Annotated in this window: 185 protein-coding genes, 1 tRNA gene and 6 pseudogenes (1 of these 192 running past the window's edge); 86 read left to right on the forward strand and 106 right to left on the reverse strand. The window is 62.4% G+C overall.

Translation table 11 applies throughout. The features are described from left to right. From hutI to P9250_RS13835, 3 genes and pseudogenes are all read right to left on the reverse strand, one after another. A protein-coding gene (gene hutI, locus P9250_RS13825; protein WP_310393570.1) for an imidazolonepropionase crosses the window boundary here: on the reverse strand, positions 1 to 143 show its 5' portion. The gene continues 1,093 nt to the left of window position 1, outside the view; the window shows 143 of its 1,236 coding nt (coding positions 1-143); the start codon lies at positions 141 to 143; the stop codon falls past the left edge of the window. After that, positions 140 to 1,826, reverse strand: a pseudogene (hutU, locus tag P9250_RS13830) (urocanate hydratase). The gene hutI and the pseudogene hutU overlap by 4 nt, the downstream one beginning before the upstream one ends. A 169-nt stretch (positions 1,827 to 1,995) precedes the next feature. Then, positions 1,996 to 3,210: pseudogene (locus tag P9250_RS13835) on the reverse strand (ROK family transcriptional regulator). Positions 3,211 to 3,444: 234 nt separating this feature from the next. On the opposite strand from P9250_RS13835, the gene P9250_RS13840 reads away from it, so the two are divergent. Next, entirely contained in the window at positions 3,445 to 3,654 is a 210-nt protein-coding gene (locus P9250_RS13840) for a hypothetical protein (protein WP_244829350.1), read from the forward strand. 21 nt (positions 3,655 to 3,675) lie between these two features. Here P9250_RS13840 and P9250_RS13845 read toward each other — a convergent pair whose 3' ends face one another. The 3 genes from P9250_RS13845 to P9250_RS13855 all read right to left on the reverse strand — a co-directional run bounded on the left by P9250_RS13845 (position 3,676) and on the right by P9250_RS13855 (position 8,511). Then, the gene (locus P9250_RS13845) at positions 3,676 to 6,645 is read right to left on the reverse strand and encodes an EAL domain-containing protein (RefSeq protein WP_409014880.1); all 2,970 of its coding nucleotides are present in this window, start codon (positions 6,643 to 6,645) and stop codon (positions 3,676 to 3,678) included. Positions 6,646 to 6,791: 146 nt separating this feature from the next. Then, positions 6,792 to 7,466 (reverse strand): hypothetical protein, encoded by a 675-nt coding sequence (locus P9250_RS13850; protein ID WP_250493584.1) that lies wholly within the window; start codon positions 7,464 to 7,466, stop codon positions 6,792 to 6,794. Between the two features lie 622 nt (positions 7,467 to 8,088). Then, on the reverse strand, positions 8,089 to 8,511 hold the full coding sequence (locus P9250_RS13855) for a hypothetical protein (RefSeq protein WP_250493585.1): 423 nt from the start codon (positions 8,509 to 8,511) through the stop codon (positions 8,089 to 8,091). Positions 8,512 to 8,784: 273 nt separating this feature from the next. Between P9250_RS13855 and P9250_RS13860 the strand changes: the two genes are divergently transcribed. Beyond that, positions 8,785 to 10,017 (forward strand): EAL domain-containing protein, encoded by a 1,233-nt coding sequence (locus P9250_RS13860; protein WP_244829346.1) that lies wholly within the window; start codon positions 8,785 to 8,787, stop codon positions 10,015 to 10,017. Between the two features lie 3 nt (positions 10,018 to 10,020). Here P9250_RS13860 and P9250_RS13865 read toward each other — a convergent pair whose 3' ends face one another. Then, the gene (locus P9250_RS13865; RefSeq protein ID WP_250510210.1) at positions 10,021 to 11,064 is read right to left on the reverse strand and encodes an alpha/beta fold hydrolase; all 1,044 of its coding nucleotides are present in this window, start codon (positions 11,062 to 11,064) and stop codon (positions 10,021 to 10,023) included. Positions 11,065 to 11,227: 163 nt separating this feature from the next. On the opposite strand from P9250_RS13865, the gene P9250_RS13870 reads away from it, so the two are divergent. Then, positions 11,228 to 11,941 (forward strand): 1-acyl-sn-glycerol-3-phosphate acyltransferase, encoded by a 714-nt coding sequence (locus P9250_RS13870; protein WP_250510211.1) that lies wholly within the window; start codon positions 11,228 to 11,230, stop codon positions 11,939 to 11,941. 94 nt (positions 11,942 to 12,035) lie between these two features. Here the strand turns inward: P9250_RS13870 and P9250_RS13875 are convergent, their stop codons facing one another. Then, a complete protein-coding gene (locus P9250_RS13875; protein ID WP_244829343.1) occupies positions 12,036 to 12,404 on the reverse strand; it encodes a response regulator in 369 nt (122 codons plus the stop codon). A 208-nt stretch (positions 12,405 to 12,612) separates the two neighbouring features. Next, positions 12,613 to 13,551: a pca operon transcription factor PcaQ gene (gene pcaQ, locus P9250_RS13880; RefSeq protein WP_250493587.1), complete on the reverse strand. Its 939-nt coding sequence runs from the start codon at positions 13,549 to 13,551 to the stop codon at positions 12,613 to 12,615. Positions 13,552 to 13,677: 126 nt separating this feature from the next. Here pcaQ and pcaH point away from each other — a divergent pair, with 126 nt between their 5' ends. The 3 genes from pcaH (at position 13,678) to P9250_RS13895 (ending at position 15,394) form a co-directional block, all read left to right on the forward strand. Continuing rightward, complete coding sequence (gene pcaH, locus P9250_RS13885) at positions 13,678 to 14,379, forward strand: protocatechuate 3,4-dioxygenase subunit beta (RefSeq protein WP_244829341.1); 702 nt, start codon at positions 13,678 to 13,680, stop codon at positions 14,377 to 14,379. A 5-nt stretch (positions 14,380 to 14,384) separates the two neighbouring features. Next, a complete protein-coding gene (pcaG, locus tag P9250_RS13890; RefSeq protein ID WP_250467372.1) occupies positions 14,385 to 14,993 on the forward strand; it encodes a protocatechuate 3,4-dioxygenase subunit alpha in 609 nt (202 codons plus the stop codon). A gap of 80 nt (positions 14,994 to 15,073) precedes the next feature. Further along, positions 15,074 to 15,394 (forward strand): DUF2288 domain-containing protein, encoded by a 321-nt coding sequence (locus P9250_RS13895; protein ID WP_244829339.1) that lies wholly within the window; start codon positions 15,074 to 15,076, stop codon positions 15,392 to 15,394. A gap of 35 nt (positions 15,395 to 15,429) precedes the next feature. On the opposite strand, the gene P9250_RS13900 is transcribed toward P9250_RS13895, so the two are convergent. Then, positions 15,430 to 16,533: an AI-2E family transporter gene (locus tag P9250_RS13900; protein ID WP_244829338.1), complete on the reverse strand. Its 1,104-nt coding sequence runs from the start codon at positions 16,531 to 16,533 to the stop codon at positions 15,430 to 15,432. Positions 16,534 to 16,781: 248 nt separating this feature from the next. Between P9250_RS13900 and P9250_RS13905 the strand changes: the two genes are divergently transcribed. Then, positions 16,782 to 17,312, forward strand: a complete 531-nt coding sequence (locus P9250_RS13905) for an OmpA family protein (RefSeq protein WP_250493590.1) — start codon at positions 16,782 to 16,784, stop codon at positions 17,310 to 17,312. A gap of 17 nt (positions 17,313 to 17,329) precedes the next feature. On the opposite strand, the gene P9250_RS13910 is transcribed toward P9250_RS13905, so the two are convergent. The 3 genes from P9250_RS13910 to P9250_RS13920 form a co-directional block, all read right to left on the reverse strand. Further along, positions 17,330 to 19,318 (reverse strand): acetyl/propionyl/methylcrotonyl-CoA carboxylase subunit alpha, encoded by a 1,989-nt coding sequence (locus P9250_RS13910; protein ID WP_310393577.1) that lies wholly within the window; start codon positions 19,316 to 19,318, stop codon positions 17,330 to 17,332. 69 nt (positions 19,319 to 19,387) lie between these two features. Then, positions 19,388 to 20,995 (reverse strand): carboxyl transferase domain-containing protein, encoded by a 1,608-nt coding sequence (locus P9250_RS13915; protein WP_250467375.1) that lies wholly within the window; start codon positions 20,993 to 20,995, stop codon positions 19,388 to 19,390. Between the two features lie 8 nt (positions 20,996 to 21,003). Then, complete coding sequence (locus P9250_RS13920) at positions 21,004 to 22,185, reverse strand: isovaleryl-CoA dehydrogenase (protein ID WP_244829334.1); 1,182 nt, start codon at positions 22,183 to 22,185, stop codon at positions 21,004 to 21,006. Positions 22,186 to 22,349: 164 nt separating this feature from the next. Between P9250_RS13920 and P9250_RS13925 the strand changes: the two genes are divergently transcribed. Continuing rightward, a complete protein-coding gene (locus P9250_RS13925; protein WP_250526862.1) occupies positions 22,350 to 23,084 on the forward strand; it encodes a TetR/AcrR family transcriptional regulator in 735 nt (244 codons plus the stop codon). On the opposite strand, the gene P9250_RS13930 is transcribed toward P9250_RS13925, so the two are convergent. The 3 genes from P9250_RS13930 to P9250_RS13940 form a co-directional block, all read right to left on the reverse strand. Further along, complete coding sequence (locus tag P9250_RS13930) at positions 23,077 to 23,970, reverse strand: ferritin-like domain-containing protein (RefSeq protein ID WP_250526863.1); 894 nt, start codon at positions 23,968 to 23,970, stop codon at positions 23,077 to 23,079. The genes P9250_RS13925 and P9250_RS13930 overlap by 8 nt on opposite strands. An 86-nt stretch (positions 23,971 to 24,056) precedes the next feature. After that, positions 24,057 to 25,508 (reverse strand): MFS transporter, encoded by a 1,452-nt coding sequence (locus P9250_RS13935; protein WP_250526864.1) that lies wholly within the window; start codon positions 25,506 to 25,508, stop codon positions 24,057 to 24,059. A gap of 110 nt (positions 25,509 to 25,618) precedes the next feature. After that, positions 25,619 to 26,281 carry a TetR/AcrR family transcriptional regulator gene (locus tag P9250_RS13940; RefSeq protein ID WP_250526865.1) on the reverse strand — a complete coding sequence of 221 codons (663 nt, stop codon included), beginning with the start codon at positions 26,279 to 26,281 and terminating at the stop codon, positions 25,619 to 25,621. Between the two features lie 173 nt (positions 26,282 to 26,454). Between P9250_RS13940 and P9250_RS13945 the strand changes: the two genes are divergently transcribed. The 3 genes from P9250_RS13945 (at position 26,455) to P9250_RS13955 (ending at position 30,542) form a co-directional block, all read left to right on the forward strand. Beyond that, positions 26,455 to 27,963 (forward strand): MDR family MFS transporter, encoded by a 1,509-nt coding sequence (locus tag P9250_RS13945; RefSeq protein WP_310393581.1) that lies wholly within the window; start codon positions 26,455 to 26,457, stop codon positions 27,961 to 27,963. A gap of 251 nt (positions 27,964 to 28,214) precedes the next feature. Continuing rightward, a complete protein-coding gene (locus P9250_RS13950; protein ID WP_250467382.1) occupies positions 28,215 to 29,006 on the forward strand; it encodes an ABC transporter substrate-binding protein in 792 nt (263 codons plus the stop codon). Positions 29,007 to 29,426: 420 nt separating this feature from the next. Then, positions 29,427 to 30,542 (forward strand): succinylglutamate desuccinylase/aspartoacylase family protein, encoded by a 1,116-nt coding sequence (locus tag P9250_RS13955; protein ID WP_244829327.1) that lies wholly within the window; start codon positions 29,427 to 29,429, stop codon positions 30,540 to 30,542. 10 nt (positions 30,543 to 30,552) lie between these two features. On the opposite strand, the gene P9250_RS13960 is transcribed toward P9250_RS13955, so the two are convergent. Then, a complete protein-coding gene (locus P9250_RS13960) occupies positions 30,553 to 30,921 on the reverse strand; it encodes a nuclear transport factor 2 family protein (protein ID WP_244829326.1) in 369 nt (122 codons plus the stop codon). A gap of 266 nt (positions 30,922 to 31,187) precedes the next feature. On the opposite strand from P9250_RS13960, the gene P9250_RS13965 reads away from it, so the two are divergent. Further along, positions 31,188 to 32,357, forward strand: coding sequence for a porin (locus P9250_RS13965; RefSeq protein ID WP_250467385.1), 1,170 nt, complete (start codon positions 31,188 to 31,190; stop codon positions 32,355 to 32,357). A gap of 81 nt (positions 32,358 to 32,438) precedes the next feature. Here P9250_RS13965 and P9250_RS13970 read toward each other — a convergent pair whose 3' ends face one another. The 4 genes from P9250_RS13970 to P9250_RS13985 all read right to left on the reverse strand — a co-directional run bounded on the left by P9250_RS13970 (position 32,439) and on the right by P9250_RS13985 (position 37,697). Beyond that, positions 32,439 to 34,079, reverse strand: coding sequence for a bifunctional aspartate transaminase/aspartate 4-decarboxylase (locus P9250_RS13970; RefSeq protein WP_244829324.1), 1,641 nt, complete (start codon positions 34,077 to 34,079; stop codon positions 32,439 to 32,441). Positions 34,080 to 34,142: 63 nt separating this feature from the next. Beyond that, positions 34,143 to 35,834, reverse strand: a complete 1,692-nt coding sequence (aspT, locus tag P9250_RS13975) for an aspartate-alanine antiporter (RefSeq protein WP_250493598.1) — start codon at positions 35,832 to 35,834, stop codon at positions 34,143 to 34,145. 448 nt (positions 35,835 to 36,282) lie between these two features. Then, the gene (locus P9250_RS13980; RefSeq protein WP_310393584.1) at positions 36,283 to 37,344 is read right to left on the reverse strand and encodes an alkene reductase; all 1,062 of its coding nucleotides are present in this window, start codon (positions 37,342 to 37,344) and stop codon (positions 36,283 to 36,285) included. A 59-nt stretch (positions 37,345 to 37,403) separates the two neighbouring features. Beyond that, complete coding sequence (locus P9250_RS13985; RefSeq protein WP_244829321.1) at positions 37,404 to 37,697, reverse strand: helix-turn-helix transcriptional regulator; 294 nt, start codon at positions 37,695 to 37,697, stop codon at positions 37,404 to 37,406. Positions 37,698 to 37,879: 182 nt separating this feature from the next. On the opposite strand from P9250_RS13985, the gene P9250_RS13990 reads away from it, so the two are divergent. Then, on the forward strand, positions 37,880 to 38,284 hold the full coding sequence (locus P9250_RS13990) for a DUF6232 family protein (protein ID WP_244829320.1): 405 nt from the start codon (positions 37,880 to 37,882) through the stop codon (positions 38,282 to 38,284). 66 nt (positions 38,285 to 38,350) lie between these two features. Here P9250_RS13990 and P9250_RS13995 read toward each other — a convergent pair whose 3' ends face one another. The 5 genes from P9250_RS13995 to phnS all read right to left on the reverse strand — a co-directional run bounded on the left by P9250_RS13995 (position 38,351) and on the right by phnS (position 45,238). After that, a complete protein-coding gene (locus tag P9250_RS13995) occupies positions 38,351 to 40,804 on the reverse strand; it encodes a glycogen/starch/alpha-glucan phosphorylase (RefSeq protein WP_244829319.1) in 2,454 nt (817 codons plus the stop codon). Positions 40,805 to 41,398: 594 nt separating this feature from the next. Then, complete coding sequence (phnV, locus tag P9250_RS14000) at positions 41,399 to 42,178, reverse strand: 2-aminoethylphosphonate ABC transport system, membrane component PhnV (protein WP_310394156.1); 780 nt, start codon at positions 42,176 to 42,178, stop codon at positions 41,399 to 41,401. Between the two features lie 46 nt (positions 42,179 to 42,224). Beyond that, positions 42,225 to 43,109 carry a 2-aminoethylphosphonate ABC transporter permease subunit gene (gene phnU / locus P9250_RS14005; RefSeq protein WP_310393586.1) on the reverse strand — a complete coding sequence of 295 codons (885 nt, stop codon included), beginning with the start codon at positions 43,107 to 43,109 and terminating at the stop codon, positions 42,225 to 42,227. Beyond that, the gene (gene phnT, locus P9250_RS14010) at positions 43,087 to 44,151 is read right to left on the reverse strand and encodes a 2-aminoethylphosphonate ABC transport system ATP-binding subunit PhnT (RefSeq protein WP_310394158.1); all 1,065 of its coding nucleotides are present in this window, start codon (positions 44,149 to 44,151) and stop codon (positions 43,087 to 43,089) included. Before phnT ends, phnU begins: the two co-directional genes overlap by 23 nt. A 16-nt stretch (positions 44,152 to 44,167) precedes the next feature. Continuing rightward, a complete protein-coding gene (gene phnS, locus P9250_RS14015; protein ID WP_244829313.1) occupies positions 44,168 to 45,238 on the reverse strand; it encodes a 2-aminoethylphosphonate ABC transporter substrate-binding protein in 1,071 nt (356 codons plus the stop codon). Between the two features lie 173 nt (positions 45,239 to 45,411). On the opposite strand from phnS, the gene P9250_RS14020 reads away from it, so the two are divergent. After that, entirely contained in the window at positions 45,412 to 46,287 is an 876-nt protein-coding gene (locus P9250_RS14020) for a DMT family transporter (RefSeq protein WP_310393588.1), read from the forward strand. A gap of 3 nt (positions 46,288 to 46,290) precedes the next feature. Here P9250_RS14020 and P9250_RS14025 read toward each other — a convergent pair whose 3' ends face one another. The 7 genes from P9250_RS14025 to P9250_RS14055 all read right to left on the reverse strand — a co-directional run bounded on the left by P9250_RS14025 (position 46,291) and on the right by P9250_RS14055 (position 58,088). After that, positions 46,291 to 47,289, reverse strand: coding sequence for a L,D-transpeptidase (locus tag P9250_RS14025; RefSeq protein ID WP_409014881.1), 999 nt, complete (start codon positions 47,287 to 47,289; stop codon positions 46,291 to 46,293). 383 nt (positions 47,290 to 47,672) lie between these two features. After that, positions 47,673 to 48,245, reverse strand: a complete 573-nt coding sequence (locus P9250_RS14030; protein ID WP_244829310.1) for a hypothetical protein — start codon at positions 48,243 to 48,245, stop codon at positions 47,673 to 47,675. Positions 48,246 to 48,349: 104 nt separating this feature from the next. Beyond that, entirely contained in the window at positions 48,350 to 51,568 is a 3,219-nt protein-coding gene (locus tag P9250_RS14035) for an ATP-binding protein (protein WP_310393592.1), read from the reverse strand. A 196-nt stretch (positions 51,569 to 51,764) separates the two neighbouring features. Next, a complete protein-coding gene (gene katE, locus P9250_RS14040) occupies positions 51,765 to 53,921 on the reverse strand; it encodes a catalase HPII (RefSeq protein ID WP_310394160.1) in 2,157 nt (718 codons plus the stop codon). Positions 53,922 to 54,042: 121 nt separating this feature from the next. Beyond that, the gene (locus P9250_RS14045; RefSeq protein WP_250510226.1) at positions 54,043 to 55,734 is read right to left on the reverse strand and encodes a S10 family peptidase; all 1,692 of its coding nucleotides are present in this window, start codon (positions 55,732 to 55,734) and stop codon (positions 54,043 to 54,045) included. Positions 55,735 to 55,787: 53 nt separating this feature from the next. Then, complete coding sequence (locus P9250_RS14050; protein WP_250526875.1) at positions 55,788 to 57,371, reverse strand: protease pro-enzyme activation domain-containing protein; 1,584 nt, start codon at positions 57,369 to 57,371, stop codon at positions 55,788 to 55,790. A 294-nt stretch (positions 57,372 to 57,665) separates the two neighbouring features. After that, on the reverse strand, positions 57,666 to 58,088 hold the full coding sequence (locus P9250_RS14055) for a GFA family protein (protein WP_310393594.1): 423 nt from the start codon (positions 58,086 to 58,088) through the stop codon (positions 57,666 to 57,668). Positions 58,089 to 58,276: 188 nt separating this feature from the next. On the opposite strand from P9250_RS14055, the gene P9250_RS14060 reads away from it, so the two are divergent. The 3 genes from P9250_RS14060 to P9250_RS14070 all read left to right on the forward strand — a co-directional run bounded on the left by P9250_RS14060 (position 58,277) and on the right by P9250_RS14070 (position 60,940). Next, positions 58,277 to 59,551: an inositol monophosphatase gene (locus tag P9250_RS14060; RefSeq protein ID WP_244829303.1), complete on the forward strand. Its 1,275-nt coding sequence runs from the start codon at positions 58,277 to 58,279 to the stop codon at positions 59,549 to 59,551. 121 nt (positions 59,552 to 59,672) lie between these two features. Continuing rightward, the gene (locus tag P9250_RS14065) at positions 59,673 to 60,458 is read left to right on the forward strand and encodes a transporter substrate-binding domain-containing protein (RefSeq protein WP_244829302.1); all 786 of its coding nucleotides are present in this window, start codon (positions 59,673 to 59,675) and stop codon (positions 60,456 to 60,458) included. Between the two features lie 209 nt (positions 60,459 to 60,667). Next, on the forward strand, positions 60,668 to 60,940 hold the full coding sequence (locus P9250_RS14070) for a DUF4148 domain-containing protein (RefSeq protein ID WP_244829301.1): 273 nt from the start codon (positions 60,668 to 60,670) through the stop codon (positions 60,938 to 60,940). Here the strand turns inward: P9250_RS14070 and P9250_RS14075 are convergent. Then, positions 60,925 to 62,949, reverse strand: coding sequence for a tetratricopeptide repeat protein (locus P9250_RS14075; RefSeq protein ID WP_310393597.1), 2,025 nt, complete (start codon positions 62,947 to 62,949; stop codon positions 60,925 to 60,927). The two genes, P9250_RS14070 and P9250_RS14075, sit on opposite strands and share 16 nt — an antisense overlap. Positions 62,950 to 63,383: 434 nt before the next feature. On the opposite strand from P9250_RS14075, the gene P9250_RS14080 reads away from it, so the two are divergent. The 4 genes from P9250_RS14080 (at position 63,384) to P9250_RS14095 (ending at position 68,036) form a co-directional block, all read left to right on the forward strand. Continuing rightward, complete coding sequence (locus P9250_RS14080; RefSeq protein WP_310393599.1) at positions 63,384 to 64,100, forward strand: 2Fe-2S iron-sulfur cluster-binding protein; 717 nt, start codon at positions 63,384 to 63,386, stop codon at positions 64,098 to 64,100. Between the two features lie 10 nt (positions 64,101 to 64,110). Next, positions 64,111 to 65,100 carry a xanthine dehydrogenase family protein subunit M gene (locus P9250_RS14085; protein WP_310393601.1) on the forward strand — a complete coding sequence of 330 codons (990 nt, stop codon included), beginning with the start codon at positions 64,111 to 64,113 and terminating at the stop codon, positions 65,098 to 65,100. After that, entirely contained in the window at positions 65,097 to 67,319 is a 2,223-nt protein-coding gene (locus P9250_RS14090) for a xanthine dehydrogenase family protein molybdopterin-binding subunit (protein ID WP_310393604.1), read from the forward strand. Before P9250_RS14085 ends, P9250_RS14090 begins: the two co-directional genes overlap by 4 nt. A 129-nt stretch (positions 67,320 to 67,448) precedes the next feature. After that, positions 67,449 to 68,036, forward strand: a complete 588-nt coding sequence (locus P9250_RS14095; RefSeq protein WP_244829295.1) for an NTP transferase domain-containing protein — start codon at positions 67,449 to 67,451, stop codon at positions 68,034 to 68,036. 156 nt (positions 68,037 to 68,192) lie between these two features. Here the strand turns inward: P9250_RS14095 and P9250_RS14100 are convergent, their stop codons facing one another. After that, entirely contained in the window at positions 68,193 to 68,915 is a 723-nt protein-coding gene (locus P9250_RS14100; RefSeq protein WP_250467400.1) for a glycosyltransferase family 2 protein, read from the reverse strand. Positions 68,916 to 69,129: 214 nt separating this feature from the next. Between P9250_RS14100 and P9250_RS14105 the strand changes: the two genes are divergently transcribed. The 6 genes from P9250_RS14105 (at position 69,130) to P9250_RS14130 (ending at position 76,256) form a co-directional block, all read left to right on the forward strand. After that, positions 69,130 to 70,629 carry a UdgX family uracil-DNA binding protein gene (locus P9250_RS14105; RefSeq protein WP_310393606.1) on the forward strand — a complete coding sequence of 500 codons (1,500 nt, stop codon included), beginning with the start codon at positions 69,130 to 69,132 and terminating at the stop codon, positions 70,627 to 70,629. Positions 70,630 to 70,793: 164 nt separating this feature from the next. Further along, positions 70,794 to 71,288 (forward strand): hypothetical protein, encoded by a 495-nt coding sequence (locus P9250_RS14110; RefSeq protein WP_250467402.1) that lies wholly within the window; start codon positions 70,794 to 70,796, stop codon positions 71,286 to 71,288. 162 nt (positions 71,289 to 71,450) lie between these two features. Then, entirely contained in the window at positions 71,451 to 73,739 is a 2,289-nt protein-coding gene (locus tag P9250_RS14115) for an FdhF/YdeP family oxidoreductase (protein WP_310393608.1), read from the forward strand. 94 nt (positions 73,740 to 73,833) lie between these two features. Then, the gene (locus P9250_RS14120; protein ID WP_250493613.1) at positions 73,834 to 74,409 is read left to right on the forward strand and encodes a glycosyltransferase family 9 protein; all 576 of its coding nucleotides are present in this window, start codon (positions 73,834 to 73,836) and stop codon (positions 74,407 to 74,409) included. 18 nt (positions 74,410 to 74,427) lie between these two features. Further along, positions 74,428 to 74,589 carry a hypothetical protein gene (locus tag P9250_RS14125; protein WP_244829287.1) on the forward strand — a complete coding sequence of 54 codons (162 nt, stop codon included), beginning with the start codon at positions 74,428 to 74,430 and terminating at the stop codon, positions 74,587 to 74,589. Positions 74,590 to 74,714: 125 nt separating this feature from the next. Next, positions 74,715 to 76,256, forward strand: a complete 1,542-nt coding sequence (locus tag P9250_RS14130; protein WP_250467404.1) for a methyl-accepting chemotaxis protein — start codon at positions 74,715 to 74,717, stop codon at positions 76,254 to 76,256. Between the two features lie 220 nt (positions 76,257 to 76,476). On the opposite strand, the gene P9250_RS14135 is transcribed toward P9250_RS14130, so the two are convergent. After that, the gene (locus P9250_RS14135; RefSeq protein WP_250467405.1) at positions 76,477 to 77,661 is read right to left on the reverse strand and encodes a M20 aminoacylase family protein; all 1,185 of its coding nucleotides are present in this window, start codon (positions 77,659 to 77,661) and stop codon (positions 76,477 to 76,479) included. A gap of 253 nt (positions 77,662 to 77,914) precedes the next feature. On the opposite strand from P9250_RS14135, the gene gabT reads away from it, so the two are divergent. After that, positions 77,915 to 79,240, forward strand: a complete 1,326-nt coding sequence (gene gabT / locus P9250_RS14140; protein ID WP_409014882.1) for a 4-aminobutyrate--2-oxoglutarate transaminase — start codon at positions 77,915 to 77,917, stop codon at positions 79,238 to 79,240. A 61-nt stretch (positions 79,241 to 79,301) separates the two neighbouring features. Next, positions 79,302 to 80,762: an NAD-dependent succinate-semialdehyde dehydrogenase gene (locus P9250_RS14145; RefSeq protein ID WP_250467406.1), complete on the forward strand. Its 1,461-nt coding sequence runs from the start codon at positions 79,302 to 79,304 to the stop codon at positions 80,760 to 80,762. A 55-nt stretch (positions 80,763 to 80,817) separates the two neighbouring features. On the opposite strand, the gene P9250_RS14150 is transcribed toward P9250_RS14145, so the two are convergent. Beyond that, positions 80,818 to 81,426 (reverse strand): hypothetical protein, encoded by a 609-nt coding sequence (locus P9250_RS14150; protein WP_310393612.1) that lies wholly within the window; start codon positions 81,424 to 81,426, stop codon positions 80,818 to 80,820. A gap of 214 nt (positions 81,427 to 81,640) precedes the next feature. On the opposite strand from P9250_RS14150, the gene P9250_RS14155 reads away from it, so the two are divergent. After that, the gene (locus tag P9250_RS14155; RefSeq protein WP_250526885.1) at positions 81,641 to 82,804 is read left to right on the forward strand and encodes a metallophosphoesterase; all 1,164 of its coding nucleotides are present in this window, start codon (positions 81,641 to 81,643) and stop codon (positions 82,802 to 82,804) included. Between the two features lie 22 nt (positions 82,805 to 82,826). Here P9250_RS14155 and P9250_RS14160 read toward each other — a convergent pair whose 3' ends face one another. The 4 genes from P9250_RS14160 to P9250_RS14175 all read right to left on the reverse strand — a co-directional run bounded on the left by P9250_RS14160 (position 82,827) and on the right by P9250_RS14175 (position 85,856). Continuing rightward, entirely contained in the window at positions 82,827 to 83,351 is a 525-nt protein-coding gene (locus P9250_RS14160; protein ID WP_250510245.1) for a hypothetical protein, read from the reverse strand. A 230-nt stretch (positions 83,352 to 83,581) separates the two neighbouring features. Beyond that, positions 83,582 to 84,082, reverse strand: coding sequence for a peptide-methionine (R)-S-oxide reductase MsrB (msrB, locus tag P9250_RS14165; RefSeq protein WP_250510246.1), 501 nt, complete (start codon positions 84,080 to 84,082; stop codon positions 83,582 to 83,584). A gap of 46 nt (positions 84,083 to 84,128) precedes the next feature. Further along, complete coding sequence (locus P9250_RS14170) at positions 84,129 to 84,890, reverse strand: ABC transporter permease (protein WP_250467411.1); 762 nt, start codon at positions 84,888 to 84,890, stop codon at positions 84,129 to 84,131. Between the two features lie 45 nt (positions 84,891 to 84,935). Further along, entirely contained in the window at positions 84,936 to 85,856 is a 921-nt protein-coding gene (locus P9250_RS14175) for an ABC transporter ATP-binding protein (RefSeq protein WP_244829274.1), read from the reverse strand. A 127-nt stretch (positions 85,857 to 85,983) separates the two neighbouring features. Here P9250_RS14175 and P9250_RS14180 point away from each other — a divergent pair. Together P9250_RS14180 and P9250_RS14185 are read left to right on the forward strand one after the other, a co-directional pair. After that, a pseudogene (locus tag P9250_RS14180) lies at positions 85,984 to 86,463 on the forward strand (2,4'-dihydroxyacetophenone dioxygenase family protein). Positions 86,464 to 86,514: 51 nt separating this feature from the next. Further along, the gene (locus P9250_RS14185; RefSeq protein WP_310393615.1) at positions 86,515 to 87,366 is read left to right on the forward strand and encodes a 3-hydroxybutyryl-CoA dehydrogenase; all 852 of its coding nucleotides are present in this window, start codon (positions 86,515 to 86,517) and stop codon (positions 87,364 to 87,366) included. 8 nt (positions 87,367 to 87,374) lie between these two features. Here the strand turns inward: P9250_RS14185 and P9250_RS14190 are convergent, their stop codons facing one another. Further along, positions 87,375 to 88,364: a glutathione S-transferase family protein gene (locus tag P9250_RS14190; RefSeq protein ID WP_310393617.1), complete on the reverse strand. Its 990-nt coding sequence runs from the start codon at positions 88,362 to 88,364 to the stop codon at positions 87,375 to 87,377. A 104-nt stretch (positions 88,365 to 88,468) separates the two neighbouring features. Between P9250_RS14190 and P9250_RS14195 the strand changes: the two genes are divergently transcribed. The 3 genes from P9250_RS14195 to P9250_RS14205 all read left to right on the forward strand — a co-directional run bounded on the left by P9250_RS14195 (position 88,469) and on the right by P9250_RS14205 (position 91,676). Continuing rightward, positions 88,469 to 89,386 carry a LysR substrate-binding domain-containing protein gene (locus tag P9250_RS14195; RefSeq protein ID WP_310393620.1) on the forward strand — a complete coding sequence of 306 codons (918 nt, stop codon included), beginning with the start codon at positions 88,469 to 88,471 and terminating at the stop codon, positions 89,384 to 89,386. A gap of 314 nt (positions 89,387 to 89,700) precedes the next feature. After that, on the forward strand, positions 89,701 to 90,858 hold the full coding sequence (gene ydiK, locus P9250_RS14200) for an AI-2E family transporter YdiK (RefSeq protein ID WP_244829269.1): 1,158 nt from the start codon (positions 89,701 to 89,703) through the stop codon (positions 90,856 to 90,858). Positions 90,859 to 91,130: 272 nt separating this feature from the next. Further along, positions 91,131 to 91,676, forward strand: coding sequence for a DUF6572 domain-containing protein (locus P9250_RS14205; RefSeq protein WP_250510250.1), 546 nt, complete (start codon positions 91,131 to 91,133; stop codon positions 91,674 to 91,676). Between the two features lie 152 nt (positions 91,677 to 91,828). Here the strand turns inward: P9250_RS14205 and P9250_RS14210 are convergent, their stop codons facing one another. The 3 genes from P9250_RS14210 to P9250_RS14220 form a co-directional block, all read right to left on the reverse strand. Continuing rightward, positions 91,829 to 92,548 carry a hypothetical protein gene (locus tag P9250_RS14210; protein ID WP_370652187.1) on the reverse strand — a complete coding sequence of 240 codons (720 nt, stop codon included), beginning with the start codon at positions 92,546 to 92,548 and terminating at the stop codon, positions 91,829 to 91,831. A 107-nt stretch (positions 92,549 to 92,655) separates the two neighbouring features. Then, on the reverse strand, positions 92,656 to 94,353 hold the full coding sequence (locus P9250_RS14215) for an AMP-binding protein (RefSeq protein WP_250493624.1): 1,698 nt from the start codon (positions 94,351 to 94,353) through the stop codon (positions 92,656 to 92,658). Between the two features lie 58 nt (positions 94,354 to 94,411). Beyond that, entirely contained in the window at positions 94,412 to 95,545 is a 1,134-nt protein-coding gene (locus P9250_RS14220) for an acyl-CoA dehydrogenase family protein (RefSeq protein ID WP_305038183.1), read from the reverse strand. Positions 95,546 to 95,702: 157 nt separating this feature from the next. Here P9250_RS14220 and P9250_RS14225 point away from each other — a divergent pair, with 157 nt between their 5' ends. Both P9250_RS14225 and P9250_RS14230 read left to right on the forward strand, forming a co-directional pair. Continuing rightward, positions 95,703 to 96,776 carry an AraC family transcriptional regulator gene (locus tag P9250_RS14225; protein ID WP_409014883.1) on the forward strand — a complete coding sequence of 358 codons (1,074 nt, stop codon included), beginning with the start codon at positions 95,703 to 95,705 and terminating at the stop codon, positions 96,774 to 96,776. 61 nt (positions 96,777 to 96,837) lie between these two features. After that, on the forward strand, positions 96,838 to 96,987 hold the full coding sequence (locus P9250_RS14230) for a hypothetical protein (RefSeq protein ID WP_250467420.1): 150 nt from the start codon (positions 96,838 to 96,840) through the stop codon (positions 96,985 to 96,987). A gap of 3 nt (positions 96,988 to 96,990) precedes the next feature. Here the strand turns inward: P9250_RS14230 and P9250_RS14235 are convergent, their stop codons facing one another. Together P9250_RS14235 and P9250_RS14240 are read right to left on the reverse strand one after the other, a co-directional pair. After that, positions 96,991 to 97,668 carry a hypothetical protein gene (locus P9250_RS14235; RefSeq protein ID WP_250467421.1) on the reverse strand — a complete coding sequence of 226 codons (678 nt, stop codon included), beginning with the start codon at positions 97,666 to 97,668 and terminating at the stop codon, positions 96,991 to 96,993. A 269-nt stretch (positions 97,669 to 97,937) separates the two neighbouring features. Beyond that, complete coding sequence (locus tag P9250_RS14240) at positions 97,938 to 99,233, reverse strand: MFS family transporter (protein WP_244829262.1); 1,296 nt, start codon at positions 99,231 to 99,233, stop codon at positions 97,938 to 97,940. On the opposite strand from P9250_RS14240, the gene P9250_RS14245 reads away from it, so the two are divergent. Next, positions 99,232 to 99,561, forward strand: coding sequence for a hypothetical protein (locus P9250_RS14245; protein ID WP_310393626.1), 330 nt, complete (start codon positions 99,232 to 99,234; stop codon positions 99,559 to 99,561). The genes P9250_RS14240 and P9250_RS14245 overlap by 2 nt on opposite strands. Positions 99,562 to 99,563: 2 nt before the next feature. After that, entirely contained in the window at positions 99,564 to 100,580 is a 1,017-nt protein-coding gene (locus P9250_RS14250) for a DUF2891 domain-containing protein (protein WP_409014899.1), read from the forward strand. Positions 100,581 to 100,601: 21 nt separating this feature from the next. Here P9250_RS14250 and P9250_RS14255 read toward each other — a convergent pair whose 3' ends face one another. Continuing rightward, positions 100,602 to 100,922 (reverse strand): YnfA family protein, encoded by a 321-nt coding sequence (locus P9250_RS14255; RefSeq protein ID WP_310393630.1) that lies wholly within the window; start codon positions 100,920 to 100,922, stop codon positions 100,602 to 100,604. A gap of 72 nt (positions 100,923 to 100,994) precedes the next feature. Between P9250_RS14255 and P9250_RS14260 the strand changes: the two genes are divergently transcribed. Then, entirely contained in the window at positions 100,995 to 102,374 is a 1,380-nt protein-coding gene (locus P9250_RS14260; RefSeq protein WP_310393632.1) for an MATE family efflux transporter, read from the forward strand. Between the two features lie 20 nt (positions 102,375 to 102,394). Here P9250_RS14260 and P9250_RS14265 read toward each other — a convergent pair whose 3' ends face one another. Further along, a complete protein-coding gene (locus tag P9250_RS14265) occupies positions 102,395 to 103,462 on the reverse strand; it encodes an alpha/beta fold hydrolase (protein WP_409014884.1) in 1,068 nt (355 codons plus the stop codon). Between the two features lie 201 nt (positions 103,463 to 103,663). Here P9250_RS14265 and P9250_RS14270 point away from each other — a divergent pair, with 201 nt between their 5' ends. Genes P9250_RS14270 through P9250_RS14280 form a run of 3 tightly spaced genes read left to right on the forward strand, consistent with a single transcriptional unit; the run spans position 103,664 to position 105,211 of the window. After that, entirely contained in the window at positions 103,664 to 104,422 is a 759-nt protein-coding gene (locus P9250_RS14270) for a DNA/RNA non-specific endonuclease (RefSeq protein ID WP_250493629.1), read from the forward strand. After that, complete coding sequence (locus P9250_RS14275) at positions 104,415 to 104,675, forward strand: hypothetical protein (protein WP_250467427.1); 261 nt, start codon at positions 104,415 to 104,417, stop codon at positions 104,673 to 104,675. Before P9250_RS14270 ends, P9250_RS14275 begins: the two co-directional genes overlap by 8 nt. A 23-nt stretch (positions 104,676 to 104,698) precedes the next feature. After that, the gene (locus tag P9250_RS14280; protein WP_244829255.1) at positions 104,699 to 105,211 is read left to right on the forward strand and encodes a methylated-DNA--[protein]-cysteine S-methyltransferase; all 513 of its coding nucleotides are present in this window, start codon (positions 104,699 to 104,701) and stop codon (positions 105,209 to 105,211) included. Between the two features lie 76 nt (positions 105,212 to 105,287). Here P9250_RS14280 and P9250_RS14285 read toward each other — a convergent pair whose 3' ends face one another. Beyond that, positions 105,288 to 106,019 carry an OmpA family protein gene (locus tag P9250_RS14285; protein ID WP_310393635.1) on the reverse strand — a complete coding sequence of 244 codons (732 nt, stop codon included), beginning with the start codon at positions 106,017 to 106,019 and terminating at the stop codon, positions 105,288 to 105,290. A 393-nt stretch (positions 106,020 to 106,412) separates the two neighbouring features. Next, positions 106,413 to 106,691 (reverse strand): hypothetical protein, encoded by a 279-nt coding sequence (locus P9250_RS14290; protein WP_250467429.1) that lies wholly within the window; start codon positions 106,689 to 106,691, stop codon positions 106,413 to 106,415. Positions 106,692 to 107,073: 382 nt separating this feature from the next. Here P9250_RS14290 and P9250_RS14295 point away from each other — a divergent pair, with 382 nt between their 5' ends. The 3 genes from P9250_RS14295 (at position 107,074) to P9250_RS14305 (ending at position 109,302) form a co-directional block, all read left to right on the forward strand. Next, positions 107,074 to 108,585, forward strand: a complete 1,512-nt coding sequence (locus P9250_RS14295; RefSeq protein WP_310393637.1) for an ATPase domain-containing protein — start codon at positions 107,074 to 107,076, stop codon at positions 108,583 to 108,585. Beyond that, the gene (locus P9250_RS14300; protein ID WP_244829252.1) at positions 108,582 to 108,938 is read left to right on the forward strand and encodes a response regulator; all 357 of its coding nucleotides are present in this window, start codon (positions 108,582 to 108,584) and stop codon (positions 108,936 to 108,938) included. Before P9250_RS14295 ends, P9250_RS14300 begins: the two co-directional genes overlap by 4 nt. Positions 108,939 to 109,047: 109 nt before the next feature. After that, a complete protein-coding gene (locus P9250_RS14305) occupies positions 109,048 to 109,302 on the forward strand; it encodes a CsbD family protein (protein WP_244829251.1) in 255 nt (84 codons plus the stop codon). 112 nt (positions 109,303 to 109,414) lie between these two features. Here the strand turns inward: P9250_RS14305 and P9250_RS14310 are convergent, their stop codons facing one another. The 4 genes from P9250_RS14310 to P9250_RS14325 form a co-directional block, all read right to left on the reverse strand. Then, positions 109,415 to 110,203 (reverse strand): fumarylacetoacetate hydrolase family protein, encoded by a 789-nt coding sequence (locus P9250_RS14310; protein WP_310393640.1) that lies wholly within the window; start codon positions 110,201 to 110,203, stop codon positions 109,415 to 109,417. Between the two features lie 59 nt (positions 110,204 to 110,262). After that, positions 110,263 to 112,461 (reverse strand): acetate--CoA ligase family protein, encoded by a 2,199-nt coding sequence (locus P9250_RS14315; RefSeq protein WP_310393642.1) that lies wholly within the window; start codon positions 112,459 to 112,461, stop codon positions 110,263 to 110,265. Between the two features lie 81 nt (positions 112,462 to 112,542). Further along, positions 112,543 to 113,799, reverse strand: coding sequence for a formyl-CoA transferase (frc, locus tag P9250_RS14320; RefSeq protein ID WP_244829248.1), 1,257 nt, complete (start codon positions 113,797 to 113,799; stop codon positions 112,543 to 112,545). Positions 113,800 to 113,837: 38 nt separating this feature from the next. After that, positions 113,838 to 115,604, reverse strand: a complete 1,767-nt coding sequence (locus P9250_RS14325) for a thiamine pyrophosphate-binding protein (protein WP_250526900.1) — start codon at positions 115,602 to 115,604, stop codon at positions 113,838 to 113,840. 310 nt (positions 115,605 to 115,914) lie between these two features. Between P9250_RS14325 and sucC the strand changes: the two genes are divergently transcribed. Continuing rightward, complete coding sequence (gene sucC, locus P9250_RS14330; RefSeq protein WP_250493636.1) at positions 115,915 to 117,114, forward strand: ADP-forming succinate--CoA ligase subunit beta; 1,200 nt, start codon at positions 115,915 to 115,917, stop codon at positions 117,112 to 117,114. 14 nt (positions 117,115 to 117,128) lie between these two features. Beyond that, on the forward strand, positions 117,129 to 118,001 hold the full coding sequence (gene sucD, locus P9250_RS14335) for a succinate--CoA ligase subunit alpha (RefSeq protein WP_250467436.1): 873 nt from the start codon (positions 117,129 to 117,131) through the stop codon (positions 117,999 to 118,001). A gap of 204 nt (positions 118,002 to 118,205) precedes the next feature. Here sucD and P9250_RS14340 read toward each other — a convergent pair whose 3' ends face one another. The 5 genes from P9250_RS14340 to oxlT all read right to left on the reverse strand — a co-directional run bounded on the left by P9250_RS14340 (position 118,206) and on the right by oxlT (position 122,866). Further along, the gene (locus P9250_RS14340; RefSeq protein ID WP_244829245.1) at positions 118,206 to 118,937 is read right to left on the reverse strand and encodes a GntR family transcriptional regulator; all 732 of its coding nucleotides are present in this window, start codon (positions 118,935 to 118,937) and stop codon (positions 118,206 to 118,208) included. After that, positions 118,927 to 119,148 (reverse strand): hypothetical protein, encoded by a 222-nt coding sequence (locus P9250_RS14345; RefSeq protein WP_244829244.1) that lies wholly within the window; start codon positions 119,146 to 119,148, stop codon positions 118,927 to 118,929. The genes P9250_RS14340 and P9250_RS14345 overlap by 11 nt, the downstream gene beginning before the upstream one ends. 111 nt (positions 119,149 to 119,259) lie before the next feature. Continuing rightward, positions 119,260 to 120,273 carry a 2-dehydropantoate 2-reductase gene (locus P9250_RS14350; RefSeq protein WP_309959202.1) on the reverse strand — a complete coding sequence of 338 codons (1,014 nt, stop codon included), beginning with the start codon at positions 120,271 to 120,273 and terminating at the stop codon, positions 119,260 to 119,262. A gap of 289 nt (positions 120,274 to 120,562) precedes the next feature. Continuing rightward, complete coding sequence (locus P9250_RS14355) at positions 120,563 to 121,504, reverse strand: LysR substrate-binding domain-containing protein (protein WP_310393645.1); 942 nt, start codon at positions 121,502 to 121,504, stop codon at positions 120,563 to 120,565. Positions 121,505 to 121,513: 9 nt separating this feature from the next. Then, on the reverse strand, positions 121,514 to 122,866 hold the full coding sequence (gene oxlT, locus P9250_RS14360) for an oxalate/formate MFS antiporter (protein WP_244829241.1): 1,353 nt from the start codon (positions 122,864 to 122,866) through the stop codon (positions 121,514 to 121,516). A gap of 438 nt (positions 122,867 to 123,304) precedes the next feature. Between oxlT and P9250_RS14365 the strand changes: the two genes are divergently transcribed. Together P9250_RS14365 and P9250_RS14370 are read left to right on the forward strand one after the other, a co-directional pair. Continuing rightward, positions 123,305 to 124,249: a LysR family transcriptional regulator gene (locus P9250_RS14365; RefSeq protein WP_244829679.1), complete on the forward strand. Its 945-nt coding sequence runs from the start codon at positions 123,305 to 123,307 to the stop codon at positions 124,247 to 124,249. Positions 124,250 to 124,346: 97 nt separating this feature from the next. Next, positions 124,347 to 124,691, forward strand: a complete 345-nt coding sequence (locus P9250_RS14370) for a hypothetical protein (protein ID WP_250493641.1) — start codon at positions 124,347 to 124,349, stop codon at positions 124,689 to 124,691. Between the two features lie 192 nt (positions 124,692 to 124,883). Here P9250_RS14370 and P9250_RS14375 read toward each other — a convergent pair whose 3' ends face one another. From P9250_RS14375 to P9250_RS14425, 12 genes and pseudogenes are all read right to left on the reverse strand, one after another. Then, positions 124,884 to 126,335: an aldehyde dehydrogenase family protein gene (locus tag P9250_RS14375; RefSeq protein WP_310393648.1), complete on the reverse strand. Its 1,452-nt coding sequence runs from the start codon at positions 126,333 to 126,335 to the stop codon at positions 124,884 to 124,886. Between the two features lie 1,139 nt (positions 126,336 to 127,474). After that, positions 127,475 to 127,942 carry a hypothetical protein gene (locus P9250_RS14380; protein ID WP_310393649.1) on the reverse strand — a complete coding sequence of 156 codons (468 nt, stop codon included), beginning with the start codon at positions 127,940 to 127,942 and terminating at the stop codon, positions 127,475 to 127,477. After that, entirely contained in the window at positions 127,939 to 128,931 is a 993-nt protein-coding gene (cas1f, locus tag P9250_RS14385) for a type I-F CRISPR-associated endonuclease Cas1f (protein WP_310393654.1), read from the reverse strand. The genes P9250_RS14380 and cas1f overlap by 4 nt, the downstream gene beginning before the upstream one ends. Positions 128,932 to 129,157: 226 nt before the next feature. Then, positions 129,158 to 130,054: an RHS repeat domain-containing protein gene (locus P9250_RS14390; RefSeq protein WP_310393658.1), complete on the reverse strand. Its 897-nt coding sequence runs from the start codon at positions 130,052 to 130,054 to the stop codon at positions 129,158 to 129,160. 96 nt (positions 130,055 to 130,150) lie between these two features. Further along, positions 130,151 to 131,068 (reverse strand): hypothetical protein, encoded by a 918-nt coding sequence (locus tag P9250_RS14395; protein ID WP_310393660.1) that lies wholly within the window; start codon positions 131,066 to 131,068, stop codon positions 130,151 to 130,153. Further along, positions 131,011 to 131,697, reverse strand: coding sequence for a hypothetical protein (locus tag P9250_RS32620; RefSeq protein WP_409014900.1), 687 nt, complete (start codon positions 131,695 to 131,697; stop codon positions 131,011 to 131,013). The genes P9250_RS14395 and P9250_RS32620 overlap by 58 nt, the downstream gene beginning before the upstream one ends. A gap of 42 nt (positions 131,698 to 131,739) precedes the next feature. After that, a pseudogene (locus tag P9250_RS14400) lies at positions 131,740 to 134,313 on the reverse strand (filamentous hemagglutinin N-terminal domain-containing protein); the annotation flags it as partial. A gap of 1,245 nt (positions 134,314 to 135,558) precedes the next feature. After that, positions 135,559 to 135,635: transfer RNA gene (locus tag P9250_RS14405), tRNA-Ile, on the reverse strand. A 125-nt stretch (positions 135,636 to 135,760) separates the two neighbouring features. Then, complete coding sequence (rpoD, locus tag P9250_RS14410; RefSeq protein WP_244829191.1) at positions 135,761 to 137,821, reverse strand: RNA polymerase sigma factor RpoD; 2,061 nt, start codon at positions 137,819 to 137,821, stop codon at positions 135,761 to 135,763. 425 nt (positions 137,822 to 138,246) lie between these two features. Further along, positions 138,247 to 140,127 (reverse strand): DNA primase, encoded by a 1,881-nt coding sequence (gene dnaG / locus P9250_RS14415; protein WP_310393663.1) that lies wholly within the window; start codon positions 140,125 to 140,127, stop codon positions 138,247 to 138,249. A 19-nt stretch (positions 140,128 to 140,146) separates the two neighbouring features. Then, the gene (locus P9250_RS14420) at positions 140,147 to 140,593 is read right to left on the reverse strand and encodes a GatB/YqeY domain-containing protein (protein WP_244829189.1); all 447 of its coding nucleotides are present in this window, start codon (positions 140,591 to 140,593) and stop codon (positions 140,147 to 140,149) included. Positions 140,594 to 140,910: 317 nt separating this feature from the next. Then, positions 140,911 to 142,122, reverse strand: a complete 1,212-nt coding sequence (locus P9250_RS14425; protein WP_310393666.1) for an NAD(P)/FAD-dependent oxidoreductase — start codon at positions 142,120 to 142,122, stop codon at positions 140,911 to 140,913. Between the two features lie 69 nt (positions 142,123 to 142,191). On the opposite strand from P9250_RS14425, the gene tsaD reads away from it, so the two are divergent. After that, complete coding sequence (gene tsaD, locus P9250_RS14430; protein ID WP_244829187.1) at positions 142,192 to 143,220, forward strand: tRNA (adenosine(37)-N6)-threonylcarbamoyltransferase complex transferase subunit TsaD; 1,029 nt, start codon at positions 142,192 to 142,194, stop codon at positions 143,218 to 143,220. A 221-nt stretch (positions 143,221 to 143,441) separates the two neighbouring features. Here the strand turns inward: tsaD and P9250_RS14435 are convergent, their stop codons facing one another. Further along, entirely contained in the window at positions 143,442 to 144,068 is a 627-nt protein-coding gene (locus P9250_RS14435) for a glutathione S-transferase family protein (protein ID WP_310393668.1), read from the reverse strand. Between the two features lie 31 nt (positions 144,069 to 144,099). Next, positions 144,100 to 145,344, reverse strand: coding sequence for an MFS transporter (locus tag P9250_RS14440; RefSeq protein ID WP_310393670.1), 1,245 nt, complete (start codon positions 145,342 to 145,344; stop codon positions 144,100 to 144,102). 106 nt (positions 145,345 to 145,450) lie between these two features. On the opposite strand from P9250_RS14440, the gene P9250_RS14445 reads away from it, so the two are divergent. After that, on the forward strand, positions 145,451 to 146,368 hold the full coding sequence (locus tag P9250_RS14445; protein WP_250526560.1) for a LysR substrate-binding domain-containing protein: 918 nt from the start codon (positions 145,451 to 145,453) through the stop codon (positions 146,366 to 146,368). 8 nt (positions 146,369 to 146,376) lie between these two features. On the opposite strand, the gene folE2 is transcribed toward P9250_RS14445, so the two are convergent. From folE2 to P9250_RS14465, 4 genes are all read right to left on the reverse strand, one after another. Beyond that, on the reverse strand, positions 146,377 to 147,180 hold the full coding sequence (folE2, locus tag P9250_RS14450; RefSeq protein WP_250509845.1) for a GTP cyclohydrolase FolE2: 804 nt from the start codon (positions 147,178 to 147,180) through the stop codon (positions 146,377 to 146,379). 146 nt (positions 147,181 to 147,326) lie between these two features. Further along, positions 147,327 to 149,243, reverse strand: coding sequence for a 1-deoxy-D-xylulose-5-phosphate synthase (gene dxs, locus P9250_RS14455; RefSeq protein ID WP_310393673.1), 1,917 nt, complete (start codon positions 149,241 to 149,243; stop codon positions 147,327 to 147,329). A gap of 79 nt (positions 149,244 to 149,322) precedes the next feature. Continuing rightward, positions 149,323 to 150,210: a polyprenyl synthetase family protein gene (locus tag P9250_RS14460; protein WP_250526558.1), complete on the reverse strand. Its 888-nt coding sequence runs from the start codon at positions 150,208 to 150,210 to the stop codon at positions 149,323 to 149,325. Then, positions 150,207 to 150,542, reverse strand: coding sequence for an exodeoxyribonuclease VII small subunit (locus P9250_RS14465; protein WP_250526557.1), 336 nt, complete (start codon positions 150,540 to 150,542; stop codon positions 150,207 to 150,209). The genes P9250_RS14460 and P9250_RS14465 overlap by 4 nt, the downstream gene beginning before the upstream one ends. A gap of 309 nt (positions 150,543 to 150,851) precedes the next feature. Between P9250_RS14465 and P9250_RS14470 the strand changes: the two genes are divergently transcribed. Both P9250_RS14470 and P9250_RS14475 read left to right on the forward strand, forming a co-directional pair. Next, positions 150,852 to 151,958 carry an aromatic ring-hydroxylating dioxygenase subunit alpha gene (locus P9250_RS14470; RefSeq protein WP_244829179.1) on the forward strand — a complete coding sequence of 369 codons (1,107 nt, stop codon included), beginning with the start codon at positions 150,852 to 150,854 and terminating at the stop codon, positions 151,956 to 151,958. Positions 151,959 to 152,138: 180 nt separating this feature from the next. Then, a complete protein-coding gene (locus tag P9250_RS14475) occupies positions 152,139 to 153,008 on the forward strand; it encodes a sulfurtransferase (RefSeq protein WP_310393678.1) in 870 nt (289 codons plus the stop codon). 16 nt (positions 153,009 to 153,024) lie between these two features. Here the strand turns inward: P9250_RS14475 and P9250_RS14480 are convergent, their stop codons facing one another. From P9250_RS14480 to polA, 3 genes are all read right to left on the reverse strand, one after another. Then, positions 153,025 to 153,900, reverse strand: coding sequence for a dienelactone hydrolase family protein (locus P9250_RS14480; RefSeq protein ID WP_244829177.1), 876 nt, complete (start codon positions 153,898 to 153,900; stop codon positions 153,025 to 153,027). A 184-nt stretch (positions 153,901 to 154,084) separates the two neighbouring features. Continuing rightward, positions 154,085 to 155,458 (reverse strand): NAD(P)/FAD-dependent oxidoreductase, encoded by a 1,374-nt coding sequence (locus P9250_RS14485; RefSeq protein WP_310393681.1) that lies wholly within the window; start codon positions 155,456 to 155,458, stop codon positions 154,085 to 154,087. Between the two features lie 180 nt (positions 155,459 to 155,638). After that, entirely contained in the window at positions 155,639 to 158,377 is a 2,739-nt protein-coding gene (gene polA / locus P9250_RS14490) for a DNA polymerase I (protein WP_310394167.1), read from the reverse strand. A gap of 1 nt (position 158,378) precedes the next feature. On the opposite strand from polA, the gene P9250_RS14495 reads away from it, so the two are divergent. After that, positions 158,379 to 159,128 (forward strand): TIGR00730 family Rossman fold protein, encoded by a 750-nt coding sequence (locus P9250_RS14495; RefSeq protein ID WP_244829174.1) that lies wholly within the window; start codon positions 158,379 to 158,381, stop codon positions 159,126 to 159,128. A gap of 249 nt (positions 159,129 to 159,377) precedes the next feature. Here P9250_RS14495 and P9250_RS14500 read toward each other — a convergent pair whose 3' ends face one another. Then, positions 159,378 to 160,904 (reverse strand): AMP nucleosidase, encoded by a 1,527-nt coding sequence (locus tag P9250_RS14500; protein WP_244829172.1) that lies wholly within the window; start codon positions 160,902 to 160,904, stop codon positions 159,378 to 159,380. A 219-nt stretch (positions 160,905 to 161,123) separates the two neighbouring features. Here P9250_RS14500 and P9250_RS14505 point away from each other — a divergent pair, with 219 nt between their 5' ends. The 5 genes from P9250_RS14505 (at position 161,124) to P9250_RS14525 (ending at position 164,544) form a co-directional block, all read left to right on the forward strand. Continuing rightward, positions 161,124 to 161,522, forward strand: coding sequence for a hypothetical protein (locus P9250_RS14505; protein ID WP_250466513.1), 399 nt, complete (start codon positions 161,124 to 161,126; stop codon positions 161,520 to 161,522). Positions 161,523 to 161,634: 112 nt separating this feature from the next. After that, positions 161,635 to 162,603 (forward strand): homoserine kinase, encoded by a 969-nt coding sequence (locus P9250_RS14510; protein WP_309850032.1) that lies wholly within the window; start codon positions 161,635 to 161,637, stop codon positions 162,601 to 162,603. A 15-nt stretch (positions 162,604 to 162,618) separates the two neighbouring features. Beyond that, complete coding sequence (locus P9250_RS14515; RefSeq protein ID WP_244829169.1) at positions 162,619 to 163,440, forward strand: BPSS1780 family membrane protein; 822 nt, start codon at positions 162,619 to 162,621, stop codon at positions 163,438 to 163,440. Positions 163,441 to 163,518: 78 nt separating this feature from the next. Further along, positions 163,519 to 163,971: a MarR family transcriptional regulator gene (locus P9250_RS14520; RefSeq protein WP_310393684.1), complete on the forward strand. Its 453-nt coding sequence runs from the start codon at positions 163,519 to 163,521 to the stop codon at positions 163,969 to 163,971. 153 nt (positions 163,972 to 164,124) lie between these two features. Beyond that, entirely contained in the window at positions 164,125 to 164,544 is a 420-nt protein-coding gene (locus P9250_RS14525; protein ID WP_250466510.1) for an organic hydroperoxide resistance protein, read from the forward strand. A gap of 121 nt (positions 164,545 to 164,665) precedes the next feature. Here P9250_RS14525 and P9250_RS14530 read toward each other — a convergent pair whose 3' ends face one another. Next, the gene (locus P9250_RS14530; protein WP_244829166.1) at positions 164,666 to 164,839 is read right to left on the reverse strand and encodes a DUF3563 family protein; all 174 of its coding nucleotides are present in this window, start codon (positions 164,837 to 164,839) and stop codon (positions 164,666 to 164,668) included. 140 nt (positions 164,840 to 164,979) lie between these two features. Beyond that, positions 164,980 to 166,149, reverse strand: a complete 1,170-nt coding sequence (locus P9250_RS14535; RefSeq protein WP_310394169.1) for a PHB depolymerase family esterase — start codon at positions 166,147 to 166,149, stop codon at positions 164,980 to 164,982. 335 nt (positions 166,150 to 166,484) lie between these two features. Between P9250_RS14535 and P9250_RS14540 the strand changes: the two genes are divergently transcribed. After that, positions 166,485 to 167,174, forward strand: coding sequence for a phosphatase PAP2 family protein (locus P9250_RS14540; protein ID WP_310393687.1), 690 nt, complete (start codon positions 166,485 to 166,487; stop codon positions 167,172 to 167,174). Between the two features lie 35 nt (positions 167,175 to 167,209). Here P9250_RS14540 and P9250_RS14545 read toward each other — a convergent pair whose 3' ends face one another. Then, positions 167,210 to 168,034, reverse strand: coding sequence for a TOBE domain-containing protein (locus P9250_RS14545; protein WP_310393689.1), 825 nt, complete (start codon positions 168,032 to 168,034; stop codon positions 167,210 to 167,212). Between the two features lie 194 nt (positions 168,035 to 168,228). Between P9250_RS14545 and P9250_RS14550 the strand changes: the two genes are divergently transcribed. Next, positions 168,229 to 169,815, forward strand: coding sequence for an inorganic phosphate transporter (locus P9250_RS14550; protein ID WP_310393691.1), 1,587 nt, complete (start codon positions 168,229 to 168,231; stop codon positions 169,813 to 169,815). A gap of 325 nt (positions 169,816 to 170,140) precedes the next feature. Continuing rightward, on the forward strand, positions 170,141 to 170,299 hold the full coding sequence (locus P9250_RS14555; protein WP_244829161.1) for a DUF3309 family protein: 159 nt from the start codon (positions 170,141 to 170,143) through the stop codon (positions 170,297 to 170,299). A gap of 137 nt (positions 170,300 to 170,436) precedes the next feature. On the opposite strand, the gene P9250_RS14560 is transcribed toward P9250_RS14555, so the two are convergent. Together P9250_RS14560 and P9250_RS14565 are read right to left on the reverse strand one after the other, a co-directional pair. Continuing rightward, positions 170,437 to 170,772, reverse strand: a complete 336-nt coding sequence (locus P9250_RS14560) for a hypothetical protein (RefSeq protein WP_250466505.1) — start codon at positions 170,770 to 170,772, stop codon at positions 170,437 to 170,439. A gap of 17 nt (positions 170,773 to 170,789) precedes the next feature. Beyond that, positions 170,790 to 171,014: a hypothetical protein gene (locus P9250_RS14565; protein ID WP_250466504.1), complete on the reverse strand. Its 225-nt coding sequence runs from the start codon at positions 171,012 to 171,014 to the stop codon at positions 170,790 to 170,792. Between the two features lie 274 nt (positions 171,015 to 171,288). On the opposite strand from P9250_RS14565, the gene P9250_RS14570 reads away from it, so the two are divergent. The 3 genes from P9250_RS14570 (at position 171,289) to P9250_RS14580 (ending at position 172,794) form a co-directional block, all read left to right on the forward strand. Next, positions 171,289 to 171,558, forward strand: coding sequence for a DUF2866 domain-containing protein (locus P9250_RS14570; protein WP_244829158.1), 270 nt, complete (start codon positions 171,289 to 171,291; stop codon positions 171,556 to 171,558). Between the two features lie 67 nt (positions 171,559 to 171,625). Further along, the gene (locus P9250_RS14575) at positions 171,626 to 172,063 is read left to right on the forward strand and encodes an MbcA/ParS/Xre antitoxin family protein (RefSeq protein WP_250466503.1); all 438 of its coding nucleotides are present in this window, start codon (positions 171,626 to 171,628) and stop codon (positions 172,061 to 172,063) included. Further along, on the forward strand, positions 172,063 to 172,794 hold the full coding sequence (locus P9250_RS14580; protein ID WP_370652224.1) for an RES family NAD+ phosphorylase: 732 nt from the start codon (positions 172,063 to 172,065) through the stop codon (positions 172,792 to 172,794). The genes P9250_RS14575 and P9250_RS14580 overlap by 1 nt, the downstream gene beginning before the upstream one ends. A 4-nt stretch (positions 172,795 to 172,798) precedes the next feature. On the opposite strand, the gene P9250_RS14585 is transcribed toward P9250_RS14580, so the two are convergent. Together P9250_RS14585 and P9250_RS14590 are read right to left on the reverse strand one after the other, a co-directional pair. After that, the gene (locus P9250_RS14585) at positions 172,799 to 174,127 is read right to left on the reverse strand and encodes a DNA topoisomerase IB (RefSeq protein ID WP_250466502.1); all 1,329 of its coding nucleotides are present in this window, start codon (positions 174,125 to 174,127) and stop codon (positions 172,799 to 172,801) included. A gap of 72 nt (positions 174,128 to 174,199) precedes the next feature. After that, a complete protein-coding gene (locus tag P9250_RS14590) occupies positions 174,200 to 174,937 on the reverse strand; it encodes a metallophosphoesterase (protein ID WP_310393695.1) in 738 nt (245 codons plus the stop codon). Between the two features lie 175 nt (positions 174,938 to 175,112). Here P9250_RS14590 and P9250_RS14595 point away from each other — a divergent pair, with 175 nt between their 5' ends. The 9 genes from P9250_RS14595 to treY all read left to right on the forward strand — a co-directional run bounded on the left by P9250_RS14595 (position 175,113) and on the right by treY (position 196,741). Next, positions 175,113 to 175,766 (forward strand): DUF1345 domain-containing protein, encoded by a 654-nt coding sequence (locus P9250_RS14595; protein ID WP_244829153.1) that lies wholly within the window; start codon positions 175,113 to 175,115, stop codon positions 175,764 to 175,766. A 325-nt stretch (positions 175,767 to 176,091) separates the two neighbouring features. Further along, complete coding sequence (glgA, locus tag P9250_RS14600) at positions 176,092 to 177,723, forward strand: glycogen synthase GlgA (RefSeq protein WP_310393697.1); 1,632 nt, start codon at positions 176,092 to 176,094, stop codon at positions 177,721 to 177,723. Positions 177,724 to 178,086: 363 nt separating this feature from the next. Then, entirely contained in the window at positions 178,087 to 181,479 is a 3,393-nt protein-coding gene (locus P9250_RS14605; RefSeq protein ID WP_244829151.1) for a maltotransferase domain-containing protein, read from the forward strand. A 72-nt stretch (positions 181,480 to 181,551) separates the two neighbouring features. Continuing rightward, the gene (gene treS / locus P9250_RS14610; RefSeq protein ID WP_250466499.1) at positions 181,552 to 184,953 is read left to right on the forward strand and encodes a maltose alpha-D-glucosyltransferase; all 3,402 of its coding nucleotides are present in this window, start codon (positions 181,552 to 181,554) and stop codon (positions 184,951 to 184,953) included. Beyond that, the gene (glgB, locus tag P9250_RS14615) at positions 184,946 to 187,183 is read left to right on the forward strand and encodes a 1,4-alpha-glucan branching protein GlgB (RefSeq protein WP_310393699.1); all 2,238 of its coding nucleotides are present in this window, start codon (positions 184,946 to 184,948) and stop codon (positions 187,181 to 187,183) included. The genes treS and glgB overlap by 8 nt, the downstream gene beginning before the upstream one ends. A gap of 278 nt (positions 187,184 to 187,461) precedes the next feature. Next, positions 187,462 to 189,687, forward strand: coding sequence for a glycogen debranching protein GlgX (gene glgX / locus P9250_RS14620; protein WP_310393701.1), 2,226 nt, complete (start codon positions 187,462 to 187,464; stop codon positions 189,685 to 189,687). 69 nt (positions 189,688 to 189,756) lie between these two features. Next, entirely contained in the window at positions 189,757 to 191,625 is a 1,869-nt protein-coding gene (treZ, locus tag P9250_RS14625; RefSeq protein ID WP_310393703.1) for a malto-oligosyltrehalose trehalohydrolase, read from the forward strand. 26 nt (positions 191,626 to 191,651) lie between these two features. Continuing rightward, positions 191,652 to 193,832, forward strand: coding sequence for a 4-alpha-glucanotransferase (gene malQ, locus P9250_RS14630; RefSeq protein WP_310394171.1), 2,181 nt, complete (start codon positions 191,652 to 191,654; stop codon positions 193,830 to 193,832). Further along, positions 193,829 to 196,741, forward strand: coding sequence for a malto-oligosyltrehalose synthase (gene treY, locus P9250_RS14635; protein ID WP_310393706.1), 2,913 nt, complete (start codon positions 193,829 to 193,831; stop codon positions 196,739 to 196,741). The genes malQ and treY overlap by 4 nt, the downstream gene beginning before the upstream one ends. A 70-nt stretch (positions 196,742 to 196,811) precedes the next feature. Here the strand turns inward: treY and P9250_RS32625 are convergent. The 3 genes and pseudogenes from P9250_RS32625 to P9250_RS14645 all read right to left on the reverse strand — a co-directional run. Further along, positions 196,812 to 197,273: pseudogene (locus tag P9250_RS32625) on the reverse strand (transporter associated domain-containing protein); the annotation flags it as partial. Between the two features lie 68 nt (positions 197,274 to 197,341). Continuing rightward, a pseudogene (locus tag P9250_RS32630) lies at positions 197,342 to 198,173 on the reverse strand (hemolysin family protein); the annotation flags it as partial. Between the two features lie 73 nt (positions 198,174 to 198,246). Further along, positions 198,247 to 199,368, reverse strand: coding sequence for a histidine kinase dimerization/phospho-acceptor domain-containing protein (locus P9250_RS14645; RefSeq protein WP_310393709.1), 1,122 nt, complete (start codon positions 199,366 to 199,368; stop codon positions 198,247 to 198,249). Positions 199,369 to 199,988: 620 nt separating this feature from the next. On the opposite strand from P9250_RS14645, the gene P9250_RS14650 reads away from it, so the two are divergent. The 11 genes from P9250_RS14650 to P9250_RS14700 all read left to right on the forward strand — a co-directional run bounded on the left by P9250_RS14650 (position 199,989) and on the right by P9250_RS14700 (position 215,105). After that, positions 199,989 to 201,044, forward strand: a complete 1,056-nt coding sequence (locus P9250_RS14650) for a glycosyltransferase family 2 protein (protein ID WP_250526541.1) — start codon at positions 199,989 to 199,991, stop codon at positions 201,042 to 201,044. A 22-nt stretch (positions 201,045 to 201,066) separates the two neighbouring features. Next, positions 201,067 to 202,557 (forward strand): N,N-dimethylformamidase beta subunit family domain-containing protein, encoded by a 1,491-nt coding sequence (locus P9250_RS14655; protein ID WP_310393712.1) that lies wholly within the window; start codon positions 201,067 to 201,069, stop codon positions 202,555 to 202,557. A gap of 337 nt (positions 202,558 to 202,894) precedes the next feature. After that, the gene (locus P9250_RS14660) at positions 202,895 to 204,160 is read left to right on the forward strand and encodes a flippase (protein ID WP_244829141.1); all 1,266 of its coding nucleotides are present in this window, start codon (positions 202,895 to 202,897) and stop codon (positions 204,158 to 204,160) included. Between the two features lie 845 nt (positions 204,161 to 205,005). After that, positions 205,006 to 206,160 (forward strand): glycosyltransferase, encoded by a 1,155-nt coding sequence (locus P9250_RS14665; RefSeq protein WP_244829139.1) that lies wholly within the window; start codon positions 205,006 to 205,008, stop codon positions 206,158 to 206,160. A 12-nt stretch (positions 206,161 to 206,172) separates the two neighbouring features. Beyond that, entirely contained in the window at positions 206,173 to 207,258 is a 1,086-nt protein-coding gene (locus P9250_RS14670; protein ID WP_244829138.1) for a glycosyltransferase family 1 protein, read from the forward strand. Between the two features lie 22 nt (positions 207,259 to 207,280). Then, positions 207,281 to 208,474: a glycosyltransferase gene (locus P9250_RS14675; RefSeq protein ID WP_250493113.1), complete on the forward strand. Its 1,194-nt coding sequence runs from the start codon at positions 207,281 to 207,283 to the stop codon at positions 208,472 to 208,474. A gap of 24 nt (positions 208,475 to 208,498) precedes the next feature. Then, positions 208,499 to 209,611, forward strand: a complete 1,113-nt coding sequence (locus P9250_RS14680) for a glycosyl hydrolase (RefSeq protein WP_310393715.1) — start codon at positions 208,499 to 208,501, stop codon at positions 209,609 to 209,611. A gap of 368 nt (positions 209,612 to 209,979) precedes the next feature. Then, positions 209,980 to 212,340: a polysaccharide biosynthesis tyrosine autokinase gene (locus P9250_RS14685; protein ID WP_250466488.1), complete on the forward strand. Its 2,361-nt coding sequence runs from the start codon at positions 209,980 to 209,982 to the stop codon at positions 212,338 to 212,340. Positions 212,341 to 212,416: 76 nt separating this feature from the next. Beyond that, positions 212,417 to 213,847 (forward strand): hypothetical protein, encoded by a 1,431-nt coding sequence (locus P9250_RS14690; protein WP_244829134.1) that lies wholly within the window; start codon positions 212,417 to 212,419, stop codon positions 213,845 to 213,847. Between the two features lie 134 nt (positions 213,848 to 213,981). Beyond that, entirely contained in the window at positions 213,982 to 214,323 is a 342-nt protein-coding gene (locus P9250_RS14695; protein WP_244829133.1) for an FKBP-type peptidyl-prolyl cis-trans isomerase, read from the forward strand. A gap of 11 nt (positions 214,324 to 214,334) precedes the next feature. Further along, positions 214,335 to 215,105 (forward strand): AraC family transcriptional regulator, encoded by a 771-nt coding sequence (locus P9250_RS14700; RefSeq protein ID WP_310393717.1) that lies wholly within the window; start codon positions 214,335 to 214,337, stop codon positions 215,103 to 215,105. Positions 215,106 to 215,171: 66 nt separating this feature from the next. Here P9250_RS14700 and purF read toward each other — a convergent pair whose 3' ends face one another. From purF to leuD, 14 genes are all read right to left on the reverse strand, one after another. Then, positions 215,172 to 216,719: an amidophosphoribosyltransferase gene (purF, locus tag P9250_RS14705; protein ID WP_244829131.1), complete on the reverse strand. Its 1,548-nt coding sequence runs from the start codon at positions 216,717 to 216,719 to the stop codon at positions 215,172 to 215,174. Positions 216,720 to 216,836: 117 nt separating this feature from the next. Further along, positions 216,837 to 217,376, reverse strand: a complete 540-nt coding sequence (locus P9250_RS14710; RefSeq protein ID WP_309959305.1) for a CvpA family protein — start codon at positions 217,374 to 217,376, stop codon at positions 216,837 to 216,839. Positions 217,377 to 217,393: 17 nt separating this feature from the next. After that, positions 217,394 to 218,212, reverse strand: coding sequence for an SPOR domain-containing protein (locus P9250_RS14715; protein WP_250509824.1), 819 nt, complete (start codon positions 218,210 to 218,212; stop codon positions 217,394 to 217,396). Positions 218,213 to 218,273: 61 nt separating this feature from the next. After that, a complete protein-coding gene (gene folC, locus P9250_RS14720; protein ID WP_310393720.1) occupies positions 218,274 to 219,584 on the reverse strand; it encodes a bifunctional tetrahydrofolate synthase/dihydrofolate synthase in 1,311 nt (436 codons plus the stop codon). 76 nt (positions 219,585 to 219,660) lie between these two features. Beyond that, positions 219,661 to 220,533: an acetyl-CoA carboxylase, carboxyltransferase subunit beta gene (accD, locus tag P9250_RS14725; protein ID WP_244829127.1), complete on the reverse strand. Its 873-nt coding sequence runs from the start codon at positions 220,531 to 220,533 to the stop codon at positions 219,661 to 219,663. A 71-nt stretch (positions 220,534 to 220,604) separates the two neighbouring features. Beyond that, positions 220,605 to 221,408 (reverse strand): tryptophan synthase subunit alpha, encoded by an 804-nt coding sequence (gene trpA / locus P9250_RS14730; RefSeq protein WP_250509822.1) that lies wholly within the window; start codon positions 221,406 to 221,408, stop codon positions 220,605 to 220,607. 81 nt (positions 221,409 to 221,489) lie between these two features. Further along, positions 221,490 to 222,344: a site-specific DNA-methyltransferase gene (locus P9250_RS14735; RefSeq protein ID WP_310393723.1), complete on the reverse strand. Its 855-nt coding sequence runs from the start codon at positions 222,342 to 222,344 to the stop codon at positions 221,490 to 221,492. A gap of 8 nt (positions 222,345 to 222,352) precedes the next feature. Beyond that, positions 222,353 to 223,546, reverse strand: a complete 1,194-nt coding sequence (gene trpB / locus P9250_RS14740; RefSeq protein ID WP_310393725.1) for a tryptophan synthase subunit beta — start codon at positions 223,544 to 223,546, stop codon at positions 222,353 to 222,355. Between the two features lie 51 nt (positions 223,547 to 223,597). Further along, positions 223,598 to 224,266: a phosphoribosylanthranilate isomerase gene (locus P9250_RS14745; RefSeq protein ID WP_310393727.1), complete on the reverse strand. Its 669-nt coding sequence runs from the start codon at positions 224,264 to 224,266 to the stop codon at positions 223,598 to 223,600. After that, on the reverse strand, positions 224,263 to 225,066 hold the full coding sequence (gene truA, locus P9250_RS14750) for a tRNA pseudouridine(38-40) synthase TruA (RefSeq protein ID WP_250466481.1): 804 nt from the start codon (positions 225,064 to 225,066) through the stop codon (positions 224,263 to 224,265). The genes P9250_RS14745 and truA overlap by 4 nt, the downstream gene beginning before the upstream one ends. Position 225,067: 1 nt before the next feature. Continuing rightward, positions 225,068 to 227,131 carry a FimV/HubP family polar landmark protein gene (locus P9250_RS14755; RefSeq protein ID WP_310393729.1) on the reverse strand — a complete coding sequence of 688 codons (2,064 nt, stop codon included), beginning with the start codon at positions 227,129 to 227,131 and terminating at the stop codon, positions 225,068 to 225,070. Between the two features lie 183 nt (positions 227,132 to 227,314). Beyond that, on the reverse strand, positions 227,315 to 228,436 hold the full coding sequence (gene asd / locus P9250_RS14760; protein WP_310393731.1) for an aspartate-semialdehyde dehydrogenase: 1,122 nt from the start codon (positions 228,434 to 228,436) through the stop codon (positions 227,315 to 227,317). Positions 228,437 to 228,812: 376 nt separating this feature from the next. Continuing rightward, positions 228,813 to 229,880, reverse strand: a complete 1,068-nt coding sequence (gene leuB / locus P9250_RS14765; protein WP_310393734.1) for a 3-isopropylmalate dehydrogenase — start codon at positions 229,878 to 229,880, stop codon at positions 228,813 to 228,815. A 141-nt stretch (positions 229,881 to 230,021) separates the two neighbouring features. After that, a complete protein-coding gene (gene leuD, locus P9250_RS14770) occupies positions 230,022 to 230,672 on the reverse strand; it encodes a 3-isopropylmalate dehydratase small subunit (RefSeq protein ID WP_310393736.1) in 651 nt (216 codons plus the stop codon). Between the last annotated feature and the right edge of the window lie 14 nt (positions 230,673 to 230,686).

A 230,686-nucleotide genomic window follows, 5' to 3' on the forward strand; every position in this document is an offset into this window, starting at 1 on the left:
TCGCAATCGCGCTCCGGCGCGGCGACGCGCGGCCCGATCCATTCGATACGCCCGCCATGCGTCAGGATCGCGGCATCTTCGATGATCGAATACTTGCCGCCCGTCATGGTTGCGACGTGGCAATGCTGCCAGAGCTTGTTCATCGCTTGCCGTTCGCTCCGTCGATCATCGGCAAGTCGAGGCCTTGCTCGCGCGCGCAGTCGACGGCGATGTCGTAGCCCGCATCGGCATGACGCATGACGCCGGTGGCCGGATCGTTATGCAGCACGCGGGCGATACGCGCGTCGGCTTCGACGCTGCCATCGCAGACGATCACGACGCCCGCGTGCTGCGAAAAGCCCATGCCGACGCCGCCGCCGTGATGGATCGACACCCACGTTGCGCCGCTCGCCGTGTTGAGCAGCGCGTTGAGAAGCGGCCAGTCGGAGACGGCGTCCGAGCCGTCCCGCATCGACTCGGTCTCGCGGTTGGGGCTCGCGACCGAACCGGAATCGAGATGATCGCGGCCGATCACCACCGGCGCGGACAGCTCGCCGTTGCGCACCATCTCGTTGAACGCGAGGCCGAGCTTCGCGCGTTGCCCGAGGCCGACCCAGCAGATGCGCGCCGGCAAGCCCTGGAAGCTGATGCGTTCGCGCGCCATGTCGAGCCAGCGATGCAGATGCGCGTCGTCCGCGATCAGCTCCTTCACCTTCGCGTCGGTCTTGTAGATGTCCTGCGGATCGCCAGAAAGCGCGGCCCAACGGAACGGTCCGACGCCCCGGCAAAACAGCGGCCGGATATAAGCGGGCACGAAGCCGGGGAAATCGAACGCATTCGTGACGCCTTCGTCCTTGGCCATCTGGCGGATGTTGTTGCCGTAATCGAACACCGGCACGCCTTGTTCGCGGAAGGCGAGCATTGCCCGCACGTGTTCGGCCATCGATTGCTTCGCCGCCTTCACCGTGCCCTGCGGATCGCTTTGCGCGCGGTCGCGATACTGCGCCCACGTCCAGCCGTTCGGCAGATAGCCGTTGAGCGGATCGTGCGCGCTCGTCTGATCGGTCACGAGGTCCGGGCGCACGCCACGGCGCACGAGTTCGGGCAGAACATCGGCGGCGTTCCCGCAGAGTGCGACTGACACGGCGCGTCCTTCGGACGTGTATTGCTGCATGCGGGCAAGGGCATCGTCGAGATCGGTGGCTTGTTCATCGACATAACGTGTCTTCAGACGGAAATCGATCCGGCTCTGCTGGCATTCGATATTGAGCGAACACGCGCCCGCGAGCGTCGCGGCGAGCGGCTGCGCGCCACCCATGCCGCCAAGTCCGGCGGTCAGCACCCAACGTCCCTTGAGATCGCCGCCGTAATGCTGCCGACCGGCTTCGACGAAGGTTTCATACGTGCCCTGCACGATTCCCTGGCTGCCAATGTAGATCCAGCTTCCCGCTGTCATCTGCCCGTACATGGCGAGACCTTTGGCGTCGAGTTCGTTGAAATGCTCCCAGTTCGCCCAGTGCGGCACGAGATTCGAATTGGCGATGAGCACGCGCGGCGCGTTCTCATGCGTCTTGAAGACGCCAACTCTTGCCCGATTGAATCAGCAGGGTTTCATCCGCTTCGAGCCGCTTGAGCGTTTCGACGATCTTGTCGAAGCTCGGCCAGTCACGCGCCGCGCGGCCAATTCCGCCATAGACCACCAGTTCGCGCGGATTCTCGGCGACTTCCGGGTCGAGATTGTTCATCAGCATGCGCAGCGGTGCCTCGGTCAGCCAGCTTTTGGCATTGAGTCGTGTGCCGCGCGGGGCGCGAATTTCAGTGTCGCGATAACGGAAAGATGAGGTCACGAGGCAGGCTCCTGCGCGTCGGAAGATTGAGCGAACGGACGCGGATTTCTCGCAGGCCCGAATTCGAGTTCATGTTCTTGTATATACAACTTTCATTGTATTAGGGATTTCCCGACGCCGATTTGTCGTGTTTGCCAGCGCGTTGTATAGACAATACAAACCGCCCGTGTCAAGTCTCCAGCGGCTTCAAAAACAATTCATGCTTCGGCGCGAAGTGCGCGTAAAGCGGCAGAATGGCGCCGCCCATCGCGCGTGCATCGGCGCCGATCTGTCCTTCCACCAAACGTGGACGCGTCATGCCTTGCCAGTCGAAATGGCCGAGCGCTTCATCCGTACGCCGGATGATCTCGCGCAACAAGCCGCGATCGATTTCGCCGTCGATCACGACCGCCTCGAGATCCAGCAAAGCCGCCGACGACGCGATGCTCAACGCGATCGCCGGGCACGCGTCGTCGAGCCACGCCTCGGACAGCGGCCGCAGCGAAGCCGACCATGCGCGTTCGTCGTGAGCGGCGGCGGCGGGCGTGCCGGCCGCTGCGAACGCCTTTTCGAGCACATAGACCGACGCGGTGTTGAGCAACTGCGCCGCACCGTCGCGCTTCTGCAGCGGCAGCGAGCCGATTGCGCCCGCGTTGCCGCCCGGCCCCGCGTGCAAGCGGCCGTCGATGACCAGCCCGCCGCCGATGAACGTCCCGATGAACACGTACAGGAAGTTGCGCAACCCGCGCCCCTGCCCCATCACGAGTTCGGCGGCGCAGGCGGCCGTGGTGTCCTTTGCAAACTCGACGGGCAAGGCCGTGAGCGCCTGAATGCGCCCGCGGATATCGATCTCGTTCCATGCGGCGAGCACGTCGGGCGGCGTATCGAAGAAATCGCGCCAGCCGCCGAGCCACAACGGCGCCGCCACGCCGATGCCCGCGATCTTGCGCGCGTCGTCGCCGAGCGCGTCGATGGCGCGCGTGAGCCGTGCGGCAAGTTCCGTGAAAAGCGTGGCGGGATCGGGATAGGGATAGTCGAGCGTGTCGCGCGTGCGAATGGCGCCGGTGAAGTCCATCGACAGCACGTCGAGGCTGCGTCACCCCACTTTCACGCCGATGGAAAACGCGCCGTCCGCTCGCAGCGCAATCGGCACCGATGGCTGCCCGAGGCGCCCCGGCACACGCGTTCGCGCTTCCTTCACGGGCAGACCGTCGTCGATAAGGTGATCGACGATCATCGACGCCGTTTGCATGGAAAGGCGCGTGAGGCGCGCGATGTCCGCCTTCGGCAGCGCGCCGTGCAGACGAATGGCCTGCAGCACGATGCGCTCGTTGAATTGACGCATGCCGAGCTGATTCGAGCCGACCGAATGAATAGACGCTTGGCGCGAGGATCGATCAGGCATGCGCGCCCTCTTCGCAGCGCAAACACGCGCCAGGCGAAGCGCGCTCCAGGTCGTTCATAAGCGGCTCCCGCTTCAAGTCCGGCGCGTTGATCGATTTGAGGCATTCGCGCCGATTCTAGCAAGCTCCTGTAAGGAAACGGCCGCGTGGAAAGTTTTGCGCTGCAATATGTTTCGCGATTTTTATCGGGTTATGGTGACGCCGACGTTCCCTATTCACCGGCCAGGCCACGCAACATGAGCACACTCGAAGCCCTTCACGCGATTGTCAACGACGACAACGCCCCGCAGATCATTCGCGATCACATCGTCGATTCCCTGCAGTTCGCGCTGCGCAATCATCCCGGCTATTTCACGCAAAAGGAGATTCAATGGCTCGCGCAATGGGACGACACGCGCATTCCCATCGCGGCGAACAAGATTTTGAGTGAATCGAAACCCGCCTGAAAACGGGTTCGAGAATAAAAGTTAATGGGTGCCCGCGGCGCGGGCGCGCCATTCATAGTCGAATGCGAGCGCCTGCGCCGGCGCGGACAGGCACTCGACAAAACTCACCACTTCCGGATCTTTTACGAAACTCGCAGCGGAAGTCGCCGAAAGAATGGCGACGCTGTCTTGCGGTTTCGCGACTAAAAAACCCTGCACATAATCGACGCCGATTTCCTGCAATGCGCGCAGGGTATCGATGTCTTCGACCCATTCCGCCACGCTGCGCATGCCGAGATTGCGCGCAAGCGCGACGATGGCTTCGACAATGGCGATATCCGCCGGATGCGCACACATGGAGCGCACGAATTCGCCGTCGATTTTCAGCGCATCGGCGGAAAGTGCCTTCAAATATTTGAACGAGGAATAACCCGCGCCAAAGTCGTCGAGCGCGATTTTGCCGCCCATGTCATGGACGCGCGCGATGAAGCGCTGCGTGTTCTCCAAATCGTGCAGCGCCACGCTTTCAGTGATTTCAAGGCAAAGGTAATGCACCACTGATTGATGCCGCGCGAACAACGCGAAGATATCCTCCATGAATTGCTCGTCGTTGAGCGAACCGCCTGAAAGGTTGACGCAAATGAATTGCGTGTTCTTCAATTCATGGCGATGCGCCTCGATCCATTCGAGCAACGTGGTAATGACCCAGCGGTCGATTGCAGCAATATTGCCGGACTCTTCCGCCGCGACGATCACCTTGCCCGCGGGCAGCGTTGTGCCGTCCGGCGCGCGCATGCGCAGAAGTACTTCGAAATTAAGCGATTCCGTTGGCGCCGATAACGACATGATCGGCTGCATCACGAGAAAAAGGCCCGGCGGCAGACGATTTCGGCCGAGCGTCTCGACGAGTTTCAATTCTTCCGCGCGCTCCTCGAACGCCGCCGCGCCCTTGCGGTACGTGACGAGGTGAGTATGCGCGACCTTCTTCGCTTCGCGGCACGCGCGATCCGCATGCGACAGCGCGTCCTGCACGCGCACGCCCTGCGAGCATTCGACGAGACCGATCGAAGCCTTCACCTGAAACGCGCGATTGCCGACCTGATAGGGCGCGTCAGAAAGAATGGAAATGAGTTCGCGGCATTCCGCGATGGCGTCTTCAATCGACGTGTCGTGCATGACGCAGACGAACTCGTCGCCACCGATTCGCCCCACTGCATAATTGCGCGCGAAGTGCGCCCGCGTGCGTGCCGCGACCTGTCGCAAGACTTCGTCGCCACTGCGGTGGCCGAAGAGGTCGTTCACGAGTTTGAAGCGGTCGAGGTCGACATAGGCAAGCGCCCACGGCAACATTTCATCGCTTTGGGCGGAAATAGCTTTCTCGATACCGCGCCGGTTCAGCGAGCCCGTCAGCGGATCATGCTCCGCGAGAAAGCGCAGACGCTCGACGGCGCGCGAACGTTCGGTCGTGTCCTGCAGCGAGCCTTCGATCCAACCGTTCGAGCGGATAGCCTTCAACAGATAGCGCCGCTCGCCCGTGCCGCGCGCGGCGGAACCGCCCATCTCGAGCTCACCGTCACTGCCTTTCGATGCCAGCGCCTGCAGCGCTCCCCACGCGCCGGGCTCGAAGTAATCGTTCCAGTGGCGGACTTTGTATTCCGCTTTCTGCAGGTCGAGCATCGAGCGCAGCGCCGGATTGGCGCGCACGAAGCGGCCGTCGGTATCGAGCGTGAAGAGACCGATTGGCGTGACTTCGTAAGTGTTGCGTAATTCCATCTGCGCCTGACGGCGGAAGTCGCGCTCGGCGCGCATCTGCTCGGCGATGGCAAACGCCGCCATCATGCTCGACGACAGCGCGGCCATTACCGTGTTCACGCCGCCGACCAGCACCTTGAGGCCGAACGCCGCGCCAAGTACTTCGGAGAACGTGGAAAACAGCACGATGGCGAGCGACGCCACATACCACATGACCGTGCGCGAACGGGCCATCCACACGAGCCGCACGAGGAAGAACAGCAGCACGCAGATACCGAAGCCGGCAATGACCCACAGCGTCGGAATGAACAGCGAATACGGCAACGCAACGGCTGCCCCAAGGAGCACGATGCCGACGTACTGAATGACGCGCAAAAGCCACCGGTAACCGACCACGCGCAGTTCGCGGCGGAACAGCTGCTGGAATAGCGCGGCGGTCAGCAAGTAGTACGCGGCGAACGTGATTTGCCTGAGCGGCGTCATGAAGTCGGCTGGCAGTACGCGGCCGAGCCACTGCATGTCCCAGCCCATGGCGTTGGCGCACAAACGCAGATTGCCGACGAGCCACACCGCGAAAATCACGTACGTCCATTCGTGATTGATCAACGCGGTGACGAAAACGAATACCGCGAGCGTGAGCAAACCGCCCGCGATCAGCCCGGAGCTTTCCTGGAAGTCGAGCGCCGAGCTTCGGAGACCTTGCCATTCCCACGCAAACGCGTTGATCTGCGCCGGGCCCGAATAAACGCCGCGGCAAATGACGGACAACGGTGCCTTGATGCGCCCCACCTGCACGAAAAAACCGGCCTTGACCGGATGCATCTCGCCGCTCACGCTTTCGCGATCGGCGGTGCCGAGCGGCTGGAGGTTACTGGCGTTCCAGCATGAAAGCGACTGCGCGTGGCGCGAAGGCAGTTCGATTGCAGTCGACGACTCCGTGCTCATGACGGGCGCCGTGATGGAAAACCAGACGGGTTTTTCGGAGAGATGCGTGTTGTAGCGCGTGGTGGCCGGTGCGGCGCGCAGGGCTTCGCGCGCGGCTTCTGGACCGAGCGAGTCGCCATGATCGGCGAGAACGTGGAGTTCAAGCGGGACCGCGCCCCGCGTTTCGTACTGGCGGGGTAAAAAGAAGAGCGTCGCTAGCGTACCGAGTGCGATCAGAAACGGGACCGCGTAGACGGCGACCGCGTACAACGCGCCGTCGATCCACGAGCCCGAGCGTCTGAATCTCGATAAGGAAGCTGGAATAACCGACGCCATACCTGAATAAGCCCCCCGTTTGCGCCGATCTTGCCGGCGAGAGGCGCGGCGGAGCCGAGCTTGCCCCCGCCACCGCACTCTTTGGCCAACCGGACCACTTCGGGCCCGGCTTTTTTGCTCTTGCTTTCGTTACCGCAGCCCTTCTTCTACCGGCCGTAAGCCATCAGCGGAGCCTCAGGGCATCGTACCGGTTCCCAGTCAAAAGATAAATCTACAGATTGCAAATCGATGTCCGGATGATGCGTATTCACCATGTAGTTGAACAATGGGTGACGCGCCTCTTCCCAACGCTGCCGCGCGACCGCCACTTCCTTGGCCAGCACGCGATGCGGCATGCCGCCCACGTGCGCCATCGGCAGATACTCGTTTACGCCGAACACGTCCTTGAACAGCATGGCTTCGTATTCCCGGTCGAGCGGCGCACGCGCGGTAATCACCATCCAGTCGATCTCATGCAGTTCGCAGAACATCCACAACGCCTTGCACAACGCCACCTTCACGACTCGTCCCACCATGCCGCCCGCCACGCCGAGGCGCGTCGCTTCCGCGAGTCGGCTTTCGGCGAGATGACCCGGCAGCGTGATCGACTGCTCGACCGCGAGCGGCGCATACGCATTGGTCTGAATGCGCATGGTGCCCAACGGCGCGCCATCGAGTTTCGATTCCGCGAGCAAAACCGCGGTGCCGCTATCGCGATCGGAATGCTCGATCGTCATTTTCTCGGCGAATTCGGGCAAATGCCGACCATACGCAGAACGCCTGATGCTTACGGCTTTCTGGAGCCCGTCGTCGTCCTGGACGATACGGATAGTAAACGGCATGCGTTCCGTTTTCTGAAGTGCGGGCACTACCGTGAGTGTCGGACGAAGCGCCGTTTCAGATTGGTTAGCGGCGGCATTCGTGGCAAGGTTCAGACGTTCCATTTTGTAAACCCCATTTTTCTTGGCGATTAGGAAATTGCCGCGTGATATGGGCGTTTTAAGGTTGTGCCCTCACACGGCGAATCGAGCCTCTCACGAAGTCAAATAACGGGGTGCGCGCTTGCCACTGTTTCTCAGCAAAATTCAGGCTAAACAATTAGAACTTTTATTCTAATTGCCGAACTAATCGCCGGGCAACTGCTGCAAAAATAAATATGCATAGCCGGTATTCGAATATGCATGCACAAGAAGAGTGAAAAGAAACGAGGGCCAACAGCCACCAAATGCCGTGAGAGGTATTCAGGAGAATAGCCGTCTGTCAAGCAATACGAAATATCGCGTAATCACGTCAAAAGACTAAAAAAAGGGGACACGGTAACGTTTGCGCTTCACGCAACACTCGAAAACAGAAAACGGCAACAAATGGATTGTTGGGGAAATGAGCGGACACAAAAACGCGGATGCCTGGACTTTTGGCATCCGCGAATCTCACAACTTGTTGAACAAATCAAAGACCGGGTAATCAGTCTTCTTCGTCGAGCCAAGGAATGTCGACGTCGGTAATGAAGGCAACCATGGCAAGCGGGCGTCCCTCCTGACGGCCGAGATTGCCGTCGGCACGCTGCCATTCGCAGCGGAAGATGGTGGCCGGCGTGTCGGCGAGCAAGGTGATCGTGCGAATTTCGTCCGGATCGTTTTCTTCGACAGGGCCGTCGAGCGAAACGAGCAACTGCTGCGGCCACGCGCCGTCGGCGGGATCGTAGATCTTGTCGCCGTCGTGAACGACCACGTGCGCTTCGACGCCGATGGTCGCCGACGCCTCCACGATCATCTTGCCGAGTGCGCGCAACACCGCCGTGGCGCGAGCCGAATTAGCCTGACGGATGGCGAGATCGCCGCGCGTGAGCGCCTGCTCGAGTTTTGGATTGGTTTTCTGTTGCGCCATCGATGTCTCTCAAAGGTTTTGGTGCAAGCTTCGACGAGCCTTGCGCCGCTTAAGTTGCAGCGGGATCGTATCACCGCCTCTTCAAAGATAGGTCGCGGCGCGGGCGCGGGCAAACACGACGCCGCCACTCAAGTTTTCGCACGCTCGGCCGATACTGCCTTGTATCCCCATCTCGCCGCGTGCCATTGCCGTGCCGTTCATCGACTCGTATGTGCATTCTCCCCGACGCTGTGTCCGCACGCAGCCGTCAGGCCTCGGCCGGCGTGGTCCGACGTGTTGACGGCGCACACCGGAGTCGTCGACGGCATCACGCTTCGCACGCATCTGCAGCCGATCTACAGCCTCCCGCATCAGCGCGAAGTCGGATACGAGGCGCTGTTGCGCGGCGATGCGGGCGATGGCGCGCTGATCGGCCCGTTCGATCTGTTTGGCCGCGCGATCGTCTCGGGCGAGCTCACCGCGCTCGACCGCATGAGTCATCTGGCGCACCTCCGTCATGCCGCGCCGGTGCTGCCGAGCGCGCACTGGCTGTTCGTCAACATGAACCCTGCGACTTTCACGGACCCTGGCTATGCGAAACAGTTCGCCGCGCTCACGCACGCGGCCGGGCTCGCGCCGGAGCGGATCGTGATCGAAGTGCTCGAATCGGGCGGTTCGGATGTCGCGGAGATCGCGCGCGCGACGCGCTCGTTTCGCGCGCAGGGCTTTCTCGTCGCCGTCGACGACTTCGGCGCCGGGCATTCCAATATCGATCGTCTGCTCACGATGCGGCCGGATATCGTCAAGCTCGACCGCAGCCTGGTGCGCGCGCAGAGCGGCAAGCGACGCACGCCGATGCGCGATGCGCTGATGCCGAAGCTCGTCGATCTGCTGCATGAATCCGGTATGTTCGTGGTGGCCGAGGGAATCGAAACCAGCGACGACCTGATGCTCGCGGCGCGCTCCAACGTGGACTTCGTGCAGGGTTATCTGTTCGGTCAACCGGCCGCACAACTCGCCGAACGCGGCGCGGCCACGCCGCTCTTCGAAAACGTATTCGATTCGCTCGCGCAGACGCGCCGCACCGAGCGCCTCGCGAGCGACTTGCTGCTGATGCCGTATCGCTCGAATCTGGCGCAGGCCGCGACGCGCCTCGCGGGCGGCGCATCCGCCGAGCATGCTTGCGCCGCGTTGCTCGCGCTGCCTTGTACGATCAGTTGCTTCTTTCTCGACCACGCGGGTCGCGAATGCCTGCCGACGCTCGCCGGCGCGTGTGAGCGGCGCTCGGCCGACCGCTTCGCGCCCATTGCGGACGCCTCGACCGGCCGCTGGGACACGCGCCCCTACTTCGTCGATGCCCACACGCGGCCGCAGCAGGTCATCACGAGCGCGCCGTATCTGTCGGTAACGGGGACGTCGCTGTGCGTCACGCTCACCATCGCGACGCAGCGCAACGGACGGCTGATCGTCGCGGGCGCGGATCTCGACTGGCGACGCCTGACCGAAGCGGCGCCGTCGATCCTGTAAGCGTCAGCTTGCCGCGATGGCTTGAGCCAGGGCCACCGCGCCTTTGCGCAATGCCGTCACGTTGTTGGGCTCGAAGGTCCAGTGCCCGGCGACATCCACGATGGCGAGTTGCGCGCCCGGCCAAAGCGCGGCAAGGTCGAACGCCTGATCCGCGGGACACACCATGTCGAAACGTCCGTGGACGATACTGCACGGCAGATGCGCAATGCGCGCGACGCGCTGCAGCAGCGGTTCGGGCGGCAGTTCGTGCGCCATGTAGTGACGTTCGAGCAGCGCCATGGAAACGGCGGCGGAGTTGGCCTCGGCGCTCGGGCGCTTGTCGTCCTGCTTCGGGTCGCTCGAGTCCTTCGCTTCGCTCGATGCTTGCGCTTCACCCGATACTTTCGCCTCGTCCGCTTCCTTCGCCTCCTTCGGCGGCTTGTTGACCACCGACAAGGTGGTCTCATACAGCGTCCACGCGCGCGCGAGCCGCGTGCCGGCTTCATCGAAACGCGCGAGCGGCGCTTCTGTCAGTTGCAGGATTTCCTCGCCGCTCGTCGGACGCTTCCCGCTCGCGGCTTCGATGGCATCCAGAAACGCGCGATGCGCCTCCGGAAACACGCGCCGCACGTCCCACAGGAACCAGTCGATGTCCGCGCGCCGCGCGAGAAACACGCCGCGCAGCAAGAAGCCCGTGCAGCGTTCGGGATGCGTGACGCCGTAGGCAAGCCCGAGCGTCGTGCCCCACGAGCCGCCGAACAGCGCCCAGCGCTCGATGTTCAACGCGACTCGCAGTTTCTCCATGTCGCCGACGAGCGCATCGATGCCGTTCGCCTCCAGCTTGCCGAAAGGCTTCGACTTGCCGCAGCCACGCTGGTCGAAGAACACGACGCGCCACTTGTCCGCTTCCAGCACCTCGGCCCATTTGAGATTCATGGCACCGCCGGGGCCGCCGTGCACGACGAGCATGACGGGCGCCTCGCGCGGCCCTTGCGCGCGCCAGTAGATGGAATGGCCGTCGCCCACGTCGAGCATGCCTTCGTCGAAACTCACCGGCTCCTGATCCATGTGTTCCCTTGCGATGTTGATATAAGCGGTCGATGACCTGCACGCGCCATTGTTGCATCGCGCGCCCGAAGACGCATGAGCGAAGCGGCGGTTTTTGCCTCGTGCGTTCACGGCTCGATACCGTTATGCTTCTGGGCTTTCCTCCGTCGATCGCACGATTTCAATGCGCAGCACCCTCGTCAAGTGGCTCTTCGCCACCTATCTGCTCGGCAGCGGCACGATCTGGTCGATCCTGATCCTGCCGCTTTTCCCGTTCGTCGGCAGAAACGGACGCTATTGGTTAGCCAGGCAATGGTGCCGCGCGATGGTCACGATGATGCGCGTCATCGCCGGTGTGGGCGTCTCGGTCGAAGGACTCGAACACTTGCCGCACGGGCCGTGCATCGTATTGAGCCGCCATGAATCGACCTGGGAGACGCTCGCGTTCATGGCGCTCTTTCCGCGCCGCATCAGCTTCGTGTTCAAGCACGAACTCATGCAGATTCCTTTCTTCGGCTGGGTGCTGCGCGGTCTGGACATGGTGAGCCTCGACCGCGGCTCGATCCGTCAGGCGCACCAGGCTGTCACGCGTGAATGCGCCGCGCGGCTGAAGAAAGGCGACGTCGTGGTGATCTTTCCGGAAGGCACGCGCGTGGCGCACGATGCGCCGCTCAAGCTCGCTTCGGGCGGCGTGCGGCTCGCGTGCGCGACCAAGGTTCCGGTCGTGCCTGTTGTCCACGACGCGGGCAAGGTCTGGCCGGCGAAGGGTTGGCCGGATCATGGTGGACATATCCGCGTGATCGTCACGCCCGCCTTGCCGCTCGAATGCGAAATCCCGCAGGAGTTGAACCGGCTCGCTCAAGCGCAGATGGATGCGGCGCTGGCGGAGTTGCGCTGATTGGTTAAGCCGCAAGCCTTTGCCTCGTGGATGCCGACTTGAGGCCTTGGTCGTCGCGTTCCGAGATTCTCGTCGAAGCGCAAGCAGCAGCCGTTCAATAAAGCGGCCGCTTCTTTGCGGCACACAGACGGTTTACGGCCGCAACCAGCGTCTCCATCTCGACCGGCTTGCGCAGATACCCGTCGTAGCTCACGAAAGCCGGCGGATTCGGATGCCCTGAAATCATCAGGAAAGGGATGTGCGCGAGCGCGGCGTCGTTCTTCATCGTTTGACAGAGAAGCGCGCCGCCGAGTCCCGGCATCATCCAGTCGGACACGACGATGTCGACCGTCTGCGCGCCGAGTATCGACAGAGCGCCGTTGCCGTCGACGGCGTAGAGCACGCGGCAATCCTCCCCTTGCATGCAGAGGGTCCAGGCTTCGATGGTGGCGGGGTCGTCATCGACGAGCAGAACGGTCTTCATGGAGCGAACGAGTTGACAGCAATGCGGCACCAAGTGCGGGAAATGACGTCGATGCGCCGAAGCGGCACGCGTCGATAAGACCGGCGCCACGAGCGTTCGTTGCAACCGATTCGCTGTCCCGGCGGGCTTACGTCATAGTATTTGTTTCGCGCGAAATCTGCGCGGTAAATGCTGCTCTAGCAAGGTGCGCGCCGCGGCGCACGACCGGTCACTTGTTCCCGGCGCGCGCACGGCCCGCTTCGCGCAAGGCATCGACCAGACTTTCTTCCACGGGCGTGCGCGCGGAGTCGTTGCGACGTATCAAGCCGATGGGCTCATCGGTGCCGGCGAAGGGCATGGGCAAGGCAACGAGCAAGCCGAGCGCGATGTCCTGCGCGACCGCGCCCGCCGGAACGAACCACACGGCGTCATTGTGCAACGCGAGCGCGCGGCCAAGCGAAACCGACAGCGTTTCGATCAACGCGGTCAGCGCATGCGCGCCGAACGCTGTCAGAACGCTTTCAGCCGACTGACGAATCAACGTCCCGAATGGCGGCACGACGATCGCGAAACGCGCAAGCAACGCGGGCGTGAGCGGCGCCTCGAACGTCAGCGGATGCTCGCGCCGGACAATCACCGCTAGCGGTTCACGATAAATCTGCTCGAAGGAAAGCTCGTGCATGGCTTCCGGCTCGGAGAGCCGGCCGACGACCAGATCGACGTCGCCCGCCTTCAGCCGTTCGAGCAGTTGCGCGTTCGAATCCGTGCGAACGGCAAGCGAAATCGCCGGCCATTGCTGCCGGAAAGCAGCGAGCGCGGGCGGCAGCAAGGCCGTGGCGACAGTCGGCAATACGCCGATGGAAATGGTCCCCGGCACATCGCCACGTTCGCGCAGCAGCATGTCCACGCCTTCGCGCAGCGACGCCACGCACGCGCTCGCATGCGGCGCGAAGAGCCGGCCCTCGCGCGTGGGAACCGCGCCGCGCCTGCCACGCTCGAACAAGCGCACGCCTAGAATGGATTCGAGTTCCCCTATGGTCTTCGACACGGCCGGCTGCGTAATCGACAGGCTGTCGGCCGCGCGCTGCACGCTGCCGAGCTGCGTGACGGCAAGGAAACACTGAAGGTGGCGGAACTTGACGCGAGTGTTGGTGAAGTCGGTATCCATGACGAGTCGTTATGCAAGCAGGCACGAAACATCATTTTCCATAACTCGCTGCATTCGATAAAGTAGTTGCCAGAAATATCCGATTGAAAAAACCCGGACACCCTACAAAACAGGAGACACGTCGTCATGACCTCGCCTATTCTCACGCCTCGCGACTGGGATTCCCACCCGCCGTATCTGTCGCCGGGCTACCGGTCATCCGTGCTGCGCAGCCCTTCGCTGCCGCTCATCCCGCTGAAGGAAAATCTGCGCAACCGCCGCGTTCCCGTCTATGGCGCGGACGACCTGGGCACGCTCGATAACGACCTCACGCGCAATGCCGCCAAGAACGGCGAGCCGCTCGGCGAGCGCATCATCGTGACGGGCCGCGTGCTGGACGACAACGGCCGCCCGGTGCGCAACACGCTCGTGGAAGTGTGGCAGGCCAATGCCGCCGGACGCTATGTCCACAAGGCCGATCAGCATGACGCGCCGCTCGACCCGAACTTCCTCGGCGCGGGCCGCTGCCTGACCGACGACGAAGGCCGCTACCGCTTCATGACGATCAAGCCGGGCGCGTATCCGTGGGGCAATCACACCAACGCGTGGCGCCCCAATCACATTCACTTCTCGCTCTTCGGCGACTACTTCGGCTCGCGTCTCGTCACGCAGATGTATTTCCCGGGCGACCCGCTGCTCGACCTCGATCCGATCTATCAAGGCATTCCCGAGCAGGCGAGAAAGCGCCTCGTGTCGCGCTTCTCGATCGACACGACTCAGGAAAACTACGCGCTCGGCTACGAATTCGATATCGTGCTGCGCGGCCCGGACCAGACGCCGACGGAGTGAACGACATGACCACGCTCAAACAAACCCCATCGCAGACCGTCGGACCGTACTTCGCCTACGGCCTCGTTCCCGAGCAATACAACTTCGATCTGAAGAGCCTGTTCACGGCATCGGCCGCGGATCGTGAAGTGCCGGGCGAGCATATCGCCGTGGTCGGCAACGTGTACGACGCGGAAGGCAAGCCAATTGGCGACGCGCTCATCGAAATCGCGCAGGCTGACGCGAACGGCCGTTACGTGGAAAGCGCCGAAGCCGCGCGCGAGTCGGGCTTTCGCGGATTCGCGCGCGTCGGCACGGGCACGGACCCGAAGCTGCGTTTTATCGTCGATACGGTGAAGCCCGGCAAGACCGCCGACGATGCCGCGCCGCATCTCGATGTCATCGTGCTGATGCGCGGCATGCTGCTGCACAGCTACACGCGCATCTATTTCGACGATGAAACCGAAGCCAACGCGAACGACGCCGTGCTCGCCGCCGTGCCGGCCGAGCGCCGCCATACGCTGATCGCCAAGCGCGAAGCGGGACCGACGGGCAAGCCGGGTGTGTCGGGCACGATCTATCGCTTCGACATTCATCTTCGCGGCCCGAACGAGACCGTGTTCTTCGACCTCTAAACGTCCGCTTCAAGGCGAAACGAAGGCGTCCGGCACTGCGCTATAGTGTCGGACGCCTTTTCGTTTCCATTGCTTCCGTTATGACCGACGCTTCCAACCAAAGCCCCAGCCCGCTCTACACCAAGCTGCTTGCCGAAACGGCGCAGATCGGCTGGTCCGAACTCGAACGCTTCTTCGCAAAGGGCGCGCTGATTTGGGTGAAGGGCGACCTGGATCTAGTGAGCGTCGCCGAGGCTGTCGCCAACGACGACACGCAGCAGGTCACGCAATGGCTCTCGGCCGGACTCATCGAGCGCTTGCAGGCGCAGACCGCCGTCGATATCGCCGCGCGCGATCCCGAGTTGTGGGCCGTGGTGGTATCGCCCTGGGTCTGCGTGCAGGAACGCGGCGCGGGCATTTGAATTACGTCACGCGCGGCGCTTCATCGACTTCGTCTTCAATCGCGCACCCAGTCCGTCCATAGCACGACGAGAATCGTCATCAATGCCGGGCCGATGAAAAGCCCGATCAGCCCGAACGTTTCCGCGCCGCCCAGAATGCCGAACAAGACGAGCAGAAACGGCAGGCGCGTGGAGCCGCCAATCAGCACTGGCCGCACGAAATGCTCGGAGATGAAGACCACGATCAGCCCGAAGATCGCCACGCTGGCAGCCGAAATCACGGAGCCTTGTGCGAGCAGCCATAGCGCCGAGCCGAGGAAGACGATCGGCGCGCAGAACGGCAGCATAGCGGCGACCGCGGTCAGCATGCCGAGCAAGGTGGCGTGCGGCACGCCCGTGATGCCATAGGCGATACCGAGCAAAGCGCCCTCGCCCAGGCCGACCACCACGAGACCGATCACCGTGCTGCGCACCGAGTCCGCCATGCGCCGGATGAGCGCCGCACCGTCCGCGCCAAACGCGCGCCGCGATCCCGCGATCAGTTGCTCGCCAAGCCGCGCGCCCGCCTGGAACATGAAGAACAGCGTCATCAGCATGAAGCCGAAAATGACGAGCCCATGCACTACGCGTCCGCCGAAATGGCGCGTCATCGCGACGACCGTCGCGCTATGCAGACGCTTCACGGCAGGCGACGATTCGAGCGGTGTCGCCAGATTCTCTTGCCACCAGTGCGAAACCTGCTGTGAACCCATTGGTAGATGCTCGACGAAAGCGGGCATCGGAATACCGGTGCGCAAGACGTCGTGGAACCAGCGGAGCATGTCGCTCGCTTCGTTGGCGGTCTGCGCGGCAACGATGGCGAACGGCACCACGAAGAGCAGCCCGACCGCTGTGGCAAGAAACGCCGCGAGCAAGATATTGTGCCGCCTGAACAGCGGACGCTGCTCCAGCCAGTGCAGCGCCGGCCATAATGAAATGGCGATCACGATAGCCCACACCACCGCCGGTATGAACGTGCGCGCCGTGTAGAGCGCAATCAGCACGAGCACCGTGTAAAGCGCCGCCGACGCCGCCCGCTGTACCTTGTTGATGCGTGCGCCCGGGTCCGTATCATGCTCGTTGCTGCGCTCTGGATTACGCGGATATCGCGGTGTAGACATGACGGTGAAAGCTCGCAGGAAGAAAGACGGAGATTCGAATCGATAACCTGAATGGTCGCACGCATTGTAAGCGCGTCGAACGTTCGGACGAAGTTGGCGCCCGGTTGACGCCCAGTTGGCACTAGGTTGGCGCTCGATCCGCACAAAGCGTTCCGCATAGTTGCGGGCAAGCAGCAAATGTTATTTACAACGGCAAGATTCGGGCTCCGTATAATCAAAGCCTCTCTTAAGAGAAGGGAAAGCACGGGATGGCAGGTAGAGCATTACAGTCGGCCGTTGGAACATGCGCGTCGCTTGCGATGCTGGCGAGTTTATTCTCAGGCTGTTCGAGCGGCCTCAGCCGCACGAAGGAAGACAAGCTGAACGCGCAGTACGGCATCACCATGCTGCAGGTCAAAGGCGGCGTGGAGATGCGCCTGCCCGACGCGCCGCTCTTCGATAGGGACGAAGCGCGCATCCGCGCGCAGAACATCGCCGTGCTGGACCGCGTCGCGGATGTGCTCAAACGCAGCATGCGGCCTGTTCTGATCGAAGGCCATACCGACGACGAAGGCTCGCTCGCCTACAACCGCGAACTGTCGCTGGCGCGCGCGAATGCCGTTGCGAATGCGTTGATCGCGCGCGGCGTGCCGGCCGAGCGCATTACGACCAAGGGCATGGCTTACCTGCGGCCCATCGCTAATAACGACACGCCGCAGGGCCGCGCGCTAAACCGGCGCGTCGAGATTCTGGTGCGCACCGAGAGCCAGGACACGTTGCTCGGCAGGCCCAGGAAGTAACGCGCTTCCAGCTTCCTTCAACTCGCTTCGAGCACCAGCAACTGCGAACCGTCGGCAACCTGATCGCCGACGTCGAAGAGAATCTCGCCGATTTTTCCCGCCGTGGGCGCAACGATCGTATGCTCCATCTTCATGGCTTCCATGACGATGAGCGGCGCGCCCTTCGCCACCATCGCGCCTGCCTCCACCAATACCGCGATGACCTTGCCGGGCATCGGCGCGGTGAGACGGCCTTCGTGTTCGGCGTCGCCCGCATGAGCCATCAGGTTTTGCCATTCGAACTGGAATTCCGCGCCTTCGAGAAAGACGTGGAAGATGTCGCCTTCGGTGAAGACGGTGCCTTTTAGCAGGTTATCGTCCAATTGCACGGTGTAATCGGTCGCGCCGCCATGCGTCCAGTCGAAGCGCGCGCTCTTGCCATCGAGCGCGAGCCGCTTCTCGCCGTCTTTCGTGTAGACGACCTTGAACATGTCGTCGTGATCGACCTCGCGCCAGTTCAGGTCCTGGCTATAACCGCCCGCCATGCGCCAGTGCGAGAGCGCGTCCCACGGCGAGTGACCGTGCGCCTCGCCGCCTTCGCGCGTAAGCAGCGCGGCGCAGGCAAGCGCGAGCGCCTTGTTGCGCGGTACGGTTGGCGGCGCGAACAAGGTGTCGCGATGACGCTCGATCAAACCGGTGTCGAGCTCGCCTTGCGAAAACGGCTCGCTTTTCACGATACGTTGCAGGAATTCGACGTTCGTATGCAGCCCGACGATCTCGCATTCGGCCAGCGCCCGTGCCATGCGGGCGAGCGCATCTCGACGGTCGCGGCCATGCACGATCAGCTTCGCGATCATCGGGTCGTAAAACGGCGTGATGGCGTCGCCTTCGCGCACGCCGCTGTCGATACGCACGTCGCCGTCGATCGAAAAACTCACCGCCTGCGGCAATGCGAGATGCTTGAGCGTGCCCGTCGATGGCAAAAAGCCGCGCGCCGGGTTCTCCGCATAGATGCGCGCTTCGATGGCATGACCGTGCACCTTCAGCGCGTCTTGCAACAGGGGCAAAGGCTCGCCCGCCGCCACGCGCAGCTGCCATTCGACCAGATCGAGCCCGGTTACCATCTCGGTCACCGGATGCTCGACCTGCAAGCGCGTATTCATCTCCATGAAGTAGAACTGGCCGTCCTGCGTCATGATGAACTCGACCGTGCCCGCGCCGACGTAATTCACCGCGCGTGCCGCCGCCACGGCGGCTTCGCCCATTGCGCGTCGGGTGGCATCGGAAAGACCGGGCGCGGGCGCTTCTTCGAGCACTTTCTGATGCCGACGCTGCACCGAGCAATCGCGATCGAACAGATAGACCGCGTTGCCGTGCGTATCGGCGAATACTTGCACTTCGACGTGACGCGGGCGCAGCAAATATTTTTCGATCAGCACGCGATCGTTGCCGAAGCTCGACGCCGCTTCGCGCTTGCATGAGGCGAGCGCGGCCGCGAAGTCCTCGCTCTTTTCGACGACTCGCATGCCCTTGCCGCCGCCGCCCGCGCTTGCCTTCAGCAGCACCGGATAGCCGATGCGATCCGCCTCGCGTTGCAGGAGCGCGGCGTCCTGATCGTCGCCGTGATAGCCGGGCACGAGCGGCACCGACGCGGATTGCATGAGCGCCTTGGCCGCGGCCTTGGAACCCATCGCGCGGATGGCTTCGACCGGCGGCCCGATGAAGACGATGCCCGCTTTCTCGCATGCATTGGCGAAGTCTTCGTTCTCGGAAAGAAAGCCGTAGCCTGGATGCACGGCTTGCGCGCCGCTCGAAAGCGCTGCCTCGACAATTCGCTCCATCCGCAGATAGCTTTCGGATGCCGCCGCGCCGCCCACGTGCACGGCTTGATCGCAGACATCGACGTGTTTCGCTTGGGCATCCGCGTCCGAATAAACGGCGACGCTGCCGATATTCATGCGCTTCGCCGTCGCCGCGACACGGCAGGCGATCTCGCCGCGATTTGCAATCAGAATCTTGTTGAACATGGCTTTACATCCGTGGATCAGCTTGAGGTGCGAGACGCGAGTCGGGCGCCTGGGTCCCGACGTCTGGCGTCACATGCGGAATACGCCGAAGCGCGTGTCTTCGATCGGCGCGTTCATCGTCGCGGCAAGGCCCAAGCCCAGCACGTCGCGCGTTTGCGCCGGATCGATCACGCCGTCATCCCAAAGACGCGCGCTTGCATAGTACGGATGACCCTGCGCCTCGTATTGATCGCGAATCGGCGCCTTGAACGCTTCCTCTTCGTCCTTCGACCACGCGCCGCCCTTCTTCTCGATGCCGTCGCGCTTGACGGTTGCGAGCACGGACGCGGCCTGTTCGCCGCCCATGACCGAGATGCGCGCGTTCGGCCACATCCACAGAAAACGCGGCGAGTAGGCGCGGCCGCACATGCCGTAATTGCCCGCGCCGAACGAACCGCCGATGATCACCGTGAACTTCGGCACCTTTGCCGTGGCCACGGCCGTCACCATCTTCGCGCCGTTACGCGCGATGCCTTCGTTTTCGTACTTGCGCCCGACCATGAAGCCCGTGATGTTCTGCAGGAACACGAGTGGAATCTTGCGCTGGCAGCATAGTTCGATGAAGTGCGCGCCCTTCAACGCCGACTCGGAAAACAGAATGCCGTTGTTCGCGACGATGCCGACCGGATGCCCCCAGATATGCGCGAAGCCGGTGACGAGCGTCGTGCCGTAGCGCGCCTTGAATTCGTCGAAAGCGGAATCGTCGACGATGCGCGCGATCACTTCGCGCACGTCGAAAGGCTTGCGGGTATCGACCGGAATCACGCCGTAAAGGCTCTCCGCTTCATGGCGCGGCGGCAGCGGTTCCTTGAGCGCGAGCGGCGGCGTCTTCACGCGATTGAGATTGCCGACGATACTGCGCGCGATGCCGAGCGCATGCGCGTCGTTCTGCGCGAGATGGTCGACGACGCCGGAAAGACGCGTGTGCACGTCGCCGCCGCCGAGATCCTCGGCGCTGACTTCCTCGCCGGTCGCGGCCTTGACGAGCGGCGGGCCGCCCAGAAAAATCGTGCCCTGATCCTTCACGATGATCGACTCGTCGCTCATCGCCGGAACATAAGCGCCGCCCGCCGTGCACGAGCCCATGACCACCGCGATTTGCGCGATGCCCGCCGCCGACATGTTCGCCTGGTTGTAGAAGATGCGGCCGAAGTGATCGCGGTCGGGGAACACGTCGTCCTGATTCGGCAGGTTCGCGCCGCCCGAATCGACGAGATAGACGCACGGCAGGCGGTTCTGTTCGGCAATTTCCTGCGCGCGCAGATGCTTCTTCACCGTCACCGGATAATACGTGCCGCCTTTCACGGTCGCGTCGTTGCAGACGATCACGCACTCCTGTCCCGCAATGCGCCCGATGCCCGTGATGATGCCCGCGCCCGGCGCGTCGTCGTTGTACATGCCGTAGGCCGCGAGCTGCGAGAGTTCGAGAAACGGCGTGCCCGGATCGAGCAGTTGCGCAATGCGGTCGCGCGGCAAGAGCTTGTTGCGCGACACGTGCCGGTCACGCGCGGCTTGACCGCCGCCTTCCGCGAGCTTCGCGACTTTTGCCTTGAGATCCGCGACGAGCGCTTCGAGCGCGGCGGCGTTGGTCCGAAAATCTTCGCTGCGCGGGTTCAGTTTCGATTCGATGATCGCCATGACGCGCCTCAAGCCGTCTCGGCGAACAGTTCGCGACCGATCAGCATGCGGCGAATCTCGCTCGTGCCCGCACCGATTTCATAGAGCTTGGCATCGCGCCACAGGCGTCCCACCGGATACTCGTTGATGTAGCCGTTGCCGCCAAGAATCTGGATGGCTTCGCCGGCCATCCACGTGGCTTTCTCGGCCGTGTAGAGAATCACGCCCGCGCAGTCCTTGCGCACCTGGCGCACGTGGCCCGAGCCGAGCGTATCGAGCTGGCGGCCCACCGCGAAGAGATATGCGCGGCACGCTTGCAGCGTGGTATAGAGATCCGCGACCTTGCCTTGAATCAGCTGGAATTCGCCGATGGCTTGCCCGAACTGCTTGCGGTCATGGATATACGGCACGACCGCATCCATGCAGGCGAGCATGATGCCGGTCGGCCCGCCCGCAAGCACGGCGCGCTCGTAGTCGAGACCGCTCATCAGCACCTTCGTGCCGCCGTTCAATGCGCCGAGAATGTTTTCCTTCGGCACTTCCACGTTCTCGAACACGAGTTCGCCCGTATGCGAGCCGCGCATGCCGAGCTTGTCCAGTTTCTGAGCGACCGAGAAGCCCTTCATGCCCTTCTCGACGATAAAAGCCGTGATGCCCCGCGCGCCCGCTTCGATATCCGTCTTCGCGTAGACGACGAGCGTGTCGCAATCCGGGCCGTTGGTGATCCACATCTTGGTGCCGTTGAGCACGTAATGGTCGCCCTTCTCGTCCGCGCGCAGCTTCATGCTGACGACATCCGATCCGGCGTTCGGCTCGCTCATGGCAAGCGCGCCGACGTGTTCGCCGGAAACGAGCTTTGGCAGATACTTGCGCTTCTGTTCTTCCGTGCCGTTGCGATGAATTTGGTTCACGCACAGGTTCGAATGCGCGCCGTACGACAGCCCGACCGATGCCGACGCCCGCGAGATTTCTTCCATCGCGACCATGTGCGCGGTGTAGCCGAGATTCGCGCCGCCGTATTCCTCGGATACCGTCATGCCGAGCACGCCCATGTCGCCGAATTTCTTCCAGAGGTCCATTGGGAACTGGTCGGTGCGGTCGATTTCGGCGGCGCGCGGCGCGATTTCCTTCGACGCGAAATGCTGAAGCGTGTCGCGCAACATATCGATGTCTTCGCCCAGCGCGAAGTTCAGGCCCGGCACGGTGCTCATGGGGTGTCTCCTCCAGATGCAATGTTTCGGCGCGTCGCGTTTGAGTTTCACTCACAGCAGATGGAGCGCCGCAGAATGGGCCAATTTCATCCTCTATTCGTCTTTCCGTCAATAGGTTTTTGAGCTACGCTCACATTTCTTGCGCACGCTCTTCCGCTACCGCCATGTCCACGCAAAGCACCGCTTCCAACCGCCGTACGCCGTCGGGCGTCAAATCGCAACAACGCGTGCGCGAGATCCTCCAGGCCGGCCGCGAGGTCTTCGCCGAGAAAGGCTACGACGGCGCCACCAGCGCGGAAATCGCGCAGCGCGCCGGCATTTCGGAAGCCACGGTGTTCAGCTATTTCAGCGGCAAGCGGGAATTGTGCGCCCGCGTGATCGCGGACTGGTACGACGAAATCATCGATGCCTTCGAGACCGGCATGCCGCGCGACGGCTCGGTGCGCCAGCAGTTCGCGTTCATCGTGAGAACGCATTTGCGGTTAATGCTGATGAACGGCACCGGTCTGTGCGCGCTCGTGCTCTCGGAAGGCCGCACGCGCCAGCACGATCTGTCGGACACGCTCACCGAATTGCAGCGCCGCTACACCGCGCCGCTCATGGACGTGCTCGCGCGCGGACAGACGCTCGGCCACGTCCGCGGCGACGTTCCGCTGCGTCTTTTGCGCTCGCTCGTTTTCGGGCCGATGGAACACGTGTTGTGGGACGCCACGCTTGCAAAACGCCGCCTGAGTCAGACTCAGATCGAGACGACGGCGAATGAACTGGTGGAAGTGCTGTGGGCCGCGCTGCAACCCGCCGATGCGAAAACGGCGGCGCTAGCGCAGTTTCGACAGGATGTCGAAGACGCATCGCGCCGCTACAAAGCGGCATCGAGCGAAGAGAAGCCGCTTACTTGACGAAGCGGCGCGCGAGACGCGCGAGCATCGGCACGGTGGTCGGGCGCAAGAGCCGCGCGTCGTAACCGCTCATGCGACGCGCGTTTTCCGCGAGACACAGGTCGATCAACGAAGCGACGGAGACATTGCCCGCCACGGAATCGCCGACGTTGGCCGGGAAGTTGGCATCTTGCGCCGCGCCGCTCGTGTCGAAACCTCGTGCGAGCGAAATGCGGTCGCGAATCAGCGAAATCCAGACGCTCGCGGTTTTGAGCAGGAAACCAGGCTTGCGATACCACGGCAGACTGCGCCGATACCACGCCACCCAGTTGGCAAAAAACAGAATGTGACGCGCTTCTTCCTGAATCACCGGCTCGAAGGTTTCGACGAGCGCTTCGGGAAAATAGCCTGACTGGCGCGCCGCCTCGAACAAGCCGAACGCAAAGAAACTGTCGATGCACTCGCTGTAGCCCGTGAGCATCCACGCGCGCAATGCGTCGTCCGGTGCGGGATACGGCGGCTCGGGCGCGAGCTCGATGCCATAGGCTTCGACGAGTTTCGAGAGTACGAGCTTGTGGCGCGCTTCTTCCCCGCCGTTCACGCGCAAGGCTTCGCGCAAATGCGGATCGTGAACCGCCGCCGCGTAAGTCGCCACGCGAATGGAGGCGCGCCCTTCCGTCTGCACCGCGATGTCCCAGATGGGCAGCGACGTCACGCGCTTGAGCGCCGCCGGGGCCAGCTTCGGCCATTCGATCACGGCCGGTTTGTACGGATTGTGCGTCGTCAGCAACATCTCGCAGAACATCCGCAGATGCTGATCCGAGCCAATCCGAATCTTTCCTGACGATCGATACGTCCAATTACGCATCGCATGATCTGCTTCTACCGGAGTGAGCGTGTCGGACATATTCGAAAATTGAGCGACGATCGGGTACGTTCTGCGGATTTTGGCATACCGGCCGACAATCCGCAGCAATCGCTGCTCAATTCACGTCAATGCGAGATTTTTTCGAGCGCCATGTCGCGCGTACGCGGTCCCATGAGGCCGATCGCCGCCATCACGACGAGCATGGCGCCCGCGATGAACACGAACACGCCGGTCGTCCCGAAGCCCTTGAGCACGGCCGCGATGATGAATGACGTGAAAATCGCCGAAAACCGGCTCCACGAATAGACGAAGCCGACGGCGCGCGCGCGGATGCTGGTCGGGAACAACTCGGTCTGATACGCGTGGAAGCTGTACGACATGATGTTCGACGACAGCGTGAGCCCGACGCCCATCGCGATCAGGAAGATGGCGTCCGACGACTGGCTGAACAGCAGCCCGCAGACGATATTCGCGCCCGCCATGGCGACGATGGCCGTCTTGCGCTCGATGCGGTCGGCAATCAAAAGCCCGATGATCGGCCCGATGGGCGCCGCGATCGCGATGATGCTCGAATACATGAGGCTCGACGTGACCGTGACGCCCTGCTTCACGAGCAAGGCCGGCACCCAGTTGGCGAAGCCGTAGAAACCGACTGTCTGGAACACGTTGAAGATGATCATCATCGTGGCGCGGCGGCCGTAGGGCGGCTTCCACATATCGGCGAACGAGCCTGCGCCCTGCGCGGCGTCGAGCACCGGCTCGGGCGCGGCGGGCGGCGGCAACGGCCGGCCGTATTCGCGTTCCACTTTGGCTTCGAGCGCCGACATTACGCGATCCGCTTCGGCGAGGCGGCCCTTTTGCGCGAGCCAACGCGGACTTTCGGGCAGCGTGCGGCGAATCCACCAGACGAAGAGCGCGCCATGCGCACCGATCACGACGACCCAGCGCCATCCGTCGAAGCCGAACGGCGCGCGCGGCACCAGCAGATAAGCGAGGAACGCGACCACCGGCACCGCCATGAAACCGACTGCCTGCTCGCAGGCAAAAGCGCGTCCACGGATGTACTTCGGCGCGAGTTCGGAGATATACGTGCCGATCGTCACCAGTTCCACGCCGATTCCCACGCCGGCGATGAAGCGCCAGAAGTTGAGGCCGGTCGCGGTGTCCTGAAACGCCATGATGAGATTCGCGACGGTGTACCAGAGCAGCGAATACGTGAAGATCGCGCGGCGGCCGAAACGGTCGGCGAGAAAACCGCACGCCACCGTGCCGATGAACAGCCCCGCGAACAGCGACGCAATAAAGCTCGCCACGCCTGTGAAACCGAAGAAACTCGCTGTCGTTGGCGTGAGGATGCCGCTCTTTACCAGCCCTGGCGCGACGTAACCGGAGTACAGCAAGTCGTAGAGCTCGAAGAAGAAGCCGAGACTCAGGAGCGCGATGAAAGTCCAGATGGTGCGCGTGGCCGGCAGCCGGTCGAGACGCGCGGAAATGAGCCCGGCGGTGATTTCGGGTGGCGCGGACGCGGACGCAGCGGCCGATGTGCGCTGTGCGCCCGCCGCGGGGGAAGTTGCCATTGATATGTCTCCTGTCGACCGGACGGTTCTTTTGCGGATGTGGCGTCCCGCGCGAAGGGGTGGTCTTCGGCGCGCGGGACGAGGGCCGCATTTTAGCTGCGAGGGGCGTATCAGTCAGCCCGAATCCCATCCATCAACAACGCCACCGCATGCCGCGCGATCTGCTCCTTGCTGATCGCGCCTGCGCCCTGGCCGCGCCAGCGTGATGTCGCAAGCGGAAACACCGCGAGTCCGAACAACGATACGAACACGAGCGATGGCTCCAGCGCCGGATTTACCTTGCCCGCTTTCTGCCATCCGGCGATGCGCTCGATGGCCAAATCCTTGCGCTCGTCGCCGAAGCGTTCTGCCATGCGCTGACGCAGCACGCCACCTTCGCTGATGACTTCGCGTACCCACAGCGCCGCGAACCACGGATGCTTGTCCACCGTCGCGACCAGCGCCTCCACGAAGGCGCGCAAGGTGTCGGCGGGCTCGGCCGAGGGATCGTTGAATACGCGTCCCAGTTCCGAGCGCAACGGCGCGAAGCGTTCGTCGATCAACACATCGAGTAGCTGCTCGCGCGTCTTGAAATAGTAATGGACCATTGCGGGCGTTACGCCGGCCTCGCGGGCAATCGCCCCGAGCGTCGTTTCGCCGATGCCCTGCCGCGCAAACAACATCAGCGCCGTATCCAGCAAGTGCGCCCGCGCCTCGGCGCTGTGACCGCCGCTCGGACGGCCCGGCCGCCGCCCCGCTTTCTTCAGTTGAACCTCGCCTGATTCGCCGGGCAACTCGGCTCCGATTACATCGTTTGACATAGAGATGGTTTGACGGGCCTTCGATGATCGTTTATATTAACTTTCATGTTAATTAAATTCAATCCGTTTTCGGCGGGCAGCGCTGAGAACCGGATTGAAGCGCTTTTCACGACGCCAAAGGCGTCCCTACGCAAGTACAGGTCGATATGACATCTTTACACCGAACCGCTCCTGCAGGCGTCGACGAAGCCGCAAAACCGCCGCTCGGCCTGCTCTTCACGGCGCTTTTGCTCGTCATGCTGCTCGGTGCGCTCGATCAAACCATCGTGTCGACAGCGCTCCCGACCATCGTCGGCGAACTCGGCGGACTCGAACGCTTGTCGTGGGTCGTCACGTCCTATCTGCTCAGTTCGACCATCGTCGTGCCGCTTTACGGCAAATTCGGCGATCAGTTCGGACGCAAGGTCATGCTTCAGGCATCCATCCTGATATTCCTTGCCGGGTCTATCCTCTGCGGCGTCGCGCAGAACATGACGCAATTGATCGCGCTGCGCGCGTTGCAGGGGCTCGGCGGCGGCGGGCTGATGGTGGTCACCATGGCCGCCATCGCCGATGTCATCCCACCCGCCGAACGCGGTCGCTTTCAGGGGCTTTTCGGCGGTGTGTATGGCCTTGCCACGGTCGTCGGGCCGCTGCTTGGCGGCTTTCTGGTCGAGCATCTGTCGTGGCGCTGGATTTTCTACATCAACGTGCCGCTCGGCGTGATCGCGCTCGCCGTCATCCAGACCGTATTCAAGCCGCATACGGCGCACGTGAACCATCGCGTGGACTATATGGGCGCGGGCTTTCTAGCCGCCGCGCTCACTTGCATCATCCTGTTCACCAGCGAAGGCGGCGCGCTCTTGCCGTGGAGTTCACCGCAACTGTGGTGCACGCTCGCGCTCGGGCTGATCTGCATCGGCGGATTCGTCTACGAGGAACGGCTCGCCGCCGAGCCCATCATGCCGCTCTCGCTCTTCAAGGAACCCACCTTCGTGCTGGCCGGGCTGATCGGTTTCATTGTCGGCTGCGCGCTGTTCGGCGCGGTCACGTTCCTGCCGCTCTATTTGCAAGTGGTAAAGGGCTCCACGCCGTCGCAGGCCGGTCTGCAGATCACGCCGATGATGGCCGGCGTGCTGCTTTCCTCCATCGTGAGCGGCCGGGTCATCAGCAAGATCGGGAAGTACCGGTTTTTCCCGATCGCGGGCACGGGGTTCGTCACGCTCGCCATGGTGCTGCTGTCCACGCTGCGCCTCGACACGCCGCTGCCGGTCATGTACGGCTACATGCTGCTGCTCGGCCTCGGGCTCGGCATGGTGATGCAGGTGCTCGTGCTGGCGGTGCAGAACGTGGTCGAATTCCGGATGATCGGCGTGGCGACCTCCAGCGCGACGCTCTTTCGCTCGATCGGCGGCTCGGTCGGCGTGGCGGCGTTCGGCGCGATTTTCTCGGGAAGCCTGCGCGGCCGGCTCGAAACGCTGATTCCGGCCGGCACGGAGATGCCGCGTTCGCTCGGGCCGCTCGCGGTGGCGAATCTGCCGGCCGCGTTGCATGACGATTATCTGAGCGCGTTCGCCGGCTCCATGCACACGGTTTATTTGGTCGCGGCTTGCATCGCGTGCATCGCTTTTGCGCTGTCGTGGTTTCTCAAGGACCATCCGCTTCGCAAGCATTGAGAAAGTAATCAGCAAGGAAGTCGGTAGAATTCAGACAAAACCACTTGCTAAATCATGTGAAGGAAAGTTCTAAATCGCCGCTATCGGTGCTTTCACTAGATGCCTGACAATTTTGGCTTGGTACCCTTCTGCCGATTCTGCCCGGACACGATCCGCGGAAGACCCAAAGGTCCGGCGTCGCCAATTACGGCGCCGGATGCCCGGATACGAGACCTGCCGGGATGAACCGACCACCATCTGGAGTAATAACAGTGAAGAAACTGATCGCGGCCCTGACGATGTCCCTCCTTGCCGCCACGTCGCTCACCGCCGTCACCGCGCACGCCAAGGACTATTCGACGATTCGCTTTGGCGTCGACGCAAGCTATCCCCCGTTCGAATCGAAGGGTTCGGATGGCAAGCTGACCGGTTTCGATATCGATCTCGGCAACGAGATCTGCGCGCGCCTGAAGGCCAAGTGCGTATGGGTGGAGAACGATTTCGACGGCATGATCCCCGCCCTCAAGGCGAAGAAGTTCGACGGCGTGCTCTCGTCGATGTCCATGACGCCGCAACGCGCCGAGCAGATCGCTTTTTCGAGCAAGTTGTTCAACACGCCGACGCGTCTCGTCGCGAAGAAGGGCAGCAACATCCTGCCGACGGCCGAAAGCCTGAAGGGCAAGACCGTGGGTGTGGAACAAGGCACGATCCAGGAAACCTACGCCAAGACCTACTGGGCGCCGAAGGGCGTGACGGTTACGCCGTACCAGAACCAGGATCAGGTTTACGCAGATCTGACTTCGGGCCGTCTGGACGCCGCCCTGCAAGACGCCGTGCAGGCTGAAATCGGCTTCCTGAAGACGCCCCGCGGTGCTGGCTATGACTTCGCGGGCAAGGATATCGTCGACAAGAAGGTGCTGGGCGAAGGCGCGGGCATCGGCATGCGCAAGGAAGACACCGACCTCAAGACGCAAGTCGACAAGGCAATTGCCGACATCATCAAGGACGGCACGTACAAGAAGATCGAGAAGAAGTACTTCGACTTCGACGTGTACGGCAGCTAAGTCATGCCTTCGGGCGAAGCGCCGGTCACACCGGCCTTCGCTCGAGTGGGCTACGAAGCGGGCTCCGCGTTTTTTTGCGGAGCCCGCTTTGTTTTTGGCGCCTGGCAGGTCGCTTTTGCTGAGTCTGCTTTTGTCGCAGCAACGGTGCGCTCTTCCGTGCCCGCTTTGGCCTTCCGCGCAACTCCGCAAACGTCCCGACGCGCCGCCGCGCGGATTTCGGCTAAGATCGAACGTCCGAGGCAAAGCCGACGGCAGCAATCTCGCATGGAACCGGAATCGGGCGCGGCAAGCACCATCAGCGCTCATTCCGGTCGACAGGAGACGCCATCGCCATGGCACGCGGCAATCTCGCCCGTGCACGCTGGCCCGCCATAAACATCATTCGAGACAAGACCGCGCACTCGCATGCGCGCGCACATCATGCAAACCAAGACTCATCAACTCATTTCGCCGACGCTCGGCACTTCCCGCACCATCACGAGTTATCACTACGGCTCGGGCGGCGGTCAGAAAATCTACATTCAGTCCTCGCTGCACGCGGACGAATTGCCCGGCATGCTCGCCGCGTGGAAATTGCGCCGCCTGCTCGCCGCTTTCGAAGCCGACGGCAAGCTCAGAGGCGAAGTGGTGATCGTGCCGGTGCCGAATCCCATCGGGCTGAATCAGATCTTGCACGGCCAACTGCTCGGCCGTTTCGAAGCCAATAGCGGCCACAACTTCAACCGCAATTTTCACGATTTGGCCGCGTTGATCGCGCCGCGCATCGAAGCGCGCCTTTCCGGCGACAGTCAGGCGAACCTGCTCGCCGTGCGCGCCGCGATGAAGGAAGCGCTCGACGAGCAAACGGCGCACACCGAACTCGAATCGCAACGTCTAGCGCTGCAAAAGCTCTCGTACGACGCCGATGTCGTGCTCGACCTGCACTGCGATCTCGACGCCGCGCTGCATCTCTACACGAACCCGGATATCTGGGCCGATGTCGAACCGCTCGCGCGCTATCTCGATGCAAAGGCGTCCCTGCTCGCGCTGAATTCGGTCGGCAACCCGTTCGACGAAATCCACAGCTTCTGCTGGTCCGACTTGCGTACGCGTTTCGGCGAGCGTTTCCCTATTCCGAACGGCGGCATCTCGGTGACGGTCGAGTTGCGCAGCCAGCACGACGTCTCGCATGAACTCGGCGATAAGGACGCGCAGGGCATCGTCAATTATCTGATTCATCGCGGCGTGATCGATGCGCCGCAAGTGCCGCTGCCGCCGCTCGCGTATCCGGCCACGCCGCTCGCGGGCGCGGAGCCGATCGTCGCGCCTGCGAGCGGCATTCTCGTGTTCCGTGCGCAAGTGGGCGCGTTCATCGAGGCGGGCTCGGCCATCGCCGATGTGATCGACCCGCTCGCCGATACCATCACCACGCTCAAGTGCACGACCTCCGGCGTTTTGTACGCGCGGCATATCACGCGCTTTGCGACCGCCGGGCTGGAAGTGGCACGCATCGCGGGAGCGAAGGCTTATCGCACGGGGTCGCTTTTGTCCGCCTGAGCCTTGAACGTCAGAACGGAATGAGACCGCACTGCGCCGCGACGATGCGCCAGCCGTTCGCGGTCTCGCCCCACGTTCGCGTGTAGCGCAAGCTGCCCGCGAACGGCGCGCCGCCGAATGTCCCGGCAAGCGCGACGCGCGTGACGGTCACGGCAAACGCGCCGTACACGCGCACGCTCTGCTCCACCACCTCCAGCTTGTCGATGCGCTGCATGCCATGCCGATGCCCGTTCAGGTCATCGGCCTTGCTCCAAATCTTTCCGGTGGCATCGACGAAAGTCAGGTCGTCGGCCAGGAGCGCGTCAAGCGCAGTCACGTCCGACGCCATCATCGCCTGCTTCAGGCGTTCTTCCAGTTCGCGGATTCCGTGTTCGTCCATTTTGTTTCTCGCTTGGCCGTCATGGGGCGGAGTCGCGAGGATACCGCGCGTCTCGCGCAAGCGGACGCACGCATGAAACGCCGTCGCCGCGCTAGCGCTGTTGCAGCCGCGACACACCGCAAGCCATCCGAAAGCGCTGTCACATTTCTTTAGTCAGCGGCCGCTACATTTGCGCCCGTTGCACCGAGCGTCAGCAGAACGCAGCGCGACATCGACGAACACGCACGATCACACACCACACCCGCGAACTCATCCCGGAGCACGTTTTGAAGAAGAACCTTCTGGCAACCGCCGCCCTCGCCGCCTTCGCCTTCGCCACTTCCGCTCATGCGCAGAGCAGCGTCACGCTGTACGGCATCATCGATGCAGGCGTCAGCTACGTGAACCACAGCGCCGTCACTGGCGGCAGCGATCACAACTTCAAGTACGACGACGGCGTGGCCCAGGGCAGCCGATGGGGCCTGAAAGGCGCCGAAGACCTCGGCGGCGGCCTCAAGGCGATCTTCACGTTGGAAAACGGCTTCAACAGCGGCACCGGCGCGCTCGGCCAGGGCGGCGCGGAATTCGGCCGCCAGGCGTATGTCGGTCTTGCGAAGAACGACATTGGCTCGGTCACGCTCGGCCGTCAGTACACGTTCTCGACCGATTACCTCGGCTCCGCCTACTCCATCGGCGGCCAGACGGTCGCGGGCAACTATGGCTATCACATCAACGACGTCGATCAACTCACGTCGAGCCGCATCAACAACTCGGTCAAGTTCAGCAGCGCGAGCTTTTATGGCGTGACGTTCGGCGCGATGTACGGCTTCTCGAATCAGGCAGGCGCCTTTGCGGGCACACCGACGACGACCGCGGGCGGCGTGACCACCGCCGGTTCGTCGCGTGCCTACAGCTTCGGTGTGAACTACAAGGCCGGTCCGGTCGGCGTGGGCGCGGCTTATACCGACATCCACTATCCGGGCGCGGCGACGCCCGCGTTCAGCACGGCGCTCGCGAACCTCGCGACTGGCGGCACGAAGGACCTGCGCACGTTCGGCATCGGCGCGAACTATGCATTCGGCGCCGCGACCGTGTTCGGCCTCTGGACCAACACGCGCTTCGAACCGATCACCGGCGCGAGTTCGAAGCTCAATGCGTTCGACATCGGCGGCAAGTACGCCTTCACGTCCGCGATCACGGCGGCGCTCGGCTACACCTACATGGACGTGACCGATGGCGTGGAAGGTCACTGGCATCAGATCGATGCAAGCTTCGACTACGCATTGAGCAAGCGCACGGACGTGTACGCGCTCGGCATCTATCAGCGTGCTTCGGGTTCGAATCGCGGCGTCGAGAATCAGGCGCAGATCGGTTCGTCGACGAGCTACTTCGGTACGTCGGGCACGGGTTCGAACAACCAGCTCGCGTTCCGTCTGGGCGTGCGTCACAAGTTCTAAGCGCTGCCCGTTACGGTAAAACAAGGCGCAAAAAAGGGCCGCTCGGTCGAACGAGCGGCCCTTGTCGCATCATGCGTGCGCCTATTTGCTCTTCTTGCCCGTCTCCTTGTTGAAGCGCTCGACATACGAGTCCATCAGCTTGCGGATGGCGCGGCCAATCTGCATGTAGTCGCTCTCGTTGAGATTCGCAAGCGACACGCGTCCCGAAGGATGCTGCGTGCCGAAGCCGCGTCCTGGCAGCAACACGACGCGCGCTTCCCTCGCCAGCTGGAAGAGCAAGTCCGAAGGCTTGGTGTTCTTGAGCACCCAATCGACGAACTCGCGGCCGTGCGACTTCTCGCCCATGTATTCGAGGTCGAGGATCGCGTAGTAATCGACCTGATTTTCGTCCTCGTCTTCGAGCGCGATGCCGATTTCCCGATACAACGCGCGTTTGCGATTGCGAATCAACCGTTTGAGCGCGCTCTTGTAGGCGTCGGGCGTGTCCATCAGCGAGAAGAGCGAGAACAGCACCATCTGCACTTGCTGCGGCGTGGATAGCCCCGCCGTGTGATTCAGCGCGACCGTGCGGCTGTCGGCCACCAGCCGGTCGATGAACTTCAGCTTGTCCGGCTCCGTCGTGATGGATTCGTAGCGTTCATGCAGGATGGCTCGCTGGTCTTTCGGCAGCGCGGCGAGCTGATCGTCGAAAATATTATGCCGATGCGTCGCGATGGTCCCGAGCCGCCAACCCGTCGCGCCAAAATATTTCGAATAGGAATATACGAGGATCGTGTTTTTCGGACACAGCGCAAAGAGCGAGACGAAGTCGTCCGCAAAGGTGCCGTAGACATCGTCGGTCAGGAGAATCAGGTCTGGCCGTTCCTTAACGATCTCCGCGATATATTCGAGACTCTCGGCATCCATCTTTACCGATGGCGGATTGCTCGGGTTGACGAGGAAGAACGCCTTCACCTTCGGGTCGCGCAGCTTGTCGAGTTCCTGCTTCGAGTATTGCCAGCCGTTTTCAACCGTGGCCTCGAGATTCACGACGTTGAGCTTGTAATCGTTCAGGCGCGGGATCTCGATGTACGGCGTGAAGATCGGCGTGCCGAGCGCGATCGTGTCGCCTTCCTTGATCAGGAAGTTCTCGCGCATCGTGTTGAAGATATACGTCATCGCCGCCGTGCCGCCTTCGACCGCGAAGATGTCGAAGTCGCCGACGAACGGGTGCTTGCCGATCATCTCGCGCCGCAGATACTGCCCGACGATGACCTCCGACAGTTTCAGCATGCGGTCGGGCACGGGATAGTTCGAAGCGAGAATGCCTTCGCACATCTCGTAGAGAAAGTCGGCTGCGTTCAGTCCGAGCTGGTCGCGCACGTAAGACACCGCGCCCACCAGAAAGCTGATGCCGGGCGTTCCCTTGTGGTCGCGCGCGAAGATCTCGAAGCGTTCTTCAAGGCCTTCGTGCTTCGGAAAGCCACCCACGCCTTCGGGCATATATGCGAACGAGCGCTCGGATTCGCGCATGGCGAAGAGGCCCAGCTGCCAGAAACCGTGACGCGGAATCGTCGCGAGAAAGTTCGGATTGCCGCGACCCGCGTTGAGCATCGACAAATTGGCGGGACGCTCGACCGCGCCGCCGCCGGCCGCCTTGATGAGTTCGTCCTTTAGTTCGAACGGACTGAGCGCCGCCATTGCGGCCTGATCGTCGGAACCCGACTTAGAGGATTTGGACATCCGACACCCCCACTGGCAAAAGATACGTAGAGTTGAACAACGGAAGCACGAAAGGCTCGAGCATCATGTCAGCAACATCACGATCACCATGCCCCAGATCGTGAGCAGCGTATTGCCGACGGCATAAGTCACCGTATAACCAAGACCCGGCACCTGGCTCTTCGCGGCATCGCAAAGCATGCCGAGCGCCGCCGTGGTCGTGCGCGCGCCCGCGCAGATGCCGAGCAACAGCGCCGGGTGAAACTTGAACACGTACTTGGCGATATACATGCCGATGATGAGCGGCACCGACGACGCGAAGATGCCCCACAGAAAGAGGCTCACGCCGAGCTTCTGCAGACCCGCGACGAAGCCCGGTCCCGCCGAGATGCCGACCACCGCGATGAACACGTTCAGCCCGACCGAATTCATGAACCAGATGGTGGGCCCCGGAATGCGGCCGAAGGTCGGATGGATCGCGCGCAGCCAGCCGAACACGATGCCCGCGATCAGCGCGCCGCCCGCCGTGGACAAGGTGATGGGAATCGCGCCGAAGCGGATCACGACTGCGCCGATCAGCGCACCCAGCGTGATCGCGAGGCCGACGAAGGCCATGTCGGCGGCATCGGTCGGACGGTCGATCACGCCGACCGCTTTCGCCACGGCCGACGTGTCCTGCGTGCGGCCGACGAGCGTGATGGTGTCACCGCGATGCAGCTTGGTGCTCGGCAACACGGGGATGGCCGTTTCGGTCGCGCCGCGCTTGATCTTGCGCAGGAACACGCCGCGCGCGCCGGGCAACTGCGAGAGTTCCTCCAGCGTCTTGCCGTCGACGGCCTTGCTCGTCACGTAGACATCGACGCCTTCCACCGGCACGGCGAGCAGTTCGGCATCGTCCACTTCGGTCGCCACGCCGCCCAGCAGATTCACGAGATGCTCGCGTCGTCCGACGACGGCGACGACATCGCCCGCTAGCAGGACGTCGTCGACCTTGGCTTCTTGAATCGTCCCGCCACGCCGGATTCGTTCGATGAAAAGCCGCACGCCTGCGGGTTCGAGCGCCTCCGCTTCCCCGACCTTCATGCCGACCACACGCCCCTCTTCGCCAATGCGATACGCGCGAAGCGCGAACTGATGCCAGCCGCTGCCCGCGCCGCCCAGTTCGCCGCTGCCGCCCATCTCTTTCTCGTACTGCTGGCAGGCTGCCACGAGGTCGATGTTGAGCAGCTTCGGCCCGAGCAGCGCAAGGATCATCGCCGAACCGATCGTGCCGTAGATGTACGTGACGGCGTAGGCGGTCGGCATCGCGTCGAGCAATACCTTGGCGTCGTTCGGCGCCAGGCCGAGCCGGTTGATGGCGTCGGTGGCGAGGCCCATCGAAGCGGAGATGGTCTGCGATCCCGCGAAAAGTCCCGCCGCCGAACCGACGTCGTACCCAGCAAGTTTCGCCGCGAGATAAGGAAAGGCGAGGCACAGCACGGACTGAATGACGGAGAAGATGGCCTGCGGCAAGCCGTCCTTGGCGATGCCGCGCACGAACTGCGGACCCACGCCGTAACCGACCGCGAACAGGAACATCAGGAAGAAGACGGATTTGACGTTCGGCGAAATGGTGATGCCGAGCTGCCCGATCGCGATGGCGGCCAGCAAGGTAGACGTTACCGCGCCGAGGCTGAAGCCCTTGAAGCTCTTGCCGCCGAACCAATAACCGATACCCAGCGAAAGAAAGATGGCTATCTCGGGATAGCTGTGCAGCGTTGCTGTGAACCAGGACATGTGCACTCCTCTCGGGGATCAGCCCCGCGACCGTTACATGCTTCTTGGGCAAGGAAGGAATGAAGGAAAACGAATGATTTGCAACGATGCGCTCCCCGTTGCCGCAATACGGGCGAGTGCTTGCGAGAGAAAATCGAGTTGCATCGAACGGTTCATGGGCACGAATCGCGATCTGCAAACGGATGACGCACAGAGAATTGGCGCATGCGTCACGGCGAAAAAAGAGGCTTCAACACGGCTGTCTGATGCCTAGCAATACACTATTTTTGCCACGCAGTTGAACTAAAAAACGATAGTTTCGGAGGCCCCTCCTGCTCGTTGCGGGCGTTGCACGAGTCGATTCGAACCGTCCCCGGCCGATCGTGCGGACGAAAAAAAAAACAGCGGCCGAAGCCGCTGTTTCCATGGAACCGAAATGCTTGCTGCGTTCTGTCCGACGCGTTGCAACTTACTCGGTGGTTTCGAGCAACGGATAATCCGTATAGCCCGTCGCGCCTGCCGAATAGAACGTCGAGGTGTCCGGCGCGTTGAGCGGCGCGTCGAGTTCGAAGCGTCGCACGAGATCCGCATTCGCGATGAACGGCTTGCCCCACGCGACCGCGTCGGCGTCGCCGCGCTCGATTGCCGCTTCCGCGCTTTGCTTGGTGAAGCCTTCGTTGGCGATGTACACGCCGCCAAACGCCTTCTTCAGTTGCGGCCCGAGACTGTCGGCGCCTTCCGACTCGCGCGCGGCGATGAACGCCACGTTGCGCTTGCCGAGTTCGCGCGCGACGTAACCGAAAGTCGCGGCGCGGTCGCTGTCGCCCATGCTGTGCGAATCGGCGCGCGGCGCCAGATGCACGCCCACGCGATCCGCGCCCCATACGTCGATACATTGATCGACCACTTCGAGCATGAGACGCGCGCGGTTTTCGATTGCGCCGCCGTATTCGTCGGTACGCTTGTTGGTGCTGTCCTGCAGGAACTGGTCGAGCAGGTAGCCGTTCGCGCCATGCACTTCCACGCCGTCGAAGCCCGCGCGCTTCGCGTTTTCCGCGCCCTTGCGATAAGCCGCGACCACGCCTTCGATTTCATCGAGTTCCAGTGCGCGCGGCGTCACGAACGGACGCTGCGGGCGCACGAGGCTCACGTGTCCGCTTGCTGCAATCGCGCTCGGCGCAACCGGCAGTTCGCCGTTCAGGAAGATGGGGTCCGAAATACGGCCGACGTGCCACAGTTGCAGGAAGATCTTGCCGCCCGCTTCGTGCACGGCGTGCGTCACGAGCTTCCAGCCTTCGACTTGTTCGTCCGACCAGATGCCGGGGGTATCCGCGTAGCCCAAGCCTTGCGGCGTGACCGAGGTGGCTTCGCTCAAGATGAGACCAGCCGATGCGCGGTCGGCGTAATACTGCGCCATCAACGCGTTAGGCACGCGTTCCACGCCTGCACGTTGCCGCGTGAGCGGCGCCATGATGATGCGGTTCTTGAGCGCCAACGCGCCTACTTTGAGCGGATCGAAAAGAGTCGGCATAGATGTAAGGTATCCTGAAGAAATGTAAAGAAGGTTCGCCGTGGAAAGGGCTGCCGCGCTCAGAGATTCCCGATGGAATCGCGAAACGCCTGTATGACCGTTTCGTCGCGCTTGAAGAACACCCATTGCCCCACGCGCTTCGTGGTGACGAGCCCGGCTTTTTGCAAGGTCGAGAGATGCGCCGAAACGGTGGACTGCGACATGCCGCAGCGCCCATCGATTTGCCCCGCGCACACGCCATGCAGGTGCGGCAATTCCTGTTCGGGAAAGTGCAGCTCCGGCGTCTTCAGCCACTCGAGAATCTCGCGGCGAAGCGGGTTGGCAAGGGCCTTGTGAATTGCGTCGATGTCCATTTCGTTGCTCGTTCGTCCGACGGCGGAAGCTTCGCCGCATCGTCTTAAAACGAATCATATATCGGAAATATCCGATACGCAAGCGTCCACATGCGTTTCGTCAATGCGATGCGTGTCATCGCGGCGCGCGGTCTGGTAATCTGCCCGGTTTAGCTGCCGTCAATTTTCGATCTCAATTGCATATGGATACACCGTTCAACGAACGCGGCGTCACGCTCTCGCGCGTCGGCCTGTCGGCCTCGGGCCAGTTGATTCCGCTGCGCGATCTGCGCGCCGCGCGGGTCGTGAAGATATCGCGCAAGAAGCCGCTGCCGATCATCCTTGCGCTGATCGGGCTCGCGGGAATCGGCGTGGGCATCGCAACGGGTTCGGGGCCGGCGCTCGTACTCGGCATCATGGTGGCCGTGGTCGGCTATCTGTCGTGGATCACGCAGGACGTGATCTATCAATTGATGGTCGCAACGCCCGAAGGCGAGCGCGAAGTCATCATCACGAAAGACGAGGAATTTGCGGATCGCGTGGCCGCGCTGGTCGGCGACGCGGTCGCGAAACATGCGCAGACAGCGGCCGCAAAGCCGCAAGCCTGACGCCGCTACTAAAGAACACGCGCGGGACGTACCCGCGCGCGGCACTTACTTCAGTTCAAGCCATCGTCAAGTCAGATTCAGCGGCTCGACGTGCCAGATATCGCGGGCATATTCCGCGATGGTCCGGTCTGATGAGAATATCCCCATTCCGGCGACGTTCTCGATCGCGCTCTTCGTCCACGCTTCCTTGTCTCGGTACTTGAGATCGACCTCGGTTTGCGTCTTGTCGAAGCTGTCGAAGTCCGCGAGCACCATGTAGTGATCGCCCCAATCCACGAGCGTATGAAAGATGTCGTAGAAACGGTGCGGCTCTTCCGGCGAGAAGTGTCCGAGGCGAATCTGGTCCAGCGCCACCTTGAGCTCCGGATTGTCCTCGTAGATTTGCCGTGGCCTGTAGCCCGCCGCCCGCAGCGTTTCGATCTCGTCGGTCGTGTTGCCGAAGATGAAGATGTTTTCGCGGCCCACCGCGTCGCAAATTTCGATGTTCGCGCCATCCAGCGTGCCGATGGTCAGCGCGCCGTTCAACGCAAGCTTCATGTTGCCGGTGCCCGATGCCTCGGTGCCGGCCATCGAAATCTGCTGCGATAAGTTCGCGGCGGGAATGATGAGCTCCGCCACGCTCACGCCGTAGTTCGGGACGAAGCCTACCTTGAGCCTGTCGCCGACGAGCGGGTCCGCGTTGATTTTCTTCGCGACATCGTTGATGAGCTTGATGATGCTCTTCGCCATCTTGTAGGCCGAAGCCGCCTTGCCCGCGAACATGACCACACGCGGCGTCCAGTCCTGCTCGGGATTCTCGCGAATACGGTTGTAGCGCACGATCGTATACAAGATGTTGAGCAACTGCCGCTTGTATTCGTGGATGCGCTTCACCTGCAAGTCGAACAGCGCTTCGGGATTGATGATCGCGTTGGCTTCGCGTTTGGCGCGCTCGACGAGGCGCAGCTTGTTGGCGAACTTCGCGTCCTGAAACGCCTTCTGGAACTCGGGGTCGTCGCGCCATTCGCGCAGCCGGCCGAGTTCGAACAAGTCGCTGCGCCAGCGCGGTCCAAGCCGCTTGTCGATGAGCGATGACAGCGACGGACTCGCTTGCGCGAGCCAGCGACGCGGCGTAATGCCGTTCGTCACATTGGTGAAGCGCTCCGGGTACATGCGCGCGAAGTCGGCGAAAATGTTCTGCGTCATCAGTTGCGAATGCAGCTTCGAGACGCCATTCACCTTGTGACTCGCGACGATCGCCAGATGCGCCATCCGCACGCGCCGCTGGCCGTATTCATCGACGAGCGAAATGCGGCGGATCAGTTCCACGTCGCGGCCGAACTTCTCGGTCACTTGCTTCAGAAACTGCGCGTTGATCTCGAAGATGATCTCCAGATGCCGCGGCAACAGACGCGACAACATTTCGACATCCCACGTTTCGAGCGCTTCGGGCATCAACGTGTGATTCGTGTAGGAGAACATCTGCTGAATCAGTTTCCACGCCTTGTCCCACGGCACGCCGTGACGGTCCACGAGCAGGCGCATGAGTTCGGGGATGGCGAGCACGGGGTGCGTGTCGTTCAGATGCACCGCGACCTTTTCCGCGAGACGCCCGAAATGCGTATGCGTGCGCTGATAGCGGCGGATCAGATCCTGCATCGTCGCGGAGACGAAAAAGTATTCCTGACGCAGACGCAATTCGCGGCCGGCTTGCGTCGAGTCATCCGGATACAGCAAGCGCGAGACGTGCTCCGACGTGTTCTTCGCTTCGACCGCGCGCCGATAGTCGCCCTGATTGAACGCGGAGAGATCGAACTCGTCGGTGGCGCGCGCCGACCACAGGCGCAGCGTATTCGTCGCGGTGGTGGCGTAGCCGGGAATGACCGTGTCGTAGGCCATCGCGTTGACGTGCTCGGTATCGATCCAGTCGGTACGATCGTCGTGCTGCACCGTGCGCCCGCCGAAGTGCACCGTGTACGTCACCTCGGGGCGCGGAAACTCCCACGGGTTGCCCGCGCGCAGCCAGTAATCGGGCATTTCGACCTGATTGCCATCGACGATGGTCTGCCGGAACATCCCGTACTCGTAGCGAATGCCGTAGCCGAAACCGGGCACGCCGACCGTCGCCATCGAATCGAGGAAACAGGCTGCGAGCCGGCCAAGGCCGCCGTTGCCGAGCGCGGCATCCGGTTCGAGGTCTTCGAGCGAGGCGAGATCGATGCCGAGGCCCGATAATGCTTCGCGGACTTCGTCATGAATGCCGAGGGCAAGCAGCGCGTTGGTGAAGGTTCTGCCGATGAGAAATTCCATCGACAAGTAATAGACGCGCTTCACGTCCTGTTCGTATTGTTGCCGTGTGGTGCGCATCCAGCGTGCGACGAGGCGGTCGCGCACGGCGAGCTCCACGGCATTGAGCCAGTCGCGCGGCTGCGCGGTAACCGCGTCCTTGCCGACGCCGTACATCAGGCGATTCGAGATGGAGCGCCGTAGCGCATCGACACTGCTGTTGAGCTGGTCGAATTCCAGATCGACGGATGTCATCGAAACCTCCGGTATTTGCAACATATGCAACGACAGCGAAAGCGTGGTGGGAGTTCAGTGCTTTTTTGGCCTGCGGCTTGGCTGGCTCCCTGTTCGCGCGGGTTGCGGTCGTGGCCTGAAGGTGCAGGTTACGCCAGTTTTATTTTTTTTGGTATGACATGCGGTGGGTCGCTGACGCCTGATTTTCCGTGGGCGGTTGATCTTGCCGGTTCGAGGAATTTGCTTTCTTGGCCTGCGGTTTCAATCAGTCGCCGCCCCTGCGACGGGTAATTTGCTATCTCCTCTTGCAGTCTTGTTCACTAGCCGCCTCCCCGGCGCGAGTAACTTCTTTTGTTGCTGCAATAAAAGTCGCCGAAGAAAGCAGCCTTCGTCTTGCCCGCTGATCGGGCGCGTGGTCAGGACTGAGTTCTACGCCGGCACGCGCCTAAGTGTCGGCCTTGCTCAATCGCCGTTCCTGGCGCTCATGGGACTCGCTGGTCTCGCAGATTGTCTGACTGGTGTAACGCTTGGTGCTTTCGGCCCAGTGCGAAGCGCGGCCGTTGGATGCGCCCGGCAAGTTCTTCATTGGGCTTTGCTTCGGCTTCCGTAGCGTTTTCATCTATCGATTCGTCTTGGTGCGCGGACCGCTATCAACAACAGCGCCGCCAGCGACGCCGCCAGCAATATCAGCGATAGCGCCGATGCGGGCAAGTAATACCCTCGATTAACCTGTCCCACCACGACTATCGGCACGGTCGCGAAGCCCGGCGGATACACCGTCAATGTCGCGCCCAATTCGCCGAGCGATAGCGCGAATCCCAACGCCAGGCTCGCTCTTATCGCCGGGACGAGTTGCGGTAACACCACGCGCCACAACACCATGCGCGGCGGCGCGCCAAGGCTCGCGGCGGCCTCGCGCAAGGTCCTCAATTCCGGTCGCAATGCAGCCGCCGCGCAGCGGTAACAGAATGGCAAGACCAGCGCGAGTTGCACCATGACGACGATCGCCGCCGAGCCGGACAGGTCCAGCGGACGCTTGTGATACGCAATCAGTACCGCAAGGCCCAACACCACGCTCGGTACGCCGTTCGGCATCATTGCAATGGCATCGACGAATGCGCCCAGGCCGCGCCGGTCACGGCCCTCCAGCGCCAACGCAAGCCACAATCCCAGCGCGGTGCCGAGGATCGCGACGCCGAAGCCGACACAAAGGCTTGTCGTCAGCGCGTCGAAATCGCTGGAGCCGAGGCGCCCGAACCAGCGCGTGCTGAAGCCATCGGGGAAGATCGTGCCCGACCAGTGCGACGCAACGCTCGACAACGCCACCACGACCACCGGCAGCACGAAGAGCCAGAAGCACACGAGTGCAGCCAGGAACGCAACGAGCGCGCGCATCAGCGAGACTGGCTTTCTAGGTTTGAACGAGGTCGAAAGCTGCATGTCAGCGTCTTTGCAAGCGTCGATAAAGCGCATAGAGCGAGAGCGACATCAGCAACATCACGACCGATCCCGCCGCTGCGGTCGGCAAGTCGAGATCGACGGTCGCCGCGCTGTAAATGGCAATTGGCAAGGTGATGAGATGTGCGCTGCCCAAGACGAGCAGAATGCCGAACTCGTTGAGCGTCAGGAGGAAGCACAAAATGGTGCCCGCCGCGATTCCCGGCCACGCAAGCGGCAACACGACCTTGGTTGCGACCATCCAGCCGCCCGCGCCGAGACTTTTCGCGGCCTCGACGAGACGCATGTCGAGCATGGCGTATGAAGCGAGCGTCGGGCGCACCACGAACGGCGCATAGAACACGACCTCCGCGAGAATCACGCCGCCGATGCCGAAGAGGAAATCGAGCGGCGGGGTATCGAGCGAAAAAAGCCGTTGCAAGCCGATGCTCACCGAACCCTGCGAGCCATAAAGAAAAATCAGCGTGAATGCCACGAGGAACGAAGGGAACGCCACGAACAACTCGAGGAAACGCGTGACGAGCTTCGCGCCGGGAAACGGCCGAAAAAAAAGCATCGACGCGAGCGCGACGCCAAGCAATGACGCGAGACTTGCGCTTGCGAAGAGGATGCCGAGCGTCGTGCCGATCACGCCGCGCGTCTCCGGATTGCCGAAGAACGCGGTGTAGGCGTGCAGCGTGAAGCCGTGCGGCCCGGTCACGCTCAACATGGCAAGGCGCGAGAGCGGATAGACGACGAGCGGCCCCAGCACGAACACGAGGATCAACCACAACTGCCATTGCCCCTTCTTGCCGTGCCGCGCGGCGATTGTCGCCTGGCCGTCCTGCGCTCGCCCGGCGGCCTCTTCAGGGATGGACAAGGACGACATCGTCAGCCTCGAGGGTCAGGGAAACGCGCGCGCCCTTTTCCGGCATGCGCGTGTGGCCGCGCTGCGTCGAAACGAGTACGGGCTCGTTGGGCCACGCATCGAGCGCGACGGAAATCGAGAGCGACGCGCCATACCATTCGACCGATGCAATCGTGCCGTGCAACGGCCCATCGCCGAGCGGCACGATGGAGAAGCGCTCCGGCCGAATGCACGCAAGCCGCTCGCGTTCGTCGTGGCGCGCGTCGCCGACGGGATACACCACGCGCGGCGGCAGCAGATTCGCGGCACCGAGATAGCGCGCGACGAAGCCGTCGTTCGGCGCGTCGTACAACTCGCGCGGCGAACCGAGTTGCGCGATACGGCCATCGCGCATAAGAAGCGTGCGGTCGGACAGCACGAGCGCATCGTCCTGATCGTGCGTCACACAAACGATAGTCAGATTCGGCAAGCGCTCGTGCAACGCCTTCAGCTCGCTGCGCACGGACGCGCGGAGGTTGGCATCGAGCGCCGAAAGCGGTTCGTCGAGCAAGAGCACATCCGGCTCGACGACGAGCGCGCGGGCAAGCGCCACACGCTGCTGCATACCGCCCGAGAGCTGCGCGGGCATGACGTGGCCGGCATCGGCGAGTTGCACGAGTTTGAGCGCATCGGCGACGCGGCGCGCGATCTCGCCCGTCTTCAGCTTGCGCGCGCGCAGGCCGAAGGCGACGTTATCGAATACGGAAAGATGCGGAAAGAGCGCATAGCTCTGGAACAGCAAGCCGAGATTACGTTGATGCGGCGGCACATGCGTGAGTTCGCGGCCCGCGATAAAAAGCGCGCCCGCGAAGGCATCGGGCTGAATGAATCCGGCGATGAAGCGCAACAGCGTGGTCTTGCCGCAGCCGCTTCTGCCGAGTACCGTCAGGAACTCGCCACGTTCGATGTGCAGCGATAGTTGATCGAGCACGGTGCGCGCGCCGAAGCGCACCGTGAGTCCTTCGATATGCACGCCGGATCGCGCTTCGTGTTCATGAGCGAGCGCATTTCCGGACGAGCTCAGAGCAAACGTATTCACGTCAGGACTTCGGCTTCACGACCTCGGTCTCCTTGCCCGACTGGCCGATCACTTCGTTCTTCCAGCGCTCGGTCCAGCCAGCCTTCTTCTGCATGACTTCGTTCCAGTCCACCGGAATCAGCTTCACGCCGGCAATTGCCTGCTTCACCGCTTCGCCGTTCTTGCCGCCGAGCGCGACATCGGTGCGCGCCGGAATGCCGTAGATGTCCGGCACTTTCGACTGCACTTCCGCGGACATCAGATAGTCGATCAGCTTCTTGCCCGCTGCCTGATTCGGCCCGCTCTTGATAAGACCGATTGCGTAGGGCAACTGGAACGTGGTGGGCGCGTCGCCGTTTTGATGCGACAGGAAAAGCGGCTTGATGGACAGACCGCCGTTCGCGGCATCGTCGAGATCCATTTGCAGGTCGCCATTGGCGAAGGCGATCTCGTTACGCGAGAGCAGCACATCGAGATAACCCGTGCCCTTGGTATGGAACTTCGCGCTTCGTTCGAGCGACTTCAGATAATCGAACGCTTTGTCTTCGCCCATCAGGGCCGACGTCAGGATGATGACCGCCATGCCGTCGCCCGCCGTCGCCGGATTCGAATATGCGATCTTGCCCGAGTAGTTCGGATGCAAGAGATCGGCGAAGGTCTTCGGCGCGCTCTTCGTGACTTCCGGATTGATGGCGAAAGAAAAGTAGTTGTTGACGAAGGTGGCCCACGCGCCGTCGTTCGCCTTGGCGATAGCCGGCACGTTCTTGTAGTTCACACTTTGATATGGCTGCAGCAAGCCGCTCTGCGATGCTTGCTGGATGAACGGCGGCAAGGTCACGAGCACGTCCGCCTTGGGCGAATCTTTCTCGACGCTCGCGCGGTTCACCACTTCGCCACTGCCCGCCGTGACGATATTGACCTTGACGCCTTCCTTCTTCTCGAAAGCCGGGAGCACGTCCTTGTAGAGATTTTCGAGGCCGTCCGCCGTGTAGAGGACGACGGCATCGGCTGCGTGTGCCGGCGAGGTTGCAAACGCCATCAAGGCGGCGATGGCCGGCAGCATCGTGCGTGCGAGGCGAAGGTCGCGAGTCATTTCGTGATCGATCCGGTGAGATAAGGTGACGCGGCTCGGGTGCTGCGCTGGTGTCGAAGCATTGCAGAGCCGTGTGACAGACACGTGAATGCCGTAAGCGGTGCAGGATTGGACAAGACTCGGTGCATGCACATCCGCATACTTCGGCCTTTCCGCCAAACGCCTGATTGACGATGCTCTCCTTGCTGGCCGCGCCGGTCTTCGTCCTACTCTGGTCGACAGGCTTTATCGTCGCGCGCGCGATTACCCCATACGTCGATCCGAACGTGTACCTGTTCGCGCGCTTCTGCGGCACGGCGTTGCTGTTTGTCGTCGTGGCGCTCGCAAGCCGGGCAAGCTGGCCGAAAGGCGCCGATGTTCTACGGCATCTGCTTGCAGGCGCGCTGCTGCAAGGCGTTTATCTGGGCGCGGGTTATTGGGCCGTCGCACAGGGGCTGACTGCGGGCATCATGGCGCTGCTCGGCGCGTTGCAACCGCTTCTGACCGCTGCGTTTGCCGCGCGCTTCTTCGGCGAACGTCTGTCGCCGCGCGCATGGAACGGCCTCGTGCTGGGGCTCACTGGCGTGGCGCTCGTGCTTGCGCCGAAGGTGATGACGGGTCATGCGTCACCGACACACGGAGCCGCGCCTTCGTGGCTCGTCGTCATGGCGGCGCTGCTCGCCGTCCTGGCGATTACCGCGGGCACGCTGTATCAGAAGAGCTCGCTGGCACGCGCCGATATCCGCAGCGCGAGCGCGCTGCAGAATGCGGGCGCCGCGCTCGTCGCGTTACTGCTGATTTTCGCGCTTGGGGAACATCGCTTCATTGCTTCGGCGACGACTTGGGTTTCGCTTGGATGGGGCATCGTGATGCTCTCGGGTGCCGCGACCACGCTTTTCGTGTGGATGGTCCGCCGTGGCGATGCCTCGCGTGCCACCGCGCTGCTGTTTCTCGCGCCGCCGCTTGCCGCGATCGAAGGCTGTCTGGCGTTTGGCGAAACGCTCGGGCCGGCGCAGATCGCGGGGTTCGGGGTGGCGCTCGTGGGCGTGTTGCTGGCGCGGGCGAGATAACCGTCAATCGGCCGTATCGGCGCCCGCCGGGATATTCGCACGCACCGCCTTCCCCGGACCCGGCGACCATGCCGGACGCGCCTTTCTCGCCGTATCGACGACGACCAGAAAGTGACCCGCCCAGGACGTCGCGTTACGCGTGGACTTGAGTATCCACATCGACTGACCTTCGGCGGCACGGGCTTCGTATTGCGCGTCGAGGATGCCGCGATGATCGAAGAAAGTATTGAGCGTCGACGGTATGCGCACGCAGCCTTTCGAATGGCGCATGCCGAGAAGCGGTTCGAGTTTCTGCGGATCGGTGGCGTGCATCTGGAAGCGCATCGGCGAGATGCCGCCCTTGCCCCAGCCGCGCTCGCCATCGGCCCAGCCGAAGTCGTAGATGCGCATGTCGCGCGCGCCGTATCCTCGAATCTTGAACTCGTTGAGCGTGCCTTCCGCGCGAAAATCCATGTTGCCCGGCACGTGCTGAAACACGCCGAGCGGCGTGACGAAGTGATCGTAAGTGCCCGGCCGTCCTGTCGATACCGGCGATGCGCCGATCAGCGACCAGGCATCGGCCGGCTTCGCGCGGAAGAAAAGCATGAGCGCCTGCACGTTCGCGCTGCGATCGACCAGCACGACGAACTCATTGGCGAGATCGCCATGTCCGCTTTCATCGAGCGCATGCTGCAACACGCGACCGTAGGCCTGCTGATCCGCTTGGGAAACGCTGAGACGCCGGTCCACCTCTTTCGCGAAAGTCTGCCGCATGGCGAAGGCTCCGGCGGGCGGCAGGTCATGGCGTTGCGCGAAGTTGGGCTCGGGCGGTTCGGGCGGCAGCGGGACTTCGGGCGCCTCGGCCTCCGATGCAGCACTCGCGGCCGATGCCGGTTCCACGGTCGATGCAGCCGATGCAGCAGAGGCCGTCGACGCCTCCGAAGCTCCCGAAGCAACTTGCGGCTTCATCGGCACCGGCATGCCGGGCAATGCGCGTTCGGGCGCGCTTGTACTCAATGGCACGCTTGCGCCTGGAATCAACGGCGGCGATGCGGGCGTCGACGTAACGTGCCCCTGGAGCACGTTCGCAGGCGATGTGCTTCGCTGCGAACCCGACGGCGCACTTCCATTCGAAGAAGATGCCGAAGCGGACTCTGACGCAAGGCGCGCCTGCTGCGCACCGACCGCCCCCGCATACGCCACAAGCGCGGCAGCCACTCCAACGACGATTGCTCTCGCGCCAAATGCTGTTTCTCTTTTCCCTGCCAGATGCATTGATTAATCCGCCTTGCCTGACCAGACTCAAGCCTGGCGATCCATATCGATCGCCCAGCCCCGAACATTCAAGAACCGATGCACGCAAAGACGCGCACCGGCTTCGTTCGTTGCATCTGGCGCAGCAAAGTTCATTCCGTCGATGGGCCCGAGAACGCGCCGCACGTCATGCTGGACAAATTCGGATAGCGGTTCGGCCAGTCGCCGGACATGGTCGATTGCGCATCCTTCAGCGTCATGTCGCCGGTGCAGACACAGCGTTTGAGATAGACCGCGAGCCGCTCCTTGCGGCGCTGTCCGGCACGGCCTTCCCAGCGCCGCAGATCGAGATTCGCGGGCGCATTGGGCAAGCCGCCGAGCAATACGGGCATGCGATGATCCAGCGCATATTCGGATGCGAACGAAGCATCGATGCCACGTTGCTTGAGCAGTTTTTCTTTCTGGCGCATCTGCGTCTCGAACGACGGCAGCACGCGATCGACATAACCCGGCACGCAGATCGTCTCGACGATGGTCGACTGCGTGACATGCGGATCGAGCCAATCGGGACGCTGCGCCCGCGAGCTTGCAGGCCACACCATGAGCGCGCCATTGAGCGTGATCAGGAGCGCGCCAAACGCCGCGCGCGCGGGACGAGCGGCAGCGGTCGCATAAGCGTGACGCGCGAAGCGTCGCTTGAAGATGGGTATATCCCTTCGATCCATGCCTCGGAAGTGCAATTCATCATGCGGCCAATGCGACGCCGCTTATTTTTGAGATATTGAACAATCGCATTAGAACACACCAAAGGCGTGCATCGCGCTGTGGCTCAAAAGTCCGCGAGCCGATCCGTGGATGCGTGCGGCAAGGTCTGCGCCGCACTCGCCGCACTCGAAGACGCAAGCGCGGCGTCGAGCGCGCGGCTGAGCGCAAGCGCCTCGGCATGAAAGGAGCCGTAAGCGACCGCGATGCTGGCGTCGTCCTCGCCGTTGCGGTCTTCGTCGATGGCGCGATCGCATACGTGCTGCAAGGCGACGCATGCATCGGTGAAGCGCACGGCGCCGACCAGCGACGCCGCCCCTTTCATGCGATGCGCGATGTCGCGCAAGAGCGCGTGGTCGCAAGCATCGAACGCGGTCTCGGCGTCGATCAGGTCTTGCGCATGCGCGGATTTGAGGGTGCCGGCGAGCGTCGCGGCCTGATCGCCGTAACTCGCGACAAGCGCGCTGTCGAAGACCTCTGCCGCTTTCTCCCGCACCGGCCCGCTTCGCCGCGCTACACCTTCGGTCGCCGCGACGAGCGCATCGCGCAGGCCGTCGAGCGAGATGGGCTTCACGAGACACATCGTCATGCCTGCCGCGACCGCGCGTTGCGCCGCCTCCGGTTGCGCGTTCGCCGTGAGGCCGACGACAGGCAACGGCCGCGCCTTTTGCACGCGCGCGCTTTCGTCCCCGCGGATCGCCTGCGCGAGTTCCTCGCCGCTCATTTCGGGCATCGAGCAATCGGTGAGGATCACATCGAACGCGGATGGATCGCCGCGATAGCGGACGAGCGCGCTGCGGCCATCGACGGCCAGTTGCGGCGCGCCGCCGAGCAGCCTGATCTGCCCTTCGAGCACGATCCGGTTCGCCGGATGATCGTCGACGACGAGTACCCGCAAGCCCGCGAGCGTCGCACCGGTCGGAGCCACCGATGCGTGCTCCGGCGCGCGTCCCGCTTCGGACGCCGATGCCTCCGGCAAGCTCACGCAGACCGTAAAGCGTGTGCCGCGTCCCGGCTCGCTTTCGAGCGTGATCTCGCCGCCCATCATCGTGACGAGCCGCTTGCAGATGGTGAGGCCAAGGCCCGTGCCCGAATAGCGGCGCGCGCCGCCATCGTGTGCCTGCACGAACGGCGTGAAAAGCGCGCCTTGCCGCTCGGGCGCGATGCCCACGCCCGTGTCCGCGACCGCGAATGTCAGCGCCCGCGTGCCGCCCTGTGGCGCGTCTACACGGTAGTCGAGCGTCACCGCCCCGATATCCGTGAACTTGATCGCGTTCGATAGCAGATTGCCGACGACTTGCCGCAAACGCTGCCCGTCGGCAAGCAACCAGACTTCGCCCGAATCCGCGCGGCGCACGATCAACGCGATGCCCTTGGCGCGCGCGGCGGGCTCGTATATCGCGGCCACGCTCGTCATCCACGTTTCGAGTTCGAGCGGCGCGGGCGTGAGGACCAGCCGCTCGGCTTCGATTTTCGCGACGTCGAGCAGATCGTCGATCATGCCGAGCAAATCCGCCGCCGCGCGATGCGCCGTGCCGAGCGCGCGTTCGGTCGCGGCGCGCTCGCCGGGCGCGCGCAGTTCCAGTTCGATGAGGCCGAGTACCGCGTTCATCGGCGTGCGGATTTCGTGGCTCATGGTGGCGAGGAACGTCGACTTGGCGCGGCTCGCCGTTTCGGCTTCCTCCTTCGCCGCGCGCATTGCCTGCTCGGCGGCAATCCGGCGCACGATCTGTGTTCGTAGTGACACCGCCCAGCCGATCAGCGCGAAAACAAGCGCACCGCCAAGCAGCGCGCCTACCTCGACTTGCGGACGGCGGCGCTCCCATAACGTCTCAGGATGATCGCCAAGCCGCCAGCGCCCGCGCAGCGCTTCGAGTTGATAAGCGCGAAGATGGCCAATCGCGTCGTTGATGATGCCGAGCAAGATCGGCTCATTGCGCAAGACGAAAAAGCCTTGCTCGAGCGGTTTGCCGGAAAGCACGCCGCTCACCACGAGCTTGCCGCGGTAAGGATTGGCGACCGCGTAATTCGCGAGCGTCAGATCGACCAGAGCCGCGTCGGCATCGCCGTTCACGACCGCGCTGAACTGCTCGTCGAATGACGGCATCTCGACGATGCGCAGATGCCGCACGAATTCGCGCTTCAACGCTAGGGCCGAAATCCCGGCCGGGAGCGCCACCCGCTTGTTCGCGAGCGCGGTCTCATCGCGCAGGGGCGCCTGACCCGCACGCGTGACGATGCCGACCAGACTCTCGCCGAACGGCACGGACGCCGTGAGCGGCACCGGTTGCCATGCGGGGGAAACGCCGTAGGGCGTGAACATGGACTTGCCGCTCGTCAGGTCGGCGGCAATCTGAGACAAAGAACCACGCATTCGCGCTTCGAAGCGCAAGCCCGTTCCCCGCGAGATCACATCGAGCAGGTCGGCGGCGAGACCCGCAGGTTCGCCGTGCGAATTGCGGAACATGAGCGGCGGAATTTGCGAAAGCATCGAGTAATGCACGACTGGATGCGCCTTGATCCACGCGCGCTGCTCGGGTGTCAAGTCGAGCGGACGATCCAGCGTCACCGCGGTCATCGAAACGTACCAGCGCGCGTTCATCGTCAGCAGGAAATTCGGCGGCAACTGCGCCAGCGCGGCATCGACACGCTCACGCAATGCGCGCGCGGCCGGCCGGTTGGCTGCGAAAGCAAAGCGATAGCCGTCCGCATCGAACGGTGTAAAGCCGCGCGCGCCGATGTTCGGCAAGTCCAGATGACTGATGACATACACGGCGGTCGTCACGTCGCCGACGAAGCCGTCGGCACGGCCGAGCGAGACGGCCAGCGCGGCGGCGAGCACATCCGGATACGCCTCCGGCTGCAAGGACGGATACGCCGCATGCAACCGCGCGGGGTCCATCTGCGTGTCGACATAAGCGAGCCGATGCGTCGGCGTATGTGCCGCGAGCGGCGCGAAATACACCGGCTTCACCGGAAAATACGAATGGCTCAGTTCGAGCGGCGCACCGGCATCGAAGCCCGCCGAACTCGTCGCCATGTCGATCTCGCCGCGTTCGAGCGCGGCCAGCATCGCGGGACGATCCGGATACAGGCGCCATTGCGGCGTCATGCCGAGCGGCTCGGAAATGGCGTTCAGAACATCGACCGAAATGCCGCGCAACGCCGAAGAATCGGATGGCGCGCCGGACACGGCCAGTTCGAGCGGCGGCACCATGCCCGGCACCGCGCCGACGATCAGCGGCGGTGCCGCGAAGGCATCGCCGAGCCACCAACCGAGCAGCACACAAAGCGTCCACAGCAAACGGCGCGAACGCTGTCGCCGTGTTCCGTCAGCTCGACGAATCGCAGAATGAAACAAGCCGCACCCCCGAAATCGAGCGATGCGGCCAGTGTCTCAAAAACGCGCCGGCGCGCCTATCGCCGGCGCGCCCACGCACACGCCCTGCGTTGCACGGCGCGAAACGCGTGCTGCCGGGCGATTACGCGGGCACCGACTCCGCCTTCTGCGCGCGCGACCACACGCGATGCTTGCCCAGCGCTTCGATGAACGTCTTGAGCACGGTCTTCGCGTCGCTGCCGACGACCACGCCTTCATCGCCGCCAGGCAGATGCGATGCGGCAAGCACATCCTCGCCGTCGCCAATCGCGCCGATCGCTTTCAGATGCTTGAACGATTCGAGCACGAAGTGGCGCGCGTCGCCGGATTCGGACAGCGTCTTGGCGCTTGCCTTGCCGTCCGCGATGATCATTCCGTCGAACATGATGGACGGCATGCCGAGGATGGTGGCGTCCGCTTCAATACCTTCGGCAGGGAACCCGAGCGTCGGCGAGATGACGAGCGCTTGCGCGCCGCCCGCCGCGAGTGCTTCCTTGACGGCCTTGATGCTCGCGGCATCCGCGCCCTTCGCGGCGAGAATCGCGACCTTGCGCGTCTTGATCGACGGCACGGCCTTGGCGATGATCGACAGCGCCGGCGATTCCGTCACCGACGACTTGCCGAGTTGCTCCGGGCTCGCGTTTTTCTTGGGCGCGGGCATGCCGAGATTTTCCGCGACGCGCGCGGCCAATACCTCGTCGATGTTTGCGAGCAGAGCAAGTTCGCGTTCGCGGATGAACTTGCGCTCTACCTTGCTCAACTCGAACGAATACGCGCCGACGATGTGATCCTTCTCTGGCTGCGTCTGGCTGTTCCAGAAGAGCGTTGCTTGCGAGAAATGGTCGGCAAACGACGGGCTGCGCACGCGAATCTTCTCGCCGTCCACGCGTTCCGTGTAGGTTTCGAAGCCGCCGCCCGATGCTGCCGGCGCCGTTTCCTTCGGCCAGCCGCCATCGATCGAATTCGGCTCGTAGGAAGCCTGACCCTTGTCGATGGTCTGGCGATGCATCGCGTCGCGTTGACCGTTATGCAGCGGCGCGATCGGGCGGTTGATCGGCAACTCGTGGAAGTTCGGGCCGCCCAGACGGCTGATCTGCGTATCGGTATAGGAGAAAAGACGTCCTTGCAGGAGCGGGTCGTTCGTGAAGTCGATGCCCGGCACGATATGTCCCGGACAGAACGCGACCTGCTCGGTTTCCGCGAAGAAGTTGTCGGGATTGCGGTTGAGCGTCATCTTGCCGATCATCTTGAGCGGCACGAGTTCCTCGGGAATGATCTTGGTCGGATCGAGCAGATCGAAGTCGAACTTGTGCTCGTCCTCTTCCTCGACAATCTGCACGCCCAGTTCCCACTCGGGATAGTTGCCCTTGTCGATGGCTTCCCACAAATCGCGACGATGGTAATCGGCATCCTTACCCGCGATCTTCTGCGCTTCGTCCCACAAGAGCGAAGCCGAACCGATGGTCGGCCGCCAGTGGAACTTGACGAAGCGCCCCTTGCCTTCCGCGTTCACGAAACGGAACGTGTGAATGCCGAAGCCTTCCATGGTGCGCAGACTCTTGGGAATGGCGCGGTCGGACATCGCCCACATCACCATATGCGCCGACTCGGGCACGAGCGAGACGAAATCCCAGAAGGTGTCATGCGCCGACGCGCCTTGCGGAATCTCGTTATGCGGCTCCGGTTTGACGGCGTGCACGAAGTCGGGAAACTTGATCGCGTCCTGGATGAAGAACACGGGCATGTTGTTGCCGACCATATCGAAGTTGCCTTCGTCGGTGTAGAACTTGACCGCGAAGCCGCGCACGTCGCGCACGGTATCGGCGGAACCGCGCGAGCCTTGCACGGTGGAGAAGCGCACGTAGACCGGCGTCTCTTTCGACGGGTCTTGCAGGAAACCGGCCTTGGTCAATTCGGCTTGCGACTCGTACACCTTGAACACGCCATGCGCCGCCGAACCGCGCGCATGAACAATGCGCTCCGGAATACGCTCGTGGTCGAAGTGCGTGATTTTTTCACGCATGATGAAGTCTTCGAGCAGCGACGGACCGCGCGCTCCAACGCGCAGCGTGTTCTGGTTATCGGAGACTTTTACACCCTGGTTCGTGGTCAGGGCTTGATTCGTTGCATCGCTGCGGAAGGCTTCGAGCGATTCGATCTTCTTGTTGGTCGCGGCGTTCGGACTCTGCGAAGGCGGACGCGCGGTGCTATTCGTGGGTTGCTTCTTTGTTGCCATTTGAGGGGACTCCTTGGGGAAGATTGCTTTTAGCCTTTCGGGCCATTCGCAAGCCTTGTTCCCGAAGGAGATAGGGTTTCCGCTTGCAGCGGGACGCCCGGCGGGGCGCGACGGGCGAAGCCGAAGCCTCGCCCGCTTGTGACCATCAGACACCGGTACTCGCTGGCGACAATGCCTTCTCCGCCGTTACCTTCTGCAAGGAGATGATGCGCGTCATGGCCGCATGGTTCGACGTGGCCTCGTTGTACATCTTCGCGAGATCCGCCTTCAGTTGCGTGCGCGATGCTCCGTCGAGATAAACCATATGTCCCGATGGATAAAACGCCGCGGAAAGATTCTGCCTGACGACGCTGTTGATCAACGGCATCTGCTGAAGGTCGATGATGGTCTGATAAAACGGCGTCACGAAGTCATATAGGCCGTTCGCGGACAAGACCTTGAGATCCACGTTGAGCGCCATCACGGCGGCCAGATCGCCCGCTGTATAGAGCACGACGTTGCCTTTCGAATCCAGTCCCTTCTGTTCGCCGGTCGGGTCCGTATGCTTGAAGTCCCAGTTGAGGAAAGCCTGGTCGTTAAGGTCCGTGAATGACGAAGTGGACGTGAATTTCAACTGCTCGTTGAGATAGCTGTTCCACATGGTCGTGTAGACGCCGCTCACCGCTGTCATGGTCGGATCGTTGCCGCCCGAGTTCGGATCGATCTTGCCCGCGATGCCCGTCGAAATAGCCGTCACGCGCCCGTCGTACGAGCCGAGCGATTCGCCCTTCGACTTCAGGAGCGTCGTCAGAAAGAGCGAATTGCCACGGCTGTCGTAAGCCGCGATATCCAGACTCCACGCAAGCAGCGTCACCTTGTCGATGCCCGTGTATTCGGAGAGCTTCTCGACCACTTCATCGTCGGTCTGCGGAAACTTGCGCAACGCGTTGAGATAGTCCGAGCGCGAAAACTCCGCGACTTCCTCGGCAAAGTTCAAGAGGTTGGTCGGCGTGGGATGCACGCCGAGCTTCTTGTGATACCACGCATCCGCCGCGGCGGTAGGCAGCGCGCCGACGGGGTTGCCCGCCTGGCGATAATCGAGAATCGACGATTGCAGGGTGATGCCGTTCAGATCGACGCCATCTTCATGCAGCCGGTACGCCAGGACGCAGCTGCGCGCCGTGCCATACGATTCGCCAAACAAGAACTTGGGCGAGTTCCAGCGGTTGTTCTTCGTCAGATAGCGCTTGATGAACTGCTTGATCGAATCCGCATCCTGATCCACACCCCAGAAGTCGCGGTTCTTGTTCGGCGCGATGGCGGCGGAATAGCCCGTTCCCACGGGATTGATGAAAATCAGATCGCTCTTGTCGATAAGACTGTCCGCGTTGTCCTCCATCTCGTAGGGCGCGGGCGGCGTGAAGCTCGGCATGGCGGTCTTGATGCGGCGCGGCGCGAACGAACCGAGCAGCACGAACACCGAGGACGAGCCCGGCCCGCCGTTATAAAAGAACGTGAGCGGCCGTTGTTCTTCCTTTGCGCCGTCCTTCGTGAAGGCGACATAGAACATCTTCGCATCCGGCTTGCTGCTGCTCGGGTCCACCGTCACGAGGTGGCCGACCGTGGCCGTGTAAGCGATCTTCTCGCCGCCCACGGTCACGCTATGGTGCGTGATCGCGGCGTTTTCGTCGGCTTCGGTCGCCTCGACGGAATCGTCGGGACCGTTGCCGTAGGCGACGGGATCGAAGTACGGCTGATCCTTGCTCTTCGGCGTTTTCTTCGCCGCTGCGTGCGCGTTGCCGTGCGCCGGTTCTTCGGGTTTGTCTGCGCCTGCTGCTGCCAGTGGATCGGAGTTCATCTTGAACGCTCCAGAATCGTCATCGTGGTTGTTGTTCACTGTCACTGCCCGTCTCAACTCGTGCTCTTCGCGGGTTTGAGCGCCGCCGCGATCTTCGCGCCGTCCGGGCTGCCAAGCCCCGTGCAGGCATCCCATCCCGCCGCTGCCGCGAAACTGCCGTTATCGCCTTGCGTAATGTCGTGGAACGCACCCTTCGCCTTGTACAGCTTCGGATTGATGAAGCCCGCGGGGGAACCGTTGATCGCGTTGATGCGAGCGATCAGCGCGGCCCACAAAGGCGCGACCGCGCTCGTGCCGCCGACGACCGTCTGCTCGCCGTCGATCAGCACTTCGTAGCCGCTTTGCGGCGACGCGTCGCCCGATACATCCGGCACGCCGCGCTTGGCGAGCGCCGTCGTCTTGCCGCCGGCATGCGCGACGCTCAGCCCTTTCTGCCACGAAGGCAGCGCGAACACGCCGCTCACACCGCCGCCACCCGATCCGCCCTGATTGCCGTCGTTCCACACGACTTCCTTCGTGATCTTCTGCGCGGATGCCGCGACGCTCGTGCCGCCGCAGCCGAGCACGTAGGGACTGGACGCCGGGAAATCGACGTGATCCGCGCCGTCGCCGACGCCGTCGGTCGAACCGCTGTCGCCCGATGCCACGCATACCGTGACGCCGAGCGCCGCCGCGCTTTGCAGCACGTCGTTGAACGCGCCGATGGATTGCGCCGACCAGTTCGATTCCGGTCCGCCCCAACTGATGGACACCACGGACGGCTGGTTGGTGTCGTCGTGAATGGCGCGATTGACGGCATCGACGAAGCCTGCGTCGCTATTCGGCGCGAAATACACCGCGATGCGCGCGCCCGGCGCGACCGCTCCGGCGATTTCGATGTCGAGCGTCACTTCGCCGTCCGGACCATTCGGATTGCCCGTGGGCGCGTTCTTCGCGTCGTCCACGCCGACGGACACCACTTTCGGCGGTTTCACGCCGAGCTTCGAGAAGTACGCCGTCAGGTCGCTGGTCTTGTAACCGCCGCCGAGCTCGATGATCGCGATGCATTGCCCCGCGCCGTCGCCTTCCGGGAAGTCATAGAGTTGCGCGAGATCGAGCGGCGAAAACGACGATGCCGTAAGGCCGCGCGCCGGTTTGAACGGCGGCCGGAAACGGAAATGCGGACGCGCTTGCGGCTTGCTGTCGAGGCCGAGCACGGCCGTGACGGCGTCGTGCACTTCGTCGGGAACATGAACGGGTCCCGCCTGGCCGCGATACTCGCCCATGTTGTGATGCTGGAAACGTTCGAGCTTCACGTCGAACGCCTTCTGAAACTGCTCGATGGTGCCCTTGAGCACGACACTGCGCGTTTCCGCTTCGGCGCGCACCACCGTGAGGCCGTATTGCTCGGCGAACTTCTTCACCTTGTCGACGTCTTCCTGCGACGCGCCGAAGCGCTTTCCGAAGTCCGCGCGGGTCACGGACTGCGCCGGGGCGTCGCCGGCTTCGATGTGCTTCATCATCTGATCAAACGCTGCTTCGTCCTTGCGGCGCAGCATGACGATGACTTCTATCTGCTCGCCAGGATCGCACGCGCCGACGCACTTTGCGTCTTCGGGGTTGCTCTTGCCGCTGCCGCTTACCGGTTGCTTTGCCATGGTGTCGATGCTCCTCGTTGGCAATTCGTTTTAGGCCCGATCCTGCTGCTTGGCGCATCCGGCGCATGTCGTTTCTTTCGATGCTTTCGCTCTGAAAAACGTGCGCGCCGCATATCGTCTTATTTTCCGCAATCGATTGCAATTGCTCGGACCGTTGATTGAAGGATGCAGTTCCGGCAGGACAAAGCGTGTCTCGATATCGAAGTTAGTTATTTGCCTTCGGGCTGCTTTTTGTCTCGGTCGGCAACGATGATGCCGCGCGCGCCGACCCGCAAGAATGGGTCGCGGCAACGGCTAACCCGTTCGCTCTTGCGCGTACTCCTTGCGCACGCCTTGAGGCAGCCAGGGCTCGCGATGCTCGCACCAGAGTTCGTAGGCCGGCTCGAAAACGCCGGTCAGATCGAACGCGCCGAGCGGCACATCGACTTCGTCGCGCGTCACGTACTCCATGTACGCCACGGAGCCGCATTCGGGACAGAAATGACGCCTGCCTTCGTCGGAACTGCGCCACGTCGATGTGCGGCCGGAAAACTCCACGTTGCCGCGGTGATAGATGACGTAGGAGCCGAACGCCGAGCCGTGCACGCGCCGGCACGTCATGCAATGGCACATGCCGACGCGCAACGGCCGGCCTATCGCGCGGAACCGGAATGCGCCGCACGCGCAGCCGCCTTCGTGCGTGACGGTTTCATCGATTGCTTCAGTTTGCTGATTCATCGAGCGACTCCTTGAATGTTCCGTCTTGCCGCACTGCACCGCCGGCACCGATCCGCCCCCGTGTTTGTTACGATAGCCCTTCGCGACTGCGCCCTGCGACCTGCGGCAATCGACAGCGACCGACAGCAACCCACAGCAACCATCAGGCACGGGCGGCACCCATGAGCACATCGAGCACGACTCCCACCTTGTCACTCCTTAAGCTACTGCCCGGCGTGGCATCCGAATCCGGCCCAGCCGCGTCCGATCTCGTCGCGCATGTGCTCTCGCACGATCGCTTCAACTCGGCAGCCAACGCGCCCGCCCTGCGCGAAACCTTTCGCGACGTGACAGTCGAGGAAGCGATGTCCGACGAGTACGTCTTCCCGCTCGGCCAGACCGGTCAGTCGATCGTGCTGACAGGCTATCGTATCGCGGCGGGTCATATCGCCGAACGCGCCGCCGACGAATGGCTAGAACTGGCGCATCGGGACCGCATCGCGCGCGGCTTGCCGGCCATGCCGCAGGCGCACGAACCGGCCCTCGCGCCCGATCCCGCCGAGGCCGATCAACTCCTCGACCGCGCGGTGGAATGCGCGCAACGCATTCTCGACCCGGTGGCGAGCGAACAGATTCTCTCTCTCTTCGAGACGCACTATCGCGGCAGCCGCGAATTTTTGCGGCTCAACTGGGAAGGCTTGCCAGAAGATCTCGTGCCGGAATCGCGCCGACCGCTCGCCGTGCTCGCCTCGGCGGAACGGCGTGAAAAGCGCGATTACGATCCCTACGGCCTCGAAGGCGCCGCCGATTACGATGTCGACCGGCCGCTCGCGTATCGCGAGAAGATCGGGCCGTTTCTCTTCACGATGACGTATCGCCACGAGTATCCGCAAGTCGACGACGAACGGCTTGGCACCGCCTTTGCCGTGTTCCACGAGGCGGGCAGCGATATCGTCGCGGCCGCGGTCAAGCTTCAACTCGTCAAGGTGCCGCCGCTTCACAGCAGCGCCGATCTCGTCTATACGCTCGACACCTATTCCGGCGAAATGCTGTCGCTCGCGCTCGCGGCCACCGAGGCGCTCGGTCCCGAACGGCTGTGCGAAGTGTTCAATGCGCATCGCGTGATCTATATCAGCCTGTGGGAAGTGCGCAAGCCGTGGCGCGGCGAGGGTCTCGGCGTCGCGCTGTTGCACGAGGCGCTGGAACGCCTGCCCGCCGATGTCGATGGCCGCCCGAACGCGTTATGCGTCGCGCCCGAGCCGTATCAGACCGACATGCGTCACTTCGACAAGCTGCCCGCCGTGCTGCGCGAGGAACTGAAGACGCCGGCGCGCAGGCTCGCGACTCATCTGAGCAACTGGCTGTCGCGCTCGAAGCTGCCTATCGCCACGCATTTCTTCGTGCCAATGGCGCGGCACGCGGGCATCGGTTCGGCGGGAGAGAACGCGCGGCTCATCGACCGGATCATGGAAAGCGAAGCTTGAGGAAGTCGCTCTACAAGCCAGCCATGCGCACGCGACATGGCTGGCATGCGCAGATTTCGATTGTGAGGGGATTTTGGCGTGCCTAGAGTGCGTCGATCCCCTCACCTTTCGATCCCCCACCATGACGCTTCGCCTCTCGCGGTTTCTGCGCGGCCTGCTCGCCGCTTCGTTCGCCCTCGCCGTCTCGTTCGCCCATGCGGACACGCTCGACACCATCCAGAAAAACGGCGTGGTGCGCATCGGCGTATTCATGGACTATCCGCCGTTCGGCTCTATCGGCCCGGACATGAAGCCGCAAGGCTACGACATCGAGATGGGCGAATACCTGGCGCGCGCGCTCAAGGCGAAAGTCGAGTTCGTGCCGATCACCGGCGAAAACCGCATGGCTTATCTCGCCACGCACAAGGCCGACTTGCTGCTCTCGGTCGGTCAGACGCCCGAGCGCGAAAAGGTGATCGATTTCTCGCGGCCTTATGCGCCGTACTATCTGGCGGTGTTCGGACCGAAGTCGCTGGCGGTGAAGACGACCGCCGATCTCGCGGGCAAGTCGGTAGCGGTGGCGCGCGGCACGCTCGAAGACTTGAGCGTGAGCAAGGTGGCGCCGCCCACGGCCGATATCAAGCGTTTCGAAGACCCGAACGGCGCGATCTCCGCGTTTCTGGCCGGACAAGCGCAATTGCTTGTAGTCGGCAACGATGTTGGCGCAACGATCATCGCGCGTAATCCGCCCGTACAGCCCGAGCAGAAGTTTCAGTTGTTCAGTTCGCCGGATCATGTCGGATTGAACAAGGACGAGCCCCGACTTCTGAAGGAAGTCGATGCGGCGATCGTTCAGGCGAAAAAAGACGGCACGCTCAACACGCTTTCGACGAAGTGGCTGAAGGCGCCATATCCGGCGGATCTTTGAGCATTTGCCAACGGCATGGCTTGCATGGGAAGCCGGCGCTGCCGGCTTTTTCTTTTGCGCCCTTGCAACGCAAAGCCCGTTTTTGCAGGCGCTAGCACGAAAGACGGTTAGTTGCCGTCGCGCTTATTCATCCATATTCATCCGTTTGTCGCCGAAGCGCGTATAGATAGGCATTCGCTCACCGCTTCGCACCGCTCAGGAGAACGACGATGAAACCAGCGATCCGCTTGGCCGCCCTTGCAGCATTCGCCATGAGCGCTGCGGCATCGGCGCAGACGATGGACCCGGCCGCCGCACCGCAAGCCATGCCGATGCCTACGCCCATGACGATGGCCGCCAACACGCCGCTTTCGCGCGCCGAAGTCCGCGCGGACCTTGCACGCGCTCGCGCCGATGGCACCATCCCGCGCTACGGCAATCCCGATCCATACGGGCCGGCGCGTTCGGCGCGCGGCGCACCGGGCAGTTATCCGCGTAGCTGAGTGTCGCGTTGCCAGACGGTCAGCGCATCGGCGACGCGCTCGATCACATCGTCCCAATCTCCGGGCGCTTGCTGTCTGAAAAGCCGCGCGGTCGGATACCACGGGGAGTCGTCGCGTCCGGCGAGCCAGCGCCAGCAAGCGTTCGAGCACAGCGGCATCCACAGCGGCTTGCCAAGCGCGCCCGCGAGATGCGCCACGGATGTATCCACGCTGATGACGAGATCCAGCGATTCGATGAGCGCGGCGGTATCGGCGAAATCGGCGACTTCGTTCATCGGGTCGAACAAACGCCAGGCGTCGGGCAGCGCGGCACATTCCGCGCGCGCCGTCGCGCCCTTCTGAAGACTGACGAAGTGCACGCCGGGCAAGGTCAGCAAGCGCTCGCATTGGCGCGCGGCGAGCCAGCGGCGGCTAAAAGCGGCAAAGGCGTCGCGCAGTCCCGGACGCGGCTCGCCTGTCCAGGCAATGCCTGCTTTCAACGTGCCCGCGGGCAACCGGGCGCGCCAGAACTCGACCTTTTCGCGCGGTGCTCGCAGATAAGGAACGGTCGATGGAATAGTCGCGAGCGTCGTCCCCATGAGGAAAGGCAGGCTCATCAGGAAGCAACTGTAGTCGTGGGCCGGTAGCGCGTGCAGATCGGCCGGCGCGATGCATGCGTCCACGCAATCCATCGCGCCGATCAACGCGACCAAGGCCGGCGGGCAGACCACCGTCAGACGATCTAGCCCACGCACCTTGAGTTCAGGAAGGTAACGGCTGAACTGAATGGTGTCGCCGAAACCTTGCTCGGCCATCACGATGAGTGTCTTGCCCGTCAACGCTTCGCCCTGCCAGCGCGGACCCAGCAACGCTGGCGGAAGCGCGCCGCGCTGCGCGAAGCGCTCGTCGCAGCGAGCCTCGAAGAGCGGCCATCCTTGTTCATAACGGCCCGTGCCGAGCAGCAAGGTGGCCAGATTCATCTGCGCATCGACGCACTCCGGATCGATCGACAGCACGTGCCGGAAGGTTGCTTCCGCTTCGGCGAGACGTGTTTCGTCCTCACGATACACGTTGCCCAGATGCAAATGCGCCGCGATGAAATCCGGCCGTATGGCCAAGGCTTTTTCATACGCGGCTTGCGCTTCGTGCAGGCGGTCGAAACGGCCGTGAGCGCTTATGTCGTAGATCGCATCGGCGAGATTGAAATGCGCATCGGCGTCTCGCGGCGCAAGGTGGACGACATGGCGATACGCGACTTCCGCCTCGGCGAGCCGCCCTTGTTCCCCAAGCACGATGGCCAAATTGGTGTACGCCGCCGCGTAGTCCGGCCGCAAGCCGACAGCCCGCCGATACGCATGCTCGGCATCGACAACGAGCCCGGCATCTTTCAAGACGTTGCCCAAGTTCAGATGCGCGTCCGCCCAGTCGGGCCGTGCGGCAAGCACGTGCTCGAACTGCGCGCGCGCCTCGCCGAGCTTACCCAAGGTCCGAAGCACGTTGCCAAGGTTATTTCGTGCTTCGGCAAAGGCAGGCTGTGCATCGATCGCGTGGCGATACTCAGCCTCGGCCTCCGGCAACCGGTTCGTGCGCGCGAGCAACGCGGCAAGATTCGCATGAGCCTCGGCGAAATCGGGTTTGAGCGCGAGCGCGCGACGATAACCCTCCTCGGCTTCATCCGCGCGCCCTTGCCGATCAAGCACGTTCGCGAGGTTGTAATGCGCGACCGGATAGTCCGGAAGAAGTGCGAGCGCGTTCCGATAAAGCGTTTCCGCTTCACGATAACGCTGCAACTCGTTGAACAGATTCGCCAGGTTGTTGCGCATCCCGGCGTCGTCGGGACGCGCATCGATTGCGCGCAGCCAGTAGCGCTCCGCTTCGTCGTGACGTTCGAGTCGATAGGCGCAGACAGCGGCGAGATTGAGCGCGTCGGCGTCGAGGACCAAGGGCGCGAGCGTCTCCAGCGCTTCGGCGTAGCGTCCGTTCGAATAGAACGCAGCCGCTTCGTGATAGCAATTCGTATCGGATGACATGGGTTGGTTAGGTGTTTCAAACATGTCGAGCCACGGCGAATGGCGGCTGACGTCGAGCGAATATTTTGAGGCGCGCTCGATGATCGAAGCGTCACAAAGTGCGCCATATGGCGCTCGCCGGGCGAAACAGCCATGTTCGCGTCATCTTTGCCGACACGTTTTCGCAGCTTATTTACGCAGCCATGCAGTATTTACTTGCATGGTCCGTGTTCAGACGAGCGAGTAGTCGGGCGCACCAGCGTCTGCCGGCGATGGCATTGGACTTGCTGTCACTCTTGGCTTGCGCGAATGGTCGAACGTTCGGTCGTCTTACAGCGATCGAACGAAGGCGGCTCGCGTATCACGCGCCATCCTCAAGACCTCAGGGACGTGGTTCATCGAGACCTGCACGGCGTGGCGCGCCCAACCGAACGAGCGAGGAGCATTCAATCGCCATGTCCCCAGTAAAAACGCCTTCACCCCTTTCACCCGATACACGCGATACCGACGACGCGGCCCAGAAACCGTCGCGTCGGCGCTTCCTGCAATCGGCGGCAGCGAGCGCGGCCGTAGCCGCCGCGCCGCTTGCGTCGACCGCGCGCGCGCAACAGCAAGCTGCAACGCCCGCCGTCGCGCCACCCGCCACCTCCGCGCCGACGATGCCGGTCAAGCTGACTATCAACGGTCATCCGTACGAGCTTCAGGTCGAAGCGCGCACGACCTTGCTCGACGCCCTGCGCGAATACGCCGACCTCACCGGCACGAAAAAAGGCTGCGACCGTGGCCAGTGCGGCGCGTGCACGGTAATCGCGGGCGGGCGACGCATCAACTCGTGTTTGACGCTTGCCGTGATGCACGAAGGCGAGAGCATCACGACCGTCGAAGGCTTGGCTCCCGGCGGCGATGCGCTCAGTCCATTGCAGCGCGCGTTCATCGAAAAGGATGCGTTTCAGTGCGGCTACTGTACGCCCGGGCAGTTATGCTCGGCGACCGCGCTCATCGACGAATACCGTGCAGGCGATGCCAGCGCCGCCACCGCCGACGTGCGCTTCCGACCCGCGCAACTCTCCGACGATGAAATCCGCGAGCGTATGAGCGGCAATATCTGTCGCTGCGGCGCGTATCCGAATATCGTGGCGGCGGTGAAGTTCGTCGCTTCGTCGCAAGGTTAAGGGAGAGCACATGGACGCGATCTCTTATCAGCGCGCCGCCGATATCGGTGCGGCGCTGCAGGCGGCCAGCCAGCCCGGCACGATGTTCATCGGCGGCGGCACGAATCTGCTCGATCTCATGAAAGGCGGCGTGGCGCGGCCCACTCGTCTCGTCGATATCACCCACATCGACGCCCTGAACGGCGTCACGACCTTGTCCGATGGCGGGCTGCGCATCGGCGCGCTGGTGCGGAATAGCGACGCCGCGAATCACGCGTGGGTGCGCGAGCGCTATCCGCTCTTGTCGCAGGCATTGCTTGCGGGCGCATCGGCGCAATTGCGCAACATGGCGACCGTCGGCGGCAACCTGATGCAGCGCACGCGCTGCTATTACTTCTACGACACGGGCTTTCCTCAATGCAACAAGCGCGCGCCCGGCAGCGGTTGCGCCGCGCTCGAAGGCAACAACCGCATTCACGCGATCCTCGGCGCGAGCAGTCAATGTGTCGCGACCAATCCCTCCGATATGAGCGTCGCGCTCGCCGCACTCGACGCCGTCGTGCGCGTGACCGGCCCGCAAGGCGAGCGGACCATTCCGTTCGCGGAGTTCCATCGGCTGCCGGGTGACCGGCCCGATCTCGATACCACGCTCAAGCCCGGCGAACTCATCACGGCGGTCGATCTGCCGCCGCCGCTTTTCGCGGGACATTCGAAGTATCTGAAAGTGCGCGACCGCGCGAGCTATGCGTTCGCGCTCGTCTCCGTTGCCGCCGCCTTGCAGATGGACGGCAACACCGTGAAGGCCGCGCGCATCGCTTTGGGCGGCGTCGCGCACAAACCGTGGCGCGCGAACGCGACGGAAAGCGCGCTCATCGGCAAACCACTCGATCGCGCGTCGCTGCAAAACGCGGCCGCGCTTGCCGTGCGCGATGCCAGGCCGCTGCGCGAGAACGGCTTTAAGGTGGCGCTCGCCCAGCGGGCGATCGTTCGGGCAGTGGAACAAGCGGGAGGCACGGCATGAGCATCATTGGCAAACCATTCGATCGCACCGACGGCGTGCTCAAGGTCACGGGCCAGGCGCGCTATTCGGCCGACAACACCGACGCCAAGCTCGCGCATGCGGTGCTGATCACGAGCACGATCGCCAAGGGCCGCATCGCCTCTATCGATACCAGCGGCGCCGACACCATGCCCGGCGTGCTGCTCGTCCTGACGCACAAGAACGCAATGCGTCTACCCAACGGCGGCGTGCCCGACGCGCAACCGCCCGCCGTGCGCAAGCTCACGCTCCTGCAAACCGACGAAGTGCGCTACAGCAACGAGCCGGTGGCGGTGGTCGTCGCGGACACGCTGGAACATGCGCAAGGCGCGGCGCGCCACGTGATCGTCCGCTACGAGGGCGCCATGCCAAACGCGGAATACGTGCATGCGCGCGGCACGGCGTATCAACCCGAAAAGATGATGGGCCGCCCGATCACCACGAGCCGCGGCGATGTCGATGCCGGTATGCGCCAAGGTCAGACGCGCCTCGACGCCGTCTATACGACGCCCTACGAGCATCACAATCCGATGGAGCCGCACGCGACGCTCGCGCGCTGGGACGGCCCCAATCTCACGCTCTACGATGCGACGCAAGGTGTTTCCGGCGCGCGCGGCGCGGTGTCGAAATTTTTCGGCATTCCGGAAACGAATGTGCGCGTGATCTGCCCGTTTGTCGGCGGCGGCTTCGGGTGCAAGGGCTCGGTGTGGTCGCATGTCGTGCTGGCGGCAATGGCATCGAAACAGACCGGACGTCCCGTGAAGCTCGTGCTCGAACGTCCGCAGATGTTCGGCATGGTCGGCAACCGGCCGTTCACCGAACAACGCATTCAGGTGAGCGCGCACGGCGACGGCACGATGACCGGCATGAAGCACGACGTCATCTCGACCACCTCGACCTTCGAGGACTGGACCGAGAGTTCGGCCATTCTCACGCGCATGTTGTACGCGGTGCCGAATCAATCGACCTCGCACAAGCTCGTGAAGCTCGACATCGGCACGCCGACATTCATGCGTGCGCCCGGCGAGACGAGCGGTTCGTTCGCGCTCGAAACCGCGATGGACGAACTCGCGTATCAGTTGCACATGGACCCGCTCGCGCTGCGCATGAAAAACCACGCGAACATGGAGCCGCAAGAGAAAAAGCCGTGGTCCAGCAAGTCGCTGATGGAGTGCTATCAGCGCGGCGCGGACAAGTTCGGCTGGGCGCGCCGCAACCCGGCGCCGCGTTCGATGCGCGACGGCAACACGCTGATCGGCTGGGGCATGGCGACGGCGACGTATCCGGCGAACCGCAGCGAGGCGTCGGCGATCGCGCGCATTCTGCCCGACGGCACGGCGATGGTCGCTTCCGGCACGCAGGATCTCGGCACCGGCACCTACACCGTGATGACGCAGGTCGCCGCCGACGCGCTCGGTTTTCCGCCCGACTTCGTGCGTTTCGCGCTCGGCGATTCATCCTTGCCGAAGGCGCCGGTATCGGGCGGCTCGCAGTCGGCGGCGAGCGTGTCGCCAGCGGTGCGTGCGGCGGCTGCGCAGGCGCGCGATCAGTTGATCGCGATGGCGCTCGCGGATCGCGGATCGCCCGTCGCCGGCTTGTCGCGCGAGGACGTCACGGTGAGCAATGGCTGGGTCGTGAGCGTTTCGACGCCGGACAAGCGCGATCCCGCGGCGGCGATCATCGCGCGAAACGGCGGCAAGGCTATCGAAGCGACGGCCACGGTGCGCCCCGGCGACGAGAAAAAGCAGTACTCGTTTCACTCGTTCGGCGCGGTATTCGTGGAAGTGCATGTCGATGCGGACCTGGGCATCATCCGCGTGCCGCGTGTCGTCGGGGTCTATGACGTCGGCACCTTGCTCAACGAGAAGACGGCGCACAGTCAGTTGATGGGCGGCATCGTTTGGGGCGTGGGCTCGGCGCTCTTCGAGAAAGGCGAACTCGACGGCCGCTACGGCCGCTATACCAACGCCAATCTCGCGGAGTATCACGTGCCGGTGAACGCGGATATCGGCTTGCTGGATATTTCCTTTGTCGGTCAGCCCGATCCGCATATCAATCCGGACGGCGCGCGCGGCATCGGGGAAATCGGCATTACGGGCGTGGCGGGCGCGCTCGGCAGCGCGGTGTATCACGCGACCGGCGTGCGCGTGCGCGACTTGCCGATCACGCTCGATAAAGTCATGCCGAAGACGATGGTGTAGTGCGGAAGAAAAGGTCCGCGCGGCGCTCAATGGCACGAATGCACATTGCGCCGCGCGGATTTTTTTGACGCTTGCGGCGACTATCGACGCGCTGCACAATCGATCCTCTTCCCCACGCGAGCCGCACCGATGACCTACTCGTCAAGCGCGACCGGCATCCTGCTGGCAGCAGGGCTCGGCACCCGCTTCGATCCTTCCGGCCTTCACAACAAGCTGCTGGCGCCCTTGCCGAACGGCACGCCGGTCGTGTTTCAGTCGGCGCGCAGGCTGCTTTCGGTTGCTTCGAGCGTGATCGCGGTGGTTCGGCCGGGCGCGGAAAAGTTGGCGGAAGTGCTGAACGAAGCCGGCTGCAAGGTCATTTTCAGCATCGATGCCGAGCGCGGCATGGGCGCGACGCTCGCCGTGGCCGTACGCGCCACCGCTGACGCGGAAGGCTGGCTTGTCGCGCTCGGCGACATGCCGTGGATCGAGCCCGCGACCATCGAAGCCGTCGCGCGTCCGCTCGACGCAGGCGCGCGGCTCGTCGCGCCGTTTTATCGCGGCACGCGGGGACATCCGGTGGGGTTTGGCATCGAGTACGGCGCGGCGCTCGCCACGCTCGATGGCGACGCAGGCGCGCGCGGCATCTTCGCCATGGAAAAGCCGACGGTCATCGAAGTGAATGACCGGAACGTGCTGCGTGACGTGGACTTGCCTGGCGATTTATCGGACGGTTGACGCAGTCGCTTTGTTACGTGGAGTCATGCACAACGAGCGCGGGCATGGACATGCCTCGGCCGTCGTCGATATTTCTGCGGCAATCGCCGTCATGCTCTCCAATGCACCGCATCCGAACGACGGCGCTTGCCCGCGCCGTCGACCTCGCAATAACGCCTACGCGGCGATCGCCGTTACATCCGCCGGGCCTGCCACGTCCGCGTTGGCATTGACGTTCGCGCTCAGATAACGCCGGCTCACTTCCACCAGCGTCGCGCCGAAGCCCTTCTTCGCCTTGAAATCGGTACGCGCGCTCGTCACCACGCGCGGCGCCGCGCTCCACTCGATGTGCGCGCCCGTTTCGATCAACGCTTCGACGAGCGCGACATCCTCGCTGGATTCGAGCGGCGGAAAACCGCCTGCCTGCAAATAAGCCCGTGCCGAGACGCCGAGATTCGCGCCGTGGATATGGCGATGCCCGTCCGCATCCGTATAAGTACGGCCGAAATGCTCCTGCACCGCGCCAAGATGTGGCGACCAGTCATGCACGCCGATCACGCCGCACACCGCATCCGCGCAGCAGTCGAGCTGGCGCGAGAGCCAGTCGTCGGCGACGGTCGTGTCGGCGTCGGTGAAGGCGAGCCAGCGCGCGCCGAGCGCAAGCGCCCGCTCCGCGCCATGCGCCCGCGCGATGCCGACATTGCGCGCGTCGATACTCGTGACGTGCGCGCCGAGTGCGGAGGCGATTTCGCCCGTCTCGTCGCTGCAACTGTCGAGCACGACGATCACGCGCACTTCTTCTCCCAGCAATTGATGATGGTCCGCCGCGCGCCGGGCGGCAGTCACGCACGCGCCGATATGCGCAGCTTCGTTATGAGCAGGGATGACTATGGCAAGCATGTCGACTCCGTTTTGATTTTGTGGTTCATCGGCAGTCAAAGCCGCGATTGTTTCGAGGTACAGCAATGGGTGTACCCATGCGCACGCGGCAAGGGTCGCAACCGCTCTTAAGGGCACGACCATCCCAAAAAAGTTGCCCCAAAAGCCGAAGCGCCGATAGAATTCACTGTATGGATATACAGTACTTTTCGTTCCTTCCGGCTTCCTCTCTGCGATGAAAAGCGTCGTCTTCGATCCGTCCTTCGCCGCCTGGCGCTCCGCCGCGCGCACGCTCCTCATGGAAGGCGCGCGGCCGGAAGACGTCGTATGGCTGGAATCGGATTCCTCGGCAACCGTGTTCGGCAGCATCGACGGACCGCCGCCCGGCCCCGAGAACCCCGACGCGCCCAAGCCCGTGAAGATCGCCCGCGAATTCCTCGCGATGCTGGCAACGGCCGCCTGCTATCGCACGCCGGCCCGCTGGATGTTTCTCTACAAGGTGCTGTGGCGCTGGACCCAGGGCGATCGCGCGGTCGTATCGCCGGACGATCCCGACGGGCAGCGCCTGCGACACATGATCGAAGCCGTGGAGGCCGAGGAAAACGAGATGCGTCGCGTGCTGCGCTTCAGGCATCGCGATTCGTCGCTCGGACCGCCCGAGTTCATCAGCTGGTGCGAGCCCGTGCATGACCTGTTGGAGCACGCCGCCATGCACTTCGCCACACGCATGGGCAGCGCCACGTGGATGATCGCGACGCCGCACGGCGCGGCCTTCTGGGACGGCGCGCTGCTGCGGGTGGATCGCACGAGCGACCCGGAAGAAAAACCAATGGATTTCGGCGATACCGCGATGAGCGGCGAGGCCGTGAGCGGAGACGCCATCGAAGCGCTGTGGCTCGCTTATTACGAAAGCACCTTTACGTCGGCGGTGGAAAATGCCGCCGAAGTGGCATCGCACATGCCGGTGCGCTACTGGAAGAGCCCGGAAAACCAGCGCGCCGATCCCACGCTGATCTCGCGCGCCGATCCTTATTCGCGGCGCGACCGGCATCCGCGCAACGTTCCCGCGGACATGGAAGTGGCCCTCAACACGGATCTGGAGCCGCTTCAGGGCACGTCGCTGAAGGAGCCGCCCTCGCTCGACGCGTGCAAGCGCTGTTCGCTCTGGCGCAACGCGACGCAGGCCGTGCCCGGAATCGGTCCGGCGAACGCGCGCGTCATGCTGGTCGGCGAGCAGCCTGGCGATAACGAAGACCGCGAAGGCAAGCCGTTCGTCGGTCCGGCGGGCAAGCTGCTGGACGAGGCCATCGGCGAGGCGCAACTCGCGCGCGAAACGCTTTATCTGACCAACGCGGTGAAGCACTTCAAATTCGACCCGCATGGCGATGAGCGGCAGCACGTTGCGCCCGGACAGCGCGAACGCGAGGCCTGCCGGTTCTGGCTGGAGGAGGAACTGACGCGGATCGCGCCGAAAGTGGTCGTGGCGCTTGGCGCCACCGCGCTCAAGGCGCTGACGGGGCATCGCACGGCGCTGTCCGAGTATCTCGGCAAGACCATCGAGCACAAGGGGCGCATCGTGGTGCCGACCTATCATCCGTCGTATTTGCTGCGGCTGACCGACGAAAAGATTCGCGGCGAAGTGTTCGGCACCATCGTCGAGGCGCTCGTGTTCGCGCGGCAGATCGCCGAAGGTACCGCGACCATCCGCACGCCGGTGAAGGATCGGACGCGCTAGCATCGGTGCAAGCCGCGTATCACAAACCCCAATTGCAACGAGAAGAAACAGGACGCAACAAGACGAAAGCGCCGTCAACCTTCCTGTAAGCCATGCGTTATACCCGTGTCGCGCCGCTCTTTGCCTGTTGGCGCTCACTCACGAATCGTTCCGACGACACATCCATGGCCGCTCTTCCCCTCGAAGCACTCCGCCAACAACAATCCATCACCGCGCTCGTGCCGAAATCGGCCGGGCAGTTGCAAACCGAGCGCGAGCGCGTCATTGCCCGCGCCGGCATGTTCCTGAACGCGACCATCGTGCTGGCGCTTCTGGGCTTGTTGGTCGTCGCGTGGCTGCCGTTTTCGTCGGTGCAGCAGGAATTCCGCTTTGGCGTGCAGGAAGTGATCGCGGTCGGCGTTTTTGCCTCGTGCCTCTTTCTGCTGCACGAGCGCGCCGAACTCATGCTCGGGCTTTACAGCTTCGAGCCGGTCGAACAAACCACGCAGGGCGAATTGCGCGCGCTTTTGCATCGCGTGCCGGAAGGCGCGCAGTATCAGCAAGCGCTCGCCGCCGACAACCGCACTTTCGTGACCGGCGAGGTGGACGACATTCGCCGCCGCGCCGAAGCCTTCATTCCGAAGACGCTACCGGCAGAAGACGGTAATCCGGAAACCTGACCGGAAGATAAGTCCCGGCACCCGCGCCAGGACAAAAAGTGAACCGAAAAGCCGCCGCCTTGCCCATGCAGGGCGGCGGCTTTCTTTTCATTGAAAGCGCGCCGCTGTGCCTGTTTCTTGCTGAATGTGAAGCGAACGGACCATTCACGGGAGAGGCCAAGCATGAGCAAACTGCCGCATATCGAAAAGTACGATCACCCGGCGGGCGGCTGGGGATCGGTCAAGGCAGTTACCTCGGCACTCGTCAACGAACACGTCGCGCTCAACGGCGCGCGCATTCTTCTGCATCAGAACAAGCCGGACGGCTTTGCGTGCGTGAGCTGTTCGTGGGCGAAGCCGGCCGATCCGCATCTCTTTGAATTTTGCGAGAACGGCGCGCGGGCAACCGCGTGGGAATTGACGAAGAAGCGGATCGATCAGGATTTTTTTGCGCATCACACGCTCGCGGGATTGACGGCGTGGACCGATTTCGAGCTCGAATCGCAAGGCCGCCTGACCGAGCCAATGCGTTACGACGCCGCCACCGACCGTTACGTGCCGGTTCCGTGGCAACAGGCTTTCGACGAAATCGGCGCGATGCTGCGCGACGCCAGGCCGAAGCGCAGCGTCTTCTACACGTCGGGGCGCGCATCGCTCGAAACGTCGTACATGTTCCAGTTGTTCGCGCGGCTTTACGGCACGAACAATCTGCCGGACAGTTCGAACATGTGCCACGAGAGCACGTCGGTGGCGCTGCCGGAGACCATCGGCGCGCCGGTCGGCACCGTGACGCTCGACGACTTCGAGCACACCGACTGCTTTTTCTTCTTCGGGCACAACACGGGCACGAATGCGCCGCGCATGCTGCATCCCTTGCAGGAAGCGAGAAAGCGCGGCGCGCGCATCATCACCTTCAACCCGATCAAGGAACGCGGGCTCGTGAGCTTCGCGAATCCGCAGTCGCCGGTGGAAATGCTGTCGCCGATCCAGACCGCCATCAGCACGCAATATCTGCAACTGAAGATCGGCGGCGACATTGCCGCGGTCACGGGCTTGTGCAAGGCGCTGATCGAAGCGGACGACCTGGCGCAAGAAAACCAGACGCCGCGCGTGCTGGACGCCGCCTTTATCGCCGAACACACGCACGGCTTCGATACCTTCGCCGCCGCGATGCGCGCCGCCGACTGGAGCGACATCGAAACGCAATCGGGCCTGAAGCGCGCCGCGCTCGAAGCAGCCGCCGCCGAATATGCGCGGGCCAAAGCCGTGATGATTCTCTACGGCATGGGCATCACGCAGCATCGCGAAGGCGTGCTCGCCGTGCAGATGCTGACGAATCTGATGCTGCTCGGCGGGAACATCGGCAAGCCGGGCGCGGGTATCTGCCCGATTCGCGGCCATTCCAACGTGCAGGGTCAGCGCACGGTCGGGATCACGGAGAAGCCGGCGCTCGTGCCGCTCGACAAGCTCGCGGAAATGTACGCGTTCGAGCCGCCGCGCGACGAGGGCATGTCCACCGTCGATGCCTGCGCGGCGCTGCGCGACGGCGAACTCGATGCGTTCATCAGCCTCGGCGGCAATTTCGCGCGCGCGACGCCCGATCATCACGTACTGGAACCGGCGTGGCAAAACGTGCCGCTGACGGTGCAAATTGCCACGCACCTGAACCGCAGCCATCTGCTGCACGGGCGTGCGGCATATCTGCTGCCTTGCATCGGGCGTATCGAGGTGGATCAGCAGGCGAGCGGCCCGCAGATCGTCACGGTCGAGGACAGCACCGCGTGCGTCCATGCGTCGAAGGGCTTCGCGGAACCCGCGAGCAAGACGTTGCTGTCGGAGCCCGCGATCGTCGCGGGACTGGCCAAGGCCACGCTGCAAGGACGTCGCGGCAAGGTCGACTGGGACGCCTGGACGGCCGATTATTCGCTGGTGCGCGAGGCGATCGAGAAGACTTACCCCGATCAGTTCAAGGAATTCAACGCACGCATGTCGCAGCCGGGCGGCTTTCATCGGCCGATTCCAGCGGCCAAACGCGAGTGGAAGACGAAGAACGGCAAGGCGAATTTCATCACGCCGGAGGGCATGGGCGAAGATCCGGACATGTCTTTCGAAGGCGAGCGCACCTTGCGGCTCATGACCACGCGCGGCGACAGCCAGTTCAATACGACCGTGTACGGGCTTGACGATCGCTTTCGCGGCGTCTTCAATACCCGAGACGTGCTGTTGATGAACCGTGACGACATGGCGCGGCTGAACATCGCGGAAGATCAGACGATCACCGTGACAACGGTATCCAGCGATGACGTGACGCGCAGTATCGACGGATTGCGGGCCCATGCATTCGATATCCCGGCCGGCTGCGCGATGGGCTATTACCCGGAATGCAATCCGCTGATTCCGCTTGCGCACCACGCGAAACGCAGCAAGGTGCCTGCGGCGAAGGCAGTTCCGGTGCGCGTGCGCGCGACGTAAATCCCGGCGTGAGGGGCGGCCGGGCATGTCCCGTGCTCGCGCTTGGCCGACTTCACGATTTTTCCATCGAGGCCACGGCCTTGCAGGAGCGCAGATGCGAGCCAACCCGTTTTCTCCCCTGATCGACGACCTGGCGCCTTCGCTGATTGCGGACTCGCCTGCCGCTTCGCCGTTGTCCGACGCCCAATATGACGAACTCGTGGCGTTTCATGGCATCGAGCGCGAGCGTCTGGTGCTGATTCATCCCGGCAGCCACAAGACGACGCCCGCGTGGTCCGCGCAGCAATACGCCGACGTTGCCGATCAGTTGACCGCCGACGGCTGGCAGATCGCGATCATCGGCGACGCGCCCGATCCGGAGCGCACGGCCGGCGTCCTGGGCGCGATGCAAACCGCCGCGCTTTTTCTGGCCGGCGCCGTGGCGCCGCGCACGTTGCCGCGCCTGATCGCCGACGCCCGCCTGCTCCTTTCCGACGATGCCATCGCGCCTTCGCCCGCCGCCGCCGCACGTGCGCTCGGCACGCCGCATATCGTGCTCGACGAGCATCCGCGCGGCACGGACAGCGAGGCCATCATCGAACGGGCACGCGCCGAACTGTCGGATACGCGGCGCGCGCACCCTGGCACGCCCTTCACACTGCACATGCCGGTCGAACACGACGCGGCCTGACGCCATTCGGGAATTCCCATGAAATTCGATCTGCAAACCAGTCCCGTTCCCGATCCGATCGCCGATCCGAACCGCGATCCGGAAGCCGATCCGCTCACGCCGCCGTCGCCGGGGCATCGCCCGGACGAGCCGCAGCATCCCGATGCCCCGCCGGACAAGGACCCGATCCGGCGTTTCTGACACCGGGGAAACCCCCACCCTACATTTGCCGCGCCGTATGCCGTAAGAGGGGCATGCGGCGGCGCGCGCGTCGCCGCACCGTCTAGGACAACGTAAAAAGACTGCGGGGCGCACAAATGAATGGAATGACGTTGAACAAAAAGCTCGGCTCGATGATCGCCGTGCTGTGGATAGGTTTGATTGCGATCGGCATTATCGGAGCGTGGCAGAACCGCACATCGATGATCGAGGATCGCAAGGAACAGTTGAAGACGCTGGTCGGCGAGGCACATGCCGTCGTCACGCACTTCGCGGCGCTCGCCGCCAACAAGACCCTCACCGAAGAAGAAGCCAAGAAGCGCGCGCTGGATGTCATCGGCGCGATCCGCTACGGCAAGGATGGCTATCTTTCCATCAACGATTCGAAGCCGAAAATGGTCATGCACCCGATCAAGCCCGCCATGAACGGGCAGGATCTTTCGGGGTACACCGACCCGGCGGGCAATCACTTGTTCGTCGATATCGTCAAGGCGGGCGATCAGCCGGACGGCGGTTTCATCAGCTATCTGTGGTCGAAGCCAGGCAGCGACAAGCCCGTGGCGAAGCTCTCGTATGCGCAGCGTTTCGGCCAGTGGGACTGGTATGTCGTCACCGGCATGTATATGGACGACGTGCAGAGCGCGTTCTATGCAAGCGCACTGCGCTGGCTTGCCATCACGATGCTGCTCGGCGCCATCGCGACGGCCGCGATGCTCGTCGTTCTGCGCAGCATCAAGCGCAATCTGGGCGGCGAACTGGAACTCGCGGTGGATGCAGCGCATCGCATTGCGCGTGGCGATCTGACGGCCGCCGTGCCGGTGCGTGCCGGCGATACATCGAGCCTCCTGCACGCGCTTTCGGTGATGCAGCTCGGCCTTGTCGAGACGGTGTCGCGTGTGCGTAACGGCACGGAAAACATCAACGTGGGCGCGTCGGAAATCGCGGCGGGCAACACCGATCTGTCGCAGCGCACCGAGGAGCAAGCGGCCGCGCTGGTCGAGACCGCATCAAGCATGGACCAGATGACGGCCAACGTGAAGAACAACGCCGAGAGCGCCGCGCAGGCCGCGCGCCTTGCGGGTCAGGCCGCCGATGTCGCGACGCGCGGCAGCGGCGTGGTGGACGAAGTCATCAACACGATGACGCGTATCACGGCAAGCTCGCAACAGATTGGCGACATTATCGGCGTGATCGATGGCATTGCGTTCCAGACCAACATCCTGGCGTTGAACGCGGCGGTCGAAGCGGCGCGCGCGGGCGAACAAGGACGCGGCTTTGCGGTCGTGGCGGCGGAAGTGCGCAGCCTCGCGCAACGTTCGGCGACGGCGGCCAAGGAGATCAAGGCGCTGATCGAGACGTCGACGCATACGGTGCAGGAAGGCGCGTCGCTCGTGACGAACGCCGGTTCGACGATGGGCGAGATCGTGTCGTCGGTGCGTCGTGTGAACGAGATTCTCGATGAGATCAGCAATGCATCGCGCGAGCAAAGCGCGGGCATCGAGCAGGTGAATCGCGCAGTCGTCGAGATGGATCAGGTCACGCAGCAGAACGCGGCGCTAGTGGAAGAAGCAGCGGCTGCGGCGCATTCGTTGAAGGATCAGGTGGATGGGTTGCGGGAGGCAATCGGCAGTTTTCATTTGCCGGCTTGAGGACTGGATCGGCGCGGATGGTCGAGGTATGGTTGCGCTGCTTCTTGAATGGCCGAAGCGAGTATCGCCGTCGCTTGCATAGTGACGGCGATCGCTTCCAAGGCTGAATTATCGGCCGCTTACTCTTCTTAAACTGCTCCACGAACCACGCTCGATAAGCCGTTCCGACCAGCAGATTCTCGTCACCGAAATCGTGGTGCGGTTTTGGATCGTCGGCTGCTCATTGCTCCAAAAACCGCTCCACCAATCGCGCCCAATAAGCCGCCCCGACCGGCAGATTCCTGTCGTTGAAATCGTAGTGCGGGTTGTGAACCATGCAACCGTCCTCGCCCGCGCCGTTGCCGATGCGCAAAAACGTCCCCGGCCGCGCCTGCAGCATGAACGCGAAGTCCTCGCTGCCCATGAGCAAATCCGTGTGGTCGACCACGTGCTCGGCACCCACCAACTCGCGCGCCACCTGCGCCGCGAATTCCGTTTCGGCATCCGAATTGACGACCACCGGATAGCCTTCCAGATACTTGATCGTCGCCTTTGCGCCGTAGCTCGCCGCCTGCGCATCCACGAGTTCGCAGATACGGCGCTTGAGCAACTCACGCACCGGCTTGCTGAACGAGCGCACCGACAGTTCGAGCGTCGCGCGATTCGGAATCACGTTGTTGACCGTGCCCGCGTGCATCGAGCCGACCGTGACGACGGCCGGTTGCGCGGGATCGACATTGCGCGCGACGATAGTCTGCAAAGCCATCACGATGCTCGCCGTCACCACCACCGGATCGACGCTCAAATGCGGACGCGCCGCATGCCCGCCCACGCCTTCGATCTCGATCGACACCTGATCACACGCCGCCATGAACGGCCCCTTGCGAAACAGGAATGTGCCGGGCGCGACGCCAGGATGGTTGTGCACGCCGAATACGGCATCGCAAGGAAAGCGCTCGAAGAGCCCCTCCGCGATCATGCGTTGCGCGCCGCTCGGCAAACCGTGCTCTTCCGCCGGTTGAAAATACAGATGCACCGTGCCATTGAAACGCCGCGTGCGCGCTAGATGCCGTGCCGCACCGAGCAGCATGGTCGTATGGCCGTCGTGGCCGCACGCGTGCATCTTGCCCGGCGACTCGCTCGCGTACGGCTTGCCGGTCTGCTCGTGAATCGGCAGCGCGTCCATGTCGGCGCGCAGGCCGATGCGCTTCGTGCCATCGCCCGCCGTCAGCGTGCCGACGACACCCGTTCCGGCGATGCCCCGGCTCACTTCCCAGCCCCACTCTTCGAGCTTCTGCGCGACGAGCGCCGAGGTGCGCGTCTCCTCGAACGAGAGTTCGGGATGACGGTGGATGTCGTGACGGATCTCGCGCAACGCGGGCGCATCGTCGGAAAGATCGGCGAGTTCGGTGAAGAGTCGGGTCATTTGCAGGAACCTTGGCTGAATCGAAACGGAAAACGGAAACACGAACGGCGCACATGATCCTCCAGTCGCGCGTCGCGTGCCAGTTCCGCGCGATTTTTTGCCAATTTCGATCGCTAGGATCGCGGCGAACCAAGTGGAATTGGCTCCATTGGATGCATCGGAATGGCTCTGACCAGGAGAGCCAAGTTTAACTATAGTCGGCTCTGAATCCGACTGATGCAACCGCGCGCCGCGCCCCAAGGAGAACTTCGCCGTGTCCAAACTTCCTCAAACCTCGCCCGCCAACGTCACTCGGGCCACCAACGCGGACCTTCAGGCCCGCAAGAATGCCGCCACGCCGCGCGGCGTCGGCGTGATGTGCGACTTCTACGCGGCGCGCGCCGAGAACGCGGAACTCTGGGACGTCGAAGGCCGCCGCTTCATCGACTTCGCGACGGGCATCGCGGTGTGCAACACGGGGCATCGGCATCCTAAGATCGTCGAGGCCATGCGCGCGCAACTCGACTGCTTCACACATACGGCCTATCAGATCGTGCCTTATGAATCTTACGTTTCCCTCGCGGAAAAAATTAGCGCCCGTGCGCCCGGTCAAGCGCCGAAGAAGACCGCGTTCTTCACGACCGGCGCGGAGGCCGTCGAAAACGCCGTGAAAATCGCGCGCGCGGCAACCGGGCGGCCCGGCGTGATCGCCTTCACGGGCGGCTTTCACGGCCGCACGATGATGGGCATGGCGCTCACCGGCAAGGTCGCGCCGTACAAGATCGGTTTCGGGCCGTTCCCCGCCGACGTCTATCACGCGCCGTTTCCCAACGCGCTGCACGGCGTATCGGTGGCGGACTCGCTGCGCGCCATCGAGCATCTGTTCAAGGCGGATATCGAAGCCAAGCGCGTCGCGGCGATCATCTTCGAACCCGTGCAAGGCGAAGGCGGCTTCAATCCGGCGCCCGCGGACTTCGTGCGCGGCGTGCGCCGGATCTGCGACGAGCACGGCATTCTGCTGATCGCCGACGAGGTGCAGACGGGATTCGCGCGCACCGGCAAACTCTTCGCGATGGAGCATTACGACGTGGTTCCCGATCTCATGACGATCGCGAAGAGTCTTGCTGGCGGCATGCCGCTATCGGGCGTCGTGGGCCGCGCGGACATCATGGATAGCGCGGCGCCAGGCGGTCTCGGCGGCACTTACGCGGGCAATCCGCTCGCGGTGGCGGCGGCGCACGCGGTGCTCGATATCATCGACGAAGAGCAACTCTGCGAACGCGCCAACATGCTCGGCGACAAGCTGAAAGCCAAGCTCGAAGCGATTCGTCGGGACGTGCCGCAGATCGCCGATGTGCGCGGTCCGGGCGCCATGATCGCCGCCGAGTTCTGCAAGCCCGGCACGCACGAACCCGATGCCGATTTCGCCAGGCGCGTGCAGGCGCGCGCGCTGGAACGCGGTTTGTTACTGCTCGTGTGCGGCGTGTATGGCAACGTCGTGCGCTTCCTGTTTCCCCTCACTATCCAGGAGCCTGTGTTCGACGAAGCCCTCGGCATTCTCGACGAAGTGTTGAGCGAAACCATCGCCGCCGCGGCTTGAGCACGGTTCGCCCCTTCGTCGTATGCTGAATGCAGAAATCTCAAGAAGGAATCGCAAGCAAATGAGCCTCAAAGACCAACTCAAGGACCCGGCACTGCTTCGTCACGCGTCGTATATCGCTGGTGAATGGCAGCAAGCCGATGACGGCGCCACCTTCGACGTACTCGATCCATCGAACGGCGAATCGCTCGGCGCCGTTCCGCAAATGGGCGCGAGCGAAACACGCCGCGCTATCGCGGCCGCCAACGCCGCGTGGCCCGAGTGGCGCAAGAAAACCGCGAAGGAACGCGCGGTCATCATGCGCCGCTGGTACGACCTGATGATCGCCAACGCCGACGACCTTGCGCTCATCCTCACGACCGAACAAGGCAAACCGCTCGCCGAAGCGAAGGGCGAGATCGTCTACGCGGCTTCGTTCATCGAATGGTTCGCCGAAGAAGGCAAGCGCGTGGCGGGCGACACGCTCGCCACGCCCGCCGCGGACAAGCGCATTGTCGTGACGAAGGAACCAATCGGCGTGTGCGCGGCGATCACGCCGTGGAACTTCCCGGCAGCGATGATCACGCGCAAGGTCGGTCCGGCGCTGGCGGCGGGCTGTCCTATCGTCGTGAAGCCGGCCGAAGCCACGCCCTTCTCCGCGTTCGCGCTGGCCGTGCTAGCGGAGCGCGCGGGCGTGCCGAAGGGCGTGTTGAGCGTGCTGACCGGCGACCCGAAAGCCATCGGTGGCGAAATGACGGGCAACCCGACCGTGCGCAAGCTCTCGTTCACAGGCTCGACGGCGGTAGGCCGTCTCCTAATGGCGCAAAGCGCGCCCACGGTCAAGAAAGTCACGCTGGAACTCGGTGGCAACGCGCCCTTCCTCGTGTTCGAAGACGCCGATGTCGACGCGGCGGTGCAAGGCGCGATTGCATCGAAGTATCGCAATAGCGGTCAGACGTGCGTGTGCACGAATCGCTTCTATGTGCACGAGCGCGTCTACGACGAGTTCGCCGCGAAACTGGCGACGGCTGTAGGCGACCTGAAGGTTGGACGCGGCACGGACGACGGCGTGTTGCTCGGCCCGCTCATCAACGAAGCGGCGGTGAAGAAAGTGGAAGCGCATATCGAGGATGCGCTGGCCAAAGGCGCGACGCTGACGGCCGGCGGCAAGCGGCATGCGCTCGGCCACGGTTTTTTCCAGCCGACCGTGCTTACCGGCGTCACGCCGGCCATGCAAGTGGCGAAAGAAGAGACGTTCGGCCCGCTCGCGCCGATTTTCAAATTCTCTTCCGACGACGAAGCCATTCGCCTGGCCAACGACACCGAATTCGGACTCGCCGCATACTTCTACAGCCGCGACATTGCACGCGTGTGGCGCGTGGCGGAAGCGCTCGAATACGGCATGGTCGGAATCAACACCGGCCTGATCTCGAACGAAGTCGCGCCGTTCGGCGGCGTCAAGCAATCGGGACTGGGCCGTGAAGGCTCGCACTATGGTATCGACGATTACGTCGTCATCAAGTATCTGTGCCTGCAGGTCTGATTTAGCCGATGCACCGAGCGGAGGCCCCGCGCGTGTTTAACGCCGGGGCCTTCGCTCATTTCGATGCCGCGACGGGCGTCACTTTCACTGCGGCCGCGGAAACAAACACCGCATGCACGGTGTCGCCCTTCTTGAGGTTGTCGGCTGCGAGATCGGGCGGAAGGTCCATGGTCTCGGTGCGCCACGGTCCGCGCAGCGTGACGGTGTGATGCTTCTTGTCGACCCTCACGACCGTGGCGAGAATCTCGACCTGACGCGATGAATCGAAGCCGCTTGCGCCGTTCGCGCCCGAAGCGGGCGAATAGGTTTGCGTGTCCACGCGCTTGCGCAGGCCCTGATCCTTGCCCGTTACCTTTTCCACGTTCGAAAGCAAAGCGTTCTTGTACTGGACATCGACCTGGTCGCCGATATGAAGCTGATCGAAACCCGTCACTTCCTTGTTGACGAGCACTGTCGAATCGCCACGCGGACCATGCACGATGAGCGTTCGCGTCGACGGGTCGATGCCCGTGATGACGGCTTGAACGTGGATAGGCTGCGCCGCGCCGATGACCTGCCGCGCCTGGTTCGTCAATGCGTCGTTGGTCTGAGCGAAAGCGGTGCCGGACGCCACGACGATTGCCGTCATTGGAAAGAGAGAAAGCGCGCGAAAGCCTGATTTCATTTGATCACTCCTCGTTGCACATCGGTAGTCCAAACAAATTCGCTCGACGATATCATGCAGACGACTACGCCCAGACGCACGCCCACGGCGGATATGGCCCCGAACCGGTAGAATCGATCGACAGGACCGGCTAAGGGCAACGACGCGTATATTCGACGCGCCGACGCGTCACGCGTATTCTTGCCCGCCGCATTTTTGACCTTTTAGGGGCGTTATGCGACGTTCGGCATTTTTTATCCGCTTCATTGGCATTGGTGTTCTCTTTCATATCTACGTTGGCGTGCGGCTCATTCCCGATGCGCCCGTCGGCCCGGCGCTCAAGGCGCTTGCCAGCGCACTGCTCGTCGCCTCGCTGATTTTGATTCCGCTCGGCATGTCCGCGCGATCGATCGAAAAGCAACCGCTTGCGGATCGGCTCGCCTGGTTCGGACTGACCGCGCTCGGCTTCTTCTCGTCGCTCCTGCTGCTGACCTTCGCGCGCGATCTCGTGCTGCTGTCCGTGCATGTGTTCGACTGGCTGCGCGGCACGCCCATAGGCTCGCCCCGCTTCGTTGCCGAGAGTGCGCTGGCCGTGCCGTTGCTCGCGTTGCTCTCGTCCGTCGCCGGCTTTTACAACGCGCGAAAGCGCGCGCCGGTAAAGAGCGTGGACGTGCCCATCGACAATTTGCCGGCGGCGCTCGAAGGCTTCACTATCGTGCAGATTAGCGATATCCACGTCGGCCCGACTATCAAGCGGCACTATGTCGAGCGAATCGTCGCGGCCGTCAATGCGTTGCAGCCGGATCTGATCGCGGTGACGGGCGACGTGGTCGATGGCAGTGTGCCGCACCTCGCTGCTCATACACGCCCGCTCGCGGAATTGAGCGCGCGGCACGGCGCGTTCCTCGTCACGGGTAATCACGAGTATTACTCGGGCGCGGACAAGTGGATCGTCGAATTCCGGCGGCTTGGCATGAATGTGCTGCTCAATCAGCATGTGGTGCTGAACCACGACGGCGCGCAAGCCGTGATCGCCGGTGTCACCGATTACGGCGCGGGCAGCTTCGATCCCGCGCACCGGAGCGACCCGGCTAAAGCGATGGAAGGCGCTCCCGCCGATGCCACCGTGCGCGTGCTCCTTGCCCATCAGCCACGCAGCGCGACCGCCGCCGCCGATGCGGGTTTCACGCTGCAACTGTCGGGGCATACACATGGCGGACAGTTTTTTCCGTGGAACTTCTTCGTCAAGCTGCAGCAGCCGTTCGTGTCGGGTCTCGTGAAATTTAACGGACTGTGGGTGTACACGAGTCGAGGAACGGGCTATTGGGGACCGCCCAAGCGCCTCGGCGCGCCTTCCGAAATCACGCGCGTGAGGCTGGTCGCGGCGCCTGCAGCTTGAACCGAGCTTGGCCTGCATGGAGTCAACGCTTCGGAACGCTTTTCCAGACCACTTTCACGGTCGCGCCGAATGCGAGCGCGGCAGCGTCGCCGGGATGGGTTGTACGTATCTCGATTGGCAAGCTGTTGGCGTCCTTCAGCATGACGACGCCGGTTGCACTGTCGGCGCCCGTAACCTGCCCGACGAACTGCGTTTGCCCCGGCAGCATTTCCTGCAAAGGCTGCGCTTTGACGGGCGTGAGCGTAACCGCGCGAAGGGCCGTGCTATTCACTCGTGTGCCAATAGGCAACTTGTTCAGATCCTGCATCTCCTGCCCGACGTTCAATTGCGTCTCCTGCCCTTGCGCATTGACCACGGTGACGCGATGCGCGTCCGGATCGACAGCTTTTACCTCGCCGATGATCTGCACGAGCATCTTGCCTTCGATGGACAGCGCAGCAACCTTTGCGCTTGGTTGACGTTGAGCAAACGCATTGCCGCCATTCAATAGGCCAGTCAGCGAGCCGATCAGCAACGCTGTGCAGAAGTCGATTATTTTGATTTTCATGGCTCAGTCTCTCAATGTCAGCGAGGCCAGCCAGGCTTTCTCTCGCATACATCCTGACGAGGATGTTGTTTCGATTCTGCCCTGTCAACCCTCCGAGATGATTGAGACGGAGTGCGAAATTTTGTCACCGATCGTTTTGATGCGCGAAAGGCTTGCCTTGCTTCAAGGCGAATTCAAAGCGTTCGGCGCGTGCGCCGGCGACCGTATCCGTTCTACGCGCTTTGGCCAGGTCAGCTTTCGGTCTGGCGAAAAAGCAGCGCAGCGCCGTTCAGGCAGTAACGCAGACCAGTGGGATTCGGGCCGTCGTCGAAGACATGCCCGAGATGGCCGCCGCAACGCCGGCAAAGCACTTCGTGACGAAGGGAGCCGGGCGTTGCATCGGCGCGGGTGGCGACGGCGCCGTCGATTGGCATGGAGAAACTCGGCCATCCGGTGCCGCTATCGAACTTCGCCGACGAGGCAAAGAGCGGCGATCCGCATCCCGCGCAAAAAAACGAGCCGTTGCGACGCTCGTTGATCAGCGGGCTGGCGTTCGGCGGCTCGGTTGCGCCGCGCCTGAGCACGCGATATTGTTCAGTGGAAAGGCGGCGGCGCCATCCGGCATCGCTCAGGTTCATCTCGTACGGGTCGGCAAGCGCCGTGTCCGCGCCGCGCGAGGCAATGGAGCCGCCCGTGAAAGTGGCCGTGACCGCGCCGAAGAAAGTGCGTTTAGTGCGTTTCATGATTTTCATTCGATGAACGCCTCTTGATGGTGACGACGCCCGCCGGCGCCAACCGCTACGATTTGATGCGATAGCCGGTCTTGAAGATCCACGCCGTAATAGCGATGAACACGCCCAGAAATACTAACGTCATCGAAAGGCTTACGCCTACGGAAACATCCGCGAGACCGTAAAAACTCCAGCGAAAGCCGCTGATGAGATACACGACCGGATTAAAAAGCGCGACCGTTTTCCAAAACGGCGGCAGGATGTTGATCGAATAAAAGCTGCCGCCGAGGAACGTGAGCGGCGTGACAATCAAAAGCGGAATGATCTGAAGTTTCTCGAAACCGTCTGCCCAAATGCCAATAATGAATCCGAGCAGGCTGAACGTCAGCGATGTCAGCAGCAAAAACACGATCATCCAAAATGGATGGTCGATCCGCAGCGGCACGAAGAGCCGCGCAGTCGCGAGAATGATCAACCCGAGAATGATCGACTTGGTCGCCGCCGCGCCGACGTAACTCAGAACGAGCTCGAAATACGACACGGGCGCGGACAAGAGCTCGTAGATGGTGCCCGTGAACTTCGGAAAGTAAATGCCGAACGAAGCGTTCGCGATGCTCTGCGTGAGCAGCGACAGCATGACGAGTCCCGGCACAATGAACGCGCCGTAGCTGATGCCGTCCACTTGCGGAATGCGCGAGCCGATGGCCGCGCCGAACACCACGAAATAGAGCGAAGTGGAAATGACGGGCGACACGATGCTCTGCATGAGCGTGCGTCCGGCGCGCGCCATTTCGAAGCGATAGATCGCGCGTACTGCGTGAAGATTCATGTGGTCTCCCTGTCGACCGGAATCGATGCTCCCGGTCCGATACGACTAGTTGCGCACGAGGCTCACGAAGATGTCTTCGAGCGAGCTCTGCGTCGTTTGCAGATCCTTGAAGCGCACGCCGGCTTCATCGACATGGCGCAATAGCGCGATGATTCGACCCGGCTCGTCATGGGCGTCGTAGGTGTAAGTCAGTTCGTTGCCGTCGGCGGACAATTGCAGGCCGTAGGGCGCGAGCGACGCGGGCACGGCAGCCAGCGCGTGATCCAATTGCAGCGCGAGCTTCTTCTGCCCGAGCTTGCGCATGAGTTCGGCCTTCTCTTCGACCAGCACGATCTCGCCGCGATTGATCACGCCTACGCGATCCGCCATCTCTTCCGCTTCCTCGATGTAATGCGTCGTGAGGATGATGGTCACGCCGTTCGCTTGCAGTTCGCGCACGAGGTTCCACATGTCGCGGCGCAGTTCGACATCGACGCCGGCCGTCGGCTCGTCCAGAAAGAGAATCTGCGGCTCGTGCGCGAGCGCCTTGGCGATCAGGACGCGCCGCTTCATGCCGCCCGAAAGCGTCATGATCTTGTTGTCCTTTTTGCTCCAGAGCGACAGCGACTTCAGCACCTTCTCGACATGCGCCGGGTTTTTCGGCCGGCCGAACAAGCCCCGGCTGAACGATACGGTCGCCCACACGGTTTCGAAGGCGTCGGTGGTGAGTTCCTGCGGCACGAGCCCGATCATCGCGCGCGCGGCGCGATAGTCCGTGACGATGTCGTGTCCGTTCACGGTGACCGTGCCCGAGCTGGGATTCACGATGCCGCAAACCGTGCTGATGAGCGTGGTCTTGCCCGCCCCGTTCGGACCGAGCAACGCGAAAATCTCGCCGCGCCGGATTTCCAGATTCACGTCCCGGAGCGCGCTGAACCCCGACTCGTAGGTCTTGGAGAGGTTTGAAATGGTAATGATGGTTGGCATGGCACGGACGATAGCAGATAAGGCGCGATCCGGCTGGATCGAACGGGGCTTTCAGGGGTCGTCCGTTTGGCCGATGCACGGCGCGTGCCGCGCTGCATACAATGGGCGTCTGATCAAGGGAGCCGACATGCTGTTCGAACAGATTCAAACCGCTTGCATCAACGACGCGGACGTGCCGTGGGTGCCCTTCACGCCATACAGCGAGCACGTGCTCGTCAAATACTTCAAGCTCGATCCGGTTCGCGGCGAAACCATCGCCCTTTTGAAGGCGCCGGCGCGCGGACAAATGCCGCAGCATCGGCATACGGGCACGGTAATCGTCTACACGGTCGAAGGGCGCTGGAAGTATCGCGAACATGCGTGGATTGCGGAGAAAGGCAGCATCGTGTACGAGACCGCAGGTTCCAGTCACACGCCGGAAGCCGTTCCCGTGGTGGACGGCAGCGATGAGATCGTCACGCTCAACATCATTCAGGGCGAGCTGCTCTTCGTAAACGAAAACGGGCAAATACTTGCCGCCGAAGACTAGCGCAGCGGCTGGGAGCGCTACGCTGCCTATTGCCGCGCGCATGGATTAAAAGCACGCGACTTGACGGCGTTCGGCTGAAGGCGTGGTTAGAATCGTGCATCGCACAAACATCGATTGGAGGAAGCGCGCATGAGCATACAGACGGTGGGTATCGTCGGAGCGGGAACCATGGGCAACGGCATCGCGCAGGTCGCGGCCGTGGCGGGATTCGACATCGTGCTGATCGACGTGACGGACGCCGCGCTCGCCAAGGGCGTGGCCACGCTGACGAACAGCCTGGAACGGCTGGTGTCGAAAGACAAGCTGCAGGCGTCGGTGCGCGATGCCGCGATTGCGCGCATCCAGACATCCACGGATTACGGGCGGCTCAAGGACGCGGATATCGTCATCGAGGCGGCCACGGAGAACGTCGAGCTCAAACACCGCATTCTGAAGCAGATCGAAGCAGCGGCGCGGCCCGAGGCGATCATCGCGTCGAACACATCGTCCATTTCGATCACCGCGCTTGGCGCAACGCTTGCGCGGCCCGAGCGGTTCATCGGCATGCACTTCTTCAATCCGGTGCCGCTGCTGCAACTCGTCGAAGTGATTCGCGGCGTGCAGACGAGCGACGACACCGCGAACGCCGTGCGCGCGCTCACCGAGAAGCTGGACAAGTCGCCCATCGGCGTGAAGAACTCGCCTGGTTTCGTGGTCAACCGCATTCTCGTGCCCATGATCAACGAAGCCTTCTTCGTGCTCTATGAAGGCGTGGCGAGCGCCGAGGAAATCGACGCGGGCATGAAGCTCGGCGCAAATCATCCTATCGGTCCGCTCGCGCTTGCGGATCTCATCGGCCTCGATGTCTGTCTCTCGGTCATGGACGTGTTCCTGAAGGATTTCGGCGATTCGAAATATCGAGCGTGCCCGCTGTTGCGCGAACTTGTGTCCGCAGGTTATCTCGGCCGCAAGACAAAGCGCGGCGTTTATTGGTACGACTGAGCTCACGCTTACGCGCTTTTCGGCAGACGCTCTCGGTCGTGCGGCGCGGCGAAGTCAAGCACGGGACCGGCCGGCACGATCCCGGTCGGGTTGATCGAGCGATGACTCTCGTAGTAATGCCGCTTGATGTGCTCGAAGTTCACCGTGTCCGCGACTCCCGGCATCCGGTAAATCTCGCGCGTGTAGTTGGAGAGATTCGGATAATCCGCTATGCGCCGCAGATTGCATTTGAAGTGGCCGGCGTACACGGCGTCGAAGCGCACGAGCGTCGTGAACAGTCGGATGTCGGCTTCGGTGAAGCGCTCGCCCGCGAGATAACGGTGCGAGGCAAGGCGCGCATCGAGGAAGTCGAGGGTATCGAAGAGCGGCTGCACGGCTTCCTCGTACGCGGCCTGGGTGGTGGCGAAGCCCGCTTTGTAGACGCCGTTGTTCACGGTGTCGTAGATGCGCGCGTTGAGCGTGTCGATCTCCGCGCGCAACTCGGGCGGATAGTAATTGCCCGCTTTGGCGCCCAGGCCGTCGAACGCGGCATTCAGCATGCGAATAATTTCGGACGACTCGTTGCTGACTATCGTGCCGCGCGCCTTGTCCCAGAGAATCGGCACGGTCACGCGGCCGGTGTAGCTCGCGTCCGCCGCCGTGTAGACCTGATGCAGAAAGCGCGCGCCGTTGATGGCGTCGGGCACGACGCCCGGACCATCCGCGAAGGTCCAGCCGTTTTCGAGCATGAGCCAGTGAACGACCGAGATGCCGATCATTTCTTGCAGCCCCTTGAGCGCGCGCACGATAAGCGTGCGATGTGCCCACGGACACGCCAGGCTCACGTACAAGTGATAACGGCCCGCTTCCGCCTTGAAGCCGCCCTCGCCACTCGGACCGGGCGCGCCATCGGCCGTGACCCAGTTGCGAAACGCCGCGTCCTTGCGCACGAAGCGCCCGCCAGTCGATTTCGTGTCGTACCACTTGTCCTGCCATTGCCCGTCGACGAGAAGTCCCATCTGCATGCTCCCTGATCGTTGTTTGCGTCATCACAAGCACGTGGTGGACCGCGCCGCCGCTCTTGCCGTACCATCGCGCCGATGAACGTTCGATGGAGTCGAACATGTTATCCGAGGAAGAACTCGCCCTGCTCGATGCAATCCGCTCGACCGGCAGCCTTTCCCGCGCGGCGGCGCGACTCGGCCGCGCGCCCTCGACGATCTCGCATGCCGCGCGGCAACTGGAAACGCGCTTCGACGCGCTGCTGTTCGACCGCCGTCGTTACCGCCTGCAATTGACGCCAGCGGGCCATCTTCTCGCCGATGAAGCCGCGCGTCTGATGATCGACGTGTCGCGTCTGACGCAGCGCGTGAAGCAGATCGCGAGCGGCTGGGAAGACCGGTTGTGGATCGTCTGCGACGAGATACTCGAGTTCGAGACCTTGCTGCCGGTCGTGCAGGCGTTCGACGCGCTCGCGTCCGGCGTGACCCTGCGCATGACGCATGAAGTGCTGGGCGGCACGTGGGAAGCACTGCGCGATGGCCGCGCCGATCTCATCGTCGGGGCGACGAACGAACCGCCCGCGATTCCCGGCCTGCGCTGGTTCGAACTCGGCGTGATGGAATGGGTGTTCGCCGTGGCGCCGCGCCATCCGCTGGCGAAGGCGGCAGAACCGCTCGGGCGCGAGCAGATCGCGGCGCATCGCGCGGTGGCGGTCGCGGATTCATCGCATGGATCGGCGGGACGCGCTTACGGCGTGCTCGGCGGACAAGCGGCACTCGCCGTGCCGGGCATGCGCGCGAAGATTCTTGCTCAACGGCAAGGACTTGGCTGCGGTTGGGTGCCGAAGCATCGAGTGGCTTCATTGCTGGCGCGTGGCGAACTGATCGCAAAGCAAACCGCCGATCCGCGCGAGCCTAACGTTCTATACGTGGCATGGCGCGGCGATCACGAAGGCCGCGCGTTGCAATGGTGGATCGAGCAGTTCCGTCAGGCGCGTTTGGCCAGGCGTCTGGTCGATGGCATCGACGCGTTCGCCTGAAATTACGGCAGCTTGACTACCGAAGGCAACGAAAAGACCAGACAGCATAAAAGCCACAGCGAATATACGAAGAGGCCTCGCAGCCGCCTGCGCCGCCGGCCGTCGTCTTCACGTGCTTGCATGAGCATGATTGCCATCTCGTCGAGTAATCGTTTCGTCAAGCGTATGCGAAGCCACCGAACATTGCCAGCGCGCCCGAATACCGTGCGCCATCGGCAATTTTTAGTAGTATGGATTGGATGCCGCCGAACTTACCGCTATGATGCCGGCGCTAAAACGCCCCGTCTCACTGATCTCTTTTCATTCAAGGCACCATGTCCACCACTCCGAACGGGCCGCCGAATTTGAACCCGCGCCAGCCAGTCGATATCGCGCGCATTCTGCTCGTCATTGCCATTCTGACTGCGCTGACTGTTGGCAGCCTTTATATCCTGCGGCCGTTTCTGCCCGGGCTGATCTGGGCCACGACGATCGTCGTCGCCACCTGGCCGTTGATGGTCGCGGTGCAACGCCGCTGCGGCAATCGCCGCTGGGCCGCGACGACAGTCATGCTGCTCGTGCTGCTGATCGTCATCGTGCTGCCGTTGTATCAGGCTATCTCCACGCTCGCATTGCACGGCGCCGAGATCATGTCGGCCATCAAGAGCCTGCCCACGTATGCACTTCCCCCGCCGCCGAGTTGGGTACACGACGTGCCGCTCGCCGGTCAGCGCGTCTCGGCCGAATGGCAGACGCTTTCCGACGCCGGCCCCGGCGGCCTGCTCGCCCGCATCGAACCGTATGTGACGATCGCAGCGCGCTGGATGCTCTCGCACGCGGCCGTCGTCGGGGTGTTCGTGATGCACATGGTGATCACGATCATCATCTCCGGCATCCTTTACATGCAGGGCGAGGCAGCGGGCCGCTTCATCGTGCGGTTCGCAACGCGGGTTGCCGCGCAGCGTGGCGCCGAAGCCATCAAGCTCGCCGGCCTCGCCATTCGCGCGGTGGCGCTCGGCATTGTCGTGACGGCCGTGACGCAATCGGCGCTCGGAGGAATCGGCTTGTGGATCGCGGGCGTGCCGGCCGCGGGCATCATCACCGCCGTCATGCTGATGTTGTGCCTCGCGCAGATCGGGCCGCTCTTGCCACTGCTTGGGGGCGTCGCCTGGCTTTTCTGGCACGGGTCGCACGTCGCCGCGATTCTGTTGCTGATCTGGTCGATCATGATTGCCATGCTCGACAATTTTTTACGTCCCATACTCATCCGCCGCGGTATCAATTTGTCGATGCTGCTGATTCTTTCCGGCGTGCTTGGCGGCATGTTCGCATTCGGAATTGTCGGATTGTTTATTGGCCCGGTCATTCTCGCGGTCACCTCGGCAATATTGAACGCGTGGATCAACGAACAGCCTTCATTGCCGCAAGTAGACGCCATGAGTAAGGAAGAGCTGACCGGATCGACGGCCGCGCGAGGCATAAGCGACGTATGAGCGGACGGCGCAAAGCATTACGCTTATATCTGCTGAACCGGCACTGGGCGCAAAATTAGGAAAACACCTAAAGCGTATCTAACGCGATACAAATCCAGCTTTATATTTTGAATCATCCCAAAATAAGAAATCGCTTAAGCAATGGCTTAGGACTCTGATTAATTTGAGAAATCGCAAGCAAACACACAATGTTTCGCTGTGATTTAAAGAGACATATTCCGCTACAATGCACTTCTTTGATACTTGCCCTCTCAGGGCGTAGGGGAATGACCATGTCTCTGCGCGACGTGGACGTCATCGACTACATCGGAGTGAATTCCTTGCTCAAGCGCGTGTATGTCGGGATATTCGATGAATGCGACTGGCACGATGAAAAAATGCATGAGGATTTGCTGACGCGGAAAATAGACGGCTATAACCGTTATATTCGCTCGGGTCAGTTACTTATGAATTATCCGCACGTTCGCGGATATCAGATCGTATTTGAATACGTGTCGATGCACAAAATGACGCCCAGCGCGCTGCAGTATTGGAAAACGCGTGAGCGCGTCATCCACGCGGCGGGTTTCGATGTACGTGTGCGCGCCGTGGATGTTCGGCGCTCGCTCGGCATCAAGGTCGACGACGTCGCCAAGGTTGAAGCCGAGCTGGTCGAACCCGCAGCTATCGAAGTGCTCGATGCGGACCCGCGCAGTCGCCTCGCCGACGTGACCGACATCTCTTATCTGCCGCCGTTGATGCCTTCCAGGGCGCAACAGGCGCAGACTCTCCCGGCGGTTCTTACCCGCCTGTCGTTGCGGCGCGCGGCAATGAACTGAATTTCGTTGTACTCGGAGCCGTTCGGTGCGCGACGAGCGCGCTTCGGAAACACGGGTGAGCTCTCACGGGATACACCGGTGAGCCAATTCGGGAAGCAAATAAAGCGGCGAGGCCTGAAAGCCTCGCCGCTTTTTCGTGGGCACTTCCGAAGTTACTGCACCAGACTCAACGCCGACGTCGCGATGGACGGCACGGCAATATTATTGGTCTTCGCGTACTGCACAGCCTGCGTAAGCGTCTGCATCAGCGATTGCAACTGCCCCGGCGCCGATTGCGCGATATACGTTGCCGCCTGCGCCGTGCCAGGATTCGAGCCGGCCTGCATGAGCGAGGACATGTTCATCGAATTCTTGACCGAACTCAGATTCGATTGCAGCCCCGCGTATTGCTTGACGCCCTGACCCAGCGAAGCTAGCCCATCCGTGAAAGTTTGCTTGCTCGCGGCCGTCGGCGGCGTGGTCGATCCACTGGAAAAAGCCTGAATCAGCGATTGCGACACGCTTTGCTGCGTACCGCCAAGCTGCGACAGCGCACTGCTGCTCGGCACACCGCCGCTTCCCGACGCGCTCGACAGCAGTCCCGCCGCCGACTGTGCCTGACTCGCGACGCCGGACATTCCCATGGCCGAAGCAAGATTCGATTGTCCGCTCAACACCTGTTGATTCGCGCCGAGATAGCTTTGCACTAGCGAACCCAATCCCGACGACTGCGTGCCCGCGCTGCCCGACACATCCGACTTGCCGCTGCCGAATCCGAACTGCTGCAGGTTGATTTGCGCGTTGGATGCGACCGGCGCGACAAGCGCTCCCGTCAAACCAGCCGCCAGTAGCGCAAACCTCAACGAGCGCTTCACCATGTTGCGTTCCTCCATTTGACTTGTCCGATGATCGAACAGGCTCGGTTCGCCCTTCAGACAAATTGACGGTTCGCGCTGTTTACATTTGCTTGCGATTACGTCAGGAGAAATGTTCGGCGAAATCATTTTGTCTGGCGAAGCTCCGGAAAATCCTCTTCCCAGAATTCGAACTCACCGCGCACCGCAGTGTTGGTGCGAGCGGCTTCCTGTCGACGAAGATCGACGCGCCGAATCTTGCCCGAGATGGTTTTCGGCAACTCGGCGAATTCGATTCTTCGAATGCGTTTATATGGCGAGAGCCGCTCGCGCGAAAACGCGAACACGCTTCGCGCCAGTTCCGGTCCGACTGCGAAGCCGTGTCGCAGGGTAACGAACGCCTTCGGCACGGAGAGCCGTAACGGGTCCGGACTCGGCACGACAGCAGCTTCCGCGATCGCCTCGTGTTCGATCAACACGCTCTCCAGCTCGAACGGACTCAGCCGATAGTCCGAAGATTTGAACACGTCGTCCGCGCGGCCAACGTAGACGAAGTAGCCATCCGCGCCGCGCGAGGCGACGTCCGAGGTGCGATAGAAGCCGCCGCGCATCGCGTTTTCGGTGGCGGTCGGGTTATCGGCGTAACCGGTCATCAGGCCGAGCGGCGGCGGATTCAGCACCAGCGCGATCTCGCCTTCGTCGGCGAGCGCGCCATCTGGATCGAGCAGCGCCACGCGATAACCGGGCAGCGGACGTCCCATCGACCCCGGCGCAACCCGCTGACCCGGCGTATTGGCGATCTGCGCGGTGGTTTCAGTCTGGCCGTAGCCATCGCGGATAGGCACGCCCCACGCCGTGTGCACGCGCTCGACGACTTCGGGATTGAGCGGCTCGCCCGCCCCGACGATCTCCCGCAGCTTCACCGCGTAGGACGCCAGCGGCTCTTGCACCAGCATGCGCCACACGGTCGGCGGCGCGCATAACGTGGTGATGTCGTATTGCACGAGCGCATCGAGCGTGCGCGCCGCATCGAAGCGGCTGAAGTTGTAGATGAAGACGCAAGCCTGTGCATTCCACGGCGCGAAAAAGCAGCTCCACGCGTGCTTTGCCCAGCCCGGCGAGCTGATGTTCCAGTGCACGTCGCCGGGTTGCAGGCCGATCCAGTACATCGTCGAAAGATGCCCGACCGGATAGCTCTCGTGCGTATGCGCGACGAGCTTGGGCTTCGACGTCGTGCCCGAAGTGAAGTACAGTAAATAGGGATCGCTGGCGTTCGTTTCGCCATCTGCGGCAAAGTCCGGCGACGCTTCGTAGGCCGCGTCGTAGGCAAGCCAGCCATCGCGCGGCTCGCCCACGGCGATACGCAGTCCCGTCACGTCGATGCCTTCGAACTTGTGCGTCTCGCCCGCATCGACGATCACGTGTTGCACGCGTCCAAGCGCGATGCGCTCGCGCAAGTCGGCAGGCGCGAGTTGCGTGGTCGCGGGCAACACGATAGCGCCGAGCTTCATCGCGCCGAGCATGGTCTCCCACAACTCGACTCGGTTCGGCAGCATCAACAAGATACGCTCGCCGCGCGTGACGTTCAGCGCGCGCAAATGGTTGGCGACGCGCGCCGAACGCTCGCTCATCTGCGCGAATGAAAGACGCGTCTCGCCGCCACCTTCGTTGACGATATGCAACGCGGCCGCATGGTTGCCGCGCGCCATCGGATCGAAATAATCGAGCGCCCAGTTGAAACGACTAAGCGCCGGCCACTGAAACTCGCGATACGCGGTGTCGTAATCGGTGCGATGTCGCAGCAAAAAGTCGCGTGCTTCGATGAAAGGCTCTGCCGGGTTCATTTCGTCTCCGTGATTGTTTTGATTGCCCCGTGCGGCGGCGCGCGCTTGAAAGCCGGTTTCAGAGCTGACGCGCGATCACCATGCGCTGCACTTCGCTGGTTCCTTCGTAAATCTGCGTGATGCGTGCATCGCGATAATGCCGCTCCACCGGATAGTCCTGCAGATAGCCATAGCCGCCGTGAATCTGGATGGCATGCGAACAGACGCGCTCCGCCATCTCGGACGCGTACAGCTTCGCCTGCGAAGCCTCCGACAAACACGCAATGCCCTCGGTGCGCATGCGCGCCGCGTGCAGCACGAGCAGGCGCGCGGCGTTCAGTTGCGTGTGCATGTCGGCGAGCATGTTCGCGACCGACTGATGCTCGAGAATCGGCTTGCCGAACTGGCTGCGATCGTGGGCGTAGGCGCGCGCCGCGTCGAAGGCCGCGCGCGCGATGCCGAGCGCCTGCGCCGCAATGCCAATGCGCCCGCCTTCCAGATTCGACAACGCGATCTTGAGCCCTTCGCCGCGCTTGCCGAGCAGGTTCGCAGCGGGAATCGCGCAATCGTCGAAGGTGATGGCGCAGGTATCCGATGCGCGAATGCCGAGCTTGTGCTCGGGCGGCCCGACATTGAAGCCAGGCGTGCCGGTCGGCACGATGAACGCCGAGATGCCGCGCTTGCCGAGTTCGGGATCGGTCACGGCGAAGACGATAGCCACGCCCGCGCGCTTGCCATTGGTCACGAACTGCTTGCTGCCCGAAAGCACCCATTTGCCGTCGCGCTCGGTTGCGCGCACGCGCAGATTGTTCGCTTCCGAGCCCGCCTGCGGTTCGGTGAGGCAGAACGCGCCGATCACTTCGCCGCTCGCGAGCTTCGGCAGCCATTCGGTCTTCTGCGCGTCGGTGCCGAAAGCGAGGATCGGGCCGCAGCCGACCGAGTTGTGCACACTCATCAACGTGGCGCAGGACGCGCAGCCCGCCGCGATTTCTTCCATCGCGAGCGCATAGGCGGTGTAGTCGCTGAACGTGCCGCCGAGTTCCGCAGGCACGATCATGCCGAGCAAACCCAGTTCGCCGAGTTGCCGCACGACGGCGTCGGGCAACGCGCCGTCCCGGTCCCACTGACCCGCGTTCGGCGCAAGCACTTCGGTCGCGAACTGACGCGCGGCGTCGCGAATCATGCGCTGCTCTTCGGTAAGAAAACTGTCGATCATGGTTGGAGCTCGTAGAAGGTGCCTGAAGCGATCGGATAAACTTGCTCGCCGCGTCTTTCGGAAACGGCGCTGCGGCGCGTTGCAAGTCATGCCTCGATCATGCGCGGCGCGCGTGGCGTGTGCACGAGTCTAGGCAATCGCCGGACATTAGCCGATGCCTGAAACGATCACGCTAACTGAGCGCTTTGGCCACCTAGTGAAGACCCCAACATCCACGAAGGACATCGAACGGGATTCGATCGCCGCGAGTCTCGTCGACGCAGCCTTGCGCTGCGCACAAGCACGCGGCGTCGATCGCGCGATGCTGCTCGACGCCGCGCAGATCGCGCCCGCGCTGCTCGACACGCCGCATGCGCGCGTCACGCCCGCGCAGTACGGCCGCCTGTGGCACGCCATCGCCGACGCGCTCGACGACGAGTTCCTCGGCCAGGACGCACACCCGATGCGGCGCGGCAGCTTCGTGCTGATGTCGCACGCCGCGTTGAGCGCGCGCGACGGCGCACAGGCGCTCGGGCGCATCGCCGGATTCATGCGGCTCGTGCTGGACGACTTATCGTTTGAGCCGGATATCGGCGCGACGCGCGTGCGCCTCTGGATGAACGACGGCCACGGCGAACGCGAGCCCAAGAGCATGTTCGCCTGCGCGACCGGCTTCATCCTCGTCTATGGATTGTTGTGCTGGCTCGTCGGGCGACGCATTCCGGTGCTTGCGGCCGATTTTCGTTGCGAGGAACCAGCGGATAGCGACGAATACCGGCTGATGTTCTGCGACACCCTTCGTTTCGACGCGCCGCGTTCATTCGTCGATTTATCGCCCGAATGCGCCGCGCTGCCCGTCGTGCAGACAACCGCCACGATCAGGCGCTTTCTGCGCGACGCGCCCGCGAACTTCATCGTCAAGTATCGGAATTCGGAATCGCTCGCGGCGCGCATTCGGCGGCGCTTGCGGCAGACCGCGCCGGCCGACTGGCCCGAGGCGGACCGCATGGCGGCGGAATTGAATATCGCGCAGGCCACCTTGCGTCGGCGTCTCGCGCAGGAAGGGCTGACGTATCGAACCATCAGGGACGCGCTACGCCGCGATCTGGCGCTCTCGCGTCTTGCGGATACCGACGAAACCATCGCTCAGATTGCGAACGCGCTCGGCTTTGCGGAACCGAGCGCTTTCCGGCGCGCCTTCAGAAAATGGACGGGCGTGCGGCCGGCGGATTATCGCCGCGCACGCTGAGAGCGCGCGGATATCGACGCTGCTATATTGAGGCGTCGAAGAATTGCCCACGGAGCGCATCATGACGAAAGCACGGCCCGACGAACCCGCGACGCCCACCCACGAAGAGGAGTTGCTCGACGAAGCGCTGGATGAGACCTTCCCGGCGAGCGATCCGATTGCCGTGGACGCCGAGCCGGAAGACAACGAGGAACGCAAGCGGGCTAAGTAAGACTCAGAGGGGATCGTTCGGACCCGGTTCATCCGGAGTCGAAAGGAGCGTCACCAGTTTGTCGACGTGCTGATGCAGCAACTTCACATGCTTGTCGATCTGTTCGAGACGGCCGGAAAGGTCCGCCTTCGCCGCTTCGCTCATGCGGTCGGAGGCGATGAGTTCATCGGCCTTGGGCAGCATTGGCTCGACTTGCAGCAAACCTAGCTGGCGTTCCAGCCGACGCAAATCCTGCGACAGCAGTTCGCGATTTTTGCGAAACAAAAGATCGCGACGATTGGCTTCCGCCTGCTGCTGTGCGAGATCGGCCACGCGGCGCGTTGCTTCCGTTTGCGACAGCAGCGGATCGGGACCGCGCAACACGGAACGCTTGGGCGCGGGATGCGCCGTGCCGCGAAACACCGCGACGGGCGCTTCTTCGTCGAGCGCGCGTTGCACGCCGGAAGGCACTTCGGCGGGGTTGCGGCGCTCGTCCATCCAGTGCGGCGGCAAGCCCGTCACGAGCTCGATACCGCGCACGAATTCCTCGTTGAAGTCGCGCTGACCCGCGACGATGAGCTTCATCAGCGAAGGCGAGAAGCTCATCATCCGCGCGAGTCGCGCAGCGCCGCCCGGCGAACCCACCAGAACATTCAGGTTGGCTCGCCAGACGACGAATAGCGTTTCATCGAAATCTTCCATGAAAGGGCTCCCGGCTGACCGATGCACCCAAAGGCGCATGTCGACAATGCGCGCGTTCGAGTCGCGCGCCAGCGCTTCCGGCTTGCGCTTCTTGCGTCCGTGCGCCGTGGGGCGCGCTTCACCTGCAGATTCATACCGCATCAAACACCATACTACCTTGATCGGCAAGCCCGGCGGACATAAGGGTCCGCGCTAATGGCGCCGGTGATTACGACTGGAACACGACAGGCCGCGCAAAGAGCGCTTGCCAACCCGTCGCGGCCACTATATTAAGGCTCGTTGCGCAAATAGCCCACCTTGCTCGGATCGAGCATGCGCCAGGTCACGACAAGCGAGATGGCGCACATGGCGGTGACATACCAATAGAACGCCGATTCGCTGCCCGCCGACTTCAGCCACAACGCCACATATTCCGCCGATCCGCCGAACACCGCATTAGCGACGGCGTACGACAGCCCGACGCCCAGCGCGCGCACTTCGGGCGGAAACATCTCCGCCTTGATGAGACCGCTGATCGACGTATAAAAGCTGACGATGGCAAGCGCGGCCACCACCAGAACGAACGCCATGAACGGGCTCGTCACGTCGCGCAACGCGTGCAGCAGCGGCACCGTGCAGAGCGTGGCGAGCGCGCCGAACCAAAGCATCGACTGACGACGCCCGATGCGGTCCGACAGCGCGCCGAAAAGCGGCTGCATGATCATGTAGACGAACAATGCGCCCGTCATCACGTTACTGGCCGTCTTGGCGTGCATGCCCGCCGTATTGACCAGATATTTCTGCATGTACGTGGTGAACGTATAAAAGATCAGCGATCCGCCCGCCGTGAAGCCGACCACGGTCATGAACGCGCCCTTGTGCTGCATCAGGCCGCGCAAAGTGCCCGCTTCCTTGCGTTGCCGCGATTCGGCGGTCGTGGTTTCTTCGAGCGAACGACGCAGAAAAAGCGAGATCAGCGCCGCGCAAGCGCCGACGAAAAACGGCACGCGCCAGCCCCACGCCTTGAGCTCTTCGGTCGAGAGAAACATCTGAAGGATGACCAGCACGAGCAGCGCGGCCAGCTGCCCGCCGATCAGCGTCACATATTGAAACGATGCGAAGAAACCGCGACGGCCGCGCAGCGCCACCTCGCTCATATAGGTTGCGCTCGTGCCGTACTCGCCGCCGACTGACAAGCCCTGGAAGAGCCGCGCGATCAGCAGAAAGAACGGCGCCCACGCGCCGATGCTCGAATACGTCGGCAGAAAGGTGATGACGAGCGAGCCGCCGCACATCATTAGCACGGAAATCATCATTGCGTTGCGGCGGCCGTGTTTGTCGGCGATACGGCCGAAGAGCCACCCGCCGATCGGGCGCATGAGAAAGCCCGCCGCGAACACGCCCGCGGTATTCAACAATTGCGTGGTCGGATTGCCGCTCGGGAAGAAGGCCGCCGAGAAATACAGCGCAAGGAACGAATAGATATAGAAGTCGAACCATTCGACGAGATTGCCCGACGATGCCCCGACGATCGCGAATACGCGGCGACGGGTATCTTCAGCGGTGTAGGCGGGAATGTCGTTCATGGGTAGTCTGTTCCTGGTCTCGGCGTTTGATCGGCCGGCACGACATTGCCGGGGCGAATCGCTCTGCGGCGTTCGGGCGCAAGTTTATACGACGATTCGCGGAAAAGCGCGCAAAGATGATTGTGATTTCCCCAATGCGGCGCGCGACAAAGGCGGCATCCATCTTTATGATTCGAGCCGACGCGGCTTGTCGCCAAAGCCTTCGCGCGGCTTACGCCATTTGCATGTTTCCCGGCGTGGCCACGGATTAGGGAATTTCCCTTATCGAACACGGCGCCGCGGATTTATCGATAAAGTCTCGCTCGTCCATCATTGGAGTTTCGTATGAACATGCCGCGCCTTATCGTGCTGAACGACGCGTTGGCGTCGAAATTCGCGCAAGTCGCGCTAGGTCACCTCACGCGCGAGTATCCCAACAAGCTCGATCACGTCATGGCGAGCGCAGCGGACGTGCAAAGCCCGCGCGCGCTGCATCCCGTCTTCTATGGCAGCTTCGACTGGCATTCGTGCGTGCATGGCTATTGGCTGCTTGCGCGTCTCGTCGACCGCTTTCCCGCGCTGCCCGAAGCCGCGCGCATTCGCTCGGTCATCGACGAACATTTCACCGATGCCAACGTCGCCGCCGAAGTCGCCTACCTCGAACGCCCGGCGGCGCGCGGTTTCGAGCGGCCCTACGGCTGGGCGTGGCTGCTCGCGCTCGCGGCCCAATTGCGTTCGATGCACACCGAGGAAGGCGCGCGCTGGGCCCGTACGCTGCAACCGCTCGCGGATGCCTTCGTCGCGCGCTTCGTCGAATTCCTGCCGAAGTCGACGTATCCGCTGCGCGTCGGCACGCATTTCAACATGGCGTTCGCGCTGACGCTGGCGCTCGGTTATGCACGTGTGGTTCGTGATGGCGATTTCGAGCGCCTTCTCGTCGATACGGCCACGCGCTGGTTCGCCAATGACGAAGCCTGTCAGGCGTGGGAACCGGCCGGCGACGAATTCCTCTCGCCGTCGCTGATGGAAGCCGTGCTGATGCGCCACGTGTTGCCCGATGCATCGTTCAACGGCTGGTTCGAACGCTTCTTGCCGCGTCTTGCCGTGCGCGAACCCGCGACGCTCTTCGTGCCGGCCACCGTCACCGATCGCAGCGACGGCAAGCTCGCGCATCTCGACGGCCTGAACCTGAGCCGCGCGTGGTGCCAGCGGACCATCGCGCGGGCGCTGCCTGCGGGCGATGCGCGCATCGGCGTGCTCGACGCGAGCGCCGACGAGCATCTGGCGGCGGGCATCGCGCACGTGGCGGGCGACTACATGGGCGAACATTGGCTCGCCACGTTTGCGTTGCTGGCGCTGGAAGCGTGACGCGCCGAGCGCCACGCTGAATCAGACGCGCGGCTGGAACGCGATGACCGCCATTCCCGCGAGCGCAATGACCGCGCCCGTCACGTCCCACATCGTCGGCCGGATGCGATCCACGGCCCACAGCCATGCGATCGCCACACCGATATACACGCCGCCATACGCCGCATAGACGCGCCCTGCCGCCGCACCGTGCAGCGTGAGGAGCCACGCGAACAACGCAAGCGAAAGCGCGCCGGGCACGATTAGCCAGGGCGAGCCATCGAGCTTCAGCCATCGATACGGAAAGTAGCAACCGGCGATCTCCGCGATGGCCGTCACGACATAAAGCAGAAGAGTTTTCATGGACAGTCGGGCAGCGGGTTCGACGCGCATTATCGGCTGCTTCGGCAGCAAGCGTCGCCCTGACACGGCACAATGACGCCTCTTGCTCACCTCGCCCTGCAATTGAACGCTCCCAACAATATCGAGCATCCGGCCGCCGTGCCGGTGCACTGGCACAAGCGCGTGCTGACGCTCGCGTTTCCCATCGTCCTCGCAAATCTTACGCAGCCGATTCTAGGCGCGGTCGATACCGCCGTCGCCGGTCATCTCGACGGACCGCAATATATCGGCGGCGTCGCGCTCGGCGGGCTCGTGTTCAGCTTCGTGTTCTGGAGCTTCGGCTTTTTGCGCATGGGCACGACGGGCCTCGTCGCGCAGGCGTTCGGTGCGAACGATGCGCTTGCCCTGCGCGCAAGCGTATTGCGGGCGATGCTGCTCGCGCTCTTCATCGGCATGGCGGTACTGGCGTTACAGGTGCCGATCATCCGTTATGCGCTCGCCGCGCTCGGCGGTAGCGCGGCTGTCCAGAGCACGGCCAGCGCCTACTGCCATGCGCGCATCTGGGCCGCGCCCTTCGCGCTTGGCAACTACGTCGTGCTCGGGATGTTGCTCGGCTGCCAGCGCGTGCGGCTCGCGCTCGTCACACAAGTGTTCATCAACGTGGTCAATATCGTGGCGGTCCTGCTATTCGTGTATCGCTTCGGCTGGGGTATTTCGGGCATCGGCGCGGCCACGGCGGCTGCGGATTTTTGCGGCTTCGCGCTCGGTCTTGCGATTCTCTGGCGTTTGCGTCCACATGGACTTCCGGCGCTCGCGCTGCGCACGCTGCTGGACGCGCGCGCGATGAAGCGCCTCGTCGCGCTCAATCGCGACATCTTCATTCGCACGCTGTGCCTGCTCGGATCGTATGGATGGTTCGCCCACATGGGCGCGCGTCAGGGCGATGCGATCCTCGCGGCCAACGCCGTCCTGCTCAACTTCCAGACCTTCATGGCCTTCGGACTCGATGGCTTCGCGCACGCCGCCGAAGCGCTGGTCGGCGCGGCCACGGGCGCGCGCGACCGCCACGCGTTTCGCCAAGCCGTGAAGGTGACGATGCTGTGGTCGGCGATCGGCGCGGCGGGCTTTTCGCTCGTTTATTGGCTCGCGGGCGAGTGGATCATCGGCCAGCTCACGGATCAGCGGGACGTGCGTGCCGCCGCGCTGCGCTTCTTGCCTTGGGCCGTGGTGATGCCGCTTGCATCGGTCATCAGCTTTCAGCTCGATGGCGTGTTTATCGGCGCGACGCGCACGCGGGAGCTGATGGTGTCGACGGCTGTATCGCTTGGCATCTTTCTATTTGCCGCGTGGTTGCTGAACGGCTGGTTCGGCAACCACGGATTGTGGCTCGCGCTCGCCATCTTGATGATCGCGCGCGCCGTTACGTTGCTGGTGCAGTTGCCCGCGATCGAGCGGAGATCGTGCGTGGATTGATGCGGAGTGGATGGCCTGACTCAATCCGCCTTCGCCTTCAACGCCGCCATACCTTCCAACAACGCCTTGTGAAACGCCACCGGGTCCTGCATCTGCGGCGCATGACCGAGCTCGGCAAACTCGACGAGCTTCGCGCCCTCGATCCGCTGCTGTGCAAGCTTCGCCAGCTCAGGATAACGGCCCAGCGTCGGGCGAATCTCCGGCGGCGCCAGATCCTTGCCGATGGCCGTCGTGTCCTTATCGCCGATCATCAGCAGCGTCGGGGTTCGTAACTGATCGAACTCATAGACGACAGGCTGCGTATAGATCATGTCGTACAGCAACGCCGAGTTCCACGCGACCGCATCTTTCCCCGGTCCGCGATACATTCCCGCAAGCATCTGCACCCACGGTTCGTAGTCCGCGCTCCAATGCCCCGCGTAATACGTGCTGGTCTCGTAGCTGCGGATGCCGTCGGCCGTGGTCTTGAGCTCGCGCGCATACCAGTCGTCGATGGAAATGGACGGCACGCCCTTCGCCTTCCAGTCTTCCAGACCAATGGGATTCACGAGCACGAGTTGCTCGGTCTCGCGCGGGTACATCAGCGCATAACGCACCGCGATCATGCCGCCCGTCGAATGCGCGATCAACGTGGGATGCGTGACGCCAAGCGCCGCAAGCAGCGCATGCGTATTGCGCGCGAGCTGCTGGAAGCTGTACTGATAACGCGCCGGTTTGGTGGACTTGCAAAAGCCGATCTGGTCCGGCGCGACCACGCGATACCCGGCTTCGCTCAAGGTATCGATGGTCTTTTTCCACGTCGCCGCGCAGAAGTTCTTGCCATGCAGAAGCACGGCCGTGCGGCCATTGGGATGCGCGGGATGCACATCCATATAGGCCATCTGGACGACCTGCCGTTGCGACGAAATGGAGAACCGCGCGACCGGATAAGGATAGTCGAAGCCTTGCAGTTCAGGTCCGTATGCTGGGCCATCGTTGGCGGGCGCGTCTTGCGCGTGAGCCTGGCTCGCGGTGAACATCGTGCAACACGAGACGAGCGACAGCAGCAGGTTTCGCGCGATATCAAGCTTGCGGCGCTTGGCGTTCATTGGCTTCCTTCCATTCGTTTCGATGCGGCCTTCGCCTACGGCGCGGCCCGAGCCGACGCATTCTAGCGTGGATGAATTTCTTCCGTTCCATGTGCACTGCACTGCCTTATACTCTGCGGCCTCGATTCGCCCGGCTTAAGCCGAACGGCTGACCATCAGGCGGCAAGTTCTCACGCATCAGCACGGATCTTCATACTCAGCATGCAAGTACGCATCAAGGCATTCGTCGTCGCGCTTCTAGGCGCCGCGTCGGTCGCGGCGGTCGCGAGCGACTGTCCGCAGTTCAGTCCGGGCGGCCGCGCGCCCGTCGTCGTCAATCAGAAGATGCGCGCGTCCACGCAGGAAATCTGCTATACCGATTTCGCTCTGCTGCATTCCGGCGTCACGCACGGGCCGCTCTGGTCGGCGGAGCATTTGACCGCGCAGAGCGTCGATGACGCGAAGAACAACACGCGCACCAATCGCTTTTTCGTCGACAAGCGGCTGCCGGCCGGCGACAGCGCGCAACTCGACGACTACAAAAGGAGCGGCTACGATCGCGGCCACATGAGCCCGGCGGGCGATCGAGCCAGCAAGCAAGGCATGGCCGAATCGTTCTCGCTTGCGAACATCGTGCCGCAGGATCCATCGAACAACCGGCGCATCTGGTCGCGCATCGAGCAAGCAGTACGCAGGCTGACCGAAGAATCCGGCGATGCCTATGTCGTGACCGGCCCGCTCTTTTCAGGGCGGCAGTTGCAGACCATCGGCGAGTCGCGCGTGTTCGTGCCGACGCAGTTGTACAAGGTGGTCTATTTGCCGAAGCGGCAAATCGCGTTCGTGGTCGTCGTCGATAATGTGCCGACCAATACCTATACGATGAAAACCGTGCGCGAACTGGAAGCCATGAGCGGTCTTGCGTTTCCCGGCATCCCCGATGCACTGAAAGACAAACGAATTGGAGGACTGAGCGGTGTTTAAACCATTTGCCAACGATACCGACGTGATGAACATCGCGGGCGACGCGATCAACATCCAGAACGGCACGACGCGTGTGTCGGTGAGCGGCGACCTCACCATCGCACGCGATCAGGCGGGGCTCGCCGCCGCGCAGGCGTTGTACAAGGCGCTCGGGGCTATCGTCGATGTTCTTCAAAAAGACAAGGCGCTGCCCGCGAAGCTTGCCGACGAGCCGACCGCGCCCGGCGGCACGGCGGATAATCCGTTCATCTGAAACGGGACGCGAGAAGACGCGACGTGATCGAAAGCCACGTTAGCCCGAGCCCGCTCGGGCCTATTTTGTTTCGCGCGGAAGGCGATTGCCTGACCGGGCTTTTCTTTGTCGGGCAGAAGTATTGCCCGGACGGTTTATCGCACGAGCCACGCGCATCGGCGCGCGTGCCGCGCGTGATCGCCGAGGCGCGCGAGCAAGTCGACGAATATTTCGGGGGCGCGCGCGAGGTGTTTTCGGTGGCGCTGCGGCTCGACGGCACCGCGTTCCAAAAACAAGTCTGGGACACGCTGCGTCAGATTCCTTTCGGCGAAGCCTGGACTTACGGCGATCTCGCGCGCCGTCTTGGCTTGCCCGCAGGCGCATCGCGCGCGGTCGGCGGCGCGAACGGGCGCAATCCGGTGTCGATCATCGTGCCGTGTCATCGCGTGATCGGCGGCGATGGCGAACTCACAGGTTACGCGGGCGGCGTTGCGCGCAAGCGTCACCTGCTGACGCTGGAAGGCGGACGCGGGCGCGAGCAACTGCTGTTGTTCTAATCCTTTCGGCGCGTATCGACGTAAAAAAGCTCGCGATCCTTTCGGCTCGCGAGCTTTTTCTTCGACAGCGTCCAGCTTACGGATTGAGCGTCACTTCCACACGGCGATTCTCGGCGCGACCCTGACTCGTCGCGTTCGATGCCACTGGAACAGACTTGCCGAAGCCCTTCATGGAGAACTCGTTCGCCTTCAGACCGTGGCTCTTGAGGTATTCGAGCACCGACTCCGCGCGACGCTGGGACAACGCCAGGTTATACGGCGCGGAGCCAACAGAGTCCGTATGTCCTTCGATGCTGACAGACGAAAACGTCGTGCCGCGTCCTTCCGAGATAATCTGATCGAGCGAGGCTTTGGCCTTCGGCGTCAAATGGGCGCTGTTGAAGTCGAAGTTCGTCTTTTCGTCGAGGGAAATCTTGCGTGCGGCCGGCGCGGCCGGCGCGACGGTCGCCGTATCCACCACCGCTGGCGGCGCGGGTTCCGCAGCCGCCGGCTGCACGGGCTGTGCCGGTGCACCGCAGACAAAAATCAGCTCGGAGACATTGTCCGGTGTTTTCGTTCCCGCGACGTTCTGGAGCGGGTGCACTGGCTGATTGCCGCATGCCTTCTGCGCGGCGGCCATGCATTGGCTGCCGCCTTCGAACAAGCCGTAGCATTCGGCGCGGAAAGCCTTTTGGCCGTTCGACGTCTGAATTTCGCTGAGATTGAACGTGGGACTGGACGCAAGACTGGTCGCAGGACTGGACGTGGACGAGCAAGCGGCAAGAACGGCGACGCTCGCGAGAATAGTGGCAATGGTCTTGTTGAACATATTGAATGAGTAAGCAGAGCGCCTGTTGGCAATTGACGGGATTTCCGCTTATTTCAGCGCCTGAATTGCGAAAGCGCGAATAAGCCCGTTTTGAGAAATAGATGAAGTTCGGTATCGCGATCTTGAAACGACCGAAAGCCGCCGCGATTCTAGCAACGGCTTAAGAACTTACCGCAGGGACAATTCCCAAAAATCGACATCCCGCTTCGCATCTCATTAATCACCGAAGCGTGCGCCATCTGAACGACTGTTGCGACCATCGACGTCATGCAATTCGGCGACATTTCGCCGGCAAGTTGCTCAATTCGGATTACGCATCCAGCTTAATGCGTATCTGATTATGGTCAGAGAATCCGATTAATTCCAGAACAACCTGCGCTCTACTCTTCCAAATCAAATCATTTGCGCGTGATCGAAGCGCGTTTGTGCCACTCGCGAATCGCCGTTGTAGCGTTCGGGGTTATTGGGCGAAAAGATGCGCGAATCCACGGGTTTTGCCGGTAGGCGCGAGAAGATTTCCTTGTCCGCGTGAAAATTGAACGGCGCCGCCGAAAGAATGCGCGAATCGGGCAGCCGTTCGCCGGCATTCGCGCATGAAACTGAAATCGGAAACGAAGAAACGAGACAAAGCGCGAGCGTGACGATGCTTGAAAGCGAGTTCGGACGGGACATGGCTGACCTGAAATGAAACGGCGCGTAACGCCTGGAACGGAAAAGGCCTCGATCCATCTTCGGCCCTCGTTAATGCATGGATGCCATTTCAACAGGGCCAAGCGTCATAGCCCATGAGAAGGTTCTCAATTTCGTCCTATTTTTGGGATGCACTCCCGAGAAGACGAGCGGGCGTGAAAAATGCGGACGAGTAGAGTTCACACCTTTAGCGCCACCCTTTTTGCAGGAACGGGAATCCAACGCGCGCCTCTGCCCATCGATGGGTTGCCATCCAGCGCCAAGGCGGACGGGCTTTCACGACAGACGGAAGATCCCATTGTTGCTCGGAGTCAGCCATAATTCGCGTTCGCTCAAACGGATCGCCAAGTAAAACGAACACTCCATGACCCAAGACGACAAGCTCCCCACCGTTTCGCCCCGACAGCCCATACCCAACGACGGCAACGTCACGACTGGCGTGGCAGGTCTGGACGAGATTCTGGGCGGCGGTCTCGCCGAAGGTGGTTTGTACATGATCGAAGGCATGGCTGGCGCGGGAAAGACGATCCTTTCGTCGCAGATCGGTTTTCATCGCGTGGGCCAGGGCGACATGGTGCTATACATCACGCTGATCGCCGAATCGCACACGAAGCTGCTGTCGCACCTCCGGGCAATGTCGTTCTACGACGCCGACGCCATCTCCGAACGCATGCTGTTCGTGAGCGGTTACCACGAACTGATACGCGACGGCCTGTCCGGCTTTCTCTCGCTCATCGCGGCGACCATCCGCACGAGCCGCCCGCGTTTCATGGTCATCGACGGCTTTCGCAGCGCCCGCGAATTCAGTTCGACCGAACTCGAACTCTCGCAATTCATCCACGAGTTGTCGGCCTTCGTGAGCGCCGCGCGTTGCACGACGCTCATCCTCGCGCCGCTGTCCGGCAACGAGCCGCATCCCGAGCACACATTGGTCGATGGCTTGATCGAGCTGAACCGCTACAACACCGGAATGCGCCGCGCACGGGAGATCGAAGTGCATAAGCTGCGCGCGCGCGATCATCTGCTCGGCAAGCATTTCTTCAAGATCACGGCGGACGGACTCGTGACCTACCCGCGACTCGAAGCGTCGTCGGCGAATGCGCAGGACGTGCCGGACTTCGAAAGCCGTCTTGCCTTCGGTTTCCCCGATTTCGATCAGATGCTCGGCGGCGGCGTGGTGCGCGGTTCGACCACCACCTTTATCGGGCCCTCGGGCGTCGGCAAGACGCTGCTCGCGCTCAAGTTTTTGCAGGCGGGCGTGGCGCGCGGCGAGCAGTGCGTCTACTTCGGGCTTTACGAGTCGCCGGAGCGGCTGATCGCGAAGGCGGCGTCGGTCGGCATCGACCTGAAAGACGCTGTCGATAGCGGCCATTTGCTACTGGAATGGCATCCCGCCGTGGAACTCGCCATCGACGAACTTGCCTCGGAACTGATTGCGTCGATCCAGCGCTCGAAGGCGTCGCGGCTCGTCGTGGATGGCGTCGACGGCTTCTTTCAGTCGGCCAACCGCACCGAGCGCCTCGGGCTATTCTTGAACGCGCTCACGCACCGTCTGCGCGAAGCCGGCGTCACCACGCTCGTGACGGAAGAGTTGCCGCTCTACGGCGATTCGACGACGCCCACCACCTTGCGGGCGTCCGCGATGACCGAAAACATCGTGCTCCTGCGCTATGTCGAGGCAAACTCGTCGCTGTATCGCATGGTGTCGGTGGTCAAACAGCGCGAAGGTTCGCACGATACGGCGATCCGCCGTCTCACGATCGATTCGCGCGGATTGCATATCAGCGAAGGGTTCATCGGCTCGACGGGTCTGCTGTCCGGACATCCGTCGTTGGCGCCTGCGCTTTCTGTGTCGGACCCCGGCCAGCGAGCATGAAAAAAATCCTCGTCGTCGACGACGAATTCGACATCCTCACAACCTGGCGCCTCATTCTCGAAATGGAAGGCTACGAAGTGACGACCGCGTCGAACGGGCGCGTGGCGCTCGAATCCGCGCGCGCGAATCCGCCCGACCTCGTCATCACCGACTGGATGATGCCGCACATGGACGGCGTTGCCTTCATCCGCGAACTGGCGGCGAACGACTCGCTCGCACAGGTTCCCGTGATTCTCATGAGCGCGGCGGCGCATGCGCCCACGCTGGAACACGCCAACGCGCAGTTTCGCCGCAAACCGCTTTCCATCGACGATTTGCTCGATCTGGTTAAACATAAACTCGGCGAAGCCTGACCTTGGGCACGAAGCGTGCTGCTTGTTTCACTCGGACGTTGCCGGGATGCCGCAAGATCAGCCCGCTGCAACATTGACCATAACCGCTACAGACGAGAAGGGAGGCACCATGGTGCAGGATCAAGTGGAAGGCGCGGCGCAACAGGTCGTGGGCAAGGTGCAGGATGCGGTTGGCGCGCTTACGGGCGACTCGGAAACGCAAGTGGCCGGCAAGACGCGGCAGGCGCTCGGCTCGCTGCAGCAGAGCTACGGCGAGACCGTGGATCAATTGCGCGTGGCGGTGGCGAGTCAGCCGATCAACGGTTTGCTGATCGCGGCGACCGTGGGCTTCGTGCTCGGCGCGCTGTGGAATCGCGATCGTTGAGACATCGACGCGCGGCGCCATCTCGCATGGCGCCAGGCGTGAAAAAACGGCAAAGTCCGCAAGTCGGCTTTGCCGTTTTTTATTGCACGATGCTCACACCGCTCACACCGCTTCAAGCCGCGAGCGTGTTCGCCAGAGTACCGATTCCGCGAATCGTCACTTCCACGCGCGCGCCGTCCTTGATCGATCCCACGCCGATCGACGTACCGCACGCGATGACATCGCCGGGAACGAGCGTCATGTCGTGCGACAGCAGGCTGACCTGCTCGGCGGGCGAAAAGATCATGTCGTCGAGCGGATAATTTTGACGCTCGACGCCGTCCAGCGTCGTGACCACGTGGGCCGCGCGCCAGTCGAAGCCGTTGCCTGGCGTAACGATGGCGGGCCCGAGACACGTGAAGGTATCGAAGCCCTTCGAGCGGCTCCATTGCGCGAAGTTGGGATCTTCCTGCAAGAGTTCGATGGCGGTGACATCGTTCACGCACGTATAGCCGAAAATGGCGGCCTCGGCCTCTTCCACCGACGCGCCCGAAACCGTCTTGCCGATCACGATTCCCAGTTCACCCTCGTACGCAATCTTGCCGTGATAACTTTTCGGCCGCTTGATCGACTCGTTCGGCCCGATCACGGACATTGGCGGCTTGATCAGAAAGAGCGGATGCGCAGGAGGCGCCTTGTCGAGCTTCTGCGACAGCGCGTAGTAGTTGTTCCACAACGCGATGACCTTGCTCGGTTCGCAAGGCGCGAGCAGGGTGAGGTCGTCGGCGGCGAAGGAGATGTCGGTCGGACGTGCTTGCCCGAACAATGCGCCGTCGTGCTGCACGACGCGGCCGGAGTGCGGATCGAGCGTGCCGAAGCCAATACGGCCGTCGGCATCGCGAAAACGAATCCAAGTGGTCACTATGAAGGTCCGTGTGATTAGGAAGGGGCGCCGCGGGGCGCCTAAGCGCCCCGCTTTGCTCAGATCAATCCCGCGCCGCGCGCCCACTTATATTTCGCCCCGAGCACCGCCACTGGCAATTCGGTCGAATACGCATAGGCCGGCACGCCATGCGCGTATAGATACTCCGCCGCCTCCTCCACTTGCACGTCGCCCGCGAGCGACGCCACGATCGGCTTTTCGATACCGCGCGCCTTCATCTCCTCCTTCACTTCGATCACGAGCTTCGCGAAGACCATCGGCGGCGTGATGATGGTATGCCAGTAGCCGAGGATGATCGAATGGACGCGTTCGTCTTCGAGGCCAAGCTTGATCGTGTTCTTATAGGTCGTCGGCGGCTCGCCGCCCGTGATGTCCACCGGATTGCCCGCCGCGCCGAACGGCGGAATGAACTTGCGGAATGCGGCGTCGAGATCCTCGGGCATGGTCATGAGCGACAGGCCGTTGTCCACGCACGCGTCCGAGAGCAACACGCCCGAGCCGCCCGCGCCCGTGATGATGACCGTGTTCTCGCCCTTGGGCGTCGGCAATTTGGGAATGCCGCGCGCGAACTCCAGCAAATCGCGCAGCGACCGCGCACGGATCACGCCGCATTGCTGAAACACGTCTTCGTAGATCTTGTCGTTGCCCGCGAGCGCGCCGGTGTGCGAACTGGCCGCACGCGCGCCGAGACTCGTGCGTCCGGCCTTTAGCACCACGACCGGCTTTTTCTTCGATACGCGCTTCGCGGCTTCGGCAAACGCGCGGCCATCTTTCAAGTCCTCGCAGTGTTGCGCGATGATCTCGGTGTTGTCGTCCTGCTCGAAGAACGTGAGCAGGTCGTCTTCATCGATGTCCGACTTGTTGCCGAGCCCGACGATTGCCGAGACGCCCATCTTTGCCGAACGCGAAAAGCCGATGATCGCCATGCCAATGCCGCCGGATTGCGACGACAGCGCCGCCTTGCCCTTCACGTCATACGGCGTGCAGAAGGTCGCGCAGAGATTCTTGGGCGTGTAGTAAAAGCCGTAGATGTTCGGGCCCATCATGCGAATGTCGTATTGACGCGCAATCCGCACGAGTTCTTCCTGGCCTTCGTGATTGCCCGTCTCCGCGAAGCCCGAAGGAATCAGCACCGCGCCGGGAATCTGCTTCTCGCCGACTTCGACGAGCGCCTGCGCGACGAACTTCGCGGGAATGGCGAACACCGCGACATCGATCACGCCGGGCACGTCCTTCACGCTCTTGTACGCCTTGTGGCCCATGATCTCGTCGGTTTTCGGATGGATCGGATAGATCGCGCCCTGGTAGCCGCCGTTGATGAGGTTCTTCATCACCGAGTTGCCGATCTTGCCGTCCTCGTTCGACGCGCCAATCACGGCGAGTGCGTCTGGCTTCATGATGCGGTTCATCTGCGCGACGATCTGCTCCTGCGTCGGCCGGTAACGCGGCGCGGCAGGCTCGAAGTCCATCACGATGCGCACGTCCGCCGCCACGGCGCCGCTCGGGCTCGCGAAAACCGGGTTCAGGTCCATCTCCGAGATTTGCGGGAAGTCGTCGATGAGGCGCGACACGCGCTCGATCAGCGTGACGAGACTCTCGCGATGCACCGGCTCCGCGCCCCGCACGCCGCGCAGCACTTCAGCCGCCTGAATGCCGTCGAGCATGGAGGCGGCTTCGTCGCGCGTGACGGGCGCGAGCCGGAAGGTCACGTCCTTCAGCACTTCGACGAGCACGCCGCCTAGCCCGAACGCGATCAGCTTGCCGAACGAAGGATCGGTCACCGCGCCGATGATCACCTCCTGTCCCGCGCCGACCATCTGCTGAACTTGCACGCCGAGGACCGTCGCGTTCGCGTCGTAGTTCTTCGCGTTCTCGATGATCGTCGCGAAGCCGGCTTTGACATCGGCTTCGTTCTTCACGCCGACGAGCACGCCGCCCGCTTCCGTCTTGTGCAGAATCTCCGGCGAGACGATTTTCAGCACCACCGGAAAGCCGATGAACGACGCGAGTTTCGCCGCATCGTCCGCGCTCGTCGCGACGCCTTCCCGCGGCACGGCGATGCCGTATGCATCGCAGACGAGCTTGCCTTCCGGCGCCGTGAGCGACGTGCGCCCTTCCGCCTTCACGCGATCGAACACTTCCGCCACGCGGCGTTTCGCATCGGCTGCATGCAGCGGGATAGCGTTCGCGACTTGCGTCGAAGAGTCATTGCGTTCCTGCACAACGGTGCTGTTCATCTGACTTGTCTCCGTTCGTATGGACGTGCCACTCCACGCCGCATCACGAGGAGGCGGCGCGACAGGCATCGAATGAGGCGTTTAGATTGCGCCGAGGCTTCTCAGCGTCGCGATCTGATCGGGCGAGTAGCCGAGTTCGGCCATGACTTCGTCGGTGTGTTCGCCAAGCAGCGGCGAGCGCACGACTTCGGTCGGACTATCCGACAGTTTGATCGGATTGCCGACCGTCAGATACTTGCCGCGCACCGGATGATCCACTTCGACGACGGTGCCGGTTTTTCTGAGCGACGGCTCTTCGGCGATTTCCTTCATCGAGAGAATCGGGCCGCACGGAATGTCGTGTTTGTTGAGAATCTCCATGGCCTGGAACTTGGTCTTCGACATGGTCCAGCGCTCGATCTCCGCGAAGATGTCCTTCAGATGCGGCAGGCGCGCGTTGGCCGTCTTGTAGTCCGGATGGTCGATCCACTCTTCCTTGCCGATCACCTTGCAGATTTCGCCCCAGACCGGCGCCTGCGTGATGAAGTAGATATACGCGTTTGGGTCCGTCTCCCAACCCTTGCACTTGAGAATCCAGCCCGGCTGACCGCCGCCCGAGGCGTTGCCCGCGCGCGGCACCGCCTCACCGAATGTGCCGTTCGGATACTGCGGATATTCCTTCATCGTGCCGGTGCGTTCGAGCCGTTGTTGATCGCGCAGTTTCACACGGCACAGGTTCAGCACGCCGTCCTGCATCGCCGCGAGCACGCGCTGGCCGCGCCCGGTTGCATTGCGCTGATACAGCGCCGTGACGATCCCGAGCGCGAGGTGCAAGCCCGTGCCCGAGTCGCCAATCTGCGCGCCGGTGACGACCGGCGGGCCATCGTCGAAACCCGTCGTCGATGCCGCGCCGCCCGCGCATTGCGCCACATTCTCGTACACCTTGCAGTCTTCGTACGGTCCGGGCCCAAAGCCCTTGACCGACGCCACGATCATCTTCGGGTTCAGCTCCTGAATGCGCTCCCACGTAAAGCCCATGCGATCGAGCGCGCCCGGCGCGAAGTTCTCGACCAGCACGTCGCACTTCTTGACGAGCGTTTCGAGCACCTTCTTGCCTTCGGGATTCTTCGTATCGATGGTGATCGAACGCTTGTTGTGGTTGAGCATCGTGAAGTAGAGGCTGTCGGCGTCGGGAATATCGCGCAACTGCTCGCGCGTGATGTCTCCGGCGCCCGCGCGCTCCACCTTGATGACGTCCGCGCCGAACCACGCGAGCAACTGCGTGCAGGTCGGCCCCGACTGAACGTGCGTGAAATCTAGGATGCGCACGCCATCCAGTGCCTTGCCCGAATTATTCATGGCTGTCTCCCAATGTCTTCAGTGGCTTGTCAGTGGCTTTATTTGTACATCGTTTGAGCCATCGTGCCGGGGGCGTACACGGTCGGATCGACCCAGATGTTGACGACCGCGCTCTTGCCCGTCTTGGCGATCGATTCCCGCGCACGCTGCAACGCGCCCGCGATCTTCGAGGCCTCGTACACTTCCTCGCCATAGCCGCCGAGCATTTCGGCGAAGCGGCCATACGGCACGTCCGAGAGCAGATTGCCGACGTTGCCGCGCTCCTGACCGTACTTGGCGAGCTGGCCGTAGCGGATCTGGTTCATCGCCGAGTTATTGCCGATGACGGCGAGATACGGCACGCCGAAGCGATTCGCGGTTTCCATGTCGAACGAAGTCATGGAGAAAGCGCCGTCGCCGTAATAGCAGAGTACTTCCTTTTCGGGGTTCGCAAGACCCGCCGCGATGGCGAAGCCCGTGCCGACGCCGAGCGAACCAAGCGCGCCGGGGTCCATCCACTGACCCGGACGGCGCGGACGCACGGCCTGCGCGGAAATGGTCACGACGTCGCCGCCATCGCCGATATAGATCGTGTCGTCCGATAGAAACTGGTTGATCTCGTGCGCGACGCGGTACGGATGAATCGGGCTCGCGTCCGACGTGAAGAGCGGCATCAGCTTGGCCGTCGCGGTTTCTTCCGCCGCTGCGAGTTCGCGCATCCACGCCTGACGGCTCTGGCGCTTGTCGTTCTTGATGCGTCCGCTCGCCGCTTGCAGCACCGCACCGAGGATCGCGCCCGGGTCGCCTACGAGCCCGAGATCGATATCGCGGTTCTTGCCGACCGTGCGGTAATCCATGTCGATCTGCACGAGCTTCAGGTCGCGGCTGATGCGCTTGCCGTAACCCATGCGGAAGTCGAATGGCGTGCCGACGATCACGATCACATCGGCCTTCGCGAAGGCTTGCGAACGCGTGCGGTCGAAGTGATGCGGGTCGCCCGGCGGCAAGAGGCCGCGGCTCGCCCCGTTGAAGTAGCCGGGAACGTCGAGGCCGCGCAACAGCGCGATGGCTTCTTCGTGACCGCGCGCGGTCCACACTTGCTGGCCGTAGAGAATCGCGGGACGCTCGGCGTCGACCAGCAGATCGGCCAGCCTCTCGATATCGAGCGGATCGCCCACCGATTTCGTCGATGCGCGATACCGTCCCGGCTGCGGAATCACGGCCTTGGAGACATCGATTTCGCGGTCGAGCACATCGCGCGGAATCTCCAGGTACGCCGGGCCGGGCGCGCCGTTGAAGGCTTCGCGCGCGGCCATCGAGATCATGTCGGCGACGCGTTCGGTGCTCGGCACGGTGGCGGCGAACTTGGTGATCGGCGCCATCATGTCGACGTGCGGCAGGTCTTGCAGCGAGCCCATCTTGTGCTGCGTCAACGCGCCCTGCCCGCCGATATGGATGATCGGGCTTTCCGAGCGAAACGCCGTGGCGACACCCGTCACCGCGTTGGTACAGCCGGGGCCGGCCGTGGTGACGACGCAACCGAGCTTGCCGGTCTGACGCGCGTAGCCATCGGCGGCGTGGGCGGCGACCTGTTCGTGACGGACATCGATGATGCGAATGCCTTCATCGACGCAGCCATCGTAGATATCGATGATATGACCGCCGCACAGCGTGAAGATGGTATCGACGCCTTCGTTCTTGAGCGCTCGGGCGACCAAATGGCCGCCCGAGACGACACCCGCGCCGCGTGTTTTTTGTTTGAGCGTGTCATCCGCGGTGGTGGTGGCGGGAGCGACTTCCGGACGGCTGCTGACGACTTCGGACATTGTTTGTCTCCTCCTCGAAGGGGGTTGTGTTCAAGGCTTCCGTGACGTCGCGCTGCCGTCCGGTTGCTGTGATATACAATATTCCACACACAGTATTAGTCAAGTGTCGAGCGATGGCGAAAACCCTGTGATGCAATGCGTCATCCCTTCATAGCGCCTCCGCATCTTCTTAAGCGCGTGTTTCGTGCTGCAGAGCATCAACAAAACAGCGTGAAATCTTATCGTGATATGTGATATATCATATTTCAGCGCACTGTCGCAGTCGCTGAAGCCCGGTTGCGCTCAGAGAACCGACGACTAGGGAGACACGATGAATATCCACGAATATCAGGCGAAGGCGCTGCTGCGGAAGTACGGCGTCGCCGTACCGCAAGGCCAGGTTGCCTTCTCCGCGATCGACGCGGCCAACGCGGCGCGCGCCCTCGGCGGCCCGGTCTGGGTCGTGAAATCGCAGATTCATGCGGGCGGACGCGGCGCGGGCCGCTTCGCCAACGATCCCGACGGCAAAGGCGGCGTGCGCGTCGTCAAATCTGTCGACGAGGTGCAAGAAAACGCGCAGCAGATGCTCGCGTCGGTGCTCGTGACCAAGCAAACCGGCGCTGCGGGTAAGGAAGTGAAACGGCTTTATATCGAGGAAGGCTGCGACATCGCACGCGAGCTCTACCTCGGCATGCTGGTGGATCGCGCCACGTCGCGCATCACGATCATGGCGTCGACCGAAGGCGGAATGGAGATCGAGGAAGTGGCGCATCGCACGCCGGAGAAAATTCTCAAGGTGTCGATCGATCCGGCAACGGGTCTCCAGCCGTTTCACACGCGCGAAGTCGCGTTCGGGCTAGGCTTGAGCGGCAAGCAAGTGGCGGCGGCATCAAAGTTCATCGCGGCGCTTTATCAGGCGTTCGTCGATCTGGATGCCTCCATTGTGGAAGTGAATCCGCTCGTCGTCACCGGTTCCGGCGATGTCATCGCGCTCGATGCCAAGCTCAATTTCGACGACAACGCTTTGTATCGGCATCCCGATATCGAAGCATTGCGCGACGAAGACGAGGAAGATGCCGCCGAAATCGAAGCCGCGAAACACGGCCTCAATTACGTGAAGCTCGACGGCAACATCGGCTGCATGGTGAACGGCGCGGGCCTCGCCATGGCGACCATGGACATCATCAAGCTCTACGGCGGCGAGCCCGCCAACTTCCTCGACGTGGGCGGCGGCGCGACCCAGGAACGCGTCGCGACCGCGTTCAAGCTGATTCTGCGCGACCCCAAAGTGCAAGGCATTCTCGTCAACATCTTCGGCGGCATCATGCGCTGCGACGTGATCGCGGAAGGCGTGGTCGCGGCCGCGCGCGAGATCGACCTGCGCGTGCCGCTCGTCGTGCGCCTTGCCGGCACGAATGTCGACGCGGGCCGCGAGATTCTGCGCAACTCCGGCCTCACCATCATCCCCGCTGAAAATCTCGCCGATGCCGCCGACAAGATCGTCGGCGCCGTCGCCGCTGCCCATCACTGACGAGGAAGCCGACAATGAGCGTTCTGATCGATAGCAATACCAGGGTCATCTGCCAGGGCTTCACCGGCGCGCAGGGCACGTTCCATTCCGAGCAGGCGATTGCGTACGGCACGCGCATGGTTGGCGGCGTGACGCCGGGCAAGGGCGGCACGACGCATCTCGACCTGCCCGTATTCGATACCGTCGCCGACGCGGTCGCGAAAACCGGCGCGGATGCATCCGTCATCTACGTACCGCCGCCCTTCGCCGCCGATGCCATCCTCGAAGCCATCGACGCGGAGGTGCCGTTCATCGTCTGTATCACCGAAGGCATTCCGGTGCTCGACATGTTGCGCGTGAAGCGCGCGCTCACCGGCTCGCGCAGCCGGCTCGTCGGGCCGAATTGTCCAGGCGTCATCACGCCTGGGCAATGCAAGATCGGCATCATGCCGGGGCATATCCATCGGCCGGGGAAAATAGGCGTGGTGTCGCGCTCGGGCACGCTTACTTATGAAGCCGTCGCGCAGACCACCGCTGCGGGGCTCGGGCAGACGACCTGCATCGGCATTGGCGGCGATCCGGTGAATGGAACGAATTTCATCGATTGCCTCGCGCTCTTTCTCGAAGACGACGCGACTGAAGGCATCATCATGATCGGCGAGATCGGTGGATCGGCGGAGGAAGAAGCCGCGCAGTTTCTGAAGGACGCGAACACAAAGAAGCCGGTGGTCGGGTTTATCGCCGGCACGAGCGCGCCGCCGGGACGCCGCATGGGGCACGCGGGCGCGATTATTTCGGGCGGTTCGGGCACGGCAAGCGCGAAGATCGACGCAATGAAGTCAGCGGGCATTCATGTCGCCGATTCCCCCGCCGCGCTCGGCGAAACGATGCTTCACGCGATGCGGTAAGCAAGGGCGCCATGGGGAATTGAGTGGCTTGCCCGGCGCGGCAAGATAGTCGGACAGCCGTCGTCAAACTTGTCAGCGTGCAGACGCGCGCGAGCCACCTGAAACCAGGTACCGCAGTCTCGGCTGTGCAGGACAAAAAAAGCCGCGTGACGTTCAATCGTCACGCGGCCTTTCTCAACCTGCCTGCCAGCTTTCAGTTCGGACTCAATCGAGAAAGTCGCAATTTGCCTCGACGAACGCGGCGAGATCCAGCGAATGCTGCTTCACCAGCCGCTCGACCAGTTCCGTGTCGCGCTTCTCGAGCGCCTCGATAATCCGCATGTGATCGACAATCGAGCGCGACGCGCGGTCGCTCTGCGAGATCGTCATCTTGCGAATGGCGCGCACGTGCACGAAGATGTTCTTGATCGTGTCGAAGATGATCTGCGACTTCGACAGCCGCACGATAGCCTGATGAAACGCGATATTCGCTTCCGAATATTCGTCGATGTGCTCTGCCGGCGTGGCGTCGCGGAAGTTGTCGAACATGTGGCGCAACTGCGCGATTTCCTCGTCCGACGCGCGCTGCGTGGCAAGGCGCGCCGCCATGCTTTCCAGCGCCGCCCACATGTGGATCATCTCGACGATCTCGCGCTTGGTCTTGCGCAAGATATACACGCCGCGACGCGGCACGGTTCGCAGAAAACCTTCCTGCTCCAGCAGCGTCATGGCTTCGCGAATGGGCGTGCGGCTTACGCCCAGTGCTTCGGTCAGTTCTTTTTCGTCGAGACGGATCTCTTCCCGCGAACGGTAGATGTCCGCTTCCGCTATTGCCTGCCGCAGCTTCGCGTACGCCTGATCGCGCAGCGAAACCGTGGCATTGATCGGCTCGAGCGACAGCGTAAGGCCGCTTGGGCGAACGTCCGGCCGGTCTACGGATTGAGTATCAGATGGCATTGATGACTTGAGTTCCCATATGCGGGCGGGAAGCATCGACACGCTTGCCCGAACCGCCGTTCTGGTCGTCCGCCGCGAGACCGGCAAACCGACCGTGATCCTGTGCGCGCTGCAGCATGTCCTGCGGCACCGCCGACGCAATCATAAACGTAACGCCCACACCCACGGCAACCAGCGCGAATCCGATGACAACCAACAAGGCGATGCTCATTTCAGGCTCCGGTTAATCTTCAAGAGCCCACAGTATATGTTGCGTTGCAATACATTTCAACATATTTTGCATCTTGTATATCAGAAACAACGTCGGCTTCCTGGATGCAGTTTAGGCGGCTTTCTGCGTTTGCGGGGGCGGTAAAGCCTTGGCCGTGCCTTGGTTTACGCCTTCGCGCAGCTTGATCAATGCGAGAACGGCATCGATCATCGGTGTCTCGACTTTCACGAGGCGCCCGATTTCCTGCACGACGGTGATGAGCGGATCGATCTCCATCGGGCGGCCGGCTTCGCAGTCCATGAGCATCGATGTCTTGTGCGCGCCCACCGCGCCCGCGCCATTGATGCGCCGCTCTACATCGACGCGGAAGTTAACGCCGATCCTGTCGCCGATTGCTTTTGCTTCCAGCATCATCGCTTTGGAAAGCGCGCGCGTGCCGGGGTCGCTCGTCAGCACGTCGAGCGTCGCATGCGTGAGCGCGCTGATCGGGTTGAAACACAGGTTGCCCCAGAGCTTGAGCCAGATTTCATCGCGGATGTTGTCGCGCATCGGCGCTTCCATGTCGGCGGCGGCCATGATGTCGTGCAGCGCCTGCAGGCGCGGGGTGATCTCGCCGCTCGGTTCGCCGATGGGAAACTTCTTGCCGTACACATGCTTGATGACGCCCGGCTCCGCGATCTCCGCCGCCGGCAGCAGCACGCAGCCGATTGCGCGCTCAGGTCCGAACACGCTCCACTGCCGCCCGCCTGGGTCGATGCTTTGCAGCGTCGTTCCAGCGAGTTCGCCGCCATGCTCGTAGAAGTACCAGTAAGGCAGGCCATTGACGGCGGTGATGATCGCCGTATCGGGTCCAAGGAGCGGCGGAATGAGATCGACGACGCCCGGCACCGAATGCGCCTTCAGCGCGATGATCACGAAATCTTGCGGGCCGAGTTCGGCGGGATTGTTCGTGCAGCGGACTTTGACGACGTGTTCCTCGCCATCGATCTGAAGCTTCACACCGTTCGCTTGCATCGCCGCGAGATGCGGCCCGCGCGCCACGAAGCTGACGTCCGCTCCAGCCCGCGCGAGTTGCGCGCCCATATATGCACCAATCGCACCGGCGCCATACACGCAGATTTTCATGATTTCGTCTCCTGAGGTTGTATGCGGCTCACCTTCTGATATACAAGATACTACATTCCATGATGGGGAGCGACAAGGCGAATCGCGCGGTTTCGGGCGAGCGGAAACCCGCACAAGGAGCGCGTTCGTGTCGTGTCGTTTGGGAGAGCCTGCTAGGGAATTAAGCGCGCGCGCCGCGTGAGCGTCAAACAGGAACAGTTCGATAGCGACGACTAAGGTTCTGCGCACCGCCGGGTGACGATGCATAGCACTCGACGTATGACTACGCCTGCGCGGCGTCCGCGCGGATTCACGCAGCCTGAAACGCCATCGAACTCCGCGACGAAGACGCCGCAACATGCGACCACACATGCGCCGCATTCGCCCGCAACGCATGCCCGCGCCGCCGCACGAGCATCACCGTTCGCACGGCCCGCGGCGCAAGCGGCACGAACCGCACGCCGATGGTCTCGCAAGCCATCCGCGCATGCATCGGCAAGACGCCGATGCCAAGTCCCGCCTGCGCCATTCGCGCGACGGCAATCGGCTGCGCGAGACGCTGACGCAAGGCGCCCGTCACCGCGTGACGCGCAAGCGCACCTTCGATGGCATCGAGGCTGCCGGTGTCGTCATCGAGGAGGAGAAGTGGCGAAGCGCGCAGTTGCGTCCAGTCGATATAGTCCGCATCGCCAAGCGGGCTCGACACGTTGACGACAGCAGCGAGGTCGTCGTCGAAAAGCGGTTCCGCAACGAGTTCGTCGAGACTCCCGGGCGCGATCACGAGCCCCATGTCCGCTTCGCCCGAACGCACCAGTTGCAGCACGGCGTTCTGCGGCCGGTCCATCACCTCGACCGCGATTCCCGGATGCCGCTCATGACACGAGCCGAGCAACGCAGGCAACACGCTCGCGGTCAGACTGCAACTGCTGGCAAGATTGACGACGCCCGGTTCGGCTTCGTTCGCGGTGCGCGGCCGCAGCGTCGCTTCGAGTTCCTCGACGAGCGGCGCGATGCGCCCGAGCAGCGTACGCCCGGTATCGGTGAGCGCGACCTGACGCGTCGTGCGGTCGAAAAGCCGCAGCGCGAGTTCATCCTCGAGTTCGCGGATGCTGCGGCTGACCGCCGACTGCGTGATACCGAATTCATCGCCCGCGCGGGTGAAACTGCGATGCCGCGCGAGCGTGACGAACAACCGCAACTGATGCAGCGATACGCAAAGCGGCGGCGCGATTTCACCTCGACGATCGCGCATGCCGCTCGCTCACTGCACCGACGGTTTGCGCGGCGCGTCGCTCCAGCCCGCCTGAAACGACGCGTTGATCGACGAATCCGCGGCCGTTTCGGCGACCGTGTTTTCGATCCAGCGTTTGCGCATCGGCGCGAGCACGAACTTAGCGCACAGGCCCGCTGCAATCGACGTGATCGCCGCCGTGATGAAGACCGCGTTCCACGAACCGATCGACGCGAGCACCGAGGCAAGCGGCACCAGCATCGACGCCGTGCCTTTTGCCGTGTAAAGCGTGCCCGCGTTGGCCGCCGCGTACTTGCTGCCGAAAGTATCCGCGCAAGTGGCGGGAAAAATCGAGAATATCTCGCCCCAGCACAGGAACGTGAGCGCGGCGAACAGCATGAACATGTACGGGTTGTGGCCGAACTGCATCAACCCGAGCAGCGCCACGCCTTCGCCCAGAAAGATGATGAACATGGTGTTCTCGCGGCCGATCTTGTCCGAAATGAAGCCGCACAAAGGCCGTGTGAAACCGTTGCACAGGTTGTCGATGGACAGCGTCATCGCAAGCAGCGGCAAGGTCACGCCGAGGATATTCACGGGCATCTTCGCGAAGCCGTATTCCTTGGCGATGGGGCCGAACTGCGCCGTGGCGATCACGCCGCCCGCCGCGACGAACACGAACATCAGGTACAGCACCCAGAAGAGCGGCGCACGCACCATCTGCCCGGTGGTGTAGTCGATTTTCGTGGACACCACGCGCTTGGCCGGAACCACGTTCAAGGGCGGCTTCGGACGAATCAGCATGAGCGCGAGCAGGAAGATGCACACGCCCTGGAAGATGCCGAAGAACATGAACGCGTGCTCGTAGCCCGCACTCTGAATCATGTTGGAGATGGGGATGACCGTGACCGCCGCGCCCGCGCCGAAACCAGCGGCCGTCAAACCCGCCGCAAGGCCGCGCTTGTCCGGGAACCACTTGAGCGCCGTGCCCACGCACGTGCCGTACACGCAGCCCGCGCCCACGCCCGCCACCACGGCCGCGATGTAGAGATGCATGAGGCTGGTCGCATGCGCATCGATGCACCAGCCGATGGCCGCGCAGATCGAGCCGCCTATGACGACGGGCCGGGGCCCGAACTTATCGACGAGCCAGCCTTCGACGGGCACGAGCCAGGTTTCGGTGACGATGAAGATGGTGAAGGCGGTCTGGATCGCCGCTTGGCCCCAATGGTGCTTGGCATCCATCGGTACGACGAACAGCGTCCATGCATATTGAAGGTTGGCGACGAGTCCCATGCACAGGATACCGATCGTCAACTGAACCCACCTGTTGTGATGACGCCCGTGCGGTTGCCCGGACACAACCGTGTCTGCGCTTGCCATGTCTGTCTCCGTTATTCATTCGCGCTCGTGCGGCGCTTGATTTACAGCGAGATGCCGGCGCGAGTGCATCGATATGCGCGTCGGCGGCGTGGCGGTCGGTCAGGGAAAGTGCTCGGGTAACGCGACGCGGGCGTGGGCGTGGCAACGCGTATCGAACAAGGCGATGGATGAGAACATCCGGCAAGCATCCGCGTCAGGCGATCGAAGAATCATTTCGAGCGATTCCCAATAGAGCTGGATGGTTGATGCGGCCTTTGCAGGCTTCGTTTTTTGGCTGGGTACTAAAGATGCCGAGCCGTGGGGGCCGTGCGCTTCGCCCTTGAAAGTCTTACAGACTGGCAGGACGTGAAAGCATCGTGGGGGATATAAACGATTAAGGAAAGTTAGAAAAAATTATTGTATAAATTCAGTTTCGTGAATGGATGAGGGCCCGCCGTGCTGCGTAATGCTACCCTGCGTCAACTCAAAATCTTCGAAACGGTTGCACGCCGGTTGAGCTTTTCCCGCGCGGCCGAAGAGCTTTATCTCACTCAGCCGGCTGTTTCCACTCAGGTCAAACAGCTCGAAGAACATGCGGGCATGCCGCTTTTCGAGCAACTCGGCAAAAAGATTTATCTGACGACCGCGGGCAACGAGATGCTTCATCACAGCCGCGCGATCCTCGAACAATTCCGCGAAGCCGATGACGCCATGGCGCGGCTCAAAGGGGTTTCGGGCGGTACGCTCAACGTGGCGGTCATTAGCGCGGGCGACTACTTCTTTCCGCGCTTGCTTGCGGCATTCACCAAACGTAATACGGATGTCCGCCTCAATCTTGCGGTTCATAATCGCGAGGAACTGCTGCATCAACTGACTGATAATCTCACCGACCTGGCCGTCATGGTTCGGCCGCCACGCGATATGGACACGGTGAATATCTCTTTCGCGCCGCACCCGTATGTGATCGTTGCGCCGCCGGATCATCCGCTGGTCGGGCTCAAGGACGTGCCGCTAGAAGCGCTTGCGGATGAACCGTTTATCGTTCGCGAGCGCGGTTCCGACACATGGAATTCGATGGAAGAAGGCTTTGCCGGCCGGCTCGCCAATCTGAACGTGGCGATGGAGATAACCAGCACGGAAACCATCAAGCAGGCTGTCATTGCGGGCATGGGCGTGAGCTTTTTGTCTGCTCACACCATCAGCATGGAACTGCAAGTTGGCAAACTCGCGGTGCTGGATATCAAGGGTTTCCCCGTCATGCTCAACTGGTTCGTCGTTCATCGCAACAACAAGCGTTTGCCTCCGGTTGCATTGGCATTCAAGCAATTTCTTGTCGATGAAGGCGCGGCTCAAATCGAAGCGATTACGCATATTGTCGCGAGTACCGGTAAACCCGATGTATAAGTCATCCAAAATATAAACGCGAAGAAAGTTTAATTTTCGTAAATGGATCGAGTTCCCTATCCTGCATGGAAGCCCCACGGCCATACAGGAGACGAAAATGAGTCATGCGACCTTAAGCGACGACCGCGAAGTTCAGGCGCAAGTGTGCGCTTTCAATACTGCATTCGAAGAGCTCGACCTTATGTTCCGTTGGGATGCCGATACCTACCGCGCGCTCGCTTCGACCGAAAGCGATTACGGAAAGATCGCCCAATATATCGCGACGCATTCGCCGCATCTTTTGAAGGCTTACAGCGCGGAGTTTCTTTGCGGCGCGATTGTCGAGCGGAAGAATTCGACAATCGAAGCGTGCCGCCAAAACACCGTGCAGTATGAAGACAGCACGCAGCGCGCGCGGCTTTGGCGTGCGCGGGATGACGAAGGAAAAGAGGTGCGAGCTTGATTCTCGGCTTCGGTATTCGTATGAGACGTTGAACGCGCTTTCATGATTTTCGAAAGGCGGACCGGCATTAGTGCGGGCCGCCTTTCGGCATTGGGTTGTGCAGGTGAGGCAATCCGAACGCCGACGAACGCGCTCCCTACAGAAACAAGCAGCAGTCTTCATTCAAAGCTGCCGCTGTTTAAAAAGCCCCTATCAAGGCGTCAATGAAACCCAAACCGCCTTGGGCTCCGTAAAGTTTTCGATGGCGACATCGCCGTGTTCACGGCCGAAGCCGGAATCGCCGGAGCCGCCCCAGGGCAAGCGCACATCCGTATAGCCGTAAGTGTTGATCCACACCGTGCCCGCCTTGAGCCCCGCCGCCATGCGATGCACGCGTCCGATATCCGCGCTCCACACGCCCGCCGCGAGGCTATACAGCGTGCCGTTCGCGATGCGTAGCGCGTCGGCTTCGTCATCGAAGGGAATCACGCTTGCGACCGGTCCGAAGATTTCTTCCTGCGAGATGCGCATCTCGTGTTCGACGTTCGCGAATACGGTCGGCTCGACGAAGTAACCGCGCTCGCCGACGCGCCGTCCGCCCGTCACGAGCGACGCGCCCTCCTCCTTGCCGATGTCCACGTAATTCAGCACGCTCTGCATCTGCTTGGCGGAGATCACGGGGCCCATGTTGGTTTCCCGCTTCGACGGATCGCCGAGCTTGATGGTGCGCGCGCGCTCGGCGAGGCGCTCGATCACTTCGTCGTAGACCGTGCGTTGCGCCAGGATGCGCGAGCCCGCCGAACACACCTGCCCCGCGTTGAAGAAGATGCCCGAGGCGGCCGCGCGCACGGCGCCGTCGATGTTGGCATCCCCGAAAATAACGTTGGCGGATTTGCCGCCCAGCTCTAGCGTGACGCGTTTGAAGTTGCCTGCCGCGCCTTGCAGGATGCCGCGTCCCACCGATGGCGATCCCGTGAACGTCACTTTGTCGATGCCTGGATGCGCGACGAGCGCATCGCCGACGACCGAACCCTTGCCCGTCACGATATTGAGCACGCCGGGCGGCACGCCGGCTTCGAGCGCGAGCCGGCCGATCATCAGCGCGGAGAGCGGCGTGATTTCGGCGGGCTTGACGATCAGCGTGCAGCCGCAGGCAAGCGCGGGCGCGATCTTCCACATGCCGATCATCAGCGGAAAATTCCACGGCACGATGGCCGCGACGACGCCGACCGGCACGCGCACGGTGTAGGTGAGCGCGTCGGGTCGCGCGGGGACGACCTGGCCGTTGATTTTGTCGCACCAGCCGGCGTAGTAGGTCAGCGTGTCGATGGCGGCGGGCACGTCTTGCCGATGCACGGCCGCGATCGGTTTGCCGCCGTCGAGACTTTCGAGCGCGGCGAGTTCGTCCTGATTTTGGCGCAGGAGGTCGGCGAGCTTCATCAGAATGCGCCCGCGATCCGCCGCGCGAATGGCGTTCCATGGCTTGAGCGCTGCGCGGGCGGCGATCACGGCGCGATCGACATCGGCGGCGGTGCCTTGCGCGACGTAGGCGATCGGCTCTTCAGTGGCGGGATCGAGATTCGTCGAGTATTCCGCGCCGCCGGGCCGGACGAACTCGCCGCCGATCAGCAGTTCGTAGCGCTTCAAATCCGTGGTGCTTGCCATGATCGTCTCCGCTTTTATCGAATCGTGTCATGGTGGGGCACTTACGGCGTTGTCGATAGAAAAACATTCTTATCGTTTGTATAGGGTGGGGTGTATGGGTGGGTGGTTTCGGGTTTCTTTGGCGGCTTGGGCGAGCGGGCGGAGGGGTTTGGGTGATGGCTTTTCAGTCGGGGTTTTGGCGGTTGGTTACGCGGCGGCAGACAACTTCTGCACTAGGCTGCAGCTCCCGGTCGACTTCTAAGCCTAAGCGTCGGCGACTTAAGTTTTCTCGGTCGCGCTGCGCACTCGCTGCCTCTTAGCAACGCTCTCATTGCAAGATTGATTTTACAAATTTCAATGCTCCATCGAACTATTTCGCGATACCGTCATAGGACATTTAACCTTGGACGGAGATAAAACGTGAGCACACAAGACGGCAAAACTAAGTATCTGTGCGCGCTAACGACCTGAGAGCACGGCATGACTATTTATTGTGCTGCGGTAGAAGGCGATCCACTTAGCAGTCACAAAGACAGTTATGTCATTCGAGGGGCCGCCCCTTTCAGGATCGCGGATCAAAGCGGCCGACTCCGAACTGCGGCACGTATCGGCGACTTTGCTTTCTGTGCCGCATGCGGCACGGAGGGAACGATTGTCGAAGGCGCACGGCTTAGGCGGCATCGACGCACGAACATTCTCGGCAGACTTCAGGCTGAAGACGGCGATCATGTAGCGTGTAAATGTGCGACCATGCCTACTATCTTTTCGGTCTACGGCCGTCGGCACAGGATTGTTGACGATAGCGAAGCGCGCCCCGCGTCGGCCGAGGTCGCTGTGTCAAGCGGCTTCGCGAAGTCGTCCGTCGCCTTAAACTATGACGAAACATTCACGTTGCGCGACCATGCGACAGGCGAACCCCTCGCGAATGTACGCTATCGCGTGCGTACCAGTTCCAAAGCCTTCTTTGAGGGAACCACGGACACAGTTGGGCGAACTCAACGCATCAAGACAAGCAAACCCGGCTCAATCCAGCTCGACGTACAGCTATGACGAAATTTGCCGTACGACACGCCGATAGGACTACCACGGGCGACATGGTACTCGCCATTATCTCGACAACTTTCGATGAAGGGAAACGAGTAGCCCTTCATTTAGAGAGGCTACGTGTGGGATACCCATTCGTGACGATAATGGTTAGTCTCGTGCACGCCGGGCTTACGCAACTTGTCTTGAAATGCTTGTATGGCCTTGCCGAGATCATGCAGCAGCGCGGCCAACGCGCTCAGCGCCGAGATCAGGGGAAGCCGGTGCCACGTTGTTTCATCGTCGGCGCGGAGGATGTCGCTTGTGGTCGTGTTGGTCGGCACGGCGCCTTCCGTATTGAACTGCCGCGCGTCGCCGACTATCCACATCAGTTCACTGTGATCGCGCCCGCGTATCCAGTGACATGCGATGGCCGTGTTTTTTCTGGCGCTTTGCCGCAGCAGTTTGCGTACCGTATCGAGACCCGCCTGGGTGATGGGCGTCTGCCAGGTGCGGTCGCCGCGGCGTTCGGCGAATTGATCGAGAATGCGCCGGGTTTCGGTAAGCGCGCGCTTCGAGCATTGCGAGACGAACAGGACGTTCATGAGCGTGCATCCGATGTCTGCGTGCCATGTGGAGTTTCGAGCGCAATGGCCTTGAGCGTGTCGATGATGAAGTCCAGCGACTCGTCGCGCGTCAGCGCCTCGATGCAGTTGCGGCGAAACGCTTGCTCGTCGTCGCCGCGCATGGCAGACAGGAACGCTTGCGGGAGGATGACGGCGTCTTTCACGAGATCGGCTGCATCGAACACCAGACCGCCGCGCCGTGTCTTGCCATGGAGGATGGCCAGACCGTGAGGCAGGCCCAACACCCAGGTGGCTGTCGCGCCGAGACCATAGGCCAGATAGCTACCGTGATCGAGGAACCGGTTAGCGGGATCGGTGCCGCTGCCGCGCTTACCACGTGTGAAATCGCCGTAGCCGACTGCATCGACCGCGAGCTTGAACAGGGCCTTGGTGAGACGTGCTTCGATGAGCAGTAACGCGGCGGAATCGGCGGCATCGGCAATCTGTTTGCCGAACTGCTGCACCAGCGCTTCAAAACGCTCGATGTCGACTGCGAATCCGGCCTCGCGTAACGCGCGCGCGGTCCACGCGTGCCGAAGTCGCGCGAGACGGCTCGTTTGCAAGTGTCGGGCGGCGTGAGAGCGGGCGCCGTCGTCGAACCAGAAGCGCACCCAAGCTTGCAGATATTCCGTCGGCCGATATTCGCTTTGCGGCGACATCCAGGCGATTTCGATATCGATTTCGCTGGCGCTGAAGAGCGGTGTGCCACCACCGCCGCAGAAGCCCACGAGCACGCCTGCTTTGGCGAGTTCGCGCATCGCGGCTTGCGTGATGGACGTGCCGGTGCCGAGCAGGATGCTGGTCGTGTTCGCGATAGGGATGTTCCAGTAGAGGTTTCTTTTGCCGGCATCGGTGACGTACTCGACGCGGCCGCCATTTACCAGGACGCGGCAGTGTTCGAGGTAGTAGAGGTTGGCGCGTTTGGAATGGAGGATGGTTTTTAGATCGGTGGCTTTTATGTGATCCATTTCTTTGATTTTTTTTATTCGCTTCTTTGCTTCTGGGGAGGCTTGAGGTCGAATGCTTTTTGTGGACGTGGTGTGTTTATTTTAAGGTTTGCGTCATCTCGGAAACCTGGCGATCAACGCTGGCGGATTGCATTGCGCTGGAAGGGGGTGTGTTTTGGGAATGGGAGTTGTCGAGCGACGGGAGCTGTTGTTTCTCGGCTGCCTATGCGGCAGCAAATAGCAGGGCTCAATGTTCGTGACCGGCCGTAGGTTTTCTCAGCTGAGCGCCGCCCGATTTCGTGATCAGATTGCCGCGCTCGTCGTAGTCGTAGCTCGTCGAGTCCAATTCCCTCAGTACGTTGCCGATGCACTTGGGCAGCGACCTCCACCACGCCCCGAAGTTGCTCGTGTCCTCCGAGCCGCGCCAGCGCATTGGCGCGCTTCGGCCGGCGCGTGTCAATGCCGCGTCTTCTTCATCCTCCCGGGCATGGCGCGCGGCACGCGCTTCGGCCGTCTCGATCGCCGGGCGCGGTGGAACCTTGTCGGCATCGACCGGATTGCCCGCCGGATCGAACGCAAAGATTTCGGTCAGGTCGGGCGTCGCCGACTTGAGCAGCCGGCCTACCGGATCGTAGGTGTAATCGGTCACCCCGCGCGCATGGTCCTCGATGCGCGTCAGGTTGCCCGCCGTGCTGTACCCATAGGTGCGCTCGGCCAGCACATCGAGCAAATTCACCGAACTCACATGACGCACCGACATCTGTGCGAGCCGTCCCACCGGATCGTACTGGCGCGCCTGCGTGAAGCTGCGGTGCGTGCGCTTGATTTCCCGATGCAGCTTGTCGCGCTCGAAGTCCATCAGCGGCTTGCCGTCGAGCATGACGCCGTGGACGTGGCCCGAGCCATAACGCAGCCAGTCGATGGAGCGTGTGTTCGGCAGGATGGTCTTCGTGCGATTGCCGAGCACATCGTATTGGTGGCGCGTGACGGTCGAATACTGGCCCCGGTAATACGGGCGAACGTGCTGCTCTTCGGCGATCAGGTTGTTCGCATCGTCGTAGTGCAGGCGGGTCGTGCTGCCAGCGGCCGTGGCGGTCGTGAGCCGCCCCATCGGGTCGCGCTCGCAGACCGATACAGAGGGCATCGTCGCGCTACGCGAGCTCGACGAAGGCGAGGAAGTCGAGAGCATAGAACAGACGACGCAGCCTTGAGGTGACACGCCGCCTGTGATTGAAGACGATCAATCAATCGAGCCATGATCGCCCAAGGCAATTATTCGACTGCCGCACGCTGTGAGATGGCCATCCAGCGCAACGTGTTCGCCGTTGGTGTCGGTTAGCATGCCCGCGCCCGCCACGCCGTCCGTATTGCTATTGGTGATCGACGCCGCGTTCAGGGTGCTCGCGCCGCTGCCGGTATTCGCGATGCGTCCGTTCGTGTTGTCGATCGATGCGCCCGCGACGCTCAAGGCCGCGCTATCGCCATCGGCTTCGATCTGGCCGCCGGTGTTATCGATCGCGCCCAGAGCGCCTAGCGACACGCCCGTGTTGCCCTGAATCAACCCCGCGCGATTCGTGAAGCCGCTCATCGATTGCGCCGCAAGCGCGCCGCCCGCAACCAGCGTGCCGCCTGAATTATCGACGCTCGCACCCGAGACCGATACGTCGCCATTGCCGCCAATGAAGCCGTTGTTCGTGTTCGTCAGCGCAGCGCTGGCCGTGACCGTGGTCGCGCCCGCGCCGCCATTGGCGATCGAACCGTTGTCGTTGGTGATCGATTGCGCCGTCACGCCCAAACTATTGTTCGCTTGCAGCGTGCCGTTCGTGTTGTCGAGCGCGCCCGTGTCGTTGATCGATACGTTTTGCGCGCCCACATAACCGCCCGCGCGGTTGTCGAGCGACGCGACATCGAGCGTCGCCGACGTTTGCGCGGCAAGCGTGCCGCCCAGGTTCGACAGCACACCGCTCGTCACGGCAAGCGCGCCATTAGTCGCAATCGTGCCGCCGGTGTTCGAAAGCGAACTCGTGCTCACGGACAGCGTGCCATTGCCCGAACTGGCGATCGTGCCATTGTCGTTGACGAGCGCGGCCGGCGCGAGCGTCAGATCCGCGGCATTGGTTTGAATCGAGCCCGAGGTGTTGTCCAGCGTGCCCGACACGATGAACGCAGTCGCGCCGATCCCGGTCTGCGTGATGCTGCCGCCCCGGTTCTATCGACGCTCGCACCCGAGACCGATACGTCGCCATTGCCGCCAATGAAGCCGTTGTTCGTGTTCGTCAGCGCAGCGCTGGCCGTGACCGTGGTCGCGCTCGCGCCGCCATTGGCGATCGAACCGTTGTCGTTGGAGATCGATTGCGCCGTCACGGCTAAACTATTGTTCGCTTGCAGCGTGCCGTTCGTGTTGTCGAGCGCGCCCGTGTCGTTGATCGATACGTTTTGCGCGCCCACATAACCGCCCGCGCGGTTGTCGAGCGACGCGACATCGAGCGTCGCCGACGTTTGCGCGGCAAGCGTGCCGCCCAGGTTCGACAGCACACCGCTCGTCACGGCAAGCGCGCCATTAGTCGCAATCGTGCCGCCGGTGTTCGAAAGCGAACTCGTGCTCACGGACAGCGTGCCATTGCCCGAACTGGCGATCGTGCCATTGTCGTTGACGAGCGCGGCCGGCGCGAGCGTCAGATCCGCGGCATTGGTTTGAATCGAGCCCGAGGTGTTGTCCAGCGTGCCCGACACGATGAACGCAGTCGCGCCGATCCCGGTCTGCGTGATGCTGCCGCCCCGGTTCACGAGATCGAATGCCGACAGCGCGAGCTGATTGCCCGCGATGGCGCCTGAATTCGTGAGCGTCGTGCCAGCCGATACCGTGATCTTGCCGTTCGCCGCGAGCGTGCCGCTGTTGAACACCGTCTGCACGGCGCTGGCGATCAGGCTCTGCACTGCGGTGATCGAGCCCGCATTCACGAGCTGCCCCGCCTGCGCGATGACACTCCCGTTGCCGCCAATCGCGCCATTCCGTGCGTTGTTCAACAAGCCCGCGACGTCCAGCGCCACGCCGCCCGTGCCGAGGGACGCGATACTTCCACTCGTATTGTCCAGACTGCCCGCGCGCAACGAAAGCGCACCGCCCGCCTGCATCGCGCCGCCTTGATTCGATATCGCGCCACTGACGTTCTCGACGAGCGCGCCGTTGGTCGCAATCGTGCCGCCGTTATTTGACAGACTGCTTGTCGTGATCGACAGCGCGCCTGCGCCCGCGCTCGTGATCTTGCCGTTGTCGTTCAGGATCGCGGCGGGCGCGAGCGTCAGGCCGGGCGCGTTGGTCTCAATCGTCCCGTTGGTGTTATCCAGCGTGTTCGAGACCGCAAGCGTGGTCGCGCCCGCGCCGGTCTGTGTAATGCTGCCGTTGCGATTGGCGAGGTTCGCCGCGGTGAGCGCGACCTGCTCGCCGGTGATCGTGCCACCGCTGTTATCGAGCGTCGCGGCGCTCGCCCTTACCGTTTGACCGGCTGAGAGACTGCCGGCGTTTGTCAGCGTCGTGCCGGCCGATGCGCTCGCGTCGCCGTTCGCCGCGAGTGTGCCAAAGTTGACGAGCGCTTGCGTGGCGCTCGCCGTAAGGTCTTGCACCGCGGTGATCGATCCGGCGTTCGCAAGTTGACCCGCTTGCGCGATCACGTTGCCGTTGCCGCCGATCACGCCGTTCTGCGCGTTATTCAGCAGCCCCGCGACATGGATGCTCAAGCCATCCGCGTTGAGCGACGTGAGATGGCCCGCGCTGTTATCGAGGCTATCGGCGCGCATGGAAAACGCGCCTGCGGCTTGCATCGTGCCGCCTTGATTCTGCACCGCGCCGGCGATGTTCTCCGTCAGCGCATCGCCGGTAATCATTTGGCCGTTGCGATTGGAAAGCGCGCCTGCGGTGATCGTCTGTGCGCGGCCCGATTTCAATGCGCCATTGTCGTTGGTCAGCGTGCCGGCGGCCTTCGCCGATAGGCTGCCGCCGGCGGTCGTCGTCGCGCCCGTCAGGTTGATGTCGCCCGCCGTTGCCTCGAGCCCTAGATCGCCGTTGGCCGTGCTCGAACTGCCCGCCAGATTCACCGCTGCGCCCTGAATCGTTGCATTGCCGCCCGCGGCATTGCGCCCGTTGGCGGCGATTGCACCGGTCGAACTCACCGTCAGATCGCCCGACTGAGCGATCGAACCATCGACGTTCACGCCCGCGCCAAGCGTGCCGGTCGACGAAACGCCGCCCGCGTTGAGCGTGGCGTTCTGTTGCGCGGCGAGCGTGCCGCTGTTGATCAATGCGCCCGATGTGCTCGCATTGACGTTGCCTTGCGCGTAGGTCGTGCCATTGTTGTCGATGCCTTGCGCCGCGCTCGCATTGATGTTGCCGCTCGCGTTCGTCGTGCCCGCTAGAACCAATTTGCCGTTGGATTGCAGCGTCAAGTCACCGGCTTGCGCCGCGAGCACGCCTTTAGTCGACACGCCCACGCCGTATTCGTTGCTGACTAAAAATATGCGGTTGGCATACATGCCGCCCAATGCACTCACGTCAATCGCAACCGACGGCGCCGGACCGTTGCCAGCGATAGGCGTCGCGGCGAGCGTGTTGTAGTCGATCTGATTTGAACCTGCAATCGCGTTCAGATTGTTGGCGTACACCGCCGCATTGATTTGAATTGCTCGGGATAGCAAATCAACCTGATCGACGTTGGTGGCATTCAACCCCGCGCCTTGCACGGTGATCGTCCCGCCCGTGACATTGAAGCCCGCGAGACTGCCGTTCGGGCCATAATTCGGCGTGCCGGTGGTGAGAATGGCGCGCGAGGTATTGATGAAGCCAGCGCCATCGATGACCAGGCCATTCGGATTGGCGACGACCACCTCTGCTTTAGGCCCCGCAACTTCCAAATACCCATGCAGTTGCGAAGGCGCATTGCTCATCACCTGATTGACGATGATCTTTGCTGAATTGCCGGGCGTCAGATTGCCGTTACCACTGATATAACCGGCCTGTTGCGTCTGAATACTGACGGGCGAATTATTGAGAATCGCGCCTTTCGCAGGCACGTCAAACTGTGAAAAATTATTGGTGGAAACACCGCTCCCGCTCGGTCGCGCGATATTCACCTGATTCAAACCATTCTGAGTTTGAATGACCTGCGCGCCAGAACCGGGCGCTGCGACGATCTGTGCAAACGTCAGCCCGGAAGCCGAACCGAGCAGCAGCATGGCCGCCCAGGCCATCGCGCTAAAAGCTGACTGAAACACCGAGGCCGCTCGTGCGCGCCGCGCAACGCCTTCTCCCTGCGCGGCTCCGCTGCCGTGCGCCGATGCAAACTCAGCCACCGCAACCAGCATGTGTCGTACGCGATTGAAAACTAACCTGTAGTAATGCTTATTCATTTGCTTATTGTTTTAGATCTTTCGACGATGCAGCTCACGCCCAAGGCGGAAGGCCGCTATTTACGCGCAAACTAACCGTTGGTAACAATCGGAATTCTCTGACTTTGAGCGAGCGCCTTGACATTCAACAAAAGTTCTGCCCTGCGAAGCGCTGGTCGATCGATAACAAGGAGTCGTTTTTGTCCGACGCGTCGAGGCAGAGTAAGCACGGCCCGCAAGACGGCTTCTTGGCGTTTCAAGTCAACCCGTGCAATCGTCGTGGTGGTCACGGATCACCGTCGCGAACGACGTGAAGCGCTCCTCGCCACGCGTTACATGCAGGTCATTCGGAGGTGATCTGCAAAATGGCGTCGATGATCTTCGCCGCGCTGTCTTTCTTATGGTCGATTGCTTGACGCCGTGCTCGCGTATAGAGCGCGACGCTCGTGGATTATCTTGCGTCGTCAGAACGGCAAACTCGATGGCAGGAAAAACACGGCAAATGTTCTCGAACAGCGCCGCGTTTGGGCGCCGTCGGACATGCTTAAATTTATGGCGAGCACATCGCACGCGTGCTGCTTCAGCACATGGACGAGCTCAACGAAGGACGTAGCCTGGCCAACCAAGCCAATTTCGTATGCTGTCTTAGCGGCTGCGCCACGCAGAAGAAGATGATCGGATGTGCGTCCGCGATGATGGTTCGAATGCAGGGCACGTCGAAAAACCGCAATGGGAAAGATAAGTAGCAAGCGCCCCGCCCCGAACGAACGGCGGCTAGACGCTGACAGCCGACGGCGTCTTTGTGAAGACTCGAGTGACGACAGCGGATCGCAAGCGGTCTCGTCCGGATTGCCATTTTTGGCATTCCAAAGACCGATTGCCACGCACGTCGAACTAGCCCGTTCGCGACTGAGGTAAAACGCGACACGTGGCCACCGCCTGATTTTCCACAGAGCGCTGACCCACTACCCGCGAAGACAACCCTCGTCGTCGAGGCGACGTGGGCAGCGACCGCCGTCCCCTTGCCGTTCGATAAAGCGCAAAGCTCGCCGGTACGTGTACTCATCGCCGGCTACTTTCATTTCGGGATATTGATTGCTTACCTACAAGGCGTCGGATGAGCAAGAAAGGGAATGAGCGCCGAAGCGGCGCAGGCAAGCTGAGCAAGGCAGACAGCCAGCACGCTGAATGAGTAGCGTCGTTCTTGAAAGCCCCTCACCAGGGACGCAAAACCGCCAACGGTTTGATGACTTGAGTTGAAAAAGCTGGTGGGCCGGGTGGGGCTCGAACCCACTATCGGTCGATTATGAGTCGACAGCTTATACCAGTTAAGCTTCCGGCCCTTTTGAAAGCAGAGGGCAAAAAGAAAGCGCCATGGCGGCGCTTTCTCTAATACAAACGTTGCGCGACAACTGAAGGTTTGCGAGTTTGCCTCACAACGCCTTCCATTACAAGCCCATTGATCCGATCAGTTCCCTTCCAGGAAGGACTTGAGCTTGTCCGAACGGCTAGGATGCCGCAGCTTGCGCAACGCCTTCGCCTCGATTTGCCGAATCCGCTCACGCGTGACGTCGAATTGCTTGCCGACTTCTTCCAGCGTGTGGTCCGTGCTCATCTCTATGCCAAAGCGCATCCGCAACACTTTCGCCTCGCGCGGCGTCAACGAATCGAGCACGTCCTTCACGACATCGCGCATGCTGGCATGCAGCGCGGCATCGGAGGGAGCCACCGTGTTCGTATCTTCGATGAAGTCGCCAAGATGCGAATCGTCGTCGTCGCCGATCGGCGTTTCCATGGAGATCGGCTCCTTCGCGATCTTCATGATCTTGCGGATCTTGTCCTCCGGCATCTCCATCTTCTCGGCCAGCGTCGCCGGGTCCGGTTCCAGCCCGGTTTCCTGCAGAATCTGCCGCGAGATGCGGTTCATCTTGTTGATCGTTTCGATCATATGAACCGGAATGCGGATGGTGCGCGCCTGGTCCGCAATCGAGCGCGTGATGGCCTGACGAATCCACCATGTCGCGTATGTCGAAAACTTGTAGCCGCGCCGATATTCGAACTTGTCCACCGCCTTCATCAGTCCGATATTGCCTTCCTGAATTAGGTCGAGGAACTGCAAGCCGCGGTTCGTGTACTTCTTCGCAATCGAAATCACGAGACGCAGATTCGCCTCGGTCATCTCGCGCTTCGCCTGACGCGCCTTCAGTTCGCCCGCCGCCATCTGACGGTTGGTTTCCTTCAGGTCCTTGAGCGGTAACACGACGCGCGCCTGAAGGTCCAAAAGACGCTGCTGCTGCTCGCGAATCGCGGGGATATTGCGCTCGAGCACGGCGCTATAGTCGTGCCCTTCGGCCACTACTTTGTCGCCCCACTCCAGATCCGTCTCGCTGCCCGGAAAGCGCGTGATGAACTCCGCGCGCGGCATGCCGCACTTGTCGACGACCGTGTGCAGAATCTGCCGCTCGACCTGGCGCACTTCGTCCACTTGCGCGCGCAGCGTGTCGCACAAGCGCTCGACGGTACGCGCGGTGAAGCGGATGCTCATGAGTTCGGTCTGAATGGCTTCCTGCGCCTTCAGATAGGCCTTCGACTTGTAGCCTTCCTTCTCGTAGGCGCGCCGCATCTTGTCGAACCATTCGCTGATGAGCGAGAACTTTTCGAGTGACTGACGCTTGAGCGCTTCGAGTTGGGCGGCGTTCGCGCTGGCTTGCGCCGCGCCATCGTCGTCGTCCTCTTCCTCGTCGCTTTCCTCGTCCGATTGCTGCTCTACGTCCTCGGTCTCTATCGCTTCGGCTTCCTGTTCGGAAAAACCGTCAGTGTCTTCCGCGTTCGGGTCGATGAGGCCATCCACCAGTTCGTCGACGCGCGTCTCCTCGTTCTGCACACGCTCGGCCATCGCGAGAATGTCGGCAATGGTCGTCGGGCATGCGGAGATCGCCATGACCATGTGCTTGAGGCCGTCTTCGATACGCTTCGCGATCTCGATTTCGCCCTCGCGCGTCAGCAACTCGACCGTGCCCATTTCGCGCATGTACATGCGCACCGGGTCGGTCGTTCGGCCGAATTCGGAGTCGACGGTGGAGAGCGCGACTTCGGCTTCTTCCTCGACTTCATCGTCGGAAGAAGCGTTCGGCGCGTTGTCGTTCAGAAGGAGCGTTTCGGCATCCGGCGCCTGCTCGTACACCGCCACGCCCATGTCATTGAACGTGCTGATGATGCCTTCGATCGCCTCGGTTTCCGTAAAGTTATCGGGCAGGTGATCGTTGATTTCGGCATACGTGAGGAAACCGCGCTCCTTGCCGAGTTTGATGAGCGCACGAAGCTTCGAGCGACGCTCCTCGATCTCCTCGACAGTGCCGGGCGCGCTCGACGCGAACGCGTCCTTCAGAAGCGCCTTTTCCTTCGCACGGCGGTCGCGAGCCTTGGCCTTTTCGACCTTCGCCGCAGGCGCGGCGGTGGGCTCCGCAGTTTGCGTTGCGTCGTCTTCGACGGGTACATCGTTCAGCTTTTTCGTCATGGAGTTCGCCATACAGGCTTTAGTCTCGACTCGCGGCTGCTGGACAACAGCCGATGGAACCGTAAATACCAAATGCGCACGCTGCATCGTCCTGCGTGCCCTGCCCGGGGCGCCATCGCGGTTGAATCCGTCGCGGTTCATCACGGCGAATTCGCCAAACGCCCTTCACCACGATAGCAGCCGCTTCCCTTGCGCCCGTCTGTACGTCGGCGTGCTTTCCTGTCCGTTTCGTGTCGGAGCAATGCTCAAACGCGTGCTGCGCACCGCTTTTACATGACTCCGACAGCCGATTCAACCAGCGCCTTGCTGCAACTTCCCTGCTTCCTTCGCTAACTATTCCACGCACCAATGAAGGGATTTCACCCTTCGAAACGGGAGAGGAATTGACAAAAAGCAACTACTTTTTAACATTTTATTATAGCATCTCGCTATCCGGCTTAAGGGCTAGCCGCCCGTCCCGCCTTGATCTGCGCGATCTTCGCCGAAAGCTCCGAGAACTCCGCAACGTCTTCCGGCGAAAGTCCCGGCTGCCGCGCCAGCAAATCTAGCCGCGCGCGATAGCTGTCGTGTTGCAATTTCAGTACCGTCGCTTGCAACTCTTCGGCGAGCAGGCGTTTCTGCTCTTCCACACGCTGCGCGGCGTCCTCGTCGGACGGATCGCGCATCAGTAAATCCCGCACGTTTTCATCATAGGCGAGAATTTCCTGGAAGATATCCTCGTAGGTGGGCGCGTTTGCTGCGTTTCTCAAGATGTCTGAAAGCATCTGGAATTCTGCGCTCGCGCCCAGTTCGCGCGCATGCGCGATGACTTCGCTGAACAGTTCGCCATGCTCGGTCATGGTGACGAGCGTGCGTTCGCTGATTCGATCGAGCGATGCCGCGATGCCCGGATACATCACCAGATTGCGTAGCGCGCGCTGTTCCTGACCCGTGACACGCCGGCGTTCGCTCCTCGGCACCATCGCGCGGGCGACAGCGGCGGCACGCGAGTCGATGTCGCAAAGCGCGGCGATTTCCGTGAACGGCGTAGCGAGGCGGTCGGCCAGCATATGCAGAATCTGCACGCGCAATGCGTTGGCGGGCAGCGCCTGCAACAGCGGCTTCGCGTCGAACAGGGCCTTCGCGCGGCCTTCGGGCTGGTCGAGTTCCTTGTCGTTCAGCACCTCGTTGAGCAGGAATTGCGACAGCGGCATTGCGCGGTCGACTTGCTCACCAAAACCGTCGGCGCCGAATTCGCGCACATAGCTGTCCGGATCGTGCTCTTTCGGTAGAAACAGGAACTTGATCGTGCGGTTGTCCGCTGCGTGCGGCAGCGCGGCTTCGAGTGCGCGGCGCGCGGCGCGTCGGCCGGCGGAGTCGCCGTCGAAGCTGAAGACCACCGTTTCCGTCTGTCGAAAAAGCTTCTGTACGTGGACCGGCGTGCAAGCCGTGCCGAGCGTGGCGACGGCGTTCGCGAAACCTAGCTGCGCAAGCGCGACCACGTCCATATAACCTTCGACGACGAGCGCATAACCCAGTTCACGAATGGCAAGACGCGCTTCGAAAAGGCCGTAAAGCTCGCTGCCTTTGCTGAATAAAGGCGTTTCCGGCGAATTCAGATACTTCGGTTCGCCGCTGTCCAGCACGCGTCCGCCAAAGCCAATGACGTTGCCCTTCACATTTCGAATAGGGAACATCACACGTTCGCGGAAGCGGTCGTAGCGGCGCGCTTGCCCTTGCGCGTCGGTTTTTTCGCTGACGATTACGAGCCCTGCTTCCACCAGATTTTCATGGCGATAATCGGGAAACGCGCTTTCGAGATTCTGCCAGCCGTCGGGCGCGTAGCCCAAGCCAAAGCGCGCCGCGATCTCGCCAGTCAAGCCGCGTTTTTTTAGATAACCGATGGCGTTAGGCGCGCCGCGCAACTGTTTGCGATAGAAGTCGCAGGCGGTCTGCATGACTTCGGTGAGCGCGACGCTGACGGCCTTGCTCGGCGCGTTGGCGTAGGCGTCACCGCCCGCGCCACCCGCGCCGCCGCGAAACGACGGCTCCTGCGGCACGGTCAGACCCGCCGACTGCGCGAGGTCCTTCACGGCCTCGGGAAACGTCAGCCCCGTATGCTCCATCAAAAAACCGATGGCCGTGCCATGCGCGCCGCAGCCGAAGCAGTGATAGAACTGCTTGGTCGGACTGACCGTAAACGACGGGCTCTTTTCGTTATGAAACGGACACAAACCCATGAAGTTCGCGCCGCCCTTCTTCAATTGGACGTAACGGCCCACCACGTCGACGATATCGACGCGGTTGAGCAGGTCCTGCAGGAATGCGTGCGGTATCAACGTAGGCGAACGCCGCTGATTACTTGGCGAGCGCGGACTTGACCTGCGCGGAAACGGCCGTCATATCCGCCTTGCCCGCGAGCTTCGGTTTCAGCGCGCCCATGACCTTGCCCATGTCTTGCGGGCCGGCTGCGCCCGTCGCGGCGATGGCGGCCTCGACTTCAGCGGCGATGGCATCGGCGGAAAGCTGTTCGGGCATGTACGCCGCGAGCACGGCGAGTTCGGCGTTTTCCTTCGCCACGAGATCGTCGCGGCTGGCCGCTTGAAACTGGCTGATGGAGTCCTTGCGCTGCTTGATCATCTTGTCGACGACGGCGACGACGGCCGTGTCGTCGAGCGTGATGCGCTCATCGACTTCTCGCTGCTTGATGGCTGCGAGCAGCAGGCGAATGGTGCCGAGGCGCTCGGTTTCGCGCGCGCGCATGGCATTTTTCATGTCGTCGTTGATCTGATCCTTGAGGCTCATCGTTCACCCGGTGCAATTACGAAATTCGCGATATTGAAAACCCGGCTGGCGCGACGCGTGCCCGTGCGGCTCCCGACCCTTTCCGCTAAAGCAAAAACCCGCTTGGGAATGCTTCCTCAAGCGGGACTTTGAGCGAGGCCGTTGAAACCGCGGCGAAGCTTGAGGCCATCGTGACGTCAGCCGGAGCGAAAGAATCCGTGCCCGAACGCGCGTTTCGAGGCGCCTTCGAACAAATACGGAATCCTCCGATAACCGTTCGAGTATAGCAGGCGCGATGGCGTTTCGAGACCGCGCCACGGCGGCCGGAACGACCCGTCTCAGCCGTGCGCGAACTCCGCCGCGGCCTTGCCCGCCGCGACGCCGGAAGCCCACGCCCATTGAAAGTTGTAGCCGCCGAGCCAGCCCGTCACATCGACAGCCTCGCCGATGAAATACAAGCCCGCGACGCGCTCGCTCATCATCGTCGTGGACGAGAGTTCGCGGGTATCGACGCCGCCGCGCGTGACTTCGGCCTTGCGATAACCTTCGGTGCCGCTCGGCGTGATCGTCCAGTCCGACAACGACGCGCCAAGGCCCTTGAGCGTGCGGTCGGGGAGATCGGCGAGGCGGGCATCGACGGAAACATGCTGCGCTTCGAGCCACGCGTGCGCGAGCCGTGCGGGAACGTGGTCCGCGAGAAAGTTGCCTATTTGTTTCTTCGATCCCGCCTTGGCTTCGAGCAGGAGTTCGGTGGCGTCGGCGTCGGGCAGGAGATCGACGTGGATCGGCTCCGACGTATTCCAGAAACTCGAAATCTGGAGCACGCCCGGACCGGACAGCCCGCGATGCGTCAGCAGCAAGTCCTCGTCGAATTCACTGCGCGTCTTGCCCTTGCCCGTGCCGATGCGAACCGGCAGCGACAGCCCCGACAACGCAGCGAACGGCGCCCAGTCGGCGGACGTGAAAGTGAGCGGCACGAGCGCGGGAAGCGTCTCGACTAGCTTGTGGCCGAACTGTTTCGCCACGCGATACCCGAAATCCGTCGCTCCGATCTTCGGAATGGACAAGCCGCCCGTCGCGATGACGAGCGCGGCCGCGTCGATTGCGCCCGCCGAGGTGTCGAGCGTGAAGCGCGCGCCGTCGTGCCGGATCTCGTGGACGCTCACCGGGCGCCGCCACGCGACGCTGCCGGCATCGCATTCGCTTTTGAGCACGTCGATGATGGTTTCGCTCGAATCGTCGCAAAAAAGCTGGCCTTTGTGCTTTTGATGCCATTTCACGCGGTACTGCTTCAAGAGCGCGAGAAAGTCGCGCGGCGTGTAGCGCGCGAGCGCGGAGCGGCAAAAATGCGGATTCGCCGACAAGAAGTTTGCCGGCTGCGCGTTGAGATTGGTGAAGTTGCAGCGGCCGCCGCCCGAGATACGGATTTTTTCGGCGAGACGCTCGGCGTGGTCGATCAGCACGACGCGACGCCCCGACTGGGCGGCGACTGCCGCGCACATCATGCCGGCCGCGCCCGCGCCGATCACGGCGATATCGAAGGATTCCATGGCGCGCATTGTAACTGGGGGGCGTCGTTACACTGCTATACTTTTCTGTTCCCTTCAAGCGCTCAACCCATGCTAGTTCTCGGCATAGAAAGCTCCTGCGACGAAACCGGCCTCGCCCTCTACGACACGGAGCGCGGCCTCCTCTCGCATGCCCTGCATTCGCAGATCGCGATGCATCGCGAGTACGGCGGCGTGGTGCCCGAACTAGCTTCGCGGGATCACATCCGCCGGGCGCTGCCGCTCCTCGAACAAGTCATGGCCGAGGCCCACGCTGCGCGCGCCGACATCGATGCCATCGCGTTCACGCAAGGTCCGGGGCTTGCGGGCGCGCTGCTGGTGGGCGCGAGCATCGCCAATGCGCTGGCGATGGCATGGGACAAACCGACTGTCGGCATCCATCATCTCGAAGGACACCTGTTGTCGCCGCTACTCGTCGATGCCCCGCCGCCGTTTCCGTTCGTCGCGCTGCTCGTATCGGGCGGCCATACGCAACTGATGCGCGTCACCGATATCGGCGTCTACGAGACGCTCGGCGAAACGCTCGACGACGCGGCGGGCGAAGCCTTCGACAAGACCGCAAAGCTGCTCGGGCTGGGTTATCCGGGCGGGCCGGAAGTGTCGCGGCTGGCGGAATTCGGCACGCCGGGCGCGGTCACGCTGCCGCGTCCGATGCTGCATTCAGGCGATCTCGACTTCAGCTTCAGCGGCTTGAAGACCGCCGTGCTGACTCAAAGCCGCAAGCTCGGCGCGAATGTCTGCGAGCAGGCAAAGGCGGATCTGGCGCGAGGTTTCGTCGATGCAGCCGTCGACGTGCTCGTCGCCAAGTCGCTCGCGGCGCTCAAGAAAACCGGGCTGAAGCGGCTGGTCGTGGCGGGCGGCGTCGGTGCGAACCGGCAGTTGCGCGAGGCGTTGTCGGCTGCGGCAAGGAAGCGGCGCTTCGACGTGCATTACCCCGACCTGGCGCTTTGCACCGATAACGGCGCGATGATCGCGCTGGCGGGCGCGTTGCGGCTTGCCCGCTGGCCGGAGCAGGCCGGGCGGGATTATGCATTTACGGTGAAGCCCAGATGGGATTTGAGTTCGCTGGCGCGAGTTTGATCTTTGCGTGGCTTCGTGCGAAGTCTGGTTTGCTGAATTAACCGCCCGACGACCTCGACATAGTCAAAACCCACACTGATCGCAACACGCGACCAACGCCGGCCAACGCGCTCACGAATTAGCGACGCATGCGCCTTGCGCGAACGGGCGGCACGCACGCAACGGCAATATTCGCGCGGCCAATGCATCGCCAAATGAGGAAAAGGGCGTGGCTCCAACGTTCATTTCGGCGGATCGAACGCCTGCACAACCGCCCCGAACGCCGGCAGCGCCTCACACCGATCGCCATGCGCGATCAACGCCGGCCAGCGATTCCCGCTGACCAACGCCCCATGCGCTTCGCGCACGAACCGCAGCGCGCACGCAACGGCGATATCCGCGTGACCGATTGCATCGCCGAACCAGAAAGGCGTCGGACGCGCCGCGCGATCCGCTTCCAGCACGTCGAGCACGCGTTCGATCTGACCCGTGCAGCGCTCGACCCAAGCCTGCGACTTTTCCGCGTGCATCACGCGCTCGTAGACCAGCGCCACAGCCTTGTCCGCGAGACCCGTCGCGAGCGCACACACCTTCAGCGCCGCACGACGCTGCGCGCCGCTTTGCGCAATCATCGCGCGGTCGTCGCCGACGAATTCATCGAGATAGTCGAGGATCGTCGCGCTCTCGATCACCGTGTCGCCCGACTCCAGCACGAGTGTCGGCACGCGCGAGAGCGGATTGAACGGCGCGATCTTGCCGGCATCGCCGAAAGTCGACCACGGCCAATGCTCGTAGCCAATGCCATAAAGATTCAGCGCAATGGCCACGCGTCTGACAAACGGGGAATCGTATTGGCCGATGAGAATCACGACGCACTCCGCAAAGTTCGGGTCGAACAGTTTAAGCGCGCGCGGGCTTCGGAAACAATGGCCACGCGAGCAACGCGCACACGCCCGCCAGCAGCCACACGCCCGGCCACGAAGTGGCCGCCAGCACATGCGGAATGACAAGCGGCGTCACGAACAAGCCCACGTAGACGGCCGTGTTGGTCATGCCGAGCGCCGTGCCGGCGCGCTGCATGCCGGCGAGCGTGGCGAGTTCGGTGTACGCCACCCCATGCCATGCCGATACACAAATGCCCGCAAAGACCGACATCGCCGCGAGCAAGTACGGAAGCTGCGCGACGCCCAGCGCGGTTGCCGCCGCCAACGCCACGAACGACACCGACGCGACCACCACCGACCCGCGCAAATACGCGCGCCGGTTGCCGCGACGATCCGTATGACGGCCGCTCCAGACGCGCATGATCATGGCGCCGAGTTGCAGCGCGCCCATCGTCGCGCTGATCGCCGCGACGCCGAAGTGTCCCGCGTCGTGCATGAAAACCGTCGCGAAGGTCAGCACCGCGAATTGCGGCACGCACAGCACGCCGATACCGAGCACCACGCGCCAGATCCGCGCATCTCTCAACGGCGCAACCGTCGTTGCCTGCGATACCCCCGCGTCCGCGCGATGCGACCTTTCCGGGGGCTCATGCAGCCAGCGCCAGGTGAATGCGCCGGAGATCGCGCACATTGCGGCGAGCGTGCCGAACACCGCGCCAAAACCGTGCGATGAAGCGAGCCACGGCAGCAACGCCGCGCCCAGACCGCCACCCATCGGCACGGCGGTCTGGCGGATGCTCATCGCGAGACCGCGCTCGCCTTCGCCAAACCACGCCATGACCGCGCGCCCGCTCGATCCGTTGACGCTGCCGCCGAGCGTGCCGAGCAGGAACATCGCGAAAACGAGCCAGCCGAGCGCGGGCGCCGCGCCGAAGCCCGACGGCACCGCGAAGACGCTCATGCCGAGCAGCACGGCAGCCGTCGCGAACAGTCCCGTCAGCAAGACGGGCCGGTCGCCCCAGCGGTCGGTGAGCAATCCCCAAGGAAGTTCCGATACCGCAAGCCCCAGCCCGAGCGCGCCGAGCACGAGTCCGACTTCGCCGTTGCCGAAGTGATAGCCGCTGCGCATCCAGACGGCCGTCGTCGGAATGCCGCCGATCGCCGCCGAAAAGCTCGCGTTGGCGGCCACGCCCACGCCGAGCACTTTCCATCGATGCGCGCTCGAACGCGACGCTGTGTTCAAAGCTAAAGAAGTTGCCATGTCGCCGCCCTATTTTCAATTTGACTGAACCCAGTGTGACGACATACGATCATCCTGAAAATAGCAAAGTTTTGCATCGATCGTTCGATAAAACAGGATTGTTGCCATGACTCAAACCACGTTCGACCTCGCGGTTCTTCGCAGCTTCGTCGCGGGCATGGACTTGGGAAGTTTCGCCAAGGCCGCGGACCGCGTCGGTCGCTCGACTTCCGCCGTCAGCGCGCAGATCCGCAAGCTGGAAGAGCAGGCGGGCACGCCGCTTTTTCGTAAATCGGGACGTGGGCTCGCGCTCACCGACGCGGGCGCGGTGATGCTCGCCTATGCGCGCCGTCTCGTCGAATTGAACGATGAAGCGGCGGTCGCGGTGCGCGGCGTCGATCTCGAAGGCTGGATACGGCTCGGTCTGCAGGAAGACTTCGGCGAAGTTTTGCTGCCGGAAGTGCTGGGCCGCTTTGCGCGGGCGCATCCAAAAGTGCGGATCGAAGCGCGGGTGGCGCGCAACACCGAATTGCTGGAGCGTATCGAGTCGGGTCAGCTCGATCTCGCGCTCGTCTGGGGCGCAGGCAGCGCAACCGACGTTGGCAACGCAACCAGCCTCCCTCAACCGATCGCCGCGCCGCCGATGCGCTGGATCGTGTCATCGACAGTACCGTGGCAGTTCGATCCGGACGAGCCGCTACCGTTGATCGCGTTCGACCGTCCGTGTCTCTTTCACAGCGCGGCGGCCGCAGCGCTGGATCGCGCGGGCATCAAGTGGCGCATCGCGTTCACGAGTCCGAGTCTGTCGGGATTGTGGGCGGCCGCCGCCGCAGGTCTCGGCGTGACGGTGCGCACGGCCTATGGCGTGCCAACCACGGTGCGCGCCCTCGAATGCGATGAGAGCGGCTTGCCGTCGCTGCCGTCGATTCCGCTCGCGCTGCATCGCGGATCGGGCGCGGGATCGCCCGTGGTCGACCGGCTCGCGTCACTCGTGATGGATTCGGTGCGCGAGATGCACGCATCGACTCAAACCGTGGCGGCTTGAGCCTTCGCTCAACCGAGACGCTTGTCGCGCTCGATCACCGCATACGCGCTGTGATTGTGGATCGACTCGAAGTTTTCGGCTTCGAGCACATAAGCGACGATGCGCGTATCGGCATTCAGCCGCGTGGCCACGTCGCGCACGAGGTCCTCGACGAACTTCGGATTTTCATACGCACGCTCGGTCACGAACTTCTCGTCGGGCCGCTTGAGCAAGCCCCACAATTCACACGACGCCTCTTCCTCGGCGATTCGCACCAGTTCTTCCACCGCGACTTCGCCCGCCAACTCCGCCGTGATGGTCACGTGCGAGCGCTGATTGTGCGCGCCGTACTGCGAAATCTTCTTCGAGCAAGGACAAAGGCTCGTAACGGGGACGAGCACTTTCATGGTCATGCGCGTTTCGCCGTCGCGCGTTTCGGCAATAAAGCTTACGTCGTAATCCAGGAGACTCTGCACGCCGGACACCGGCGCGGTCTTCATGACGAAGTAAGGCAGACTCACTTCGATACGGCCGGAATGCGCCTCCAGTTTCGTGAGCATCGAGACGAGCAGCGCACGCAGGGAAGTTTGATCGAGCGGCTCGCGATTTTCCTCGAGCAGCGCGACGAAACGCGACATATGCGTGCCCTTTTGCTCGGCGGGCAGATGCACGTCGAGATTCCATACGCCAACGCTCGGCTGCACGCCGTTTGCCGACCGCACCGACAACGGATGCCGCACTCCCTTCACGCCGACACGCGCAATGGCGATCTGACGCGTATCAGGCGTGCTTTGAACGTCGGGCATCACGAAGGCGGGATTCATCTGGTTCATTGATTCTTGTCCTTGGGCTCGCGCGGTCTTTCCTGAAAGCGCGCTTCATAACTCGTAAGCGAAAACGGCGCGGATTGCGGCCCGCGCCGTGTAGAGACTAAGTGCAAAGCACGGCGCGCCCGAGCGCGCCGCGTCAGGCTGAAACGTCAGGCAACGCGCTTTTCCAGCTTGCCCGGCTGGGCGCTCACGACCGCGTTGAGAAAGCGCTCGCGAATAGACGTCGCGATACCCGCACCGTCCAGACCGACGCTTGCAAGCAGCTTCGCGGGATCGCCGTGATCGATGAAGACGTCCGGCAAACCAAGCTGAAGCACGGGCTTCACGACCGAACTGGCCAGCAGCGCTTCGACGCATGCCGAACCCGCACCGCCCATGATCGCGCCTTCCTCGATCGTCACGAGCGCGTCGTGAGTGGCGGCGAGTTCGCGCAGCAAGTCGGCGTCGACAGGCTTCACGAAGCGCATGTTGGCCACCGTCAGATCCAACTCTTCGGCGGCAACGAGCGACGGCGCGACCATGGTGCCGAACGCGAGAACGGCGATGCGCTTGCCCGAGCCGAGTTTCTGCGACGACTCGCGGCGCACCTCGCCCTTGCCAAGCGGAATGGCGGTCATTTGCTTGACGGTTGCCACGCCCGTGCCCGCGCCACGCGGATACCGCACGGCTGTCGGGTTCGGCTGCTGAAGCGCGGTGTAGAGCATCTGACGGCATTCGTTTTCGTCGGATGCGGCCATCACCGTCATGTTCGGGATGCAGCGCAGGAACGCGAGGTCGTAATTGCCCGCGTGCGTTGCACCGTCCGCGCCGACGAGACCCGCGCGGTCGATGGCGAACACCACTGGCAGATTCTGCAGCGCGACGTCGTGGATCAGCTGGTCGTACGCGCGCTGCAGGAAAGTCGAGTAGATGGCGACGACGGGCTTCATGCCGTCTGCAGCCAAGCCGCCCGCAAATGTCACCGCATGTTGCTCGGCGATGCCGACATCGTAATAACGATCCGGGAAGCGCTTTTCAAATTCGACCATGCCCGAGCCTTCGCGCATGGCAGGCGTGATGGCAACCACGCGCGAGTCTTGCGCGGCAGCGTCGCACAGCCATTCGCCGAACACCTGCGTGTAGGTTTTCTTCGAGGGCGCCGTCGATGGCTTGATGCCTTCGGCCGGATTGAATTTGCCGGGACCGTGATAGAGCACCGGATCGGCTTCGGCGAGCTTGTAGCCTTGGCCTTTCTTGGTCACGACGTGCAGGAATTGCGGACCACGCAGTTCCTTGATGTTCTGCAGCGTCGGAATGAGCGAATCGAGATCGTGACCGTCGATTGGCCCAATGTAGTTGAAGCCGAACTCTTCGAAGAGCGTGGCTGGCACGATCATGCCCTTCGCGTGCTCTTCGAGCTTGCGGGCGAGATCGAGCATGGGCGGCGCGACGCGCAGCACGCGTTCGACACCGGCGCGCGCGGCGGCGTAGAAGCGGCCCGACATCAGACGGGCGAGATGACGATTCAACGCGCCCACGGGCGGCGAGATCGACATGTCGTTGTCGTTGAGGATCACGAGCAAGGGCACGTCGTCGGCGACGCCGGCGTTGTTCATTGCCTCGAAGGCCATGCCCGCGGTCATCGCGCCGTCGCCGATCACGGCGATGGAATAGCGGTTGTCGCCCTGCAGCTTGTTGGCGATCGCCATGCCGAGCGCCGCCGATATCGACGTGCTCGAATGCGCCGTGCCGAACGTGTCGTACTCCGACTCGCTGCGGCGCGGGAAGCCCGAGATGCCGTTCAACTGACGCAACGAGTGCATCTGGTCGCGCCGGCCTGTCAGGATCTTGTGCGGATACGTCTGATGGCCGACGTCCCAGACGATACGGTCATTCGGCGTATCGAATACGTAATGCAGCGCGATCGTCAGCTCTACCGTGCCGAGATTGGACGAGAGATGGCCGCCCGTCTGCGACACGCTGTCGAGCACATAGGCCCGCAGTTCGTCGGCAAGCGGCTGCAGTTGGCGTCGATCGAGGGCGCGAAGGTCGGCCGGATCGTCGATGGTTTTCAGCAAGTCGTACATCGTCGTCCCATTTTAGGAAAACTGGCGTGATTCGTTCAACGCGGTCATTGCGCCGTGGGGTTCGTCACGCATTCAACGTTCAGTGCACCCGGTTCACAACCAGGTCGGCAAGTTCGGCCAGGCGCTGACCGCGCGCGCCGAACGGCTCTATTGCAGCGTGCGCATCGCGGCCGAGTTGCGCGGCGAGTTCGCGCGACGCGTCCAGCCCGATGATCGAAACATACGTGGGCTTGTCGTGCTGCGCATCCTTGCCCGCGGTCTTGCCAAGCGTGGCGGAGTCCGCCGTGACATCGAGGATATCGTCCACTACCTGAAACGCGAGGCCGACCGCGGCGGCGTAATGATCGAGCGCCGCGAGCGCCTTGGCGTCCGGACGTTCGCCCGCGAGCGCACCCATGCGCACCGAGGCGCGCAGCAACGCGCCCGTCTTCTTGCGATGCATGGTTTCGAGCTCCGGCCGCGACAGCTTGCGCCCGACGCTTTCGAGATCGATGGCCTGACCGCCCGCCATGCCGAGCGAGCCGCTTGCGAGAGCCAGTTCGCGCACGAGCGCGGCCTGCTGGGTATCGCTCAGACCATTGCCCTCGGATGTCAGCGCGACGAACGCCTGCGACTGCAACGCGTCGCCGACGAGCAGTGCCGTCGCTTCGTCATATTGCACGTGTACCGTGGGCTTGCCGCGACGCAACGCGTCGTCGTCCATTGCGGGCATATCGTCATGCACGAGCGAATAGACGTGAATCATTTCGAGCGCCGCGCTTGCCGCTTCGACGGCGGGCGCGCTCGCGTGGGTCAGTTCGCCCGCAGCGTGCACGAGAAGCGGCCGCACACGCTTGCCGCCGCCCAGCACCGCGTACCGCATGGCTTCGTGCAGACGCGCCGGCGCGATGTCCGTGCCCGGCAGATAGTGCTCCAGCGCGGTCTCGACGCGATCGAGCGTGGCACGCATCCATTGTTTGAAGCTCATAGGTCGTCGTCCCCTCGGTCGTTGGTGGCTCCTGCACCCTGGGTCGCGCGCTGTACCTCGGCGGGCAGCGGCTTGAGCGTCTCGCCATCGAGCACGCGCACCTGCTGCTCGACTTTTTCGAGCTGTTGTTGGCAAAAGCCCACAAGCGCGGCGCCGCGCCGGTATGCCGCGAGCGACTCCTCGAGACTCAGCGCGCCCGCTTCCATGCGGCCGACGAGTGATTCGAGTTCCGCGAGCGCTGTTTCGTAGTTTTCCGGAAGCGGCGCGGCGTCGTTGGCAAGCGCGCCTGCACCGGTTTCTTCGCGTGTATCGGGGACAGCGGTCTTCGCCATGAATCGTGGATGTGCAAATGTATTTTGGAACCAAGTCGCACATTCTACGGCAAAAGCCAGTTTTTCGACCCGAAACACGTCCGTCGCAAAGCGTGGAGACGGCTAATCCTTGAGCTTGCGCCACAGCCGCCCGGCGTAGGGACGCGACGCCCTCGCGCCGGCTTTGAACGGAACTCCTGCAACAATTTATACCCAAATCAAGACCTTATACGCCCGAGTGTGGCGGATTTCGGTATAATCGCGGGCTCCCTAAATCGAATCTTCGATGGTTGGGTTGTTCACTGCTTTCACGTCTTAACGGGAGTGGGAATGTCCAATCTGAGCAATGCATTGCAACTGAATGCCATTCACAGTCAGTTGCCAGTCACGGCTTACTTTGACGAAGCGCTTCTTACGCGCGAAATCGAAACACTTTTCAAGCTTGGTCCACGCTACGTCGGGCATGAACTCATGGTTCCCGAAGCGGGAAACTATTTCGCGCTTCCTGGCGAGGGCGAAGGGCGCGTGCTCGTGCGCAATCAGCAGTCGAATATCGAATTGCTGTCGAACGTGTGCCGCCATCGCCAGGCAATCATGCTGAACGGTCGCGGCAGCGCGGACAACATCGTCTGCCCGCTGCATCGCTGGACGTACGATCTGAACGGCCAGTTGCTCGGCGCGCCGCATTTCGCCGACAAGCCCTGCTTGAATCTCGGCGCCACGCCGCTGCAAAACTGGCAAGGCCTTCTCTTCGAGGCCGCGGGTCGCAATGTCGCGGCCGATCTCGCGAAACTCGGCACGGCGCGTCATTTCGACTTTTCGGGCTATATGTTCGATCACGTCGAAGTGCACGAGTGCAACTACAACTGGAAGTCCTTCATCGAGGTTTATCTGGAGGACTATCACGTCGCGCCGTTCCATCCGGGACTCGGCAGCTTCGTGTCGTGCGACAACCTCGAGTGGGAATTCGGCGACTGGTACAGCGTCCAGACCGTCGGCGTGCACAAAAATCTGGAGAAGCCGGGCAGCCCGACGTATCGCAAATGGCACGACGAAGTCCTGCGCTTCCGTAACGGTACGCCGCCCGAATTCGGCGCCATCTGGATGGTGTATTACCCCGGTCTCATGATCGAGTGGTATCCGCACGTGCTGGTGGTCTCGTGGCTGATCCCGCAGGGCACGCAGAAGACGACCAACATCGTCGAGTTCTACTATCCCGAGGAGATTGCGCTTTTCGAGCGCGAGTTCATCGAGGCGGAACGTGCGGCCTATATGGAAACCGCGCGTGAGGACGATGAAATCGCCGAGCGCATGGACGCCGGCCGGCGCGCGCTCATGTCGCGTGGCGAGAATCAGGTCGGGCCGTATCAGAGCCCGATGGAATCCGGCATGCAGCATTTCCACGAGTTTCTGCGGCATCAGCTCGGGGCTATCTGAACGCCGTTCGGCTATCGCGCGGGAATCATGAAAAGGCGGGCTTTCGAGTCCGCCTTTTTGTTTAGACTAGCTGTATCCCCACTTCACGCGCGCGGCGATTGACACGACCGGGCGCGGACGCTTTGCAAGGGATCGGGGTCGCGCGCCGAAGCGCACACTCTGTCCGACACAGGAGCCGTCATGCCGCACACCCACTACACCACGCTCATCTCGGCGACGAATCTTGCCGAACGGCTCGCCGCCGCGCCCGGCAGCGTGCTCGTGTTCGATTGCCGATTCGACCTCGCCGCGCCTGAATCCGGCGCAGCGGCTTATGCCCAAGGTCATATTCCGGGCGCGCACTATCTTCATCTCGACCGCGACTTGTCCGGCGTCAAGACGGGGTCGAACGGACGTCATCCGTTGCCCGAACGCGGCGCGCTCGTCGAAAAACTCGCGAGCTTCGGGCTAAACGAAGGCCAGCAAGTCGTCGCCTACGACGCGCAAGGCGGCATGTACGCGTCGCGTTTGTGGTGGCTCCTGCGTTGGCTCGGTCACGATTCCGTCGCGCTGATCGACGGCGGTTTGCCCGCGTGGGAGGCAGCAGGTCAGCCACTCGATACCGCCGCGCCGCAAAAGACAGACGGCACGTTCAAGGCCGCCGCGCCGCTTGCCGTCACCATCGATGCTCCGGCGATCGAACGCAGCATCGGCACGCGCGACCATCTGCTAATCGATGCGCGCGCCGCGGACCGGTATCGCGGCGAGAACGAGACGCTCGATCCCGTCGGCGGTCACATTCCCGGCGCGCTGAATCGCTTCTTCAAGGACAATTTGACGCCGGAAGGCCGCTTCAAGACCGCGCACGAATTACGCGATGCGTTCGGCTCGCTGATCGGCGCCACGCCCACCGACCGCATCGTGCTGCAATGCGGCTCGGGCGTGACGGCGTGTCATAACGCGCTCGCCATGGAGATTGCCGGTCTGCACGGCGCGGCGTTGTATCCGGGATCGTGGAGCGAATGGAGCGCCGATCCGGGCAGGCCCGTTGCGACCGGCGCGAAGCCTTGAAGCGCGTAAAGCACCGTCACTTGACGCCGTGCTCGCGGAACCACGCGAGCGCGCGCTTCCAGCCATCCTCCGCGTCTTCCTTGCGATAGCTCGGCCGATAATCCGCGAAGAACGCGTGCGGCGCGTCGTCATACACGACGATCTGCGACTCCCGCGCCTTCGGCTGGCCATTCGCCACGGCCTGCTTCATCTGTTCGAGCGTGTCCTGCGGAATGCTCTGATCCTGCCGGCCGTATAGCCCGAGCACAGGCACATTGAGCTCGGCCGCGTTGTCGATCGGGTTGCTCGGCGTGTTCGCCGTCTTGTTCCCCGTGACGCGCCCGTACCATGCAACAGCCGCCTTCACGTGCGGATTGTGCTCCGCATAAAGCCACGTAATGCGCCCGCCCCAGCAGAACCCGGTGATACCTAGCCGCTTCAGATCGCCGCCGTGCTCGCCCGCCCATTTGACGGTTTCGTCGATGTCCGAGATCACTTGCGAGTCAGGCACCTTCGAGACGAGCTGCTCGTTGAGAAGCTGCATGGACTTGTACGCCGAGGCATCACCCTGACGCGTGTAGAGATCCGGCGCGATGGCGAGATAGCCTTGCTTGGCGAAGCGCCGGCAGACATCGGCGATATGCTCGTGCACCCCGAAAATCTCGTGGATCACGATGACGACCGGCAGATGCGTCTTGCCCTTCGGCTGCGCGCGATACGCCGGCACGAGCACGCCATCCGCGCCGCGCACGCCCACGGCGCCGGCTTCGAGACCGGCGTCATCGGTATGAATGGTTTGTGCCGACACGGGCAGCACGCACGCTGCGAAGCCTGTGCCGAAAGCTGCCTTGATGAAGTTGCGACGGTCGAACGGAACGTGGGGAATGAGGCTGTCGACTTCAGGGGTAAGCATGCAAAGCTCCCGCGGCAAGCGCCGGCAGGCGTCGATTCGCGCGGCCGGCGGCATGGATTCTGGAACCGCGCGAGCGTGTTCAAGGCTTCACGACGCGCGGCGCTGTACGACTCCCAAGCGAACGCGCCCGACACATTACAAGGCGCGCCGCTCATTCTAAACAGCTTTGCAGCGTCGATGCAGCTCAGTGCAGCTTGACGCGCGGCGCGGTGGACCGGCGCAGCCAGTGCGCGATGGTGTCGAGCACCATGCGCGCGTAGCCGTGGAGCGCGGCGATATGCAGCCGATACAGCGACATGTACATGAAGCGCGCGAAGAGGCCTTCGATCATCATGTTGCCGCCGATGAGCCCGCCCATCAGGCTGCCGACCGCGCTATAGCGACCGAGCGACACGAGCGAACCGAAATCGCGGTACGTATATTCCGGCAGCGATTTGCCGTTCATGCGGCGCTCGAAAGCCTTAAAGAGAAAGCTCGCCTGCTGATGCGCCGCCTGCGCGCGCGGCGGCACACCGCGCTCGTTGCCGGGCCACGGACACGCGGCGCAATCGCCCAGGGCGAATATGTTGTCGTCGGCTTCCGTTTGCAGCGTGCGGCGCACGATGAGCTGGCCGAGACGATTGGTCGGCAAGCCGTCGAGCTGCGAGAGAATGGCCGGCGCCTTGATGCCCGCCGCCCACACCGTGAGGTCCACGCGAATGGTCTTGCCGCTCGCCGTGCGAATGGAATCGCGCGAGACTTCCGCGACGGTTTCGCCCGTCATCAAGGACACGCCCAGCTTCGTCAATAGCTCGGCCGTCGCGGTCGATACGGTGTCGCGCAGCGCGGGCAGAATGCGCGGCCCCGCTTCGATCAGCACGATACCGATGTCGTGCTTCGGATCCAGCTTGTGCAAACCGTACGCGGAAAGCACGTGCGCCGTGTTGCGCAGTTCCGCCGACAATTCCACACCCGTCGCACCCGCGCCGACGATCGCCACCTGAATGCGCGGCGCGTTCGGCGAACCGAGCGGCACGGGCGGCCCTTCGGAATCGTCGATGCCCGCCGCCACCGCTTCCGGCGCAAAGTGCTCGGCGCGCATGCATGCCGCGATGAGCCGCTTGCGAAAGAGCTCGGCCTGGCCAACTGTATCGAGCGCGATGGAATGTTGCTGCGCGCCTTCGACGCCGAAGAAATGCGTCGTGCTGCCGATGGCAATGACGAGCGTGTCGTATTCCAGCTCGCGCTGCGGCAAGACCTCGCCCGCTTCGTCGTCGCGCAACGCGCTGATGGTAATGCGTTTTGTCGCGCGGTTCAGCGCGATCAACTCGCCCTGCTGAAACTCGAAGCCGTGCCACATGGCCTGCGCGGCGTATTCGAGTTCCTGCGTGAACGGGTCCATGCTGCCTGCGGCCACTTCATGCAGAAGCGGCTTCCAGATATGCGTGGGATTACGGTCCACCAGCGTGACTTGTGCACGCGGTGCCGTTTTACTGTCCGTCGTACCGAAACGGTCGCCGAGACGAGTCGCCAATTCGAGACCGCCGGCCCCTCCGCCGACGATGATGAATCGATGCATAAAGCTCTCCCGAATTTTTCTCCGCACGCGGAGTAATCAACTTACCGAGCCTCGGACCGCACGTACGTTCGACGACATGTCGGCCCGATGTCTCACCTTCCAAAAACCATTCTGCTTGAACGCGCGGCGCACTTGCAATGGCCGGCCTCGCATGTCTGGCATTCAGCGCGCTCTTTTTGCTCAGTGTGCTTCTTCCCAGTTATTGCCGACGCCCACCTCAGCCACGAGCGGCACGTTCAGCTTGGCGACGCCACACATCAATTCGGGTAAGCGCTTCCTGACTTCGGGCAGTTCCTCTTCGGGAACTTCGAGCACGAGCTCATCGTGTACCTGCATGATCATCTTCGCGTGGATATTCGTAGCCTCGATCCAGTCCTGCACCGCGATCATCGACAACTTGATGAGATCAGCGGCCGTTCCCTGCATGGGCGCGTTGATGGCCGCGCGTTCGGCCGCCTGACGACGCGGACCACTGCCGCCGTTGATCTCCGGCAGCCACAGACGCCGGCCGAACACGGTCTCCACGTAGCCGTTCATCTTCGCGGTCACGCGTGTGCGCTCCATGTAGTCGGCAACGCCCGGATAACGCGCGAAATAGCGGTCGATATAAAGCTTCGCCGCGTCGCGCGTGATGCCGAGATTCGACGCGAGCCCGAACGAACTCATGCCATAGATCAAGCCGAAATTGATCACCTTGGCGATACGCCGCTGGTCGTTCGACACTTCGATCGGCGTCACGCCGAACACTTCCGACGCGGTCGCGCGGTGCACGTCCTCGCCTTCCTTGAACGCGCGCAACAACGATTCGTCACCCGAGATATGCGCCATGATGCGCAGCTCGATCTGCGAGTAATCCGCCGATACGATCTTGCAACCCGGCGGCGCGATGAACGCCTCGCGGATGCGCCGGCCTTCGCCCGTTCGCACCGGGATGTTCTGCAAGTTCGGCTCGTTCGACGACAAGCGCCCTGTCACCGCGACAGCCTGCGCATAGTTCGTATGCACGCGTCCCGTCGATGCATTCACCATGCGCGGGAGCTTGTCCGTATAAGTGGACTTGAGCTTCGACAGCCCGCGATGTTCGAGCAGCACCTTCGGCAGCGGATAATCCTCGGCGAGTTTTTGCAGCACTTCTTCGTCGGTGGAAGGCGCGCCGCTCGGCGTCTTCTTCACCACCGGCAGTTCGAGTTTCTCGAAGAAGATCTGTCCGATCTGCTTGGGCGACCCGAGATTGAATTCGCCGCCCGCCAGTTCATAGGCTTCCGTTTGCAAGTCGATCAGCCGTTTGGCGATCTCGTTGCTCTGCGTGTCGAGCTTCGCGCGATCGATCAGCACGCCGTTGCGCTCCATCTTGCGCAACACGCGCGAAGTCGGCAATTCGATCTCGCGATATACCTTCAACAAGCCCTCTTCCTGCACGACTTGCGGGTAAAGCGCCTGATGCAGACGCAATGTGATGTCCGCATCTTCGGCGGCATACTCGGCCGCCTTGTCGAGCGCGACTTCGTCGAAACCGATTTGCGACGCGCCCTTGCCCGCGACGTCCTCGTATTTGATGGTCTTCACGCCCAAGTGCCGCAGCGCGAGGTTGTCCATGTCATGCGGCCGATGCGACTCCAGCACGTACGACTGCAACAACGTGTCATGCTCGACGCCGCGCATGACGATGCCGTAATTGGCGAGCACCTGCTCATCGTATTTCAGATGCTGGCCGACCTTCTTCTTCGATTCGTCTTCGAGCCACGGCTTGAGCTTCGCGAGCACTTCATCGCGCGGCAGTTGCACGGGTGCGTCCGGCCCGCGATGCGCGAGCGGAACATATGCGGCATGACCCGGTTCGACCGAGATGGACAAGCCGACGATTTGCGCGGTCATCGGGTCGAGCGCGGTGGTTTCGGTATCGAACGAAGTGATCTCGGCGGCATCGATGCGTTCGAGCCACGCGCCGAACTGTTCCCACGTCTGCACCGTCTCGTAGTGGTGGACGATCTCCGTGACTTCGGCGGGCGGCGTGTCGGTCGGGCCTTCGACGGCATCCGCGATTTCGACTTCGCGCAGCCAAGTCTTGAAGCCGTGACGCAGGAACACGTCGCGCAACTCGTCACGCGACTCGGGACGGCTTTCGAGCGTTTCGTCGATCGACGCGATCTGCGACGCGAGGTCGCATTCCGTGTGTACGGTAACGAGCTTGCGAGCCATGGGCAGGAAGTCCAGAGCCTTGCGCAGATTGTCTCCTACCGCACCTTTGATCTCGCCCGCATGTTCTACGATGCCATCAAGGGAGTCGTATTGCGTGAGCCACTTGAGCGCAGTCTTGGGACCGCACTTTTCGACGCCCGGCACGTTATCGACCGTATCGCCGATGAGCGAAAGATAATCGACGATACGTTCCGGCGGCACGCCGAACTTGGCGATGACGCCGGCGCGATCGAGCGTTTCGTTGGTCATCGTATTGATGAGGGTGACATGATCCGTCACGAGTTGAGCCAGATCCTTGTCGCCCGTCGAGACGATCACTTTCATGCCGCGCTTTTCGGCCTGAACCGCGAGCGTGCCGATGACGTCGTCGGCTTCGACGCCTTCGATCATCACGAGCGGCCAGCCAAGCGCACGCACGGCGACGTGAATGGGCTCGATCTGCTTCGAAAGGTCTTCGGGCATGGAAGGCCGGTTGGCCTTGTAGTCGGCGTACCAGTCGTCGCGAAACGTCTTGCCTTTGGCGTCGAAGACGCACGCGCTATACTCTGCATTGGTTTCACGCCTAAGGCGTCGCAGCATGTTGATCATTCCATACAGTGCGCCGGTCGGCCCGCCGTCGGGGCCGCGCAGGTCAGGCATGGCATGGTAAGCCCGGTACAAGTAGCTAGAACCGTCGACCAATAGCAGGGTCTTACCTTCAAGACTTCGTTCTTCAGGCATTATGAACAAGAGAAAAGTGATTCCGAGTCTGCGATCGCTCGCAGATCAAGAGCGCGCGACGGCCAAAAAGGCTCGCGCATCGTGGCAGATGTTCACGATTATGGCAGAGTTTATCGAGGCTACCGAGTACCTCTCGGAGATCCGTCCTGCCATCAGCATCTATGGTTCCGCGCGTCTCAAACCCGAGTCGCCGTACTATCAGCGGACCATTGAAATCGCGCAAAAATTCTCCGATGCAGGCTTTGCCGTGATCTCCGGCGGCGGTCCCGGCATCATGGAAGCAGCCAATAAAGGCGCGCATGCGGGCAAGTCGCCGTCGGTGGGTCTCAACATCGAATTGCCGCACGAGCAGTCGGGCAATCAATGGCAGGACATCTCGCTGCGCTTCCGTCACTTCTTCACGCGCAAGGTCACGTTCGTCAAGAATTCGGATGCGGTCGTCGTGATGCCGGGCGGCTTCGGCACGCTTGACGAACTGGCCGAAGTGCTCACGCTCATTCAGACCAAGAAGTCGCGCCACGTGCCTATCGTGCTGGTGGGCGCCGAATTTTGGGCCGGCTTGCTCGACTGGTTCAAGAACACGCTGTTGACCAATGGCGTCATCGGCGAAAAAGATCTTGGACTCATGCAAGTGATCGACGACCCCGATCAAGTGCTCGATGCAGTGCTGCGCTTCTATGAAGATCGCGAAGGCGCGGCAGAGCAACCGGCGGAAGGTAAGTCGGATGAGGACCGGATGTTTTATTTGTGATTCGAAGGCTGTCGGGCGAGCGGAATCGCTATCTTCCCTCTCGCCCTTTCCCCTCTCTCGCCTCATTCACGAGCAGCATCTCTCTGACACACGCCCATAAAGCGTAGTCTTCCGAATCGAATACTGGAGTTTGCCGGCGCCCGCATAGGCGTTCGCTGTCGAGCCGCTGCATGGCGCATCGCAATCTTCAGCCACGCACGAGCCGCCTTGAAGAAGACCGCCCGCTTCGCTTCTTCGCGTTTCGACGTCTCACTGAAACGCCACCTCCGCAAAGCTGCGCAACTTCCGGCTATGCAACCGCGACAGGCCATTCATGCGCAGTAGTTCCATTGCCTTCACGCCGATCTGCAAGTGCTGATCCACTTGCGCACGATAAAACTGATCGGCCATGCCCGGCAGCTTGAGTTCGCCATGCAGCGGCTTGTCCGACACGCATAGCAACGTCCCATAAGGCACGCGGAACCGGAAGCCGTTCGCGGCGATGGTCGCGCTTTCCATATCGAGCGCGATCGCGCGGCTTTGCGACAGCCGCTGCACCGGCTCGCGATGATCGCGCAATTCCCAATTCCGGTTGTCCACACTCGCGACGGTGCCCGTGCGCATCACGCGCTTCAGTTCCACGCCTTCGAGTTGTGTCACCTGCGCCACGGCCTTCTCGAGCGCGACCTGCACTTCCGCCAGCGCGGGAATCGGCACCCACAGCGGCAGGTCGTCATCCAGTACGTGATCCTCGCGCACATAGCCGTGCGCCAGCACGTAATCGCCCAGACGCTGTGTGTTCCGCAAGCCCGCGCAATGCCCGAGCATGACCCACGCGTGCGGACGCAGCACCGCGATGTGATCCGTGATGGTCTTTGCGTTCGACGGCCCCACGCCGATGTTCACCATCGTGATGCCGCTGCCATCCGCGCGCTTCAGGTGATACGCGGGCATCTGCGGCAGACGCGCGATTGGCGCGCCTTCCTCCGGTTGTTCGCCGAGATTGGCGTTGTAGGTGACGACATCGCCCGGTTCGACGAACGACGAATACTCGCTGCGATACGCGCGCGTTTCCTCGTCATCCGCGCGCGACATCAGCGTGCGGCCGAGCTTCACGAACTCGTCGATATAGAACTGGTAGTTCGTATAAAGCACGTAGTTCTGAAAATGCGTGGGGGAAGTCGCCGTGTAGTGCCGCAGCCGATGCAGCGAAAAATCCACCCGCGCCGCCGTGAAGAGCGCAAGCGGATGAGGCTCGCCCGCGGCGGGCTCATACGTGCCGTTCACGATGCGGTCGTCGAGCAGCGCGAGGTCCGGGGTATCGAAGACATTGCGCATGGCGAGCAGGCGATCGCGGTCGAGATCGCCTTCGAGATGGATGCCTTCGGCGAACGCGAAGTGAATAGGAATGGGTTGCGCCGACACGCCCACTTCAATGCCCACATGATGGTTCTTCGTCAAGAGCCGCAACTGCTCGCGATAATAATCGCCGAAGAGATCCGGACGCGTGAGCGTAGTCTCGAAGATGCCGGGCCCGGCGACGAAACCATACGAGCGCCGCGAGTCGATCTGCGTGTTGAGCTCGGTACGCACGCGCACGAACGGATAGCACGCGCGCACGCGATGCGTGAACTGCTCGTTGCGCCGATACCGCGCGAACGCGTCGCGCAGGAAAGCGGTGTTGGCTTCGTAGATGGCGGAGACCCGCGAGACGGCGGCTGCGGGGTCGTCGAATGATTCGGTCGGGAAGTCGTTTGCAGGCGTTCCCTGAGTGGTCTGAGTCCGGTCGTTTGTCATGATCTTGTATGCGTGTCTGATGCCCTCGTAGTCATCGACATTAACACGGAAGCATGCAAGAACCATGAAGCCCCCGCGCCGCGCAAGTGCGTGCGAACACGGCGCGCAACAGCTTTTTGAACGTTCCGGCCGAAATCCGCGAAGCAGCGCAAAATAAGGCGTTGCGCCGGCATGGGGTTCGCGTTTTGCTAGAATCCGGCCATCGCCTGGAGAACTGACATGAAGCCGCTCTATTTCGCCGCCGCCGCGGCCGTCCTTGCCGTCGCAAGTGTAGGCGCCACGGCGCAAACCCTCCAGGCCGAGCAGGCGGGCGCACAGCCACAAATGTCGCAGGAAGAAGCCGCTGGCCTGCCTGATCTGAAGGCCATCAACCGCCCGCCCGCGAACGCGAGTTCGAAGGTCGAAATTTCGCCGCCGCGCATGCCGAGCTTCCACGAACTCAGCACCAACGGCACCGAGATCACCGAGTATCGCGACAAGGGCAAGCCCGTCGAGATCAACGTGCATTCCAACTTCGGCACGCGCTATCAGATGAGTTCGCCTTACGACACCTCGCCGCAAGTCCGCGATAACGGCAAGGCAAGCACGCGCCTGCCATCGGTAAGCGTGCGCTACTGATCCACGGGTCGCTTGCGCCCGCTCGTCTGAGCGGGCATCTTCACGCAGTGCTCACGCGACTGCGCCGTTCACCGGCCCGCCACGGGCTTCTCAACCTGACCCAAGTTTCTGCATGGCCGTATTCACCCCCGTCTCTGACGCCGAACTCGGCGACTGGCTGCAACACTACGATCTCGGCGATGTCGTCGAATTGCGCGGCATCCAGTCGGGCATCGAGAACAGCAACTTTTTTCTCACGACCACGCGCGGCGAATACGTGCTCACGATCTTCGAGAATCTCACGGCGACGCAACTGCCGTTCTATCTCGATCTGATGCGCCATCTGGCGGCGCATCGCGTGCCGGTTCCCGATCCCATGCCGCGCAGCGACGGCTCGCTCTTCGGCATGCTGCACGGCAAGCCCGCTGCCATCGTCACGAAACTCGAAGGCGCGCCGGAACTCAAGCCGACGCCCGCGCATTGCATCGAAGTCGGTCAGATGCTCGCGCGCATGCATCTCGCCGGGCGCGATTTTCCGCGGCATCAGCCGAACTTGCGCAGCCTCGCGTGGTGGCAGGAGAACTTGCCGGCCATCGTTGACTTCCTGAGCGCGCCGCAGCGCGAACTGATCGAATCCGAGCTTGTGCATCAGGCCGCGTTTTTCACGTCGGCGGACTACGCCGCGCTGCCGGACGGGCCGTGCCACTGCGATCTGTTTCGCGACAATGTGCTGTTCGCGCCGGGCCGCGATCACGCACGGCTCGGCGGGTTCTTCGACTTCTACTTCGCGGGCGTCGACAAGTGGCTCTTCGACGTCGCCGTGACCGTGAACGACTGGTGCGTCGATATCGAAAGCGGCGCGCTCGACCCCGCGCGTGTCGACGCGATGCTGCGCGCTTATCAAACCGTGCGCCCCTTCACGCCCGCCGAGGAACGCCACTGGAACGACATGCTGCGCGCCGGCGCCATGCGCTTCTGGGTCTCGCGCCTGTACGATTTTTACCGTCCGCGCGAGGCGCAGATGTTGAAACCGCACGATCCCGGCCATTTCGAACGCATTCTGCGCGAGCGCGTCAAAGCCGCTGCCAGCCTCAATCAGTAACCTTCCACTCTGCTCATGCGACTGATCGAAGTTCCCGCCAAGACCGGCTATGTATGGTTCCGCCAGGGCATCTGGCTGTTCCGCCGCAATCCGTTTGCGTTCCTCACCGTGTTCTTCGCTTATCTGTTCGTGATGACGCTGATTTCGCGCGTGCCGCTCATTGGACCGTTGCTGCCGTTGCTGTTCATTCCGGGCATCGCGGTGGGTTTCATGGCCGCCTGCCGCGACACCATCGCGGGCAAGCCCGTTTGGCCGACCGTTCTCGTCGATGGCTTCCGCTCCTACGGCACCGTGGTCGCGCGCCGTCTGCTCGCGCTCGGCGCGATCTACGTCGTGGCGATGGCGGTGATCTTCGCGGCATCGGCACTGGTCGACGGCGGCACGCTGCTCGGCCTGATGATGGGCGACGGCCCCGCCGGCGACCCCGAAACCGTGGCCGCGAGCTTCAGCCCGCTCGCCGTGCTGGTGGCGATGGCCTGCTACATCCCAGTGGCCATGCTGTTCTGGTTCGCGCCCATTCTCGTTGCATGGCACGACGTGACGCCCGCGAAGGCGCTGTTCTTCAGCCTCGTGTCGTGCTGGCGCAATCGCGGCGCCTTCGTGCTTTACGGCGTGTTGTGGATTGCCGTGGCGCTTGCCGTATCGTTCGGCCTGACCGCGCTGATGCAGGCGCTCGGCGTGAGTCAGGAGATGGCGTTGGCGGTGCTCATGCCCGCGTCGATTCTCGTCACGACCGCGCTCTACTGCTCGTTCTATGCGACCTATCGCGGCTGCTTCGGCGTGCAGTCGCCGGACACGCCGGATATGCCGAATGCATCGGACACACCGGGCATCTGATGCCCCGAATCCTCGCGCGCGAAGCGTTTTCCGTACACTAACGTCATTGGCCGATACGGCCTTTTGCGGCGCCTCGCCATGACCTCGCCCGACGACTTCCCGCTCGAACTCGATCAGCAAATCTGCTTCGCGCTCTATTCGACATCGCTCGCGATGACGAAAACCTACAAGCCGATGCTCGACAAACTCGGCCTCACCTATCCGCAGTATCTGGCGATGCTGGTGCTGTGGGAAAGCGACAATCTCACCGTGAAGGAAATCGCCGCGCGCCTGTCGCTCGATTCCGCCACGCTCACGCCGCTGCTCAAGCGCCTGGAGGCGCAGGGGTACGTTGTGCGCATGCGCGGCGTCGAGGATGAACGGCAGGTGCATGTGCGCTTGACGGCGCAAGGCCGGTCGCTGCGGCAATCCGCGCGTGCCATTCCGCCTGAGATCTTTTGCGCGGCTGGATCGGATGTCGACGAATTAGTGCGCCTGCGCAGCGATCTGGTCAGGCTGCGCGCATCGCTCAACGAGTATCTAGAACGCTGATAGCCATTCCCTAATCGCATCTTGACCAAAATTTAATTTGCACGCTAATAATTATCGCGATATATTTCTATCCGTGGTCGACGCAACGATGACCCGACAGTCAAGTCCAACCCTTCCGCGCCGAACACGGCGACGAATTCAAGGAGAAAAGCGATGAGCATCCTGTACAAGGCAACCGCGACGAGCACCGGTGGACGCGACGGACGCGCGGTGTCATCCGACGAACAACTGAACGTGAAGTTGAGCGCACCGAAGGCCTTGGGCGGCACGGGCGCGGAAGGAACGAATCCGGAACAATTGTTCGCGGCGGGCTACTCGGCGTGCTTTCTTTCCGCGATGAAATTCGTCGCCGGCCAGCAAAAGCGTACGGTTCCGGCGGATACGACCGTCACCGCCGACGTGGGCGTCGGCCCGAATGATGCGGGCGGCTTTGCGCTGGATATCGAATTGCGCATCGCGCTGCCGGGACTTGACCAAGCGGAAGCACAAGCGCTCGTCGATGCGGCTCACAAGGTCTGCCCGTATTCGAACGCGACGCGCAATAACGTCGATGTGCGCGTGAAGCTCGTCTGAGCGAATCGGACAAAAAGAAAATGCCGGCTCGCGAAACCGGCATTTTCTTGGGCGTTGCAAATGAAAAAAGCCGCTGGACAATTCCTGCGGCTTTTTTATTAACGCTCTGAAAGCATACTGCTTAGTTCGCCATCCACGTCGGATGACGCGTGCCAGCACGCTGATCCAGGCGCTTCATGCGATATTCGAGATCGTAAATGTCGGTGGCTTCGGCCAAATAAGCGTCGTCGCGTTCGCGATCACGTTGGTCGGCGGACTTCGTCAGAAACAGGAAAATGCGGCTGAGCAGGAACATGGTGGGCCTCGCTTGGATACTGGGGTAACTACCTATGGATGTAACTATAGGGTAATCCCTGATCCGACGCAAGTCTTATCGGCTAGATTCCTGATACTAAAGACTAATTTGCAACACTTGAAATTGTCGCGCGGACTGCTCTAAGCAACGAAAGCCGCGCGCGCGGACTCGCTGGAACGGCGTTGATGTTTGAAGAACTCCCACATCACGGCTGACGAGTCCGGACCCTTGGCTGAATGGAAAGCCACGGTATCGTCGCCGCCCGCCCACGCGTGGCCCAACCCGCGAACGACCACGCTCTTGACGACGCGTCGGCCATTCTTGAAGTAGTCGCGCACGACGCCATCCGCTTGCTTCTCTTCACGCAATTCGCCTGCGCGCGGAGCACCGGCGGCATCGACGAAACCGTTGAGACGCAAAAATTGTTGCGTCAATTGTTCGGCGTTGGACGGCGACACGACTGAATCCAGTTCGCCGTGAACGATGATCGCCGGCATTCCGGGATATTCGCGCGTGTCGACGGCAGCATCGACGAGCGTGACGGGGTCGTTGCGACTGCCGCGACGCATGACATCCATCGCGCCGATTGCCGAACTTGCCCCGCCGAACACTACCCCAGAGTGCAAGCCGACAGCGGCGAACAGTTGCGGATATCGCACCGCTAACAAGGCGGACATGCCAGCACCCGCCGACATGCCGGCGAGATAGACGCGCTCGGCGTCGAAACCATGCTCGGCGACGACCGCCTTGACCAGCGATACGATCGACGCCGCCTCGCCGCCGCCTCCATTGCCGGACGCGTCGTACCAGCGCCAGCAACGATGCGCATGATCATGCTTAGACTGTTCGGGATACAGCACGGCGAAACCAAACTTGTCGGCGAGAAGATTGAGGCGCGTTCCTTGCGCAAAATCATCGGCATTCTGCTGACAGCCGTGCAACATGACAACGAGCGGCACTCGGTCGAGTTCGGCTTGCGGCGGCGTGTACAGCGCGTACGAAACATGGTTGACGAAGCGTCCACCCGTCGGCGGCGCGGAATGATAGGAACGCATCCACTTTCCCAAAGCCCAAGCGGACGCGCGCGGACGAACTCGCGACTCCCGCGCCGTCGGCTGCGCACCAACGCCTGAGCCACTGCGCACAGTGGCTGCCCTGGTAGCAGCACCCGACTTGAGTTTTGTCTTGACGCTTTTCGGTCGGGCTGGCTTTGTTGAGGGACGCGACTTCGGCACACGCAAGGGTTCGACTTGACTGGCGACCAGGCGTCTCAAGCCACGCAACCAGAGCTTGGTAAGGCTTTTCGACATTTGGCTGGGTCCTCTACAAATAAGCGAATCAGAAGGCACTCTATTTTGATGATGACAAGACGTGCCCCGTTGTGCATCGCACAATAACATTAAAAAGACGGTTTCGAGCGACTCGAAAACTCATTTATCGGGACGAATTGCAGGGCAATCAAGGCGAAAGAGAATTTTTAACCGAAGTTACACGACGTAACTGACATCATCTTTTCGGCCGAGTCGCATAATTAGGGATTGTCCCAGCAGGTATACTCCAAGGTCTTCTCCACGCAGTCGTGACAGCCGGTGCGAGATGCACGCTTCATGTCGCACTGCAGCAACCTCTATTCCCAAGCTCTGCAATGAACCTTGTTCCATCAGCCTCAACCTGGTTTTTCGTTACCGCTTTCGGCAGCGTCGGCGTCATGGCGCCGTTGGCGGTCGTGATTGCGGCGTGGCTCGCCGTCGGCTACCGATGGAAATACGCGTGCGCGTGGCTCGGGTTGCTCGGTGTTGCCAGCGGACTCGTGGCGTTGAGCAAGATCGCGTTTATCGGTTGGGGAATCGGCGTGCGCGATCTGGATTTCACCGGCATCAGCGGTCATGCGTTGATGTCGACGGCTGTACTGCCGGTTGCGCTATTCGTCGCCGCGTTGTCGATGCGCGCGTCGTTGCGCGTCACAGCGATCGTGCTGGGACTTGTTATTGGCGTAATGGTGGGCGTGTCGCGTGTCGTGCTGAACGCGCATTCGATCTCGGAAGTGGTCGCGGGAGGTTTGCTTGGCGCAGTGGTGGCCGTTGCTTTCGCGTGCATCGCGTGGCGGGCGCAAGCGGCGAAAACGCTATCACCGGGACCGGTTGCGGCGAGCCTGGCTGCGGTCGTGATCGCGTTGCATGGCGTGCCGGTGCCTACTCAGCAGTGGATCACGCAGATCGCGCTGGAACTGTCCGGCCACGAGCGGCCGTATATCCGGGCGCGCTGGAAAGTGCAAAACTATCGAATTCCAGCGCGTCGGACCGAGGCGCTGGCGGTACCGTTCGCGGTTGTTTGAGCGGCCGCCTTGAGCAGCCGCACTCTCTGCAAGCTTCAGTCGTTCACACCAATGATCACGCTGGAAGCCTTGATCACTGCAACGGCTTTCTGACCTTCTGCGAGGCCGAGTGTATCGGCGCTGCGGTTCGTGATGATCGCAGTCACGGTGGTTGCGTCGTCCAGCGTCAATGTCACTTCGGCGTTCACCGCGCCCTTCGTCACACTCGCCACCGTGCCACGCAACTGATTGCGTGCCGAAATCTTTGCGGGCGCGTCTTCCATCAGCATGACCCACGACGCCTTGATGAGCGCGAACGCTTCGCTGCCTTCCTTGAGACCGAGCGATTCGGTGCTTTCGTGCGTAACCACGGCAACGATCGTCTGTCCACCCGGCAAGCCCAGTTCGATTTCGTCGTTCACCGCACCGCGCGTGACTTTGGTGACTTTCCCCGCCAGTTGATTGCGTGCACTCGTTTTCATTCCTAGTCTCCCTATGAGTTGCCAGTCGCGGGCGAAGCCTTCCATAGCCATGCCCGCTTGTTGAAGAAACTTGCGATGTTCGCGTTCGACCGCTTGGTAGGTCTCGATGAGACGGCGCGCCGCCGATGTCAATGTGGTTCCGCCTCCGCCCCGCCCACCGCTCGCGGTAATCACGAGTGGCTCGCCAGCGAGATTGTTCATGGTGTCGACCGCATCCCAGGCCGCCTTGTAACTCATGCCGACGGCCTTTGCCGCCGCCGTGATCGATCCGTTATCGCGAATCGCCGCAAGCAGCGCAATACGCGCCGCGCCGCCAAGAGTCGCGTCGCCGCTTTGCAGCCAGACAGCGCCGCCAACTGCCAATGAATCGGCCGTGGCGGAGGGTGCTGTTTCGTTCATCGATTGCCTCCTGCATCGCGTTGCGCATTATATCGGCGCGCGTACACGGCCACGAACGATAGGTCAGAAAGCCGTTTCAATTCATACGAATGCCAATCATTCTCGCAGTCACGAAATCGACACACGGCGAGTGAAACATGGCGCATTGCGCTTTCACCGATTCGCGCAAGCCCCGCTCAAGCCAAGGACGCGACATGAACGACTTTGCTCTTTCTACAGGCCGTCAGGGCCGCACCACCGGGCAACGGCTCGCCCTGCTGCTCTTTCTAATCGCCATCGCGGCAGGCGCCGTTTATTGCGTCACGCATCTTTTCGAAGACCTCTCGCCCGTGCGCGAATCGTCAGCGTTTCCGTACATCCTGCTTGGCATTGCGCTTTTGATCGCGCTCGGCTTCGAGTTCGTCAATGGCTTTCACGATACCGCGAACGCCGTCGCCACCGTCATCTACACGCACTCGCTTACACCGAATCTGGCTGTCGTCTGGTCCGGCGCGTGGAACTTCGTCGGCGTGCTGGTCTCGAGCGGCGCGGTGGCCTTCGGTATCCTGCAACTGCTGCCGGTTGAATTGATCATCGGCGTGGGGAGCTCGCAGGGCTTCGCGATGGTCTTTGCGCTCCTGATCGCGGCGATCATCTGGAACCTCGGCACGTGGGCGCTCGGCTTGCCGTCGTCCAGTTCGCATACGCTGATCGGCTCCGTGATCGGCGTCGGGCTGATGAACCAGATGCTGCACGGCGCGAACGGAACGTCCGGCGTCGATTGGGCGCAAGCGACCTCGGTCGGCAAGTCGCTGCTGCTTTCGCCGCTGGTCGGCTTTATCGCCGCGGGCTTTTTGCTCTACGTGATGAAACTGGTCGTGCGCGTGCCCGCGCTCTACAAGGAACCGGAAAAGAACACGCCGCCGCCCTTCTGGATTCGCTGCCTGCTGATTCTCACCTGCACGGGCGTTTCGTTCGCGCACGGCTCCAACGACGGCCAGAAAGGCATGGGCCTCATCATGCTGATTCTGATCGGCACGGTGCCGACCGCCTACGCGCTCAACAAGGCCGTCACGGCCGAGGAAACGCAGACCTTCCTCTCGGTTAGCCACAACGCATCCGAAGTGCTGCAGCGTTACGCCGATGGCAAGCCTGCCGCCACGGATTCACGCGGCGCCGTCGAGCATTACGTGCAGACGAAGACGCTTGCGCCGGACACGGTTCCGTCGCTGAAAAATCTGATCGATTACATCGATGCGAAAGTGCGTCCGAGCGAAACCATCGCCAATTTGCCGCAGGGAACGGTGCGCAACGTGCGTAACGACATGTACGTGGCATCGGAAGCGCTGCGTCTGATGGAAAAGCAAAAAGCGCCGGCCTTCACGAAGGACGATTCCGCCGTGCTCGCCAACTACAAGGCGCAGATCGATCACGCCACCAAGTTCATCCCGACCTGGGTGAAGGTTGCGGTGGCCGTCGCGCTCGGGCTTGGCACGATGGTCGGCTGGAAGCGCATCGTGGTGACGGTGGGCGAGCGTATCGGCAAGACGCATCTGACATATGGACAAGGCGCTTCGGCGGAACTGGTCGCGATGCTGACCATCGGCGCCGCCGACGTTTACGGCTTGCCGGTGAGCACGACACACGTGCTGTCGTCGGGCGTCGCGGGCACGATGGCCGCGAACGGCTCCGGTCTTCAATGGCGCACCGTGCGTAGTCTCGCGCTGGCTTGGGTGCTGACCTTGCCGGTGTCGATCATCCTCGCGGGCGGACTTTTCTGGGCCTTTCGCGGTATCTTCTAAGCGTTTGTTTTCGCATCCGTTTCGCATCCCTTCCGCATCCCACGCAATTGCACGGCGCAGAGTCCGATCCGCGCCGTGCAAGTTTTGCCCACCCCCATCTGCATCGACTCCCTTTTCGACAATCCGCTTTAACCGCGCAACCGTTCGATTGCGCGTCTAGCCTTTATCCATAAGCCTGAGCCGCTGCGGCACAGCTATTGCTATTCACCACTCGTCGATCGCAACCCGACCGGCTGGCGGCCGAAAGCCGCCACTCGACGTGTCGCTGCGTGGGAGACCATGGCGGGGCCGGTTCAAGGCGATCTTTCGATAAGGAGAAGACAAAATGACGATCGGAACCATACTGCTGATTATCCTGATCTTGCTGCTGGTGGGCGCGATCCCGTCGTGGCCGCACAGCCGTAGCTGGGGTTACGGGCCGAGCGGTATCTTGGGCATCGTGCTGATCGTGGTCATCGTGCTGTTGCTCATGGGTCGCATATAACCGCCTGAACGGTTTGCAAACAACGTTCGAGACAGACCGCAAAACAAAAGGGGCGCTCAACCAATGTTGAGCGCCCCTTTGCTTTTGTAGCGAATCGATTTAAACCCGCGACTTAAACCCGCGATTAAAACCCGCGTTCAAACCCGCATGACCTGTCCGTTTGGTTCGATCTTGCGCGGAATCACCGGTTCTGCCGGCTTGCGCGATGACGATGACGCCGACGGCCTGCTTGGAACAGCCGCAGCACCCGCCGATTCGACCGTGCCTTTATCCGCCACCTGCTTGACGGCCGTGGCGCCTTTGCGTTTCTTCTTCGCCGTGCTCTGCGCGGTGTTCTGCGTCGGCACACGCGCCTTGTTCTTGGATTTCGTGGTCTGGACCTCAGGCGGATTCCAGACTTCCGTGTAACGCTCGGCAGCAATAGCCGTGGATGAACCGAGCAAGACAGCGATGGTAAGCAATGCGAGCTTCAAGAGGTCCGCTCCGTGAATTAGTGATCCGCTCTGCGCGAGAGGATGGCGTCGAGCGACCGCTCGGAAGTGTCCAGTTCCAGCAGCGCGGCGTCCAGTCGGTCGAGCGCGCGGGCGGCGAACTGGCCGTCTTGTTGGTCGTCCGGTTCGACGCGCGTGGCGTCGAAAGCCGCGTTGACGGCGCGTGTCGCGCGCATGAAACGTTCGAGCGCGGCGGCTTCGAGCGACTCGTTGCGTGGGTTCATCGGCAAACTCCTTGTTGCGGACAAGCTGTACGAATATACAGTAACGCGGCGGGATGCAAAACACTCCGCACACGGCGTGGCAAAAATGCCAAACATCGCTTGACCGCCGCGCGACCGCCGTTTCTCACGTTTGAAGGCGGCATTTCGCCGCGTGCATGTCGACAAGCATTCGCGTTAAGCCGCGCTTAATTTTTGACGCACAAACTCCAATCGCGCCCGACCCAGCGCCGCCTTCAACCGTTAGGCGACGAGCCGATCAGATGAGGAATGTGCCATGCCCGCCAATACCGCCGCGCGTCAGTCATTTGCCAACATTGCATCGACGATGCGCAAGCAGTCCGCGCTCAAGCTTCAGGAATGCCGCCTGTCGGAGCCGGTCGAACCGCCGTGGGGAACGGCGTATCGGACGATCGAATGGTCGCTGAAAAGCGATCCGCGCGTGCAGCGACGGGTGGTTCCGGCCGACTGCACCGCCTCCGAATTGGCTGAAACACTACGGTCGCACGTGCCCGGCCGGTGCTACGGCCCATCGGACGAAGACTAAAAACGCCTTGTATTAATCCAGAAATGGACTATTATGAGTCTCAAGTTCCTTTAGAGACTCAAAGATAATGCCATCTGCTGCACGAATCGCCTCGCCGGAGAGTGGGCTTCCGCCGCCGCGTCTGGCTCCCGGCTTGGGCGAGCTATCCGCTGCCGGTCTGCGCGCTTTTTTGAACATCGCGCGGGACTGGTCGCTATCCATCGAAGAGCAGATCGTTTTGCTCGGTTCGCCGGGCCGCTCGACCTTCTTCAAATGGAAGAACGCGCCCGACTCGGCGCGGCTCACGCGCGACACACTCGAACGCCTTTCGCTGATTCTCGGCATCTACAAGGCGCTGCAGATTCTGCTTCCTGAGCCGGCCGCCGCCGATACCTGGATCAAACGCCCCAATACCGCGCCGCCGTTCGGCGGCAGACCTGCGCTTGCTCGCATGCTGGCGGGCAATATCAGCGACCTTCTGGCGGTTCGGCAATATCTGGATGCAATGCGAGGCGGATGGGCGTGATCGAAAACAAGGATGTGATTCAAGCCGCGGACTGGCGTACACGCTGGCCGCACGGCCAACTGGACTGGTCGCCGGCGTATCGGGTAATACCCACGCGGTTTCCCGCCGTCAATCTGTTCGATCGCGTCGCGCGTCCGGAAGACTTCGAAGCGCTCTACGCGCTGGAAGCGATGACCAACGACCGCCTGCGTACCGAAGTCGGCGATCTCGATCTCGTTCCGCCCGACGAGCGCTGCTTCGGGCCGGGCTGCGGGCCGATCATGGCCGCGTTCACGCATCTGAACCCAAATGGCAGCCGTTTTTCCGACGGCAGCTACGGCGTGTTCTATTGCGGACGCGAACGGCAAACGGCTATCGCGGAGACGCGCTATCACTCGGGGCTATTTCTCGCAGCAACCAAGGAAGCGCCGCTTCGTCAGCAGATGCGCCTGTACACGGTGATCGCGCATGGCGAAGTAGTCGATCTGCGTGGGAATCGCATCGCGGAAGCGGGACTCGACGCGCGCATCCTCGATCCCGACGACTATGCGCCCGGCAAGGCGCTCGGACGCGCTATCCGGGCGGCGGGCGTGCCGGGCATTGCGTATCCGTCCGTGCGGGATACGCAGGGCGAATGTCTCGCCGCGCTGCACACCACGATGCTGCGCGACTGTCATCACGCGGCGTACCTGGAATACAACTGGAACGGCGAGACAGTCGACTATGTGTTCGAGTTGAATCAAGTGGGCTAGCGAATCAACTCATCGCCACGGCGGCCGGCGACCGCGTACGCGCGAGCTTCTTCGCGGCCGGCCGCGCCGCTTTCGGCCGAGTCTTGCGCGCCACGGTAGATACCGCTTGCGCCGCCGCGCTCTTGCCGCTCGCCTTCAAGCCGCCCGCACGCGCCTTTTTGCTCGATTCGGCGAGAAGGTTGGTCAGCCGCGCATCGTTCGGAACGGTACCTTTGCGGTTTTTGCGCGCGGCTTCGCGGGCGCGACGCTTCGCATCCTTTTCGAGGAAGATGGCAAGCGCAGCTTCGTCGGTCTTGAGGCCATGGCGACGCGATGCCGGCATCGATTCCGCCAGTTCGCCCGCTTCGAACGCCTCGATCACCGCCGGATGCACATAGCACTTGCGGCACACCGCCGGCGTATTGCGCAGCAGTTGCGACACTTCCTTGATGGTCCCGACGATGTGCTTGCGCGCCTCCGTCACCGTTTCCCATTGCAGCCGCCGCAGCGCCGCGAGCGCGAACACGCTGCCGGCCCACGTGCGATAGTCCTTCGCCGTGAAATCCGCGCCGGTGATCTCGCGCAGATAATCGTTGATATCGGATGAACTCACCGCGTGGCGCTCGCCATCGGCATCGAGATATTGGAAAAGGTCTTGCCCCGGCAAATCCATGCAGCGCTTCACGATCTTGGCCACGCGCGCATCGCTGACGGAAACGTCGTGCTCGATCCCGCTCTTGCCGCGAAACCGGAAGCGCAGCGTCCCCGACGACACCTTCAAATGGCGCTTGAGCAGCGTCGTCAGTCCATACGACTGGTTTTCCCGCGCATATTCCTCGCTGCCAACGCGCACGAGCGTCGTATCGAGCAAGCGCACGACCGTCGCGAGCACCTTGTCGCGCGGCATGCCGTCGAGGGCAAGATCGCGCGTGACGCGGGCGCGCAGCTTAGGCAGCACCGCGCTGAACGCGAGCATGCGCTCGTATTTGGTGGCATCGCGCGTTTCGCGCCATTGCGGGTGATAGCGATATTGCTTGCGACCGCGCGCATCGCGGCCGGTGGCTTGCAAGTGGCCGTGCGCGTCCGGACAGATCCAGACATCGATATAAGCGGGCGGAATGGCCAGTGCGTTGATGCGGCGGATCTCCGCTTCATCGTCGATACGCTTGCCCTGCGTGTTGAAGAAGGCGAATTTCCCGTCGATCCATTCGCGCGTGTAGCCGCGACGCGAATCGTCCACATACCGAAGTCCGGGCGGCAGATCTTCGGGACAGCCTTGCGCGCCGCTGCCCGTAAGCACTTCGGCGACGCTCGCGCCGCCGCCTGCTTCATTACTTTTCGCAATCCGCGCCACGTCTGCCTCGCTTGTCTGCTCATGTCGATGGCAGGCTATCGAGCAACGTGCGTGCCTCGGGCACGTGCGCGATCAGGGCAGCGCCAGCTCCCGCGCGCCTTCGGAGGCGGCCCAGCGCTCTTTGACCGACCAGCGTTCATCGGTGCCCGGCTGGACGATGGTCAACCGCCCTTCCGATGCGAACGCGCCGGTATCGATAAAGATCTGCGCGCCGACTTGCTTGACCACGCGCTGCGGCGTGTGTCCGCAGTACGTGGGCGAAAGTCCGCGCTGGCGCGCCGGGTCCACGCTGCCGAGCGCCAGGCCGCGGCCCCAAAGCATGTCGGTACGTGCCTGGTCGGAGAAATCGGCGGTGTCGAGATCGGCGTCGCTGCCGAAAAATTCCGCGTGCAGCACGTTGAAGCGCCGCGCCCCGCTGCCGACTATTCGCACGAGCGGCAGCCTCGCCAAACGAATCGCGAGCGCTTCGAGCTTATCGTGCCCGAGCGTCTGCGCCCACGCCCCGCCAATGGCATACCACGCCTCGCGGCGCATGGTGCCGGTCGCGACCGCGATCAGCGATTCCTCGTGATTGCCCATCACCGGATAGAACCACGGCTTGTCGATCAGGTCGATGGCGGCGAGCGAATCCGTGCCGCGATCGATCAGATCGCCGACCGAGAACAGCCGGTCGCGGGCGCCGTCGAAGCCTATCTCGCGCAGGAGATAGCGCAGCGCGTCCACGCAGCCGTGCAGGTCGCCGACCACGAAATCGCGGCCAGTCTCGTTGGCTGGGTGCCGGCAAACGGCAGGTAAAGTAGGACCATTCATTCGAGCGATCTTAGCGTCAGTTAAACGGGGCGTGTGCGGCGTGGGTCGCTTTCATCACGCAAATGACGGTTGGAATACCGGTTCCCGGAATCTGCGTCACTCAAGGCTGGCTGAAAGGCGCATCGGCAATAATCGCTGCGAACGTCGCCCGCGCTCACGCCAACGCAAAAAGACAATGATCATTCTCCCAACCGTTTTGCGCAACCGCCCGCGCGCCCTGATCGGCCTTCTGGTCGGCATATCGGTCAGCGCGCTGATTCCCCTCGACGTCACGCCGACCGTGCGCGTCCTGATTGGCTGGGACACGGCCGTGTGGCTTTACCTGCTGCTCATCTGGATACAGATGGCGACCGCGGACCAGAGCAACGTGCAGCAACTCGCCGAGCGCGAAGACGAAAACGCGGCCGCCGTGCTGATGATCGTGAGCGTCGCGGCGCTGGCGAGTCTGGTCGCCATCGTCGTGGAATTATCGGCGGCGAAGAGCATGGGCTCGCACGGGCTGCCGAAGTATTTGCTGACGGGCGCGACCATGCTCGGCGCGTGGTTCCTCATTCCGACGATGTTCACGCTGCACTATGCGCGCCACTACTATCGCTCGACCGAAGGCGAACCCGCGCTCCGATTTCCCGACCGGCATCTGAAGCCGGACTACTGGGACTTGCTGTACTTCTCCTTCACCATTGCGGTGGCATCGCAGACTTCCGATGTCGTCGTCTGCTCGAAGAGCGCGCGCAAGACAGCGCTCGCGCAATCGGTGCTTTCGTTCTTCTTCAATCTCGCGGTGCTCGGCCTCTCGGTCAATATCGCGGCGAGCATGGTCGGCGGCTGACGCATCCACGCAACGCGACTGTCACACCTTCCAAATAAGCTGACCGCACGCCGCATGTAAAAACGCGGCGCGCGGCGCTGTCACTTTTACACGGCTCGAAATCCAGGGCTTCGGGCGCCTTCAAGTCTGCTCATTCGCGACAAAGGCGGAAATGATCGTGGCGATACGCACACGTTTCGTGCGCGCATGGCACGGCGATTGCTGCACTGCGCCAGTGAATTAGATAGAAACCCTGATCAGCACCGCGAATGCGCGGCCCGGTATCCCGCTCTGGCATCGAAGAGCGCGAGGCCATCGCCACGCGACTTCCGCACTGGAGCCTACTTTGCCCTTGAACGTTCTGCTGGTCGCCTCCGAGGCCGTGCCACTCGCCAAAACCGGCGGTCTCGGCGACATGGTCAGCGCTTACGCCGCCGCGCTGCGTGAAGCCGGCGTCGATGCCACCATTCTCCTGCCCGCTTATCCAAACGCCATCGCCCAGGCGACCGATCTCGTCCGCGTCGCGGTGCTCACAGGCTTGCCTGGTGGCGACGCGACGCTCATACGTGGCCGCATGCCCGACACCGGCGTGCCGGTTCTGATGCTGCGCTGCGACGCGCTCTATGCCCGCACGGGTCTGTATCAGGACGCGCAAGGCCGCGATTATCCTGACAACGCCGTACGCTTCGCGACGCTTTCGGCCGCCGCCGTGCGTATCGCGCAAGGTATCAAGGGTGTGAAAAAGCCCGATATCGTCCATGCGCACGACTGGCACACTGGCCTCACGCCGCTCTTGATGAAAGATGCGGGCGTGCACGCGAAAAGCGTATTCACGATCCACAATCTGGCATTCCAGGGCAATTACGCGCTCTCGCTTGGTGCGTCGCTCGGCGTGCCGCAAAAGTGGCTGGCAAATGCGTTGACCGATCCGCAAAGCATCGAGTTCTATGGCGCGCTCAGTTTGATGAAAGCCGGCATCGTCCATAGCGACAAAGTGACGACCGTCAGCGAAACCTACGCGCGCGAAATTCTGACGCCGCGCTTCGGCCATCTGATGGAAGGCGTGCTGCAAAGCTGTAAGGACAAGCTGTCGGGCGTGGTGAACGGCATCGACGAAGAGACGTGGAATCCGGCTAGCGATCCGCTGATCGAGCGCAACTATTCCTTCGACGATATGCGCGGCAAGCACGCTTGCAAGCGGACCTTGCAGCGCATGTTCGGCCTGCCGGTCGATCCGTTCGCGCCGCTGATGGCAATCGGCAGCCGCATGACCGGTCAAAAGCTCGCCGATGTCGTGCTCGATGCACTGCCGCGTCTGCTCGAAAAGCATCCGCGTCTGCAACTCGCGGTGATCGGCAAGGGCGAATCGCACATCGAGAAAGGTTTCAGGCGGCTTGCGCAAGAGTTTCCCGATCGCGTGGGTGTGCGGATCGGCTATGACGAGCGGCGCGCGCATGCACTGCACGCGGGCGCGGACATTCTCCTGCATGGCAGCCGCTTCGAGCCTTGCGGCCTCACGCAACTCTACGCGATGCGCTATGGCACCCTGCCCGTCGCGTCGCGCGTGGGCGGTCTGGCGGATACCATCGTCGACGCCGCCGAAGCCGCCGTGCGCGAAACCGTCTATCTGCGCGACGGCACATACGACACGCCGATCGCCATCGAGGAAACGTCGGCGGCGCCGACGGGCTTCCTCTTCGAAGGCGAATCCGCGGAAGATGTCGTGCAGGCCGCGAGCCGCGCCATCGACGCCTACATGCGCCCGCAGACCTGGCGCGAACTTCAGCGCAACGCCATGTCGTGCGACTTCGGCTGGCGCGAAGCCGTGGCGAAGATGGTTGCACTCTATGTCGATCTCAGCGGCCTCAAGCCGAGCAAGACCGCCTTGCGTACCCGCCGTATTGCCGATGCCGCTTCGCAAGCCGCGCATCCGGCCATTCTCGAGACAGCCGAGCGCCTCGTCGCGCGCACTGCCTGAGCCCAAGCCTCGAAGCTATTGCACGGCAGCGTCGTCACGTCAGACGCAATGGCATTCGGGGCGCGGCACGCTACGTGCTCCAACCCCCCATGCGAAGCCCCGAAGGAAACTCTTGGGGGGCCGTGGCGCCCACCGGCGAGATGCACTCTCGCGCCGGTGCCTCGCGATACGCGACGCGGGCCAGTGTCGATACCGGCGGTACTGTGTTATCCATGTGTCGATACGTCTTGGCCCGTGACGCGTGCACAAACGACACGCCCCGTGATATATGGACCGACGCGTTGCCAGTTTGGCCCGTGAGCGTGATCGCGATTCAAAGCCCGCATCCCCGCCACCGCAGGACGACTCTGGAAAAGACGAACGATGGAAAACCATCAAGCTCATCATGCGTATGCGCCTCGTATCTACTTCATCGATCCCCTTCTCGTCGGCCCCTTGCCGAACTGGCCAGCTCAGTTCGAGCACGCAGCGGCGCTGGGCTTCGATCACGTCCTGATCGGCTCGCCGTTCGCGCCCGGAAGCAACGGGCATCGCGAGGCAGTTGCCGATCATCATCAACTTCACGCTGTTTTTGAATCCGACGCGAGCGCGGCGGACGGCCTGCGCCAGCTCGCCGATATCGCCACGAAGCACAAGCTGACCTTGCTCGTCGATATCGTGATCGACCGCGTCAGTGCCGAAGGCGGTCTTTATCAGGACAACAAGCATTGGTTCGAGCCGTTCGAGAGCGCGGATGCGCGGCTCGATCCGCGTCGCGCGCCCAGTCAGCGCGATGTCGCGCAGGCAAGGTTCGGCGATGGCGAGGCGGCGCATCATCTGACCGAGTGGTGGGCGAAGGAATTGTGTCTGCTCGCGGACGCGGGCGTTGGCGGCTTTCGCTTCGACTCGCCGCATGCGGTGCCCGCGCACGTGTGGCGGCGTCTGGGCGCGGCAGTGCGCGAGAAACATCCGCAAACCCGTTGGCTCGCATGGACGGTCGGCCTCACGCGTCACGATCTGCATGGACTGAGCGACGCCGGCTTCGACGCGGTCTTCGCCTCCACGCGCTGGTGGGACTATCGCAGCGCGTGGCTCACGGACGAACATGCGGCGCTCGCGCGCATTGCATCGCCGATCACGTTTCCGGAAGAGCCGTACGGCGCGCGTCTCATCAGCGAATTGAGCGATACCAGCGATACCGCGCTCGTCGAACGCGCCTATAACCGCTCGCTATTCACCGCTACCGCGCTCGGCACCGGTCTGCTCGTGCCGATGGGCTTCGAATACGGTGTGCCCTTGCCGATGTCGCCGCAATACGGCGTCGCGGCGGAATATCAGCGCGCGAAAAGCGAAGCGCGCTTCGACCTGTCGAGTCAGGTCAAGCGCGCGAACGCATTGCAGCGCGATACCGGCACGCTCGAAAGCGTCGGCGAATTGCGCGCGCTGACCGGCGCGGGCACGCCCTACGCCGCGTTGATTCGCTCCGACAGCGCGGACTTGCGCCGCAGCGATTCGGCGATTCTCGCGATCTTCAATCCCGATCTCGTCGCGCCGGTGCATGTCGATACCCTGCATCTGCTCGAATCGGTGCCGGGCAATTACACGCGTTTCGCGCCGCTCGACGACGCCAAGGCGAAGCCCGAACGTCTCTTGCCGTTCACCCTGAAAGCGGGCGATGTACGCTTGTTCCGCGCCGAAGCCGAGCCTTTCATCCTGCTCGCGCAGCCGCAGGTCAAGCGAGGCGCGAAGAGCGCCGATAAAAAGTCGGTGGCCGAAGCGATCTCCGCGCCGCGGGTGTCTATCGAAAGCGTCACGCCTTCGGTCGATAACGGGCGCTTTCCGGCAAAGCGTATCGTGGGCGAAGCCGTGCAGATTCAGGCCGCGATCTTCGCCGAAGGTCACGACAAGATCGCCGCCGCCGTGCAATGGCGTGCCGCCGACGAAACCGAATGGCACGAAGCGCCGATGACCGCCGTGCTCCCGCTTGGCAACGACTTGTGGACCACGCGCATTCCGCTCGAACGCGTGGGCCGTCACGAATTCGTCGTGATGGCATGGCGCGACGATTTCGCCTCGCTCACCGACCACATGTCGAAGAAGCTGAAGGCCGGGCAAACCGTCGAACTCGAACTAGAGGAAGTGCGGCATCTGTTCGCGCTGATCCTCGCCGAAGTGAAGACGGTCGAGGAGTCGGATAGCGCGCCGCTGGAGAAGATCGTCAAGGAGTTCGCCAAGGCCGATGCCGCGCGCAAGCTCGAACTCGCGCTCGCGCCCGCAACCGCCAAGGCCATCGCGGCGGCGCGCCACCGGCCGTTCCTGTCGCGCGACCCGGTGGTGTATCGCATCGACTCGGAGCGCGCGGCGGCCCGCTTCGCAAGTTGGTACGAGATTTTCCCGCGTTCGATGAGCGACGACGTGAATCGTCACGGCACGTTCATCGACGTGATCGGCAAGATGCCGCGCATCCGCGAGATGGGTTTCGACGTGCTCTATTTTCCGCCGATTCATCCTATTGGGATTGCCAACCGCAAGGGCAAGAACAATTCGCTGACCGCCGAGCCGGGCGATGTCGGCAGCCCTTACGCCATCGGCGGCAAGGAAGGCGGACACACGGCGGTGCATCCGGAACTGGGCAATCTCGACGACTTCAAGCGCATGCTCGACGCCGCGCATGAACACGGCCTCGAGATCGCGCTCGACTTCGCCGTGCAATGCTCGCCGGATCACCCGTGGCTGAAGGAGCATCCGACGTGGTTCGCATGGCGTCCGGACGGCACGCTGCGTTATGCGGAGAATCCGCCTAAGAAGTATCAGGACATCGTGAATCCGGACTTTTATGCGCAGGACGCCAAGCCCGATCTTTGGCTTGGGCTGCGCGACGTGTTCCTGCACTGGATTGCGGCGGGCGTGCGCATTTTCCGGATCGATAACCCGCATACCAAGCCGTTCCCATTCTGGGAATGGGTGATCGGCGACGTGCGTGCGCGTCACCCCGACGTGATCTTCCTCGCCGAAGCCTTCACGCGTCCGCGCGTGATGAACCGTCTGGCGAAGCTCGGCTTCTCGCAGTCGTACACGTACTTCACGTGGCGCGAGTCGAAGCGCGATTTCATCGAGTACATGCACGATCTCACGCAGACCGATGCAAAGGAATTTTTCCGGCCGAATTTCTTCGTCAACACGCCGGACATCAACCCACGCTTCTTGCAGAGCTCGGGACGTCCGGGCTTCGTGATCCGCGCGGCGCTGGCGGCAACGCTCTCCGGGCTCTGGGGCGTGTATAGCGGCTTCGAACTGTGCGAGGCAGCCGCGCTGCCGAACAGCGAGGAATATCTCGACTCCGAGAAGTATCAGCTGCGCGCGTGGGACTGGAACCGGCCCGGCAATATCGTCACCGAAGTGACGGCGCTTAATCGCATCCGCCGCGCGAATCCAGCGTTGCAGACGCATCTCGGCGTGAACTTTCTGCCCGCGCATAACGACAAGATCCTGTTCTTCGAAAAGGCGAACGAGTCGCGCGACAACGTGGTGCTCGTCGCGATCAACCTCGATCCGTTCAACGAACAGGGCGCGGATATCGAACTGCCGTGGCAGACGCTCGAACGCTGGGGCGTCAACGAATGGGATGCGATCGCCGTGGAGGATCAGGTCACGGGCGATCGGTTCGAATGGCGCGGACGGCGCCAGCATGTGCGGCTCAACCCGCATTCGCTGCCGTTCGCGATCTGGCGCATTTCGCCGACCTGGGGACTGCCCAAGCCGCAACCGAACGAATAAAGATGCACTCATCCGGCGGCCTACGAGACGCCGCGAACCAAAAACAAGGGCGGCAGCAAGCCCGCAAAGCGCATGGAGCAAACCGTGGATACAAGGGTGAAGCGCAACAAGACTTCGCAAGTAAGCGACGATCCGCTCTGGTACAAGGACGCGATCATTTATCAGGTTCACATCAAGTCGTTCTTCGATGCGAACAACGACGGCATCGGCGATTTTCCCGGCCTGCTCGCAAAGCTCGATTACATCGCGGAACTTGGCGTCGATGCAATCTGGCTGCTGCCGTTCTATCCGTCGCCACGCCGCGACGATGGCTATGACATCGCCGACTATCGCAACGTGCATCCGGACTACGGCACGCTTGGCGATGTCCGCCGCTTCATTCAGGAAGCGCACGCGCGCGGCATTCGCGTGATCACCGAACTCGTCATCAATCACACTTCGGACCAGCATCCTTGGTTTCAGCGCGCGCGTCGTGCGAAGCCGGGATCGAACCATCGCAACTACTACGTCTGGTCCGATACGGACAAGAAGTACGAAGAGACGCGCATCATCTTCATCGACTCGGAGCCGTCCAACTGGACGCACGATCCAGTCGCGGGTCAGTACTACTGGCACCGCTTCTATTCGCACCAGCCCGATCTGAACTTCGACAACCCGGCGGTCATCAAGGAAGTGCTGAGCGTGATGCGCTTCTGGCTGGACATGGGCATCGACGGGTTGCGGCTGGACGCGGTGCCGTATCTCGTCGAACGCGAGGGCACCAACAACGAGAATCTGCCCGAGACGCACCAGATCCTTAAGAAGATTCGCGCGACCATCGACGCGGAGTACCCGAACCGCATGCTGCTCGCGGAAGCGAACCAGTGGCCGGAAGACGTGAAGGAATACTTCGGCGATGAAGACGAATGCCACATGGCGTTCCACTTCCCGCTGATGCCGCGCATCTATATGTCGATTGCGAGCGAAGACCGCTTCCCGATCACCGACATCATGCGGCAGACGCCGGACCTGGGCGTGACGAACCAGTGGGCGATCTTTCTGCGCAACCACGACGAACTCACGCTCGAAATGGTCACGGACTCCGAGCGCGACTACTTGTGGAACACGTATGCAAGCGACCGCCGCGCGCGTCTGAACCTCGGCATTCGACGCCGGCTCGCGCCGCTGATGGAGCGCGACCGCCGCCGTATCGAGCTGATCAATTCGCTGCTGTTGTCGATGCCGGGCACACCCGTGATCTATTACGGCGACGAACTCGGCATGGGCGACAACATCCACCTCGGCGACCGCGATGGCGTGCGTACGCCGATGCAATGGTCGTCCGACCGCAACGGCGGGTTCTCGCGCGCCGACCCAGAACAACTTGTGCTGCCGCCGGTGATGGGTTCGCTGTATGGCTACGACGCGGTGAACGTGGAATCGCAAAGCCGCGATCCGCATTCGCTTTTGAACTGGACGCGCAAGATGCTGGCCGTGCGCCGCTCGAAGCACGCGTTCGGCCGCGGCACGATCCGCTTTTTGCGGCCGAATAATCGCAAGATCCTGGCGTATCTGCGCGAGCTCGAAGGCGAGCCGCCGATTCTCTGCGTGGCCAATCTGTCGCGCGCGCCGCAAGCGGTGGAACTGGATCTGTCGGAATTCGCCGGCTCCGTGCCGCTGGAAATGACGGCGGACTCGCCGTTCCCGGCCATCGGTCAGTTGACGTATCTGCTGACTTTCCCGCCCTACGGCTTCCTGTGGTTCCAGCTTTGCCCGGGCAACATGCGTCCGGCCTGGTCGCAAGCGCCTTCGGAGCAACTGCCCGAATTCGTCACGATGGTGATTCGCGCCGGTCAAACCGGTCCGACGCCGGAAAATGTGCGTCTGCTCGAATCGGAAGTGCTGCCTTCGTATTTGAGCAAGCGCCGCTGGTTTGCGTCGAAGGATCAGAAGCTGCATGCGGTTCGTCTCGCCGCGCTCACGACGATCGAAGGCGCGGGCTTTGCGTTCACGGAAATCGAAGCCGATGTCGGCGATCACACCGAGCGCTACGTGCTGCCGCTTTCCATTGCGTGGGGCACGGAAACGACCTCGCCGCTTTATATGCAACTCGCGCTGGCGCGGGCGCGGCGCAATCGCGTGATCGGACATATCACCGATGCCTTCGCTGTGCCGAACTTCACCTACGGCATATTGCGCAAACTGAAGGAACGCGCGGTCGTGCCGACGGTGCAGAAAAGCGAGATCCGCTTCATTCCGACCGAACGGCTCGATGCACTCGACTTCAACCCGGTCGAGCCGCCGGAAATCCGCTGGCTCGCCGCCGAGCAGAGCAATAGCTCGCTCGTGATCGGCGACACGGTGGTGCTGAAGCTGGTGCGGCGCGTGGTTGGCGGCATTCACCCGGAAGCGGAGATGAGCCGTTATCTGACCAAGCTCGGCTACGCGAACACCGGCCCGCTGTATGGCGAAGTGGTGCGTGTCGATCCGCAAGGCGTGCCGCACACGCTCGTCATTCTGCAAGGCTTCATCGACAATCAGGGCGATGCGTGGAACTATGCGCTCGACTATCTGCGCCGCACGGTGGATGAACTCGCAGTCACGTTCGACTCCGAAGAGCACACGCCCGAGCGCGACGCGCAGGAGCAAGGCTTTATCGGCTACGGCAACATTGCGGGCATCATCGGCAAGCGGCTCGGCGAACTGCATGTGGCGCTTGCCTCGCCGACCGACGACGAAGCGTTCGCACCGCGCCGCGCCACGCCGGAAGACGTCCAGGGCTGGCTGAAAGGCACGTTGCAACTGCTCGAAACGGCGCTCGATATCCTCGCGCAGAAGATCGGCGATTTCAGCGAGCACGACCGCTTCCTCGCGCAGAGTCTGCTCGATCGCCGTGACCTGCTGGTGGATGCAGTGAAGAAGCTCGTCTCGGACAATGCCGATGCGTTGTGCATCCGCATTCACGGTGACTTCCATCTGGGTCAGGTGCTGATGGCTCAGGGCGATGCGTATCTCATCGACTTCGAAGGCGAGCCCGCGCGTCCGCTCGAGGAACGCCGCAACAAGACGAGCCCGCTGCGCGATGTCGCCGGTCTCTTGCGCTCGCTTTCGTATGCGAGCGCCGCCGCGCAACCGACGACGGAAAATGCGCCCGCGCAAACCGCCGACCGCAAGCGCGCGCTGTTCGAGCGACTGCGCGCGTTCGCCGAGGAAAGCTTCTTGCGCGAGTACGTGGCAGCAATTGCGGAATCGCCCGAGCCGATCGCCGGCGAAAGCGTCTTCCCGGCCCTGCTCGATCTCTTCCTGATCGAAAAGGCCGCCTACGAAATCCGCTACGAAGCAGCGAACCGGCCGACCTGGATCGGCCTTCCGTTGCGGGGCCTCGCGTCGCTCGCGAGCCGCCTGCTTGGCGACACGGGCGTTCCGCCCGCGCCCGGCACGCGACCCGTGTTCAACGCCACCAAGGACAATCCGGATGGAACCCACCATGAATAATCGTAGCGATCCAGGAGCGGATACCCGAAACCCGGCGCACGGCCTCAGTCCGCTCGACATCGACGCCATCGTCGAGGCGCGCCATCCCGATTCGTTCTCGGTCCTCGGCATGCATCAGACCGACCTCGGGCATGTGGTGCGTGTGTTCCTGCCGAACGCGGCGGGCGCAAATGTCGTCGATGCCGCGAGCGGCGAAGTGCTCGGCCATCTCGCGCGCATTCACGATTCAGGTCTGTTCGCGGGCTTCGTGGAGCGGCCGGCGGCGTATCGTCTGCAAATCGACTGGCATGGCACGCCGCAGGAAACGCACGATACGTATTCCTTCGGCCCCGTTCTCTCCGAAGACTGGCTCAACCGCCTTTCGGCCGCCGACCCTTACGCGGTGCTCGAATGCATGGGCTCGCGTCCGGTCACGCATGGCGGCGTGGCGGGCGCGCGCTTCGCGGTCTGGGCGCCGAATGCACGGCGTGTCTCGGTGGTCGGCGACTTCAACACGTGGGACGGCCGCCGTCATCCAATGCGCCTGCGTCACAACGCGGGTGTGTGGGAACTGTTCGTGCCGGGCATCGGCGCGGGCACGCGCTACAAGTACGAGATCGTCACGCGCGACGGCCATACGCTGCCGCTGAAAGCTGACCCGTGCGCGATGCAGAGCGAGAAGCCGCCATCGACGGCATCGGTGGTGGCGGACGCGGATGCCATCGACCATTACGCATGGACCGACGCCGAATGGATGGAGACTCGCGGGAGCCGTCAGACGGCGCAATCGCCGATCACCATTTACGAAGCGCACGCCGAGTCGTGGCTGCGCGTGCCCGAAGATGCGAATCGCGGCATGAACTGGCACGAGCTTGCCGAGCGCCTGATTCCGTACGCGAAGGGCATGGGCTTCACGCACCTCGAATTCATGCCGATTGCCGAGCATCCGTTCGGCGGATCGTGGGGTTATCAGCCGCTTGGCCAGTTTGCGCCGTCCGCGCGCTTCGGCACGCCGGAGCAGTTCGCGGAGTTTGTGAATCGCGCGCACGAGGCGGGGCTGGGCGTGATCATCGACTGGGTGCCGGCGCATTTTCCGAACGACGCGCACGGCCTCGTGCAGTTCGACGGCACGCCGCTTTACGAGCACGCCGATCCGCGCGAGGGCTTTCACCAAGACTGGAACACGATGATCTACAACCTCGGCCGCAACGAGGTGAGCGCGTTCCTGCTCGCGTCGGGGCTTGCGTGGTTGAAGCGCTATCACGTCGATGGCTTGCGGGTCGATGCCGTGGCGTCGATGCTGTATCGCGACTATTCGCGCAAGGCAGGCGAATGGGTGCCGAACATGTACGGCGGGCGCGAGAATCTCGAATCGATCCAGTTCTTGAAGCGTCTGAACCATGAAGTGCGGTATATCCCGAACACGCCGGGCGCGATCACGATCGCCGAGGAATCGACGGCCTGGCCGGGCGTGACGGCAAGCGTCGAGAGCGGCGGTCTCGGGTTCGACTTCAAGTGGAACATGGGCTGGATGCACGACTCCCTGCACTACATGGAGGAAGATTCGGTGTATCGGCAGTATCACCATCACCTCTATACGTTCGGGATGGTCTATGCGTACTCCGAGCGCTTCGTGCTGCCTCTTTCGCACGATGAAGTGGTGCATGGCAAGGGGTCGCTCATCGGCAAGATGCCGGGCGATCTCTGGCAGAAGTTCGCGAATTTGCGCGCTTACTTCGGCTTCATGTGGACGCATCCGGGCAAGAAGCTGCTGTTCATGGGCGGCGAGTTCGGGCAGTTTGCCGAGTTCAACCACGACGCGACGCCGCATTGGCACTTGCTCGACGATCCCTATCACGGCGGCGTGCAAAAACTCGTGCGCGATTTGAACCTGCTGTATGTCGGCGAAGCGGCGCTGCATAAGCTGGATTGCGATCCGCGCGGCTTCGAGTGGATCGTCGGCGACGACAGCGGCAATAGCGTGTTTGCCTATCGGCGGACGGATGCCGAAGGGCGCGAACTCGTGGTCGTCTGCAATATGACGCCCGTGCCGCGCCAGGGGTATCGCATCGGCTTGCCGCGTGGCGGGCGATGGAGCGAGGTGCTCAATTCCGACGCCGGGATTTATGGCGGGTCCAATATGGGCAATGGCGGGGTCATTCATGCGGATGATTACCCTTCGCACGGAAAGGAGCAGTCAGCCGCGTTGACGTTGCCACCTTTGGCTACCATTGTTTTGCGGGCCGATTGACGGTTCTTTCCGGGCGTTGCGGAAGGAGGCGCGCTGGTTTGTTCGTGTCTTCTTCCGCCTAGGCGTTTATGGGGCCTTGCTGGCGGTTTCTTTTTTCTTGAGCGTTCGGGAAAGTCGAGCCGCTGGCTTGCGTTTTTGTTCGGTAACCGTCTCCCCGGCGGCTACTGAGAACGCTGCAAGCTAACGGCTCAATTTCAACGACTCATCAGCACGGGCAAGAAACAACCCTTCAGAGAACCAGAACCCACCAGCCCGGCAAGGGCAAAAACCCCGACCAAATGGCAAACGCACTCCCCGAAAAACTTCTCCCCGGCGCATCCTACCCGCTGGGAGCAAACTGGGACGGCTTGGGCGTCAACTTCGCGGTGTTCTCATCGAATGCGCACCGCATCGAGGTGTGTCTCTTCGACAGCACGGGCCGCAAGGAACTGATGCGCTTCGATCTGCCCGAATGCACCGACGAAGTGTGGCACGGCTATCTGCCCGGCGCGCATCCGGGCACGGTGTACGGCTTTCGCGCTCATGGCCCCTATCAGCCGCAACATGGTCATCGCTTCAATCCGCACAAGCTGCTGCTCGATCCTTACGCGAAGAAACTCGTTGGCCCGTGGCGATGGTCCGACGCGCTCTTCGGCTATCGCGTGCATTCCAATCGCCTCGACATGTCGATGGATCGCCGCGACTCCGCTCCGGCGATGCCCAAATGCATCGTCACCGACGACGCCTTCGACTGGTCGCGCGACAATCGCCCGAACACGCCGTGGGGCGAAACCATCATCTATGAAACGCACGTGCGCGGCGCCTCGATGCTGCGCGACGATATCCGTCAGCACGAACGCGGTTCATTCGCCGCGCTCTCGTCGCCGTGGTTCATCGAGCATCTGCAAAAGCTCGGCATCACCGCCGTTGAATTCCTACCCGTGCACGCGTTTCTCAACGACCGCTTTCTCGTCGAACGCGGTCTCAAAAACTACTGGGGCTACAACACGGCGGCGTTCTTCGCGCCCGAGCCTTCGTATCTTTCGACGCATCGGCTGAACGAGATGCGTATCGCCGTGCGGCAACTGCATGCGGCGGGCATCGAAGTGATTCTCGACGTGGTCTACAACCACACCTGCGAAGGCAGCGAACTGGGGCCCACGGTGTCATGGCGCGGGCTCGACAATGCAAGCTACTACCGTCTGATTCCCGGCGACGAGCGGCATTACATCAACGAAACCGGTTGCGGCAATACCGTGAACCTGTCGCATCCGCGTGTCCTGCAAATGGTCATGGACTCGCTGCGCTACTGGTGCACGGCGTTCAATATCGACGGCTTCCGTTTCGATCTCGGCGTGACGCTGGGCCGCGAAGGGCACGGTTTCGATCCCGGCTCGGGCTTCTTCGACGCCATTCGCCAGGACCCGATTCTCTCGACGCGCAAGCTCATTTCCGAGCCGTGGGACATTGGGCCGGACGGCTACCAGGTCGGCAATCATCCGCCCGGTTTCGCGGAGTGGAACGACAAGTACCGCGACGGCGTGCGGCGCTTCTGGCGCGGCGATTCGGGCATGCGCCCCGACCTCGCCGCGCGGCTCACCGGCTCGGCCGAGCTTTTCAACCGGCGCTTCCGGAAGCCGTGGGCTTCGGTGAATTTCGTGGCATCGCACGATGGCTTCACGCTCGCCGACGTCACCGCTTATTCGGAAAAGCACAACGAGATGAATCAGGAGGGAAACCGCGACGGGCACAATGAAAACTGCAGCGCGAACTGGGGCGTGGAAGGCCCGAGCGACGATCCCGCGATCCGCACCGTTCGCAATCGCCTCGCGCGCTCGATGATCGCGACCACGCTTCTGTCGCTCGGCACGCCGATGCTGCTGGGCGGCGACGAATTCCTGCGCACGCAGAACGGCAACAACAACGCTTATTGCCAGGACAACGACATTTCCTGGACCGACTGGGCCGCGGCGCATAGTCCCGAAGGCCGCGAGATGACGGAGTTCGTCGCAAGCGTCGCCGCGCTGCGCAAAAAGTACCCGGTTCTGCGGGAAACGCGCTTTCTCTACGGCGACCGCGAAGTGCTGCCCGGTCTTTACGATGTGAGCTGGTTCGACGAACGCGGCGTCGCGCTCGCCATCGAGGCATGGCAGGACCCTGAGGGCCGCGCGCTGACCTTGCGCCGGGCGGGGCCGGGACTCGACGGCGAGATCGACGTGATCCTGCTCCTCATCAATGGCTCGGGGCAGAACCTCGTCTTCACGCCGCCTCCGCCTCACTTGGAATGGAACGTGCTCCTGGATAGCGCTGAGCCCGACGCCATCCAGCGGCCGCTCGTCGGCAGCGAACTGGAGGTCGCGGCGCACAGTATCGTCGTGCTGCTCGCGCAACCGACCGGCGACGCCGACTGGCAGGCGGTCTGGATGGCGGGCGCACATCAGGGTCCGCGTCTTCTGACCGCGCTGCCTCCCGATCCGGGCACCATTCCGGCAAATCGACCGCCGGGCATCGATTCGGCTCAATGAGGCGATTCACCACGGCTCGCGCGGCGCACAGAAAAGTGGCATATCCCGCAGTACACCAGGCTCGAAATCATGTCCGAACGTCCGATTGATCCGCACAAGCATCACCACGCGCATTGCCTTCCCTTCGGCGCGCATCTGACCGGCGCGGCGCGCGAAGCACCGCGCACGCGTTACCGTTTCTGGGCGCCGTCGCGCGACCGCGTGCAACTGGAGTTGCAGCGCGAAGGCGATGCCGCGCCCGCGCTCATCGACATGCAGCCGGCCGGTGACGGCTGGTTCGAAGTCGAAGCCGATGGCGGCGCGGGCACGCTGTATCGCTATCGTCTGGATGCCGATCTCGCGGTGCCCGACCCGGCATCGCGCTATCAGCCGGAAGACGTGAACGGCCCGAGCGCGGTGGTCGATCCGCGCGCGTATCGCTGGACCAATACGGACTGGCATGGCCGGCCGTGGGAAGAAACCGTGCTGTATGAAGTGCACGTCGGCGCGATGGGCGGCTATGCGGGCGTTATCGCGCGTCTGGACGAGTTGGCGCAGCTCGGCGTCACGGCTATCGAACTCATGCCGCTGAACGACTTCTCCGGCACGCGCAACTGGGGTTACGACGGCGTGCTGCCCTACGCCCCGGATTCGGCCTACGGTCATCCCGATGAACTGAAGAAGCTCATCGACATTGCGCACGGTCTCGGCCTCATGGTGTTCCTCGACGTGGTGTATAACCACTTCGGCCCGGACGGCAACTATCTGCATGCATATGCGAAAACCTTCTTCCGCGAAGGCGTGGATACGCCCTGGGGTCCCGCGATCGATTTCGAGCGTCCGCAAGTGCGCGACTTCTTCTTCGATAACGCGCTGTACTGGCTCAACGAATATCGCTTCGATGGCTTGCGTTTGGACGCCGTGCACGCCATCAACGACGACGAATGGCTGCGCGAATTCGCGGACCGCGTGCGCAGTTCCGTGGAAACGGGCCGTCATGTTCACCTCGTGCTAGAGAACGAACACAATACGGCCAATCTGCTGGAGTCGCACTTCAACGCGCAATGGAACGACGACGCGCACAACACGCTGCACGTGCTTCTGACCGGCGAGGACGAGAGCTACTACGGCGCGTATGTCGACAAGCCCACGGATAAGCTCGCACGCGTCTTGAGCGAAGGCTTCGTGTATCAGGGCGATCCATCGCCGATTCACGACGGCAAGCCACGCGGCGAGAAGAGTTCGCATCTTCCGCCCACGGCGTTCGTGATGTTCCTGCAGAATCACGATCAGGTCGGCAACCGCGCGATGGGCGAACGCCTGCGCTCGCTCACCGACGACGCCTCGCTCTACGCGGCGACCGGACTTTTGCTGCTGTCGCCGCAGATTCCCCTTCTGTTCATGGAAGAGCAATACGGCTCGAAGCAGCCGTTCCTCTTCTTCACGGACTATCACGACGAACTCGCCGATGCCGTGCGCGAAGGACGCCGCAAGGAATTCGCGAAGTTCTCCGCATTCACCGACGAAAAGCGCCGCGCGCAGATTCCCGACCCGAACGACAAGCGCACGTTCGCGATGTCGTCGCCGAACGTCGAAGGCAAAGCGGACGAACTGGACCGCCTCGACTGGCTGCACTTCTACAAGTCGGCGCTGGCCGTGCGTGCGAAACTCATCGCGCCGCGTCTGAAGGGCTCGAAGTCGCTCGGCGCTCAAGTGCTCGGCGACAAGGCCGTGCTCGCAAGCTGGAAGCTCGGTGATGGCGAAACGCTCACCATCGCGCTCAATCTCGGGCAAGCGCCGGCCACGCTTGAAGAAGCGCCGAAGGGCAAGGTCATCTTCGAGACGCCGGCACGCGCGCAGGATGGCGCGAGCGCGGGCGAACTCGGCGGACGCAGCTTTATCGCGTGGCTCAGCGGCGATGTCAACGGCTTTGCCCATGCACAAGGAACCCGCACGTGAGCGCCACTGCAAGCACCACGGGCGAAATGTCGCCCATCGAAACGCTCGCCGCACGCGCGGGCTTCGAAGTCGAATGGCAGAACGCGCACAAGGCGATGCAGCGCGTGCCGGAAACGACGCTGCGCATTCTGCTCGAAAAGCTCGGCCTGCCGTGTGGCAACGCCTCGCAGATCAAGCAGAGCATGGCCGCCGTCGATGCCGAAATGAGCGGCCGCAAGTTGCCGCCGCTCATCACGGCGGAAGTGGATCGCGGCATTGCGCTGCCGGTGTCGGCGGCGAAGTCGGGCGTGCGCTATCGCATCGAACTGGAAAGCGGCGAGGTTATCGACGGGCGTTTTACCGCGCCTAAAGGCGAGACCGCATTGCTCTCGCCGATATCGGAGCCGGGCTATCACACGCTCGTCATCAACGACCATCGCACGACGCTGGCGGTAGCGCCCGCGCGCTGCTACACCATCGACGATGCGTGGCGCGCGCTCGACGACGCAACCGACCAAGCCGCCGCTGAAACCGCGCCGCCGCTTTGGGGCGTCGCCGCGCAAGTCTATGGTTTGCGCCGTCTGGGCGATGGCGGCGTCGGCGACTTCACGGCGCTGGCCACGCTCGCGACGCAGAGCGCGAAGCGCGGCGCTCATGCGCTCGCCATTAGTCCGATGCACGCCATGTTCAGCGCCGAGCCGAACAAGTTCAGTCCTTATTCGCCTTCGTCGCGGCTCTTTCTGAACATCGCGCACGTCGATCCCGCCGCCGTGTTCGGCGCGGCCGCCGCGCGCGCCGCGATCGAACATGCCGGTGTGGCGGATGAATTCGCCGAACTCGAAGCGCTGCCGCTCATCGACTGGCCGCGCGCCATGAAAGCGCGCCTGGCCATTCTGCGCGCGCTCTTCGAGACGTTCTCGGCCGACAGCGCATCGCCTTTGGCGCAAGACTTCGCTTTGTTCGTCGAGGAAGGCGGGCGTGCGCTCGAAGATCATGCACGCTTCGAAGCGCTGCAGGCAGCGCAGCTTGCGGAAAACGGCGAAGGCCACTGGCGCAACTGGCCAGACGAACTGCGCGATCCGCGCAGCGATGCGGTCGCCGCATTCGCCGAAGCCAATCGCCACGAAGTCCAGTTCTTTCTCTTCACGCAATGGCTCGCATCGAAAGGCCTGCTGCACGCGCAACACGCGGCGCGCGACGCGGGCATGGCCGTGGGACTCGTCGCGGACCTTGCCGTCGGATGCGACAGCGCGGGCAGTCATGCATGGTCGTATCGCGATGAAATGCTGACAGGCGTGTCGGTCGGCGCGCCGCCCGATCTCTTCAATCAGGCCGGGCAGTCGTGGGGACTCACCACCTTTTCGCCCCGCGCCATGCGCACGCAAGGCTTCTCGGCGTTCATCGACATGTTGCGTTGCGCGTTCGCGCGCGCGGGCGGCATTCGTATCGATCACATTCTCGGGCTGCGGCGGCTGTGGCTCGTGCCCGAAGGCGAAAGCGCGAAAGACGGCGCCTATCTGCGCTACCCGCTCGAAGACCTCTTGCGGCTGATTGCGCTGGAATCGTGGCGGCATCGCGCGATTGTCGTCGGCGAAGACCTCGGAACCGTGCCGCCGGGCTTCACCGAACGCTTGCAGGAGCACGGCTTGCTTGGCATACGAGTGCTGTGGTTCGAACGCGAAGTGGATGGCCCCGGCTTCAAGCCGCCGCGCGAGTGGGACAGCGGCGTGACCGCTACCACGACCACGCACGACCTGCCGACCGTCACCGGATGGTGGCGCGGCGAGGATATCGTGTGGCGCTCGAAGATCGGCCAGACGGCGGCGCGCGAAGACGGCCGCGATGCGGTGGAAGTAGCGCAGGAAGAGCGCGGCGCCGATCGTGGCTTACTATGGCGCGCTTTCCAGGATGCGGGTATTGCTCCGTCCGATATCGATGCGCCTCCGGTCGAGGAAGCGCCCGTGGATGAAGCGCTCGCTTTCGTGGCCGCGACGCCCGCGCCGCTCGTCACGTATCCGCTCGAAGATCTGCTTGGGCTTGCTGAACAGCCGAATCTGCCCGGCTCGATCGACGAGCATCCGAACTGGCGGCGCCGTCTTGCCGCGCCTGTCGAGGAACTGTTTCTCGACGACGCATTTTCCGAACGACTGCTCGCGGTGGATGCCGCGCGCAAGCGTTCGACGCAATCCGACAATGTTGATTCACCCAAACCAGCCGACTCACCATGACCGTTCCGCGTTCCACGCTCAGGCTCCAGCTTCATAAGGACTTCACTTTCGACGACGCCGCGGCGCAAGTGGATTATTTCGCTTCGCTCGGCGTCAGTCATGCGTATGCGTCGCCGATCACGACCGCGACGAGCGGCTCCACGCACGGCTACGACACCGTCGACTACACGAAGGTCAATCCGGAGCTGGGCGGCGAGGAAGCCCTGCGGCGCTTCGTCGAGAAGCTGCGCGCGCACGACATGGGACTGATCGTCGATGTCGTGCCGAATCACATGGGCGTGGGCGGTTCGGAAAACGCATGGTGGCAGGATATCCTCGAATGGGGACGTCACGCGGCGCATGCACGCTTCTTCGACGTGGACTGGCATTCGCCCGATCCTGCATTGCGCGGCAAGGTGCTCGCGCCGTTTCTTGGCGCTTCCTATGGCGACGAGTTGCAGGGCGGCAAGATCAAGCTCGCGTACCGGCCGGATGAAGGACGCTTCGTGGTGGAGTACTACGCGCATGTGTTCCCGATCTGTCCTGTCGATTACCCGGTCGTGCTGCAAGAAGCGCCGGAACTCGCGCACCGTTTCTCCGGCTTGACGACGCAGCCTGCCGATCAGCCGCGCGCGGCCGAAGCGCGCAATGCGCTCGCGACCATTGCTCAAACGGAAGGCGGCAAGGCCGCGATCGAAGCGATTCTCGCCGCGCATTCGCCGGACACGCCGGTTGGACGCGAGCGGCTGCATCGTCTGCTCGAACGGCAGCATTATCGCCTCGCATGGTGGCGCACGGCCGCGGACGAAGTGAACTGGCGGCGTTTCTTCGACGTGAGCACGCTCGGCGGCGTGCGCGTCGAGCGGCCTGAAGTGTTCGAGGCATCGCACGCGCTCATCTTCAGGCTCTTTACCGAAGGGTTGATCGACGGCGTGCGGATCGATCACGTCGATGGTCTTGCCGAACCGCGCGAGTACTGCCAGCGCCTGCGCGCGCGGCTCGAAGAGTTGTCCGCGCAACGGCCCGAGGCTTTACGGCATGGCAACGGCCATACGTATTTCGTCGTCGAAAAGATTCTCGCGCGCGGCGAACCGCTGCGCCGCGACTGGCAAGTGGATGGCACCACGGGCTACGACTTCATGAACGATGTCGGCGCGCTGCTGCACGACCCGGCAGGCGCCGAGCCGCTCGCCGCGTTGTGGGCCGATATCACCGGCCGAAGCGCGAGCTTCGCCGACGAAGCGCTCGCCGCGCGCCGCAAGATTCTCGCGGAAAACTTATCGGCGGAACTGGATCGCGTGACGCGCGCGCTGCATCGCATTGCACGCGACTCGCACAACACGCGCGACTTCACGTTCACGTCGATCCGTCGCGTGGTCGCGGAACTGGTGATTCAGTATCCGGTGTATCGCATCTATCCCGTTAGCAGCGTGCGCAGCGCCGAGGATGAGAAGTACTTCTCGCAAGCGCTGAATGCCGCGCGCGCATCGCTTTCGAGTGCGGATCATGTCGTGCTCGATCAGGTGGCGCAGTGGCTTGGCGGCAAGTTGCCCGACGAAGCGCCGGTCAGCACGCCACCGGCCGAGCGCGCGGAACGCCCGCGTGAGCGCGCCGCCGAACGTGGACGCGACCGGAACCAGAGTCAAGCGACGGCTGGGCAAAACGCGCAGCCGTCGAGCGGATCGCAGCGGCGCGCGGCGCAGACGCTGTTTTCGCAGCTCACATCGCCGGTTGCGGCAAAGGCGGTCGAAGACACGGCGTGTTATCGCTATGGAAGGCTCATCTCGCGTAACGAAGTGGGCGCGGACCCCGGCGAGTTTTCTTTGTCCGTCGAGGATTTCCACGCGGGCAACAAGGAACGCTTTGCCGCGTTCCCGCACGCCATGCTTTGCACCGCGACGCACGATCACAAGCGCGGCGAAGACGTGCGCGCGCGCATCGCGGCATTGAGCGAGATCCCGGAAGAATGGGCGTCCACGCTCAAGCAATGGTCGACGCTGAACACGCCGTTGCGTCGTGGTGCCGATGCCGGCCACGACTGGGCGCCCGGCCCCGGCGCCGAAGCGATGCTGTACCAGACGCTCGTCGGATGCTGGCCGCTCACGCTCTCGCCGGATGACGAAGCGGGCGTCCAGGAGCTGGCCGAACGCGTCGCGCAATGGCAGTTGAAGGCGTTGCGCGAAGCCAAGTTGCGCACGAGCTGGTTCGCGCCGGACGAGGCGTATGAAAATGCCTGCCGCGAGTTCCTTTTCGATATCGTCTCGCCGCAGCGGCGCAATGGCTTTTTGCAGGAGTTGTCGGCGTTCGTGGCGCGGCTCGGGCCGCTGGGCGTGATCGACAGTCTGCAGCAGACGTTGTTGCGACTGACATCGCCGGGCGTGCCGGACCTTTATCAGGGCACGGAGCTTTGGGACTTCAGTCTCGTGGACCCTGACAATCGCCGCCCGGTCGATTTCGAATTGCGTCGCAAGTGGCTTGCGGAAGTGGACCAGAAAGGTCCGCCTTCGGAGCAACTCGCCAACTGGCGCGATGGGCGCATCAAGTTGGCGGTGGTACAGCGTGCGCTTGCGTTGCGCAAGCATTGCGAGTCGCTCTTTGCTCAAGGTGAGTATGTGCCGCTCGCCATCGAGGGCGAACATGCTGACCGCGTGATCGCTTACGCGCGCCATGCCGGTAGCGCTTACGCAATCGTGATCGCCACGCGGTTCGCCGCGCCATTGCTGCCTGCTGGCAGCGATATGCCGCTGGTCAAGGCGGAAAGCTGGGGCGATACGGCGGTCATTCTTCCGGAAGCGTTGCGTTCCCGTGCGCTCTTCGACTGGCTGAGCCCGAATGCGCCGAAGGCGGACGGCGAAAAGCTGTTCCTGCGCGATGCGCTGGCTTCGATGCCCGTGGCCTTGCTCGTCGAAGAAGGCGTGCCTTGCGCATGATCAAAGCATGAGTTAGTGAGACATGAGGCGGGCGCGTTTCTCACCACGCGCCCCGCCCTTGCCTGCGCTACTACTCGGCGTGCTCGACCTCTTCCTCGCGCGGATACACCCGCACCAGCACGATACGCGGCCCGTTCATCTTCTTGACGACGATGTCGAAGGCGTCGAACTCGACGCGCTGCCCTTCCTGCGGCAAGTCCCCGAGCGCATTGATGACGAGCCCGCCGACGGATTCCGCGCGGCCTTCGTCGATATCGATGCCAAGCGCGCGTTCCAATGAGACCACCGGCAAGCTGCCCTTGCCCATCAAAGTGCCGTCGTCCATGCGCGACCAGTCGGCGTCGCCCTGACGGAATTCGTCGTGAATCTGACCGACGAGTGCGCCCAGCAGATTGTCGAGCGTGATAAAACCGATGGGCTTCGCGCCCTTGCGTCCCACGATGGCGAAATGCGGCGCGCCCTTGCGAAAGCGCCGGAAAAGTTCCAGCGCCGACAGATTGGGCGCGACGTATTGCACGGGACGGACATGGCGCGCGAGCTTATCGATCTTTTCGGCATCCTTCGAAAAGCTGAAGTTGAAGCCGCGCGCTTCGCCGTCGCCCGCGAGGAACAAATCCTTCAGATGGATCATGCCGAGCACGCGTTCGCCGGAAGCATCCGCGAACAACGGATAACGGCTGAAGCGATGCCGCGAGATCACGGCCAAGTTATCGCGCATGGGCAAGTCGTTGCGCAGGCCGACGAGTTCGTGCGCGGGACGCATCAGGTCCGACACCGTCATGCGGCTGAAGTCGAGCGAATGCGCGATGGTGTTCCACTCGTCCGCGTTATACGAAGACGCCCCGCCAAGACGACGCCCGCGCAGAATGAGCTTGAGTTCGTCGGTGGAATAGTGGGCGTCGTGACCGTGTTCCGCCGACATGCCGAAAAGCCGCAACACGAGATTCGCGCTCGAGTTGAGCACCCAGATGAACGGGTACATGGCCCAGTAAAAGCCATAGAGCGGCGTGGCGAGCCACAGGCCGACTTGCTCGGGACGGCGAATGGCCCACGACTTGGGCGCGAGTTCGCCAACCACGATATGCAGAAACGAGATGACCGAGAACGCGAAGAAGAGCGACACGGACTCGACGAGCTTTTCCGACTGAACGCCGATGAGCGCAAACAGCGGATGCAGCAGCGAAGCGAACGCGGGTTCGCCTATCCACCCAAGCCCCAGCGACGCGAGCGTGATGCCCAGCTGACACGCGGACAAATAGGCGTCCAGCTGGCTATGCACCTTCGCGAGCAGACGCCCCGGCAGGCCGTTGGTCCGCGCGATGGCCTGCACGCGCGTCGCCCGTAACTTGACGAGCCCGAATTCCGCCCCGACGAAAAAACCATTCAGGGCAACGAGCAACAATGCGCCGACCAGCGCGACAACCTGAGCCAAAGCAACTCTCTTCGAAAGTGGAAAGCGTCAGTATATGGGCGACAGGCAAACGAAAGTCAATTTACGTCCTCAATTACATTCCCGCCACCGGAATACGCATGGTGGCCGTGACGGCTGCACCATTGACGATATCCGTGTGCTCGAACCCGCCGCCATGCGCCTCTGAAATGCGCTTGCAAAGCGCAAGGCCCCACGCAATGCGGCCGGCTTCGCGCGGCTCCAGCGCCTGTCTGCGCGCGAATGCCTCGAGTACATGCGCGGCCGATGCATCGGTCAATGCGGACGCCGCAACCGTGAAGCGCACGTCGGTGCGCCACGTGCTGCCTTCGATGTTGCTCGATACCTGCACCGTCGTGTCGCGCGCGCTTGCTTCGGTGGCGAATGCCGCCATGAGCCAGAGCGCGTTGGTGAGCCGATCGGCGTCGCCTTCCACTTGTTCTTCCACGAGCGGCGAGTCGAGCGTGATGCTCACGCCGCGTCGCTCGCCGATAGCCTCGCGTGCGAGCGCGACGCCACGCTCGAGAAGAGCGCGCGCGGCGGCAGGCGCGACGGCAAGCGCGACGGCCTTGGTTTCGGCACGCGTCGTATCGATCGACTGTTCGATCAGCTTGACTTGCTGTTCGACGCCCGAGCGAATGCCCGTGAGCGCGCGCTGGGCGGCGGGGTCGTTTGCATCGACCTTGCGCTCGAGCACATAGCCCCAGCTATGAATGGCGTTGAGCGGACCGCGCAAGTCGTGCGATACGACCGAGAGCACGTGATCGCGCATGAACAGCGCGGCTTCGGCTCGCAGATGCGCGATGCGCGCTGCGTTGTCGCTAGCACCCGTCGCGTTCGCGCAGGTCGAGACGATCAGCGTCACGGATTCGGCGACGGGCAGCGCAAGTATGTTGAAGACTCGCGTGGAATCGTCCTCCTCGATGCTGACCTGCGCGCGCCGGGCGCCGTTGCCCGCGAGCGCGGCATCGGCTGCAAGCGAAAGCGACGCGATCAACGGAGCGGGCAGCGGGAGATCGGCGAGTGCGCGTCCGCGCAGCGCGGTGGAATCGACATCGAAGAGATGGGAGAAGACGGCGTCGGCACTTAGGCAGCGTTGGGCCGCATCGAGCACCAGCAAGCCATCGTTTCCGGCGACGGCCGTATCGAAGGACTGAGTGTCTCCGGGCTCGACCGTACTGGAAAATGACGTGGTCACGGTTTTGGGTCCTTGCGTGGATCGGTGTTGAGGTTCTGTCGCGAGCGGCGTTCCGGTCACCAGGAGCGCGTCGCGCGAGGCCAAGCCTGCGGGTCTTCCGAGAGGCCATTATAGGTGAGCGCCTGCCGCACGAACGGCTCTGTTTGCTCACGAACTACGGGGCAATTCCAGCAATTGGCGTGCACGGACGTGCGAAGAAAACGAGGGCGTCATGCGTCCCGGATTCAACCATTGCGAAACCGCGCCGATATACAGTCAGTGCAATTCAAATGGCCGATATCTGCGGATAACCAACGCTCTCATCCGCTATACCCGCCATTTGCGAGAAGCAATTGAAACACGCGTGTCTTTTACTCGCTCTAAGCTGATTATCCGCGCCTGACAAGGATTCAGCGGGTTTTGCAGAGCGATGCACGAAATCGCGCTTGAAGATACGGAAATCGTTTGCGAAGAAGCGGAAATTTCATGCGTGCGTCGGCGAACATTCCAAGCTTACAACTGCCTATAGCATTTGTCAGGAGACTACGTATGGACGGCTGGTCGACCTTTATTGTCGGCCCTCGAACGCCGGCCGCGGCCACGGTGGCTTCAACTAAAACTTAATCCGGTGACACGAGCCTATGACACGCGTCGAGAGCGACACCCCCAGAACCTTGCTGTCGGTGATCATTCCCGCCTATAACGTCGAGCACTTTATAGCCGCATCGTTGGAATCCGCGCTTTCGCAGCCGCGCTCCGACGAGATCGAACTTATCGTTATCGACGATGGTTCCACCGACCAGACACTCGCCCGCATTCTCGAAGTGCAGAAGCGCGCGCATGGCAAGCAGATTCACGTGATTCACCAGGAAAACCGTGGTGTTTCCGCCGCACGCAATCGCGCGATTGCAGAAGCGAAATCGCCCTATATCGGCTTTCTCGATTCCGATGATGTCTGGTCCGCGGATTTCACCGCCAAGATCATGCCGCTCCTCGACGCGCAAGCCGCGGACATAATCGAGTTCAACGTGGGCATCATCAATTCTGGCGGCAAGGTGATCGACAACGTGAAGCTGATCGACCGCTCGACCATCGGCTCGCGCACGTGCGATCTCGACGCGCTGCTCGACTTCGCGCACGTGTATCAGGTGTTCCCGGCCGCGCGTGTCTACAAGCGCGAATTGTGGGACGGCATCGAGTTTCCGGCAGGCCGCGTGTACGAAGACGCCGCCGCCATTCCGCTCGTCTACGCGCGTGCCCGCACGCTGCATCGTCTGGCCGACGAACTGTATTCGTATCGCCGCCGCGCGGGCAGCATCACGACCAAGGCCACGACCTATACAGTCACGAGCCTCACGATCTGCGCGGAAGAAACGCTGCAACGCTGCGATGGCGGTCCATACGACGCCTTCTGGCTCGCCATGTTCCACAAGATTTTCGGCTATGCGTGCCACCAGGCCGCGCGCGTGGATGCCCGCGCCTATAACGATGCGATCCGCGCGATCGAAGCCACGGCGGAGCGATATCGCGTGTTCGCGACGCAGCGCGGCGAAGAATCGAAGGAATTGCGTTTCCACAAGAAGATTGCCGCGGACCGCCGCCTGTTTCTCGCCAAGCGCCTGATCAAACGCGTGCTGGGCATGGAACTTCGCGCGCCCGCCGCCGCGCCGCGCGCGATGCCCGCAGGCAACCGATGACTCCGCGTATAAAGGCGCACTGATGCAGATCTATCCGATCAAGCCCGGCTTCACCGCTGGCGAACCGTTCGAAATCGCCGTGCAACCGGGATCGCGGTTTTCCATCGCCATCTATCGGCAAGGGCATGACGAGAATCTGACGAGCGTGGGCGGCGTGGCCGTTCAGGCAGGCGGCGCCGTTACGGCGGAACTCAAGCACGGCAAGTACGTGTTCCAGTCGCCGGGCCGCATGACGCCCGTGCGCTTCGACGAAGACTGGGGCTGGCCGACCATCACCATCAAGCCGAACACGGCGTCGCTCGAAACGGGCGCGTATGTGGTGATCGCGTATGAAGTCGGCGGCAAGGGCGAGCCCCTGACCGAGCTCGGTCGACGCGCCGCCACGCACAAGCCGATCTTCGCGGGACCGCCCGACAGCGACAGCACGGCGCTCGTCATCGCGCGGCCGCGCAAGCCTTCCGCCGATATCGCGTATATCGTGCCGATCAACACGTATCACGCATACAACTCCATCGGCGGCGGCTGTTACTACGGCGACCCGATTCATCGCACGAAGCCCGCGACACGCGTGAGTCTTCGTCGGCCAGGCGGCGGTCTTGGCGCGCAACTCGGCGAGCCGAACGATCCCTATGATTCGCGCTCGCCGCGTCAGCAATTCACGCATTGGGATGCGAAGTTCATTCGCTGGCTCAAGGCGGAAGGAATTGCTTGCGACTTCTACACCGACCACGATCTGCATCGCGGCACGGATCTCAAGCTCGCGAACTACCGCTGCATGTTGAGCGTGGGGCATCACGAATACTGGACCACGGAGATGCGCGAGCGCGTGGCGGGCTTTATCGCGCAAGGCGGCAACCTCGCGGTCTTCAGCGGCAATACGTGCTTCCGTCCGGTCGATTTCGGCGATGCGCCTATCGAAGGCGATCTCAAGATCATGAACCGGCTTGCCGAGAAATGGCCCGATCACGATGAATCGAATCTCATCGGCCTGAGCTATGGTTACGGCGGCGGAAAATACGGCGAATGGAAACGCTTGCGCGGCGGATGGATCAGACGCGAGCGCGAAGCGATCGGATTTACGGTGCGTCAGGCGAATCACTGGGTCTTTGCAGGCACCGGCTTGCGAGAAGGTCAGACGTTCGGCGCGGAAGATCGTCTCGTAGGCTATGAAGTGGATGGCGTTCCGCCTGTCGCGAATGGCTTCGTGACGCTTGCGGATACCGTCAAGCTCACGGGCTGGGATGTCGGCGGCGCGGGCGCAATGGGCGTCTTCAAGCCCGATGCGAATGGCTCGCCAGAACAAGGCGAAGTGTTCAATGGCGGCACCACGGACTGGGCGCGCGTCCTAATGAACACGAGCGCGCAGAGCCATGTCGTCGTCGATCAGATCACGCGTAACGTCGTGCGCCGGTTCATCGGCTTGCCGCCGCTCGTGATCGAGCGACACGACACGCTTTTGGACCAAATAGTGAACAACGAGAGCGAGATTGCTAGCGCGATGCTCGCCCAATAGTCAAGTGGTAGCCGGCAGTGTGCGTGTGCAAACCCACTGACGAATAAATTTTTTTATTGTTAAATACGTTCGGCACGACAACATGAACCGCTTCGCGTGGGCTTACCGCTCGAGAGCGGTTCATGTCGTTCATACTTGCGCTCCTTTGCCCTGAGGCCAAGGCGAGGATGTGTCTAACCCCATTGGTCTTGCTGCGCTCGAAGTGGCGCATGCGCCTGACGAAACGATTCGTTACACGCGTTGTCATGCAATGCCCTTTTAAACGGGCGAACATGCGACAAGGCCGCAAACTGCGTTACCGCGATCAGTCAGCGCTCAAGCCGGAACCTATCGTTACATGGCATCTTTTCGAAAGAACTTCACCATTCTGATGACGTTGCAGGTATCCACATACCTCGCACCGCTTCTCACGCTGCCGTGGCTTGCGCGCGTACTCGGCCCCAGCGAATATGGACGCCTTTCGTTCGCACTCGCCTTCTCCGCTTATTTCATCACGCTTACGAATTACAGTTTCTCGTTGACGGCGACACCAAGAGTCTCGATCAATCGCGATGACCGCGCCATGCGCTCGCAGGTCTTCTGGGAAACCATCCTCACGCAAAGCGTGCTTGCGCTTGCAGGATTCATCATCCTGCTCGCGGTGACGTTCATCGTGCCGTATCTTGCGGAAAACCGCGACTTGCTGCTATTGGGCTTCGGCATGGCGGTTGGCTCCATGCTCATTCCCACGTGGTATTTCCAGGGCGTGGAAGACCTCGGCATGATCAGCGTATTCGTATTCATCGGACGCGCCTTGAGCATTCCGGCGATGTACCTCTTCGTGCGTCATCGCGGCGATGTCGATATCGCCATGGCCGTCAACACGCTCGTGCCGTTGTGCTCGGGCATCGCAATTTGCACGTATTTGTATTTTCGACGCGAACTCGACTTCGTGCCGGTATCGCTGCCGACCATCTTCACGCGCCTCAAGGAAGGATGGAGCGTGTTCATGGCCACGTCGCTCGTCGATATCTATGCATCGAGCAATATCGTCTTGCTCACCTTCATTGCGGGCAACGTGGCGGGCGGCTACTTCGCGGCCGGCGACAAGCTGATTCGCGCGGCGTTGAACATGCTTCAGCCGCTCAAGACGGCCGCTTATCCGCGCGTGAGCTTCCTCATGCATCATGCGCGCGATGACGCCTTCGCCTTTCTGCGCAAGATGTTCGTGCTGCAAGGGTCGATCGTCTCGCTCATCTCCGTATGCATTTTCTTCGGCGCGCCGCTTGCCGTGAAACTGCTTTATGGCCCCCAGTTCGCGCCGACCGTCGACGTGCTGCGCTGGATGGCATTCGTCCCGTTGATGGCCGGCCTCTCCGATCTCTTCGGCGTTCAGACCATGCTTCCACTCGGCATGAAGGCGCAATTCAGCCGTGTACTCATCGCTTCGGCTGTTCTGAACTTCGGTCTTCTCGCCGTGCTTGCCAGACTCTTCGGCGAGCAAGGCGCGGCAGCCACCGTGCTGATCGTCGAGACGTCGATTGCCACCGCAATGTTCTGCACCCTGCACTTCCAGGGCGTACCCCTGCTCCGGCGCGCCATGCCGGAAAGCGCCGGTTCCTGACCAGGCTTGAATCGTGCACAAGGCACGTTTGCATCGGCATGACGAGCTTTAAACGGCCCCGTCATGCGGTGCACGGTTAGCCACTTCTACCTAATGTCCAAACGATTCACGCTCCCACATTTCCGTTCGACGACGCACCGTTACTGCAAAAGTTGCGTTTTTGTATGTGTCGAAACGCACGGACGCCAATTGTTTGAGCCGATATCGTATTAGTAACAACATCAGGTAGGCAGGGTGAGGACCGGAATGAACTCAAACGACCCGACGCTCGAACGTGTGCGAGAACTCGCTGATCGTGCAGACAGGCTGCGTATGCAGTCCGTCGCGATTCCGCTCAAGGAACTCAAAGCCCTTGTGCAACTTTGCGACCAAGCACTCGAACAGAAATTCGCTTGGCTCAAGGCCGAATCGGAAGTCGATTAGCCCGCTGCCTTGCTCGCTTGCATTCGTCTTTAACTGCGTGAACAAACTGTCGACGCTGGCCTAAGAATTCTTTAGACCAGTTCGCAGTTTTGATTTTCCTTATGCCAGATTCGCTAACGCGGGCTTTGCAAAGCCGATTAGCAGGGGAATCAGCAAGTCCGTGTGCGTTGCCGCCCGGTTCTGAGAGATCGAGGCGCACCGGTTAGGTTGCATATGTATTAATCGAACAGAAAAACTCAGGTCGATTAGTGATACTGCATTCCAGGCCGTCATAGATGCCTCCTTCGACGGAACCGATAACGGACCCAGCGAGGCGCGTTGGCAAGCGGAGCTCACCACTCCACCTATAAACACAAGACCGCCGTGCCTTCTCAATTGCGAATGCCGCGGGCGCTCGGCTTTTGCTCATTGCAGAGTTCTATATGAAAGAGATCGTACATATAACCGAAGCCTTTGGAGGGGGAGTCCTCTCCATGCTCACTCAGCTCTCGAACCGTGCTGCGGCTGCAGGCGTCGGCGTCACGATCCTCCACTCCATCCGGCCCGAAACGCCGAACAACTTCGCGAGCCTCTTTCATCCGGCCGTGAAGCTCGTCTACGTGAGCATGTTTCGCGAAGTCAGTGTGAAGAAAGACTGGACGAGCATGTGGGAGTTGGTGCGCAAGCTCAAGGAATGCAATCCGTCGGTCGTGCATTTGCATTCGTCCAAGGCGGGTGTGCTGGGACGGGCCGCCGCGCGCATTGCCGCGCCGCGTGCCCGCGTGTTCTATTCGCCGCATGGCCTTGCGTTTCTGCGTCGCGATGTATCGGCGGCAAAGCAGTTTGCTTATCTCAGCTTCGAGCGCATTGCAGCACGCATGGGCGGCACCATTGTCGCGTGCTCCAAGAGCGAACAGCACGAGATAGAAACGCAGATGCGCACGCGCAACACGGAGATGATCGAGAACGGCGTCAACGTGCTGGAGATTCCTTCGCGTCTTGAGAAAGACGGCCGTGAAGTCGTGGTCGGCATGAGCGGACGCGCGTCGTTCCAGAAGAATCACGAAGCCTTCGTGCAGCTCGCCACCGATCTGCGCAACTCCACGACGCAATTCTTGTGGATCGGCGGAAACCTCGATGAATTGCCCGGTCAGACTGCCAGCGATTCAGTCGTATGCAGCGGCTGGGTCACGCGTGAACGCGCGCTCGCCCTGACCTCCGGCCTCGACATCTATGTGCAGACCTCGCGCTGGGAAGGCATGCCGATCGCGTTGATCGAAGCGCAGGTCGCGGGCATTCCCGCTGTCGTGACAGACGTGGTCGGCAATCGCGATGTCGTCTTGCACGGGCAGACTGGCTTCGTCGCCACGACGCACGAAGACATGCAAAAGTACATCGCCATGTTGCGCGACGACCCTATCCTGCGTGCGCGCATGGGCGAAACCGCGAAAAGAACGGCTAGCCGGCGCTTCTCGATGGAAGCCATCTTCCGCAAGTGGCTCTCGGTATACGAATTCGGTTCGGACAGGTACTTGAAAGAGCCCGTCGAATCGAACGAATTCGAATCGTACGAACCCACTTCCGAATCACAGTACTGACCCGCCCGAGACATGGACACATCAATTGCCCCGAACAAGCTCGTCTACAACGGCAGGTTCACGAGTCAGAAGACCACCGGCGTACAACGCGTTGCGCGCGAGCTCGTAGCCGCGCTCGTCAAGCTGCCGCAAGGCTCGCATGTGACGCTTGCCGTGCCGCCGCAAGACGGGCTCGAACCCGTGGCCGGCGTCGAAACCGTGAAGCTCGGCTTCGGTAAAGGCGTGCTGTGGGAACAATTCGTCCTGCCACTCTTTGCGGGCCGCTCGCGCATTGTCAATCTGAGTAACTCGGGTTCGATCTTTCGCGCGAACCAGGTCATCTACATGCACGATGCCGCGGTGTTCGACACGCCCGCGCACTTCTCGTGGAAGTTCCGCATGTGGTATCGCGTGATGTTCTGGATTCTCGCGCGCACGTCGAGTTGCGTGATGACGAATTCGGAGTTCTCGCGCGACCGCCTCGCGCATCATGTCGGTGTGGATGCCAAACGTATCGGCGTCGTGCCGCTCGCAGCGGACCATCTCGATCACGTCGTGCCGGACCGGTCCGTCATCAAGGATCTCGATCTCACGCCGAACCGGTACGTGCTTGCAGTAAGCAGCATGAACCCGACAAAGAACTTTCAACGTCTTGTCGACGCCTTCATTCGACTGAACGATCCGTCTATCGACCTCGTTATTGTCGGCATGAAGAACGCCACTATTTTTGGCCGCGCGCATGATCTCTCGAGTGCGCCTAACATCAAGCAAGCGGGCTACGTGAGCGATGAAAAGCTCAAAGCTTTATATCAGGATGCAGCTTGCTTTCTTTATCCTTCGATTTACGAAGGATTCGGCATTCCGCCGCTGGAAGCCATGCGCAATGGCTGTCCGACGCTTGTCGGACGCGCAGCGGCGCTGCCGGAGACGTGCGGCGACGCATCAATCTATTGTGATCCGTACTCCGTCGAGGATATTTCGGCTAAGCTGCGCGAATTGCTCGACTCGCCGGCACTAAGCGAGGATCTCAAGCAGCGCGGCATTGCACACGCGGAGAAGTATCGCTGGACGGAAAGCGCGCGCATGCTCATGCAGTTCATCGACAAGCCATCGCGTTGAACGCGTTTTTGGGGGAAGGCCGGTGAAGTTAGGTATTTACTGCGATTCGGGCATCAATGGCGGGCACGAGGAAATGCTCAAGCGCCTGATGCTTGCGCTCGTCGCAAGCACAGGTATCGAGACGCTTAACATTCTCGTGCCGACCGCTAATGAACCGCTTTTTCGTTATGTAAGCGAACTATCGCTCAAGCATAAGAAAGTGAAGGTCATCGGTCTTACCTATACGGCCGAATCGCTGCGCGGAAACATGATCGAACTCGTCCGCATGGTGCGCTCCACGGCCGCCATCCTGCGTAGTCTCGAACTCGAAAAATTGCTGATCGCGCAAGGCACCATCGCTTCCGGTCTCGCAGGTCTTTTCGCCGCGCGCCAGGCGCGTGTCACCGCCGTGAGCTATCTTCCTCTCGTGGATGAAGCGCCGGAAAACGCGGGCGCCGCCGAGAAGATCAAGTGGCTCATCAAGCGCGTGTTGTATCGCATGCCGGATGAATTCGTCACGCTCAACGAGCACTTGCGTGGCAAATTGCGCGCACTTGCGCCGCGTGCGCGGACCACGATCCTCGAAAACTATGTCGATGACCGCTTCAGCCGTTCAACGCTCACGCGTTCGCAAGCACGCGCATCGCTGGGTCTGCCGGATGACGGCACCACGATCATCGCGCATATCGGCAGATTGAATTTCCAGCAGAAGCGTCAGGACTTTCTGATGCAGGCTATCGAAAGTCACAAGGAAGCGTTCGCGCGAACGCTGGTGCTGATCGTCGGCGAAGGACCGGATGCGGAGCGTCTCGAAGCAATCGTCGAGAAGAGTCCCGCGCTTGCCGCATGCGTGCGTATTGTCGGGCCGCAGAAGGACGTGCTGCCGTATATCGTCGCAAGCGACACGCTCGTGTTGCCTTCAGCGTATGAAGGCGTGCCGCTCGTGATGATCGAAGCGGTGCTCGCGGAACGTCCAGTTGTCGTGTCACGGGTGTCGGGTCTCGAATCTTATCTGCCCGATGCGCTGCTGTTTCCCGTCGACGATTCCGCGTCTTTCGTAAAGCGAGTCTTCTCGGCGAGCACCTACTCGATGGCCGCGCTCACGCGCGACTTCCGCCGCCGCTTCTCGCGTGAAGTTTTCGACGCGCAAGCGCAAAGCATCCTGACGAGCGCATCGAGCTCGCGCGGCGCGGCCAATCCCGCCACGCGCGAGCATTCGGACATGCTGGCCAAATAGTTTCGCCTTCCCGAGGTCCAGATATTGAAGCGAACGATTCTGATCGTAGTCGCCTTCTTCGGCGCAATGTTTTGCGGCTCCGTTCTGCTCTTCGCGCGCAGCGGCAGTCCCGATGCGTATCACGCAAGCCGCACCGGCGGCGCCAAGGCCGATGCCAATGCCGACACCCCATCATTCGCCGCACCCAAGATGAAATGCGGCAATGAGTCGGCCGGCGTGTTCTACGGCATTGCTGGCCATATCGAACATCGCGGTGCGTATCGCACGAGCGACTATGGTTTGCAGATTTCGCAGCTGCGCGAACTCGGCGTCACCATGTACGCCCAGGACGTCTCGAACGAAGAAAGCGCGCACATGGTCGCGGACTTCGCGCGTCAGGCGTCCAGGCAGTGCATCGGCGTGCTTGCCCTCGTGACACCGTTCGAAGTGCAGAAGCGCGCCAACGAAGCGGAAGCCTTCGCGCGCGGCTACGAACTCGGCAAGCTCTCCGGACGCATTCTGAAGGGCGTGGTGACCTACTATCAGGTGGGCAACGAGTACGACAATTGGACCATACGCGGCGATGACCGCAGCGGCGAGCATCCGTCGGATTACGACAACGCGATGTACATGAAGGCGCGCGGCTCGATCCTCGGTCTCATCAAGGGCGTTCGCGAATCCAACCCCGACGCCAAGATTCTGCTCACGTCGTTCAGCTGGCTGCATTTCGCCTTTCCGGACATGCTCTTTTCCGGCACGCAGCCGGACGGAACCAAAGGGCATCCCGTGCCGCAATGGGACATTACCGTGTGGCATTGGTATTCCGACATGGGTTCGATCACGGCAGCGGGATCGCAAAAGACCAACGTGCTGGAGCGTTTGCGCGACAGTTACGGCAAGCCGATCTGGATCACGGAATACGGTGTACGTCCGGATCATCCGGACCCTTCGGGGTATCTCGTGGGAAAGAACGCGCTGGGCGGTTTCGTCTCGATGGCGAAGACCTATGGCATTCAGAACGTGACGCTCTACGAGCTTTACGACGACCAGCGCTTTGGTGGCGACGGCAACTACGGCGTGATTCACGACGACGGTAAAACGAAAAAACCACGCTTCGACGTGGTCCGCGAATTCATCAAAGCCAACCCTATGCCGTGAGTGCGTGCCCGGGCTCAGGCAAACCGCGCATTATCGCCCAAATCCGCCATCGCGCAAGCGGCATGCCTGACCTTTCGAGCATTACAACGTTCGGTACTTAACAGACGCAGATAACTCACGGCCGGAAGATGCCCCTTAGGATAATTTTTTTCTATTTATCTGCAAGTATCGTAGGGGTTTGCAAGATGCGCCGGGGCTGGCAAGGCCCGCGCTGACCGACGCCGCAGGCCCCAAGCATTCATGTTGCTGCGACTCACCGGCCGTACCGCCGGATTAAATAAAGCAAAGAGACGTACCGCGGCTTTAGCCGCCGGGGCATTCGTTTTTTCCAACGCCCTGACAACTACGTTCTAACTATCGAATTGAGGATGGCGCCTTTGAACACGCTCTATGTCAACTCCGGATCTTCGCGCTCAGGCAAGGACGACGGTGAATTCACCGCGAGCGATATGCTCAAACTGCTTCGCGACCATATCGGCATGCTGATGCTGTTCATCGCGGGCGCGGCCTTGCTCGCCACGGCTTATGCGTTTCTCGCCAAGCCGATCTACTCCGCCGACGTCATCATCCGCGTCGATCCGCCAGATCCAAACGCGCTCGGCATCACGCCGCAGAATCAGCAGCAGATGCAGCAGCAGGCGCAGACCGTCAATCAGATCGCGCCCGCCGAGATCTCGGTGATGCAAAGCCGTTCCGTGCTGGAACCGGTCGTCAAGCAATTTCACTTCGACATCAAAGCGAAGCCGCGTACGCTGCCGGTCCTCGGGCAGATCGCCGACCTGTTCGCCAAGCGCGGTCAACTTTCGCCCGCATGGCTCGGCCTCGATTCGTATGGCTGGGGCGGCGAGGAACTGAACATCGGCCGGCTCGACGTGCCTGCATCGCTCGAAGATTCGAAGCTCGATTTCGTGCTGCTCGACAAGAACCAGTACGAACTGCGCGACGAAGACGGCGACGTGCTCGTGCGTGGCACCGTTGGCCGTCCGGCAGCTGCGAATGGCGTGTCGATGCTCGTGGACAGTGTGGTGGGCCATCCCGGCGTGCACTTCGACGTGATCCGCTACAACACGCTCGACGCCATCGCGCTCATGCTCAAGACGATGAAGGTGACCGAGTCAGCGAAGGACACGGGCATCGTGCAGATTTCGTTCAATGCGGACGACCCCGAACTCACGGCCAATGTCGCGAACGCGCTCGGTCAGGCGTACATGTCGGCGGCAGTCGCGAGCCGTCAGGCCAACGACACCAAGACGCTCGAGTTCATTCGCGGCGAGTTGCCGCGTCTCGAAGCCGACCTGAAGACGGCCGAGGGCAATCTCAGCGCGTTCCGTTCGAAGTCGCAGTCGGTGCAGCCGGTCAATGAGGCGCAAGCGTATTTGCAAGGCAGTATCACGTCGATGCAACAGCTCGCCATGCTGCAACTGCAACGCACGCAGGCCTTGCAGCGCTTCCAGCCCGACAGCCCGCAAGTGAAGAACCTAGATCAGCAGATCGCCCAATTCGAAGCGACCAACAAGCAGATCCAGTCGCGCTTCGACAGCATGCCCGCGTCGGAACGTCAAAGCGCCGAACTCACGCGCGATGCACGCGTGGCCGAAACCATCTACCTCGGCATGATGAACAAGGCCGAGGAGCTGTCGGTGCGTCGTGCGAGCACGAGCGGCGGCGCGCATATTCTCGACAACGCGCTGCGTCCGCATCGCCCGGTGAAGCCGAACAAGATGCTCGTGATTCTCGCGGGTACGGGTCTTGGCTTCTTCGTCGGCACGTTCTTCATCTTCCTGCGCCGTCACGCCATGATCGGCGTGACCGACCCGATGTTCGTCGAACGCCGTCTGTCGGTGCCGGTGCTGGGCGAGGTACTGTTCAGCCGCCAGCAACTCGTGCTCGATCACGAGATCGCGGTGTCGCCGGTCGGACGCGCGCTCGGCTTCTCGGGCACGCAACAAAACGGCGCCGCGCCCAAGGCCCTGCCGCACTACGACCAGGCGCAACACGATGCCATGACCATGCCGCATGTGGACGAACGCGACGAAGACGCTCGCGTGCTTGCCTCGCGCTTCCCGCACGATCCGGCTGTCGAAGCGCTACGCGCCGTGCGTACCGAGTTGTATCGCGATCTCGTCAATGCGCCGAACAACATCGTCATGTTGACCGGCCCGATTCCGTCGGCAGGCAAGAGCTTCGTCGCGGCCAACCTCGCCGTGCTGCTCGCGGAAATCGGCCTGAAAGTGTTGCTGATCGACGCCGACATGCGCCGTGGCCATATCGCATCGTTCTTCAAGCAGTCGAACCCTGGCGGCCTCGCGGAAGTGCTGAAGGGCGATATCGGCATCACGGATGCGCTGCGTTACGTCGGCGTACCCGGCCTGTCGTTCATGTCGTGCGGCGGCTATCCGCAGAATCCGTCCGAATTGCTGATGATGCCGCGTTTCCGCGACATGCTTGCGCGCATGAGCGACCAGTTCGACCTCGTGCTCGTCGATACCCCGCCGTTCCTCGCCGTCACGGATGCCGCGATCGTCGCAAGCGACGCGGGCTCCACGGTGCTGGTGTTGCGCTCGGGCATTCAGACCGAGGAAGAGATCGAGGAGACCGTGAAGAAGGTGCAGCGCGCGGGCGGCAGACTCGTGGGTTCGGTCTTCAACGCAATTCCGCGCCGGCGCAGCAACCGTCGCAGTTATGGCTATGCCGCGGCATACACCAGTTCGTTCAAGCCGGTGAATTAAGCTTGGCCCACTAAAAGAGCGATTACGCAACGCCGCGTGTCTCACGCGGCGTTGCGCGTTGAAGAGCCCCCGACCGATGAAAGAAAAACTCGCGCTGACAGACCGCTTCTACCAGATATGGGCCTTCGCGATGCCCGTGACGTCGTTCCTCGTGATGCCGAGCATCCAGGGCACGACGATCGGCTATCTGATGTGCTTTCTTTCGGTGCCGCTCGTGCTGCTCTTCGGCGGCAAGGCGCGCAAGAACTGGATGCACTTCCTGATCGCGGCCGTGGTCGTATGGCTTTTGATGTTCTGCACCTCGCAGCTTGCGGACGTCATGGCGCCTTTCGATCCCGACTTCAGCAAGGTCGCGATGGTCGACGACACCGACCTCGTCACGTTCATCCTGCGCAAGAGCATGTTCACGCAGTCGATCTACGTCGCGGCGGTGGTGCTCTACGCATCCTACGTCTACTACTTCTACAAGCCGACATGGGACCAGTGGATTCTCGTGGCCGTGACGCTCTTCGCGCTCTACGGCATGTACGAAGTGGTCTACTTCGTCGCGACTGGACAGCCGGGCGACTTCATCTCGAACCGTGCATTTGGCGATCAGTTCGGCAAGGGTATCGTGCGTTCGGACGGCACCGTGAACGGCAGCTCGTTCCAGCAGATCGACATCAAGGGCTTCCCCATTCAGCGGCTGAAGGCGCTGACCGGCGAGCCTTCCATGTACGCAATGTCCATCTTCCCTTTCTGGGTGTATTTCAACGCGACCTCGCGCGTACGCTGGCCGGTGTGGGTCATCGGCATTTCGCTCATCATGAGTACGTCGTCGACGGTGCTGATCGGCTATGCGGTTTATGCGCTGATTCGCATGCGCAAGCTCGGCATCAACCCGATCAAGGCGTTGATCGCGCTCGCGGTGGTGTGCGTGATCGCCTATCTCGCGCAGGACTATATCGCCGATCTGTTCCAGCAGATGGTGATGGACAAGCTCGAAGGCAAGAACGAATCGGGCTCGGACCGTTCGATGCTGGTCCTGAATTCCGTGCAGATGTGGCTTGGCGCGACGCCGATGAATCAGTTGTTCGGCATCGGCTTCGGCTACATACGCTCGACCGATTTGTTCTCCACGTTGCTCGTGAACACGGGAGTGGTCGGTCTCGTCGGCATCAGCGCGCTCATGCTGTATCCCGCGTTCAAGCTCGACTGGGACGCGCGCGGCATGGCGCTGCGTCAATGCTGCGTGGGCACCTGGCTGATGATGATGGTCTCCGTGCCCGAGTTCGCCTATCTCGCACCGTGGACTTTCGTCGCGATGGCTTACGTGCGAGTGCGCGCGCTCAAGCAGGCCAGGCAGCAGTCGCATGACCGCGACGCCGCCGTCGTCATCGATCAGACGCCTATCGGCACCGACTTCGGTACGAACGCTAAACCGCATTCGGGTCCGCGTGTCGGCTCGCCCGTGGGACCGCGTCCCGCTATCGGCAGCCGCATGAATCCGCGCGGACGTCATCCCTGAAAGCGCCTCGGTGACCCTTCGGGCAGTGCGCGCACTGCCCTCCCGCTTGCCTGCGACGTTCTACAATGGTGGTTTCGACCACCGGACCATGACATGACGAACGTGCGCATGGCCGGGCAACCAGGGAGCACAACATGGCGCAAGTCACGACCGATTCCGGCCTCAAATACGAAGACATCGCTGTTGGCGAAGGCGCCGAAGCCGTCGCGGGCAAGACGGTGAGCGTGCACTACACGGGCTGGCTGACCGACGGACAGAAGTTCGATTCGAGCAAGGACCGCAACGACCCGTTCGCCTTCGTGCTGGGCGGCGGCATGGTCATCAAGGGCTGGGACGAAGGCGTGCAAGGCATGAAAGTGGGCGGCACGCGCCGTCTCACCATCCCGCCGCAACTCGGCTACGGCGCGCGTGGCGCGGGCGGCGTCATTCCGCCGAACGCCACGCTCGTGTTCGAAGTGGAACTGCTCGACGTCTGAATGTCGACGCCATGAACGCGCCAGTCCATCGTCCAGGCATTTCGCTGCGCCGCTATGAATCGGTGCAGGCGACGGACGAGCACGACTTCCATCAGATCGTGCTCGGCTTCGACGGCGCAATGGGCATGGCGGTGGACGGGCGCGAGTCGCATATCGACCGGCATCGAGCGTGGATCATTCCGGCTCACGCGCGGCATGAATACTGGGCCGAGGGCGTGAATCGCCAACTCGTGCTCGATCTTCCGGCAACGTCGGTGGCGGTGCCCGAGCGCTTTTTCGAACGCGCTCGCACTGTCGATCTCGATTCCGCGATGACGCAGCTCGTCGCCGATATCGCGCTGAATGCAGGCATTCACGATGGCCGCTTCGCCTGGCAAGCCGCCGCGCATCTGTGCGGCGCGTTGATGGCCGACGCGGGCGCATCCGTCGTGGCCGAAGCGCGTGGCCTCGACTTCGCGCACATCGACCGATGGCTGCGGCTGCATTTGTCGGAGCCGCTGCGCATTGCCGATCTCGCCGCACACTGCGGCTTCGGCATGCGGCGCTTTCATCAGCTATTCAGCGAGGCGTTTGGCGAGACGCCGCATCGCTATCTGCATCGCTTGCGGCTCGATACCGCGCTTGCGTTGCTTGCCGATCCGCGCGCCGCGTTGTCGGACATTGCGCTCGATGTCGGTTTCGCCGATCAAAGCGCGTTCACGCATGCGTTCTCGAAGCGCTTCGGCATAGCGCCTGGTCTCTGGCGCAATGGCCTGAGAGCGCCTGATCCGCGTCAGCATTGAAGACGTAAAAAAGCCCGCCGGTCATCGACCAGGCGGGCTTTCTTCATGCCTCAACCAGCTATCGGATCATTCCACCGACAGTTGCAGATGCAATTGCGAGCGCGCGACGTCGCCCTCTTGCACGTCGCTCGCATTGTCGCGATCCGACTGCGATTGCGGCGCAAGACGCGCCGATTCGATCCGGTCGAGATACTCGGTCGTGATGTCGCCGGTGATGTAGTTGCCGTCGAAGCACGAAGCCTCGAACTCCTGCAACTCAGGGTTGATGTCACGGATCGCGCTTTTAAGGTCGGCCACGTCCTGATAGACGAGATAATCCGCGCCGATCATGCGCGCGACTTCTTCGTCGCTGCGGCCGTGCGCCACGAGTTCACCGCGCGTGGGCATGTCGATGCCATACACGTTAGGGAATTTAACCGGCGGCGCGGCGGACGCGAAGATCACCTTGTTTGCGCCGGCGTCACGCGCCATCTGCACGATTTCATGCGAGGTCGTGCCGCGCACGATTGAGTCGTCGACGATCAGCACGTTCTTGCCTTTGAACTCGATGGCCATGGCATTGAGTTTCTGGCGCACCGACTTCTTACGCACCGCCTGGCCCGGCATGATGAAGGTGCGGCCCACGTAGCGATTCTTGAAGAAGCCTTCGCGATACTCCACGCCGAGCTTCGCGGCCACTTGCATGGCGGCGGGACGCGAGGAATCGGGAATGGGCATGACCACGTCGATAGGCACGTCCGGCAGCACGCGCTTGATCTTCTCGGCAAGATAGTCGCCCATACGCAGACGCGCGTTGTAGACGGGCACGCCATCGAGGCACGAATCCGGACGCGCGAGATACACGAGTTCGAAGATGCAGGGGTTGAGTGTCGGCTTTTCGGCGCATTGATGACTGTGGAGGTTGCCTTCCGCGTCGATGAAAATGGCTTCGCCCGGCTCGACATCGCGCACGAACTCGAAGCCCACGCCTTCCACCGCCACCGATTCCGACGCCACCATCCATTCCACGCCCGTCGCGGTTTCCAGCTTGCCGAGCACGAGCGGACGGATGCCGAACGGATCGCGGAACGCGACGAGCCCGTAACCCGCGATCAGCGAGACGATCGCGTAAGAACCCTTCACCCGCCGATGCACGCCCGCAACCGCCTTCCAGAGCGCGGCGGCGTCGAGTTGCAAGCCCGAACTCGCGAGCTGCAGTTCATGCGCGAAGACGTTGAGAAGGACTTCCGTGTCCGACGCCGTGTTGATGTGCCGGCGATCGATGCGGAACATCTCGTCCTTCAACTGCGTCCAGTTGGTCAGATTGCCGTTGTGCGCGAGGATGATCCCGAACGGCGCGTTCACGTAGAACGGTTGCGCTTCTTCCTCGCTCGATGCGGAACCCGCCGTCGGATAACGCACTTGCCCGATGCCGACCGTACCCGGCAGGCTGCGCATGTTGCGCGTGCGGAACACGTCGCGCACCATGCCATTGGCTTTGTGCATGTGGAAGTTGTTGCCGTTCGCCGTGGCGATGCCCGCTGCGTCCTGGCCGCGATGCTGCAGAAGCAGCAAGCTGTCATAGATCAGCTGATTGACGGGACTTTGGGAAACTACACCTACGATGCCGCACATGGCATGGTCCTTCAAAGAGTCGAAACGGGGTCGACGGGGTCGATAGGCGGTGCCGGTCCGCACCGCCTGTTCGCAGGCGGGCGCCGTATCGCGTCCCTCATGTAGCCAGCCGTTCGTCTATTGTGCGACGTTTCGCGCCGCGTCGCCGGCATCGGGGGCCGGGGCGACACGCACATACGCGGCAAGCGTAGCGGGGAGCAGCGGTTTCAGTTCACGCACGCCTTGCTCGGCCATGGGCGCGAGCAGCGCATTGCGCCAAAAATCTTTCTGCGGCAGTTCGGTCAAGCCCGCCAGGGCGACCAGGATGACTACCAATATCGCCCCTCTGGCGAGGCCGAACAGCAAACCCAGCGAGCGGTCGACACCGCGCAGGCCGGTGACTTCGGTGATGCGCGTCAGGAGCGCGGACAGCACGCTCGACAGAAGCAGCACGGCCGCCACCACCAGCAGGAACGCCACGAGCCATTGCGTCAATGCACCGCCCGGCCACGTGGACGGTATGTACGGCACGACGACGCTGACGAAGCGCCCTGCAATCAAGATAGCCGCCACCCAGCCGACGAGACCGAACGCTTCGGCCAGAAAGCCGCGCCACATGCCGCGCAAGGCTGACAGACCGATCACGACGAGCACGGCATAGTCGAAACTGGTGAACATCGAGCTTCTGGTTCGCCTCAGTTCGCTGGCCGCTTGCCACCGGCAAGTCCGGCTTGCCGCACCTTCTGAAGCGCCGCCGATGCCGCCGTGCGATCCGCAAACGGTCCTGCGCGCAACAGAGCGCGCGTGGAGCCGTCCGTTTGCTTGCGATGTTCGAGATATGCGGGCACACCGGCCGCTTTCAACTTGTTGACCCAGTTTTGCGCGGCGGTTTCGTCGTCGAAGGTGCCGATTTGCAGCACGAAGCGGCTACCGGCCGGTGACGAAGGCGAGCTCGGTGCGTTGGCGGCGGTATTGGCTTCTTCAGCGGGCGCGACCGGCTGCGGCTTGGCCGCCTGAGTTTTTGCGGGTTGGCTCGCGGGTGCCGGGGACTTTGCTTCCGGTTTGACCTGCGCCTGTTGCTGAACTGGCGCCGGCGCTTGCGCGTCGGGCTGCGCTACGCCCGCCGCCACGCCGTTCGATGTCGCCGCAGGGCCGTCATGCGCGACGCCGGCTTGCGTGTCGGCATCGGTGGCTTCGCGCGATTGCTTCACGGCAGGCGCGGGGCGGCTTGGAATATCGATGGAGATATCGTCGGTGACGGGCTTCGGGCGTGAGTCCAACACCATGGGCAGAACGATGACCGCGGCCAGCACGAGCGCGATTGCGCCGACCAGCCTGCGCCGGGCACGCTGCTTTTCGGGCAGCGTGGGGTCGAGCATCATCGCGTCGGCGTCGGTGCGCTCGGGGCGGCGCGTGCGGCGTTCCGTGCGGACGGTATGACGCGTGCCGCGCGGTGAGTCGGAATATGCGTCGCGACCGGAGTCGTCTTTCTTGCCGAACGAGAAAAGTCCCATGTATGGCTTGGTGCGAGAAGCTTGGTGCGGGGGTTTGCCTTGCGGCTGACCGCCAACCGTCTCAGTGATGCTGCGATTTCCGGTATGCCATGACGCCGGCAACCGTGTAGAAACTGCCGAAAACCAAAATTCTATCATTTTCGGACGCACGACTTAACGCATCTCGAAATGCTTCGGCCGGTGTGTCGAATTGTGAAACGCTGCTGTCGGGGCCTTCGTTGACACCGGCATCGCGCAAAACCTTGGCCAGGCGGCCGGTCGACGCGGCGCGCGGAGTAGGCAACGCGCTCACGTTCCAGTGATCGACCTCGCCCTTGAGCTGATTGACGATGCCTTCGATGTCCTTGTCGCCCATTGCGCCGAACACCGCGTAGGTGTACGGAAAGTAGCCCATGTTGCCGAGATTCTGACCGAGCACGGCGGCGGCGTGCGGATTGTGCGCGACATCCAAAATGATCTGCGGTTTGCCCGGCAGCACCTGAAAGCGTCCCGGCAACTCGACGTTCGCCAAGCCCAGCCGGATATCCTGCGCAGACACGGCCAGACGGTCGCGCAGCGCTTCGAGCGCCGCCAGCGCGGCCGACGTATTGATGAGCTGATTCGCGCCCCTCAACGCCGGGTAAGCCAGCGCGGAACGCCGTTGTGCGCGTCCGATGTAGCTCCACTGCTGGCGCTCGTTGCCCGGCTGCGCTTCGTAGCGAAAATCGCGGCCCACAAGCCACAAATCCGCGCCGATCGCCTCGGCGTGATCGATCAAGCTTTGCGGCGGCGTCGGGTCGCCGCAAATCGCGGGCTTGCCCGAGCGGAAAATGCCCGCCTTCTCGAAGCCGATTTTCTCGCGCGTATCGCCGAGGTAATCCGTGTGATCGATGTCGATACTCGTGATCACCGCGCAGTCCGTATCGACGATATTGACCGCGTCCAGCCGCCCGCCGAGCCCGACTTCGAGCACCACGGCGTCTAGTGTGCGCGAGGCGAAGAGATGCAGGATCGCGAGCGTCGTGAATTCGAAATAAGTCAGCGAGACCGGCTCGGCGAGACTCGCGCGCGCTTTTTCCACGGCCTCGAAATGCTGCAGCAACTCGGCGTCACTTGCCTCGACGCCATCGACGCGCGCCCGCTCGTTGAACGAAAGCAGATGCGGCGACGTGTGACAGCCCACGCGATAACCCGCGCGCAGCAAAATGGTTTCGATGATCGCGCACGTCGAGCCCTTGCCATTCGTGCCGCCGACGGTGATGACCGGGCAGGCGAAGGAAAGCCCGAGCGCTTCCTTCACGCGACCGATGCGCGCGAGACCCATGTCGATACCGACCGGATGCGCCGCTTCGAGATGAGCGAGCCAGGCGTCGAGGGTGGGGAAAGTGTTCATTTTCGAGATCGGGAAACAAAAGCGCCGCGCGGAACCTCGCGGGTTCACGCGCGGCGCGGCGCTGCATTCGAAGCCGTCAGGCGACGGCGTCGGCGGGCTGTCGGGTCATCAATGCCATCAACTGGGCAATTTCCTCGCGCATCTTGCGGCGATCCACGATCATGTCGACGGCGCCCTTCGTCATCAGGAACTCGGCGCGCTGGAAGCCTTCCGGCAGCTTTTCACGCACCGTCTGCTCGATCACGCGCGGACCCGCGAAGCCGATGAGCGCTTTCGGCTCGGCAATCACCACATCGCCCAGAAACGCGAAGCTCGCGGACACGCCACCCATGGTCGGGTCAGTGAGCACCGAGATGAACGGCAGCTTTGCCTCGGCCAGCTTGGTGAGGAGCGCAGTGGTTTTGGCCATTTGCATGAGCGAAAGCAGGCTTTCCTGCATGCGCGCGCCGCCCGAAGCCGTAAAGCAGATGAACGGTACGTTCTGTTCGAGCGCATTGCGCGCGCCGCGCACGAAACGTTCGCCGACCACCGAACCCATCGAGCCGCCCATGAACGAGAACTCGAAGCACGCCACGACGCACGGTATGGTGTGGATTGCGCCGCCCATGACGACCATGGCGTCGGTTTCGTCGGTGTCTTCCATCGCCTCTTTCAGGCGGTCCGGATACTTGCGGCTGTCCTTGAACTTGAGGGCGTCGACCGGCAAGACTTCCTGGCCGATTTCATAGCGGCCTTCCGGATCGAGCAGACGATCGAGCCGCTCGCGCGCGCCGATTCGCATGTGGTGGCTGCACTTCGGGCACACATGCAGATTCGCCTCCACGTCGTTGCGGTACAGCACCGCCTCGCACGCCGGACACTTCACCCACAGGCCTTCGGGAATGCCCTTGCGGCTTTTGGGATCGGTCTGTTTGATCTTGGGCGGCAACAATTTGTCGAGCCAGCTCATCGAATTTCCTTCAGTGTTCAGACGGTCGCGGCGCCGCGCCGAGGGAATCCGGCGCGGCCGCGACTGCGTTTTTACTTGGCGGCGTCGAGCGCCGCTCTGATTTCCGCGATGAATGTCGTAAGCGACGCCGCGGCAGTATCCGGCGGCGCCTCTTCGAGCAACTGCACGAGCCGGCTGCCGATGACCACGGCATCCGCGATCTCAGCCACCGCGCGGGCAGTTTGCGCGTCGCGGATGCCGAAACCCACGCCCACCGGCAGCGGCACATGCGACTTGATGGCCGGGATTTTACTCGCGATGCTGGAAACGTCCAGATTTGCCGCGCCGGTCACGCCTTTCAGCGAGACGTAATAGACATAGCCGCTCGCAATCTTCCCGACCGCCGCGATACGTTCGTCGGTCGAAGTCGGCGCCAGCAGGAAGATGGGATCGATGCCGGCCGCGCGCATTTTCGTGCCGAATTCCTCGGCTTCCTCGGGCGGGTAATCGACCACCAGCACGCCGTCGACGCCCGCTTCATTCGCTGCCGCCGCGAAAGCGTCCGCGCCCATGCGTTCGATTGGATTGGCGTAGCCCATCAGGACGACCGGCGTTTTGTCGTTGGTCTGGCGAAAACGCGCGACATCGGCAAGCACGCGTTTGAGCGTCACGCCGCGCGCCAGTGCGCGTTCCGACGAGCGCTGAATGACGGGACCGTCGGCCATCGGGTCCGAAAACGGCACGCCCAGTTCGATGACGTCCGCGCCGCCTTTCGCCAGCGCGTGCATGAACTCGACGGTCTGTTCAGGGTTCGGGTCGCCCGCCGTGATGAACGGAATCAGCCCCTTCTTGCCTTCGGCGGCGAGTGCCGCAAATGTAGTTTTGATGCGTGACATGAGAAATTTCTCGCAGTCGTATTCGTGGGCGTCAGACGTCGTTGTCTCGGCATCTGACGCGTTTCAGCGACGAAAATGGCGCTATCGGGCAGCTTCCGGTACGAGACTGACGCTAGGTGCGCGCAAAACCTGCAATCGATCCTCGCGTCCCTGCGCCGTGCGCTGTTCAGCGATCGCACAGTAGTTCGCGTTTATCTCGTATCCGGTGAAGAGCCGTCCGTGACGCGCGCAGGCAACACCCGTGGTGCCGCTGCCCATGAATGGATCAAGCACGCGGCCGCCCGGCGGGCAACTGGCAAGCACCATCCGTTCGATGATCTCCAGCGGCTTTTGTGTCGGATGATCGACCCGTTCCGCATGCTGCCGGTGCAAACGCGACACCGACCACACGTCTTTCGGGTTGTAGCCCATCTCCAGCCACTTGCTGCCTTCGAAAATCTTGCGCGAACGCGCCTTTTTCGTCACTGCGTCGTAAGGAATGCGCACTGGATCGAGATCGAAGTAATAGTCCTTCGATACCGCGAAATAGCCGATGTTGTCATGCACCGACGAGAATTTTCGCGTCGTTCCGCCCATGCTCGGTACACGCCGGTCCCAGACGATCTCGTTGACCATCATCAGGCGGCGCTTGAGAAACACGAACAGCTCTGGCGAATACTGCCAGGTGCAAAAGATATACATCGAACCGCTTCGCTTGAGCTTTGGCAAGGCCAGTTCAAGCCAGCCGTACGTCCATTCAAGGAAGGCGTCGCCGGACCGCATGTCCGAGTCGTTCCCGTAGTCCTTGCCCAAACCATAGGGCGGGTCCGCGACGATCAAGTCGATCGACGCGTCGGGAATGGTTGCGGCATCGGCCAGGAAATCGCGATTGCGGATATCGATGTCGGCGCCCGTGAGCGCGCCGACGGACAACGGTTCGTCGATGACAGTGCGCATCCGGCCGCTCAGAACTGAATGCCCGATCGCTCGGCGACCGTGTGCATGTCCTTGTCGCCCCGGCCCGACAGGTTGACGAGCAGCACCTTGTCGCGCGGCAGCGTCTTCGCGAGCTTCGCGCCATACGCCAGCGCGTGACTCGACTCGAGCGCCGGGATGATGCCTTCGATGCGGCAGCAGTCGTGGAAGGCCTTGAGCGCTTCCTCATCCGTGATGCCGACATACTCGGCCCGTCCCGCGTCCTTCAGCCATGCGTGCTCGGGACCGACGCCTGGATAGTCGAGACCCGCCGAAACCGAATGCGTCTCGATGATCTGGCCGTTGTCGTCCTGCAGAAGATAGGTGCGATTGCCGTGCAAAACGCCGGGACTACCGCCCATGAGCGAGGCTGCGTGACGGCCGGTGTCCATTCCGTCGCCAGCTGCCTCGACGCCAATCAGACGCACGCCCTTGTCGTCGATATAGGGATAAAAGATGCCCATCGCGTTTGATCCACCGCCTACGCACGCTATCACCGCGTCCGGCTGACGACCGGCCATTTCGGGCATTTGCACCTTGCATTCGTCGCCGATCACACGCTGGAAGTCGCGCACCATCATTGGATAAGGATGCGGGCCCGCCACCGTGCCGATAATGTAGAACGTGCTCTCGACGTTCGTCACCCAGTCGCGCATGGCTTCGTTGAGCGCGTCTTTCAGCGTCTTCGAGCCCGATTCGACCGGTACGACCGTCGCGCCCAGCAGCTTCATCCGATACACGTTCGCAGCCTGACGCCGCACGTCCTCGACGCCCATGTACACCACGCATTCCATGCCGAAGCGGGCGGCAATGGTGGCGGTTGCAACACCGTGCTGACCTGCGCCCGTCTCGGCGATCACACGCTTCTTGCCCATCTGGCGCGCAAGCAGCGCCTGGCCGATCACATTGTTGACCTTGTGCGCGCCGGTGTGATTCAAGTCCTCGCGCTTCAAATAAAGCTGCGCGCCGCCAAGCATTTCGCTCCAGCGCTTTGCGTGATAAATCGGGGAAGGGCGACCCACATAATGCTTCAGTTCGTAGTGATACTCCGCCTGGAACTTGAGATCTTGCTGAGCGGCTTCATACGCGACGCGCAATTCATCGAGCGCGTGGATGAGCGTTTCAGACACGAAAATGCCGCCATAATGGCCGAAATGGCCTCTTTCGTCTGGTAAGTTGTACATTACGTCACTCTTCGGTGGTGAAGTGCCATTGCGGCGAATTCACGTTTTTATTCAGCTGGCATCCGCTTCGCGCACCGCGCGCACGAATGCCGCCATCCGGGCGGGATCTTTCACGCCCTTGGCGCCCGGCGTTTCGATGCCGCTTGAGACATCGACCGCGAACGGGCGCACGCGCCGGATGGCTTCACTGACGTTTTGCGTGTTCAACCCACCACTCAAAACGGCCCGATGCCCTAGATCTGTTGGGATAAGTGACCAATCGAATATCTTCCCGCCGCCGCCAAAGCCCTCGACGAGTGCGTCGAGAAGAATGCCGCCAGCATCTGCAAATTTAAGAGACGATTCTATCAAATCGCTCGTTGCAGCATCAGGCCCGATTCGCAATGCGCGCCAATAGGGCAAACCCGCAATTGCGGCCAACTCGAGGCATTGTTCGGGTGTCTCGTCGCCGTGAAACTGCAAAATAGAAAGAGGAACGTTCGACGTGACTTCTCTCACCCATTCCGGCGTCGCGTTGACGAACAAACCGACTGCCGACACAAGGGGCGGCACATGCCGAGCCAGTTCGACGGCTTGCGCGACGCTCACCGAACGCGGACTCGGTGGATAGAACACGAAGCCCACGGCGTCCGCGCCAAGCGCCACGGCGTGGCGCACGTCTTCGGCGCGGGAAAGTCCGCACAGCTTGATTCTTGTTCGATGAAGATCCCGTTCGCTCATTTCTCGTTCGCCCAGACGGCGCTCCACGGCATGCTTTCGATATGCGCAGGCGGCACCGCGAATTGCGCCGGATAACCGACTTCCGCCAGATATAGGCCGTCCGGCATGAAGGTCGGCGCGGCGATACGACGGTCGCGCGCGGCGAGTACGTCGGTCATCCACGAAACCGGATGTTTTCCCCGGCCAATGGCAACGAAGCATCCCATTAGATTGCGTACCATGTGATGCAAAAACGCGTTGGCGCGAAACCGGAAGTGCACGAAGTTGCCCTGCTCGCGTACATCGATCCGATACACATGCTTGACCGGCGTTTTCGACTGGCAATCCGCCGCGCGGAACGACGAAAAGTCGTGCTCGCCGATAAGACACGCCACCGATTCCCGCATCGCGCCGACATCCAGCGGCGTGTGCACCCAGCCAGCGCGTTTCGCGAGCATGGGTGAACGGACCGCATTGATGTACAGCACGTAATAGTAAGTGCGTTCGAATGCGCTGAAGCGGGCGTGGAAGTCGTCGGGCATCGGCTTCGCCCATTGCACCGCGATCGTTTCCGGCAAAAACGCATTCGTGCCGCGCACCCAGGAAAACTCGGTACGGTCGAGCTCCGTGTCGAAGTGCACGACTTGGCCCAGGCCGTGAACCCCGGTATCTGTCCGTCCGGCGACGACCGTCTGCAAACGAGTCTGCGCGAACTCCCCGAGCGCGCGCTCGAGTTCGTCCTGCACCGTGTTGCCATGCGGCTGAGATTGCCAGCCGGAAAACGCCGAGCCGTCGTACTGAACGCCTAATGCAATGCGCATTTCAGGAATGCGGCGCGAGCGTCGAAAGCAACGCGGCGGCTTGCGGACGCGTGGCTGAATCGTTCGAGGCGAGCACTTCCTGAAGCAACGTGCGCGCGCCCGACAAGTCGCCCAGTTCGATGTATTCGGTCGCTAGTTCGAGCTTGTTTCGCGCGATTGTCGCCAGTTGCGAAGGCGTCAGCGCCGGCAACGGTGCAGTCTGGCTCGCCGGCAGATTCAGGTCGAAGTCGAGGCTCAGCGGGCCGTACTGGGTGGCTCCGAGGCCGGCCACCGCCGCGGCGCCTGCAGTGCCGGCTTCGATCTGAGCGACGACGGATTCCCCTCGCGGCACGGGCGGCAAGTCCTCGTGAGCCGTCTGCGCGTGGGCCACCGGCTGCGGGATGAACGGCAACGGCGCCGCGTCAGCGGACTCACGGGGCGCGGCTTCAAGCGCCTGCGGCGGCGAACTCGCCAAATCATGAGGCGCGTTCAGCGTCAGTTCGAGACGCGGCGGCAGACCGAGTTCGAGCGAGTCGAGCGCCTGGATTGCTTCTTTTGGAAACTTGGGCATCGGGAAACGATGACCGGGCGATGGATCGTCGTCGAGTTCCGGCTCGGGCGGCACGTCGAGCGCTGCGTGCTCGATCTCGCGCTGTTCTGCCGCGCGCTGCTCGGCGGCTTCCTCGGCGGCCGCACGCGCCTGAGCTTCGCGCAGTTCGGCTTCGCGAGCGATGATTTCGCGCGCCGCCGCCTCGCGGGCCTGTTCCGCGTGCTCGGCGGCATCGCGCGCTTCGGCTTCGCGCAATTGCGTCTCGCGGGCGGACAGATCGCGGGCGAGCGCCTCGCGGGCCGCGAGCTCACGTGCGCGCGTCTCCCGTTCCTCGGCTTCCTGATGCGCAGCCTGTCGCGCGGCGGCTTCGCGCTCCTGTTCTTCCCATTTGCGCGCTTCGAGCGCGGCAGCCTGGCGTGCAGCGATTTCACGGGCATGCGTTTCGTGCGCGTCGGCGTCGTTCGATGATTCTTCGCGCGCGGATGGCACGAATTCCGCGTGCAAAGCGGCGGGCGTCGCGGGAACGAACGGCTCGGCTTGCGACGCCGGATTCCTGGCCGACGGCGTCATGCGCGCGACCGCGTCGTCATCGGACGGCGTGGGGAAAACTTGCGCCGCATCGTAATCCTCGATGCTCGCCGCCACCGCGTTCAGTTCCGACTGATCGTCGCGCTGAACCGCCTTGCCGTCGACGCTCGCCACGGCGATAGCAGCCAAACGCTCGCGCTCGCGTTGCTGACGCAGCTTTTCGTTACGCGCGGCGGCGTCTGCTTCCGCTTCTTCCATCGAGGAAAAGGTTCGCGGCGCGCGCGGGTCCGCTGCCGCTCTCGCCGCTTCGAGTTTGGCGCGATTACGCCTTCTGATATACCACTGGCCGAATATGACACTCAGCCCGACCAGCCCGCCGAGGAAAATCCTGGGGTCCGAAAGCGGCGACCCGGTCGCGGGCGCCGCAGCGGAAGTGGCGACCTCGGGCTTCGCTGGCGCCGTCGTGGTACTTGCCTCGGACGCCGGCGCAACGGCATTTGGCGCGCTCGCAACAAGCGCGGGATTCGAGGCTGCCTCGGGCGGCGCGGGCTCGCTCGCGGCGCCTTGAGTCGCTGACGCCGGTGCAACGCCAGTCGCAGATGCGCCCGCCGTTGCGTTTTCCTGCGGGACCGGCGCTGGCGTCGATGCGGACGCCGAGACCGGCGCGGACGCTCCGCCCGCATCCGTTGCCGGCACGTTCAACACCGAACCGAGCTTCAACCGATTGATGTCGTGCCCGGCGAACGCGTTCGGATTGGCTTCGAACAGGGCGCGCGCCATCTTTTCCTTGACGGCGCGTTCCTTGGAACCGGTGAGTTCGCCGGCGATATCGCTCAGCGACTGACCGGGCTTCACCGCGTACTGCTGCGTAGCGCCTGCTGCAACCTCGCTCGCCTGCGCGAAAGCCGCGCCCGGATGCGCGGCGAGCACCGCGGACGCGACAATGCCAGCCGCAGCGAACGCCGCGCGCGATGGCGTGTTGAAAGACCGGCCAGGTCGATGAATCATTGAAACTCCAGGGAACGGCGAAGGTTGAATCGAAACACTGCCATGACAAACGCGCGCGGGTGGATTTTTCGTCGAACGGTCACGCGGACACGTTCCATGACAAAACCGGCTGCACAAACGAAAAAGCGCCGCGATAAACGCGACGCTTCTCGTCAAGCCGCGCTCATAAGCGCGTAGTTTACTTTACTTGTCCAACAGAATGCGCAGCATGCGGCGCAGCGGCTCGGCAGCACCCCACAAGAGCTGGTCGCCGACCGTGAACGCGGACAGATATTCACCGCCCATGGCGAGCTTGCGCAGACGGCCAACCGGCACCGTAAGCGTGCCCGTAACGACTGCAGGCGACAGATCGCGGATGGATGCTTCGCGCTCGTTCGGCACGACCTTCACCCAGTCGTTCGCCGATGCCAGGATGCCGTGCACTTCGTCGAGCGGCACGTCCTTCGCGAGCTTGATGGTCAGCGCTTGCGAATGGCAGCGCATGGCGCCGATCCGCACGCAAAGCCCATCCACGGGAACCGAGCCCGGCTGACCCATTGCGGGCTTGCCGAGAATCTTGTTGGTTTCCGCGCCGCCCTTCCACTCTTCCTTCGACATGCCGTCGCCGAGATCCTTGTCGATCCACGGGATCAGCGAGCCTGCGAGCGGCACGCCGAAATTATCGACGGGCATGCGTTCGCCCTTCATTGCAGCCAGCACGCGACGGTCGATATCGAGGATGGCGGAAGACGGGTCGGCCAGGTCTTCCTTGGCCGCGCCGTAAAGCACACCCATTTGCTGCAGCAGTTCGCGCATGTTCTGCGCACCCGCGCCGGATGCGGCCTGATACGTCATGGCCGTCGTCCATTCGACGAGGTTTTCGCGGAACAGGCCGCCGAGCGCCATCAGCATGAGGCTGACCGTGCAATTGCCGCCGATGAAATCGCGCCCGCCCTTGACGAGCGAGTCCTTGATGACGTTCAGGTTGACCGGATCGAGAATGATGACCGCGTCGTCCTTCATGCGCAGCGCCGAGGCCGCGTCGATCCAATAACCTTTCCAGCCCGCCGCGCGCAGCTTCGGATACACCTCGTTGGTGTAGTCGCCGCCCTGACACGTGATGATGGCGTCGCATTTCTTCAGGTCGTCGATGCTCGTCGCGTCTTTGAGCTTAGTCTCGTTCTTGGCGAACGACGGCGCGTTGCCGCCCGCATTGCTGGTGCTGAAAAACACCGGTTCGATCAGGTCGAAGTCGCCTTCCTGCTGCATGCGCTGCATCAGGACGCTGCCGACCATGCCGCGCCAACCAACGAGACCTACGTTCATGACTCACCCTTCCAGTGGTAGCTTCCCCGCATCCTTACCCGGCGTGGCCGCGCGGGGAAGACGCTCGGACACGAGGGACGATCAGCGAATCGTGATCGCTTTGATGGAGGTTTTCGTAATGCGCGTTTTGGCGACGCCAACAATGGCGTGACCGCGCGTGCTGATGGCGAGACCCGTCGCGCTGACTTTTGAGCCGCGTCCGATGGATTCCAAAGAGAATTGAGAGTTCTTCGCCATAGCAAAACAGTCTACACGATAACCGGGCTATTTCGTGAATCACGAACCGAATCGCCGCGAATCGTGCCGTAAAACGGGTAAAAATAGGATAAACGTCACGATCGGCTGCATTTGTCGCAACAGCCGATCGCGAGTTTTTTTATAGCGCCTTGAGCACCGCGTCGCCCATTTCCTTCGTGCCGACGACTTTGCCGTCGGGCGTCGCGATATCGCCGGTGCGATAGCCCTGCTCCAGGACCTTCTTCACCGCGCTTTCGATACGGTCGGCTTGCTCCGTCTTGCCGAGCGAGTAGCGCAGCATCATCGCGGCCGAGAGAATGGTCGCAAGCGGATTGGCCACGCCCTTGCCCGCGATATCCGGCGCCGAACCATGCGACGGCTCGTACAAGCCCTTGTTGTTCTTGTCGAGCGACGCCGAAGGCAACATGCCGATGGAACCGGTGAGCATCGCGGCTTCGTCGGAGAGAATGTCGCCAAACATGTTGCCCGTCACGACCACGTCGAAAGCCTTGGGCGCCTTGACCAGCTGCATCGCCGCGTTATCGACATACATGTGCGACAGCTCGACGTCCGGATATTCCTTGGACACGTCGATCATGATGTCGCGCCAGAATTGCGATGTTTCGAGCACGTTCGCCTTGTCCACGCTCGTCAACTTCTTCTGACGCTTTTGCGCAGCTTGAAACGCGACATGCGCAATGCGCCGCACTTCCGGTTCCGCGTAACGCATGGTGTCGAAGCCTTCCTGCGCGCCTTCGAACAAGCCGTCCGGCGCAGCACGCACGCCGCGTGGCTGACCAAAGTAGATGTCACCGTTCAGTTCACGCACGATCAGGATATTAAGCCCCGACACGATCTCGGCCTTCAGCGACGAAGCACCCGTCAATTGCGCATAGCAAATGGCCGGACGGAAGTTCGCGAACAGTTGCAGATGCTTGCGCAGACCGAGAATGGCTTGCTCCGGGCGCAACGCGCGTTCGAGCTTGTCATACTTCCAGTCGCCGACGGCGCCGAAAAGGATCGCGTCGGCGTCCTTGGCGAGTTGCAGCGTCGCATCCGGCAGCGGATGGCCCTTCGCCTCGTAACCCGCGCCGCCAACGGGCGCTTCTTCGAGTTCGAACTTCTCACCAAGCGCGTTCAGCACCTTGACCGCCTCGGCGGTGATTTCCGGACCGATCCCGTCGCCGGGGAGGACTGCAATCTTCATGTCTCGATTCCTTATTCACAGGACGCGCTCCGCGCTTGCGGAGCTTCCCGGTTTGGTTCGCGCCGTCGTGTCGGGTTTCTCGGACACGAACAACGTCACTAAAAGCGCGCCTGCATCTAAGCGCAGGCCGAATACAGGCTCTTATCCAACCAGCCGATTGTTCAGCCACGGCTGTTTCGTCAGCCGTTCCGTCTCGTACTGACGAATCTTGTCCGCGTGGCGCAGAGTCAGCGCGATATCGTCGAAGCCGTTCAGCAGACAGTACTTGCGAAAGCCCGGGACTTCGAAAGAATACTCGGTGCCGTCGCCCGTACGCACGACTTGCGCTTCGAGATCGACGGTCAGCGTAGAACCCACGAACGCGTTGGTCTCGTTGAACAGCTTGTCCACTTGCTGCTCCGTCAGCGCCACCGGCAGCAGCCCGTTCTTGAAGCAGTTGTTATAGAAAATGTCCGCGAAGCTCGGCGCAATGATCGCGCGAAAGCCGTATTGATCCAGCGCCCACGGCGCGTGTTCCCGCGAGCTGCCGCAGCCGAAGTTCTTGCGCGTGAGCAGAATCGACGCGCCCTGGTAACGCTGCTGATTCAGCACGAAATCCGGGTTCAGCGGGCGCTTGCTGTTGTCCTGTCCCGGCTGGCCGACATCGAGATAACGCCATTCGTCGAACGCGTTGGGACCGAAGCCGGTGCGCTTGATCGACTTCAGGAACTGCTTCGGAATGATCGCGTCGGTGTCGACGTTTTCGCGATCCAGCGGCGCCACGAGGCCGCTATGCACAATGAATTTTTCCATGACGCTTGAGCCCT

Origin of the sequence: Caballeronia sp. LP006, from assembly GCF_031450995.1 — a bacterium.
In the GTDB taxonomy this organism is placed as follows: Bacteria; Pseudomonadota; Gammaproteobacteria; order Burkholderiales; family Burkholderiaceae; genus Caballeronia.

Bases quoted from the DNA above. Each gene is read 5' to 3' on its own strand.
- P9250_RS14230 (WP_250467420.1), top strand. From the start codon at position 96,838: ATGACGAAAGCACGGCCCGACGAACCCGCGACGCCCACCCACGAAGAG.
- ydiK (WP_244829269.1), top strand. From the start codon at position 89,701: ATGTCCACCACTCCGAACGGGCCGCCGAATTTGAACCCGCGCCAGCCA.
- P9250_RS14545 (WP_310393689.1), bottom strand. From the start codon at position 168,034: ATGAACGAAACAGCACCCTCCGCCACGGCCGATTCATTGGCAGTTGGC.
- P9250_RS14735 (WP_310393723.1), bottom strand. From the start codon at position 222,344: ATGCGCACTGTCATCGACGAACCGTTGTCCGTCGGCGCGCTCACGGGC.
- treZ (WP_310393703.1), top strand. From the start codon at position 189,757: ATGTCCGAACGTCCGATTGATCCGCACAAGCATCACCACGCGCATTGC.
- P9250_RS14185 (WP_310393615.1), top strand. From the start codon at position 86,515: ATGAGCATACAGACGGTGGGTATCGTCGGAGCGGGAACCATGGGCAAC.
- glgX (WP_310393701.1), top strand. From the start codon at position 187,462: ATGGCAAACGCACTCCCCGAAAAACTTCTCCCCGGCGCATCCTACCCG.
- dxs (WP_310393673.1), bottom strand. From the start codon at position 149,243: ATGTACGACTTGCTGAAAACCATCGACGATCCGGCCGACCTTCGCGCC.
- asd (WP_310393731.1), bottom strand. From the start codon at position 228,436: ATGAACGTAGGTCTCGTTGGTTGGCGCGGCATGGTCGGCAGCGTCCTG.
- trpB (WP_310393725.1), bottom strand. From the start codon at position 223,546: ATGTACAACTTACCAGACGAAAGAGGCCATTTCGGCCATTATGGCGGC.
- P9250_RS14605 (WP_244829151.1), top strand. From the start codon at position 178,087: ATGGAAAACCATCAAGCTCATCATGCGTATGCGCCTCGTATCTACTTC.
- P9250_RS14390 (WP_310393658.1), bottom strand. From the start codon at position 130,054: ATGCCCTCTGTATCGGTCTGCGAGCGCGACCCGATGGGGCGGCTCACG.
- P9250_RS14195 (WP_310393620.1), top strand. From the start codon at position 88,469: ATGTTATCCGAGGAAGAACTCGCCCTGCTCGATGCAATCCGCTCGACC.
- P9250_RS14515 (WP_244829169.1), top strand. From the start codon at position 162,619: ATGCGACTGATCGAAGTTCCCGCCAAGACCGGCTATGTATGGTTCCGC.
- P9250_RS14755 (WP_310393729.1), bottom strand. From the start codon at position 227,131: ATGATTCATCGACCTGGCCGGTCTTTCAACACGCCATCGCGCGCGGCG.
- truA (WP_250466481.1), bottom strand. From the start codon at position 225,066: ATGCGCATTGCATTAGGCGTTCAGTACGACGGCTCGGCGTTTTCCGGC.
- P9250_RS14425 (WP_310393666.1), bottom strand. From the start codon at position 142,122: ATGGAATCCTTCGATATCGCCGTGATCGGCGCGGGCGCGGCCGGCATG.
- phnV (WP_310394156.1), bottom strand. From the start codon at position 42,178: ATGCGCGCGCTCGTTGCGTTCCTGGCTGCACTCGTGTGCTTCTGGCTC.
- P9250_RS14370 (WP_250493641.1), top strand. From the start codon at position 124,347: ATGAGTCATGCGACCTTAAGCGACGACCGCGAAGTTCAGGCGCAAGTG.
- P9250_RS14460 (WP_250526558.1), bottom strand. From the start codon at position 150,210: ATGAGCTTCAAACAATGGATGCGTGCCACGCTCGATCGCGTCGAGACC.
- P9250_RS14550 (WP_310393691.1), top strand. From the start codon at position 168,229: ATGAACGACTTTGCTCTTTCTACAGGCCGTCAGGGCCGCACCACCGGG.
- P9250_RS13875 (WP_244829343.1), bottom strand. From the start codon at position 12,404: ATGAAGACCGTTCTGCTCGTCGATGACGACCCCGCCACCATCGAAGCC.
- P9250_RS14685 (WP_250466488.1), top strand. From the start codon at position 209,980: ATGGCGCCTTTGAACACGCTCTATGTCAACTCCGGATCTTCGCGCTCA.
- treS (WP_250466499.1), top strand. From the start codon at position 181,552: ATGGAGCAAACCGTGGATACAAGGGTGAAGCGCAACAAGACTTCGCAA.
- P9250_RS14255 (WP_310393630.1), bottom strand. From the start codon at position 100,922: ATGAAAACTCTTCTGCTTTATGTCGTGACGGCCATCGCGGAGATCGCC.
- P9250_RS13945 (WP_310393581.1), top strand. From the start codon at position 26,455: ATGACATCTTTACACCGAACCGCTCCTGCAGGCGTCGACGAAGCCGCA.
- P9250_RS14475 (WP_310393678.1), top strand. From the start codon at position 152,139: ATGCCGCACACCCACTACACCACGCTCATCTCGGCGACGAATCTTGCC.
- P9250_RS14510 (WP_309850032.1), top strand. From the start codon at position 161,635: ATGGCCGTATTCACCCCCGTCTCTGACGCCGAACTCGGCGACTGGCTG.
- P9250_RS14555 (WP_244829161.1), top strand. From the start codon at position 170,141: ATGACGATCGGAACCATACTGCTGATTATCCTGATCTTGCTGCTGGTG.
- sucC (WP_250493636.1), top strand. From the start codon at position 115,915: ATGAATATCCACGAATATCAGGCGAAGGCGCTGCTGCGGAAGTACGGC.
- P9250_RS14350 (WP_309959202.1), bottom strand. From the start codon at position 120,273: ATGAAAATCTGCGTGTATGGCGCCGGTGCGATTGGTGCATATATGGGC.
- P9250_RS14485 (WP_310393681.1), bottom strand. From the start codon at position 155,458: ATGCATCGATTCATCATCGTCGGCGGAGGGGCCGGCGGTCTCGAATTG.
- P9250_RS13970 (WP_244829324.1), bottom strand. From the start codon at position 34,079: ATGTCCAAATCCTCTAAGTCGGGTTCCGACGATCAGGCCGCAATGGCG.
- P9250_RS14655 (WP_310393712.1), top strand. From the start codon at position 201,067: ATGCAGATCTATCCGATCAAGCCCGGCTTCACCGCTGGCGAACCGTTC.
- P9250_RS14120 (WP_250493613.1), top strand. From the start codon at position 73,834: ATGCGAGCCAACCCGTTTTCTCCCCTGATCGACGACCTGGCGCCTTCG.
- P9250_RS14505 (WP_250466513.1), top strand. From the start codon at position 161,124: ATGAAGCCGCTCTATTTCGCCGCCGCCGCGGCCGTCCTTGCCGTCGCA.
- pcaH (WP_244829341.1), top strand. From the start codon at position 13,678: ATGACCTCGCCTATTCTCACGCCTCGCGACTGGGATTCCCACCCGCCG.
- P9250_RS13980 (WP_310393584.1), bottom strand. From the start codon at position 37,344: ATGCCGACTCTTTTCGATCCGCTCAAAGTAGGCGCGTTGGCGCTCAAG.
- P9250_RS14100 (WP_250467400.1), bottom strand. From the start codon at position 68,915: ATGCTTGCCATAGTCATCCCTGCTCATAACGAAGCTGCGCATATCGGC.
- P9250_RS14530 (WP_244829166.1), bottom strand. From the start codon at position 164,839: ATGTTCCTGCTCAGCCGCATTTTCCTGTTTCTGACGAAGTCCGCCGAC.
- P9250_RS14355 (WP_310393645.1), bottom strand. From the start codon at position 121,504: ATGCGCGATCGTCGAGGTGAAATCGCGCCGCCGCTTTGCGTATCGCTG.
- P9250_RS14565 (WP_250466504.1), bottom strand. From the start codon at position 171,014: ATGAACCCACGCAACGAGTCGCTCGAAGCCGCCGCGCTCGAACGTTTC.
- P9250_RS14305 (WP_244829251.1), top strand. From the start codon at position 109,048: ATGGTGCAGGATCAAGTGGAAGGCGCGGCGCAACAGGTCGTGGGCAAG.
- P9250_RS14210 (WP_370652187.1), bottom strand. From the start codon at position 92,548: ATGGAGGAACGCAACATGGTGAAGCGCTCGTTGAGGTTTGCGCTACTG.
- P9250_RS14030 (WP_244829310.1), bottom strand. From the start codon at position 48,245: ATGGATCGAAGGGATATACCCATCTTCAAGCGACGCTTCGCGCGTCAC.
- P9250_RS14190 (WP_310393617.1), bottom strand. From the start codon at position 88,364: ATGGGACTTCTCGTCGACGGGCAATGGCAGGACAAGTGGTACGACACG.
- P9250_RS14690 (WP_244829134.1), top strand. From the start codon at position 212,417: ATGAAAGAAAAACTCGCGCTGACAGACCGCTTCTACCAGATATGGGCC.
- P9250_RS13870 (WP_250510211.1), top strand. From the start codon at position 11,228: ATGCGCAGCACCCTCGTCAAGTGGCTCTTCGCCACCTATCTGCTCGGC.
- P9250_RS14090 (WP_310393604.1), top strand. From the start codon at position 65,097: ATGAGCATCATTGGCAAACCATTCGATCGCACCGACGGCGTGCTCAAG.
- P9250_RS14420 (WP_244829189.1), bottom strand. From the start codon at position 140,593: ATGAGCCTCAAGGATCAGATCAACGACGACATGAAAAATGCCATGCGC.
- P9250_RS14250 (WP_409014899.1), top strand. From the start codon at position 99,564: ATGCCGCGCCTTATCGTGCTGAACGACGCGTTGGCGTCGAAATTCGCG.
- P9250_RS14080 (WP_310393599.1), top strand. From the start codon at position 63,384: ATGTCCCCAGTAAAAACGCCTTCACCCCTTTCACCCGATACACGCGAT.
- P9250_RS14145 (WP_250467406.1), top strand. From the start codon at position 79,302: ATGAGCCTCAAAGACCAACTCAAGGACCCGGCACTGCTTCGTCACGCG.
- P9250_RS14715 (WP_250509824.1), bottom strand. From the start codon at position 218,212: ATGGGACTTTTCTCGTTCGGCAAGAAAGACGACTCCGGTCGCGACGCA.
- P9250_RS13900 (WP_244829338.1), bottom strand. From the start codon at position 16,533: ATGTCTACACCGCGATATCCGCGTAATCCAGAGCGCAGCAACGAGCAT.
- P9250_RS14380 (WP_310393649.1), bottom strand. From the start codon at position 127,942: ATGAACGTCCTGTTCGTCTCGCAATGCTCGAAGCGCGCGCTTACCGAA.
- P9250_RS13915 (WP_250467375.1), bottom strand. From the start codon at position 20,995: ATGGCGATCATCGAATCGAAACTGAACCCGCGCAGCGAAGATTTTCGG.
- P9250_RS14745 (WP_310393727.1), bottom strand. From the start codon at position 224,266: ATGAGCGAACGGGATCTTCATCGAACAAGAATCAAGCTGTGCGGACTT.
- P9250_RS13925 (WP_250526862.1), top strand. From the start codon at position 22,350: ATGTCCACGCAAAGCACCGCTTCCAACCGCCGTACGCCGTCGGGCGTC.
- P9250_RS13905 (WP_250493590.1), top strand. From the start codon at position 16,782: ATGGCAGGTAGAGCATTACAGTCGGCCGTTGGAACATGCGCGTCGCTT.
- P9250_RS14265 (WP_409014884.1), bottom strand. From the start codon at position 103,462: ATGAACGCCAAGCGCCGCAAGCTTGATATCGCGCGAAACCTGCTGCTG.
- P9250_RS13865 (WP_250510210.1), bottom strand. From the start codon at position 11,064: ATGGATCAGGAGCCGGTGAGTTTCGACGAAGGCATGCTCGACGTGGGC.
- aspT (WP_250493598.1), bottom strand. From the start codon at position 35,834: ATGTCCTGGTTCACAGCAACGCTGCACAGCTATCCCGAGATAGCCATC.
- P9250_RS14150 (WP_310393612.1), bottom strand. From the start codon at position 81,426: ATGAAATCAGGCTTTCGCGCGCTTTCTCTCTTTCCAATGACGGCAATC.
- P9250_RS14170 (WP_250467411.1), bottom strand. From the start codon at position 84,890: ATGAATCTTCACGCAGTACGCGCGATCTATCGCTTCGAAATGGCGCGC.
- P9250_RS14125 (WP_244829287.1), top strand. From the start codon at position 74,428: ATGAAATTCGATCTGCAAACCAGTCCCGTTCCCGATCCGATCGCCGAT.
- P9250_RS14470 (WP_244829179.1), top strand. From the start codon at position 150,852: ATGTCCAATCTGAGCAATGCATTGCAACTGAATGCCATTCACAGTCAG.
- rpoD (WP_244829191.1), bottom strand. From the start codon at position 137,821: ATGGCGAACTCCATGACGAAAAAGCTGAACGATGTACCCGTCGAAGAC.
- P9250_RS14245 (WP_310393626.1), top strand. From the start codon at position 99,232: ATGGGTAGTCTGTTCCTGGTCTCGGCGTTTGATCGGCCGGCACGACAT.
- P9250_RS14445 (WP_250526560.1), top strand. From the start codon at position 145,451: ATGACTCAAACCACGTTCGACCTCGCGGTTCTTCGCAGCTTCGTCGCG.
- P9250_RS14300 (WP_244829252.1), top strand. From the start codon at position 108,582: ATGAAAAAAATCCTCGTCGTCGACGACGAATTCGACATCCTCACAACC.
- P9250_RS14135 (WP_250467405.1), bottom strand. From the start codon at position 77,661: ATGACCCGACTCTTCACCGAACTCGCCGATCTTTCCGACGATGCGCCC.
- P9250_RS14465 (WP_250526557.1), bottom strand. From the start codon at position 150,542: ATGGCGAAGACCGCTGTCCCCGATACACGCGAAGAAACCGGTGCAGGC.
- P9250_RS14225 (WP_409014883.1), top strand. From the start codon at position 95,703: ATGCCTGAAACGATCACGCTAACTGAGCGCTTTGGCCACCTAGTGAAG.
- leuB (WP_310393734.1), bottom strand. From the start codon at position 229,880: ATGAAGATTGCAGTCCTCCCCGGCGACGGGATCGGTCCGGAAATCACC.
- P9250_RS14325 (WP_250526900.1), bottom strand. From the start codon at position 115,604: ATGTCCGAAGTCGTCAGCAGCCGTCCGGAAGTCGCTCCCGCCACCACC.
- P9250_RS14105 (WP_310393606.1), top strand. From the start codon at position 69,130: ATGAAAAGCGTCGTCTTCGATCCGTCCTTCGCCGCCTGGCGCTCCGCC.
- P9250_RS13995 (WP_244829319.1), bottom strand. From the start codon at position 40,804: ATGACATCCGTCGATCTGGAATTCGACCAGCTCAACAGCAGTGTCGAT.
- glgB (WP_310393699.1), top strand. From the start codon at position 184,946: ATGAATAATCGTAGCGATCCAGGAGCGGATACCCGAAACCCGGCGCAC.
- P9250_RS13850 (WP_250493584.1), bottom strand. From the start codon at position 7,466: ATGCCGTTTACTATCCGTATCGTCCAGGACGACGACGGGCTCCAGAAA.
- msrB (WP_250510246.1), bottom strand. From the start codon at position 84,082: ATGAAAATCATGAAACGCACTAAACGCACTTTCTTCGGCGCGGTCACG.
- P9250_RS14315 (WP_310393642.1), bottom strand. From the start codon at position 112,461: ATGAACAGCACCGTTGTGCAGGAACGCAATGACTCTTCGACGCAAGTC.
- P9250_RS14660 (WP_244829141.1), top strand. From the start codon at position 202,895: ATGGCATCTTTTCGAAAGAACTTCACCATTCTGATGACGTTGCAGGTA.
- P9250_RS14050 (WP_250526875.1), bottom strand. From the start codon at position 57,371: ATGGCAAAGCAACCGGTAAGCGGCAGCGGCAAGAGCAACCCCGAAGAC.
- P9250_RS14075 (WP_310393597.1), bottom strand. From the start codon at position 62,949: ATGTCATCCGATACGAATTGCTATCACGAAGCGGCTGCGTTCTATTCG.
- folC (WP_310393720.1), bottom strand. From the start codon at position 219,584: ATGAACACTTTCCCCACCCTCGACGCCTGGCTCGCTCATCTCGAAGCG.
- P9250_RS14115 (WP_310393608.1), top strand. From the start codon at position 71,451: ATGAGCAAACTGCCGCATATCGAAAAGTACGATCACCCGGCGGGCGGC.
- treY (WP_310393706.1), top strand. From the start codon at position 193,829: ATGACCGTTCCGCGTTCCACGCTCAGGCTCCAGCTTCATAAGGACTTC.
- P9250_RS14525 (WP_250466510.1), top strand. From the start codon at position 164,125: ATGAGCATCCTGTACAAGGCAACCGCGACGAGCACCGGTGGACGCGAC.
- P9250_RS13935 (WP_250526864.1), bottom strand. From the start codon at position 25,508: ATGGCAACTTCCCCCGCGGCGGGCGCACAGCGCACATCGGCCGCTGCG.
- P9250_RS14500 (WP_244829172.1), bottom strand. From the start codon at position 160,904: ATGACAAACGACCGGACTCAGACCACTCAGGGAACGCCTGCAAACGAC.
- P9250_RS14055 (WP_310393594.1), bottom strand. From the start codon at position 58,088: ATGAATCAGCAAACTGAAGCAATCGATGAAACCGTCACGCACGAAGGC.
- P9250_RS14535 (WP_310394169.1), bottom strand. From the start codon at position 166,149: ATGTCGAAAAGCCTTACCAAGCTCTGGTTGCGTGGCTTGAGACGCCTG.
- P9250_RS14045 (WP_250510226.1), bottom strand. From the start codon at position 55,734: ATGAACTCCGATCCACTGGCAGCAGCAGGCGCAGACAAACCCGAAGAA.
- P9250_RS14270 (WP_250493629.1), top strand. From the start codon at position 103,664: ATGCAAGTACGCATCAAGGCATTCGTCGTCGCGCTTCTAGGCGCCGCG.
- P9250_RS14520 (WP_310393684.1), top strand. From the start codon at position 163,519: ATGACCTCGCCCGACGACTTCCCGCTCGAACTCGATCAGCAAATCTGC.
- folE2 (WP_250509845.1), bottom strand. From the start codon at position 147,180: ATGAACCAGATGAATCCCGCCTTCGTGATGCCCGACGTTCAAAGCACG.
- P9250_RS13855 (WP_250493585.1), bottom strand. From the start codon at position 8,511: ATGGCGCAACAGAAAACCAATCCAAAACTCGAGCAGGCGCTCACGCGC.
- P9250_RS14295 (WP_310393637.1), top strand. From the start codon at position 107,074: ATGACCCAAGACGACAAGCTCCCCACCGTTTCGCCCCGACAGCCCATA.
- P9250_RS13990 (WP_244829320.1), top strand. From the start codon at position 37,880: ATGGATACACCGTTCAACGAACGCGGCGTCACGCTCTCGCGCGTCGGC.
- P9250_RS14540 (WP_310393687.1), top strand. From the start codon at position 166,485: ATGAACCTTGTTCCATCAGCCTCAACCTGGTTTTTCGTTACCGCTTTC.
- P9250_RS14085 (WP_310393601.1), top strand. From the start codon at position 64,111: ATGGACGCGATCTCTTATCAGCGCGCCGCCGATATCGGTGCGGCGCTG.
- leuD (WP_310393736.1), bottom strand. From the start codon at position 230,672: ATGGAAAAATTCATTGTGCATAGCGGCCTCGTGGCGCCGCTGGATCGC.
- cas1f (WP_310393654.1), bottom strand. From the start codon at position 128,931: ATGGATCACATAAAAGCCACCGATCTAAAAACCATCCTCCATTCCAAA.
- pcaG (WP_250467372.1), top strand. From the start codon at position 14,385: ATGACCACGCTCAAACAAACCCCATCGCAGACCGTCGGACCGTACTTC.
- accD (WP_244829127.1), bottom strand. From the start codon at position 220,533: ATGAGCTGGCTCGACAAATTGTTGCCGCCCAAGATCAAACAGACCGAT.
- P9250_RS14285 (WP_310393635.1), bottom strand. From the start codon at position 106,019: ATGTTCAACAAGACCATTGCCACTATTCTCGCGAGCGTCGCCGTTCTT.
- pcaQ (WP_250493587.1), bottom strand. From the start codon at position 13,551: ATGGATACCGACTTCACCAACACTCGCGTCAAGTTCCGCCACCTTCAG.
- P9250_RS14700 (WP_310393717.1), top strand. From the start codon at position 214,335: ATGAACGCGCCAGTCCATCGTCCAGGCATTTCGCTGCGCCGCTATGAA.
- P9250_RS14215 (WP_250493624.1), bottom strand. From the start codon at position 94,353: ATGAACCCGGCAGAGCCTTTCATCGAAGCACGCGACTTTTTGCTGCGA.
- P9250_RS13930 (WP_250526863.1), bottom strand. From the start codon at position 23,970: ATGTCCGACACGCTCACTCCGGTAGAAGCAGATCATGCGATGCGTAAT.
- P9250_RS13895 (WP_244829339.1), top strand. From the start codon at position 15,074: ATGACCGACGCTTCCAACCAAAGCCCCAGCCCGCTCTACACCAAGCTG.
- sucD (WP_250467436.1), top strand. From the start codon at position 117,129: ATGAGCGTTCTGATCGATAGCAATACCAGGGTCATCTGCCAGGGCTTC.
- polA (WP_310394167.1), bottom strand. From the start codon at position 158,377: ATGCCTGAAGAACGAAGTCTTGAAGGTAAGACCCTGCTATTGGTCGAC.
- P9250_RS14695 (WP_244829133.1), top strand. From the start codon at position 213,982: ATGGCGCAAGTCACGACCGATTCCGGCCTCAAATACGAAGACATCGCT.
- malQ (WP_310394171.1), top strand. From the start codon at position 191,652: ATGTCGCCCATCGAAACGCTCGCCGCACGCGCGGGCTTCGAAGTCGAA.
- P9250_RS14070 (WP_244829301.1), top strand. From the start codon at position 60,668: ATGAAACCAGCGATCCGCTTGGCCGCCCTTGCAGCATTCGCCATGAGC.
- P9250_RS14130 (WP_250467404.1), top strand. From the start codon at position 74,715: ATGACGTTGAACAAAAAGCTCGGCTCGATGATCGCCGTGCTGTGGATA.
- P9250_RS14650 (WP_250526541.1), top strand. From the start codon at position 199,989: ATGACACGCGTCGAGAGCGACACCCCCAGAACCTTGCTGTCGGTGATC.
- P9250_RS14020 (WP_310393588.1), top strand. From the start codon at position 45,412: ATGCTCTCCTTGCTGGCCGCGCCGGTCTTCGTCCTACTCTGGTCGACA.
- P9250_RS14570 (WP_244829158.1), top strand. From the start codon at position 171,289: ATGCCCGCCAATACCGCCGCGCGTCAGTCATTTGCCAACATTGCATCG.
- P9250_RS14670 (WP_244829138.1), top strand. From the start codon at position 206,173: ATGGACACATCAATTGCCCCGAACAAGCTCGTCTACAACGGCAGGTTC.
- P9250_RS14340 (WP_244829245.1), bottom strand. From the start codon at position 118,937: ATGCCATCTGATACTCAATCCGTAGACCGGCCGGACGTTCGCCCAAGC.
- P9250_RS14175 (WP_244829274.1), bottom strand. From the start codon at position 85,856: ATGCCAACCATCATTACCATTTCAAACCTCTCCAAGACCTACGAGTCG.
- P9250_RS14235 (WP_250467421.1), bottom strand. From the start codon at position 97,668: ATGGAAGATTTCGATGAAACGCTATTCGTCGTCTGGCGAGCCAACCTG.
- phnS (WP_244829313.1), bottom strand. From the start codon at position 45,238: ATGACTCGCGACCTTCGCCTCGCACGCACGATGCTGCCGGCCATCGCC.
- P9250_RS14710 (WP_309959305.1), bottom strand. From the start codon at position 217,376: ATGTTCACCAGTTTCGACTATGCCGTGCTCGTCGTGATCGGTCTGTCA.
- P9250_RS13960 (WP_244829326.1), bottom strand. From the start codon at position 30,921: ATGGACGAACACGGAATCCGCGAACTGGAAGAACGCCTGAAGCAGGCG.
- P9250_RS13985 (WP_244829321.1), bottom strand. From the start codon at position 37,697: ATGGACATCGACGCAATTCACAAGGCCCTTGCCAACCCGCTTCGCCGC.
- phnU (WP_310393586.1), bottom strand. From the start codon at position 43,109: ATGTCGTCCTTGTCCATCCCTGAAGAGGCCGCCGGGCGAGCGCAGGAC.
- P9250_RS13955 (WP_244829327.1), top strand. From the start codon at position 29,427: ATGCAAACCAAGACTCATCAACTCATTTCGCCGACGCTCGGCACTTCC.
- P9250_RS14290 (WP_250467429.1), bottom strand. From the start codon at position 106,691: ATGTCCCGTCCGAACTCGCTTTCAAGCATCGTCACGCTCGCGCTTTGT.
- P9250_RS14345 (WP_244829244.1), bottom strand. From the start codon at position 119,148: ATGAGCATCGCCTTGTTGGTTGTCATCGGATTCGCGCTGGTTGCCGTG.
- P9250_RS14240 (WP_244829262.1), bottom strand. From the start codon at position 99,233: ATGAACGACATTCCCGCCTACACCGCTGAAGATACCCGTCGCCGCGTA.
- P9250_RS14110 (WP_250467402.1), top strand. From the start codon at position 70,794: ATGGCCGCTCTTCCCCTCGAAGCACTCCGCCAACAACAATCCATCACC.
- P9250_RS14590 (WP_310393695.1), bottom strand. From the start codon at position 174,937: ATGAATGGTCCTACTTTACCTGCCGTTTGCCGGCACCCAGCCAACGAG.
- trpA (WP_250509822.1), bottom strand. From the start codon at position 221,408: ATGTCACGCATCAAAACTACATTTGCGGCACTCGCCGCCGAAGGCAAG.
- P9250_RS14160 (WP_250510245.1), bottom strand. From the start codon at position 83,351: ATGAAAATCAAAATAATCGACTTCTGCACAGCGTTGCTGATCGGCTCG.
- P9250_RS13840 (WP_244829350.1), top strand. From the start codon at position 3,445: ATGAGCACACTCGAAGCCCTTCACGCGATTGTCAACGACGACAACGCC.
- frc (WP_244829248.1), bottom strand. From the start codon at position 113,799: ATGAATAATTCGGGCAAGGCACTGGATGGCGTGCGCATCCTAGATTTC.
- P9250_RS14155 (WP_250526885.1), top strand. From the start codon at position 81,641: ATGCGACGTTCGGCATTTTTTATCCGCTTCATTGGCATTGGTGTTCTC.
- P9250_RS14205 (WP_250510250.1), top strand. From the start codon at position 91,131: ATGTCTCTGCGCGACGTGGACGTCATCGACTACATCGGAGTGAATTCC.
- P9250_RS14260 (WP_310393632.1), top strand. From the start codon at position 100,995: ATGACGCCTCTTGCTCACCTCGCCCTGCAATTGAACGCTCCCAACAAT.
- P9250_RS14495 (WP_244829174.1), top strand. From the start codon at position 158,379: ATGAACAAGAGAAAAGTGATTCCGAGTCTGCGATCGCTCGCAGATCAA.
- P9250_RS13910 (WP_310393577.1), bottom strand. From the start codon at position 19,318: ATGTTCAACAAGATTCTGATTGCAAATCGCGGCGAGATCGCCTGCCGT.
- P9250_RS13845 (WP_409014880.1), bottom strand. From the start codon at position 6,645: ATGGCGTCGGTTATTCCAGCTTCCTTATCGAGATTCAGACGCTCGGGC.
- P9250_RS14480 (WP_244829177.1), bottom strand. From the start codon at position 153,900: ATGCTTACCCCTGAAGTCGACAGCCTCATTCCCCACGTTCCGTTCGAC.
- P9250_RS14575 (WP_250466503.1), top strand. From the start codon at position 171,626: ATGCCATCTGCTGCACGAATCGCCTCGCCGGAGAGTGGGCTTCCGCCG.
- P9250_RS14065 (WP_244829302.1), top strand. From the start codon at position 59,673: ATGACGCTTCGCCTCTCGCGGTTTCTGCGCGGCCTGCTCGCCGCTTCG.
- purF (WP_244829131.1), bottom strand. From the start codon at position 216,719: ATGTGCGGCATCGTAGGTGTAGTTTCCCAAAGTCCCGTCAATCAGCTG.
- P9250_RS14375 (WP_310393648.1), bottom strand. From the start codon at position 126,335: ATGGCAAGCACCACGGATTTGAAGCGCTACGAACTGCTGATCGGCGGC.
- P9250_RS14095 (WP_244829295.1), top strand. From the start codon at position 67,449: ATGACCTACTCGTCAAGCGCGACCGGCATCCTGCTGGCAGCAGGGCTC.
- P9250_RS14440 (WP_310393670.1), bottom strand. From the start codon at position 145,344: ATGGCAACTTCTTTAGCTTTGAACACAGCGTCGCGTTCGAGCGCGCAT.
- P9250_RS14665 (WP_244829139.1), top strand. From the start codon at position 205,006: ATGAAAGAGATCGTACATATAACCGAAGCCTTTGGAGGGGGAGTCCTC.
- P9250_RS13920 (WP_244829334.1), bottom strand. From the start codon at position 22,185: ATGAGCACCGTGCCGGGCCTGAACTTCGCGCTGGGCGAAGACATCGAT.
- tsaD (WP_244829187.1), top strand. From the start codon at position 142,192: ATGCTAGTTCTCGGCATAGAAAGCTCCTGCGACGAAACCGGCCTCGCC.
- oxlT (WP_244829241.1), bottom strand. From the start codon at position 122,866: ATGGCAAGCGCAGACACGGTTGTGTCCGGGCAACCGCACGGGCGTCAT.
- P9250_RS14595 (WP_244829153.1), top strand. From the start codon at position 175,113: ATGATCATTCTCCCAACCGTTTTGCGCAACCGCCCGCGCGCCCTGATC.